The organism is Herbaspirillum sp. NPDC101396 (genome assembly GCF_044767365.1).
GTDB lineage: Bacteria > Pseudomonadota > Gammaproteobacteria > Burkholderiales > Burkholderiaceae_D > Herbaspirillum.
This window is the reverse complement of record NZ_JBIWNT010000003.1, coordinates 109083-339768: the sequence shown is the minus strand read 5'-3', so window position 1 is coordinate 339768 and position 230686 is coordinate 109083. Positions and strand designations below refer to the sequence as shown.

The window sequence follows — 230686 nt, the reverse complement described above, 5'->3', positions numbered from 1 at the left end:
GCCACGCCGATCGCCGAAATCGCCGAACTCAACATCGGTTCGCGTCCGGCTTCACGCAAGTCGACACGCCGCATCGAAGACCTGCGCGCGATTCCATGGGGCTTCTCGTGGGGCCAGTGCCGCCTGCTGTTCCCGGGCTGGTACGGCTTCGGCAGCGCAGTGTCGGAATGGCTGCAGGAAGGCGGCAGCAAGGAGCAATCCAAGCGTCTTGCCACGCTGCGCGCGATGTACAAGGAGTGGCCGTTCTTCGCCGCGCTGCTGTCGAACATGGACATGGTGCTGTCCAAGACCGACCTCGCCGTGGCGTCGCGCTACGCCGGACTGGTCGCCGACCGCAAGCTGCGCAACGCGATCTTCGGCCGCATCGTGGGCGAGCATGAGCGCACCAGCCAACTGCTCGGCTCGATCACCGGCAACAAGGACCGCCTGGCCGGCAATCCTTTGCTGGCGCGTTCGATCAAGAACCGCTTCGCCTATCTCGATCCGCTGAATCACTTGCAGGTCGAGCTCATCAAGCGCCATCGCTCCACGGCAGCGTCGGGCAAGAAGGTCGAGGAACGCGTACAGCGCGGCATCCACCTGACCATCAACGGCATCGCCGCCGGCCTGCGCAATACGGGCTGATGTCCCGCCTCGCTCCCTGACGCCGCATCCGGCTTCAGGGAGCGATTTGTCCCTCAGGAAAATCACGATAGCAAGTTTCGGAGTGCGGCGGCATCATTCGTTGGACAAGATGAGCGCCCCTCATTGTTGCCGGAAGTGTCATGAAACCAGTCGATCTGCTCCGCCTGCTAGCGCTGTCCGCCATCTGGGGCGCCAGCTTCCTGTTCATGCGCATCGCCGTGCCGGAAATGGGTGCGCTCAATACCGCATTCTTCCGGGTGCTGTTCGGCGCGGCCGGTTTGCTGCTGTTGCTGGCGGTCTTGCGCGTAAAATGGCGTTTTGAGGGCAAGCTACGCGCCACGATGTTGCTGGGCGCCATCAATTCAGGCTTGCCGTTCGTGCTGTTCAGCTTCGCCGCCACAGTATTGCCGGCCGGGTACTCCGCCATCCTCAACGGGACTGCTCCCTTGATGGGCGTGGTCATCGGGGCGTTATTTTTTGGCGATAAGCTGACGTCGCGAAAAGTGGGCGGCGTCATCCTCGGCCTGGCCGGCGTTGCAGTCCTGACAAGGACCGGGCCGGTAGAGTTCGACACGGCGACCGTTTTAGGTGCGCTGGCCTGCCTGCTGGCGACCAGTTGCTATGGTTTGGCAAGTTTCCTGACCAAGCGCTGGATCAGTGATCGCGGCGGTCTGGACAGCAAGCTGGTGGCATGCGGCAGCCAGTTGGGCGCCGTCGCGCTGCTGTTGCCGTTCTTTGCCGTCATGGCAGCCATGGAGGACGGCCCCGCCGCCCCGCTGCATGCCGGTATTGGTACGTGGATTGCTTTATTGGCTTTGGGTTTTGTGTGTTCGGCGCTGGCTTACATTTTATTTTTCCGATTAATTGCCGATATAGGTCCTGTTAAGTCGTTAACCGTTACCTTCCTGATTCCGTTGTTCGGCGTCTTGTGGGGGTGGCTGTTCTTGCAGGAACAATTATCGTGGGCGTATGCCGCCGGCGGCGCACTGATCGGAATGGCGCTGCTGCTGGTGTTGATGCCCGCGCGCGCTGGCTCAAAACAAAAGATTGACGGCAAAACCTCGGCAAGCTGACCTCATGCAGGCCGGCGCCGGGGTTGCCAATACAACAAGGGGAAGTTCATGGGTACCTGGGGTAAAACCATCGCGTCGCTCTGCCTCGCAGGGCTGTGCGGACACGTTGCCGCCGCCGCGCCGAAAGAGACCGTCAAGTCATTGCCGCCGTTGCGCACCGAACGCGTCGCGCTGACCAGCGTCGACACGCCGGGCGGCAAGGCGACCGCCTTGTTCGGCTTTTGGTTCAAAGGCAAAAGCAAATCCGACAAGCGGCCGACCATCATCGCCCTGCACGGTTGCGGCGGCCTCTACAGCAGCGTCAACAAGGAAAAAATCGAATTCACGCCGCGCCACATCGCCATGGCGCGCGCGCTGACCGATGCCGGCTACAACGTGCTGTTCCCCGACAGCTTCACGCCGCGCGGCCGCCGCTCGATCTGCCAGGAAAGCCTGCAGCAGCGCGAAGCCAGCAGCGCCAACCGCCGCCTCGATGTGCAAGTCGCCTTGCGCTGGCTGGCCACGCAGGACGACGTCGACTATTCCCGTATCGGCATGGTCGGCTGGTCGCACGGCGCCACCACCATTCTGTCGGCGCTGAACCTGGCGCAGACCGACGTCGCCGTACGCAAGGTGCAGCCCAAAGCAGCGGTGGCGTTCTATCCGACCTGCACGGCCTTTTCCAGGAACCGCACGCCTTACAAGCCGGCTGCCCCGATGCTGATCCTGATGGGTGAAAACGACGACTGGACGCCGCCGGAAGCCTGCGAATCGCTCGAAAAGAAAATGCAGGACAGCGACACGCCGATCACGCTGCGCCTCTATCCCGACACCTATCATGACTTCGACGCGCCGGGCATGCCGATACATGTGCGCATGGACATTCCGGGCGTAGGCAAGCCCGGCGTAGGCGTCACCAGCGGCGGCAACGCCGATGCGCGCACCGAGGCCTATCGCGAGATGCTGAAATTCCTGAAAGAAAAGCTGGACTGACGACGGCAGGCTGATCATGAAGCGGACGAGGCGCTGGCCCGTCCGCTTTTTTATTGGGCGCGTCCGAAGTGCATCCCGGCAGGGAACTTCGCCGCTGCGGTGCTGTTAAACAAGCAACAAGCATCGCTGACAAGGAAAACACATGCTGAAAATGACGCCCATGAGCACCGCCGACTTCGAACGCTTCCGCGCAAGCTCGGCCGCCGATTATGTGGAGCAGTGCCGCCTGACCGGCCTGCCCTCCCTGGCCGCCAGCCAGGCCGGGACGCTCGCCGGCCTCGACGCGCTGCTGCCGCAGGGTCCGGCGACGCCGGGGCATTACCTGATGCTGTTGCAGGAGCAGGAAAACGGCGCCACCGTGGGAATGATGTGGTTCGGCGAGGTCAGCAACGACGATGCCACGTCGGCCTTTCTGTACGATCTCTGGATAGCGCCGGCCTGGCGACGACGCGGTTTTGCGGCGGCGGCGCTGGCGCTGCTGGCGGAAGAAGCGCGGCTGCGCGGTCTCGACAGCCTGAACCTGAACGTATTCGCCCACAACACCGCGGCGCAGGCGCTCTACCGCAAGGCGGGGTTCGTCGCCAGTGAAATCACGATGGTCAGGGAATTGTAGGACCGGCGCTACACAAATTGCCGGATTGCAGGACCACGCACAAAAAATTACGGCCGACAATGTCGGCCGTAATTCCTTGAACTCATTTCGTCAGGAAATTTTCAGGAAATCAGTTCTTCCATCCCTGCACCCAACTCGGCCAGCGGCGGCAGATCGTCGAGCAGCACGCCCGGCTTCACGCCCAGCTTGGCGGCAACGTCGTCCGGGAAGGTCGATTCCATTTCCTCACGGGAATAGCCATTCTCTTCCGCACGCGCACGCCAGGCGGCGATATGGATCACGGCGGCGATTTTATTGAACGGCTCGGCTTCCAGCGGGCTCGGGAACGCAGCAATGGCTTCCGAGAACTCCTCCGGGAAGCGCCAGCGCTTGGCCAGCTCCGCACCGACGTCGGAGAAGTCATAGCCGAACGACGTATGCTCGACGTCCAGGCGGCGCGCGTCGATCGTGCTGGCGATCTTGTCGATCTGACGGGTCTGTTCAGGCATGGCCGCATGCATGACGAGCTGGCCGATGGCGTGCATCAGGCCGACGGTAAACGCCAGGTCGGAATTGAGGCCCTGCTTCTTCGCCAGCCATTTGGCGACGATCGCGGTATGCAAACTGTAGCGCCAGAACAACTTGAGGTCCACGCCGGACATGGACTTGAAGCTGCCGGTGAGGCCGGTGCTGACCACCAGTGTGCGCACGGTCATGAAGCCCAGCATCAGCACGGCGTCGTCGACGGTGCCGATGCTGCGCGAGACGTGGTAGTAGGACGAATTCGCCAGGCGCAGCAGCTTGGCGCTCAAGACCTGGTCGGCGCTCAGCTTCTTGGCGATGTCCTCAATCGAGACATTGTCGTTATTGAAGCTCTCGATGACTTCCTGCACTACTTTGGGAATGCTGGGCAATGCGGCTTGCTGCTGAAACAGTGCTTCAAAATTCATGAGACCTCTCCCCGGACGAGTCCAAATACAGCAAATTCGAATAGTTTGGATTTACAAAACAGCCTTTTGAGTATCTTAAAGATTTGCCAAGAGTGCAATGGTTTTTGTGCCATGAATCGTCGCAATCGGCATCCATACCACGCAGAAAATTCCCTATTGACTCCGCCTGCAAACAGGTGCGGCGTGGCTCAAATGTCATCGACTTGCTATAATCGCGCATTCTCTGGGATCCCCACTATGACTGCACAATTATCGAAAAAAGGCGAAGCCTGGTCGGCTCGCTTTTCCGAACCCGTTTCCGATCTGGTGAAACGTTACACCGCTTCTGTCTTTTTCGACAATCGCCTGGCGCAATTCGACATCCAGGGCTCGCTTGCCCACGCTGAAATGCTGGCGCACCAGCAGATTATCAGCGCGCAAGACTACGCCGACATCCAGCGCGGCATGGCGCAGATCAAGGGTGAAATCGACGGCGGCCAGTTCGAATGGCTGCTCGACCTCGAAGACGTCCACCTGAATATCGAAAAGCGCCTGACCGAGCTGGTCGGCGACGCCGGCAAGCGCCTGCATACCGGCCGCTCGCGCAACGACCAGGTCGCCACCGACATCCGTCTGTACATGCGCGCCGCCATCGACGACATCAGCGGCCTGCTGCGCGACCTGCGCTCGGCCCTGGTGGATCTGGCCGAACAGCATGCCGACACCATCCTGCCGGGCTTCACCCACATGCAAGTGGCGCAACCGATCACCTTCGGCCACCACGTGCTGGCTTACGTTGAAATGTTCGGCCGCGACGCCGAGCGCATGGCTGATGCCCGCAAGCGCGTCAACCGCCTGCCGCTGGGCGCCGCTGCGCTGGCCGGCACCACTTTCCCGATCGACCGCCTGCGCGTAGCCAAGACGCTGGGCTTCGACGATGTCTGCCGCAACTCGCTGGACGCCGTTTCCGACCGCGACTTCGCGATTGAATTCTGTGCCGCCGCTGCGCTGGTCATGACCCACATCTCGCGCATGTCGGAAGAACTGGTGATCTGGATGAGCCCGCGCGTCGGCTTCATCGACATCGCCGACCGCTTCTGCACCGGTTCGTCGATCATGCCGCAAAAGAAAAATCCCGATGTGCCTGAACTGGCGCGCGGCAAGACCGGTCGCGTCAACGGCCACCTGATCGCGCTGCTGACCCTGATGAAAGGCCAGCCGCTGGCCTACAACAAGGACAACCAGGAAGACAAGGAGCCCCTGTTCGATACCGTCGACACGCTGACCGACACGCTGCGCATTTTCGCCGACATGGCGAGCGGCATCACCGTCAAGCCTGACGCCATGCGCGCCGCTGCCTTGCAGGGTTACGCCACCGCCACCGACCTGGCCGACTATCTGGTCAAGAAGGGCCTGCCGTTCCGCGACGCCCACGAAGCCGTCGCTCACGCGGTGCGTACCTGCGTCGACCGCAACTGCGATCTGTCGGACCTGACGCTGGACGAGTTGCGCGTGTATTCGCCATTGATCGACAACGACATCTTCGGCGTTCTGACGCTCGAAGGCTCGGTGGCCGCACGCGACCACATCGGCGGCACGGCGCCTAACCAGGTGCGCCTGGCGATTGCAGAATTGCGCAAGTCGCTGTAACGAATAAAGAAATACCAGCGGCATCCGAACCGCCAACGCGACCCGGATCCCGTTGTACTGAGTCTGTACCAAAAGTAGCAGTGCGAGGTAATCAGCAGGACCGGCCCGTCTCCGGACAGGCCAGCATCACATCTGTCATCAGCAGCACCTCCGCTTAGGCGGAGCCAACAGACGGTTGCGCGACAACTTACCAGGTTGCAGTGCAGCAGTGTGTTTAAACCGGTTTACGGTATTCTTGACCGGTTGTATCCCAAAGGCTGCACGACGGCCTAAAGAGGATGGAGCAAAATAGGGAGTCCCACCAAAGATTCCTGCGTCGGTTACCCCCGGCTAATATTTCGCGTCATCCTCTATAAGAATATCTAACTAAGGAGAGAACTCGATGCGATTCAACATGCTTAAAACTGCTTTAAAGACCTTGCCTGCGCTGATGATCGGCGTGACCATGGCAAATGCCGCGCTGGCCGCCGACGTCAAGCTCGGCCTCGCCGCTGCGCTGACCGGCCCTGCCGCCAAATACGGCGTCGCCATCAAGAACGGCTTCACGCTGGCCGCTGACGAAGTCAACGCCAAGGGCGGTGTCAACGGCAATAAACTGGTTCTGATTGCAGAAGACGAACAAGGCAAGAAAGAAGAAGCCATCAACGTCTTCAAGAAACTGATTTTCCAGGACAAGGTCCTGATGGTCTTCGGCCCGACCCTGTCCAACTCGGCATTCGCTGCTGACCCGATCGCCAACGCCGCCAAGGTCGTCGCTTTCGGCACCAGCAATACCGCCGACGGCATCACTGCCATGGGCCCGTTCACCTTCCGCAACTCCGTCATGGAAGCCGACGTGCTGCCAGTGACAGTCAAGGCTGCCGTCAAGCATTTCGGCATCAAGAAGGTCGCCGTGATCTACGGTAACGACGATGCGTTCACCAAATCCGGTTACGACGTCTTCAAGGCCACGCTGGAACAGCAAAAGATCCCAGTCACCACGACTGAAGCGTATGCCAAGGGCGACGTCGACTTCAAGGCGCAACTGACCAAGATCAAGGCCGGCAATCCCGACGCCATCGTCTGCTCCTGCCTGGCTGAAGAAGCTGCCAACATCATTCTGCAAACCCGCACCCTGGGCATGAAACAGCCGTTCATCGGCGGCAACGGCCTGAACTCGCCGAAGCTGTTTGAAATCGCCAAGGACGCCGGCGACAACACGCTGATGGGCAGCCCATGGTCGTCGGAAAACCTGACCCCGGCCAACAAGGCGTTCATCGCCGCGTACAAGGCCAAGTTCGGTTCCGATCCTGACCAGTTCTCCGCACAAGCCTACGACGCGCTGTATGTTGTGGTCGAAGCGCTCAAGAACGTCAAGCTGTCGGGCGCCCTGGACAAGGACCGCGACGCTCTGCGTGTTGCCCTGCCCGCCGTCAAGATCGACGGCGCGACCGGCAAGTTCGCCTTCCGCGCTGCGCCTGCCGTCGCCGGCAAGCAAGTCGGTTTCGATGCTCAGCAAGAAGCCGTCGTCAGCATCGCCAAGGGCGGCAAGTTCACACTGCTGAAGTAATCTTCGGTCGAACTGCGACGCGCACAAAGACTCCGGTATTTTTTACCGGAGTCTTTTTGTTACATCGCTTGCCCTGCTTCACAAGCTTCACCAAGCTTCACCAATCGCGAAAAAGAACAGGCTAGCCAAAAGCCGCTTTTCTGATGTAACGAGGGATACATCGCCAGCCTGCCAGTTTGCCCGGATGTGCAACTGACGGATGAGACAGGCGTACCTCATCAATCTATTCGCAGGCTCTATGTTAGAACAACAACTTATCAACGCCCTTTCACTGGGCAGCGTCTACGCGCTCTTTGCGCTGGGCTTCACGCTGGTGTTCGGCGTGCTCGGCGTCATCAATCTGTCGCATGGCGCGATCTTCATGTTGGGCAGCTATGCCGCCCTGCTGCTGGTCGAAAAAATGGCGCTGCCGCTGTGGCTGGCCATGCTCGCTGCGATGGTCGCCACCGGACTGATCGGCCTGATCGTCGACATCCTGGTGCTCAAGCCGCTGCGCAAGCGCAATGCTCCCCACCTGATTCCCATGATCGCCACCATCGGCGTGGCGATCATGCTGACCAATCTCGCGCAAGGCCTGTTCGGCGCCGAGAACAAGCGCTTCCCGATCGGCACCATTCCGGAAGACAGCGTCACCATCGGCAACCTGCACGTCACCGCCGTGCAGGTCGGCATCGTCGTCATCGCCTTCGTGCTGATGATCGTGCTGCTGGCCGTGATGCGCCGCACGCAACTGGGCCGCGCACTGCGCGCCATTGCCGAGTCGCCGAAAGCGGCTTACCTGCTGGGCATCAACGTCGAAGGCCTGTTCTACCTGACCTCGTTCGCAGCGGCAGCCCTCGGCGGCGCAGCAGGCGTGCTGGTCGGCCTGTCGTTCAACGCCATCTCGCCGTTCATGGGTCAGCCGATGCTGCACAAGGGCATCGCCGTCATCATCCTGGGCGGCATGGGCGACATTCGCGGCGCCATGATCGGCGGCCTGTTCCTCGGCTTTGCCGAGGTGCTCACGGTGGCATACATCTCGAGCGACTTCCGCGATGCGGTGGCGTTCGGTCTGCTGTTTTTGATTTTGTTGGTCAAGCCTTCAGGCATGTTCGGCAAAGTGCTGGAAAGAAAGGCTTAATCCCATGACTATGATGGAATGGTGGGATGGATTCTGGGCGACGTACAACACCGTCATCTTCAGCGTCGGCGTCAACGCCATGCTGGCCCTGTCAATCTACGTCACGCTGTCGTGCGGCCTGCTGTCGCTGGCCAACGCAGCGTTCATGGGGATCGGCGCTTACGTCGCGTCCCTGATTACCATGCAGGCGGGTCTGCCCTTCCCGGTCGCGCTTGCGGCCGGCGGCATCCTGCCGGCGCTGGTGGCGCTGGTGATCGGTATTCCGACGCTGCGCCTGTCCGGCGTCTACCTCGCGATGGCCACCCTGGGCTTCGGCGAAGTGGTGCGCGTGGTGGTGCTGAACATGGAAATCACCGGCGGCCCGATGGGCCTGAACGGCGTTCCGCCGGTCACCGAGTGGTGGCACATCGTGCTGCTGCTGGGCATTACCGTGTACTTCCTCGCCCGCGTACGCCGCTCCAAGATCGGTCGTGCGTTTGAAGCGATCAAGGAAGACGAAGTCGCCGCCCGCCTGATGGGCGTCAACGTAGCCGGCTACAAGCTGCTGGCCTTCGTCATCGGCGCAGCGATTGCCGGTGTTGCCGGCGCGCTCAATGCGCACTACACCTTCACGATCGGCCCCAACAACTACGGTTTCGAAAACGCCGTGGATATCCTGACCATGGCCGTGTTCGGCGGCACCAGCAACCTGATCGGCCCGATGATCGGCTCGACCATTCTCTCGCTGCTGCCGGAAGTGCTACGCCATTTCAAGGACTTCCGCCTGGCCGCCAACGGCCTGATCCTGATCCTGGTCGTGCTGTATCTGCCGAAGGGCATCTGGGATCCGCGTCGCATTCGCGCGTTCATGCAACGCCGTAACAGCAACAACTCTGCAAGCAAGAAGGTGAACTGATGCTTTTACAATTCAACCAGATCAGTAAAAACTTCGGCGGTTTGCAGGTCCTGCAAGGCGTCCAGTTCCACGTGCCCGAAGGCGGCATTTTCGGTCTGATCGGCCCCAACGGCGCCGGCAAGACCACCGTATTCAACCTGATCACCGGCCTGCTGCGTGCCTCTTCCGGCAACATCGTGTTCAACGGCCAGGACATCGGCAACGTCGCTCCGCACAAGATCACCGAACGCGGCATCGCGCGCACCTTCCAGAACATTCGCGTGTTCAAGGAAATGACGCTGCTTGAGAACGTCGTGGTCGGCATGCATGACCACCTCGACTACGGTTTCGGCGGCCTGCTGCTGAACCTCGGCTCGTTCCGCAAGATCGAGAAGGAAGCCCGCGAACGCGCGCTCGAGCTGCTGTCCTGGGTACGCCTGGATCACAAGGCCGAGATGCTGGCCGACAGCCTCTCCTATGGCGAACAGCGCAAGCTGGAATTCGCCCGTGCGCTGGCGACCAAGCCCAAACTGCTGCTGCTGGACGAACCGGTGGCCGGCATGAACCCGGCCGAAAAGACCGAGCTCATGGCTGAAATCATCAACATCAAGCAACGCGGTTTCTCGATCTTCATGATCGAGCACGACATGCGTTTCGTGATGGGCCTGTGCGACCGCGTCGCCGTGCTCAACTTCGGCAAGATCATCGCCGAAGGCACACCGGATGAGATCAAGAACAATCAGGAAGTGATCGAGGCCTACCTCGGCAAGGAAGAAAAATGAGCCAGACCCAGACTGCCCCCAACGTTATTCTGCAAGTCCAGGACCTGGCGGTTTCCTACGGCCACATCGAAGCCGTCAAAGGCATCAGCCTGACCCTGAACGAAGGCGAGATCACCGCGCTGGTCGGCGCCAACGGCGCCGGCAAGAGCACCTCCCTGCTGGCCATCTCCGGCCTCGTCAAGGCGGCGCGCGGCAAGGTGATCTTCAACGGCGAAGACATCACGCAACAATCGCCCCACCGCATCGTCGGCAGCGGCGTGGTGCAAGTCGCTGAAGGCCGCGCCACCCTGACCACCCTGACCATCGAAGAAAACCTCTCGCTGGGCGCCTACACGCGCAAGGACAAGGCTGCAGTGGCCGGCGACCTGGAGTGGGTCTATTCGCTGTTCCCGGTCCTGAAGCAACGCGCCAAGGGCCTGGCCGGCAACCTCTCCGGCGGCGAACAGCAGATGCTTGCCATCGGCCGTGCGCTGATGGCCAAACCCAAGGTGCTGCTGCTGGACGAACCGTCGATGGGCCTGGCGCCGCTGATCATCCAGGAAATCTTCCGCATCGTGAAAGAGATCAACAAGACCGGCATGACGGTCCTGCTGGTCGAACAGAACGTGCGCCAGGCGCTGCGCATCGCGCAACGCGGCTACGTGCTCGAAACCGGCAAGATCGTGCTGGAAGACACCGGCGCCAACCTGCTGCACAACCCGAAAGTGGTCGAAGCCTATCTGGGCGGCTGATCGCTTCGCGTTTGTCCTCCTCAAGAACAGCGGCCTGACGGTCGCTGTTTTTGTTTGTGCCGGCAGGATGCTTTACCATCGTGCGTTATTGCCTCCATTCATTGCCTTCACAAATCAACTTAGTCCCTCCATGCCGACTTTCGACTCTTCCCTCGTCTGGTTCCGCCGCGACCTGCGCATCAGCGATCACGCAGCGCTGTACTACGCGCTCAAGCAAAGCAAACAAGTGCATTGCGTGTTCGTCTACGACCGCGACATCCTCGACGCGCTGCTGGCCGACGGCCTGCAAGCCGACCGTCGTATCGACTTCATCATGGCATCCATCGCCGAGCTGGATTCCGCCCTGCGCGAGGCCGGCGGCGCACTGATCGTACGCCACGCCTCGGCGCAGCAGGACATCCCGGCGCTGGCGGCGGAGCTTGGCGTCGACGCCGTCTTCACCAATCACGACTACGAACCGCAGGCGATCAAACGCGATGCCGCCGTCAGGAAGCAGCTCGAGAAAGACGGCCGCCAGCTGCTGACTTACAAGGACCAGGTCATCTTTGAAAAAGACGAAGTGCTGTCGCTGGCCGGCCGCCCCTTCTCCGTCTTCACGCCCTACAAAAATGCCTGGATGAACAAGCTGTCCAGCCCCGGCGGCGACTTCTATCTCAAGCCTTACCCGGTAGACGCCTACTTCGCGCAACTGGCGCCGCCGTCGAAGAAGCATCACAAGGCGCTGCCAACGCTGGAGCAACTCGGCTTTGCACCCAGCAACCTGAAGGACTTGCGCATCCCGACCGGCATGTCCGGCGCCGAGCAATTGCTGGAAGACTTCCTGCCGCGCCTGGGCAAGTACGGCGACACGCGCGACTTCCCTGCCGTCAAGGGACCGTCCTACCTGTCGGTGCACCTGCGCTTCGGCACCATATCTATTCGCACGCTGGCGCGCGCCGCAGTCGACGCCATGCGCATCGGCGAGGGGCGTCGCGGTGCGCCGGTGTGGCTGTCGGAGCTGGTCTGGCGCGACTTCTATTTCATGATCCTGTTCCACCATCCGCGCGTCGTGGAACGTTCCTTCAAGGCCGACTACGACGCCATCCAGTGGGAAGGCGGCAAGCATGCGCGCGACATGTTTGCAAAGTGGTGCGAGGGCCACACCGGCTATCCGCTGGTCGACGCCGCCATGCTGCAGCTGAACCAGACCGGCTACATGCACAATCGCCTGCGCATGGTGACGGCGAGTTTCCTGACCAAGGACCTGGGGATCGACTGGCGCTGGGGGGAGAAGTATTTCGCCGATCTGCTCAATGATTTCGATCTGTCGGCCAACAATGGAGGGTGGCAGTGGGCGTCGTCTTCGGGCTGTGATGCGCAACCTTATTTCCGTATTTTCAATCCGATTACGCAGTCGGAGAAGTTTGATGCTGAGGGCAAGTTCATCCGGCGCTATTTGCCGCAGCTGGCCGGTTTACCGGACAAGCATATTCATGCGCCGTGGCTGTGTCCGGCGGATTTGTTGAAGTCTGCGGGGGTGACGTTGGGGAAGGATTTTCCTGAGCCCATGGTGGATCACGCTGAGGCGAGGAAGAGGACGTTATTGCGGTATGCGGTGGTGAAGAAGGATTTGGGGGAAGAGGACTGATTTTTTTCTCGTGTTTTGCTCCAACTTCGTTTTCATCCGTAATTAATTCGGTTATTTCTTTGATAAACCCTTTGCCGGGGTTGCCTCGCTTGGTTGTGCGATGAAAGAAAAATCGAAACAGCAACCGGTACGGCCATCTGTCGAAACAACCACAAAGAAAAGAGCAGTCGAAGCTGCAATGCCGATCAGTTGAGCTCAATCACCTTCGATTTTTGAAGCGAAAAGAGTCGTAAAAATAAGGGGCGCCGCCGCGAATAACTTCGCAGCGGCGCTTTTTTGTTTTAAGCGATCGGCATTAGGGTTTGCCGGGAATTTTTATGTGATTAACATATCAATTCGACAACTGGAAGCTGAGGGGCGCGCATGCTGCACGACGGAATCGAAGTAACTGATCTGAACGCGATTTGGTGGATTGAAGAAAATCAGCGAATAAAAGCGTTACCCATCATTCGTAAGCATGATTTCATCACTTTAGGTTCAAAAACCAAGAATGGCGGCGTAGTTCATACAGCTACCTCAGGCCGAACCATTAATGGCATTTCGGTGGCATTGGTTGGCGATGAAGTGCGCTATCCGAATGGGGAAATTGCCACCATCACCTCAGGTGCGGGCGCTGCATCGATATATGACGGAAAGTGCCTTGCCGTTGAGGGTAGCCATGTCAGCAATGGCGACGTAATCGAAACCAGTGACCAGAAAGGTTACGGCATCGTTATTCGCGCAGGCATGCCACCCATCCCTGGTTTCCTCGAAGAGGGATACGTACCGCCTCCCTTGAAAGCCTCCCTGACATGAAGCGCTTCTACATTTTCGAAGGTGACAAGACCTCATCCGGTGGGACGCCGATAGCGTCGCAAGACCACTCTACCTGGCATGGTCGCAAGTACATCATGCTTAACGATAAGGTCTACTGCCCAGCGTGCAAGAAGATCGGCACGGTCGTTGGACAAGGCGCGCGTCTGAATGACAACTGGATGGGAAAACGTCCAGCCCTCAATGACGATATATGTGTCTGTGGTTGTAGGCCAGCGCCAAAACTGATTGCCTATCAGGACAATGATTGGCAGATGATGACGGCAGAAGAAATGGCTGTCCAAGGCTTCGGCACAATTCAAAACGCTGCAACGCCAGCAAATATTGGAGAGAGATTTGACCTACATTTCCAGATTCGCGGGGATAAGACGGATAAACCGATTGCGAATATTCCCTACAAAATCAGCCTGGAAGACGGTCAAGAAATCGTCGGCACAACCGATGCCAGCGGCTTTACCCAGCTGGTCAGCAATGATGTTGAACTTATCGCAAAAATAGAGGCTCCTTATTATGGCAACAGCAGCACAACACAGATTGACCCCTGTCTCGGACACGACGCCTGTCATTGTTAGAATTCCTGAAAGGGAATTGAGCGGTGCGCAGTGGGTGAGTCGTTTTCCTGGAAGCCGTAGTACAAACGATCTAGTAGATTCGTTTAAAAATAATGTGATTGCCTTCAAGTCAGCAATTGAAGCTGCTGGCGGACTTGTAAGTATCAATGCGACTTTTCGGCCAAAAGAGCGCGCATATCTAATGCACTGGTGTTGGTTGATTGCCAATAAAAAACATGCTCCTCAAAGAATCCCTGAAATGGCCGGAGTTTCTATTGAATGGGATCATGGCGATGATGAGGCGTCAATTGCTGCGGCAGAGCAAATGATGGGTGCTTATGGAATAAAAACGTTAAGAATCGCGCCAGCATTAGAGGGAATGCATACTAGGAAAGAGGCCATTGACATGAACATCTCATGGAACAAGGATTTAGAGATAAAGAAAGAAGATGGCACTACAAAAAAAATTACAACTCTACCTAGGGATGGAATGAACGCAGATTTGCATGAAATTGGGAAAGAGTATGGTGTAATAAAATTTTACATGGGGGCTGTTGACAAGCCACATTGGTCTACGAATGGACAATGAAAAATGAAAAGTATTGCTGCGTTTTTTATTTTAATTCAGATTTTGTCCAATGCTTTCGCTGTCGATATATTTTCTTCAGACATTAGAAAATTTATAGACAATGCTGAAGCATGTATGCATTTTTCTGGTGAAGATGGATATAACAAAGAGAGGCAGGAAGAAATAGATCGAGCAGTTGAAAAATATTGTTCATTGGCTAAAAAGGAGAGAATTTTTTTGAAAAAAAAATATAAAGACCAAGAGGAAATTCAAAAAAAGCTGGATGAATATCAAGATGTTGATGATTTCATTTTTTGACGATGATTACCATTAAGATTGCGACCTGTGCCGAAAATTTTTAGTTTTGTATTTTTAATACTTGCATTTTCTTCTGTAAGGGCTGAATCAATAGTGCGTATTGGGCACTACGAACTGCGAGGGGCATTTGTATTTGATACGCAAACAAAACTGACATGGGCGTTGCAGTGTCGGCCAAAAATGGGCGTCGACAGGTAAATGCAAAGGAAGTCCAAAAGGGTACACATTCAACGCTGCGCAAAGACTCTCTAATACTAAATGGCGAGTACCAACAAAGAGCGAACTGGACTCTCTCTTTTTCCCGTCCGGTTCACTCGTAAAAATTGATACAAGGGTGTTTCCAATGAGTAGCAATAGGAACCAGCTTTATTGGTCGAATGAACAAATTGACGATTCAAGCGCTTGGTACGCTGATTTCAATACGGGCTCTACTGATAGATATTATGGAGATTATGATTTTTTGAACGAGAAGTTCTTTGTACGACTTGTAAAAAATTGAACTCAGAAAGTCGTATAAGGTGTGTTGATGTCGTAAGCAGATCGTAGCCTATGACCCGAGATGGCCAGTCTGAGGACATCGTGGTCGGCCTATCACGCTCCAAATCAAGCGCTCACAAGGCAAGCTGCCAGCCAGCACAGCATTTTCAACGACTACGACTGGTTTCGCTGCTCAATGAAGAACGGCCCGGGCGAAAATTTGACCGGGCCGTGAAATACCTCAACGCTATTCCGTGCGGATACTCAAAAAAGACTTTAACTGAACGGCATTACAGCCGAAGCTGCCCTTTTCATCACACAACAAAACCAATCAAACAAACTTACCGATACGCCCAACAACTGCCTCCCGCACCGACCCGCTGGTAATGAACGAATGCGCCACCTGGATATCGTTATGGAACCAGCGGTCGCCGTCGAGGCATGCCGGGATCTGCTTGCGGATCTCTTCATACGCCGCCTGCGTGCCTTCACCCAGCACGAAGTCCTTGAGCAACTCTTCCGTCATGGTCAGCCCCTGCGCCGCCAGCAGCATTTCCACGCCGACGATGTACTGCGTGTTGGCCACTACCGTGGCCGCCTTGCGCGCGCACCAGGTCGAGTTGGAGACGTGGTCTTCGCTGTTGCCCTTGGACGGAATGCTGTCGACGCTGCCCGGCATGGACAAAGTACGATTTTCCATCACCAGTGAGCTCATCGAGCACTGCACCACCGGATAGCCGGTGTTGACGCCACGCACGCCGCTCATCAGGTTGCGCGGCAAGCCCCACGACAAGGTCGGATCGATCAGGCGGGCGATGCGGCGTTCGCAGATGCTGCCCAGATCGGTGATCGTCATCGCCAGCAAGTCCATCGCCTGCGCCAGGTACTGGCCGTGGAAATTGCCGCCGGAGATGATCTCGAAGCCGCCGCCTTCCTTGTCAAAGATCAGCGGATTGTCGGTGGCGGAGTTGATTTCCTTGTCGACGATGGTGTCGATGTAGTCGAGCGCATCGAACACCGGGCCGTAAACCTGCGGCGCGCAGCGCAGCGAGTAGACGTCCTGGATGCGCGACGAATACGGAATATCGGTGCGGCGCGACTCATCCGGCAGTTGCACCGAGCGTGCTTCGTGGGTGGTGCGGGTCGAGCCTTTGAGCAGAGTGCGGATGACGGCGGCGGTCTTGATCTGGCCGGCGTGCGGACGCGCTTGCTGGATGCGGGCGTCGAAGGCGGACATTTCGGCGCGCATGGCTTCCAGCGTGAGACCGAGCGACAGGCAGGCGTCGGTCAGCAGGTTGCGCGAATCGTGTGCCGCCAGCACGGCGACCGCCAGCGAGGCGGTGCAACCGTTGATCAGGGCCGAGGCGTCCTTGGCTTTCAAGTCGAACTTGACCGGGCCGATGCCGGCCTTGGCGATGGCTTCCGGTGCGCTCATGCGCTTGCCCTGGTACATCACTTCGGCTTCGTCGAAACCGACGATGGCGGCAGCCAGGTAGGCCAGCGGGGCCAGGTCGCCGGAGGCGCCGACCGAACCCTTTTGCGGCATGATCGGATGGATGCCGGCATTGATGAAGTCCAGCAGGCGATCGACCACTTCCACGCGCGGCGCCGAGTAATTGCTGGCGAAGGCGTTGGCGCGCAGCAGCATGGTGGCGCGGCTGACTTCTTCGGAGAACGGTTCGCCGATGCCGGCGCTGTGAGCCTTGATCAGCTGGGTCTGGAACAGCTCGATATGTTCGACCTTGATGCGGGTGTCCTTGAGCAGGCCGACGCCGGTGTTGAAGCTGTACATCATGGGCGCTTCGTCGTGCATCCAGGTCGACTCGATGAAGTCGCGGCTTTGCTTGAGGGCGGCGCGCGAGGACTCGGCGAGCGCGACCTTGGGGTACACGCCGTTGGTACCGCGCGAGACGCTCACGACTTGCGCCGCGTTGAGGTTGAAACCGTCGATGGTGATGGTGGTCATGAATATTCCTTGAATTTCTCTGTCGATTTCTCTGTCGGTCGGATTACTTCGCGCCCGCTTCGAACCAGGCGCCGATCAGCGCGCGCTCTTCGTCGGTCATGTGCGTCATGTTGGCCAGCGGCATGTCCTTGGTCTGGACCGCGCGCTGGTACACCTTGGCCGCGTGCTGGCGGATCAGTTCCGGCGTTTGCAGCATCATGCCGGCCGGCGCCGTCGCGAAACCCGCCTGCGTCGGCTGTGCGGAGTGGCAGCTGGCGCAACGCTGGGTGATGACTTCCTGCACGCGGGCAAAGTCTACGCCGCTTGCCGCAGCAGCGACAGGTACAGTTGCGCTGCTATCTGCGGCCCCGCCTGTTGCAGCGGCCGGTGAAACTACCGGTACAGCGGCGACCTTCGGCAGCGGCTTAGGCGCAATCGCGATCGCCACGCCCAGCAACAACACGCAACCGGCAATCGGGAAACCGATCGAGACCTTGCCGGCATGGCGCAGGTTGAAGAAGTGGCGGATCAGCACGCCCGCGGCCATGATCGCGGCCAGCACCAGCCAGCTGTACGCGTGGGTATAGGTCATCGCGTAATGATTGCTGATCATGATGAACAGGATCGGCAGCGTGAAGTAGTTGTTGTGCACGCTGCGCTGCTTGCCCTTCTTGCCGTAGATCGGATCGGGCGACTTGCCTTCCTTCATGGCTTCCACCAGCTTGCGTTGACCCGGGATGATCACCATCAGCACGTTGCCGACCATGATCGTGCCGATCATCGCGCCGACGTGGATATAGGCGGCGCGGCCGCTCAGCAGATGCGTCAGTACATACGCCACGGCGACGATGAAGACGAACATGACGAGGCCGAGCAGGCCTTCGCGTTTGCCCAGCGGCGACTTGCACAGCAGGTCGTAGACGATCCAGCCGAGCACCAGCGTGCCGAGGCCGACGCCGACCGATTGCAGGCCGGTGAGATCGGCAACCGATTTGTCGACCATCATGGCCGAGGCATTGAAGTAATAGACGATGAACAGCATCGCGAAGCCGCTGATCCAGGTGGCATAGGCTTCCCACTTGAACCAGTGCAATTCTTCCGGCAATTCGGAAGGGGCGACCAGGTATTTCTGCGGGTTGTAGAAGCCGCCGCCGTGCACGGCCCACAACTCGCCGGACACGCCCTTCTTGGCCAGGTCGCTGCCCGGTTTCGGCGGACGGATGGAGTTGTCCAGCCAGACGAAATAGAACGACGCGCCGATCCACGCAATCCCGGTGATCAGATGCAACCAGCGCACCAGCAGATTGAGCCACTCGACGCCATACGATACGAACAATGCTTCCATGTCTTCCCCACGTTTGTTCCTCACCTGCCACTGCGGGCGCTTCAGGTGAGCGAGGCCGGGCCTCAGATCACAAAACGGTCGATCCGGAAGGATGCGCGAACATCTTCCCGGATAAATAAGAGGACTTGCGCAGAACGTCTCCTGCTCCTGCGTAAATCTTCGTTACCTGCTGCCGCGACGACCTCGGTGGCGATTGCCACCCATTATTTTTTAACAATATTTTTTCTCAGCCGCCGCCTGCGCACACGGAAGGAGCGACTGGGATGCTGGAACGATAAACGTGTTGGCTCTTTAAAACATTGCCAACATCTTATATTTGACATACGCATATTCATATACAACAATGATCAGGTTATGTGGGAAGCTCTATACGCAAAAAAATATAACCAGAGACTTTTCATAACATCAACAACGTGCGGCCACCCTCCACGGGTAAGAAGGCAGTCCAGCGCGCCCTGCGCAGACGCCCGCCTCGCTTTACCAGTTACCCGGAGACAATCATGTCCAGGCTGCCAGACCATCTCGATATCCACCTGATCCGCATTCTCTATCTGTTGCTGTGCGAAAAAAACGTCTCGCGCGTCGCCCTCAAGCTCAACCAGCCGCAGCCGTCGATCTCCGCCTCGCTGCGCAAGTTGCGCGAGCTCACCGGCGATCCGCTGCTGGTGCGCGGCGCGCGCGGCATGGTGCCGACCCAGCACGGCGAAAGCCTGCTCAAGCCGGCCAAGCGCATCCTCGACGAAACCGAGCGCCTGTTCGTGCCCAAGACGGCTTTCGTGCCGCAGGAAGAAGCGCGCACCTTCCACATCGCTGCGCCGGATTACATGAACACGCCCTTCTTCACCGAGGTCATCGCACGCCTGCGCCGCGAATCGCCCAAGAGCCACATCGTGATCCACGCGCTCGGCCCGGAAACCGATTACGTGCGCCTGCTGTCGGACGGCGAACTCGACCTCGTCATCGCCAACTGGGACGAGCCGCCGCCGCATCTCCATCTGTCCAAGCTGTTCGACGATCCCATCGTCTGCCTGATGCGTTCCGACTGCGCCTATGCCAAGCGCACCGCCAAGGACGCCATGACCATCGAGGATTACCTGACCCTGCCGCACGCGGCGCCGTCGCAGATCCTGCCCGGCTATCACGGCACCATCGACACCTTCCTCGAGAAGCAGAACCTGCATCGCAACGTCGTGGTGGAGTCGGCGCACTTCCGCATGCTGCCTTACATGGTGGCGCAAACCGACCTGGTGCTCAGCGCCGGCCAGCAGTTCGCCAGCTTCTATGAAAAGACCTTGTCGCTGAAGAGTTACAGCGTGCCGATCAAGTTTCCACCGCTGCGTTTTTACCAGCTGTGGCATGAGCGCGTGCATCAGGCGACCGAGCACAAATGGCTGCGCGCGCAGGTCAGCGCTGCGGCCAAGATGCTTGTTAATTAAGGCTTCCAGGCAACATTGGCATCACGCTGCTTATATCCACATTCAGAAAACGAGTATTGGCTGACCTATATATTGGACTGAGTGATTTACTTTAGTATCGGCCCACAAGCCTGTACGGAGGATCCTGCTCAGAATCTGCACCCTTCTGCAAGGACTTGACGAGAGGCCGCAGCAAACCGCATCCAGCATCCGGCTTGCAACGGCCTCCATATAAAAACTTGGAGACAGCCATGACAACCCAGACCCATCCGGTGGACGAAAGACTGCCGATACTCAAACTCGCCGCGCTGGGCATGCAACACGTACTCGTGATGTATGCCGGCGCCATCGCAGTACCGCTCATCGTCGGCGGTGCCCTAAACCTGCCAAAATCCGAAATCGCTTACCTGATCAGCGCCGACCTGTTCTGCTGCGGCCTGGTCACCATCATTCAAAGCCTCGGCATCTGGAAGTTCGGCATCCGCATGCCGGTCATGATGGGCGTCACCTTCGCCGCCGTCGGACCGATGGTCGCCATGGCCAACAATCCTTCGCTGGGCATCCTGCACATCTACGGGGCCGTCATCGCGTCAGGGATATTCTGCATCCTGGCGTCGCCCTACATGAGTAAGCTCATGCGCTACTTCCCGCCGGTGGTCACCGGCACCGTCATCACGGTGATCGGCGTCTCGCTGATGGGGGTCGGCATCAACTGGGCGGCCGGCGGCCAGCCCATCATCGGCAAACTGGTCGATGGCGTCTTCGTCAAGATTCCCAACCCCGATTACGGCTCGCCGCTGAGCCTGGCGATTGCCGCCGTGGTCCTCGTCTCCATCCTGCTCATCACCAAATATGTGAAAGGCTTCATCGCCAACATCTCGGTGCTGATGGGCATGATCGTCGGTTTCGTCATCGCCTTGTCGCTCGGCAAGATCAACTTTGACGGTCTCGGGGCGACCGACTGGTTCGCGATGATCAAGCCATTCCACTACGGCTGGCCGCAATTCGACGTCGGCTCCATCATCAGCATGTGTCTGGTCATGATCGTCACCATGATCGAATCGACCGGCATGTTCATGGCGCTGGGCGACATCGTCGAGAAGAAGGTCGACGACAAGACGCTGGCGCGCGGCCTGCGCGTGGACGGCCTGGGCACGGTCATCGGCGGTGTCTTCAATACCTTCCCGTACACCTCGTTCTCGCAGAACGTCGGCCTGGTTGGCGTCACCGGCATCCGCAGCCGCTATGTCTGCGTCGCGGCGGGCGTGATCCTGGCGGCGTTCGGCCTGTTCCCCAAAATGGCGCACGTGGCCGCCTCGATCCCGCAATTCGTGCTGGGCGGCGCCGGCATCGTCATGTTCGGCATGGTGGCCGCGACCGGGATCAAGATCCTGGCCAAGGTCGACTTCAACACCAACCGCAACAACTTGTTCATCGTCGCCATCAGCATCGGCGTGGGCATGATCCCGATCGTGGCGCCGACCTTCTTTGACAAGATGCCGGGCTTCTTGTCCACTATCTTCCATAGTGGCATATTGCTTGCATCCACCATGGCGGTCGTGCTGAACGTGTTCTTCAACGGCCGCGGCAGTGATGAAGAAGTCGCCAACTATGCGTTGGCGGCGGCACAGAGTTCCGATCATTAGCACTTGAAGTACGACAGGACGGGGGCGCCGTCCTGTCGAAGCAACCAGCAACTATTCGAATTTATTGGCACTTACCGGCAACAGCTATCACGATGACCACACTAGAACAATTGAACGGCAGCGCCGCCCGCGACGTACCGGCTTTCGTCAACGCCTTGCACGGGATCTACGAGCATTCGCCGTGGATTCCCGAACGCGCAGCGAAACTCGGCCCCTTCGCCAACATCACGGCCCTCAAGCAGGCGCTGCAAGGCGTGGTCACCGGCGCCGAGCGCGCAGAACAACTCGGCCTGATCCGCGCCCACCCGGAACTCGCAGGCAAGGCCGCCATCGCCGGCGAACTGACCGCCGAGTCCACCGGCGAACAGGCCAAGGCAGGCCTCAACCTGTGCACGCCGGAAGAATTCGCCACGCTGCAAAAGCTCAACGGCGACTACAACGCCAAGTTCGGCTTCCCCTTCATCCTCGCGGTCAAGGGCGCCACCGGCAAGGGCCTGACGCGCCAGCAGATCATCACCACCTTCACGCGCCGCCTGCGCAACCAGCCCGAAGACGAACTGCGCGAAGCGCTGCGCCAGATCGGCCGCATTGCGGAAATGCGCATCAACGACCTGCTCGGCTACACCCCGGCCATCGGCGCCACCATCATGGAATGGGCCGAAGAAATCGGCGCCTGGAGCGAAGACGACGGCGCGCTGACCTGCACCTACATGACCGACGCGCACCGCCGCACCGCCGACCAGATCGCCCACTGGATGCGTGAAGCCGGCATGCACGCGCACATCGACGCGGTCGGCAACGTAGTCGGCCGCTACCTCTCGACCGACCCGCAGGCCAAGACCCTGATGACCGGCTCGCACTACGACACGGTGCGCAACGGCGGCAAATACGACGGCCGCGAAGGCATCCTGCTGCCGATCGCCATCGTCAAGCACCTGCATGAAAAAGGCGAGACGCTGCCCTTCCATTTCGAGATCATCGGTTTCTCGGAAGAAGAAGGCGTGCGCTTCAAGAGCACCTTCCTGGGCAGCAACGCCATCATCGGCCAGTTCGACCTCAACCTGCTCAATCTCACCGACCGCGACGGCGTCAGCATGCGCGACGTGCTCATGCAAGCCGGCCACGACGTCACCGCGATTCCGAAGATCGCACGCGACCCTTCCGACCTGCTCGGCTACGTCGAAGTCCACATCGAGCAAGGCCCGGTCCTGCTCAACCGCGACCTCCCGGTCGGGATCGTCACCTCGATCGCCGGCAGCTCGCGCTACCTGGTCAACCTCAAAGGCGTCGCCAGCCACGCCGGCACCACGCCGATGAACATGCGCAAGGACGCTGCTGCTGCAGCAGCAGAAATCATCCTCTACGTCGAGCAGCGTTGCGGCGACGACCAGCACGCCTCGCTGGTCGGCACAGTGGGCCAGCTGCAAGTCCCGAACGGCTCCACCAACGTCATCCCCGGCGCGTGCGTGTTGTCGCTCGACATCCGCGCCGCCCGCGACGACGTACGCGATGCCGCAGTGGCAGACGTGCTCAAGAAAATCGAAGAAATCAGCCAACGCCGCAGCGTCGACGTCACCATCGAAAAGACTGTCTCCGCCCCGGCCGCGCCCTGCGCGCACTGGCTCATGAACCAACTCGCCGCCGCCACTGAACGCGCCGGCGTCAAACCGTTTGAACTGGCATCCGGCGCAGGCCACGACGCCATGACCATCGCAAAAATGACCGACGTCGCCATGCTGTTCACACGCTGCGGCAACGGCGGCATCAGCCACAATCCGCTGGAGACGATGACGGCGGATGACGCGGAAGTGTCAGCGCAGATTTTGTTGGATTTCTTGCGGAATTTTAAGGCGAAGGTTTAAAACGAAGATGCCGGAAGCTCGCAATTGCAATCACGATGCCGAAGGCGAGCCCCCCAAGGCAATGCGAAGCGAGCCGAAAAAGGAATTCCGCTTATGAGCTGCCGTTGGCGACGTGCCTAAATCGGAAAAAGAAGGGAAACTTGTCTGAGCGAAGCGAGTTTGTTTCCCTTCCCGATTTAGGTGCGGCGACAACGGGAACCCCGAAGGGGCGGCGAATCGTTGCGTTGGAGCAGTGCTCCAACCCTTTCTTTGCTTACTTTCTTTGGCGAAGCAAAGAAAGTAAGCGGCTGCCGGGCCGCCCCCGGCAACCACGGTCGTCCGAAGAGCGAACAGCATCAGCAACCAACACACGCAACAAGAAAAGAAACAATCAACAAAGCCAGGCAAAGCGTTAATAGGGTTTAAAAGGGACTCCACTATCACCGGCGCCGAATCAACACCAACACCAAACACAACCCAGTGAGTCCCCAAATGACCAAAACCCTATTAATCAAAAACGCCACCGTCGTAGTAACAATGAACGACACCAGAGAAGAAATCAAAAACGGCGCGATCTTCATCCGCAACAACATCATCGAACAAGTAGGCCAAACCGCCGACCTCCCCCAAACCGCCGACGAGGTAATCGACGCAACCAACCACGTGGTGCTGCCCGGCCTGATCAACACCCACCACCACATGTACCAAAGCCTCACGCGCGTGATCCCCGCCGCGCAAGACGGCGAACTGTTCAACTGGCTCACCAACCTCTACCCCATCTGGGCCGGCCTGACACCGGAAATGATCAAGGTCTCCACGCTCACCGCGATGGCCGAACTGATCCTCTCCGGCTGTACCACCAGCAGCGACCACCTCTACATCTACCCGAACAAGACCCGCCTCGACGACAGCATCGAAGCCGCGCAGGAGATCGGCATGCGCTTCCACGGCGCGCGCGGCGCGATGAGCGTCGGCCAGTCCAAAGGCGGCCTGCCGCCGGACCGCGTGGTCGAGGACGAGAACGACATCCTGCGCGATACGCAACGCCTGATCGAGACCTACCACGACCACAGCCGCCACGCCATGCAACGCATCGTGGTCGCACCCTGTTCGCCATTCTCGGTCTCGCGCGACCTCATGCGCGAAGCTGCCAACATGGCGCGCAGCTACAAGGTCTCGCTGCACACCCACCTCGCCGAAAACGTCAACGACATCGCCTACAGCCGCGAAAAATTCAACATGACGCCGGCCGAATACGCCGAAGACTGCGGCTGGGTCGGCCACGACGTTTGGCACGCGCACTGCGTCCAGCTCGACGACCACGGCATAGCCCTGTTCGCACGCACCGGCACCGGCGTGGCGCACTGCCCCTGTTCCAACATGCGCCTGGCCTCCGGCATCGCCCCGATCCGCAAGATGATCGATGCCGGCGTGCCGGTCGGCCTCGGCGTCGACGGCAGCGCCTCCAACGACGGCGCCCACATGCTCGGTGAAGTGCGCCAGGCCATGCTGCTGCAACGCGTCGGTTTCGGCCCGGACGCCATGACCGCACGGCAGGCGCTGGAAATCGCCACCCTCGGCGGCGCCAAGGTATTGAACCGCGACGACATCGGCGCACTGAAGCCGGGCATGTCGGCCGACGTGGTGATGTTCAAGCTGGATCAGATCGGTTTCGCCGGCGCGCTGCACGATCCGGTCGCAGCTCTCGTGTTCTGCACGCCGGCCAACGTGTCCTGCAGCGTCATCAACGGTCGCGTGATCGTGCGTGAAGGCCAGTGCACAACAATCGATCTCGGAGCCGTCATCGAGCGCCATAACACGCTGGCATATGAACTGGCCGAGGCGGCAAACTGACATGCAGTAAGCAGCAAGCACCACTAATCAAAAACAAAAAAAACGACATTCCGGCCCGCTCCCACCCGAGCAGCCCGGAATGTTTTGCCATACGCCGTCGACATAATTGCACGGTGGAAATGCTCCAAATTTCTGGCATGAAAACTGCCTTGCAGGTGAGGCCACGAATGTCGCCATGTTTTGCAGTCCACTGAACAGCAAAGGTATCCCCATGAAAATCGCCAACATGAAAATCGGCCAACGCCTGGCCATCGGCTTCGGCATCGTGATCGTCCTGCTGGTCGCCATCACGGCGCTCAGCAATATTCAGCTGGGCCGCCTCAACGACGGCATCAACCTGATCACCAAGGACCGCTACCCCAAGACCGTGCTGGCCAACACCATCCAAATCCAGGTCAACAAGATCGCCCTCGATATCCGCGACATCATGCTGACCAGCGATGCCGACAAGATCAAATTCCTGGTCGGCGACGCCACCGCCGCCGACAAGAAGATGAATGAAAGTCTCGCGCAAATGCAAACGATTGCAAAGACCGATGAAGACAAGCGTTACGTCAAGGATGCAATGACCGCGCGCGACGCGTATCTGCCCGTGCGCGACGGCCTCATGAAGCTGGCGCTGGCTGGTCAGGTCGATGAAGCCAAGGCTTACCTGCCGCAACAGTTCATGCCGCTGCAGATCAAATACTTCATCGCGCTCGACGCCATGTTCGACTACCAGGGCGGCCTGATGGACGCTGCCGGCGACAAGGCCAGCAGCGAATCCGGCAGCGCCCGCATGATCATCAACACGCTCGCAGCCATCACCCTGCTGCTCTCCGCAATGGTCGCCTGGCTGGTCTCACGCAGCATCACACGCCCGCTGACCGAAGCAGTCGACGTCGCCCGCCGCGTCGCCGACGGCGATCTCACGACGAAAGTCGAAGTCAAATCCACCGACGAAACCGGCCAGCTCATGTCCGCACTGCAGACCATGAACGGCAACCTCTACAACATCGTCAGCCAGGTACGGCAAGGCACCGACACCATCGCCACCGCGTCGAGTGAAATCGCCACCGGCAACATGGACCTGTCGGCACGCACCGAGCAGCAAGCCGGCTCGCTGGAAGAAACCGCCTCGGCCATGGAAGAACTCACCTCCACCGTCCGCCAAAACGCCGACAACGCGCGCCAGGCCAACCAGCTCGCCGTATCCGCATCAAGCGTCGCCGTCGATGGCGGCACCGTAGTCGGCAAGGTGGTCGACACCATGAGCTCGATCAACGATTCGTCGCGCAAGATCGTCGACATCATCGGCGTGATCGACGGCATCGCGTTCCAGACCAATATCCTTGCCTTGAACGCCGCAGTCGAAGCAGCCCGCGCGGGCGAACAAGGTCGCGGCTTTGCGGTAGTCGCCAGCGAAGTGCGCAGCCTGGCCCAGCGCAGCGCCGCCGCCGCGAAGGAAATCAAAATTCTCATCGACGACTCCGTCGCCAAGGTCGACACCGGCAGCAAGCTGGTGGAACAAGCCGGCACCACCATGACCGAAGTCGTCGCCAGCGTAAAACGAGTAACGGATATCGTCGGCGAAATCAGCGCCGCCAGCCAGGAGCAAAGCCAGGGCATCGACGAAGTCGGCCGCGCCATCACCAACATCGACGAGACCACGCAGCAAAACGCCGCGCTGGTGGAACAGTCGGCCGCCGCCGCGCAATCGCTGCAGGACCAGGCTGCCAAGCTGATGCAGCTGGTCAGCGTGTTCAAGCTGGACCAGCAGATGACGAAAACTGCGGCAACAGCGGGCACATCGACAGCTGTCCTGAAGAAAGCGACCGTCAACATCACGCCGAAACCGGCGCAGTTGAAACAAGCGCCGAAGCCTGCATCGACACCAGCGCTTGCATCGTCTTCCAAACCCGCTCCAATTGGGGCTGGCAAGGACGACGACTGGGAACAGTTCTGAAAGACGATTGAAGGTAGCAAGCTTGTGCATCGAATTTCACCATTGCCCCTGACGAATCGCTGACAAACAATAATGCAGTGACAATGATTTGCAGGGATACGAAAAAACGGCGCTTCCAGGCGCCGTTTTTTTATTTTTTATATGCCACTTTTCTTTACTTTGATTTACTATTCCTCCACTAAAAATGAGCGAATTGGTTACGCGCCAAATTCGCTGCCAAGCTACCAAAAAAATATCTACATGCTTGTAACGGGGAAATATCAAGGTCGAAAAAACTCTCCTCGTTTTTCTCTCGCCCTCACCCCATCCTTCCCGGTATCTCTGAAACTTTACCGCCGCGGCCATGCCTTGCGAGCGATTTTCTACCTGTGCGTTTTCTCGCGTCTGAATGCGACGACCGCTTGTGCCATGGTCCATCTCGGAAACCATTAGTCATGTCAAAGAAAATCAAAGTCGGCGAGGTATATCTCAGCATCTCCGCAACGACAAATACAGCGATAAACCTCACGCCCGACACGCGCGAACTCACGGCAGAAAAGCCCGAGACGCCTGAACCGCTTGAAACGCCACCATACATCTATCGTCCCAATGACCCGTTTCAGGCCGGGATTGACGAGGCGCGTGCGATCAGCAGCATCAGCCACTCACACAAAGGATGGGTCAAGAAAACCTGGTTTTTACTTTTTGTTGTCGGGCCGCTGCTGTTGATCGAATTGCGCGCGCTTTCTCTCGCGATATCTCCCGGCGAAGACACTGTGAAGACATTCTTGCTCGTCAATCTGATGCTGTTTCCACCATGGCTTTGCTACTACCAGATCTGGCGCAAGAGAGTGAGAAAAAGTTAGCGCAGATTGCTCACCTCCTCACGATTCACATATTTACCGTTCCATTTTCAGCACCACGTTTCACCAACTAAAAAGGAAGATTCATGAAGAAATTGTTTGCCTGCGCCGTCGTCGTAAGCAGCCTTGTTGGCTGTGCATCGGTACCAATGGGGGATCCACAGAAAGACGCCGCATTGAAAACATTCAAAGCGCCGGAAGACAAGTCCGGCGTCTACATCTATCGTAACGAAGCCTTGGGTACTGCAATACGCATGGATGTAGCTATTGATGGCGAAGCAATCGGCCAGACAGCGCCAAAAACTTATTTTTACAAAGAACTTCCACCTGGCAAACATGTGATTACGTCCAAGACGGAGAATGTAGATACGCTTGAAATTGAAACCAAGCCAGGCGTGCTGAGCTACGTATGGCAGGAAGTCAAACTGGGTATCCTCTCTGCACGCAGCAAGCTGCATCTGGTCAGTGAAGAAGAAGGCAAGAAGGGTGTTCTGGAAACCAAGCTGGCCGAAAGCAAATAAGCAAGTCGCCGTGTATGGCTACAACTCCCCTGTTGGCAAACGGGGGAGCCATGCAATAGAACTACCCCAACTTTCATCGGCGCCCATGAACACATCTCAACTAAGAAAATTCTGCGATGCCCTACCCGCAGCAACATCCCGCCTCGCGCTGCCGCCATCCAATATCCTGGTGTACTCGGTCGGTGAAAAAAACTTCGCCTGGTTCAAAACCAGCGATCCGGAAAAATGGCGCTTCAGCTTCCGCGTCAGCCCCGATCGCTTCATCGAACTGACCGACATGCCGGGCATCAAGCCGGCCCGCTATATGGCGCGCTTTCATTGGGTGACGATTGTGGATGTGCGTAGCATGCCGGCGGATTATCTGAAAGAGCTGGTGCGGTGGTCGTATGAGAAGGCCTTGGGAAGCTTGAGTGGAAAGCAGCGAAAAGCCTTGCTCGCTCTCCCGTAACGTCCTGTAAAAAGCCAATTGATCATTGAATACCAGTCCTTCATTCGGAATTAACAAGCATCAAAAAGAACCAAAAGATCTGCTTTTGCTCTTCCTCACAACTGCCTCATCAGAAAAAGAAAGGTATTGCCGTGTTCTCCAGATTATTTTCCTTTGCCATTCTCATGGTTGTCGCTCTGTTATCCGGCTGTGCCACTCCGGTTGACATGGCGTTTTCCAAAGATCAGACAACGCCCGTAGCAGCCGACAAGACTGTCTTCCTGATGACCGCAACGATCAAGAACACCTACTTCACGTCGCACCAGCCGAAAATGCTTGCAACCATGATCGAGAAATCCGGCGCCACCAGCGCAGCCGACCGTCTCAATTTCAGACCAGACAAGCTGAGCAAAATTGAGTCCGACACAGTAGATGGCAGTACCTATCTGATCCGCATGGAACTTGATAAAGGTGAATACGTTGTGCGGGGATTCAGTTGCATGAGCAGCAGATTTCCGATTCACGGATTCTATTTCGCACCGATTCACGCCAAGCTGATTTCCAGCGCTCCCGGCGTCTATTACCTCGGCCATGTCGACGCTAGTGTGCGTGCACGCAAGGACAACGAATTCCGCGCAGGTCCTGTGATTCCGCTGATCGATCAGGCGGTGGCAGGCGCCTCGGGTGGCACGTTTGAGGTCGCGATTTCAGATCAATGGGCGAAAGACGAAAGTCAGTTCAAAAGCAAATTTCCAGCCCTTCAATCTGCTGATATTCAAATGGCGATCTTGCCCGAGTTTGACAGAAAGGGCGCGCAGCAATGGTGGGAAGATCACTGATCCTGCCAGCATCTGATTAAAAATGTCTGCGCCGACGCCCACTTGATTCGACAACGCAGCGTCCGGCCAGAATCTATAGATGAAATTAAGAAGGGGGATACATGTCTTTCATCAAACGACGCCTGCTCGCCATCATCACTCCATTGATTCTGCTCTCCGGCTGCGCCGGAACAAATTTTGTCAGGCAAGACCTGTCTACCCTAAATCTGGGCACTACAACAGAAGCCGAGATTCAGAAGAAAATGGGAGTGCCTAATCGCAAGGGAGAGATATTAAAAAACAATGAAATGGTGCAATCGTCGACATATGCCTATGCAACCGTTGGCGGACAACCACAAAATTTCGGCGTTGTTCCGGCCCGATCCCAAGCGTTTTTCTTCCATAAGGGAATTTTGATCGGCAGTAATTTCAGTAGTTCTTTCAAAGTAGACGGTACTGATTTTTCTTCCAATAAAGTCACCGCCATCGAAAAAGGAAAAACCACCAAGGCAGAAGTAAAATCCTTGCTTGGAGAACCCGGCGGCACTTACATTGCACCTCTCACGGTAAGCCCTGCGGAACAGGCTTTCGTCTATCAATATACGCAGGTAAAGTCTGGCTTCCTGAAGCCGACCATCTACACGCAATTGCTTGTCGTCTCGTTTGATCCGCAAGACGTCGTATGCAATGTAGAGTATTCAACCTCGGGAAGCAGAGAATAGTTCTCCCTACAGCATCACCTCGCCGCAGGCCTGAATGGCCTGTCGGCTTGTCTATTCCTCGTTCTGCTGACAAATTTCGGCACGATTATTCTCTACGAAAAATATGACAATTCAACGCCTGTTGCAATTCTCAACGCTGGCTCTCCTTTACTTTGGTATGAAAGCTGCAGTTTCACAGCAACTTCCGCTCACGCCCGTTGAGTTCGCCCAAATGGCAGCAGAGCGAATGCACAAAGAATTGCCTAATGTCGACTTTAAAGTCGTGGGGCATCTGGAACTTGATGGCAAAGATGCCAGCGGAAAAAGCATCGGGAACATGTATCTTGACCGCGTGTTCTCCTTCTGCCTACGCAATGCATCCAATTGCGATGCCGGCCTGAGCCAGTACGCAAAAGGCATTGCCGAGACCGTCAAGGAGCGGAATCGTCCTGTAACCCAAGCCATGCTCCGCATTGCCATTCGTCCCGAAGAATATTTGGAACAATTACGTAAGCAGCCAGGCTTCGGCAATCAAAAAATCTATACACGTCCTGTTGCACCAGGCTTAGTCGCCATACCGGTGGTCGATTTCACTAGGACAACTCGATTTGTCATTGACAAAGATCTTGAAGAATTGGGAGTCGACGAAGAAAATCTATTCAAAATAGCAGCGCAAAATCTTCGCGACACGACTAAGCCTCTGACAGCTGTTTCCTTGACTCCGAGCGCCAACTCACTGGGACAAATCCGCGATGAAGAATACGCGTCAAGCCGACTCTTTTTTCATTCGGACTGGAAAAATCTGGCTGCAAGCATGCACAATCAATTGATTGTCATCGCGCCAACCCCAAATGCACTGCTTTATGGCGATGGATCTCTTCCGGGCACTGCTGACGCATTACGAACCTTGGGAGGACGCGTTGCGAGTAGCTCCACCAAGCCTCTTTCCATGCAACTTCTACGCTGGACTGACGACGGATGGGAAATTTACAAACGATAAATGACCATCGTCATTTATATTGACGTCCTGACTATCCCCACACCTCCGCCAACCTCAACAAATTAGTACTCCCCGGCTGCCCAAACGGCATGCCGGCGGTGATGGCGATCTGATCGCCCTTCTTCGCAAATCCTTCCTTCAATGCCGTCTGGCATGCTGCGCTGACCATTTCGCTTTCGTTGTGGATCTGGTCGCTGATCGTTGAATGCACGCCCCACACCAAGGCCAGCTTGCGCGCGGTCGAAATCTTCGGCGTGATGCTCAGGATCGGCGCCATCGGGCGTTCGCGGGCGGCGCGCAGGCTGGTGTGGCCGGAGCTGGTGTAGGTCACGGTGGCGGTGGCGCCGACGATGCGGGTGACGTCGCGCAAGGCGGAGCAGATCGCGTCGGAGCTGTTGGACTCCGGCGTCTCTTGCTGGGCGTCGAGCATGTTGCGGTAGAGCGGGTCGCGTTCGACTTCGCTGATGACGCGGTCCATCATGGCGACGGCTTGCAGCGGGTAGCTGCCGTTAGCTGATTCGGCCGACAGCATGACGGCGTCGGAACCGTCGTAGATGGCGCTGGCGACGTCGGAGACTTCGGCGCGGGTCGGCACGGGACTCGTGATCATCGACTCTAGCATCTGGGTGGCGATGACGATGGGCCGGCCGTGCTGGCGGCAGACGCGCAGGATGCGCTTTTGCGTGCCGGGCACGCGCTCGGGCGGCAGCTCGACGCCAAGGTCGCCGCGCGCCACCATGATGGCGTCGGAGGCCTGGACGATTTCATCGAGGCGGTCGAGTGCCGCGGGCTTTTCCAGTTTGGACAGGACGGCGGCGCGGCCGTTGATCAGGGCGCGCGCTTCGTGCACGTCTTCGGGACGCTGGACGAAGGACAGCGCGATCCAGTCGACGCCGAGTTCCAGTGCGAAGGCCAGGTCGCGTTTGTCTTTTTCAGTCAATGCGGGAATCGGCAACACGGCGTCGGGCACGTTGACGCCCTTGCGGTCGGACAAGGCGCCGCCGTTGATGACTCTGGTGCGGATGCGTTGGCCGTCGCTGTCGAGCACCTGCAGGCGCAGCTTGCCGTCGTCGAGCAACAGCGACTGACCTGCGGCGATGACTTCGAACAGTTCTGCATGCGGCAGGCAGACGCGGGTGTTGTCGCCGGGCCGGGTATCGCGGTCGAGGACGAACTCCTGCCCTGCTTCCAGCTGGACCTTGCCGTCGGCGAACTGGCCGACGCGCAGCTTGGGGCCTTGCAGGTCGGCGAGGATGGCGATCGGGCGGCCGACTTCACGCTCGACGGCGCGCACGATCTCGAAACGCGCGTGATGGTCGGCGTGGGTGCCGTGGCTAAAGTTGAAGCGGAACACATCGGCGCCGGCTTCGAACAGCGCCTTGATCATCTCTTTGGTGGCGCTGGCGGGGCCGAGTGTGGCTACGATTTTTGCCTGGCGTTGACGTCGCATGGACGGTCTCCTTGGTGTTGTTGGTATGGGTGGCGTGCGCCGGGACGACGAAATTTTTACAGGATCAGGATGGCGCGAAAGTCGTTGACGTTGGTGCGCGTCGGGCCGCTGACGACGAGGTCGCCGAGCGCGCTGAAGAAACCGTAGCCGTCGTTGTTCTCGAGCAGCGCCTTCGGATCGAGCCCGAGTTCTTTTGCGCGTTTCATTGAATCGGGTTGATAGATGGCCCCCGCGTTGTCTTCGGAGCCGTCGATGCCGTCGGTGTCGCAGGCGATCGCATGCATGCCGGGTGCGCCGTTCAGTGCATTGGCAAGGCTGAGCAGGAATTCTGCATTACGTCCGCCGCGACCAGTGCCGCGTACGGTGACGGTAGTTTCGCCGCCGGAGATCAGCACGCAAGGTTTTTTGAACGGCTGGTCGTAGTGGGCGATCTGTTTTGCAATCGCCGCATGTGCCAGGCCGATGTCGCGCGCTTCGCCTTCCATGTCGTCGGACAGGATGTAGGGCGTGACGCCGGCGGCGCGTGCGGCGGTTGCCGCTGCCTGCAGGGCTTGCTGGGCAGTGGCGATGACGTGGTGTTCATTTGCTTTGAGACGTTCATCGCCAGGCTTGGGGGTTTCGCCGATGCCGGATTCGAGGTGCGCTTGCACCGATGGTGGGATGTCGATCTTGTATTTGCGCAGCACCGCGAGTGCCTCGGCGCAGGTGGTGGCGTCGGGCAGTGTCGGACCGCTGGCGATGATGCCGGGATCGTCGCCGGGAATGTCGGAGATCATCAGCGTCACCACGCGCGCCGGCGCACAGGCTAGGGCGAGGCGGCCGCCTTTGATGGCGGAGAGGTGTTTGCGGACGCAGTTCATTTCGAAAATGTTGGCGCCGCTTTTGAGCAGGGCTTTGTTGATGGCCTGCTTTTGTTCGAGGGTGATGCCTTCTGCAGGCAAGGCAAGCAATGCGGAGCCGCCGCCGGAGATCAGGCAGAGGACGAGGTCGTCTTTGGTGAGGCCGTTGACCATGGCGAGCATGCGGGCGGCGGCTTGGCGGCCAGCTTCGTCGGGGACGGGGTGGGAGGCTTCGACGACTTCGATGTGTTGGCAGTCGGCGCCGTGGCCGTATCTGGTCACCACCAGTCCTGAGAGCTTGCCGGGCCAGTGCTGCTCTACTGTCTTGGCCATGGCTGCGGCGCCTTTGCCTGCGCCTATGACGATGGTGCGACCAGTTTTTGGCGGTTCGGGCAGGAAGGATGGGAGGGATTTTTCTGCGCTTACTGCGGAGACGGCGGCGGTGTAGAGGTCGAGGAGAAATTGGCGGGGATTGAGCGACATGATTAGGATTCCTGTTGTTCCGACTTACTGTATGTTGTTACTGATGCGGTTCTATCTTCGACCAACCCTTCGCCGGGGGTAGCCCGGCAGCTACTCACTTTCTTTGCTTCGCCAAAGAAAGTAAGCAAAGAAAGGCGACCGCGGTTCGCAGCCCCCTTCGGGGGTTCCCGGCGTCGGCAGGCACAAATCGGGAGGGGAAATAAACTCGCTGCGCTCAGACAAATTTCCCCTCTTTATCCGATTTGTACCTGCCGCCACCGGCTACTCTCAAGCGGGAATTCCAGACTGGCTCGCTGCGCATCGCCAGGGGACGGAGGTGATGTGATGGTCACCGTTCTTCGCGAGCACAGCTGACGCGACAATCACGATGCCGGAGGCGAGCCACCCAAGGCAATGCGAAGCGAGCCGAAAAAAGAATTCCGCTTATGAGTCGCCGTTGGTGACGCGCACAAATCGGATAGAGAAGGGAAACTTGTCTGAGCGCAGCGAGTTTGTTTCCCTTCCCGATTTGTGCGTGGCATCAACGGGCACCCCGCGCAGCGGGGCGGCGAATCGCGGTCGCCTTTCTTTGCTTACTTTCTTTGGCGAAGCAAAGAAAGTGAGTAGCCGCCGGGCTACCCCCGGCAAGGTCGTCCGAAGCAAGAAAAGATTCAGCAACGGCCAGCGGGCAAGTCCGAACAACCGACTCAAGTCAGCATTCAGCCCTTCGCAATCTCATGATTCGACATCAACTCAATCGCCCGGCACAACGCCGAGTGATCCAACCCGCTCATCCCATTAGCCGCACAAGCATTCATCAACTCCTGAGTAGCAGCGGTATTAGGCAAGCTGACGCCCAAAGCCTTGGCCCCCTGCAAAGCCAGATTCAAATCCTTCTGATGCAACTCAATCCGGAAACCAGGATTGAAAGTACGCTTGACCATACGCTCGCCATGCACTTCCAGAATGCGCGACGAAGCAAACCCGCCCATCAGCGCCTGCCGCACACGCGCAGGATCTGCACCCGCCTTCGAGGCAAACAACAGCGCCTCAGCCACTGCCTGAATATTCAATGCAACAATGATCTGGTTCGCCACCTTGGTGGTCTGACCGTCGCCGTTACCGCCGACCAGCGTGATGTTCTTGCCCATCAGTTCGAACAAGGACTTGACGTCGTTGAAAGCCGACTCGTTGCCGCCAACCATGATGGTCAGCGACGCCGCCTTGGCGCCGACTTCGCCGCCGGAGACCGGCGCGTCCAGGTATTCGCAACCGAGTGCATTGATCTTTTGCGCGAAGCCCTTGGTGGCGATCGGCGAGATCGAGCTCATGTCGACCACGATCTTGCCGGCGGAAAGGCCTTCGGCGACGCCGCCCTTGCTGAACAGCACCGCTTCCACGTGCGGCGTGTCCGGCACCATCACGATGATGATGTCCGCGCGCTTGGCGACTTCTGCGCCCGATGTGCAAACAGTGGCGCCGCCTTCGATCAGCGCTGCGGGTGGATTTTTCTGGTCATGCAGGTAGAGCTTGTGACCGCCCTTTTGCAGGTTTTCCGCCATGGGCGAACCCATGATGCCCAATCCGATGAATCCGACTTTTGCCATGATGTGTCTCCTCTGAGATGAATAAATGAATGCGTTTCAAACGACGATCAAAGACCGTGCGCAGCGCGCCAGCCAAGGCCCTCAACCGTGCCGGCCTTGGGCTTGTACTCGCAACCGATCCAGCCCTGATAGCCGATCTCGTCCAGGTAGCTGAACAGGAAGCGGTAGTTGATCTCGCCCGTACCGGGCTCGAAGCGGCCGGGGTTGTCTGCCAGTTGCACGTGGCGGATCAGCGAGAGATTGGCCTTGATGGTGTTGGCCAGTTCGCCTTCCATGCGCTGCATGTGATAGATGTCGTACTGGATGAACAGGTTGTTGGAACCGGTAGCGGCGATCAGTTCAGCCGCCTGCTTCGTGGTGTTGAGGAAAAAGCCGGGGATGTCGAAATAGTTGATCGGTTCGATCAGCAAGGCGATGCCTTCGGCTTGCAGCTTGTCGGCAGCGAACTTCAGATTGGCGACCAGCGTCTCGCGCGCGGCGGCGGCGCTGACGCCTTGCGGCTGGATGCCGACCAGGCAGTTCAGTTGCCTGACGCCGAGGATTTTCGCGTAGCGGATCGCTTCGTCGACACCCTGGCGGAATTCACTGACGCGATCAGGATGACAGGCGATGCCGCGCTCGCCGGCTTCCCAGTTGCCTGCGGGCAGATTGTGCAGGACCAGTTCCAGTTCGTTCTTGCGCAATTGTTCGGCGATCTGCGCCGGTTCGAAAGCGTAGGGGAACAAAAATTCCACAGCCTTGAAGTTGGCTTGCGCAGCAGCGCGGAAACGCTCGATGAACGGCAGCTCGGTGAAGAGCATGGTCAGGTTGGCGGCGAGTTTGGTCATGTCTGGGTGTCCTTGGTAGTCGTGGCGCTTGCCGGTTCAGGCCGGGGTTAAAACCGACACCGCGGTCCCGGCAAATGCCAGGACGCGGTGGCGTACAACAATGTGCGATGGCGGTCGCCCGCTCGGCACATGGGGGCATGTGCCGGCAAGCTGATGTAGTTGTCCGCCGTCGCTGTCTCCTCTGATCTTCCTAATCTTTCTGATCAGTCCAGCAGGCTGATTGCCGTCGGCGCATGTTCGCGCTTGGTGGCCAGCTCTTCGAACTCGTTGATGGCGTTGATCTCGGTGCCCATCGCGATATTGGTGACACGCTCGAGGATGATTTCCACCACCACTGGCACGCGGTACTCGGCCATCCAGCGCTGCGCGACGGCGAAGGCGTCCTGGATCTCGTTCGGGTTGGTGACGCGTATCGCCTTACAACCGAGGCCTTCCACCACGGCGACGTGGTCGACGCCGTAGCCGTTGAGTTCTGGCGCGTTGATGTTCTCGAACGCCAGCTGTACGCAGTAGTCCATCTCGAAGCCGCGTTGCGCCTGGCGGATCAGGCCAAGGTAAGAGTTGTTCACCACCACGTGCAGGTACGGCAGGTTGAACTGCGCGCCGACGGCGAGTTCTTCGATCATGAACTGGAAGTCGTAGTCGCCCGAGATCGCCACCACCTTGCGTTGCGGATCGGCGGCGCACACGCCCAGCGCGGCGGAAATCGTCCAGCCCAGCGGACCGGCCTGGCCGCAGTTGATCCAGTGGCGGTCCTTGTAGACGTGCAGGAATTGCGCGGCGGCGATCTGCGACAGGCCGATGGTGCTGACGTAGCAGGTGTCGCGACCGAAGGCGCGGTTCATCTCTTCATAGACGCGTTGCGGCTTGATCGGCACTTCGTCGAAGTGGGTGCGGCGATGCAGGGTGCGCTTGCGCTCCTGGCAGTCAGCCAGCCATGCCGAACGGTCGGGCAGCTTGCCGGCGGCTTTCAGTTCTTTGGCGACTTCGATGAACAGCGTCAACGCGGCCTTGGCGTCGGAGACGATGCCGTAGTCCGGACCGAACACGCGGCCGATCTGGGTCGGTTCGATGTCGACGTGGACGAAGGTACGGTCCTTGGTGAAGACTTCGATGGAGCCGGTGTGGCGATTGGCCCAGCGGTTGCCGATACCGAGCACGAAGTCGGACGCCAGCATGGTGGCGTTGCCGTAGCGGTGGCTGGTCTGCAGACCGACCATGCCGGCCATTTGCGGGTGATCGTCGGGGATCGCGCCCCAGGCCATCAGGGTCGGGATGACCGGCACGCCGGTGAGTTCGGCAAATTCAACCGCCAGCGCAGCCGCGTCGGCGTTGACCACGCCGCCGCCGATGGTCAGCAATGGACGCTCGGACTGGTTCAGCATGGTCAGCGCTTTTTCGATCTGGGCGCGGGTGGCAGACGGACGGTAAACCGGCAGCGGCTCGTAGGTGTCAGGGTCGAATTCGATCTCGGCCATTTGTACGTCGAACGGCAAGTCGATCAGCACCGGGCCGGGACGGCCCGAGCGCATCAGGTGGAAGGCCTGCTGGAACACGCGCGGCACCAGCGCCGGTTCGCGCACGGTGACGGCCCACTTGGTGACCGGCTTGGCGATCGATTCGATATCGACGGCCTGGAAGTCTTCTTTGTACAAACGTGCACGCGGCGCCTGGCCGGTGATGCACAGGATGGGAATCGAATCGGCTTGGGCGGAATACAGGCCGGTGATCATGTCGGTGCCGGCCGGACCGGAGGTGCCGATGCAGATACCGATATTGCCGGCCTTGGCGCGGGTGTAGCCCTCGGCCATGTGCGATGCGCCTTCGACGTGGCGCGCCAGAACGTGCTTGATGCCGCCATGGCGTTTCAGCGCCGAGTAGAATGGATTGATCGCTGCGCCGGGCACGCCGAAGGCTTGCAGGCAGCCCTCTTTTTCCAGCACATATACCGCTGCGTCTACTGCCTTCATCTTTGCCATGTTGCCTCCTGGGTTGTTAGGTCCTGATGCGCCGGAAGCAAAACAACGATGCCCCTCAGCTAGTGAGATGCATCCTATAACCAACAATATTGTTTGATAAGGCCAGTAAAAATCTGTTTATTCCGTACTAAAAATATGGAAACATAGTAAAAGTATTGAATATAAGCCGCTAACAAAACGTCGCTGGCAAGGCGCGCCGACGCAGACAGTACGAACGTACGGCAAGGAGAAGCAACGCCGCCAGCGGCGTTTTGTTAGCGGCGTAAGGAGGATTTATGGACAAACTCAAACAGATCGAAGCGTTCGTGTCCGTGGTCGAAAAAGGCAGCCTGGCCGCCGCCGCGCTGGAAGAAAACATCACCCCGGTGATGCTGGGCCGACGCATCGACGCTCTTGAAAAACGCCTCGGCACCAAGCTCATGCATCGCACCACGCGGCATCTGACGCTGACGGAACAAGGCAGCGTCTTCCTCGACCATTGCCGCAAACTGCTGGGCGATATCGAGGTGGCGGAAAAGAGCATCGCCGAAGGCCGCCACAAGGCCACCGGCCATCTGGTCGTCTCCACGCCGGCGGCGTATGGACGGCTGCATGTGGCGCCGCATGCGCCGACTTTCCTGGCCAATCATCCGGAGGTGCAGATCTCGTTCAACCTGACCGACCGCGTGGTGGACCTGGTGCGGGAAGGCTACGATCTGGGCATCCGCATCGGCGGCGCGATCGAGCCCAGCTTTGTGGCGGTCAAGCTGGCCAGCAACCGCCGCGTGGTGTGCGCCGCGCCGGAATACCTGCACCGGAACGGCATTCCCAAGACGCTCGACGACCTGGCGCAACACAATTGCCTGGCCTTCAACCTGCAGGGCGGGCAACAGCGCGGCTGGTATTTCCAGCAGAACGGCAAGCCGGTGATCATCCGCGCGCAGGGCAACCTGGATTGCAACGACGGCGAGCTGCTGCACCGCTGGGCCAGCGAAGGACTCGGGCTGGCGTGGCGCTCGACCTGGGAAATCCAGTCGCAACTGGCCTCGGGCGAGCTGATCACGGTGCTGGACGAATACGCCCTGCCCCATTACGACATCATGGCCGTCTACCCGCAACAACGGCATCTGCCGGCGAAGACGCGCTTTTTCATCGATTACCTGAAGGAGGTGTATTCGCAGCCGGATTACTGGACCCGATCCTGAATCGCCTTAATTCCATACTTTCGGAAGTGGAATGGTCACCGTCGGCATGATGCCAGACAGACAATATTCGATTTCCGCATAGCCATATACCCATAGCCTTATAGTTGATATTCCCCATGCGTTACTTTTTCACCAAATATTTCAACGACATTACATACGCTGCAATCAATCTGCTTGAAGCCGGTTTACGTGCTTGGAGCGTGGAAATGGAAGCGGCGCAACACAAGATACAAATCAGAACGCCCATTTTTTGCGGACCTGAGAAATCTGCAAGTTTTCTGGCGTATAAAAAAGAATCGCGCACTGTAATCACTGCGTAAACGGAGACAATTCTCATGACTTTTCTGGACAAGTTTTTCAAACTCAGCGACAACGGCACGACCGTCCGTACCGAGCTGCTGGCCGGTCTCACGACCTTCCTGACGATGGCCTACATCATTTTCGTCAACCCATCCATACTCGGGGATGCGGGCATGCCGAAGGATTCCGTCTTCGTCGCCACCTGCGTGGCGGCGGCCATCGGCACCCTGATCATGGGCCTGTATGCCAATTACCCGATCGGCCTGGCGCCGGGCATGGGTCTCAACGCGTACTTCGCCTACGCCGTGGTCAAGGGCATGGGCTTCCCGTGGCAGGCTGCGCTGGGCGCTGTGTTCATCTCGGGCTGCCTGTTCCTGCTGGTGAGCCTGTTCCGCATCCGCGAGCTGATCATCAACGCGATTCCGCATTCACTGCGCACGGCGATACCGGCGGGGATAGGACTGTTCCTCGCGCTGATCTCGCTCAAAAACGCCGGCATCGTCGCTGCCAGCCCTGCCACCTTCGTCACCATGGGTGACTTGCATCAGGTCGCGCCGGTACTAGCCATCATCGGCTTCCTGGTGATCGTCGCGCTGGACCAGCTGAAGATCCGCGGCGCGCTGCTGATCGGCATCCTGAGCGTGACAGTGCTGAGCTTCATCTTCGGCGGCAATCATTTCAACGGCGTGTTCTCCATGCCGCCATCGATCTCGCCGACGCTGTTCCAGCTCGATCTCAAGGGCGCGATTTCGATGGGCCTGCTGAACGTGGTGCTGGTGTTCTTCCTGGTGGAATTGTTCGACGCCACCGGCACGCTGATGGGCGTGGCGCAACGCGCCGGACTGGTCAAGAACGGCAAGATCGAGCGTATCAACAAGGCCTTGCTGGCTGACAGCGGTGCGATCGTCGCCGGTTCGCTGCTTGGCACTTCGAGCACCACTGCCTATATTGAAAGTGCGGCCGGCGTACAAGCGGGCGGACGCACCGGTCTGACGGCGGTGGCGGTTGCCGCGCTGTTCCTGCTGGCGCTGTTCATTGCGCCGCTGGCGGGCGTAGTGCCGGCCTATGCAACGGCGCCGGCGCTGTTCTTCGTGGCGTGCCTGATGCTGCGCGAACTGGCCGACATCGACTGGAACGACACCACCGAGTGCGTGCCGGCCGTGATCACCGCACTGGTCATGCCGTTCACCTATTCGATCGCCAACGGCCTGGCGCTGGGCTTTATCAGCTACGCCGCGCTGAAGCTGCTGACCGGTCGCGTCAAGGACGTGTCGGCGGTGATCTGGGTGATCGCGGCGATCTTCCTGTTCAAGATGATTTACCTGGGCGGTTGATCGCCTGCAGCATGAACTGACGGAATGCCGGCGTCGCTCTTCGGGGGACGCCGGCAGCAAGACAGAAGGATTTTCCAGAGAGCGAACCACCCCAACAATCTGCCGCAACAATCGGCTGCGGCAAATAGGTTTTCTCTCTAAAAGGTCCCGGCACAAATCTTGATTCACTGTTTCTTCGATAGCCATTTTTATATAGCAAAGCACACCATGTCCGAACCGATTCGCTTCTATTTCCGCGGCGAGACCCATCAAATCGATGGACTGCCCAATACACGCACCGTTTTGCAGCATTTGCGCGAAGACCTGCATTGCACCGGCACCAAAGAGGGTTGCGCGGAAGGCGATTGCGGCGCCTGCACGGTGGTCGTGGGCGAGCTGCGCGGCAACGAGCTGGAACTGAAAACGGTCAACTCCTGCATCCAGTTCGTGCCGACGCTGGACGGCAAGGCGCTGTTCACCGTGGAAGACCTGAAGCAGCGCGACGGCTGCCTGCACCCTGCCCAGCAGGCGATGGTGGAATGCCACGGCTCCCAATGCGGCTTCTGCACACCGGGCTTCGTGATGTCGCTGTGGGGCCTGTATCTCAAGCATGAACAGGACAGCGTCACACCGACCACGCGGGAAATCGACGACGCCCTGTCCGGCAACCTGTGCCGCTGCACCGGCTATCGTCCGATCATCGACGCCGCGCGCCGCATGGGCGAATTGCCGAAGGTGAGCTTCGACCGCGCACCGGTGATCGACGCCCTGCGTGCGATCCGGCGCGAGGAACCGTTGAGCGTCACGCATGCCGGCCAGACCTTCCACGCGCCGCGCACACTGGCGCAACTGGCGACATTGCGCAACGACTTGCCGAAGGCGCGCATCCTGGCCGGCTCGACCGACGTCGGCCTGTGGGTGACCAAGCACATGCGCGATCTGGGCGACATCATCTACATCGGCCAGGTGGAAGAACTCCGCCACATCGTCCAGCAGGACGAGGACGGCTGGCTGGAAATCGGCGCCGGCGTCACGCTGGAAAAAGCCTACGCTGCCTTGACCGAACAATATCCGGATGAGCTGTCCGAAATGTGGCAACGCTTCGCCTCGCTGCCGGTGCGCAACGCCGGCACGCTCGGGGGCAACGTCGCCAACGGCTCGCCGATCGGCGACTCGATGCCCTGGCTGATCGCGCTCGGCACCGAGATCGTGCTGTACGGCGTCGACGGTCAACGTGTCATGCCGCTGGAAGATTTTTATATCGCGTACCAGAAGTCGGCGATCCTGCCCAATGAGTTCGTCCAGGCCGTGCGCGTGCCGTTGCCGCGCAAGGACATCGCCTTCCGCGTGTACAAGCTGACCAAGCGTTTCGACCAGGACATCTCGGCGGTGTGCGCCGCGTTTTCCTTCCGCCTTGAAGGCGGCAAGGTGGTCGATGCCCGTATGGCTTACGGCGGCATGGCGGCCACGCCCAAGCGCGCTGCCCAGGCCGAGGCTGCGCTCAACGGCAAGGAGTGGAACGAGGCCAATGTCAAAGCAGCAATGCTTGCGCTGGCGCAAGATTACGCACCGCTTTCTGACATGCGCGCGTCTTCGGCGTATCGTATGAGAACCGCACAAAACCTCTTGTACCGCTACTGGCTGGAGACGCGCGCCGACGCGCCGTTGCCGGCTGCCTCCGTGAGCGCATTTGTGCACGGTAAAAAAGCAATTCCGATTGTTCCAGTTACCCGGATTGCTTAGGAAGGAAACGCAATGAACAAGCAAACTGAAGAATTCATGTCTATCAAATCCTCCAAGGCACCTTGGACCGAGGTCGGCAAACCGCATCCGCACGAGTCCGCCATCCTGCACGTGACCGGCGAAGCCACTTACACCGACGACATCGTCGAGCTGCAAGGCACGCTGCATGCCGCGCTCGGCCTGTCGAGCAAGGCGCATGCAAAATTGCGTGCTATCGATCTGAGCAAGGTGAAAGCCTCGGTGGGCGTGGTCGCGGTCTACACTGCCGCCGACATCCCCGGCGAAAACCAATGCGGCGCCATCATCAAGGATGATCCCGTGCTGGCGGAAGACCTGGTGCAGTACGTCGGCCAACCGATCTTCGTGGTCATTGCCGATAGCCACGACAACGCCCGCCGCGCTGCGCGCCAGGCCGTGATCGACTACGAAGAACTGCCGGCCGTGCTGACGCCGCGCGCCGCGCATGCAGCCGAATCCTATGTGCTGCCGCCGATGCACCTGACCCGCGGCAATCCGTCGGAAGCCTTCAACACGGCGCCGCACAAGCTCAAGGGCAAGTTCGACGTCGGCGGCCAGGAACAGTTTTACCTGGAAGGCCAGATCTCGTACGCCATCCCCAAAGAAGGCCGCGGCATGCACGTGTATTGCTCGACCCAGCATCCGAGCGAAATGCAGCATCACATTGCCGAAGTGCTGCACATCGCTTCGCATGACGTGCTGGTCGAGTGCCGGCGCATGGGCGGCGGCTTCGGCGGCAAGGAATCGCAATCGGCGCTGTGGGCTTGCGCCGCAGCGGTGGCCGCAGCGCGCCTGCGTCGTCCGATCAAGCTGCGCGCCGACCGCGACGACGACATGATCGTCACCGGCAAGCGCCACTGCTTCGCCTACGATTACGAAATCGGCTACGACGACAACGGCCGCATCGTCGCCGCCAAGATCGACATGGTCTCGCGCGCCGGCTTCTCGGCCGACTTGTCGGGTCCGGTCGCCACGCGCGCGGTATGCCACTTCGACAATGCCTACTATCTGTCGGACGTGGAAATCCATGCCATGTGCGGCAAGACCAACACCCAATCGAATACCGCTTTCCGCGGCTTCGGCGGTCCGCAAGGCGCCATCGCGATCGAATACATCGTCGACGAAATCGCCCGCAATCTCGGCAAGGACGCGCTGGAGGTGCGCCGCGCCAACTTCTACGGCAGCAGCGACGCCGACGGCCCGGATGCGCGCAACACCACGCACTACGGCCAGAAGGTGGAAGACAACGTGATTCAGGCGCTGGTCGACGAACTGGAGCGCACCAGCGAATACCAGGAACGCCGACTGGCCATCAAGGCCTTCAATGCCGAGAACACCGTCCTCAAACGCGGCCTGGCGCTGACGCCGGTCAAGTTCGGCATCTCGTTCAACGTGCCGCACCTGAACCAGGCCGGCTCGCTGGTGCACGTCTATACCGACGGCTCGGTACTGGTCAATCACGGCGGCACGGAAATGGGCCAGGGGCTCAACACCAAGGTCGCGCAAGTCGTCGCCAACGCGCTCGGCCTGCCGCTGAAACAGGTTCGCTGCACAGCGACCGACACCAGCAAGATCGCCAACACTTCGGCCACCGCCGCCTCGACCGGCAGCGACCTGAACGGCAAGGCGGCGCAGGATGCGGCCTTGCAGATCCGCGCGCGACTGGCGCAGGTCGCAGCGGAACGCTTCAACGCCGACGTCAGCGAAGTGCGCTTCGCCGACGGCATGGTCTCGACCGGCGCGCAATCGGTGGCCTTTGAAGAACTGGTGATGCAGGCTTACCTGAAGCGCGTGCAATTGTGGTCGGACGGTTTCTACTCGACGCCGAAGGTGCACTGGAATTCCAAGACCATGAACGGCCATCCGTTCTTTTACTTCGCCTATGGCGCGGCGGTAGCCGAGGTCGTGATCGACACGCTGACCGGTGAATGGCGCCTGATCCGTGCGGACTCTCTCTATGACGCCGGCGAAAGCCTGAACCCGGCCATCGACATCGGCCAGGTCGAAGGTGGTTTCATCCAGGGCATGGGCTGGCTGACCACGGAAGAGCTGTGGTGGAACAAGGACGGCAAGCTGATGACGCATGCGCCGTCGACGTACAAGATTCCGGCGGTGTCGGATTGCCCCACAGACTTCCGCACGCAGTTGTTCAAGAACAGCAATGTCTCGGATACCATCCACCGCTCCAAGGCCACCGGCGAGCCGCCGCTGCTGCTGCCGTTCTCGGTGTTCCTGGCGATCCGCGATGCGGTGTCGGCGGTGGGTGAACATCGCGTCAATCCGCCGCTGCGCGCGCCAGCGACCAGCGAGGCGATTCTGGATGCGATTGATGCGGTGAAGGCTGCACAGATCACTCAGTAGTACGCATTGTCAACTTCACAGGGGAATTCATGACCAACTGGCTTGCCGCACTCAAGGACTTGCACAGCACCGCCATCCCGGCAGTGCTGGTCACGGTGGCGACCATCCAGGGGTCGACGCCGCGCGAGGCGGGTGCGCGCATGGTGTTTACGGCCGACGGCCAGTACGACACCATCGGCGGCGGTCATCTGGAATGGCGCGCAGCGCAGATCGCGCGCGACATGTTGGCGGCGGATGCGACGGTGTTTGCCGGCATCCGCAAATTCGAACGCATCGCACTGGGACCCAGCCTCGGCCAATGCTGCGGCGGGGTGGTGTTCCTGGCGTTTGAACGCATCGAACCGCACGTCGATACCCGTGCAGGGTCGATGCTGACCGAACTCGAACATCACTGGCGCAACGGCGTCGACGTCTGGCGCGCGGTCGCGCTGGAATCGGACGACCCGACGCTGCTCTATGAACTGGAAGGCGAAGCCTGTGATCTCAGCGCGCCCGACAATGGCCTCGACGCCGAGCAATTCCGCCATGCCGGCAACACCCATGTCACGCAAGACCGCTACGGTCGCCGCTGGCTGCTGGACCGCTGCCGCGCGCATCAGCCGCAGGTCGTGCTGTTCGGCGCCGGCCATGTCGGCGCCGCCATCGTGCGCGTGCTGGCGACGCTGCCCTGCCGCGTGCTGTGGGTCGATGAACGCGAAGACATGTTCCCCGCTGACCTGCCGATGCAGGTGACGGTGGAAGCCACCGACGTGCCCAACGCTGTGGTGGACATGGCCGAGCCGGGCGCCTACTTCCTCGTGATGACGCACAGCCACGCGCTGGACCAGCAGCTGAGCGAACGTATCCTCAAGCGCGCCGACATCGGCTGGTACGGCCTGATCGGCTCGCAGACCAAGCGCAAGCAATTCGAGCATCGTCTGCTCGATCGCGGCATCACGCAGGAACAACTGAACAAGATGACCTGCCCGATCGGCATTCCGGGCATCTACGGCAAGGAACCCGCCAGCATCGCGCTGGCGGTGGTGGCGCAGTTGCTGCAATTATGGGAGCTGCAGGCGCTGAGGGTGGTGAAAGCGCAGCAGCCGTCGCAGTCTGACCGGACCGACACATTCAAGGCGAGACCGCCCACACACATGCTGGACGGCCGGAGCTAAGGACAACCGGACCGTCGCCTCCGCAGCATCTGTTCCAGCACACCATCTCATACCAGTATCATTCGGTTGTTCGCAGTTGCGCCTTCACGTCACGCGCAGCACGCAGCCGAATAGCCAGATTAAGGATTACCCATGACTTCCCACGTGCAAGCCTATCGCGCCAGCCTGCTCCATTTCCGCAACGATCCCGCCTTCGACGAACGCGCCACGCAATGGCACAGCGACGGCCTGCTGATCGTCGCCGACGGCAAGATCGTCGCCGCCGGCGATTACGGCAAGCTGTCCGCCACCCTGCCCGCCGACTGCGTACCGCTCGACTATCGCGGCAAGATCATCACGCCCGGCTTCATCGACACCCACGTTCACTATCCGCAGACCGACATCATCGGCTCGCCCGCACCGGGCCTGTTGCCATGGCTGAATACCTATACCTTCCCGGCCGAACGCCGTTTCGAGAGCGGCGAACACGCCAGTGAAGTGGCCGACTTCTTCCTGGCCGAACTGCTGCGCAACGGCACCACCACGGCCGCCGTGTATTGCACCGTGCATCCGCAATCGGTCGATGCCTTCTTCAGCCGCAGCAGCGAACTGAACCTGCGCATGGTGGCCGGCAAGTGCCTGATGGATCGCAACGCGCCGGACTTCCTGCGCGACACCGCCGAAAGCGGCGCGCGCGAGAGCGAAGAGCTGATCCAGCGCTGGCACAACAAGGGCCGCCAGCACTACGCCATCACGGTGCGCTTTGCGCCGACCTCGACACCGCAACAGCTGAAGCTGGCCGGCGAACTCGCGACGCAATATCCGGACACCTACATCCAGACCCACGTCGCCGAAAACACCGATGAAGTGAAATGGGTGAAGGAGCTGTTCCCCGACGCCCGCAGCTATCTCGACGTCTACGACCAGTACGGCCTGATGCGCGAGCGCGCGCTGTATGCTCACTGCATCTGGCTGGACGACGCGGACCGCGCGCGCATGGCGGCGACGCAATCGGTGGCCACCGTCTGCCCGACCTCCAACCTGTTCCTCGGCAGTGGTTTGTTCGACTTCGCCAACGCCGACAAGCTGCGCATGCCTGTGTCTTTAGCCACCGACGTCGGCGGCGGCACCAGCTTCTCGATGCTGCAAACGATGAACGAGCTGTACAAGGTCGGTCGCATGGCCGGCACCCACCTGTCCGCGCAACGCATGTTCTACCTGGCGACGCTGGGCGGTGCGCGCGCCTTGCAGCTGGAAGGCAAGATCGGCAACTTTGCCGCCGGCTGCGACGCCGACTTCGTCGTGCTCGATCCGAAATGCACGCCGCTGCTGGCACGGCGCAGCGCCACCACGGAGAGTCTGGAAGAACAACTGTTTGCCCTGGCGATCCTGGCCGATGACCGCGCGATTGCCGCGACGTATTCGGCGGGGGCTTGCGTGCATACGCGCTAAGACGGCTATCTGATTTTTTGAGGAGTTTGGGGCGGGCCGTGCAAACGGTTCGCCCTTTTTTCATCTCGCTGCGTCCACCGGACGTGGAACCGGCGCATTGATTGTTTGTCAACTGGCAGTCGCGACAGAACCGTCCTGGCACCGCCTTGTAGTTCGGCTATGTAGTTCAGCCTCGTGGGCGGCCCCCGCACGCGGTAAAATGGCAGATCGCCAGAATTCCCGAAAACCTTCGCAAGACGACGCCATTCTCGTGTAATCCTTGAAGCGGCGGCGGCAATTGACTGAATGACCAAACACTTGAAATCCACCGTTGAATCCGATCCCGGCAGCGCCGGCGGCGAGAAGCACACTCCCATGATGGTCCAGTACCTGCGCATCAAGGCGGAGTATCCGACCACGCTGGTGTTCTATCGCATGGGCGACTTCTACGAACTGTTCTTCGACGACGCCGAAAAAGCGTCGCGCCTGATGGGCATCACGCTGACCCAGCGCGGCTCGTCCAACGGCTCGCCGATCAAGATGGCGGGGATTCCTTTCCACTCCGTCGACCAGTATCTGGTCAAGCTGATCAAGCTGGGCGAATCGGTGGCGATCTGCGAACAGATCGGCGACCCGGCCACCAGCAAGGGTCCGGTCGAACGCAAGGTGGTGCGCGTGATCACGCCCGGCACGCTGACCGACTCCGACCTGCTGCCCGAAAAATCCGAACGTCCGCTGCTGGCCGTCAACGTCGCCGCCAGCAAGCAACGCAAGACCATCACCGTCGGCCTGGCCTGGCTGTCGATGGCCAGCGGCGCCTTGAAACTGATGGAATTCAGCGCCGAGCCGGCCGTGCTGGAAGCGCGCCTGAAGCAGGAGCTGGAGCGCATCTCGCCGGCCGAAACGCTGATCGGCGACAGTGAGGAAGCCGCCTATTCGCACATCCTCAGCGGCAAGCCGACCACGGTGCCGGACTGGCATTTCGACCAGCCGAGCGGCCAGAAGGCTTTGCTCGATCAATTGTCGGTAGCTACGTTGAACGGCTTCGGTGCGGAAGGCATGAGCGCCGCGATCGGCGCCGGTGGCGCGCTGCTGCGCTATGCGCAGTCGACCCAGGGCAAGGGCTTGCAGCATGTGCGCGCGCTGACCGTGGAATCGGAAAACGAATTCATCGGCCTCGACGCCTCCACCCGCCGCAACCTGGAACTGACCGAAACCATCCGTGCGCAGGACGCCAGCGCGCTGGCGCCGACGCTGTTCTCGCTGCTTGACCATTGCCGCACGGCGATGGGTTCGCGCCTGCTGCGCCACTGGCTGCATCATGCGCGCCGTGATCAGAAAGTGGCCCGTGCGCGCCACGCCGCGATCAACGCGCTGATGCGTACCGACGCTTGCTCCGGTTTATCGGCAACCCTGGCGGCGGTGCCGGACATCGAACGCATCACCACCCGCATCGCGCTGCTGTCGGCGCGTCCGCGCGACCTGGCAGGCCTGCGCGGCGGCTTGCAGCAACTCGGTTCGCTGCGCAATTACGTAGCGATGTGCAGCCGCGACGCCGATGCGCCCTTGCTGCTGGATCTGCACGATGCGCTGGCGACACCGACCGAATGCCTCGACCTGCTGGAACGCTCGATCATGCTGGAACCGGCCGCCATGGTGCGCGACGGCGGCGTGATTGCACGCGGCTTCGACGCCGACTTGGATGAGTTGCGCGGCCTGTCGGAAAACGCCGGCCAGTTCCTGATCGATCTCGAAACACGCGAACGCGCCCGCACCGGCATCGCCAACCTGCGCGTCGAATACAACAAGGTGCACGGCTTCTACATCGAAGTCACGCACGGCCAGACCGACAAGGTGCCGGACGACTATCGCCGCCGCCAGACGCTCAAGAACGCCGAACGCTACATCACGCCGGAACTGAAGGCCTTCGAAGACAAGGCCCTCTCGGCGCAGGAGCGTGCCTTGTCGCGCGAAAAATTCCTGTACGAACAATTACTGCAAGACCTGTCGCCGCACATCGTGACGCTGCAGGCCATCGCCCACGCGCTGGCCCAGCTCGACACATTGGTAGCGCTGGCCGACCACGCCGCGCGCAACAACTGGTGCGCGCCGCAGCTGGTGACCGAGCCGACCATCGTGATCGAGCAAGGCCGCCACCCGGTGGTGGAAAACCAGATCGAACGCTTCATCGCCAACGACTGCGCCTTCACCGCCGAACGCAAGCTGTTGCTGATCACCGGCCCCAACATGGGCGGCAAATCGACCTTCATGCGCCAGGTGGCGCTGATCACGCTGCTGGCGTATGTCGGCAGCTTCGTGCCGGCCACCAGCGCGACGATCGGCCCGATCGACCGCATCTTCACGCGTATCGGCGCGGCCGACGATCTGGCCGGCGGCCGTTCCACCTTCATGGTGGAGATGACGGAGTCGGCCTCCATCCTCAACAACGCCACCGAGAATTCGCTGGTGCTGATGGATGAAGTGGGCCGCGGCACTTCGACCTTCGACGGTCTGGCGCTGGCCTGGGCGATCGCCAAGCACCTGATTGACGCCACGCGCAGCTTCACGCTGTTCGCTACCCACTATTTCGAACTGACGCAATTGCCGGAAGTGCATCCGACCGCTTCCAACGTGCACTTGTCGGCGGTCGAGCACAAGGACAGCATTGTGTTCCTGCATGCGGTGCAGGCCGGTCCGGCATCGCAAAGCTACGGCTTGCAGGTGGCGCAGCTGGCGGGCGTGCCGACGCCGGTGATCCGCGCTGCGCGCAAGCATCTGGCGGCGCTGGAAACGCAATCAGTCCAGACCACGCCGCAATTCGACCTGTTCAGCGCACCGGCGCGCGCCGACGAAGACGAGGTCCGCGTCACGTCTGCGGCGCAAGTCGATCCGGCGGCGCAAGCCGTGGCCGATGCCCTGGCCGATATCGACCCCGACGCCATGACGCCGCGCCAGGCGCTGGACGCCCTGTATCGCCTGAAGCAGTTGGGCGACGGCGCATGAAGCAACTGCTGTCTATCGTTCTGCTCGGCGCCGCCTTGTGCGCAGCGCCGGCATCGCGGGCGCAGGACAGCTTTCATTTCGGCGTGATCGGCCATTCCTTTTCCGGCAGTCCGGACGAAGGCGTGCTGCGCCGCGCACTGGACGAAAGCGACGCCGACAATCTTGCCTTCGTCGTCGTCAACGGCATCAAATCGGCAGCGGAAGCGTGCAGCGATGCGCTTTACAGCGCGCGCCGCGACTTGCTCAAGGAAGCCGAGAACGGCGTCATCGTGTCGCTCGCGGCGAGCGACTGGGTCGGCTGCCGCAACAAGAACGGTTCGGTGGCGATCGAGCGGCTGAACCGGGTGCGCGATTTGTTTTTCCCGGATGAATTTTCATTCGGCGCCAGCAAGGTGCCGCTGTTCCGCCAGTCGGTCACGCCAAAATTCCGCAGTTATACCGAAAACGCGCGCTGGGAGTTCGGCAACGTGCTGTTCGCCACCCTCAACCTGCCGGCCGCCAATAATCACTTTCTGCAGGACGGCGGTCGCAACAGTGAATTTGAAGACCGCCTGATCGCCAACAAGGACTGGCTGCAACGGGTGTTCACCTTCGCCACGCAAAAGAAGCTGGCCGGCATAGTACTGTTCACCGATGGCAATCCATTGGCGCAGCCCAGCCAGCGCCCTTTCCTGCTGCGCGGCCAACGCGATGGCTTTGCCGAAACGCGCCAGCGCATCACCACGCTGGCGGCGACGTTCAAGGGCAAAGTCTTGCTGGTGCATGGTGAAACGCTGAAGGATGAATCCAACGCCGGCATCATCTGGCGTCGCAACCTGGGCAGCATCGGCGTGGCGTCGGGCTGGTCGAAATTCACGGTCGACAGCGGCAATGCGGCACTCTTCACGCTGAGCGATTCTTCCAGGGCGACGAGAGCGCCGCCGCCAACACAGTAAGCTTGCGCAGATCGCAAGCACGGATATGTTTCAGACATGAAAAAACGCAGCCGAGGCTGCGTTTTTCATTGAGGCTGATGCAAGTCGAATCAATGCACGGGATGGCTGCGGAAGTGATCGCCTTCGTCGCCTTCATCATCGCCATGATCGTGACCGTGATCGTGACCATGGTGATGGCCGTGCGGACCGTGCACGTGCTGGTGCTGTACTTCTTCTTCGGTGGCGGCGCGTACTTCGGAGACACTCAGGTCGAAGCGCAGTGCGATGCCGGCCAGCGGATGGTTACCGTCGAGGACAACCTTGTCGTCGGCGATTTCGGTCACGGTGAAGATCACCGCTGCTTCATTTTCGTCATCCGGCGAACCTTCGAACTGCATGCCGACTTCGATTGGCGACGGCAGGCGATTCTTCGGCTCGATCTTGACCAGTTCTGCATCGTATTCGCCGAAGGCGTCGACCGGTTCGACCTGGATCGTGACGGTGTAGCCGGCTTCCTTGCCGTCCAGTGCTTCCTCGATCTTCGGCAGCGTGTTTTCGTAGCCGCCGTGGAGGTAGACCATCGGGTCGCGGCTTTCTTCGATCAGTACGCCCTGGGCGTCGGAGAGCTTGTAGTTGACGGAAACTACGGTATTTTTGGCAATCTTCATGTATGCCCCTTTCGTATGGCGGTATGGCTGGTAAGGCTGTTCATCGGTTACTGCAGGTGGGAAGAACTGCCTGCGCTTGCGGTTGGTGCGGAACCTTGCTGCGACGGTCCCGAGAAGGCATGACATAAGCTTGAATGCGCTGCAATCTGCACCCTGAATTATACCCGTTTGGATGTTTTGTCAGGCAAAAGGCCACGGCCGCCGACGCTCGCCCAGCGTCTATAATGGCGCCATGAAAAATACCCTCGCTTTGCTCGGCGGCATCAGCCCCGCCACCTTCCTGCGCGATTACTGGCACAAGAAACCCTTGCTGATCCGCGAGGCGATTCCCGCTTTCCAGGCGCCGCTGACGCGCCAGCAATTGTTCGATCTGGCCGGCCGCGAAGACGTCGAATCGCGCCTGATCACGCAGAACGGCAAAGACTGGAAGATGGACCATGGCCCGCTGGCCAAGCTGCCGCCGCTCAAGCAGAAGCAATGGACCATGCTAGTCCAGGGCGTCAACCTGCATGACGACGCCGCCGACGCGCTGCTGCGGGAATTCCGCTTCATTCCCGATGCACGCCTGGACGACCTGATGATCAGCTACGCCAGCGACGGCGGCGGAGTCGGTCCGCATTTCGATTCCTATGACGTGTTCCTGCTGCAGGCACACGGCCAGCGCCGCTGGCGCATTAGCGCGCAAAAGGATTTGTCGCTGGTGGACGGCATGCCGCTGAAGATCCTCAAGAACTTCAAGAGCGAGGAAGAGTTCGTGCTCGAACCGGGCGACATGCTGTACTTGCCGCCGCATTACGCCCATGACGGCGTGGCGGTCGGCGAATGCATGACCTATTCGATCGGCTTCCGCGCGCCGGCATTCCAGGAGCTGGGGGAGGCTTTCCTGCAATTCATGGCCGATTCGATCGATCTGCCCGGCCGCTATGCCGATCCCGAGCTGGAGCCGGCCAAACATCCCGCCGAATTGCCGGAGCAACTGCTCACGCGCGTGGCCGATGAAATCAACAAGATGCGTTTCACCGACGACGACATCACGATTTTCCTCGGCGAATACCTGTCGGAACCGAAAGCCACTACCTACTTCGATCCGGTCGACAAACCGCTCACGCCGGCGCGCTTCGTGCAGGCCGCAAACAAGCGCGGAATCAGGCTTTCACGCAAAACGCAGATGCTGTATCGCGGCAAGCATCTGTTCATCAACGGCGAGTCATTTGCCGTCGGACGCGCCGACAAGGCCTTGCTGGCAGTGCTTGCGGACGAACGGCAACTCGACAAAACGGCGCTTGCACGGGCCTCGAAAGATGTGCTGGAGGCCTTCCACAACTGGTATCAGGACGGCTGGCTTGAGCTTGCTTAACAGGCTTAAAAATTCGACAATTTTTTGTTTTTCGCGTGTTTGCGATGGGCCGGAAACCTGCATGAATAAAGGGCTGACGACAAGCTGACGGGATTTGCGACAATCTTACAAATTCTTACAGAAAAGAATAATTCGCATGTGATTTTCCCAAAATGTAGCTATAATATCGGGCTGGAAAGCTTTCATTGTTGAGCTAACAAGCAAGATGAGGAAAGCATCCTATAGAGCGATAATTACCGGTAATTATTCATCGCAAAATTTTATTATTATTGAAGGAATATTCATGACAAAGACTCTGTTGATCGCATCGTTGTTGGCTGTTGCTCTGGCTGCTTGCGGTAAAAAAGAAGAAGCTCCAGCACCTGCACCAGCACCAGCAGTTGAAGCTCCTGCAGCAGCACCAGCTGCACCAGCAGCTGATGCTAAGCCAGCTGACGCTGCTCCTGCAGCTCCAGCAGCTGATGCCAAGCCAGCTGACGCTGCTCCTGCAGCACCAGCAGCTGACGCTAAGCCAGCTGACGCAGCACCAGCAAAATAATCTTTTGATTATTGGAAAAAGCCGACCGATGGTCGGCTTTTTTTATGCCCGCGCAACTTGCCGCTTACGGCGCTCGCCTCGGTAGCTTCCAGCAGTTCTGCATTCCCCGCCTCCTGCTGCATATCTTGTCGCCCGCGCACGTCCCTGCCGAATACCAGCCAACCGCTCCCGCCGCTCGTCTCCTCAGGCGATGCCAATCCAGTCGAAACCCTCTTCCTGGCAAGCGATCATGACTTCACTCGGATGCGCTCCCAATGCGCCGCACAGCGCGGTGCGCGCGAGTTCGGGCGTGTTGTTCTTCAGGCTCAGATGCGCGCCGATCACGGTTTTCAGTTTTTGCTTGTCCAATGCCGCCAGGATTTCAGCACTGGTGTCGTTGGCCAGATGGCCGTAGGCGCCGCCGATACGGCGTTTCAGCGATGGAGGATAGGCGGAATCGGCCAGCATCTGGCGGTCATGATTACACTCCAGCACCAGTGCATCGCAACCACCGAGCGCTTGCACCAGGTGGGCAGTCGATTGGCCGGCGTCAGTCAGCACGCCGAGCTTGCGCGCGCCGTCGCCGGCGACGTATTGCACCGGCTCGCGGGCATCATGCGGAACCGTGTATGGCATCAATGACAAGTCGCCGATGATCACCGCTTCGCTGTCGCGGCAGAAATGCAGTTGCACGTCCTTGCAGGCCTCTTCACCCACGGCCTGGAAGGTGCCGTAGGTCAGCCACACCGGAATGCGATGGCGACGGGCGAACTTGAACACGCCGCCCACATGATCCTGGTGTTCATGCGTGACGACGATGCCGTTGATGTCTTGTGGGAGTTTGCCGATGCGAGTCAGGCGACGCTCGGTTTCCTTGATGCCGAAACCGCAATCCAGCATGACCGTGGTGGTGGTCGTGCCGGATGTGCCGGAGATGATGAGGGCGTTGCCTTCGCTGCCGCTGCCGAGACTTGCGAATTTCAACGGTGGACTCGCGAAGGCATGTACTGCTTTACTTCAAATGAGATGAGCTACAAGCACTTACTTCAGCTGGTCGTTCAGCAAGCCGAGGATCTTGTCGGCGATTTGCGAAACTTCCTGCTTGCCGTCGTTGTTCTGGACGGTGATATCGCTGACGTCACCGGTGCCCTTGACGAAGATACGGTAACGCGCAGCCTTCTTGTCCTTGTCTTTGCTGGAGAACAGCTTGGAGAAGAAGCCTTCGCTTTCCTTGTCCTTGGCGTCCTGGTTCTGATCGACGTAGCGCACGAAATACAGGCCTTGCGTACGATCGCGGTCTTCCACGGTGAAGCCGACGCGGTCAAGCGCCAGACCCACGCGGCGCCACGCACGGTCGAAACTTTCGTCAACCTGGACGCTGGAACCGTTGGCGGTCTTGAGCAGCTTGGAACGAGCCTGCAGTGTCGGCGCATTGGCGACGGCAGCCTTGGCCTTGGTTTCTTCGGCGCCCAGACGCACCATCAGGCGCGCCAGGAATTCGGCTTCAAGGCCTGGATCGGAAGGACGCGCAGTCCAGACCGAGGTTTCCTTGGCCGAACCGGTCAGCACTTCTTCGGCGCCGCGGTGGCTCACGAAGATTTCTGTGGTGCCGTTCGGGCCGCGCTCCAGGCGGGTGCGGAATTTGTCACGCTCGCCGGTCGAGTACAGCGAATCGAATACTTTGCCCAGCGTGCTGCGGATGAAGTCCTGCGGGATCTTGGCGCGGTTTTCAGCCCAATCGGTTTCCATCACGCCGGTATCCTGCGATTCGACGTTGATCAGGAAGCCGGAATCCTGCCAGAAGTCCTTGATCGGTCCCCACAGTTGCTCCGGCGTCTGCGACACAACCAGCCAACGCTGGGTGCCGTCACGCTCGATGCGCAGGTCGCCCTTGGCCGCGGGTGCTACCGCAGCAGCATCGGTTGCCGGACGGGTTTTTTGTTCCAGGTTGTAGCCTGAGGCAGTGGCGACACCCTTGTTCGATTCAGGAATCGCATAGCGATTGTCGCGCTGGAGCTGGGTCAGGTCAGGCGGCACTTCAAGTCGTGGCCCCTTGGCTTTTTCCGCGCTCTTGTAATCGATACGATCCCCTTCCAGCATGTTGCTGACGGCGCTGCATCCGGCCAGGCTGGTAAAAGCCAGGGCAATGATGAGAGCACGTTGTGGAAGGAGACGTGAAGCAGAGTGAACGTTCTTGCGAATTGTCATATCGTTGCAATGAAAAGCGGGTTCGGGTTCAAGGGAAAACGACACTGCCGTTTAGTTAATTAATTATTTTAATACACCGGACTCGCGCAACGCAGCACGCACGGTATCGTGATATGCAGCGCCCAGCGGAGCCAGCGGCAAACGCATGCCGGATTCTATCAGGCCCATTTCGGTCATCGCCCATTTCAGCGGAACCGGATTTGGTTCGACGAACAGCTTGTTATGCAACGGCAGCATCTTGTTGTTCAGCTCGATCGCCCGGGCGAGGTTGCCACCCATGGCTGCCGCGCACAACTCGTGCATGTCGCGCGGCGCAATGTTGGCCGTCACCGAAATATTGCCCTGGCCACCGTACAGCATCAGCGCGAACGCAGTCGGATCGTCGCCGGAATAGACCGCGAACGACTTCGGCGCCAGACGGATCAGATCTGTGCCGCGACCGATGTTGCCGGTAGCGTCCTTGACGCCGACGATGCCCTTGACTTGCGCCAAGCGCAGGATGGTCTCGTTGCTCATGTCGGCAACGGTGCGACCGGGGACGTTGTACAGGATCACCGGAAGATCGACTGCTTCGGCGATCTTCTTGAAGTGCAGGTACATGCCCTCTTGCGTCGGACGGTTGTAGTAAGGAACGACCTGCAGCGAGGCGTCGGCGCCGACTTTCTTGGCAAACTCGGTCAGCTCGATGGCTTCCGAAGTCGAATTACCGCCGGTGCCGGCGATGATGGGAATGCGTTTGGCGGTGTGCTCAACCGCCACCTTGATCAGTTCGGAGTGTTCCTCGACCGAAACGGTCGGCGATTCGCCGGTCGTACCGACGATCACGATGCCGTCGGTGCCCTCTGCGATATGCCAATCAATCAATTTGCGCAGGCCCGGGAAATCGAGACTGCCATCCGGATGCATCGGCGTGACGATGGCGACTATGCTGCCCTTGATCATGATGTTAGTACGTAATGAGAATACGGTTGAAAATAAAAGACCGATTGTAGCGGATAGCCACTGCTATCGGTCAATTTGTTCAGATTTGCTTACATAGTTCCTGCAAGCTGCAGGTTCCGTTACCGGCGTTGCCACGGCGATCAATAACCCAACCCCATGGCTTCGCGCACGTCGCGCATGGTGTCCTGCGCCAGCTTGCGTGCAGTATCGCAGCCGTCGGCGATGATCGCGCGCACCAGCGACGGATCGTCGATGTATTGCTGTGCGCGCTCGAGCATCGGCTGCTGTTCCACGAGAATGGCGTCGATCACGGGCTGCTTGCATTCCAGGCAACCGATGCCGGCCGAGCGGCAGCCCTTGTCGACCCATTGCCGCACGGCATCGTCGGAGTACACCAGGTGGAATTGCCACACCGGGCATTTGCCCGGATCGCCCGGATCGGTGCGGCGCACGCGTTGCGGGTCGGTCGGCATGGTGCGGACCTTCTTGGTGACCGATTCCTTGTCTTCGCGCAGCGCAATGGCGTTGCCGTAGCTTTTCGACATCTTGGCGCCGTCCAGGCCGGGCAGGCGCGAGGCTTCGGTCAGCAAGGCCTGCGGCTCGGTCAGGATCAGCTTGCGGCTGCCTTCAAGATAGCCGAACAGGCGCTCGCGGTCGATCATGGACAAATTCTGCGCGTCGTCGAGCATGGCCTTGGCCTGCTCCAGCGCCTCTTCGTTGCCCTGCTCCTGGAACTGCGTGCGCAGCTCCTGATACAGCTTGGAGCGCTTGCCGCCGAGTTTCTTGACGGCTTCGCGGGCTTTTTCCTCGAAGCCTTTTTCCTTGCCGTACAGATGGTTAAAGCGGCGCGAAATCTCGCGCATCATTTCGATATGCGGGATCTGATCTTCGCCCACCGGCACTTGGCTGGCGCGGTAGATCAGCACGTCGGCCGCCTGCAGCAAGGGATAGCCGAGGAAGCCGTAGGTCGCGAGGTCGCGGTCGGCGAGCTTTTCCTGCTGGTCCTTGTAGGTCGGCACGCGCTCCAGCCAACCCAGCGGCGTGGCCATCGAGAGCAGCAGGTGCAGCTCGGCATGCTCGGGCACACGCGACTGGATGAACAAGGTCGATTGCGAGGGATCAACACCGGCGGCGAGCCAGTCGATCACCATTTCCCAGGTGCTGGTTTCGATGACGCTGGGGTCGTCGTAATGCGTCGTCAGCGCATGCCAGTCGGCCACGAAGAACAGGCAAGGCAGTTCGGATTGCAGCTTGACCCAGTTCTTCAGGGCGCCGTGGTAATGGCCCAGATGCAGCGCGCCCGTGGGGCGCATACCGGATACAACGCGATCAGGATACATGATTGTAAGTCTTCAGAAAAAGAAGGATATCGGCGACACGATCAGTTGCAGCAGGCTGCCTGCCAGGTACATCACCGGCGCCATCCACCAGGTGTAAATCACCTTGAGCAGCACCAGCGCCATCACGATGAAAAAACCGTACGGCTCGATCTGTGCAAATTTATACGCATATCGGTTCGGCAGCAAACTGGTCAGTATGCGGCCGCCGTCGAGCGGTGGAATCGGGAACAGGTTGAACGCGAACATGACAAGATTGGTCAGTACACCGGCCTTGGCCATGAGCATGAAGAATTCTTCTTCGACGCCGCCGATGGCCAGCGCGTAAATCATCAGCGTCCAGATCAGCGCCATCAGGAAATTGGCGGCCGGGCCGGCCAGCGCCACCCAGGCCATGTCGCGCTTTGGCTTGCGCAGCTTGCCGAAGTCCAGCGGCACCGGTTTGGCGTAGCCGAACAGGAAAGCGCCGCTGGTGGCGAAATACAGCAGCACCGGGATGACGATGGTGCCGAAGGGATCAATGTGCTTGAGGGGATTGAGGCTCATGCGCCCCATCATGTACGCGGTATTGTCGCCGAAGTACTTGGCTGCGAAGGCATGTGCTGCCTCGTGCAGAGTAATCGCGAACAGTACCGGGAGCGCATACACTGCGACAGTCTGGATAAGATCATTCATGGGTGCGAATTTTAGCAGAGGGACACGGACGGTCCGGGAGAATATCGACCGTCTTCCAACGGAAAGCGCGCCGATCGCGAGATGATATTATCAAAAAGACAATTCATTCCATGCAAAACGATATAAACCGCCTAAAACGAAAACGGACCGCAACATGGCGGCCCGCTCCTGAGGGAATTAATTTCCAGGGAGGAATTACAAACCGAACGGCGTGGCGTCGCCCCGTCCCTGCCTGACCAACACCGGTTCGTTGTCGTCGCTGAGGTCGATCACGGTGGTCGGCTCCAGGCTGCAGGCGCCGCTGTCGATGACCAGTTCGATCTGTTTTTCGAGGCGTTCACGGATTTCCTCGGCGTCGGTCAACGCATCTTCCTGATCGGGAAGGATCAGCGTGGTGCCGATCAGCGGCTCGCCCAGTTCGGCCAGCAAGGCGTGGGCGATCTGGTTTTCCGGCACGCGCAGGCCGATGGTCTTGCGCGAGGGATGGCTCAACCGGCGCGGCACCTCCTTGGTGGCTTCCAGAATGAAGGTGTACGGCCCCGGCGTGGCAGCCTTGAGCAAACGGTATTGGCGATTGTCTACCTTGGCGTATTGCGCGATTTCGCTGAGGTCGCGGCACAGCAGGGTCAGATGGTGCTTCTCGTCGACGCCGCGGATGCGGCGCAGGCGTTCCACCGCGTCCTTGTTGTCGAGCTGGCATACCAGCGCGTAACAGGAATCGGTCGGCAAAGCCACGATGCCGCCGCCATGGATGATCTGTGCGGCCTGCTTGACCAGGCGCAGCTGCGGGTTGTCGGGATGGATCTGGAAAAACTGACTCATGGGTCCTTCAAATTAGACGAATCAACTGTATGTCAAAAGGCAAAAACGGCGGTTGTGACGCCGCCGTTTTGTGCCGTCACCTACTTAGCGCTGGCCGCGCAGCGCAGCGATGCGTTGCTCCATCGGCGGGTGCGTCGAAAACAATTCCATGAAACCCGGCTTGTCGCTGATGCCCATCGCCGCCATCGATTGCGGCAAGCCGGCGGAGGAAATGCCGCCCAACCGCGCCAGCGCGTTGATCATCGGTTGCGGACCGCCAAGCAATTTGGCGGAACCGGCGTCGGCGCGGAATTCGCGGTGGCGCGAGAACCAGGCCACGATCATCGAGGCGCCGATGCCGAACACGATCTGGCACACCATGACGGTGACCATATAGCCGATGCCGGGACCGGAGTCGTCATTGCTGCGGCGCAGCGCCGAGTCGACGAAGTACCCGACCACGCGCGACAGGAACACCACGAAGGTATTCACCACACCTTGGATCAGCGTCATCGTCACCATGTCGCCGTTGGCGATGTGGGCGACTTCGTGGCCGAGCACTGCTTCGACTTCTTCCTTGGTCATGCCTTGCAGTAAACCGGTCGAGACCGCCACCAAGGCAGAATCCTTGAACGCGCCGGTGGCGAAGGCGTTCGGTTCACCTTCATAGACGGCCACTTCAGGCATGCCGATGCCGGCGCGCTGGGCCAGCTTGCTGACGGTGTTGACCAGCCAGACTTCAGTCGAATTGACCGGCGTGTCGATCACGCGCGCACCGGTGCTCCACTTCGCCATGGTCTTGCTCATCAGCAGCGAAATGATCGAACCGGTAAAACCGACCACGATTGAAAACACCAGCAGCATCGGCAAGTTCAGGCCGGAACGCGTCAGGAATTTGTCCACGCCGAGCAGCGACAAGATCACGCTCATCACCACCAGCACGGCAATATTGGTCGCGAGGAAGAGGAATATGCGTTTCATCCGGAAAACTCCTATCAGGAAAGTGGTTATTAGATAGGAACAATTGGGGAGAAATCAAGAGACTTGTACGCGCCCGGCATACGGTGCGGGCGCAGGGCTTACAAGTCCCAGTCGTGCCAGACCGGCGTCAGGCCCGAAGGTAGCGGCGGCAAGGCGCCCAGATCGACGCGCGATTCTCCCGGACCATGAAAATCCGAGCCGATCGAGGCCAGGAAGCCGAAACGCTTGGCCACGCGGGCATATTCCTCGTACTGATCGGGTGTGTGGCTGCCGGTGGTGACTTCGATGGCGGCGCCGCCGTGTTGCTTGAACTCATCGAACAAGGCGCCGAATTCGAGCTCGCTGTACTGGTAACGGCCCGGATGGGCGATCACCGCTACACCGCCGGCGCCGCGGATCCAGTCGACCGATTCCTTGAGCGACGCCCAGCGATGCGGCACGTAACCCGGTTTGCCTTCGCACAGGTAGTTGCGGAACACTTCCTTGGTATCGGCGCAGCGGCCGGTTTCGACGATGTAACGGGCGAAATGGGTACGCGACATCAGGTCGGGATTGCCGACGTGTTTTAACGCGCCGTCGAAAGCGTCGGGGATGCCGGCGACTTCGAGTTCGGCGGCAATGTCGCGCGCACGCCGCTCGCGACCGTTGCGTGTGGCAGCCAGCCCCTCCACCAGCGCGGTGTTGGTTTCATCGATGCGCAGCCCGACGATATGCACGGTCTGGCCGGCCCAGGTCACCGAAATCTCGACGCCCGGGATGTAACGCAGGTCGAGCTCTTGCGCCGCCTTGCGTGCGAGGGCGATGCCGCTGATTTCGTCATGGTCGGTCAGCGCCCAGACGTCGACGCCGTTGGCCTTGGCGCGCGCAGCCACATCCGCCGGCGGCAGCAAGCCGTCGGAGACGTTGGAGTGGCAGTGCAGATCGACGTTGAGCATGACGGGCGAGACCTCGGAAAGGGAGAAAAAGATGTCCCCATTGTACGCCGCCTGCGCCGTCTCTGCTGCACGTGCACACGCGGCGGCCTTGCTGCGCCGGGCTTATTCCGCAAGGAAACGCTCGATTGCCGCAGCCAGCAATTCGGGCTGGTCGTGATGCAGCATGTGACCGGCGTCTGGAATGATTTCCGTGCGCACGTTCGGGATGAAGGCGATGCGGCGGTCGATCTCGGCGCGCATCAGCGTGTTGTCGCCGAACCATCGCCAGATGTCGGTTTCCGCCGCTTCCACCCACAACACCGGAGCGCTGATCCGGGCCCAGCAGGCGGTCACTTCGTCGACGCGATACAGCAGCGGATTGGTGTTCTTGTGCGCGGGGTCGCCGAGGATTTCCCAGTTGCCCTCATCGTTCTGCCCGGCCCAATGCGCAGCCAGGAACACCGCGCGTTCGCGGCTCAGGCGCGGATTGGTTTTTTGCAGGCGGGCGATGACGCCGTCGAGCGAGGGATAGGAACGCATCTCCGGCTTTTCCAGCAACTCGTCGAGCCACTTGGCGAAACGTCCGGGCGCATCTTCCGGCTTGGTGCCGGGCAGGCCGAAACCCTCCAGGTTGACCAGTTTGGCGATGCGCTGCGGACGTACGCCAGCGTACAGGCCGACGACATTTCCTCCGAGGCTGTGACCGAGCAGGTTGACCGCCTCGTTGGGGGAGTAATGCAGCAGCAACGCGTCGAGATCAGCGAGGTAATCGGGGTACCAGTAGGTGTCGGCCTGCGGCCGTTCGGTCAGGCCGAAGCCACGCCAGTCGGGCGCGATGACGTGCCATTCCTTTTGCAGGCAATCGACCATGAACTGGAAGGACGCCGAGATATCCATCCAGCCATGCACCATGAACAGCTTGGGCGCTTGCGGGTCGCCCCAGTGGCGAACGTGGTACCGCAGGCCGCGGATGTCGAGGTATTCGGAACGGGATGGCTTCATGGATGGAGATCGAGGGCTATCGGAAAGCCTCACAGTATAAGCCTCCCCGCCTTCGCCTGCCCTGCCGCACCTTGTGTTCTTGTGCCTCCCGGCGCACCTATTGCAGGTAGCGCCCCAGGTCGAACGAGGATTTCAGGCCGAGCATGTGGAAGTTCTTTTCCAGCCAGCGCCCCGCTGCCTGCCGCCCTTCGTCGTGAAGTCCATGGATGAACGAGGTCTTGGTGTTGAGTTTGCTCATGACGTCGAGCTGGCTCATGAGGTCGTTGGCCTCCACCAGGTGCATGTTGAGCTTGCGCAGGCGGCGCTCCAGCGTGCCGAAGGCGAACATGGCGTTCTCCGCTTCGCGCTTGGCCAGCGCCAGACCGCCGAGTTCGGTGAAGAAGGCCGAGCTGAAACTGATTTCGCTCAGGCGCTGGCCGATTTCCTGCGTCGAAGTCGGCGTGCCGGGCCGGCTGCACGGATGCAGCAAGACCACCAGCAAATCGCGCGCGGAACACAGGTGCAGCAAGGGAAAGATCGGCGGATTGGCGGTCAGGCCGCCATCCCAATAGGTTTCGCCATCGATTTCCACCGGCCGGTGCATCGACGGCAGGCAGGCCGAGGCAAGCAAGGCGTCCACGGTCAGATCACGATTGCGGAAAATTTTCAACGTGCCGGTGCTGACCCGGGTCGCTGCGATGAACAGCTTGATGTCGCCGGTGCTGCGCAGGCGCTCGAAATCGACCTGTTCTTCAAGGATGTCGCGCAGCGGATTGATGTCGAGCGGATTGAGCTGGGTCGGCGAAAAGAAACGCGTCATCGCCAGTAAGGCATGCATCGCCGCCGGCGTGCTCTGGTTCAGCAGGCTGGAGCCGCCGGGCAGCATTTCCGGTGGCAGGAAACTGAACGGCTCCTTGGTGGCAATACGCCCCCAGAATGCCGCCAGGGCTGCGCGCGCGCCTTCACGTCCGCCCAGGTTGTAGCCGTGCGCCAGCACCGTGGCGTTCATGGCGCCGGCGCTGGCGCCGCTGATGCCTTCGAAGGCGATGCGTTCGTCTTCCAGCAAGCGGTCCAGCACACCCCAGGTAAATGCGCCGTGCGAGCCGCCGCCTTGTAACGCCAGTGTCACGATCTTGTTTTGCATGCTGTTCCTTGATAAACCTTCATGCTGCCTGTCACGATCAGGTCTTGTCCTCATGTTATAACATGGCGGTATTGATTAATCCGAGCGAAAGAAAAATGAAATCCATCTGTGTATATTGCGGCTCCTCCGTCGGCGCCTCTGAAGTCTACGCACAAGGCGCGCGCGCGCTGGCGCAGCAAATGGTCAAGGACAACATTGCCCTGGTTTACGGCGGCGGCAACGTCGGGCTGATGGGCGTGATTGCAACGGAAGTGATGCGTCTCGGCGGCGAAGCCACCGGCGTCATTCCAAAAGCGTTGCTGGACAAGGAACTGGGCCACAACGGCCTGACCCGCCTGCACATCGTCAAGGACATGCACGAACGCAAGGCCATGATGGCGGAATTGTCGGACGGTTTTGTTGCCATGCCGGGCGGCATGGGTACTCTGGAAGAATTGTTTGAAGTGCTGACCTGGGCGCAGCTGGGCTTCCACTACAAGCCGATCGGGCTGCTCAACGTCGATGGCTTTTACGACAACCTGATCGCCTTCATCGAACATCTGGTGTCGCAGCGGTTCCTGACGGCCGAGCAATCCTTGCTGATGATGCATGATGCCGATCCGGCCAGCCTAGTCCAGCGCTTCAAGACGTACAAGCCGAGCTACACCAACAAGTGGGCCGACCACAAAGCTGCGGACAAACTGCTGCCGTAAACGTCACGCCATGCCGGTAGCAACCGGCATGGCTTCCTCACATCAAGAATTCAGCGCCTGCCTGAAGTCGTCGACCAGATCGGCGGTATCTTCCAGGCCGATGGACACGCGAATCAGCGATTCGGCGATGCCCATCGCTGCACGACGCTCCTGTCCCATTTCAAAGAAGATCGTGTGTGCCACCGGGATCACCAGCGTGCGCGTGTCGCCCAGGTTGCTCGACGCCACCGCCAGTTGCAGGCGGTTCAGGTAGTCGAAGCAGTCGATGCCATCCTTCAGTTCAAAGCTCAGCAAGCTGCCGTAGGAACGGAACAGTTCGGTGGCCAATGCGTATTGCGGATGGGATGGCAGGCCCGGGTAGTACACCGCCGCCACGCGCGGATCGGCGTCGAGCATCTGCGCCACAGCCAGCGCGTTGGCGCACTCACGATCCTGGCGCAGCGCAATGGTTTCAGCGCCGACGGCAATGTGATGCGCCGCTTCGGGTCCGAGCGAAGCGCCGAAATCGCGCAAGGCCTTGGCGCGGATCTGCGCCATGCCCCACTGAGGCTGTGGATTCTTTTTGTAGTTGTCGGCGATGTGCGGATAACGCGACCAGTCGTATAAACCCGTGTCGGTCAGCGCGCCGCCCAGCGCGTTGCCGTGGCCGCCGATCGACTTGGTCAGTGAATTGACCACCAGTCCGGCGTTGACCGCCTTGGGTTGGAACAGATAGGGAGACGTCATCGTGTTGTCGACGATGTACAGGATGCCGCGTTCGCGGCACAGCTCGCCGATACGCTTGAGGTCGGCGATCTGGGTGCGCGGATTGGCGATGGTTTCGACGAAGACGATGCGCGTCTGCGGCGTCAGTGCGGCCTCCACCAGCTTGACGTCGGTGGCGTCCACCATCGACACGCGCGCACCTTGTGCATGCACCGTCATCCACATGCTGTTGGTATTGCCGAACAAGAAAGCCGACGACACCACGTGGTCGCCTTCGCGCAGCAGCCCCTGGATCACGGCGCCGATGGCGGCCATGCCTGTGGCGAAGCAGATCGTCGAGAGACCGCCTTCCATCCTGGTAACCTTGTCTTCCAGCGCCGACACGGTCGGATTGCCCTGGCGACCGTAGCGATAGCCCGATTGCTTGCCCTGGAATACTTCGGCCAACTGGCGCGCATCCTTGTAGCCGAAGGCGACCGAGGTGTGGATGGGCTTGTGCAGGGAACCATGCTCGATGTCCTTTTGACGATCGCTGTGCAAAATGGTGGTGGTGAAACCGTAGCTCTTCTTGTCGTTCATAGATGTGGAGGTATGAGGCGGTAAATCGTCGGAGAACAGTGATGATAAGCCAGTTCCGCGACGGCCGCAGCATTGCGGTTGCGCCAATGATAAACGCCGGACGCCATAGCGGCGGTCCGGCGTTGATCTTGTCCGACGACGGGGGAAATCAGTCCACGCGCGCCAGATTCAGGTTCAGTTGCGAACGGACAGCATCTTCCAAAGCCGGTTTCGGATTCTTGCGGGCGAACTCGATACGATCGAGGTAGTCGCGCGAGATGTCGCCGGTGATGTAGTTGCCGTCGAAGCACGATGCTTCGAAATTGCGCAATGCCGGATTGATGTCGGAGATCGAACGCTTCAGGTCTTCCACGTCCTGGTACACCAGCGCGTCGGCAGTGATTTCGCGGCAGACTTCTTCGTCGGTGCGGCCGTAGGCGATCAGTTCGTCGCGCGTCGGCATGTCGATGCCGTAGACGTTCGGGAACTTGACCGGCGGCGCCGCCGAAGCGAAGATCACCCGCTTGGCGCCGGCTTCACGCGCCATTTGCACGATCTCGCGGCTGGTCGTGCCACGCACGATCGAATCATCGACCAGCAGCACGCTCTTGCCCTTGAATTCGGAACCGATGGCGTTGAGCTTCTGGCGTACCGACTTCTTGCGCAGGCCCTGGCCCGGCATGATGAAGGTGCGGCCGATGTAGCGGTTCTTGATGAAGCCTTCGCGATAGTCGAGGTTCAGCTTGAGCGCCAGTTCCATCGCAGCAGGACGCGACGAATCGGGGATCGGCATGACGACGTCGATTTCGCCGCTGGCGATTTCACGACGGACCTTCTCGGCCAGGTATTCACCCATCTTCAGGCGGCTGGCGTAGACCGAAGCGCCGTCGATGACGGAGTCAGGACGGGCCAGGTAGACGAATTCGAATGCGCACGGATTCAGCGTCGGATTGTCAGCGCATTGCTGGTTGTACAGCTTGCCGTCGTTGTCGATGAAGATTGCTTCACCGGGCATCACATCGCGCAGGAAGCGGAAACCGAGGCCTTCCAGCGCCACGGATTCGCTCGCCAGCATGTATTCGGAACCCTTGTCGGTTTCGTTGAAACCCAGGCACATCGGACGGATGCCGTACGGATCGCGGAAGCCCAGCAGGCCGTAACCGGCGATCTGCGCCACCACGGCGTAGGAGCCGCGCACGCGCTTGTGGACCATCGCAACAGCCTTGAACACGGCAGCCGGATCGAGCGAGTAGCCGGTCGTGGCCTGCTGCAATTCATGCGCAAACACGTTGACCAGCACTTCGGTGTCGGAATCGGTGTTGAGGTGGCGGCGGTCGTTCTTGAACATCTCGACCTTGAGCTGCTCGGTGTTGGTCAGGTTGCCGTTATGCACCAGGATGATGCCGAACGGCGCATTGACGTAGAACGGCTGCGCTTCCTCTTCGCTGGAGCTGCCGGCGGTCGGATAGCGCACCTGGCCGAGGCCGGTGTTGCCCGGCAGCGAACGCATATTGCGGGTACGGAACACATCGCGCACCAGACCGTTGGCCTTGTGCATCGAAAAACCGTTTGCGTGGTTGGTTGCGATACCCGCTGCATCCTGACCGCGATGCTGCAGAAGCAGCAGGGCATCATAGAGCAACTGGTTGACTGGACTATGGGAAACGACGCCGACAATGCCACACATGGTGGACTCCTAAGCAAAAACAAACGAAGAAACGAAACCAACAAACAAAACAAAATCAAAAATGGACGTGCTGTGCGAACTGCCCCGGCAAATACGGTTTGGCGGTCTCGGCGGCGGTTTCCGCCAGCGAACTGAAACGCGCCTCTTTCCAGAATGGCTGCTGCGGAATCGACGTCGTACCGCATAACAACACCACCGCCAGCACGATCACCGCGCCGCGCGCCAAGCCGAATACCGCGCCCAGACTGCGATCGATCAGCGACAGGCCGCTCGCCTTGACCACTTCCGACATCGCCCTGGTCACCAGCCCCATCAACAGGCGTGTACCGATGAACAACACGATGAATCCCACAATCAATCTCGTCGACTCGCCCGGAATCACGTCAGGCAACATCTGCGCCAATGCTTCACCATAGGCGTTGGCGACGACTAATGCAATTATCCAGCTGGCCAGCGACAACACTTCGCGCACCAGACCGCGCAACATGCTGATGACCACCGAACAGGCCAGCACCAGCAAGACCAGGTAATCGAAGATCGTCACGACGACAAACCCGGCGAAGAATTAAACGATGAAGCGGGCAACAACACAGGCAACATGAGCAATATGCGACCGGATGCCATCAAATTCAAGCCGGCACGACCGTGGCGTTCAGGCCAAGCTTGTTGATCTTGGCGCGCATCTTGTCGGCTTCGTCGCGGCTGGCAAACGGGCCGACGCGGATGCGCGTGCGGTCGCCCGATTGCGTCGCCACTTTTTGCGTGTACGACTTGATGCCTGCACCGTTGAGCTTGCCGCGCAGTTCATCAATTTTTTCCTGCGTCGCCAACGCAGCTACCTGGATCACGAACTTGCCGCCTGCAGCGGGCGTCGGCGCGGGTTTCTTGTCGGCGGCGGCAGGCTTGCCCTCCAGGATCGCCAGCGCGCGCGCAGCGTCATCAGGCTTGTCCGCAGCCTTCGGCTTGCCGGCTTCCTTCACGTCCTTCTTGTGATCGTCTTTGTGTTCGGCTGGTTTGGCGGCGGCCTTGCTGTCTTTAACGTCGGCTTTAGAATCAGCTTTAACTTCAGCTTTAACTTCAGGCTTGGCAGCCGGCTTTTCAATGGGCTTCTCCACCACGACCGGCGGCGTCGGGGTTGCCGGTTTGGCGACTTGCGCCAGCGGAGCATTGGCCGGACCGGACGGCATTGCCGACGCGCCTGGCGCAATCGCCGGCTTTTCGACGCCGGCGTTCATGGTGGCGGGGTCGACGAATTCTTCTTTCGGCTCAGCAGCGGCCTTGGACTTGTCGGCCGCAGCCGACGAAGCAACGGTATCCTTGGCGGCATCTTTGCCGTCCTTGGAAGGTATCTGAATGGCAATATCGTCAGCCAGCGGGCGCGGCTCGGAATCGAGGATCATCGGCAACACGATCACCACCGCCAGCACCAGCGCCACTGCGCCGATCAGTCGACGGCGTGCGCGTTTCTTTTCGGGCAGAACCGGATCGACAGACTCGTCTTTGCCGGCCTTACCGGACTTGCGTGCGTTTCCGGCACTACGGCCGCCGCGACTATTTTGCGCCGCCGGGTCGCCTCCTGCGGAACGCGAGAGGAATTCGCCCTGGCCGGAAGCAGATTCCTGCTTGTTTTTACGAAAAAACGAGAACAAGCCCATGCTGATTTAAGTTAGGTAGTCTGAAAAATGCGTAGGTGCAACAAATACCGAAGATCGCTGAACATGCAGCGCAAACGGCGCGAACTCAGTGCTGGAAATCAATGCAATTCCGGCTTGCGTGCTTTCATGACACCGCCTACGGTCAGGAAGGATCCGAAAACCACAATTCTATCATTCTCGGTAGCCCGGCTTTGCGCATTTGCGAATGCAGCAGCAGGCGATTCGAAGGTTTCTATGGTGCAGGCCGCGTCGGGCTTGAATTCCGGCTCGACGCCCGCTTCCAGCAATTTGTCCTTCAATTGCTGCGCCGTAGCAGCGCGCGGCAGGGGCAGGTCCGTGACGCACCAGTGATCGATCTTGCCCTTGAGTTGGCTGATCACGCCTTCGATGTCCTTGTCGAGCATCGAACCGAACACGGCATAGGTGTACGGATGGAAGCCCATGTTGTCGAGGTTTTGCGCCAGCGTGGCGGCGGCATGCGGATTGTGGGCGACGTCGAGGACCACCAGCGGCTGTCCCGGCAAGACCTGGAAACGCCCAGGCAACTCAACCGTGGCCAGCCCGGTGCGCACTTCCTGGGCGCCGATGGGCAAGACGTCGCGCAAGGCTTCCAGCGCGGCCAGTGCAGCGGAAGCATTCAACAACTGGTTGGCGCCGCGCAGGCTCGGATAGGCCAGCGAATTGCGGCGTTGCGCACGGCCGCCGTAGGCCCACTGCTGCTTGTCGCCCTGGTAGTTGAAGTCGCGCCCCATCAGCCAGAGGTCGGCGCCGATCGCTTCGGCGTGCTTGATCAGCGACTGCGGCGGCATCGGATCGCCGCAGATGGCGGTCTTGCCGGCGCGGAAAATGCCGGCTTTCTCGAAGCCGATCTCCTCCCGCGTGGTACCGAGGTATTCGGTGTGGTCAATGTCGATGCTGGTGACGATGCCGACGTCAGCGTCGATCACGTTGACCGCGTCCAGACGCCCGCCCAGGCCCACTTCAAGGATGACGACGTCCATCTTTGCATCGGCCAGCAGCTTCATGATCGCCAGCGTGGTGAACTCGAAATAGGTCAGCGAAATGTCGCCGCGTTTTTCTTCCACCGCCTCGAATGCCGCAATCAGCGCAGCGTCGGATGCAGGGATGCCCTCGACCCGGGCCCGCTCGTTGAAATGCAGGAAATGCGGCTTGATGTACAAACCCACGCGATAGCCCGCGCGCATCAGGATCGATTCCAGCATGGCGCAGGTGGAACCCTTGCCGTTGGTGCCGGCCACGGTGATCACGGGACAATCAAAACGGATGTCGAGCTGCTCCTTGACCTTGCCGACGCGCTCCAGGCCCATATCGATGGACTTGGTGTGACGGGTTTCAAGAAGGGTCAGCCATTCGGCCAGGGTGGAAGGTTTTGCTTGCGCTTGCATGGATGAGCCTGCGGTGTATCTGATATGAAGCTGAAATGAGCCTGAGATGGAGCTGAACCGACTCTGCGCCGCCGAGGACGCAATGATCGACTTAAAAGCAAAAACCCGAACTTGCGTTGAATGACGACAAGTTCGGGTCTGTCTGCAGCGTCGCGATCAGGAAACGGTTTCGGCCGCCTGATTTTGCAGCAGCGCCAGCAGGCGTGCGATTTCTTCGCGCATCTTGCGGCGGTCGACGATCATGTCGATGGCGCCCTTGGTCACCAGGAACTCCGAACGCTGGAAGCCTTCCGGCAGCTTTTCACGCACAGTGTTCTCGATCACGCGCGGACCGGCAAAGCCGATCAATGCCTTCGGTTCGGCCATCACGACGTCGCCCATGAAGGCGAACGATGCCGACACGCCACCCATGGTTGGGTCGGTCAGCACGCTGATGAACGGCAATTTCTTTTCGGATAGCTTGGTCAGCATGGAAGTGGTCTTGGCCATTTGCATCAATGACAACAAGCCTTCCTGCATGCGCGCGCCGCCGGTGGCGGTAATGCAGATGAACGGTACCTTTTGCTCCAGCGCCATTTGCGCGCCGCGGGTGAAACGCTCTCCGACCACGGAGCCCATGGAACCGCCCATGAATTCGAACTCGAAGCAGGCAACCACGACCGGCAAAGTCATGATGGCGCCGCCCATGACGATCATGGCATCGGTTTCGCCGGTGGATTCCAGCGCGTCTTTCAGACGGTCAGGATATTTCTTGCTGTCTTTGAATTTCAGCGTGTCGACCGGCAGGGTCTCCTGGCCGATTTCATAACGGCCGCCTTCGTCGAGCAGCGAATCCAGGCGCGCACGGGCGCGGATGCGCATGTGGTGGCTGCACTTGGGGCAAACGTGGAGATTGGATTCCAGATCGGTACGATAGAGTACCGCTTCGCAGGACGGGCACTTGACCCATAAACCTTCGGGTATCGACTTCCGGCTTGCGGAATCGCTACGTTGAATTTGAGGCGGGAGTAATTTCTCTAGCCAGCTCATAGAAACCTCATTTAATTTCCGGTGGCGCATTGTACCAGAGGCCAACGCGCACAGCCGTGGATCGTGTTTTGTTTGCTTTTCTGCAAGTTTCCACTCACAGAAAGCCCTGCAGCAGCCCGTGCCGGATCAGGCGTCGAGCGCCTTGCGGATGTCCGCCACGAAGGCTTGCACCGCTTCGGTTGCGCGCTCGCGCGGCGTATTTTCCAGTTCCTGGATGATGCGGCTGCCGATGACAACGGCGTCAGCCACCTCGCTCACCGCTTTGGCCGTGGCGCCGTCGCGGATGCCGAAACCGACGCCGATCGGTAGTTTGACGTACTTGCGGATAGCTGCAATGCGCGCCGCTACTTCCACGGTGTCGATGTTGCCGGCGCCGGTCACGCCCTTGAGCGAGACGTAATAGCAGAAGCCGCTGCTGACCTTGGCGACCTGCATGATGCGTTCCTCGGTCGAGGTCGGCGCCAGCAGGAAGATCGGATCGAGGCCCTGCGCCTGCATCTTTTGCGAAAACTCTTCGCACTCTTCGGGCGGATAGTCCACCACGATGGTGCCGTCCACGCCCGCTTCTTTCGCCGCGGCAATGAAGGCATCCACGCCGAAATGCTCGATCGGGTTGGCATAGCCCATCAGCACCACCGGCGTGGTGGTGTTGGTCCGGCGAAACTCGCGCACGTAACCCAGCACGTCGCGCGTGCTGACGTTGAATTTCAGGGCGCGCTCGCAGGCGCGCTGGATGACCGGACCCTCTGCCATAGGATCGGAAAACGGCACCCCGAGTTCAAGAATATCGACGCCGCCGGCGACCAGCGCGTGCAGCAGCGGCACGGTCAGGTCCGGGGCCGGATCGCCGGCGGTGATGAAGGTGACCAGCGCCTTCTTGTTGGCGGCCGCCAGCGCGGAGAAAGTGGATTGGATACGGGACATGGTATTGGAATGTGTTGTTTCGTCGATTCGGCCAGCACGGTTTTATTTTTGCGCCGTGCGAGCAACGGATTGAGGCTTCGTTGCTCGCATGCGGCTGGCGCCTTTTAATGCTGAGAAATTTTGAGACTGCTTAACCCTGGCGCTGCTGGACCGTATGCATGTCCTTGTCGCCGCGGCCGGACAGGTTCGCCAGCACGATCTTGTCTTTCGGCAAGGTCGCCGCCAGCTTGGCTGCATAGGCCAGCGCATGGCTCGATTCCAGCGCAGGAATGATGCCTTCGATGCGGCAGCAGGTGTTGAAAGCCGCCAGCGCCTCGTCGTCGGTGATGCATTCATAGCTGGCGCGGCCGCTGTCTTTCAACCAGGAATGTTCCGGGCCGACGCCGGGATAATCAAGGCCGGCCGAAACCGAATGGGTCTCGATGATCTGGCCGTTCTCATCCTGCAGCAGATAGGTGCGGTTGCCATGCAGCACGCCGGGCGAACCCCGCGTCAGCGAAGCCGAATGGCGGCCGCTGTCGAGGCCGTCGCCGGCGGCTTCTACGCCGACCAGCTTGACGTCCTGGTAATCGATGTAGGGATAGAAAATCCCCATCGCATTGGAGCCGCCGCCCACGGCAGCCACCACATAGTCCGGCTGACGGCTGGCGATCTCCGGCATTTGCACGATACATTCGTTGCCGATCACCGACTGGAAGTCGCGCACCATCATCGGATACGGATGCGGGCCCGCCACGGTGCCGATGATGTAGAACGTGCTTTCGACGTTGGTGACCCAGTCGCGCATCGCTTCGTTGAGTGCGTCCTTGAGCGTCTTGGAACCGGATTCGACCGGCACCACTGTCGCGCCCAGCAAATTCATGCGGTAGACGTTCTGCAACTGACGTTTGACGTCTTCGCTGCCCATGTAGACGATGCATTCCATGCCGAAACGCGCGCAGATCGTCGCGGTCGCCACGCCGTGCTGGCCGGCGCCGGTTTCGGCGATGATGCGCTTCTTGCCCATGCGCTTGGCCAGCAAGGCCTGACCGATGACGTTGTTGATCTTGTGGGCGCCGGTGTGGTTGAGATCTTCGCGTTTGAAATAGATCTGCGCGCCGCCGGCCAGTTCGGACCAGCGCTTGGCGTGGTAGACCGGGCTCGGACGGCCGACGAAGTGCTTCAGTTCGGTATGGAATTCGGCCAGAAACTGTTCGTCGTGCTGGTAATGCGCATAGGCGTCGCGCAATTCGTTCAGGGCGTGCGTCAGGGTTTCCGAGACGAAACTGCCGCCGTACTGGCCGAAATGGCCGCGCGCGTCGGGCAGGTTGTAGGGTGCAGTCTGGTGCAAGGCTGCGGCGGCAGTGGTACCAACGGGCTGGCGCTCGGAAAAACTCCCGAGCGGGTTCAATTCTTTCATTTCAATTCCTCTGCTGTTCGATGCGGGATGAGACGGCAATCGCTCAGATGTTGTCCGCTTGGCGCACCGCTTCGATGAAAGCGGCGATCTTGGCGGCATCCTTGATGCCTTTGGCTTGTTCGACACCACTGCTGATGTCGACGGCGTGCGGGCGCACGCGCTGCACCGCGTCAGTCGCGTTTTGTACGCTCAAGCCACCACTTAAAACGACCCGAGGCGCGAGTTCTTCTGGAATGAGAGACCAATCGAAAACCTTTCCGCTGCCGCCGTATTGTTCGACCAGGGTGTCGAGCAAGAGTCCCGTGAAATAGGGACTGGCGGAACGATAATCCTGTTCGTATTTTATCAAATCCGCGAGCGTGGTCGAGCTTCCGATGCGCGCTGCACGAATGAATGGCCGTTTTACCGCAGCGGCAATGGCGGCGCACTGCTCCGGCGTTTCATCCCCATGGAATTGCAACAGCGACAACGGCGCCTGCTGCAGGACGGCGGCGACCTCCTCCACCGAGGCGTTGACGAACAGGCCCACGGTCGAGACGAACGGCGGCGCCGTGAAGATCAGTTGCGCAGCGGCATCGGCCGTGACGTAGCGCGGGCTCTTGGCGTAAAACACGAAGCCGATCGCATCGGCGCCGGCCGCAACGGCGGCGGCAACGTCTTCAACGCGGGTCAAGCCGCAAATCTTGATTCTGGTCCTGGACATGATGGCTAAATGAGAGCGGCGGTGAAGGATAACAAGACGTCTAGTCTAACCGATCGGGCCCGCCGGCTACAGCCAGGGCCAGACGGCGGCTTCCTGTGGCAGTTGCCAGCGTGAGGGATAGTCCACTTTGGCGAGATACAGGCCGTCCGGCATAAAAGTCGGCGCCGCGCAGCCACGATCTTTTTGCGCCAGCACCTCGGCGATCCATTGCGGTTGCTGCCTGCCGTTGCCGACATAAATCAGCGAACCGACGATGTTGCGCACCATGTGATGCAAAAAGGCATTGGCCTTGAGCGTGAAGACGATCATGTCGCCGTGGCGGCGCACCTGCAGCGACTCCATCGTGCGCACCGGCGACTTGGCCTGGCACTCCACCGCACGAAAACTCGAAAAATCATGCATGCCCACCAGGTAATCCGCACCTTGCTGCATCAGGCCGACGTCGAGCGGACGGAAGGTCCAGCCAGCCTTGCCCGCCAGCAGCGGCGAACGTACCGGATGGTTGTACAGGACATAGTGATAAGTACGTGCGGTAGCGCTGAAACGGGCATGAAAGCCGTCTTCGCGTTCCCCCGGGTTGCCTGCGGAGCCTTCTTCCAACGGCACTTCGCAGGCCCAGCGCACGGCAATCGACGGCGGCAGGAAGGCATTCACGCCACGCACCCACGAAGCTGTTTCGCGGGCAATGGCGGTGTCGAAATGCACCACTTGTTCCAGCGCGTGCACGCCGGAATCGGTGCGCCCCGCGCAGGTGGTGTCGATGTCGGTCAGCGTGAATTTCCTGAGTGCGGTTTCCAGCTTGTCCTGTACGGTGAGCCCGTGCGGCTGGGTCTGCCAGCCCTGCCAGGAGTTGCCGTCGTACTGGATGCCGAGCACTTTGCGATGCAAAGTGGACGATGTGGACGATGGACGCGATTGCGCCGTGGCGGCAGGGTCTTCGGCGGAAAAAAGTGTTTCGGTCACAGCAGTCGGCAAGTTGGGGCAGTCGCTTTGCAGCGTTCTGCCTGGGTCGATCGATTTATAACGGATTCAACAGCTTAACAAATGCAAACGGGCGTCGCTGCCGACGCCCGTCTCGTCCGTTTCCGGACATCCGGCTTGTCAGGTTCAGGACAGCTTGGACAACATGTCGCGGGCGCGCGCGATCTGGGCGTCATTGCCGCCGCGGATGACTTCCTCGAGCAATTCGCGGGCGCCTTCCTTGTCGCCGATTTCCTGGTAGGCCGCAGCCAGGTCCAGCTTGGTCGACATTTCGGCGGTGAATGCGGATTCGTCGTCTTCCAGCACATCGACCGGCTTCGGGGTTTCTGGCGGAGGCAAATCCAGGTCGATATCATTGAGTACAGGAGCGGCCGGTGCAGGCTTCTCCTCTTCCTCCGACTTGACGCCGCTGTCAAGCTCGAGGTCGAAATCGATCTTGCTGCCAATGTCGGCCGGCGGCGTTGTGCCCGGCTGGATTTCGGCGCCCTTGAAGTCGTCCAGGTCGAATTCCAGGCCCTGGTCGGGCTCCGGCTCGGCTGGCGCCGGTTCTTCCGCAGGCGCGATCTCTTCTTCGATAACGGCTCCGTACAACGGATTGGTCGGGTCCAGCACGATGCCCAGGGCTGCGGCTTTCTCCCACTCCTCGCCGCTGCCGCCGGTGCCGGCGTGCATTTCCTTGGCAACGTCATTGAAGGCGTCGACGTCCTGGCGCTTCGCATAGATTTCCAGCAGCTTGTTGCGGATCGCCTGGCGATTCGGATCGGATTTCAGCGCCAGTTGCAGGATGTCTTCAGCCTGCTCTTCGCGGCCGAAGGAAATGTACATGTCGGCTTCTTCGATCCGATCGACGGCGTCGATTTCCGGCTCTTCGACGACTGGCGCCGCCACCGGCTCTTCAACAATCGCAACAGGTTCGGGAACGGGCTCTTCCGCTTCCGGAATGGCGGCAGCTGCCGCTACTGCTGCGGCTTCAACTGCAGGTGGCGTTTCCTTGGGCGCCGGTGCCGGCTCATCCTCCTGTTCGGGATCACTTGCTGCGGCTGCGGCAGCCTTTTTCTTGTTGTTGCGCACGCGTACTACACCCCACGCCGCCAGCAAGGCGACCAGTGCGCCGGCGCCCGGCAACACGAAAGGATTGTCTTGAATGCGGTCAAAGAAACTGGCGGTGGCAACCGGGCCCGGGACCACGGCGATTTTGGGCTTTGCTGCGGCCGGAGCGGCTGCAGGAGCGGGAGCCGCTTCCGGCTTGGCAGGTTCTGGCGTTGGCGTTGGTGCCGGTGTTGCTTCAGCCGGCTTGGCTTCGGCCGGCTTTTCTTCCGGTTTGGCCTCCGGCTTCACTTCCGCAGCTGCAGGTGCTGCAGCCGGAGTTTCCGGCTTGGCGGCGGCGGCCTTCTGCTGCTCGCTCATTTCGGCCAGCGTCTTGTTCTTGATTTCCAGCAGCTTCTGCAGATCGCTGACGTTTTTCTCCAGCGCCTTGACGCGGTCGTTGGCTTCGGCGATCGCCTTGTCTGCGGCGATCTTGTCTTCGGCTGCAGCTTTTTCAGCGGCGGCGCGGTCTTTCGCTCCCGCGCCGGCCTTGGATAATTGCAAGCGGTCGCGGGCTTCGTTGCTGGAAGATTTTTCTTCCACACGTGCGGTCACTTTGCCGCCGCCGCTTTGCTTGGCGTCGTTGGCTTTGCGGGCCGGACCGCTGGCGACCTGGCCTGCCAACTTGTTGCGGTAAGCGTTGAAATCCTGTGCCTGCGCCACCACGGTGGTGCGCGCTTCGCCCTTGTCGACCGCACCGGCAGCTGCGGCATCAGGCACCGACAGCACGCGGCCTGCGCGCAGGCGGTTGATGTTGTCACCGATGAAGGCGTCGGGATTGGCACGGTACAGCGCGATCAGCATCTGATCCAGCGACACGGTGTTGTCCCTGGTGCGATTGGCGATGTCCGCCAGCGTGTCGCCTTCCTTGACGCGATAAGTCTTATCGCCGGCCTTACCTTCAGGCTTGGCTGCTGCAGTCGCTGCAGCGCCCTTGCCGCGCTTGCCGCCAGCAGCAGGAACGCCTTCTTCGGACTTGGCGTCGGTATTGGGGGCAGCAGGCTGTGGTGCGGTTTTGGCAGCCACTGCCGCAGGCACCGGCGCGTTGGTCAGGCCGGCCTGCTCGCTGCTCCGGCCGTTGCGGATGAGTTCTTCAGCCAGCGGCGACGGTGCGGATTTGGTGACGATGCTCGACACCGGCTCGTCGTCGCTGTTATTCGCGGCGGCGGACGATGTCGAAGCGGCGGGTGCGGCGGCAGGAGCCGCCGGTGCGGCCGCCGCAGGTTTTGCGGCTGGCGTGGCAGTAGTGGCAGCGGCGGCGGCAGGCTTGGCGACAGCCGGCGCTGCTGCGGACGGCGTTGCCGGCGCGGATTGCGCAGCCTGAGGCTTGCGCATGTCAGGCGGATCGAGCAAGAAGGTGTACTCGCGTACCAGGCGCGTACCACCGCCGCTCAACTCCAGCAACAGATCGACGAAGGGCTCGTTGAGCGCCTGCGCAGAACTGATGCGAATCAGTTGCCGGCCCTGGCGCTGTTCGACGGAAAAACGCAGCGACGACAAGACCGGATTGAAATCGATGTTGGCCTTGCGGAAAGCGTCGGCCGATGCCAATCGGGCCACCAGCGAGCCTTCTTCCTCTTTCGATACTGAAGTCAACTCGATTTCCGCGCGCAGCGGCTGGCCCAGCGCCGACAATACGGTCAGCTTGCCGAGCCCGGCGGCGTGCGCTCCCATCGGCAGGATGACTGCCAAGGTGACGGCAGCGCTCAGTTTTTTCAGGCGGGACAGCGGAAACTTGTTATCAGTATGTAGAGGCATGTTTGTATGGTGAGGTAGACGTTCCGTTAAAGAAGGCCTGAAGACCAAAGTTCATTTCATCAATGACAAGTAAAAATTCGATAAGCCAACAAAAGCCGTCCAACTTGCCATTAAGCAATGGATTTGACCAGCCCTGTCGTTACTACCGGTTTATTGACGTGGATGAGATAAATTCTGATTTTCAACATATCATCAAGAACTTAGGCCTGCAAGTGTAACCAAGTTCTCAAGATGGTCAAAACCCGTCAGCATTCCGGGGAAGGAATGTTTGACGGGTTAGCGTTGCAAATTGACAACGGAACGAAAGAAAATCCCTTCGCCCCGTCCTCAATCATTTGCCGAGGATGATGCGCAGCATGCGGCGCAGCGGCTCGGCCGCGCCCCACAGCAATTGATCGCCGATCACGAACGCGGAAATGTATTCCGGTCCCTGGTTCAGCTTGCGCACGCGGCCGACGCCGATTTCCAGGCTGCCGGTGATCGATGCCGGGGTCAGTTCCTTGACCGTGATGGCGCGATCGTTCGGCACCCATTTCACCCATTGGTTACCCGCACGGATGATGGATTCGATGTCCGCCAGCGGCAGGTCGCGCTTGAGCTTGATGGTCAATGCCAGGCTATGGCAACGCATCGCACCGATGCGCACGCACAGGCCGTCGACCGGAATCGGCGTTTCGTTGCCGAGGATCTTGTTGACTTCGGCCTGGCCCTTCCACTCTTCCTTGGACTGGCCGTTTTCCAGCTGCGCGTCGATCCACGGGATCAGGCCGCCGGCCAACGGCGCGCCGAAGTATTCGGTCGGCACGTCTTCGCGGATGGTCTTGGCAACTTTGCGGTCGATGTCCAGAATCGCCGACGACGGCGTCGCCAGTTCATCGGCCACGGCCGCATTGATCACGCCCATGCCCTTCAACAGCTCGCGCATGTGGTTGGCGCCGCCGCCGGAAGCCGCCTGGTAGGTCATCGAGCTGACCCACTCGACCAGGCCTTCCTTGAACAGGCCGCCCACGCCCATCAGCAGGATGGAGTTGGTGCAATTGCCGCCGATGTAATTCTTGACGCCCTTGGCCAGCGCGTCGCGAATGACATTGTCATTGACCGGATCGAGCACGATCACGGCGTCGTCCTTCATGCGCAGGGTCGACGCCGCATCAATCCAGAAACCGTTCCAGCCGGCTGCACGCAGCTTGGGAAAGATCTCGGTGGTGTAGTCGCCGCCCTGCGCGGTAATAATGATGTCGCATTTTTTCAGCTCGTCAATGCTGTTGGCGTCTTTCAGCGTCGTTGCCGTTTTGGCGAACGACGGAGCTTTACCGCCTGCATTCGAGGTCGAAAAAAATACCGGCTCGATGTGATCGAAATCACCCTCGTCCTGCATGCGTTGCATCAGGACCGAACCCACCATTCCACGCCAGCCTACTAAACCAACCAGTTTCATCATCTTTCCCTATTTATGAACTTCCATAATCAATGAACTACAACGTTAAAAAAACCACTACCCCAATCAACCCAATGCTTTGACGACTGCGTCGCCCATTTCCTTGGTGCCGACCTTGGTAGTGCCCTCTTCATAAATATCGCCGGTGCGATAGCCTTGTGCAAGGACTTTCTTCACCGCCGCTTCAATGCGATCAGCCTGCTCCGCCTTGTTCAGCGAGAAACGCAGCATCATGGCAGCAGACAAGATGGTCGCCAGCGGATTGGCGATGCCCTTGCCGGCGATATCCGGAGCCGAACCGTGCGACGGTTCGTACAAACCCTTGTTGTTGGCGTCCAGGGAGGCCGACGGCAACATGCCGATCGAACCGGTCAGCATGGCTGCTGCATCCGACAGGATGTCGCCGAACATGTTCCCGGTCACGATGACGTCGAAATTCTTCGGCGCCTTCACCAGTTGCATCGCGGCATTGTCCACGTACATGTGGGTCAGTTCGACTTGCGGATATTCCTTGTGCACGTCGGTGACGATGTCTTTCCAGAACTGGAATGTTTCCAGCACGTTGGCCTTGTCGACGCTGCACAGGCGGTTGCCGCGCTTGGCCGCAGCCTGGAACGCAACATGGGCGATGCGGCGGATTTCCGGCTCGCTGTAACGCATGGTGTCGAAACCTTCGCGCGCGCCCTTGAACGGGCCGTCCGGCGCTTCACGCATGCCGCGCGGCTGGCCGAAATAGATGTCGCCGTTCAGTTCGCGCACGATCAGGATGTCCAGGCCGGCCACCAGTTCAGGCTTCAGCGAGGAGGCGCCGGTCAGTTCCGGATAGCAGATTGCAGGACGGAAATTGGCAAACAGCTGCAGATGCTTGCGCAGGCCCAGGATGGCTTGCTCAGGGCGCAGCGGACGATCCAGCGTGTCGTACTTCCAGTCACCGACGGCGCCGAACAGAATCGCATCGGCTTCCTTGGCCAGCTTCAGCGTGCCGTCCGGCAGCGGATGGCCGTGTGCTTCGTAACCTGCGCCGCCGACCGGCGCAGTTTCCATTTCAAACTTTTCGCCCAGTGTATCGAGCACGCGCACCGCTTGTTCAATAATCTCGGGACCGATGCCGTCGCCTGGCAAAATTGCAATCTTCATGTCGTCGTCTTCTAGTCTTGGAAAATGGTAAAGCCAGCTGTCGCGCCCGCACCAATCGTGACGACCGTGCGGCGGGACATCCGGCTAATCGGAAACTTCAGAAACCTGCGCGAATGTACTTAACCTCGTGCTCAGATGGTGTTGGCCAGCCAAGGTTGATCGAACAGGTGACGCTCTTCAAAAGCGCGGATTTTGTCCGCTTGGCGCAATGTCAGACCGATGTCATCCAGGCCGTTGAGCAAGCAATACTTGCGGAATTCGCCGACTTCAAACGGATAAGTCTGACTGCCATTGGCGGTAGTAATGACCTGTTTTTCCAGGTCAATGATCAGGCGGAAGCCCGGGAATGCCTTCACTTCATCAAACAGGCGGTCGATCTGCTGCTCCGGCAGCACGATCGGCAGCAAGCCGTTCTTGAAGCAATTGTTGAAGAAAATATCGGCAAAGCTCGGCGCAATCACTGCGCGGAAACCGAATTGATCCAGCGCCCACGGCGCATGTTCGCGCGAGGAGCCGCAACCGAAATTCTTGCGCGCCAGCAGGATCGATGCACCTTGGTAGCGCGCCTGATTCAGCACGAAATCCGGATTCAGCGGGCGCTTGGAATTGTCCATGCCCGGTTCGCCGTGATCCAGGTAACGCCATTCGTCGAACAGGTTCGGACCGAAGCCGCTGCGTTGGATCGATTTCAGGAATTGCTTGGGAATGATCGCGTCGGTATCGACGTTGGCGCGATCAAGCGGAGCAACCAGACCATCATGGACAATAAATTTATTCATGGCACTTTTATCGATGATGGATCGCCGCACCATGCGGCAATCCGGATCAGCCGATTTCTTTTATCTCAACAAAACGAATCAGCGACAGTGATGCAACGCACCGGCTGCCGCCACCTGCGTTATTACTTCTTGCTCGCGTCCTGCATCTTGTCGCCGACGTGCGAGACATCTTCACCGAATCCGCGCACGGTGTTGCATGCGGTCAGTGTCAGGATGGAAACAGCCAGTGCGGCCAAAGCGATTATTTTTTTCATGAGTTCACCAAGGTAGTTTTATTTACAAAGAACGTACATCAACGAAATGCCCTGCGATACCTGCTGCAGCCGCCATTGCCGGGCTCACCAGGTGAGTACGGCCGCCGGCGCCCTGACGTCCTTCGAAGTTGCGGTTGGACGTCGATGCGCAACGCTCACCCGGCTCCAGACGGTCGGCGTTCATCGCCAGACACATCGAACAGCCAGGCTCGCGCCATTCAAAACCGGCATCGCGGAAAATCTTGTCCAGGCCTTCGCGCTCGGCCTGTTCCTTGACCAGGCCGGAGCCCGGCACCACCATCGCCAGCTTGACGTTGGACGCGCGGAACTTGCCGCGCACCACCGCTGCCGCTTCACGCAGATCTTCAATGCGCGAGTTGGTGCAGGAGCCGATGAACACTTTGTCGATGCGAATGTCTTCGATCGGGGTATTGGGCTTCAACGCCATGTAGGCCAAGGCCTTTTCCATGCCGTCGCGCTTGGTGGCGTCTTTTTCCTTGTCCGGATCCGGCACGCGGCTGTCGATGGCCGTCACCATTTCCGGCGATGTGCCCCAGGTCACTTGCGGCTTGATCTCGGTGGCGTTCAATGTCACGACCATGTCGAACTTGGCGCCCGGATCGGAATGCAGCGTGCGCCAGTACGTCACGGCGCGCTCCCAGTGCGGACCCGCAGGCGAGAACGGACGGCCCTTGAGATAATTGATGGTAGTGTCGTCAACCGCGATCATGCCGGCGCGCGCGCCGGCCTCGATGGCCATGTTGCAGACCGTCATGCGGCCTTCCATGGTCAGCGCGCGCATGGTCGAACCGGCGAATTCGATCGCGTAGCCGGTGCCGCCTGCGGTGCCGATCTTGCCGATTACGGCCAGGACGATGTCTTTAGCGGTCACGCCGTTCGGCAAGGCGCCGTCGACCTGGACCAGCATGGACTTGGACTTCTTGGCCAGCAGCGTTTGCGTCGCCAGCACGTGTTCGACTTCGGAGGTGCCGATGCCGTGCGCCAGACAGGCGAAAGCGCCGTGCGTGGACGTATGCGAGTCGCCGCAGACCACGGTCATGCCGGGCAGCGTCGCGCCTTGCTCAGGTCCGATGACGTGCACGATGCCCTGGCGCTTGTCGTTCATGCCGAAATAGGTCAGGCCGTATTCCTTGGCGTTGGCGTCCAGCGTCTCGACCTGCAGGCGCGAGATCGGATCGGAGATGCCGTTGGCGCGGTTGGTGGTCGGTACATTGTGGTCGGCCACCACCAGATTGGCGGCGTTGCGCCATGGTTGGCGGCCGGCCAGCTTGAGGCCTTCAAATGCTTGCGGGCTGGTCACTTCATGCAATAGGTGACGGTCAATGTACAAAATGGCCGTTCCGTCTTGTTCAGCATGAACAACGTGAGATTCCCAAAGTTTGTCGTATAGCGTCTTGAGCATGATGATGCGGGCGTGTAAAGGCTACGCAAGTCGTTGAAATGAGCCTTTGATTATGCCATAAACACGCCTTTTCCGAGGCCGCAATGTGGTTTTGGCGGCGCTCGGACAACGCTTTGCTTCGAAACCTGTTCACGATCTGTAGCGAGAGGCCATCAGCCGGTGGCGGCCGGAGCGCAGCTCATGGAAGTAATCCTGGGAGTGTGCTTGAGCACATGAGGATTCCGAGCACCGCCCGACGCCGGATCATGGCCTCGCAGTAAGATCGTGGACAGGTTTTCAGCGTGTTTTTTTAGTTTGCTCGTAGAGCGGCATCACGCGTTGCGAATACACGGTCAGATCGCTGATGCGGTCGTCGCGCGACGGATGCGTGGACATGAATTTCATCGGTTCGCTGCCGCCGATCTGCCCCATTTTTTGCCACAGGGAAATTGCGGCGCGCGGGTCGTAACCGGCGCGGGCGGCGAGTTCCACGCCCATGCGGTCGGCTTCGGTTTCGTGGGTGCGTGAATTGGGCAGGCCGACCAGGCCCATGTAGGCGTACTGCGCGCCCTGCTGGCCGAGTTCGCCAACGCCGAGAATGGACGAACCGATGGAAATCAGCGAGCCGGTCACGGCCTGCTCGGAGGCGCGTTCGCGCGCATGCTCGCGCAAGGCGTGGGAGATTTCATGGCCCATCACAGCCGCCAGCTCGTCGTCGGTGATCTTGAGTTTTTCGATCAGGCCGGTGTAGACCGCGATCTTGCCGCCGGGCATGCACCAGGCATTGGCTTCCGGCGAGGTGATGACGTTGACTTCCCATTTCCACTTGGCGGCGTCGGGGCGGAACGCCACCGTTTGCGGGATCAGCCGATCGGCGATGGCGCGCACGCGGCGCACCTGGGCGGCATTCTGGTTCAGCGCGCCCTTCTTCCTTTGCTCGTCGAGCACCTGGGCGTATTCCTTGACGGCGGCGTTGTCGATTTCCTGCGCGGACAAGGCCATGCTTTGCGAACGGGTCACGCCAACGGCGCCGCCTTGGGTGGTCTGTACGCTTTCGCAGGCGGTCAGCGCCAGTGCGGTCGCCGCAATCAGCAGTCGCGGCAGGAATTGTTGTCGATGCAATGCTTGCAGAATTTGGCGGCCCATGTCATCCCCTCGTGAAAGATAAGAATACGGGGAAACTATTGTCCGGCCAGGCCGATGCTGCAGCGTTGCCGCGCATCGTTGTCGTGGACGCAATGTCTCCCCATGCTTGCGGATCGTTCGACCCGCGCACGACAACTCGGTTCTGCCTGCCGCGGAAAAAGTGCGGCAAATTTATTGGAATTCGATTTATTTCTGGGCGGCGATCTGCGGCGTCGTCACATGCACGTCGCCGCATTGCGCACGATGGCGCAGGGCGTGATCCATCAACACCAAGGCCAGCATGGCTTCGGCGATGGGCGTTGCGCGAATGCCGACGCAGGGATCGTGGCGACCGTGGGTTTCGACGTCGGTGGCGTGGCCGGCCTTGTCGATCGACGGACGCGGCGAACGGATGCTCGAGGTCGGCTTGATGGCGATCGATGCGGTAATGTCCTGGCCGGTCGAAATGCCGCCCAGGATGCCGCCGGCGTTGTTGCCGACGAAACCATCAGGGGTGAGCGCGTCGCCGTGCTCGGTCCCTTTTTGCGACACCGACCTGAAGCCGGCGCCGATTTCCACGCCCTTGACGGCGTTGATGCCCATCAGGGCAAAAGCAATCTCGGCGTCGAGCTTGTCGTAAATCGGCTCGCCCAGTCCGACCGGGACATTCTGCGCCACCACGTCGATACGCGCGCCGCAAGAGTCGCCGGCCTTGCGCAAGGCGTCCATGTACTCTTCCAGTTGCGCAATGACGGTCGCATTGGCGGCGAAGAAAGGATTCTCGCGCACGTGCTCCCAGGATTCGAACGGAATGGCGATGTCGCCGAGCTGGCTCATGCAGCCCTTGAAGGTGGTGCCGTATTTCTCGAACAGCCATTTCTTGGCCACCGCCGCCGCGCCGACCACGGGGGCGGTCAGGCGCGCCGAGGAACGGCCGCCGCCGCGCGGATCGCGGATGCCGTACTTGTGCCAGTAGGTGTAGTCGGCATGGCCGGGACGGAAAGTATCAAGGATATTGCCGTAATCCTTGCTGCGCTGGTCCTGGTTGCGGATCAGCAGTGCGATCGGCGTGCCGGTAGTTTTGCCTTCGAACACGCCGGACAGGATTTCGACCGTATCCGGCTCTTGGCGCTGGGTGACGTGGCGCGAGGTGCCGGGCTTGCGGCGGTCCAGTTCAGGCTGGATGTCGGCTTCGGAGAGCTCCATTCCCGGCGGGCAGCCGTCGATCACGCAACCAATGGCCGGGCCATGGGATTCGCCGAAGGTGGTAACGGTAAACAGCGTGCCAAGGGTATTGCCGGACATAACGAAGCTCTGCTTTTAAATGATCTGAAATCGAATTTTACCAGTGTGGTGACTACTTCCACTCCCCGCGCAGTTCGCTCACGCGCTGCTGCAGGTATTCCGGCGTCGCCTGCTGCGCCGGAATCGGCTCGCCGACCGCCAGTTCCAGGCGTGAAAACAGACCGCGCTTGAACGAGCGATGGAAAGGATTGCCGGCGCCGCGCGTCAGCAGGCTGCCCCACAAACCGCGCAGGGCCAGCGGGAAAACCTGCACCGGCGTACGGTCGATGATTTTCTTGATGCCGCCCTTGAATTCGTTGATCTCGCCGGTGCTGGTCAGCTTGCCTTCCGGGAAGATGCAGACCAGGTCGCCTTCATGCAGCGCCTGGGCGATGTCGACGTAGGCCTTTTCCATCAACCAAGGATCCTCCTTCGCGGGCGCAATCGGAATCGCCTTGGCGGTGCGGAAGATCCAGGACAAGATCGGCGTCTTGAAAATCCGGTGATCCATGACGAAGCGGATCGGACGTGGGCTGGCCGCCATGATCACGATGGCGTCGACATAGCTGACGTGGTTGCACACCAGCACCGCCGCGCCGTGCTTGGGAATCAGGTCGGCGTTGACGGTGCGTACGCGATGGATGGTGTGGATCAGCATCCACGCCAGGAAGCGCATCAGGAATTCCGGCACCAGCGAGAAGATGTAGGTCGCCACCAGCGCGTTGAGGATCGCCGTGATCAGGAAAATCTGCGGGATCGTGAAGCCAGAGCGCAGCAGCACCATGGCCAGTAAAGCCGCCACCACCATGAACAGCGAGTTCATGATGTTCATGCCGGCGATGGTGCGCGAAACGTGTTCGGGATCGCAGCGCGTCTGGATCAGCGCAAACAGCGGCACGATGTACAAACCGCCGAACACGCCGATCATCGCGCAGTCGAACAGGATGCGCAGGCTGCCGTGCTGCGCCAGGAAACCGGTCATGTCGACTGCAGCCGTGGCAGTGTAGCTGACGCTGGCGAAGTAAAGTTCAAGACCGAACACCGACAAGCCGATTGCACCGAACGGCACCAGGCCGATCTCCACCTTGTGGCCGGAGAGGCGCTCGCATAGCAGCGAACCGATGCCGATGCCGACCGAAAACACCATCAGCAACAGCACAAACACGCTGTGATCGCCATGCAGGTAATTTTTCGCATACAGCGGGAATTGCGCCAGCACGATGGCGCCGTAAAACCAGAACCACGAATTGCCGAGGATCGACAGGAACACCGGACGGTTGCGGCGAGAAAAACCGAGGTTGCGCACCATCTCCGTGAACGGGTTCCAGTTGATCTTGAGATCAGGCGCCGGCGCCGGCGAATTGGGAATGCCCAGGCTGGCCAGCCAGCCGAGCACGGCGAAACCGATCGTGATCACCGCCACCATTTCCAGCCCGAACGGCTTGTGCACCACCAGCACGGCGCCGATCACTTCGCCCAGCAGGATGCCGACGAAGGTGCCCATTTCGATCACGCCGTTGCCGCCGATCAGTTCCTGCGGTTTGAGCTGCTGCGGTAAATAGGCGTACTTGACCGGCCCGAAGATGGTCGAATGCACGCCCATGCCGGCCACTGCCACCACCAGCAACCACAGGTGATGCGTCATCCAGCCGTAGGCGGCGATGCCCATGATGGCGATTTCCAGCAGCTTGACGTAGCGCGCCAGCCGGCCTTTTTCCATCTTGTCGGCCAGCTGCCCGGCGGTCGCCGAAAACAGGAAGAACGGCAGGATGAACAAACCCGGGATCAGGTTGTTAAGCAGGCCCGTATCGATGGTAGTCCAGCTCAGCGCGTCATAGGTCAGGATGGTCAGCAGCGCCGTCTTGAACACGTTGTCGTTGAGCGCGCCGAGGAACTGGGTCCAGAAGAATGGTGCGAAACGGCGTTGACCGAGCAGGGAAAACTGATTGGATTGACTCATGGAGTAAAGATGAACGAAATCTGGAGGGGGATCGAATGCGCGCACAGGGAAGCAAGTACGCGGACAACAAAAAACCGTTCATGACTACATGAACGGTTTATCTGGCGTTCAGCGGCTTGCGGCTCATGCATGGGCAGCACCGCCTGCGCGCAACTCAGCTATTCTCTTCTTCCGCCGGCCAGTCGCGGATATAGGCTTTGAGCATCTTGTTCTCGAAGCCCTGCGCATCCAGCACGGCCTTGGCGACGTCGTAGAACGACATCACGCCCAGCAGCGTCTTGGCATCCATGACCGGCACGTAACGCGCATGCTTTTCAAGCATGATGCGACGCACTTCGTTGAGGTCGGTGTCGGGCGTGACGGTGATCGGATGGTCATCCATGTGCTTGCGCACGCTGCTCGTTCCGACCGAGCCTTTATTGTCCTGCAGCGTCTTGAGGACTTCGCGGAAGGTCAGCATGCCGACCAGCTCGCCGAATTCCATGACAACCAGGGAGCCAATGTCTTTCTCGGCCATCGCGTCTACGGCATCCGCAATCGGCGTGTCAGGGGTCACGGTGAAGAGAATGTTGCCTTTGACTTTAAGAATTTCAGAGACTTTCATGGTGTCATCCTTAAGTTATTGTAGCCATGGAGCGTCGGGCTCCTGTCCGGAATGTAGCCCATGCGAGGGCAAAAATCCACAAACAATGGCGGTATATGCATGGTACGAGGTTTGGCGACGGCCGACAATCGCAATGCGATGACGAAAATGAAATTTTTTCATTGATTCCGCCGTCGTCAAGGCCTACCCTGAAATGACAAGAACACAGGGAGATCTGTATGCCGACCGTTCTGCATCATGACAAATACACCAGCTTTGACGAGTTCTACCCGAGCTATCTCAGCGAACATGCCAACCGTACCTGCCGCGAGTTGCATTTCGCCGGTTCGACGCTGGCGCTGCTGTGCCTGGGCATGTTGCTGCTGACGCACAATTTCTGGTGGCTGGCGGCGGCCGTGCTGTGCGGCTACGGCTTTGCCTGGGTAGGCCATTTTCGCTTCGAGAAGAACCGCCCTGCCAGCTTTCGTCAACCGCTGTATTCCTTCATGGGCGACTGGGTGATGTATTGGCAACTATTGACCGGGCAAATATCGTTCTGAACGCCACCCGGCGGGAAGTCACTCAACGGCCGTCAAGGTCACCGGGCTGACTTCCCGCAAATCCGGCGCCTGCGCGCCTTCGGAGAAGTAAGACGCCAGCGTCTGATCCAGCACCAGCGACACTGCGCCTTCAACACGATTGACCAGTTGCTGGTCTTCGCCGGCATGGGTGGCGCTGTCGAACACGAACAGCCGATACACATCCACCAGCTTCAGCGATTCCGGGTTGATCAACAGCGTCCAGCGGTCCAAGCCATCGGCCAGGCGCTTGTTCCAGGCGGAACGGCGTGGGGCATCGCCCTTGAGCGAACCGACCCAGCCGGCTTCCAGCATCTTCTGCAGCAAGGTCTGCAATTCTTCCAGCCCCAGTTGCGTACGAGTGCGCAGCAAGCCGGCGTCGACCTTGGCCGACTCGCCGTTGGCGCGCGCTTCATGCAGGATCTTGAGCACTTTCATGGCGTCGATGAACTCGCTGCCTGGCGACGCCACATGCCACCAGCGCTCATAGCGCACGATCGGTAGCGCAGCGGTCACCAAAGCGCCCACCAGCGTGATCATCCACAGCATGTAAATCCACAACAGGAAAATCGGCAAGGCCGCCACGGTGCCGTACACCATCGTGTAGGTCGGGAATTTCATGACATAGCTGGCGAACAGGCGCTTGGCGATTTCCACCCCCACGCCCGCCAGCAAGCCGCCCCAGACGGCGTCGCGCCAGTCGACCCACTGGTTGGGCACGGCGATGTACAGCAGCGTGAATGCGCTGGTGGTCAGCAGCACCGAAATCAGCGTGTAAAAACTGGCGCCGATGAACGGCACGCTGGTGACCACGCCGTTGGTGGCGGAATACAGATACGAGGTCACGCTGATGGAAATCCCGATCAGCAAAGGGCCCAGCGTGATGATGGCCCAGTACACCAGGATGCGCTGCAACAAAGGACGCGACTTCTTGACACGCCAGATCTGGTTGAACACCCGGTCGATGGTCGCCATCGTCAGCACCGACGTCAGGATCAGCGCCACGCCGCCGACCGCCGACAGGCGCGCCGACTTGGACGAAAACTGGTTCAAGTAGCCGAGGATGGTGCTGGCCACGCCCTTGGGCATCAGGCTCTGGACGAAATACGCCTCCAGCGCCGAGCGGAACGTGCTGAACAGCGGGAACGCAGTAAAGATCGCCAGCGCAATGGTCAGCAGCGGCACCAGCGACAGGATGGTGGTAAACGTCAGGCTGCCCGCCACCTGCGGCAGGCGATCGTCGCTCAGCCGCTTGGCGGCGAACCGGAACAAATCACGCAACTGGGTACGGGACAAGCCCTGCATGGGTTTTAGAAAAGTAAGCAAGAGAAAACAATCAAAATCACGAAGAAGCTGGAACAGCGCCTCGTCATGCGCCAGGTTTCATTCTCGAAATGCGAGCAGTAAAACGCGTGCGATGGGTAAATAAAGGCTCCTATAATACCAACATGCCGAACATAACTAATACAACGATACTGGTCCTTTACTACTCGAGACACGGCTCCACTCGCAAACTGGCCGAGCTGATCGCCCAGGGCGTGGAAAGCGTGCCGGGCTGCGACGCCCGCTTGCGCACCGTGCCGGCAGTCTCTACCGTGACCGAAGCCACCGAACCGGACGTGCCCGCCAACGGCGCACCCTACGTCGAACTGAGCGATCTTGAACAATGCGCCGGGCTGGCGCTGGGTTCGCCGACGCGGTTCGGCAACATGGCCGCGGCGATGAAGTATTTCTGGGACGGCACCGCACCGCAATGGCTGTCGGGCGCGCTGGCCGGCAAACCCGCCAGCGTGTTCACCGCGACCGGCAGCATGCACGGCGGCCAGGAGTCGACCTTGCTGTCGATGATGATTCCTTTGCTGCACCACGGCATGCTCATCGTCGGCCTGCCCTACACCCAGCCCGAGCTGATGGGCACCAGCACCGGCGGCTCGCCTTACGGCGCCAGCCACTGGGCCGGCGTCAACGGCAACCAGCCGATTTCCGACGATACCCGCGCGCTGGCGGTTGCCCTCGGCCGCCGCCTCGCACAGAACGCCATCAAACTGCAGGAGACTTGAATGAGCACACTGAGCACGCATCGTTTTCGCATCTTCCATTTCGGCGCCGCCCTCAGCCTGGTCGCGCTGATCATCCTCTGCGTCGCCTGGGAACTGGTGCTGGCGCCGTTGCGACCGGGCGGTTCGTGGATGGTGCTCAAGGTGATTCCGCTGCTGTTCCCGTTGCGCGGCGTCCTCAAACGCGACGTCTACACCATGCAATGGTCGTCGATGCTGATCCTGCTCTACTTCACCGAGGGCATCGTGCGCGCCACCAGCGACCGTGTCGCCACGTCAATCACGCTTGGCTGGATCGAAGTCGCTCTCAGTTGCGTGTATTTCCTGTGCGCGGTTATGTACCTGGCCCCTTACAAGAAGGCCGCCAAGGAAATCGCCCGCCAGGCCATCCAGAAGGCTTCGCAATAACTGTTCGGACATGACCATGACCGCGGCACCACAAGACTTCCTGCAAGCCTGTCGCGACGCCATCGGCGCCGCTTACGTCGTCACCGCCGAAGCCGACACTGCGGCTTACCTGACCGACCAGCGCGGACGCTATACCGGGCGAGCACTGGCCGTGCTGCGGCCGGGCAGCACCGAAGAAGTCGCCACGGTGGTCCGCCTTTGCGCCCTGCATCTGGTGCCGATCGTTCCGCAAGGCGGTAATACCGGCCTGGTGCTGGGCAGCGTGCCCGACACCAGCGGCGAGGCGGTGCTGCTGTCGTTGACGCGCCTGAACCGTATCCGTGCAGTCGATCCGGTCAACAACACGATGACGGTCGAAGCCGGCTGCATTCTGCAAAACATCCAGCAAGCCGCCGCGGCAGAGCAGCGCCTATTCCCGCTGTCGCTGGCCGCGGAAGGCAGCTGCACCATCGGCGGCAACCTGTCGACCAACGCCGGCGGCACTGCGGTTCTGCGCTACGGTAATACGCGCGAATTGTGCCTGGGCCTGGAAGTCGTCACCGCCCAGGGCGAGATAATGAGCAGTCTGCGCGGCCTGCGCAAGGACAACACCGGCTACGATTTGCGCGACCTGTTCATCGGCGCCGAAGGCACGCTGGGCATCATCACTGCTGCGGTCGTCAAACTATTCCCCCAGCCCAAAGCCCAGGTCACGGCGCTGGCCGCGCTGCGCACGCCCGACCACGCGCTGCGCCTGCTGAGCCTGGCGCAAGCGCATTGCGGCGCGGCGCTGACCGGATTCGAGCTGATGTCGGATTTCTGCATGCAGCTGGTCGCCAAACACTTCCCGCCGCATCGCGCGCCGTTCGAGCGTCTCCATGCGCAATACGTGCTGCTGGAACTGTCGGATAGCGAATCCGAAGTGCACGCCTCGGAAATGTTCGAAGCTGTAATCGGTCTCGCGCTGGAGCAGGAACTGATCGACGACGCCGTCATCGCCACCTCGATCGCGCAATCGAAAGCGCTGTGGCAATTGCGCGAGCACATCTCCATGGCGCAGGCGCACGAAGGCAAGAACATCAAGCACGACATCTCGGTGCCGATCTCGCGCATCGGCGAATTCATCCGCGTCACCGACGTGCTGGTGCAGCAGGCGTCACCCGGCTGCCGCATGGTCACCTTCGGCCATCTCGGCGACGGCAACCTGCACTACAACGTCTCGCCGCCGCCCGGTGTCAAGGACACCGACTTCATCCTCGAACAGCCTGCCATCAATCGGACCGTGCATGACAGCGTCGACAAATTCGGCGGCTCGATCTCGGCTGAACACGGACTCGGCGCGCTCAAACGTGAAGAAATCCTGCGTTATAAATCGCCGGTAGAACTCCGGCTCATGCGCGCCATCAAACAGGCGCTGGATCCTCACGGGCTGATGAATCCCGGCAAAGTGCTCTGACCGTAGCCGATGGCGGCGGTCGGATCCCCCGACAACACATTTCTCCGCCGCCAGGAGTTTCACCCATGCTTTCTGTCCGCCCGCCACTGCTCGCGCTGCCCTTGCTGCTGTCCCTGCTGCTATGCTCCCTGCCCGCCTGGGCCGTCTACAAATGCGACAGTGACGGCAAAGTCACGTATAGCGACGCCGCCTGCGCCAACGGCAAGAGCATCGCCATCGACGACACGCGCGGCGTGAAAAGTCCCGCGCCGGTTGCCGCCGCCAAAGACAAGGCGGTCCAGCAGCGCCTCGACAAAAGCCGTGCGGCGGAAGAGAAACGTGTGAGCCGGCAACGCGAAAAACAGGAGCGCGAAGACGCGCGCGCCAAACTGGTCGCCGAAAAGCAGAAGAGGAAGTGTGCCCAACTTGCACAGCGCAAGGCCTGGGCCGAAGAGGACCTGCGCAATGCGCCGGTCAAGACGATGGAAAAAGCACGGCGCAAGAGCCAGCGCGCGACTGAAAATTACCGTGCAGAATGCTCGACCTGAACTGATTTTCAGGGATTTCAGCGCAAAAAAAGCCGTCGCCGATGAAGGCGACGGCTGCTCCCCTCCCCCGATTACCCCAGACGCGGCGCCGGATTGATATCAACCGTGCGTCGCGAAGTCTTTGCTGCAGGCGCTGGCAAGCCTGCGGTATTACCAATGTTGAATACGCTGACCAGTTCCGCCAGCTTGCCGGCCTGTTCCTGCAGTGATTGTGCTGCTGCGGCGGCTTCCTCTACCAGCGCGGCATTCTGTTGTGTGCTCTCGTCCATTTGTGCAATCGCCCGATTGACCTCTTCGATGCCCGTGCTTTGCTCCTGGCTGGCCGAACTGATTTCGCCGACGATGTCGGTGACGCGCTTGACGCTGGAGACCACTTCTTCCATGGTCGATCCGGCCTGCCCCACCAGCTTGCTGCCGACGTCCACCTTGGAGACGGAGTCGTCGATCAGCGTCTTGATTTCTTTCGCCGCAGCGGACGAACGTTGTGCAAGGCTGCGCACTTCCGACGCCACCACCGCAAAACCGCGCCCTTGCTCACCGGCGCGCGCCGCTTCCACCGCCGCATTCAAGGCGAGGATATTGGTTTGAAAAGCGATACCGTCGATCACGCTGATGATGTCGACGATCTTCTTGGACGAATCATTGATCGCGCTCATCGTGTTGATCACCTGCCCCACCACGCTGCCGCCCTGGATCGCCACTTCGGACGCCGACACGGCCAACTGGTTGGCCTGACGCGCGTTGTCGGCATTCTGCTTGACGGTCGAGGTCAGTTGTTCCATCGCCGACGCGGTCTCTTCCAGGGAACCGGCCTGCTGTTCGGTACGATTCGACAAATCGAGATTACCGCTGGCGATCTGGCTGGACGCCGTGGCAATGGTGTCGGTGCCGATGCGCACGTTGCCGACGATATTGCGCAGGCTGATGTTCATGTCCTTGAGCGCCTGCAGCAACTGGCCGGCTTCATCCTTGGTTGTCACGGTGATCTCCACCGACAGGTCGCCTTCGGCAACGCGGCGTGAAATGTCGACGGCGGTGTTCAGGGGTCGCGTGATGCCGGTCGTCAGATACCAGGCGCAGGTGACGCCCAATGCCAGCGCCAGCACTTCCAGCACGATCAGCAGGTTGGCGCTTTGCGCGGCGATTTCCGCCACATGCTGATTGAGTTGATCGATGGTCTTGCGTTGCAATGCAAGCAGGTTTTCCACTTCCGTCGAATAGTTCTTCGCCGCCGGCAGGAAGTCCTTGTCCAGCGCTGCGGCGATCGCGGCGGGGTCGGCGCCTGGCTCGTTCTTGGCTTTATAAATGGTGTCGCGGGTCGACAGATAGACTTTGCGCAGCGCCATGATTTTTTCGTACAGCTGCTTTTCTTCATCGCTGGCGATCAGCTCGGCAATCTTCTTTTGCAGGTCGCCGGAAATACGCGTGGCTTCGTCGCTTTCAGGCTTGAAGAACGCCGACAGGCTGGGATCGGAACTCTTGGCCACGGCAATCGTGCGACGGATGCCGGCAAACGTATGGCGATACCAGTCGCCGATCATGCGCTCCTTGGCCAGCGGCACGTCCATCATGTCTTGCGTCGCCTTCGCCACGCTTTGCAGGCGCCAGACGCCAATCACCGCGATCAGGACGGAGAGTGCCAGGATAACGGCGAAGCCCAGTCCGAGACGCTTGCCGATCTTCATATTTCCAATCACGTTCATGTTTCCCCCCTGCCATTCAAGTCAGGTAAATGTTGATTTTTCTGCATGGCTCAGGCGGCCACATACTCTCCATAATGCTCCGAGAGGGAAAACTTGAATGCGCGGAACAGCGTGTGACTGTCACGTCTGTTCATGGCTTGCGGGGCTTGTGTTGGCGAGGGGCAATACGAGAATCGGCACCGCTTGGCGCGCCATCTATTGCAGTCAGGGAAGACCCCGCCGAGTGGAAGAACGCATCGGCGGTGTCGAGGAAAATCAGGACGCCTGCGCGGCGTTTTTCTGTAGGTTGGAAGTCGCCTCAATGAATTTGTCGGGCGGCATCGGGCGGCCCATGAGGTAACCCTGCAACGCGTCGCAACCGACCGAGGTCAGGAAATTCTGCTGCTTGGTGGTTTCCACGCCTTCGGCGACGATGCGCAGATTGAGCGTACGGCCCAGCGCCACAATGGCCGAAATGATGGCCGCGTCGTCGTTGCCGTCGCTGAGATCGCGCACGAAGCCGCGATCGATCTTCAGTTCATTGGCGGGCAGGCGCTTCAGATACAGCAGACTCGAATAGCCGGTGCCGAAATCGTCGATCGAAATATCCACGCCGAGGTCGGCGATCTGCTGCAGCGTCTTGAGGCTGCTTTCAGCATCGTGCATGGCGGTGGACTCCGTAACTTCCAGCGTCAGGCAGCGCGCCGGCAGGCTGTGGCGCGCCAGCGTGTCCTTGACCAGCTCGATCAGGTCGGTCTGAGCGAACTGCAGAGCCGACAGGTTGACGGCGATCTTCCAGTCTTCGTGACCGATGTCGAACCAGACCTTCATCTGGCGGCAGGCCTCGTCGAGCACCCATGCGCCGATCGGCACGATCAGCCCGGAACGTTCGGCCAGGCCGATGAACTCATCCGGCCCCACCAGTCCGTGTACCGGATGCTGCCAGCGCAACAAGGCTTCAGCGCCCAGCACCGGGCCGTTCGGCGAGTTGTACTTGGGCTGGTAATGCAGGATGAATTCCTTGCGCTCCAGCGCCAGGCGCAAGTCTTGCAGCCATTGCAACTGATTGTGCGCGTTGACGTTCATCGACGCTTCAAAGAAATGGTAACCGTTACGGCCGCTGCGCTTCGTGTGATACATCGCGGCGTCGGCGTTGATCACCAGATCGTGGCGGCTGCTGCCGTCTTCCGGATAGATCGCAATGCCGATGCTGGCCGAGACCCGCAGCTCGTGCTTTTCGATAAGGAAGGGCTGGTTGATGATCTTCACCAGCTTGTCGGCGACGGTCACGGCATCGTCCGGTTCCTTCAGGTCGACCAGCATCACGAACTCGTCGCCGCCCAGCCGCGCCACCGTATCCTGCGCGCGCATGACGGAACCGACACGCTGCGCCACCTCCACCAGCATCATGTCGCCGACGTGATGACCGAGCGAATCGTTGATCGCCTTGAAACCGTCGAGGTCGCAGAACATCAGCGCGAAATGTCCCTGCTCGCGCGCCGCCTTGTTGATGGCCTGGTTGAGGCGGTCGTCCAGCAGCGTGCGGTTGGGCAGTTTGGTCAGGTTGTCGTGCAAGACCAGTTGCGTGAGTTCTTCATTGGCTTCGGCCAGCGAACGCGCCAGCTTGGCGGTGCGCGACTCCAGCCGCGCGTCCAGCAGCGAGGTCAGCAAGGCGATCGTCAGCACCGCCAGCGTCACCACAATGATCAGGATCGCCAGCCAGCCCGGGCTGACGCCGTCACGGACTGCCAAACAGATGCTGCCGTCCGGGAAATTCGCAGCGGCCATGCCGGTGTAATGCATGCCGACGATGGCCACGCCCATCACTACGGCGGCGCCGGCGCGCGCGAACTTGACATGCGGCGTGTTGCGGCGCAGGCGGAAGGCTATCCACAAGGCGGCGCCCGACGCGCCAATGGCGACGGCCACGGAAGCCGCAAACAACAAGGGATCGTAGCGGATGCCGGGCGTCATCAGCATGGCGGCCATGCCGGTGTAATGCATGGCGGCGATGCCGACACCCATGACCAGCGCGCTGTTGATCAGGCGGCGCACTGGCAGCTCCGGGCGGCTGACGATCCACAGCGCGAAGCCCGAGACGCCGACCGCGATCAGCAGCGAGAGGAAGGTAATCCAGGGGTCATAGCCGAGATCGATGGGCAAACGGAATGCGAGCATGCCAACGAAGTGCATCGACCAGATACCAATGCCCATTGCGACGGCGCCGCCAAACAGCCAGGAACGACCGGCATATTCTTGGGTCGCGTTGATCCGCTCCGTCATGTCCAATGCAGTATAGGAGGCGAGCACCGCCACCAGCAGGGATATGACAACAAGCAAACTATCGTAGGAAGCGGATAACATGATGAGGAAATATGAAACTAATAATCAACATTTTTTAGGCATTTAGCCCATTATCCCGCAAAAAGACATATCGAAGTCTGACGAAGTCTGAAATCAGGCCGCTTTACATTCTTAAGCGTATGAAACGTCGGATCGAAGCAACTTTACGCCCGGAAACCAATCCATAGGGCTGATGCACCATTCCCGACAATTGATAAATCGATAAAAAACACGACAATGCGCCCTTCGCCTACAACAGCAAAAAATCCAGGCCTCATGCTCTTCACTCCTCACCCGCAAACTCAACGTCCCTTAGCACCCAAGCGCCTGATCCAGGCGCTTGCCGCCATCGGCGCGCTGTCATTCATGCATGGCGCCAGCGCCGGCATTTCGTTGCTGCAGCCGCCCAAGCTGGTCGACGGCAACAAGCCGTTCACCCTGACCTTGCTGGTCACCGAAGACGATCACGACAGCCAGGCTTACACCATCCCGGACAATCTGGTGGTGGCCGCCTCGGCCGACATGACGCCCCCGGTGCAGCTGCGCATGGAGCGCGAAGCCGGCGGGCCCGGAGAAATCACGCTCAAGCGAGGCGAATTCCGCAAGATCTCCTACAGCGCCACCCTGCCCGACTACCTGCGCGGCGTGGTGCGCATCGAGACCGTGGGTGTGGATGCCTCGCCGGTGCTGGTGGCTGTGATTCGCCCGAAGGACGGCAAGATGCCGGTGCCGTCGGCGGAAGGCATCGCGTTGGCCGGCGCGGCCACACCATCCGCCTCGGTGATCACACCGGGTTCCAGCGCCAGTCCGATCGGCATTGCGCCGGCCGCGCTCGACCTGATCAATATCCCGCGCCTGTCGTTCCATGAGCCGATGTATTTCGCGGCCGGCAACAGCGGCGGCAACCGCAACGCCAAGTTCCAGCTCAGCTTCAAGTTCCGCATCTTCCAGCCGGAAGACATGCGCTCGCGCGGCCTGATCGACAACCTGTATTTCGGCTACACCCAATATTCGCTGTGGGACCTGGAAAGCCCGTCGGCGCCGTTCCGCGACACCAGCTACCGACCGAGCCTGTTCTATTACCTGCCGGATCTCGGCATCCACAACAGCATCCTGAGCCGCATGGCAGTTTCAACCGGCCTCGAGCATGAGTCGAACGGCCGCGACGGCGCGCAATCGCGCGGCATCAACACCTTCTTCGTCGAACCGACCTTCACGTTCGGCAACCTCAACGACTACCAGTTGCGCATCTCACCCAAGGTCTACACCTACCTCGGCCCGAGCTCCGACAACCCCGATATCGGCCAGTATCGCGGCCATGCGGATCTGAAGCTGGCGGTGGGCAAGCCGGACGGCGTGGAGTTTTCGACCACCTTGCGCAAGGGCACGCGCAGCAGTTCGGGCAGCGCCGACTCGACGCTGTCCTACCCGCTGGCGAAGCTGGTGCCGGGCATGGCCGGCTATCTGATGGCGAGCTACTTCTATGGTTACGGCGAGAGCCTGCTGACGTACAACCAGAAATCGACGCCGCAGTTCCGCATCGGCTACGCGCTCTGGCGCTAGGTCAGGACTATCGCCGGGGCATTCTCCGGCGGTAGTTCTGCGACACGCCTATGTCGCCGGCGTACGCATCGTGACGAACTCTTCCGCTGAGGTCGGATGAATGCCGATGGTGGCGTCGAACTGGGCCTTGGTGGCGCCGCATTGCAAAGCCACCGCAAAGCCCTGGACGATCTCGCCGGCATCGGCGCCGACCATGTGTACGCCCAGCACGCGATCACTCTTCGCATCCACCACCAACTTCATGAAGGTGCGCTCGGTGTTGCCGCTCAGCGTGTGCTTGAGGGCCTTGAATTCCGATTTGAAAATAAGCACTTCGCCCACCCTCTTGCGCGCGTCTTCCTCGCTCAGGCCGACCGTGCCGACGTTCGGATGGCTGAACACCGCCGTCGGAATATTCTCGTAAGACATTTCCCGGCCGCCTTTGTTGAACAGGCGCGCGGCTACCACCATGCCTTCGGCCAGCGCCACCGGCGTCAGTGCAACCCGATCGATGACGTCGCCGATGGCATGGATCGACGGCACTCCCGAGACGAAATGTTCGTCGACCTTGACTGCCCCTTTGTCGGTCAGCGTAACCCCGGCCTTCTCCAGTCCGAGTCCCGCCGTGTTGGCGTGGCGGCCGGTGGCGAACAGCACGCAATCGGCGTCGATGGTCTTGCCGTCGCTGAGCTGGACGCGCTTGCCGGCGCCGGCCGACTTGATCGCTTCGATATTGTTCTCGAACAGGATGGTCATGCCTTTCTTGCGCATTTCTTCCGCCAGGAACACGCCGAGTTCGCTGTCCATGCCGCGCAGCAGATGCTTGCCGCGATACACCAGCGTCACTTCGCTGCCGAGACCATTGAGGATCGATGCCAACTCCACCGCGATATAGCCGCCGCCCAGCACCACGCTGCGTTTTGGCAAGGCGGTCAGATGGAAGAAGTCATCGGACACGATGCCCAGCTCCTTGCCGGGAATCTCCGGCACCGTCGGATGCCCGCCGGTCGCCACCAGGATGTGTGCCGCGGTGTAGCGCTTGCCGTTGACGCTGACGGTGTGGGCGTCTTCCATCGTCGCATAGCCTTCGACGATGTCGACCTTGGCGCCGTCGAGAATCTTCCGGTAGATGCCGTTGAGACGCGCGATCTCCTTGTCCTTGGCGGCGATCAGTGCGGCCCAGTCGAAGCGGGTCTCGCCTACGGTCCAGCCGAAGCCGGCGGCGTCGGCGAAATCTTCATGAAAATGCGCGCTGTAGGACATCAGTTTTTTCGGAATGCAGCCGACGTTGACGCAGGTGCCGCCCAGATCCTTGCTCTCGGCAATCGCCACGCGCGCGCCGTATTGCGAAGCAAACCGGCTGGCGCGCACGCCGCCGGAGCCGCCGCCGATGGTGAACAGGTCGTAATCGTATTGGCTCATTTTTTTCCTCTATCGTTTGTTCAGTATCTGCGCAGGGCCCGCGTGACCAGCAATACCGGGATCAGGCCGACCAGCACGATGCTCAGCGCCGGCAATGCGGCCTCGCCGAGACGTTCGTCGCGCGCCAGGTTATGGGCGATCACGGCCAGCGTATCGGTGTTGAAGGGACGCAGCAACAGCGTCGCCGGCAATTCTTTCACGACGTCGACGAATACCATCAACGCCCCCGTCGCCAGCGAGCGCCACAGCAAGGGCATGTGAAGCTTGTACACGATGCGGCTGCGTGAGGCGCCCATGGTGCGCGCGGCCTCGTCCAGGCTTGCCGGGATGCGGGTGTAACCGGCTTCCACCGACTGCACCGCCACGGCCGTAAAGCGTACCAGATACGCATAGATCACGCCGAGCGCGGTCGCCGTCAGCCAGACGCCCGCGCCGCTGCCCGGAAACACCGCCTGCAACCAGGCGACCGGCAGCAGAATGCCGATCGCAATCACCGATCCGGGAATTGCATATCCCATGGACGCCAGACGCGCGACAAAGCGCAAGAACAAGGAGTTGAAGCGCGGCAAGCCGCCGGCGCGCTGGGCGAAACCCAAGGCCAGCGCCAGCACCACCGCAATCGCCGCGGCCAGCCCGCCGAAGCGGAAGCTGTTCCAAGACCAGCCGGCATAGCGAGCGAGATTGGTTGCCAGCGACAACTCGCTCTCGCGCCACATCAATTGCAGCAGGATCAGCACCGGCAGCACGAAACCCAACACAATCGGCGTTCCGCACACCAGCCACGCCAGTGCCGCGCGCATGCCGCGCAACACCGGCAAGCGTGCTTCAGCCCCATCGCCACGATTGCCCCGTACCGTGGCAAAGCGCATGCGTCCCTGCTCGCGGCGCTCCAGCCACAACAACACGGCGACGAACAGCAGCAGCAAGGACGCATACTGGGCCGCCGCGATGCGATCATCCATCACCATCCAGGCCTTGTAGATGCCGGTGGTGAACGTGGTCAAACCGAAATAGGCGCTGACGCCGTAATCGGCCAACGTCTCCATCAGGGCCAGCGCCGCGCCCGCCATCAGCGCCGGACGCGCCAACGGCAAGGCCACACGGCGAATGCGTGCGCTCAAGGGCGTGCCGAGCAGGCGCGCCGCCTCCATCAGATGCACGCCGCGTTCTCCGAGCGCATTGCGCGCCAGCAGATAGGCGTAGGGGTACAAGGTAAAAATGAACAGGAAGATCGCCCCCGCCAGGCTGCGCACGTCGAAACGGAATCCCGGCCACAGCGCACGCAGGCTGGTCTGCACTGCGCCGCCGTATTGCAGGAAGTCAGTGTACGCATACGCGCACACATAGGCCGGCATCGCCATCGGCAACAGCAATGCCCAGGAAAAGAAACGCTTGCCGCGAAACTCGAACAAGCCGATCGTCACCGCCGTGGCCGCGCCGACGACGATCACGCCCAGCGTGACGAACAGGGCCAGCCAAGCGGAGGTCGCCAGATAGCCCGGCAACACTGTCTGCATCTGCCGATGCAAGGCGTCGACGGCGGCTGCATCGAGCTGCAGCCACGCACCGGCGATGCCGAGGATGGGCACGGAAATCAGGAAGGCAATCAGGCCGATGAGATACATGATTCGTGATGGAAAACTGGTCCGGATTGCGCTGCGCAACAGTATTGATGCGCTACACTTCGCATATTGAAAACGGGTAAAAAATCATTCGCTGCATGGTGCATTCCAGCGACAGGCATTGTAGCGGCAGGCGGCATCCTTCGTCGATTTTCCCCGGCATGAAAAATCACCAAAAAGTGTCATAAAAAGGACTGCCATGTTTCTGCAAGTCGATCAGGTCAGCATCAGTTATCCGCGCGCCGTGGCGCCTGCGGTGCAAGCAGTGTCGTTCGCGCTGCGGTCCGGTGAACTGGGCGCACTGATCGGTCCTTCCGGCAGCGGCAAGACCACCCTGTTGCGCGCCATCGCCGGACTCGAACAGCCGCAATCCGGCAGCATCCTGCTCGACGGGCAATTACTGGACGGCCCCGGCGTGCGCATCGCCGCCGAGCAACGCCGCATCGGCATGGTGTTCCAGGACTTCGCGCTGTTTCCTCACCTGGACATCGAAGCCAACATCGGCTTCGGGTTGCACAGCAGTCATGGCGACAAGCAACAACGTCGGCGACGCATGCAGGACATGCTGGAACTGGTCGGCCTGGGCGGCATGCAAAGCAAATTCCCGCACCAGTTGTCCGGCGGCCAACAGCAGCGCGTTGCCTTGGCGCGCGCGCTCGCTCCGCAGCCGCGGCTGTTGCTGCTGGACGAGCCCTTCTCCAGCCTCGACGTCGAACTGCGCGAACGCCTCGCCGAAGAAGTCCGTCGCATCCTCAAGCAGGCCGGCATCACCGCATTAATGGTGACGCACGACCAGATGGAGGCGTTCGCCGTCGGCGACGTGGTCGGCGTCATGCAGCAGAGCCGCCTCGAACAATGGGACCAGCCCTATGCGCTGTATCACCGTCCCGCTACGCGCTTCGTCGCTGACTTCATCGGTCACGGCATGTTCGTGCCGGGTGCACTGGTGGGCGCGGCCGGCGACATGGCGATGGAAACGCCGCTGGGCCGGCTGCACGATGTTTCGCGCATCATGGAAACACTGCAATCCAGCGCAACCCACGGGGCGCCGTTCGACGTGTTGCTGCGTTCCGATGACATCGTGCACGACGACCTGTCGCCGTTCAAGGCGCGCGTCGTACGCAAATCTTTCCGCGGCGCCGACTTCCTCTATACGCTGCGACTCGACGACGGCCTCGAATTACTGTCGCTGGTGCCTTCGCATCACGACCATGCCATCGGTGAATCGATCGGCATCCGGCTTGATGTGAATCATGTGGTGGCGTTCCCGCGCGCTGCCGGCTGAAGCAGGCGCCCGCCCGCAAGCCGGCTTCTTCACACTGCCATCGTTAAAAAAGCACCGGCAGCGATGGCTGTCCGGTGCTTTTTTCATGCCTGCCGAGGCAGGCAACTACGCGCGCATCATTTATAGCCGACGCGATCAAGGATCTGCAACACCTTCTGCTGGTTGCGACCTGTGGCGGCAACGTCGATCACTTCCGCCTTGAACGGTCCCAGCGTATCCAGTGCGGCATTGCCGGTCTTCACGTTTTTGACTGCCGGCCATTCGTTGTTGCCTTCGGCGAAGTAACGCTGTGCATCATCGCTGGCCAGGTACTCCAGGAACTTGACGGCGTCAGCCTTGTGCGGGGCATTCTTCGCCACGCCGGCGCCGGCGATGTTGACGTGCGCGCCAAAGGTTTTCTGGTTCGGCCAGACCACGCCGAATTTGCTGACCACGGCGATGTCTTCCGGCTTGGTCGACTTCATCAGGCGCGCGACATAGTAGGAGTTGGAAATCGCCACGCCGCACTCACCCGAAGCGACCGCCTTGATCTGGTCGGTGTCGCCGCCCACCGGCGAGCGCGCCATATTGGCGACCATGCCCTTCAGGATGGTTTCGGTCCTGGCTTCGCCGACGTGTTCATACAGTGCGCCGAACAACGAGACGTTATAAGGATGCGCGCCCGAACGGGTGCACAGCTTGCCTTTGTTCTTGGGATCGGCCAGCGACTCATAGGTGTCGACGTCTTCCGGCTTCACATTTTGCTTGTTGTAGACGATCACGCGGGCGCGTGTCGAGAAACCGAACCATTGCGAACCCTGGCCCTCATCCTTGCCGCGCAGATTGGCGGGAATGCGCGACTCCAGTACTCCTGATTTCACGGGTTGGAACAGACCGTCGTTCTCGCCGCGCCACAGGCGGGCGGCGTCAACCAGCAGGATCACGTCGGCCGGGCTGGCAGTTCCCTCGCTTTTGAGACGGGCCAGAATACCGGCGTCATCGGCGTCGACACGATTGATCTTGATGCCGGTGGCCTTGGTGAAATTGCCGTACAAGGCTTCATCGGTCTGATAATGGCGCGCGGAGTAAAGGTTGATCGCCTTTTCCTGGGCGGACACGCCGACCGCCGTTGTCGCCAGCACCACACCTGCAACAAAAGTACGTAAAAACATGAACTTATCCCTTTATGCTGATTGATCAGTCTGCTTTCCGGCAGGATGCACGAAGTCCAAAAACACAAGACAACGCGCCTTCACGTAACCGAAAAGACGACCGACTATAGCATAAATGAGAATAATTCCCGTTTTAAATTCAGCTTTTTGTCAGGATTTGAAGCTTGAAAAATCGATGCCCGAAGATACCGGTCAGCCTCGCCACAAGACTGCGCCGTGTAACCGGCTCGCATTCACGGCGTGGTTCAAAACCCGGCGCGCACGCGGCCAACGCCGCCAGACGCAGCTGCATGGGCATCAACATCAGCATGCTCAGGCGCGCGCCTTGGACAGCACGACCAGCCAGCGGCGGAACAGCAGGATTTCAAGGTGGCCGGCTTGCAGGCCGGCGCTGCATTCGATCACGGGATTGACGCGATAGCGGCGCACGTACGAGTCGCGGCACACGAACATTTCGCGGCGGCCGAAACGCAGGCTGAAAGACGAAGGGGAAGAAGATTCCAGACCAAAGCGAGCGCCTGAAGTGAGATCCAAGTGTGTCATGGCAGTGGTTCCTATCTCTGTTGAAGAGATTCCACTGTATCACAAACACTGTATAAATAAACAGTAGTTTTTGATCTCGTTGTTTTTTGAACGATTTCGGAAGTTTTTCGATTTCGGTCCGAATGCAACCCATTCTACCTTGTTCAGGCTGGAATGGGCCAAACCCGCGTATTCACTCTGCGGTGCCTACGCGCCGCTTTCAAGCCGGCTGCGCACAAACCCGATGTGTTCACGCAGCACGTAGAACTGATCGGCAAACGCCAGCGGCATCTTCATCCGATTCACTGAGGTCTCGATCTCATCCAGTTGCTTGAGCATCAGCTCCTGCTCTTCCTTGGTGTGCGTGGTGACGCCGCGCTCCAGCGTGATCAGCACGCCGTACCATTTATAGATGCGCGAACGGATGCGCCAGCCGTACAGGAGCGGCACCAGCTTGATTCCGGGAATCAGCAGCAGGATGATCGGCAGCAGAATCACCATCGTGCGATCCACCAGGCTCGCCAGCCAGAACGGCAGCGTGCGGTAAAAGAAGCTCTTGCCCGACTTGTAATAGCGCGCGGCGTCGTCGCTGATCGGATACTCATGCGCCAGCGGCGCCGGGAATTCGCCGGCCTTCTGCAGCACGCTGGCCTTGCCGTGCACTTCACGCGCCGCTTCGATCAGCAGGTCGGACAAGGCCGGATGCAGGTCGTCGCGCGCAATCAGCTCGGCGGTCGGCGCGATCAGGCGGATCGTGTGGTCCGGCAGGTTGCGGCGGAAGTCGAATACACCCGGCGGCAAGGTCAATTCATTGAGATAGCTGAAGCGGCGCGTATAAGCCGAGGCCTGCGAGAAGTCCAGCAAACGGATGCCGTTGGTGCGCAGCAGCTTGCCCATGGTGGCCGGCGCGGCCGACTCGCCCATCAGGAAGGCGACGTCGATCTTGCCCTTGCTGAGCGCGTCCGCGGCCTCGTCGCCGCCCATGTCGATCAGTTTGGTCGCCCCGCCCGGCTCGATCCCGCTGGCCTTCAGCAAGGTCAGCGCCAGCACGCGCGAGCCGCTGCCCTGCAGGCCGATGGCGATGCTTTTCCCGGTCAGCTCGGACAGCCGCGAGACCACTTTGTCATTGCGATAAAACACCGATACCGGCGAATACGCCACGCTGCCCAGCGACACCAGGCTATCAATATTGACGCTGTCGGCAATGCCGCCCTGCACGAAAGCGACATCAACGTCGCCGTCCGGATCGGTCAGTTTGCGCAGGTTGTCGAGCGAACCTTCCGACGCCACGATCTTCACTGTCACGCCGTCGCGCGCGAGGATCTTCTTGTATTTCTCGGCGACGTTCCAGAAATTGCTGTTTTCCGGCCCGGTCGCGATGGTGATGGATTTCGGCGGCGCCGGATGGATCAGCCAGATCGCCAGCCAGACGCCGACGATGATCAGCAGCACCATGGGCCCGAAACTGACGGCCAGGTCGCGCCACGAAATGGCGACGAAACGCGCCTTCATGGCGCTGACGGAATGCTTGCGTGGGGCGGTAGTTTTTTCCATGCAGGCTATTCTACCGCCCTCCTCCCCGGCGTCGACGAAAACCGATCAATACGTCTTGTAAGGCAGGAACTTCCCGCTCAAGACGACATTGACGCGGTCACCGGCAGGATCAGCCTGACGCTGAATGTCCATCTTGAAGTCGATCGCGCTCATGATGCCGTCGCCGAATTCTTCGTGGATCAGTTCCTTGATGGTCGAGCCGTAGACGCTGACGATTTCGTACCAGCGATAGATCAGCGGATCGGTCGGCACCGGTGTCGGCAGCGAACCCTTGTACGGCACGATCTGCAGCCACAGGGTTTCTTCGTCGGTGAGGCCGAACAGTTCCTGCGTGACGGCCGCCTGCTTGGCGGTCAGCGTCATCTGGCCGAGCATGGCGGCGGTCGTCCACTCCTTGCTCTGGCCGATGCTTTCGGCGATCTTGGACCAGGTCATCTTGTTCCTGACCTTGGCTTGAATGATTTTTTGGGTAACGAGGTTGCGGTCCATGAAGTTCTCCTTGCGATGAATGATAAAAATGATCGTGAAAAATCAAGCTGCTGCTTGCGGAAAATTGTCCAGCGCCTCCGGTGCATCCGGTGCGCCCTGCTCCAGCCCGGGCGTCACCACCCGCGTGCCGACGTCTTCCGCAGCCGCTTCCTGGATACGGCGCGAACGATGCACCAAAAAATCGACCAGATGGTTGCGGATGCGGTAGAACTGCGGATCGTGGTGCATGGTTTCGCGGGTGCGCGTCTTGGGCATGGTGTTGACCACCACTTCGGCGATGCGCGCCCGCGGGCCGTTGGACATCAGAAATATCTTGTCGGCCAGCAGGATCGCCTCGTCGACGTCGTGCGTGATCATGAACACGGTCTGGTGCGTGGCGCTGCAAATTTTCAACAACTCGTCCTGCACCACGCCGCGCGTCAGCGCATCGAGCGCACCGAAGGGTTCATCCATCAGCAACATCTTCGGCTCAATGGAAAACGCCCGCGCAATGCCGACGCGCTGCTTCATGCCGCCCGACAGCTCGGACGGCTTCTTGTGCTCCGCACCCTTCAAGCCGACCATCTCGATGAAGCGGCGCGCATGCTGCTCGGCCTTGTCGCGCGACCAGTCCGGCCAGCGCGAACGCACCGCGAACACGACGTTGCCCAGCACGCTGAACCACGGCATCAGCGCATGGCTCTGGAACACCACGCCGCGATCCAGGCTAGGGCCTTTGACCTCGCGCTGATCCATGATCACCACGCCGCCCGACGGTGCTTCGAGGCCGGCCAGCACATTCAGGATGGTGGTCTTGCCGCAGCCGGAGTGGCCGATGATGCAGACGAACTCGCCCTTGTCGATGCCGAACGAGACCTGGTCGAACACCGGCAGGCCATCATCGGTGTAACGCTTGTTGAGATTCTCAACGGTGAGAAATGCTTTTTCCATATCGCTCCTGTTACGCCTATTCCGTGTACGTCACGAGTTTTTGCAGCCGCGCAAAGAACAGGTCCAGCACCATGCCCGTCACGCCGATCACCAGGATCGCGAAGATCACACTGGTCAGCGACAGGTTGTTCCATTCATTCCAGACGAAGTAGCCGATGCCGGTGCCGCCGACCAGCATCTCGGCTGCGACGATCACCAGCCAGGCAATCCCCATCGAGATGCGCATGCCGGTCAGGATGGTCGGCGCCGCCGCCGGCAGGATCACCAGGAAAGCCTTGCGCAGCGGCGTGACCTCCAGTGTCTTGGCGACGTTGAGCCAGTCGCGCCGCACCGACGCCACGCCGAACGCGGTATTCATCAGCATCGGCCACACCGAGCAGATGAAGATCACGAAGATCCCCGAGATCGACGAATCCTTGATCGTGTACAAGGCCAGCGGCATCCATGCCAGCGGCGAGATCGGCTTGAGGATCTGGATGAAAGGGTTCAACGCCCGCTGCATCAGCGGCGACATGCCCAGCAAAAATCCCAGCGGAATCGCCACCACCGCCGCAATCGCAAACCCGAGTCCGACCCGCGCCAGCGAATAACCGAGCTGGATGCCGATCCCCTTGTCGTTGGGCCCGTTGTCGTAGAACGGATTGGCCAGCTCCTTGCGCATGGTCTCGCCCATCTGCGCCAGCCCGGGGAAGCCGGTGGTCTTGACCGGCGAGCTGCTGCTCTTGCCCATCAGCTTGGCGTATTCATCGTCGGCTGCAGATGCTGAAGAAGTTGCAGCCGCCCGTGCGTTTTCAACGCTCAGCTTGGGTGCCGTCGCCAGATGCCACACCAGCAACAGGCAGCCGAACAGCGCCAGCGAAATCAGTCCGGCGCGCCAGCCCAGTTGTGCCGCCGGTTTCATCAGGAGGTCCTCTTGATGGCGAAGCTGTTGACGTAGGCGTCCGCCTTGGCCGGGTCGAACTCCTTGCCCATGATCTTGTACTTGCGATAGGCGCCGTCCGGCACCGGCTGGCCGAGTTCCTTCATGTATTTCTTGGCGTCGGTCAGCAGCAGCACACGCTCGGCGATGCCCTTGTAGTCGACTTCACCCTTCACGTAGCCCCAGCGCTTCATCTGGCTCAGGATCCACACTGCCATCGAATCCCACGGCACCGGATCGAAGTCGGCGCGACCCGGCACGTTCTTGACGTTGCCAAGGCCATCGGCAAAGCGGCCGGTCAGCACCTGCTCGACCACGGTCTCCGGCTGATTCAGATACGCCGCCGGTGAAATCACCTTGGCCACCAGCGAACGGTTGGCCGGATCGCGTGCCATCGCGGCGGCGGTCAGCACGGCGCGGAACAGGGCCGCGAAGGTGTTGGGATTCTGCTTGACGAACTCTTCCGACATGCCGAAAGCGCAGCATGGGTGACCGTCCCAGATTTCCTTCGACAGGATGTGAATGAAGCCGACTTCGTCATACACCGCGCGCTGGTTGAACGGATCGGGGCCGAGGAAGCCGTCGATGTTGCCGGCGCGCAGGTTGGCCACCATTTCCGGCGGCGGCGTGACGCGGATCTGGACGTCGCGGTCCGGATCAAGACCGTTCTCGGCGAGGTAATAACGCAGCAGGAAGTTGTGCATCGAATACTCGAACGGCACCGCGAACTTGAAACCCTTCCATTGCTTGGGATCGCGCTTGTCCTTGTGCTTCACATGCAGCGTGATGGCCTGGCCGTTGATGTTCTGGATCGTGGCGACGCGCATCTGCACCGGATTGCTGCCCACGCCCATCGACATCGCCAGCGGCATCGGCGACAGGAAGTGCGAGGCGTCGTGTTCCTTGTTGATCATCTTGTCGCGGATCAGCGCCCAGCCGGCAGTCTTGTTGAGGGAGACGTTGAGACCCTGCTTCTTGTAGAAGCCGAGCGGGTCGGCCATGATCAGCGGCGCCGCGCAAGTGATGGCGATGAAGCCGATCTTGAGGTCCTTCTTTTCAATCGCGCCGTTCTTTTCCTGCGCCATGGCCTGCAAGGCGCCCAGCGGGAACATGCTGGCGATCGCGGCACGTGCGCTGTTGATGCCGACCGCGCGCAGGAAGTCGCGGCGTTGCTCCGCCTGCGGGAACAGCGCGCGCATCACCGATTCCTCCACCACGTCGTTGCTCAGTTGTTCGGCATCTTGAGAGCGCACCTGCGCCTGTACATCTGCCTGGTGCTGCGCGTCGTCATGCGCCGTCTGGCTGGCGTGCTTGCCGCAGGAACAGGTATTGCCTGCGCGCTCGGCGTCGTAAGTGTGGAAGATGGTGCTGTCGATTTCTTTTGGCATGGATTCCCCCGATGGATGAGTGAAGTAACGGCTGCTTTGTTACTCCATCACGTGCAAGGGGCTTGCCAGCGCGCTCTGCGATGTCATCGACAGACGACGCCTTGTAGTGGAACGACTACAAGGCGCTATCAAAGCGACAACAAATTCGCCAACTTAAGCGGGTAGCAATTGATGCCGCACGGCGTACATGGCGATGCCGACATCGTTGCTGGCGCCGGTCTTCTCCAGAATGCGGCTGCGGTAGGTGCTGACCGTGTTGGGGCTCAGGGTGAGCTGGTCGGCGATTTCCTTGACGCTGCGCCCTGCAGCGATCAGCTGGAACACCTGATATTCACGATGCGACAGCGTCTCGTGCGCGGCGCGCTGCGTGCTGGCCGCATGCGCGTTGAGCTCGGCCGCCAGCGTTTCGGCCATGTGCGGACTGACGTAGACGCCGCCCTCGGCCGCCTTACGGATCGCCGCCACCAGTTGCTCGGTGTCGGCACTCTTGTTCAGATAGCCGGCGGCGCCCAAGCGATAGCAGCGCGCGGCGTATTGCTTCTCGGGATAGGTCGACAGCATCAGCACCGGCAGGCGCGGCATCTCCTGCTTGAGCTGGCGCAGCACATCAAGGCCGTCCTGGTGGGGGATGGCGATGTCCAGCAAGACCAGGTCTATCGCTTCCACGCGCGCCTTGCGCAGCACCTCCGGACCATCGGCGCACTCGGCCGCCACCTCGATGTCGGGCGTGTCGGCGAGGATCTGCTTGAGGCCTTCGCGCACGATGCGGTGATCGTCGCAAAGCAGGATGCGGATCATGGGTTTCCTTGTGGCTGCGATTGCGTTGATTGTCTATGAATGGTCATGCGTCGTTCCTCAGCGGCAAGACCAGGCGCACGCGCGTGCCGGGGTTGCGGATCGACTTGCCGCTTTCCGGTGCACCTCCCACATCTTTTGCACCATCAACGGCATTTTCGATGTTCAGTGCGCCGGCAAAGTGCAGCGCTCGCTCCCGCATGCCCATGACGCCGTAGGACTTGGGATTTGCCAGCGCCGCCGCCGGCACGCCGACGCCGTTGTCCTCCACTTCCATCAGCAAGGCATCCGGCGTCAGCCGCACGGCGATCTTCACCTGCGTTGCTTGCGAATGCTGTGCCACGTTGCTTAGCATTTCCTGGAAGATACGAAACGCCGCTGTCGCCAGCGTGCCGCGCGGCGCAAACGCCTGTGGAGAAATGTCGAACTCGACGTCGCACGGCAACTCGGTCGCTTCGGAGAATTCCTGAACCTGCCACTCCAGCGCCGCGATCAATCCCTGATGATCGAGAATACTCGGCCGCAGATCGGTGATGATGCGCCCGACGTTGTCCACCGCCACCTCGATCAACCGGTTCATGCTGGCGCACTTGCGCGCCACCGGCTCGCGGTCGGCCACCCGGCTGGCCATCCAGTTCACGTCCAGCTTCAGCGCCACCAGCAGGCTGCCGAGTTCGTCATGGATCTCGCGCGCAATGCGCGTGCGTTCATCCTCGCGCACCGAATGCGCATGCGCCGACAGTTCGCGCACCTGCATCAGCGCCGCCGACAGCTCGCGCGTACGCTCGGCCACGCGCTGCTCCAGCTCGGCCTTGGCACGCTGCAACTGCTCCTCGGCCAGACGCCGTTTGGAAATATCGCTGAACGTGATCACCGCCCCGCGCACCTGGCCGCCGTCGATGATCTGATAAGAAGAGTATTCGGTCGCGAAATGGGTACCATCAGCACGCCAGAACACTTCCTGATCTACCCGGCACGATTCGCCCTTGCGGAAGGCCTTCAGGATCGGACACTCTTCTTCCGGGTAGTGTTCGCCGTGCTCATGGCTATGGTGCACCAGCTCGTGCATGTTCTTGCCCAGCATCTGTTCGATCCGGTACCCGAGCATCTCCGCGCCGGCCCGATTGATGAAGGTGCAGCGGCCTTCGAGGTCGATGCCGTAGATGCCTTCGCCGGTGGAGTCGAGCAGCAGGGTCAGCTTGTCGCGAAGCAAATCCGCATTGTTCACGCTTGCAGCGTCAGCGGTTTCAGAGAGAGTAATAGAGTTCGCGAGGAGCATTGCGGTGATATCCGGTTATTTCAGGAATGTCTCGTAGACTGCAAAGCTTGTGCCAGAATGCGTTTTTCAGCGTTATCCCATCACAACACCGCTATTCAGCGAAAAAATGAACGCCAATCTACGTCAAGCCGCCAATGGTCATCTCATCCTCAGTCTGGAAGATTTACCGCATTCTGAATGGGCGAATATCTGTGAGTATTTGGTGGGAACGTTTCATTTTGAAAGAACCGGAAAAGAGATCATGCATGTGGCTGAAGGCATCTATCAAAGCTTCTCATTGCCGCAGTACAGCTTACAGGCAGGTTGGGACGATTGGAACGGAAACTACCTGCTTTCAGAATCAGATTCGGGAGATGAATGCCTGAAAGATGTATTCGGGCATTTTTTCAAATAAAAAAGCCGGCAACTAGCCGGCTTTTTCTATTCTGCATCATCACATCACGGCATGTACTGCCCGCCATTCACATCAATGATCTGCCCCGTCACATAGCCCGACAATTCATCCGAAGCCAGGTACAGGAAGGCGCCGTCGCATTCCGCCGGATCGCCGATGCGGCCCATCGGGATGGTCTTGCGGAAGGATTCCAGCTGCTCCGGTGTGGTGAAGCGTTCCTGGAACGGCGTCATGATCACGCCCGGTGCCACCGCGTTGACACGGATATTATCCGGCTGCAGTTCTTTCGCCATGCCGCGCGTGATGGTGCTGACGAAGCCTTTCGACGCTGCGTAGATCAGCGCGCCGGGGCCGCCGCCATGGCGCGCCGCCACCGAGGTAACGTTGATGATGTTGCCGCCGCCCTGCTTGCGCATGACCGGGATCACGGCGCGCGTGAACGCCACCACCGAACGTGCGTTGATCTGCACGACTTCGTCGAACAGGTCGTCGCTGATCTTTTCCAGTGCTTCGCGCTTGACCAGACTGCCGGCGTTGTTGATCAGGACGTCGATGCGGCCGAGCTGTTCGACCGCACTGGCGATTGCCTTGTCGATGGCCTTGCTGTCGCGCACGTCGGCGCCGATGGTGATCGCCTTGGTACCGCCCTTGCGGATCTCGGCGGCGACGGCTTCGGCTTCGGTTGCCGACTTGTTGTAGTGGACCACGACGTGGGCGCCCTTGGCGCCGAAGGCGCGGGCAGCGGAAGCGCCGATACCGGTGCTGGCGCCACTGATGAAGACGACTTTACCTGCCAGATCTTGCATTGTTGTTCTCCTGAGAAAGTAAGCATGGCGTGAACCATAGGGGAAATCACGGTCCGGCTCGTTTCAATGTTGGTGTTCTTTGAAGGCCGGGGTGTTTTTTTATTTTTCTGAGCAAATCGAAATCAACATCAATGGCGGTGCAAATGACAGTACAGATCAGTCGTGCACCGATTCATCCTTGTTCTGCGCCGCACCGCGATAAGCGTCGCGCACCCGGATCAGGTGGGTGCGCATGGCGTCGGAGGCCTGTTTCGGATCGCGCGCCTTCAGGGCCGTGAGAATGTCGCGGTGGTCCTGCAGGCTGCGTTCCAGCGTGGCCGGAATGCGCGAGGTGATGGTGCGGCTTTTCTTGCCGAGCATGTAGAGGCTGCCAGCGATGCTTTGCAGGAAAGGATTGTCGCAGGCCTCGATGATGGCTTCGTGGAATTCCACGTCGGCGGCGGCGAAGGCGGCCGGGTCGCTCAGCAGGCGCGCTTCGTCGTCGACGTTGCGCGTCAGGCGCTCGAGTTCTTCTTCCGCCATGTGGGTGGCGGCCAGCGCGGCCACGCCGGTTTCGATGATCAGGCGCGCGTCGAACAGCGCTTCCAGCGTGCCGGCGTTGAGGTCGATGATCATTTCCAGCGGCTCGAGCAGCTCACGTGTTTCAAGCTTGCCGACGAAGGTGCCTTCACCCTGGCGGATGCGCAGCAAGCCGAGCAGCGCCAGGCCGCGGATCGCTTCGCGCACGGCCGGACGGCCGACGCCAAGCATGGCCGCCAGTTCGCGCTCCGGCGGCAATTGCTGGCCGGGCTTGAGCAGGCCGCTGCGGATCATGGTGAGCAGGCGTTGCGCAACTTGCTCGGAAATGGATTTCTGGACGATGGGATCGAAGGACATGGAGTCTGCTTGAGTGCCTGTTATATGTTCTGGGCGCCGAAGGATGCGCAGGGCGGTGCGGGTATATGGTAAGACCTTTGGGTATGCAGAGAATAGGTGCGGGTCCGGGGCCTGTCAAGCGAGGACTTTCCGCAATGGTCAAACCTTTTTCATGTGTGCTTGCCGGCGATTGTTGACGAGAAGACAAGCCAGCATGCCGGCCCGCTTTTTCTCCTTTCCCTCCACTTACATGCCGATACAAATGCGAAGCGCGAACTGCGCTAGCATGAGGCCTTTGTTTCACAGCCACCCGCCGCCTCCATGTCCGCCCAACCTGCTCCGCGCTCACCTGCAAAATCCTCCCGCCCCGACCTGGTCAACGGCCCCATCGCCACCACGCTGCTGATGTTCGCCTTGCCGGTACTCGGCAGCAACGTCCTGCAATCGCTGAACGCCTCGGTCAATGCGATCTGGGTCGGCCACTATCTCGGCGAGGCGGCGCTGACGGCGACCTCGAACGCCAACATCGTCCTGTTCTTCCTGCTCGGCGTGGTGTTCGGCATCAGCATGGCGACCACCATCCTGGTCGGGCAGTCCATCGGTGCGAGCGACATCGACCGCGCCAAGCGCGTGGTCGGCACCGGCGCGAGCTTCTTTGCGACGCTGTCGATCCTGGTAGCGATCGCCGGCTACATCTTCACGCCGCACATCCTTACGCTGATGCAGACGCCGGCCGACGCCGCCCCCTATGCGATTGCCTACCTGCGCATCATCTTCGTTGCGCTGCCGATGATGTATTTCTATAACTTCATGATGATGACGCTGCGCGGCGCGGGCGATTCGCGCACGCCGTTCTATTTCATGCTGCTGTCGGTGGGACTGGATATCGCGCTCAATCCGCTGCTGATCTTCGGCCTCGGCCCGATTCCGGCGATGGGGATTGCCGGCTCGGCGTTGGCGACGCTGATCGCGCAATCGGGCAGCCTGCTGCTGATGATCGCCTTCCTCTATCGCCGCAGGCATTTCCTGGCGCTGCACAGCAATGAACTGAATTACCTGAAACCAGACCTGGCGATCCTGCGCGCGCTGGTGACCAAGGGCCTGCCGATGGGCTTGCAGATGCTGGTGATTTCATCGTCGGCGCTGGTGATGATCAGCCTGGTCAACGGCTACGGCTCGCAGGTGACGGCCGGTTACGGCGTGACCTCGCAGTTGTGGACCTATGTGCAAATGCCGGCGCTGGCGCTGGGCGCGAGCGTGTCGTCAATGGCCGCGCAGAATATCGGCGCCGGTCGCTGGGATCGCGTCACGCGCATCGCCACCATCGGGGTCGGCTACAACTTCCTGCTGACCGGCGCGCTGGTGGCCTTGCTGTATCTGTTCGATCACGCGGCGCTGGGCCTGTTCCTGCCGCATGAGGGCGAAGCCATGGGTGTGGCGCGCCATATCAACAATATCGTGGCGTGGTCCTTCGTGCTGTTCGGCGTGACGATGGTGCTGTTCGGCGTGGTGAGGTCAACCGGCGCGGTGATGGCGCCGCTGGTGATGCTGTTCATCGCGATCTGGCTGGTGCGCCTGCCGTTTGCGAAGTGGCTGATCCCGACTTATGGCGCGGAAGCGATCTGGTGGAGCTTTCCGCTCGGCAGCGTGGTGCTGATCGTGCTGGCGGTCGCGTATTACCGCTACGGCGGCTGGCGCAAGGCGCACATGCTGTCGGTGCAGCCGCGCGGCCTGGCGCCCGACACTGGCATGGCGACGCCCGCCATGACCGCTGTCGACCACAAGGTTTAGCTTAGGGCGCGCTGGCCTGGTCCAGCTGGCTGATGGCGGCAGCGTCCAGCGACAGGCGCGTTGCGGCGATCAGCGCATCCATCTGTTCCAGCGTGGTGGCGCTGGCGATCGGCGCCGAGATGCTCGGACGCGCAATCAGCCACGCCAACGCCACGGCGGCCGGCGTGCTGTCGTAGCGTGCGGCGACGGCATCGAGTGCGTCGAGGATGCGCAGGCCACGCGGATTCAGGTAGCTTTGCGTCTTGCCCCCGCGGGTGCTCTTGCCGAGATCTTTTTCGGAGCGGTATTTGCCGCTGAGGAAACCGCTGGCCAGCGAGTAATAGTTGATGACGCCGATTTTTTCCTTGAGGCAGTACTGCTCAAGATTGTTTTCAAAGTCGGCGCGTGAATACAGGTTGTATTCCGGCTGCAGCGTCTGGTACAGCGGGTAGCCATGTTCACGGCTGAGCTTGCGCGCTTCTTCCAGACGGTCGGCGCCGAAGTTGGATGCACCGATCAGACGCACTTTGCCTTGCTGAACCAGTTCGCCATAGGTGTGCAGGGTTTCTTCCTGCGGCGTGTTCTTGTCGTCGGTGTGCGACTGGTAGAGATCGATGTAGTCGGTTTGCAAACGCGTCAGCGAGTCTTCCACCGCACGCCTGATGTAGGCCGGCGACAGGCCGATCTTGCCGTCGCCCATGTCCATGCCGACCTTGGTGGCGATGACCAGCTTGTCGCGCTTGCCGCTTTGCTTGATCCATTTGCCGATGATGGTTTCGGATTCGCCGCCCTTGTTGCCGTTGGCCCAGCGCGAATAGACATCGGCGGTGTCGACCAGGTTGAGGCCGGCATCGACGAATTTGTCGAGCAGGGAAAACGAAGTCGCCTCATCGGCGGTCCAGCCGAACACATTGCCGCCGAACGCCAGCGGCGCAACTTCAACGGCCGAATTGCCGAGTTTGCGATGTTGCAGTTGATTGCCATTTTTGTCAGTTGTACCAGTCGTACCAGTCGTACCCATTGCATGCACTCCATGTCACCGAGGAACAATGATTCTATGCCTGATCCGTTTTTGCTGCCGGAGCCCGCCCAGGCTCTATACTTACAACTTGTCAGGTCCTGATTTTCAGTCGCGATCTCCGCTTCAATACCGTACGACTCCTCTGCTTTATCTCCGATGGAAATTGTCTTTACCGTTCTGATCCTGCTGCTGGCCGTCGCCGTTTCCGGCGTGGCGGCGCGCCTTGTTCCTTTCAAGATCCCGCTGCCGCTGTTCCAGATCGGCCTCGGCGCTGTGCTGGCGCTGCCGCTGTTCGGCCTGCGCATCAGCTTTGACCCTGAGCTGTTCTTGCTGCTGTTCATCCCGCCGCTGCTGTTTACCGACGGCTGGCGCATGCCCAAGCGCGAGTTCTTCCGGCTGGCGCAACCGATCCTGGCGCTGGCGCTCGGCCTGGTGCTGTTCACCGTGGTCGGGGTCGGCTACTTCATCCACTGGATGATTCCGGCCATCGCGCTGCCGTCTGCATTCGCGCTGGCGGCGGTGCTGTCGCCGACCGACGCCGTCGCGGTGTCGTCCATCATCGGCAAGCGCCGGCTGCCGTCCACCATGCAGCACGTGCTGGAAGGCGAAGCGCTGATGAACGACGCCTCCGGTCTGGTGGCGTTCAAGTTCGCCATCATCGCGGTGCTGTCGGGCACCTTCTCGCTCATCGACGCCGGCATCAGCTTCACGCTGATCGCCATCGGCGGCATCGCGGTCGGTCTGATCGTGGCCTGGGGCTTCGGCCTGGTCCGCCGCAAGATCATCGAATGGAGCGGCGACGAACCCGGCATCCAGGTCGTGCTGCTGTTGCTGATTCCGTTTTCGGCTTACATCTTCGCCGAACACTTCGGCCTGTCCGGCATCCTGTCCGCGGTCGCCGCCGGCATGCTGATGCCCTACATCGACACTGCCGGCGCCGAATCTGCCGCCACGCGCATGCAGAGCCAGAGCATGCTGACTATGCTGGAGTTCGTCTTCAACGGCATGTCCTTCATCCTGCTGGGCCTGCAATTGCCGGCCATCGTCAGCCTCGCGCATCTCGACGCCCAGGTCGCCGGCAACGTGCCGGTGTGGCATCTGTTCGCCTACATCGTCGCGATCACGGTGGCGCTGATCACGCTGCGCTTCTTCTGGGTCTGGTTCAACCTGCGCCTGCGCCGCTTCTCCAACGCCGTGCGCGGCCAGCGCGCCAGACAGCGCTATTTCGACGTGCGCCTGATCAGCATCACTTCGCTGGCGGGCGTACGCGGCGCGATCACGCTGGCCGGCGTGATGTCGATTCCGCTGCTGATGCCGAACGGCCATGCCTTCCCGGCGCGCGACCTGCTGATCTTCCTGGCCACCGGGGTGATCGTGTGCTCACTGCTGGCCGGCAGTTTTTTACTGCCATGGTTGCTGACCGGTCTCAAGCTCGATGCCGACAAAGAACGCCGCCGTACGGAAGAAACCATGGCGCGCCTGCGCGTCTCGGAAGCGGCGGTGCGCTGCATCGAAGAAGCGCAGGAGCGCCTGGGCGTCGACATGGACCAGGAAGAACTTGCCCTGCTGACAGAAGTCAGCGGTCGCCTGCTGGCGACTTATCGCATGCGCATGGACGCCGAAAGCGGCACCGAGGAAACCCACCGCACCGCCAATCGCGTCAAGCACTTCGAACGTGAACTGCGGCTTGAAGCGATCCGCGCCGAACGCCGCGAAGTCCATCACCTGCGGGCCGAGCAGCAGATCAACGACGAGACCTTCATCGCGTTGATCAACCAGATCGATCTGGCGGAAACCTGGCTGATGGGGTCGCTCAACGCGGCGCATTAAGCAATGAAATGAAAAAACGGCGTCACGCTGATTGCGATGACGCCGTTTTCTTTTATAGCGGAAGAATCAGTTCGCTTGTGACGCCAATGCGTTGCTCAGATCGCCGATAGGCGTGCCGCCGTTGGCCTGGATCGCCTTGTCGCGCAGTGCGATGCCGTCGAGCACCGGCAAGGACCAGCGGCGTGTGATGAAGCGCAGCACCGAGCTGGTGTCGTACAGGCTGTTGTCGACATAGCCCTTCTTCGCATAAGGCGACACGATGATCGCCGGGATGCGCGTACCCGGGCCCCATTTGTCGGCCTTCGGCGGCGCGGCGTGATCCCAGAAGCCACCGTTTTCGTCATACGTCACGACGATCAGCATGTGCTTCCATTGCGGGCTCTGGCGCAGCTTGTTGACCACGGCGGCAATATGCGCATCGCCCGATGCGACGTCGGCGTAACCGGCGTGCTGGTTCAGGTTGCCTTGCGGCTTGTAGAACGACACGGCCGGCAGCTTGCCGGCGGCGGCATCCTGCAGGAAGCTGGCGTCGAAGTCCTTCAGATGCTCGGCGCGGTAAGCGGCGTTCTTCACCGGATCCATGTTGGCGAAATAATTGAACGGTTGGTGATGGAACTGGAAGTTCGGCGTCGGCGACGGGAACTTGCGGTCGCCCTGCGCCACCTTCAGCGTCGAATTCCAGGCGCCGGCGTACCAGGCCCAGCTCACGCCCTTGCCGCTCAGCAGGTCGCCGATGTTCTTCTGCGTTTGCGGCGGCAGCGTCGATGCGCTGTTCGGATCGGCGTAGAGCTTGGCGGCGTCGCTTGCGGGTGCAGCGACATTGCTCGGCTGATAGGCCGGCTGCATGGTGTTGACGGCGTAATACATGCCCTTGTCGTCCGCCGGCGTCAGCGTGCCGTCGTTGGCGTATTTGGGCGCGCCGCCGAGCACCGATTTCGGCGTGCTCGGCGCCGGCGTCAGACGTACGAAATTGCCCTGCGCATCGAACTCGACTTTGGAGATGCCGCCCTTGGCCGGCGACTTGTCGGCGTTGGGATATTGCGGCGTGCAGGCGCAGATCAGGTATTGATGGTTCTGGAACGAGCCGCCGAAGGAGCCCATGAAGAAGTTGTCGGCCAGCGTGTACTCTTTCGCCAGCTGCCACATCGCCATATTGCTGCCGTCGTAGTAGCCCATGGACAAGCCGCCGGCATCGGAATAAGTGGCGAACCTGTCGTTGCGGCCGCCGTTGATCTGCATCTGGTTGTTGTAGTAACGATGCACCAGGTCGCGCGTGACGACGGAAGCTTCCAGCGCCACGCCGTCCTTGCCGTCGATCTGGAACGGCTTGTTCGGCATGCCGGCCGACTGCGCCTGCGTGATCACCTTGCTCTGGCCCGCCGCGGTCATGCCGCCCCAGGTCGGCGGCAGCACCGGCAGCACGGCGCCGTCGACATCGACTTGCGGCAAGTATGCGCCCTTCGACGACGGGTTCACGCCGGGAATGCCGTTGGCGCCGGGGAACAGGCCGTACAGGGTATCGAAGCCGCGGTTCTCGGCGTAGATCACGACCACGGTGTCGATGCTGCGCACGGCGGCGTCATCGCCAGCGATGTTGGCGTTGCCGCCGCATGCCGAGAGTCCTGCTGCAATGGCAACGGCTAAAAGCGACAAACGCATTGGCTGGCTGAAAGACTGGCTAATTTTGGCTCGCATGGATATTCTCTTTTTTTATTGACTCGGAAAGGATGAGGCAGGATACAACCGACAGGAACACGATGCTAGCCGAAAAATATAACTACAGAATGACATTGCAGTGCAGCGTCCGTTTCTTCATCGACAAGTCACAGAGTTTTGCTATCCTGCGCGCATGAAAGCCATCCCCATCCTCGCCGCGCTGGCGGCAGTTGCCTTTGTTGCGCTGCGATTCGACAGCCAGTCCCCCGCCGTTGCGGCTTCCGGCGATACGGTTCCTGCCTACGCCGGCGCAGCCTACGCGCCGCAACCGGGCCGCCGTCCCAGCGTTGAGGAAATGACCGCGCTTGGTCGGGCCATGTTTTTCGATCCGTCGCTGTCAGGTTCCGGTCAGCAATCGTGCGCAACCTGCCACAGTCCCGACCATGCATTCGGTCCGCCCAACAACCTGTCGGTGCAGCTTGGCGGCAAGGACATGAAGACTGCCGGCACGCGCGCGGTGCCTTCGCTGCGCTATCTGCAAAACGTGCCGCCGTTCAGCGAGCACTTCCACGATGACGACGGCGACGACAGCATCGATGCTGGCCCGACCGGCGGCCGCACCTGGGACGGCCGCGCCGATTCGGCGCACGACCAGGCGCGCATCCCCTTGTTGTCGCCGCACGAAATGGCCAACGCTTCGCCTGCTGAAGTGGTCGCCAAGCTCAGGCGTGCGCCCTATGCCGCGCAGTTCCGCGCGACCTTCGGCGAGACCATTTTCGATGACGGTGCACGCGCCTTCGAGGCGGCGCTGATGGCGTTGGAAGTGTTCCAGGAAAGCCCGGCCGACTTCTATCCCTACACCAGCAAATACGACGCCTACCTGCGCAAGCAGACGTCCCTGAACGCGCAGGAATTGCGCGGACTCGCACTGTTCAACGAGCCGACCAAGGGCAATTGCGCGTCCTGCCACATCAGCGAAATTCTGCCCAATGGCGCATTCCCGCAGTTCACCGATTACGGCCTGATCGCCGTGGGCGTGCCGCGCAACAAGAAGATTCCGGCCAACAAGGATCCGCGCTATTACGACTTCGGCCTGTGCGGACCGGAACGCACCGACTTCAAGGACAACCCGGAGTATTGCGGCCTGTTCAAGACGCCGACCTTGCGCAACGTCGCGCTGCGCGGCAGCTTCTTCCACAACGGCGTGTTCCACACGCTGCAAGAAGTCATGGAGTTCTACGTCCAGCGGGATACCAATCCGGAGAAGTGGTACCCACGCAATCGCGATGGCAGCATCCGCAAGTTCGACGACCTGCTGCCCGCGCATTTTCCGAACGTGAACGTGGAAGCGCCGTTCGACCGCCAGCCCGGCGACAAGCCGGCGCTCAGCGATGCGGAGATCAAGGATGTGATTGCGTTTTTGAAGACGCTGACGGACGGCTACAAGCCGTAGTGAGCAACTGACTGGATGTTAACGACAAAAACCCGCCGCGGCGGGTTCTTTACTACAGTCGAAAACAATCAGGCGGTCGTGCTGATGGTGGTGCCGATGACTTCGCCGTTGGAATTGCGCGAGGCCTGGCGCGCTTGCGCCTGGCGGGTTTCTTCCGCACGCTGTTCGTCAATGCGGCGCTGGGCATTTTCAGCGTCCTGACGCGCCTGCGCGCGACGTGCTTCGTCCAGGTTGCTGACCGATGGACCTGTGTCGGGAGAGCTGGAAACGGCACCAGGCGAACTGGCGGTAATTGCGACGTCCATATTGATCACCTTTCTAACCAGATTTCAAAGCTGCCCGGCGTCTTGGAAAGCACGGACAGGACTTCATCTTACACCTTTGAAGCGAGACGCCAAGTCGCCCAAGAGAATTGGTTACAAACCCGGATTGCCCGATTGGCAACGGATTGCGGCCGCCCCGCGGCCTCTTTCAAGATTCAATTCGACGCCCGCGAGAAGACAGTTCCAGGCGTCTCGCCTCAAAGCCTGACGACATAAGGACATTCCCGCACGGAAATTGATATTTAGCCATCTCACCGTCCGCGGTGAAGCTGAATACCCGCCACGAAAAGCCTTCTTTCCATTGCGGCAACATCAGGAAAAATCTGAGGGCTGCGCAACAACATGCTTGCCTCAGTGCGTCGCCTTGACCTCCGATTCTTGTCTGTGTGCGCCGACGATCAAAGCGCCGGAACGCGCTTCTGAAGTCGCTTCTTTACACAGGTTTCAAGCACAGAAATTGCTTGTATGATGAGACCGCCATCCGCCCAAGCACCAAGGAGATTCCTCCATGCCCACGTCCCTGATTTCCGGCCTGCCGTACATGCCGTCGCTGCATCCGGTCAATGCCTATTCCATGCATCACCTGAAATATGCGCTGGATGATCTGGTCTCTCCCGGCGACATCCGCACTGATTGCACAGATTCAGCCTTGCCCGGCACGCTGTCGGCCTGTCGCCTGGTCGGCGGCGGTGTGATGGTGATCGCCGCCTTGCCGGCCGGCTGCACCGTGCGCCATGAGTGGGAGCATGTCGCCGGACTGGAATCGAATGACGTGCTTGCCAGCATCGTGCTCGAAGGCAGCGGCCGTGTATCGCAGAACGGCATCGATCTCGACTTCAATACGGGCGACGTGTTCTATCGCAAGGCGCGCATGCCGTCGACGGTGCAGAACACGACCGATTGCCGCTTTGTGTTGCTGCGATTTTCCTTCAGCCGCTTCAACGGCGCCCACACCAGCCGCTTCGAACGCTTCATGCCGACGCTGGCGCGACGCGATTCACCCTTGCGCAGCACGCTCTGGCACTACGCGCACGAAGTGCTGCCGGCGCTGGCCGGCGATCATTCGACCAGCACCATTTATCACGCCGAACAGGCCTTCGTGTCGCTGCTGTCGGCGGCCTATGCCGAGTCGCAACACGCCGCGCCCGATGCCCTGCCCGCTCCCGCCCGACAAGAGATGCGCTGGGAAACCCTGATCAGCACGCTCGACGCCATGCTCTGCGAGCCCGACCTGAGCGTCACGCAATTGTCCCAGGCGCTCGGCATTTCTCCGCGGCTGGTACATCGATTGTTCGCCAGCCACGGTCATCGCTACAGCAATTACCTGCTGGAGCGGCGGCTGGAGCGCGCCCACGCCGACCTGTGCAACCAGGCCTGCAGCAAGCTGTCGGTGTCGGATATCGGCTTCCGGGTCGGCTTCAACAATGCCAGCCATTTCAGTCGCAGCTTCCGCCATCGCTACGGTGTGCCGCCGTCGGCCTTGCGCAGTGCAGCACCGGCCCAGGCCTGATCCGCAACACTTCAGCGGCGCGTGCAGACATGCCGTTGTGCGCGCAGGTGTCAGTCGTAAAGGGTCGACGCGTCTAATCTTGTCTCACTTTATTTAAAGGGATAAGACAATGATTGACTCAGCCAAGGAAGATGTTTCCAGCCAGGCGTTGCGCCGCATGTCGGGCGCGCTCGATTACGGTAACTGGACGCCGCGCGAAAAGATTGCACTGTCCTGCAACATCCTCGCCGCCGAGGGTCACTCGGAAACCCTGGCCGGCCAGATCACGCTGCGCCAGCCCGACGGCACCTTCCTCACCACACCACTGGCGCAAGGCTTCGACGAACTTGACGCCGATGCGGTGATCCGCATCAACGACAAGCTGGAGGTACTGGAAGGCAAAGGCGTGCCCAACCCGGCGATCCGCTTCCATCTGTGGGTGTATGCGCGCCGCAGCGACGTCAACTGCATCATCCACACGCATCCGCAATATGTCTCCACGCTGAGCATGACCGGCCAGCCGCTGGTGGTGGCGCACATGGATGCCACCCCGTTCCACGACGACTGTGCGTTCCTCGCCGAATGGCCCGGCCTGCCGATTGCCGACCAGGAAGGCGAAATCATTTCCGCCGCGCTGGGCGACAAGCGCACCATCTTGCTGGTCAATCACGGCTTCCTGGCGGCGACCTCCAGCGTGGAGGAAAGCCTGTACCTGTCCGTGCTGATCGAGCGCGCAGCGCGCAACCAGCTGCAGGCGATGGCCGCCTACGGCACGCTCAAGGAACTCGATCCGGCGCTGGCGAAGGAGTCGCACGACTTCCTGCTGTCGCCCAGCATCGTCAAGGCCAGCTTCGCGATGTTCGCGCGCCGCGTGCTGCGGCAACGCGGCTGACCGAGCCTGATCGCGTCAGCCACATCCTCCAGAATTCCGCTCAGATTTAGCTCAGTTTCAGATAACCGGGAGCCGTCCATGTCCAGTTCCATTCCAAAAAAAAAGCCGCGCCGCGCGATCGTGTTCCTGTCGAGTTTCATCGGCACCGCGCTTGAGCAATATGACTTCCTGCTGTACGGCACCGCCGCCGCGCTGGTGTTCAACAAACTGTTCTTCCCCACGCTCGATCCGCTCACCGGCGCCCTCGCCGCCATCGCGACCTACGCCACCGGCTATGTCGGCCGTCCGCTCGGCAGCATCCTGTGCGGCTATCTGGGCGACCGCTACGGCCGCAAATCCATCCTGTTGGCGACCCTGATCGCCATGGGCGTGGCCTCGACGCTGATCGGCCTGTTGCCGACCTACGCCAGCGCGGGCATCTGGGCGCCGACGTTGCTGTGCCTGTTGCGCCTGATCCAAGGCATTGCGCTGGGCGGCGAACAAGGCGGCGCCATTCTTATCGCCGTCGAGAACGCACCGAAGGCAAAACGCGGTCTGTTCGGCAGTTGGAGTTCGAGCGGCGGCATGGCGGGGCTGGTGCTCTCGACACTGGCTCTGTCGCTGACCGCCAAGCTGCCGGAAGCCGATTTCCTGAGCTGGGGCTGGCGCCTGCCTTTCCTGTTCAGCATGGTGCTGGTGGTGATTGGCGTGATTGCACGCACGCGCCTGCCGGAGTCGCATGAGTTCGAAGCGGCAAAGCAGGCCGGCACAGTCAGCAAGACGCCGTTGCGTACATTGGTGCGAGACCACAAGAAACAGATCCTGCTGGCCTCGATCGCGCGTGCCGGCGAGATCGCCTGGCCGATCAACGTATTGGTGTTCACGACCGCCTATGCGGTGAGCCAGCTGAAGATCGGCAAGCCGATGATCCTCAACGCGATCCTGATCGGCGCCTGCATTTCGATGTTCGGCAACACCTTCTTCGCCGCAGTGTCGGATCGCATCGGCTATCGCCGCATGTACATCATCGGCACGCTGTGCGCCGCAGCCTGTGTGTGGCCCTACTTCGCACTGATCAATACGGCGCAGCCGCTGCTGGTCGGCCTGGCGGTGGCGATCGCGCTGGGCGTCATCCATCCGATGATGTACGGCCCGCAAGGCGCGCTGTTCGCAGGGCTGTTCGGCACGCGCGTGCGCTACAGCGGCGTCGGCATTGCCCATCAGATCGGCGCGCTGGTCGGTGGCGGCATCACGCCGGTGTTGTCGTCGCTGCTGCTGGCCAGGAGCGGCGGCAGTCCGTGGATGGTGGCCTTGCTGATCACCGTGTTCTCGCTGATCGCCGCGCTCGCGGTGAAGGCCATGGGCAAGGAAATCGCCGAACATGCGGGCGACGAAAATCGCGACGCCGTACCCGGTTTTTCCAGCGCGGCGCCGCTGGGTCAAGGCAGCGCCGGACGTTGAAGCAGAGAATGTTCGTCCATGAAAAAAGCCCGCAAGTCGCGGGCTTTTTTTGTTCAATGGCAATCCGGCACGTTCTGATCCAGGTACACCTCGAAGGCCACGGCATTGCTCCATTTCTTCTTGAGCGCCGCCCAGAAGTCGCCACGTGACCATTCAGCGGCGGTCTGCCTGAAGTAGGCAACCGCTGTGCTGTCAGCGGCGGCGATCTTGATCATCAGCGCTGAACGGCTTTGCGCCGGCAACTGCGCGGAGAACTTCTTCCACTCGGGCAGCTTGAGCAATTCTTTGAGCATGGTGTCGTCGTGCACGGCGGCGTCGCACTGGCCGATGCGCACCGCCAGCAACGAGTCGGCCGGCGCGCGCATGACCTTCTCGATGGCGCCGTAACGCGCGGCCATCTGGCCGACATACGATCCGCCTTCGGACAGGCAGACGGTGCGGCCCTTGAGTTGTTCCCACTTCCGGATATCGGTATCGGTGCGCATGATGGCCATCGCGCCGGCGCTGTAACCGGTCGGGATCAAGACGCTGCCGTCGGCGGCGACGCCGCTGCGCGCGGCGCTCTCCTCCACCGTCACCAGGGCGATATCGGAACGCGCGCCTTTCAGGGCTTGCGCCGCCTTGCCGTCGCCGCTGTTGCCGGCATTGCGCACGCTGTCGAGCTTGAGGTTCAGACGCTTGGCGAGGTCTTCGGCGAGGATGCCGTCGACGCCCTCAGGCGTGCGGAACTTGGCGCCCGCGGTATAGGCCGGCGGCACGTAATCCTGCCCGATGCGCAAGACCCCGCGCGCTTTCGCGTCGTCCAGCAAGCCGGCTTGCGCGCCCGTGGATGCGCTCACTGCCAACATGAAGGCGGACAGGCGCAGCAAGAAGACGGACGGCGTATTCATCGGAATCAGACGTATTGATAGCGCAGCAAGCGATGCTTGAGGTTTTCAAGAATCACCTGATCGATCAACGCAGCAAGGATAGCGATGGTCAGGATGTTGGTCATCACCCCGACCATGTCGGCGGTCTCACCCGAGTACGCCAGTGTGCGGCCCAAACCCTTGCCGAAACCGATCAGCATCTCGGCCGAAATCAGCGCGCGCCAGGCATTGCCGAACGCCAGTTGCGCGCCCGTGATCAACTCAGGCATGACGGCCGGCAGGTACACGCGGCGCAGCATGCCGAGGCGCGAGGCTCCCATGACGCGTGCAGCCGAGACATGCACTTGCTGCACGCTTTCGGTAGCGTTCATCACCGACAAGGCCGCCGGGAAAAACGCCGCGATCGCGACCACCACGATGATCGGCAGATTGCCGAAGCCCATCAGGATCAGGAACAGCGGCACCCACGCAATCGAAGGAATCGACTGCAGGATGATGATGGCCGACTTGAGCACTTCGCGGAAGAAGAACAGCACCGCGCCGATCAGGCCGAAGCCGATGCCGAACAGCAGCGCCGCGCCGTAACCGCCGCCAAGGCGCGTCAGGCTGCCCCACAGCGCGACCCGGAAAGCGGGCGTCTGCACCTCATCCCACAGCCGCGCCAGCACGGTCGGCACGCCCGGCATCAGGAAGTCCGGCAAGGACCATGCGGCGATCTGCCACATCAACAAAATGAAGGCGATCGCCAACACCATGGCGAGTTTTTTACGGTAACCGGTAACGCGACGCTGAGAGCTCATAAATTGGAACGGAGTGAAACTGACTAAAACTCAGTAGAAATGCAATGGCCGACGAAGTCGTCGGCCGAAAAAATAGTGCTCCACAAACGCATCGTAATGCGGTGGAAAGCGTAGCGAGCGCGTCGAGTTCTGATCGAGAGGCGCAACCGTGCAGGCGCACGGTGAGCATCGCAGATCGGAAATCGGCGCGCGCAGCAGCTTTACACGGATTACAACTTCCTGTCTTTTTGCCAGGTCAGGTCTACGATGCTGCGCACCTCAAACGGCTTGCCGTCCTTGGTCTTCAGCGAACCCTGGGCTTGCAGGATATCGGCGATTTCCTGCATGCGGTTCTGTTCTTTTTCGTTCAGCTTGGCGTTGAAGGTCTGGCTCTTGATGGCGTCGCGGATCACGTCTTCGCGCAGCATTTCGCCATGTTTCAAAGTCTTCAGCGTCGGCTCGGCGATGAAGTAGCCGGCGATCAGCTTGGCCGCTTCGGCCGGCTTCTTCTTCAGCAGTTCGATCGCATCGCGTTGCGCATCGAGCGACTTCCACACGGCGGCGCGGCGGTTCTTCAGGGTTTCACCGGATGTGATCACGACCATGCAAGGGAAAGGCCAGACTTCGCCGATTTCATAGACTTGCTTGACCGGTGCAATCAGTTGCGCGATGCGCGCTTGCGGCTCGAACAGGAAGGCCGCGTCGACGCGCTTGCCGACCAGCGACTGCACCGCCACTTGCGGGCTCACGCCGAGCACGTTGACGTCATCTGCCTTGAGGCCGGCATCGCGGAACACCACGCCCTTCAACACCACGTCGGCGGTGCTGCCTTCGGCTTGCGACGCCAGGGTCTTGCCCTTGAGGTCCGCTACTTTGTTGATGTGCGCATCTTCACGCGCGACGATGGCGTGGTAGCCGAGCTGGGCACCGCTGACCACCTTGAGGTCGGCGCCCTTGGACGCCCAGGCGACCGCATTGGTGAAGCCGAACACACCGCTGTCGAGCTGGCCGCCGACGATGGCCTTGATCAGGTCGGTGCCGGATTTGAATTCGATCAGTTCGACGTCAAGGCCGTACTTCTTGTACAGGCCGGCTTCATAGGCCGCCATCGCCTGCGCATCGTCCATGACGCGCAGGTAGCCGATCTTGAATTTTTCGAGCGCCATGGCCGGTGTGGAAAACACCAGCGCAGCGGATGCCAGCAGCAGCAAACTTTTCAGTTTCGATTTCATATCCCAACCCCTTCTATTGTTTTAGCAAACTCGTCCTGTTCGGCGTGGATGCCGAGCAGGCAGAGAATTTCCCGACGGATCGCCGAGAACTCCGACAGATCATGCGTCTTTTCGTGATGCACCAGATTGAATTCCTTGAGCACGGTGGCCGGACGCGCGCTGAACACCAGGATGCGGTCGGCCAGGAACAAGGCCTCGTCGACGTCGTGCGTGACCAGCAACACGGTCGGCGCCTTGCCCTGCACTTCCGAACGGATCAGGGTGCGCAATGCGTCCTGCAAGGTCATGCGTGTGAGCGCATCGAGCGCGCCGAACGGTTCGTCCAGCAGCAGCGCCTTCGGTTGCGAGATGAAGGCGCGCGCCAGCGCCGCACGTTGGCGCATGCCGCCGGAGACCTGATGCGGATAGTAGGTTTCGAAGCCCGACAGGTTGACCTTGGCCAGCCATGCGCGCGCCTGGGCGGCGGCGGACTTCTTGTCGACGTTCTGGAACTCGAGCGCCAGGGCCACGTTCTGCTCCAGCGTCAGCCACGGATAGAGCGCGTTTTCCTGGAACATCAGCGTGCGTTCCGGATGCGGACCGGTGACCGGCTGGCCGTCGGCCAGGATGGAACCGGAGCTCGGTGTTTCCAGGCCGGCGGCGATGTGCAGCAGCGTCGACTTGCCGCAGCCGGACGGCCCGACCAACGCGACCAGTTCGCCCTGCTCGATGTCGCGGCTGAAATCGTCGATGACGTGCAGGCCGGAAAAACTCTTCTGAATGTTTTTAAAAGATAGCTTCATGAATGCAATGCGGAGTAAGCGAGTCGCCGATGCGTTGCACTGAAGGCAACTTTGCACGGACTTTCAGACGGTAGGTTGCGACTCTACTGGCATCGTGCTTGCCGGACAACAATTTAAAAGACGTATGCTTATATGAAAAACAAATAAGCATAAATCTTTTGTGGAAACATTTCCTTCATGACAATGTTTTCAGCAACGACTCCACGTTCGGATAGCGCAGGCGCATGCCGAGTTCGTTGCGCAAGCGGTCGTTACGCAACCGGCGCGACTCCGACATGAAAGACAGCATCATCGGCGTCACCTGCTGCTGCAGTTCGGCGCGCGGCAGTCGCGGCGGCGGCGGCAACTGAAAAGTACGCGCCACGGCGTCGAAGTAGTCGCCCATCTTCATGTCCGAATCGTCGACCGCGTGATACACGCGCAGCGGTCGCGCCTGGTCGATGGCGCGCACTGCAATCGCAGCGAGGTCGTCGGCGTGGATGTGGTTGGTGTACACGTCGTCTGCGGCGCTCAACGCCGGGGTGCCTTTCTGCAGGCGCTCCAGTGGCAACCGGTCGCGCGCGTAGATGCCGGGGACGCGCAGGATTGCCAGGCGGCTGCCGGAACGGCGCGCCCAGGCGCGCAATACCTGTTCGGCGTCGACGCGTCGCCGCGCACGCGGATTGCTGGGCCGGGTCGGCCGCGTCTCGTCGAAACTGGCGCCGCCGCAATCGCCGTAGACGCCGGTGGTGCTGATATAAACCAGATTGGCGCGGTCGGGTAAAATGGCGGCCAAATTGCGGGTGCGGCGGTCCTTCTCATCAGAAGATTGCGGCGGAGCAAGATGCACGATCACCTGCGCCAGGCGTGCCAGACGAACCAGCGTATCAGGCCGGTCGAGGTCGGCCACCAGCGGGATGGCGCCGGCGGCGCGCAGTTCGGCGCAGCGCTCCGGCTTGCTGGTGACGACGATTACGCGGAAACGCGCGCGCACCAGCGGCAGCATGCGCATGCCGACGTCGCCGCAGCCGAGCATCAACAGACGCGGTTTGCCGATTTTTTTTACATTGTTCATTGTCAGGATTGTATGAGTTTTCAAGTTACCGTTCAGCCCAGCGGCCATCAGTTTACCTGTGACGAAGGCGAAACCATCCTTACCGCCGCAATTCGCGCCGGCGTCGGCCTGCCTTACGGCTGCAAAAACGGCGCATGCAGCTCCTGCAAGGGCAAGCTGGTCGACGGCAGCGTGACGCACGGCCCGCATCAGGAACGCGCGCTGTCGGCGCAGGACGAGAGCCTGGGCTTTTCGCTGTTCTGCTGCGCCCGTCCGAACTCGGACGTGGTCATCGAAGCGCGCGAAGTGGCCGGCATCGGCGACTTCCCGGTCAAGAAAATGCCGGTGCGCGTGGCCAAACTGGACAAGGTCGCCGACGACGTCATCATCCTGTCGCTGCAATTGCCGGCCAACGACCGCCTGCAATACAAGGCCGGCCAGTACGTCGAGTTCATGCTGCGCGACGGCAAGCGCCGCAGCTACAGCATGGCCAATGCGCCGCACAAGGATGAACACCTGACGCTGCACATCCGCCACATGCCGGGCGGCCTGTTCACCGACCAGGTGTTCTCGACGTTGAAAGAGCGCGATATCCTGCGCTTCGAAGGTCCGCTGGGAACCTTCTTCCTGCGTGAAGATTCCAACAAGCCGATCGTGCTGCTGGCGTCCGGTACCGGCTTCGCGCCGATCAAGGCAATCGTCGAGCAACTCGAGCACGCCAAGTCGACCCGCCCGGTCACGCTGTATTGGGGCGGCCGTCGTCCGCAGGACTTGTACATGGATGAGCTGTGCAAGACCTGGGCGCAGAGCCTGCCGAACTTCAAGTATGTGCCGGTGATCTCGAACGCCCAGCCGGAAGACAACTGGAACGGCCGCGCCGGCTTCGTCCACCAGGCCGTCATCGACGACCAGCCGGACCTGTCGGGCCATCAGGTGTATGCCTGCGGCGCGCCGATCGTGGTGGAGTCCGCCCAGCGCGATTTCGTCGCCAAGTGCGGCTTGCCGGAAGAAGAGTTCTACGCCGACTCGTTCACGTCGGCGGCGGATCTGGCGACGGTGCAGTAATTCAATGTGCCGCCGCATACGGCTGCATGTTGCAAAGTGGTGAGCGTTCTAAAAATCAGCGGCAATTTGCACCAAATTAGTTTTGACGCATCGCGCAAAACGTCCTAATATTGACCGCATGAACGCTACCACCATCTCCTTGCGACGTCGCAGCCAACCTCAACGAGGTTTGCCGTGCGCGTGAGTTGACCCTGGTCACGAAGCCACAGGCAATCCCTGTGGCTTTTTTTTATCGTTTTTTTCGTGTCCGCGTTTACTGTCATTTTTATTACAGTCCGGTTACGCCGCCTTTCACATTTTTCACACATCCTTAGCAGGAGTCATTCAATGGAATTCAACGAGTTCGCCATCAACAAGCTGATGTATGTCACTAACCGCCCTGAAATCGTGTTCACCGAAGGCAGCGGCATGTGGATGACCGATCACACCGGCAAGCGATACCTCGACTATCTGCAAGGCTGGGCCGTGAATGCGCTGGGTCACGCGCCGCAATGCATCTCCGATGCGCTGGTCGCACAGGGCAAGAAGCTGATCAATCCATCGCCGGCTTTCTACAATGCGCCGTCGATCGAGCTGGCCAACCTGCTGACCGAGAACTCCGTCTTCGACCGCGTGTTCTTCACCAACAGCGGCGCCGAAGCCAATGAAGGCGCGTTCAAGCTGGCCCGCAAATGGGGCAAGCTCAACAAGAACAGCGCCGGTGAAGACCGCTTTGAAATCATCACCTTCAACCACAGCTTCCACGGCCGCACCATCGCGACCATGTCGGCCAGCGGCAAGCCGGGCTGGGACACCATGTTCGCACCGCAAGTGCCGGGTTTCCTGAAAGCCGATCTGAATGATCTCGCCAGCGTTGAGCGCCTGATCAGCAAGAAGACCGTCGCCGTCATGCTGGAACCGGTGCAAGGCGAAGGCGGTGTGATTCCGGCCACGCGCGAGTTCATGCAAGGCCTGCGCCGCCTGACCAAGAACGCCAACCTGCTGCTCATCGTCGATGAAGTACAGACCGGCGTCGGCCGCACCGGCGAACTGTTCGGTTATCAGCTGTCGGGCATCGAGCCGGACATTATGACGCTCGGTAAAGGCATCGGCGGCGGCGTACCGCTGGCGGCCCTGCTGGCGCGGGAAGAAATCGCCTGCTTCGAAGCCGGCGAACAAGGCGGCACCTACAACGGCAATCCGCTGATGACTGCCGTCGGCGCCGCCGTGATCAAGGAATTGCTCAAGCCCGATTTCCTGCCGACGGTCAAGGCCACCGGCGCTTACCTCAGCGCGGAACTGATCAAGCTGTCGGACAAGCACGGCTTCGAAGGCGAACGCGGCGAAGGCTTGCTGCGCGCGCTGAAGCTGGGCAAGGACATCGGTCCGCAAATCGTTGAAGCCGCGCGCGACCTGAACCCGGTCGGGCTGTTGCTCAATTCGCCGCGTCCGAACCTGATCCGCTTCATGCCGTCGCTGAACGTGACCAAGGATGAAATCGATCAGATGCTGACCATGCTGGAAGGCGTGTTGGTGAAACTGGGTCACTGATCGGAGTCCGGCAGCAATGCGCAGCCTCGACCTGCTCTCGCCGAAGCAACTGCATGCGCTCGCCGCCTGCTGCATCGCCGTCCTGCTGACGGCCTGCGGCAGCGCGCCGATGCGTGCGCCGGAAGCCTCCACCCCGACACCGGCGCCGACCGATGTCCGCTCCGAAGCCGCCACCGAACATGGCAGCGAAGTCGCGATTTTTGCGCTGGACATGATCGGCACCGGCTATCGTTTCGGCGGCAAGAATCCGGAAGCCGGCTTCGATTGCAGCGGCATGGTGTCGTACATCTTCAACCGCGCCGCCGGCCTCAGACTGTCCGGCAGCGCTGCCGACATGGCACGCCAGGGACGCCAGATCGACAAGTCCAATCTGCGTCCGGGCGACCTGGTGTTCTTCAATACCCTCAACCGGCCGTTCTCGCATGTGGGCATCTACATCGGCGACGGGCGTTTCGTGCATGCGCCGTCGGGCAACGGCAAGGTGCATATTTCGCGGATGGACAATCCGTATTTTGCGCCACGCTTTGAAATGGCCAGGGCTTACTTCAACTAGCGGAGACGCAGCGCATGGATCATCACAAAGGCAGTTGCCATTGCGGCGAGGTCCGGTTCGAAGCCGACGTGACGATAGAGCGCATCACCGTCTGCAATTGTTCGATCTGTACCAAGAAGGGATTTCTGCACCATCGCGTGCAGCCTGAGAATTTTCGCCTGGTGGCGGGTGTCGATGTGCTGGCGACTTACCAGTTCGGCACCATGGCGGCCAAACATCATTTCTGTCCGCACTGCGGCGTGCACGTCTTCACTCGCCCACGCGCCGCGCCGGAGCTCTACACCATCAATGTGCGTTGCCTGGATGACTTCGACCTGTCGGACGACAAGCTGAGCTTCGTCGATTTCGACGGTCGCAACTGGGATCGCAACGTCGGCAAGCTGGGATAACGCTGCTGCCGCCTCATGCGCGGGCGCTGCGGCGTTTGGCCGGAGCTGCGACCGGGGCGCGTTTGACGGCGACCTTCGGCGCCGGCGTCTTCTTTACGGCAGCCGGTTTGGCTACGCGTTTGACGACGGGATCCTTGACTACTGTTTTCTTCACACCAGGCTTGACTGCTTTGACTGCCTTCACGGGCGCGGTTTTCTTTTTCTTGAGCTCCGCCGCATTCCCACCCTGCACGGCCTGCCCTACCAGACTGGCGCTGTAGCGCTTGAACGCGATATCCATGTGACGCCGCATCGCCTGCCGCGCCATTTCCGGATCGCGGGCGCGCAACGCTTTCATCACGCGCGAATGTTCTTCGATCGCATCGTTCCATACCTCGATCGTATCGAAGTGGCTGTGAAGGCGATCGAACAGCGGTCCGAGCCGGGCATCGAATAATTGCGTCACCAGTCCGACCAGCACGCTGTTGCCGGTTGCTTCAGCCACGCGGATGTGAAACAGCCGATCCGCTTCGAGCGGATTGGCGCCAGCGTTGGTGTTCTCGATCATCTGCTGAAAGGCTTCTTCGATTGCGTCGATCTGCGCCTTCTTGCCGTTCTTGGCGGCGGCATAAGCCACCTCACCTTCCAGCATGGCGCGTGCGCGGATCAGCTCCAGCGGCCCCTCTTGCGTGGACAGGTCGATCTCGCCTTCGGGCGCGGGCGACGGCGGCGAGACATAGATGCCGGAGCCCATGTGGACTTCGATATAGCCTTCGACTTCCAGCGCGATCAAGGCTTCGCGCAACGATGGTCGGCTCACGCCCAGTTGCACCGACAGATCGCGCTCCGACGGCAAGCGCGAACCGACCGGGAATTCGCCGTCGACAATCAGCTTGCGCAGCTGGTCGCTGATCTGGCGGTACAGTCGTTGCGGTTCGATCGCTTCAATTGGCATAAAAGAGGTCCGATGAAAAATTCTTAATCTTGGCGCCGGATTGTATCTCACCACAAGCGAATGCTACGCTTGCCGCCCGCTGCCGCCAACGCAGCAACGGGCGATGAAGAGCAATCAGCCCAGCGCTGCCGGGAAACTCAGACCATATTGCTGTGCAGCCTCGCGCAAGCCTGGCGCAATCGTCGGATGCAGCGCCACGCCCTGCTCCAGCTGCTGCGCACGGCGCGCCATGCCGCGGTCGCCGGGCATGCGCACTTTTTCCACACCGGGACGCGGCGGATTGTTGCGGCAGGCTTCGGCGATGTGATCCATCTGGCGCTTGAACGCCGCTTCACCACCAAACGCCGCCGGGTCGTACAAGCTCATGAACACCGTGGCACCCCAGCCAGCCGGCGGATCGGCGCGGCCGAAACCGGACAGCCCCCCGGTCAGCGCCTCGATCAGGACTGCCAGGCCGAAGCCCTTGTGGCCGGCCGACAGACCGCCCAGCGGCAGGATGGTGCCCGGCGGATCGGCGGCGAACACGGCCGGATCGCGGCTGGCGTTGCCCTGTGCGTCGAGCAGCCATTCTTCTTCAAACTGCTGGCCGGCCTTGTGCAGGCGATTGCTCATGCCGTTGGTGGTGATCGAAGCGGAAATGTCCACCAGGAACGGCGTGCCGGAAGTTGGAATGCCGGCGGCGATCGGGTTAGGAGTGAACACCGCGCGCGTGCCGCCGAACGGCGCCACGCTGTGCACCGCCGGATCGGAACTCGACAACACCATCAGGAAACCTTCTTCAGTCGCGCGCAGCAGGTAGGCCGCGAGGCAGGCGATGTGATGGCTGTGATGGATCGCCAGCGACGCCGTGCCGAGTTCGCGCGCACGCGGAATCAGCGCATCGATGCCCTTGTGCACCAGCCACGGTCCGGGCAGGCGACGGCCGTCCCACACCAGCGCGGCGGGCCGGTCCGAGACCACCTCGGGCTCGCCGGAAGTCGTCATCGCGCCCTTCTCGATTTCTTTCACGTACGGCGCCAGCAGGGCCAGGCCATGGGTATCGTGGCCCAGCAGATCGCCGTCGACCAGCGTACTCGCTACCGAAGCGGCAGGCTCCAGCGGCAGGCCGGCCTTCTGCAACAGTTGCGTGGAGAACTGCTTGAGTTCTACGGCGGAAAAACGTTCGGGTGAAGCCATGTTGCAAACCATCCTTTCGTTATAAAAATCTCATGCGATTGCCGGCTTCTTGCGCAAACCGCGCATGACCAACGGCAACAGCCACAGCACTATCGTCAATACGCCCAGGGTCCCGGCGATGGGCCGGTTGAAGAAGGCGAGGAATTCACCATCCGCCTTGATCATCGACGTGACGAAATGTTCTTCCAGCATTCCGCCCAGCACGACGCCGAGAACTGCCGGTGCGACCGGGAAACCGTTTTCTTCCATCAGGTAGGCCAACAGTCCGAACACCAGCATGATGCCGACGTCGGAGACGCTGTTGTTGGTGGCGTACGAACCGACGATGCAGAACAACAGGATCAGCGGCATCAACAGATTACGCGGAACGCCGAGTATGCGCTTCGACACCTTGATGCACCAGTAGCCCAGCGGCAGCATCAACAGGTTGGCGAGGATGAAGACGATGAAGATCGCATACATCGAGACCGGATTCTCGACGAAGATCATCGGACCTGGATTCAGATTCTTCATGTACAGCACGCCGATCACGATGGCGGTGATGGAGTCGCCAGGGATGCCGAACACCAGCGCCGGAATCCACGCGCCGGCCAGCGCCGAGTTGTTGGCGGCGCCCGACTCGACGATGCCTTCAGCATGGCCGGTGCCGAACTTCTCCGGCTCCTTGGACATCTTCTTGCTCATCGCGTACGACATCCAGGCCGCGATGTCGGCGCCCGCACCAGGCAAGATGCCGACCAGCGTGCCGAGCACGCTGCCGCGCAGGATCGACTTCGGGTACTTCACGGTCAAGGCCCACATGCCCTTGAAGACGTTGCCGACCTTGCCGTCGGGGATGGTCATCGCCTGGTCTTTTGAAACCGCATAGCGCAACACCTCGGACATCGCAAACATGCCCACCATCAGCGGCACCAGCGACACGCCGCTCAGCAGATCGGGGTTGTCGAACGTGAAGCGCGGCACGCCGGCCGGGTTGCCCATGCCGATGGAGGCGATGAACATGCCGATGAACAGTGAGACGAAGCCCTTGAGTGGATTATCCGAGGCAATGAAGATTGCGCAGGTCAGGCCCATGAGCACCAGCCAGAAGTATTCGAACGAAGAAAACTTCAGCGCCAGTTCCGCCAGCACCGGCGCCGCCAGGATCAGCACGAAGGTGCCGAACAGGCCTCCCACCGCGGAAAACACCAGGCTGGCGCCGAGCGCGATTTCACCCTGCCCTTTCTTCGTCATCGCATAGGCTTCATCGGTATAGGCTGCCGATGACGGCGTGCCCGGGATACGCAGCAGGCAGCCCGGGATGTCACCGGAAAAAATCGCCATTGCCGTGGCCGACACCATCGCCGCCACCGCAGGCACCGCGGGCATGAAGAACGTCACCGGGACCAGCAACGCTACCGCCATGGTGGCGCTGAGACCGGGAATCGCGCCCATGAACAAGCCGAACATGGACGAACCGAGAATGACCGCCAGGACATAGGGGTCGAACACCAGCCCGAAGGCGGCATAGATATTGGCAAGCATGGTCGATCCTTTACCAGGCCACAGACTCGAAAAGACCCCACGGCAGCGGGACCTTCAGCAGTTTGTAGAAAATGTAGTGAATGCCCAGCGCACTGGCGACGGCGACCGGCAGCGCAACCGCCAGGCGCGCGCCGAAGGTTGCGAACAGGGACAGCAGCAGGATGGTCGCCGTCGGCAGGAAGCCAAGGGGCTCGGACGCATAGATGTAAAACACCAGCGACAACAGCACCAGCGCATAGGCGAACACGGCGCGCCGCTCGCCGGCCCATTCGGGCAGGCTGATCCAGCTTTCGCCGGAAGCGCGCCTTTCGCGCACGCCCTTGATCATGAGCAGGATCGCGCAGATCAGGAAGGCCACGGCCAGCGATTGAGGAAACAGGCCCGGCCCGATCTGCTGGGCCATCGCGGGCAGGTTTGCCGAGTAGACGTAAATCACGACGGCGAATATCGCCAGCAGGATTCCGGAGACGGTATCGTTGATTTTCATGGCAGCAGGGTTCAAAGGTCCGACGGGTTCAACCATGGCTTCTCATCGTCGTCACGATGCAATATGACGTGATGTGAAACCGCGCGAAAAAGTTGATGCTCGCGGACGGCCGACCACGACCGTCCGCTGCCTGGCTACTTCGCCATGCCCAGGGTTTTCAGGATCTGCCCCATGTCGTTGTCGCTCTTCTCCATGAACTTGCCGAACTCGGCCGAGTCGGCATACATCGTGCCGAAGCCGCGTCCACCCATGAAATCCTTGTACTCCTTGCTGTTGTAGATTTTTTGCAGGTGGCCGGCCAGCTTGGTCTGGATATCGGCGGGCAGGCTCTTGGGCGCGACGATGCCGCGCCAGGCGCCGATAGTCCAGTTGCTGCCGGTCAGGCTCTTGAGCGTCGGCACCTTGGGATACAGCGCGGCCGACGCATCGGCCATGATCACCAGCGGACGCGCCTTGCCGGCATCGATCAGGGAGCGTGCTTCCGGCAGCGATGCAGCGACAATGTCGACACCGCCCGCGGCCAGATCGACCATTGCCGGTGCGGCGCCGTTGGATGGTACGAAACGCACCGCGGTCGGTGCCAGCTTGAGGTCGCTCAGCATGCCGGCCAGGCCGAGGTGCCAGATGCCGCCCTGACCGGTGCCGGAGGCCTTGAGCTTGCCGGGATTGGCCTTGACCGCCTTGAGCAGATCGTCGAAGGTTTTATACGGCGATTCGGCGCTGACAGTGAGCGCGGCCGGATCGAAATTCATCAGTGCGATCGGCGTGTAGTTCTTGTAGCTCAACTGGGTCAGGCCCTGGTGATGCATCATGGCGATTTCCACCGTAGCCAGTCCGATGGTGTAGCCGTCCGGAGCCGCGCCCGAAATGGCCTGGTGACCGACCACGCCGTTGCCGCCGGTGCGATTGACGACGTTGACGGGCTGGCCCAGTTCTTTCTCAAGCAGCGCACCGATGATGCGCGCCGTGGCGTCGGTGCCGCCGCCCGCACCCCACGGCACGACCAGCGTCACCGGCCGGTCCGGCCATGCTGCATGTGCAACACCAAAGGATAAAACCGCGGCTGCGGCAACCACCGTCTTCAATAGATTTCTACGCATTCTGATCATTGTCTCTCCTCCGTTTGATGGTAAAAGCAGGCAATTTCGCCTGTAGCGTACGGATTCATTGCAAATCCGTCGATGAACCATGCAGCACGATCTGTGTCGGCTTATCTCTCTCCGGTGCTGGGTTTTTCCCGGTTTTTCTTTGTTTTTGTTTCCTGACAAAACCTTGTCAAGCGGTCATGTGGTCTTACCAGAACGAGAAAAGAATTTCATATCACCCCGGCAGTGTCAAGAAAGAAAACGATGCACGAAAATAATTCACCTACGCCGCAACGCACCATTGGGCATCATACGGAATAAGGGAAACAGGGATGGGATATCAACCAAAAAGATGTATGACAAATCTGGTATTACCACTTGACCAAAGTCCGAATGCTGAAATAGACTCGCTGGCATCCTGACGAAGCAGGTCGTTGCTGAACATGATTTCAACACCGGCTTGCGCGCATAAAAAATACAAGAGCAAAAACTGCCCGCGGACCATACCGCAGCACTGGAGACAGGCATTGAAGAACTTAGCTAGCCGGGGGTGTAGTTCCATCGTTCCGCAGCCGCACCTGCGCGGTCTGGCTGCGCCGTCCCTTTCTGTTTCTGCGCGTGCGCAATCCGGCGCTTGTGCTGCATCGACCTCCCGTTATCTCTGCCACCTCGGCCACGCCGGTAATGGCGACGCCATGCTGGCGTATCACCTGATGGATTTCTCCCGCTACTTTTTCGACCAGAGCAATATTCGCCACTGATCCTTCCGACAGCCATCCGATACAGACAGCATTCATGGCTCCGTCACGACCTGGAGCCACAAGGAAAAAGGAAAGAACATGAGCGACACCAAGACATTCACGCGCCGCAGCCAGGCCTGGTTCGGCCGCCAAGACCGCGACGGTTTCATCTACCGTTCCTGGGTGAAGAACCGCGGCATTCCACACGATCAATTTGATGGCCGTCCGGTCATCGGCATCTGCAATACCTATTCCGAACTGACACCCTGCAATTCGCACTTCCGCGCGCTGGCCGAACAGGTCAAGATCGGCATCTGGGAAGCCGGCGGTTTCCCGTTGGAGTTCCCGGTGATGTCGCTCGGAGAGACGCTGATGCGTCCGACCGCGATGCTGTTCCGCAATCTCGCCAGCATGGACGTCGAAGAATCCATCCGTGCCAATCCGCTCGACGGCGTGGTACTGCTGATGGGTTGCGACAAGACCACTCCCGCGCTGCTGATGGGCGCGTCGTCTGTCGACCTGCCGACCATCGGCGTCTCCGGCGGTCCAATGCTGTCCGGCAAGTACCGCGGCGGCGAACTGGGCTCCGGCACCGGCGTGTGGCAGATGTCGGAAGAAGTGCGCGCCGGCCAGATGTCGCAGGAAGAATTCTTTGAAGCCGAAAGCTGCATGCACCGCTCGCACGGCCACTGCATGACCATGGGCACGGCCTCGACCATGGCCAGCATGGTGGAAGCGCTCGGCATGAGCTTGCCGGGCAACGCCGCCATTCCCGCAGTGGATGCACGTCGCAACGTGCTGGCGCGCAACTCCGGTCGCCGCATCGTCGAGATGGTCAAGGAAGACCTGATCATGTCGAAAATCCTGACCAAGGCTGCATTTGAGAACGCCATCCGCGTCAATGCCGGCATCGGCGGCTCGACCAACGCCGTGATTCACTTGCTGGCGATTGCCGGCCGCATCGGCGTCGACCTGAAGCTGGAAGAGTGGGACAAGATCGGTCAGAAGCTGCCGTGCCTGGTGAACCTGCAGCCATCGGGCAAATACCTGATGGAAGATTTCTACTACGCCGGCGGCCTGCCGTCGGTGATCCGCGAACTGGAAAGCGTCATCGACAAGAGCGCCCTGTCGGCCAACGGCCAGACCTTGTGGGACAACTGCAAGGATGCGCCGAACTGGAACCGCGACGTCATCCACGCCTTCGATATGCCGTTCAAGGCAGCCGCCGGCATCGCCATCCTGCACGGCAACCTTTGCCCGGACGGCGCGGTGATCAAGCCGTCGGCCGCCACGCCGGCATTGCTGAAGCACACCGGCCGCGCCGTGGTGTTCGAGAACAGCGACGACCTGCACAAACGCATTGACGACGAGGACCTGGACGTCGACGAGAACTGCGTGCTGGTGCTGAAGAATTGCGGTCCCAAGGGTTATCCCGGCATGGGCGAAGCGGGCAACATGCCGCTGCCGCCGAAGGTGCTGCGCAAGGGCATCACCGACATGGTGCGCGTGTCCGATGCGCGCATGAGCGGCACCGCTTACGGCACCGTAGTGTTGCACGTGACGCCGGAAGCCGCTGCAGGCGGTCCTCTGGCGCTGGTGCAGAACGGCGACATGGTGGAGCTGGATGTGGAAGCACGCAAGCTGCACCTGCATGTCAGCGACGAAGAACTGGAGCGCCGCCGCGCCGCATGGCAAGCGCCGAAAGCACCGGCCGATCGCGGCTGGGTCAAGCTCTATGTCGATCATGTCCAGCAGGCCAATCTCGGCGCCGACCTCGATTTCCTGGTCGGCAAGAGCGGCTCCGGCATTCCCAAGGACAACCACTGACGGCTCTGGCAAGAATCTGAATTGATTTTTCAACAAGCAAGCCGGCGGAAGATTCAGGCGCGCGCCCTCCAAGGGAGTGACGACCGAAAAAAATGAACTTCCGTCTGTTTTGACTGCGACATATGGAGACATGAAGCAATGAAAGTATTGATTACCGATTACGATTTTCCCGACGTTGATCTTGAGCTGGCGCTGTATCGCGACGCCGGCGTGGAAGTGGTGACGGCGCAGTGCCGCACCGAAGACGAGGTCATCAAGGCCGCCGAAGGCTGCGAAGGTTTGCTGGTGCAATATGCGCCGGTCAACGCCAAGGTGTTTGCCGCACGTCCTGAAATCCGCATCGCCAGCCGCTACGGCGCCGGCTTCGACACCATCAACACCGACGACGCCGCCAAACACGGCGTCTGGGTCGGCAACTCGCCCGACTATGGCGTCGGCGAAGTCTCCACGCATGCACTGGCGATGGCGCTCGATCTGATCCGCAACATTACCGGCTACGACCGTGACGTCAAATCCGGCCAATGGCATTACACCACCGCCGGCAAGATCCAGCGCTGCTCCGAAATGACCATCGGCATCGTCGGTCTGGGTCGCATCGGCAAGCGCATGGCGCACATCAGCCGCAACCTGTTCAAGCGTGTAATCGCCTACGATCCACACATCATCGACGGCGACTTCCCGGCGTATGTGGAACGCGTCAGCAAGGAAGAATTGTTCAAGCAGGCGCACGTGGTGTCGCTGCATACGCCGCTCAACGACGAGACGCGCGGCATGATTGATGCGTCGGTGTTGAAACTGATGCAACAGGACAGCTTCCTGGTCAATTCGGCACGCGGCGGACTGGTCAATATCGATGACTTGCTGAAGGCGCTCGACACCAATCTGAAGGGTGCCGGACTGGACGTCCTGCCGGTCGAACCACCGGAGACAAGTTCCGCTATTGTCCAGCACAAACGTGTGCTATTGTCGCCGCACGCCGCCTTCTATTCCGAAGTCGCCGCCAAGGAACTGCGTCGCAAAGCGGCACAGAATCTGATCGACTGGGACCGCAATGGACGCCCGTCGTATGTGGTGGTGGAAGGCCGGAAGAAATAGAAAAACAGAGACAAGAATCGCAAGAGCACCGGCTGCGTCCGCAGCAATGGCAATAGCAGCAGCAACACAAGCAGACGCAGCACGGTACTCACAGCAATCCGTAGCAGAGCAGCAGCCCCGAGCAAAACAGAGAGGTACGAACACCGACGATGTAACTATGTCCACTGTCATGGCGTTACCGACGTAGCGATAGTGGCTGTCATTTTGTATCTCTCAGTACCGCCGAAAACCATAAAAACCAAAACGGCGCAGGTATCAGAATTAAATGTGCGAAGCCCTCCAAGAAAGGGTTTATCGCAGACACAAAAACGAGGATATAGACGAGGAGCAAGGCATGGCATCAGTACAGATTCGCGGCATCAAGAAACAATTCGGCAGCACCCAGGTTATCCGCGGTGTCGACATCGACATCGCCGACGGCGAATTCGCAGTGCTCGTGGGCCCTTCCGGCTGCGGCAAGTCGACGCTGTTGCGCATGCTGGCAGGCCTCGAAGAAATCACCGAAGGTGAAATCTCCATCGGTGGCACCGTCGTCAACAACGTCCAGCCCAAGGACCGCGACATTGCCATGGTGTTCCAGAATTACGCCTTGTATCCGCACATGACGGTCAACGACAACATGGCGTTCTCGCTGATGCTGGCCAAGAAGGACAAGTCCTTCATCCAGCAGCAGGTCAAGAAGGCCGCCGAGATCCTCGGCCTGACTACGCTGCTGGAACGCTATCCGCGCCAGCTCTCCGGCGGCCAACGCCAACGTGTGGCGATGGGTCGCGCGATCGTCCGTGATCCGCAAGTATTCTTGTTCGATGAACCGCTGTCCAACCTCGACGCCAAGCTGCGCGTACAAATGCGTACCGAGATCAAGGAACTGCACCAGCGCCTGAAGACGACGTCGGTCTACGTCACCCATGATCAGATCGAGGCGATGACCATGGCCGACCAGATCGTCGTCATGCGCGACGGCCTGGTGGAACAGCGTGGCCGTCCGCTCGAACTGTACGACCGCCCTGCCAATATTTTCGTCGCAGGTTTCATCGGCTCGCCGGCGATGAACTTCATCCCTGCCACTTTGCGCCGCAATGCCGACAAGGCTGAAGTCGAATTTTCCGACGGCACTCGCCTGCCGGCACCCTATGCACATCGCGGCCTGGACGGCGTCGACGGCCAGCGCGTGGTCTACGGCGTGCGTCCTGAACATCTGACCATCGGCCCTGCCGGCAGCGGCATGAGCACCAAGGTCGTCGTGGTTGAACCGACCGGTGCCGACACCGAAGTGTATGCCCGCTTCAGCGACACCAGCCTGACATCGATCTTCCGCGAACGTCACGACTTCTCGGCCGGCGACACCATCACGCTGGTACCGGAACACGGCAGCACGCATTTGTTCGACGCCGACAGCGGCAAGACATTGGCGCGCGGCTGAGAATTTGATCATCGTTATTCGGCAACACCCTTAGCAAAGCAGTCCCTGTAGTACAGCAAGTAAAAATAAAAAGCCTTAAAACCTGGGCCCATTCACTTTCATCAGAAGAGAAGGAGTAGGAGACATGACTAAGCTGACCAGACGTAATTTCCTGGCCGCCAGCGCATCCGTCGCTGCGGCATCGACAGTAGCCACCACCAATGCATTCGCCGCACCGGCGGCACCGGCCTCCACCGGCGCCGGCCTGAAGTTCGAGATCGAAAAAGGCGCGACGCTGCGCGTGCTGCGCTGGAAGCGTTTCGTCCAGGGCGATGAAGACCTGTGGAATGCGAACGTGAAGAAATTCACTGAAAAATTCGGCGTCGCCGTACGTACCGACAGCGAAGGCTGGGAAGACCTGCGCCCGAAGGCGGCGGTTGCCGCCAACGTGGGCTCCGGTCCGGACATCGTCATGAGCTGGTTCGATGACCCGCAACAATATCCGACCAAGCTGATTGACCTGACCGACCTGGCAACATCGCTGGGCAGCCGTCTGGGCGGCTGGTACGACGTCTGTCGCAAATATGGCACCAAGGACGGCAAGTGGATTGCGCTGCCGGTCGGCGTGGTCGGCAATGCGCTGGTCTATCGCGAAAGCCAATTGAAGGCAGCCGGCTTCGACGCCGTGCCAAAGGACACCGCCGGCTTCCTGAAAATGTGCCAAGCCCTCAAGGCCAAGAACACACCAGTCGGCTTCGCACTCGGCAAAGCCGTCGGCGACGCCAACAACTGGGCGCACTGGCTGCTGTGGTCGCACGGCGGCAAGCTGGTCGATAAGAAAGGCGCAGTCGCCATCAACTCGCCGGAAACCCGCGCTGCGCTGGAATACGCCAAGCAACTGTATGCGACCTTCGTTCCGGGCACACTGTCCTGGCAAGATCCGTCGAACAACAAGGCTTACCTGGACGGCCAGATCAGCATGACGGCCAACGGCATTTCGGTGTACTACGCGGCCAAGAATTCGACCGATCCGAAGATGCAGGAACTGGCCAAAGACACGCAGCACGCCCACTTCCCGGTCGGCCCTGCCGGCAAGCCGACCGAGCTGATGCAAATCACACAAATGATGGTGTTCAAGCACACCAAGTTCCCGAATGCGGCCAAGGCGTTCGTGCAGTTCATGTTCGAGCCTGAGCAGTACAACCCATGGATGGAAGCATCCATCGGCTACGTCAGCCAATCGCTCAAGGCCTACGAAAAGAACGCCATCTGGACTTCGGATCCGAAGGCCACCGTGTATCGCGATTCGGCTGCGCTGATGATCGACCACGGTCACGAAGGTCCGCTGGGTCAGGCATCTGCCGCCTGCATGGCCGACTACGTGGTGGTGGACATGGTGGCGGAAGCAGCCAGCGGCTCCAAGACTGTGCAGCAAGCAATTGACCGCGCTGCCGATCGGGCCAAACGCTTCTACAAAGCGTAAAAACCTGTTCACGATCTTACTGCGAGGCCGTGATCCGGCGGCGGGCGGTGCTCGGAATCCTCATGTGCTCAGGCACACTCAAAGGGTTTCAACCAAGCTCCGCTCCGTCCGCCACCGGCTGACGACCTCTCGTTACAGATCGTGAACAGGTTTACGTAATGAATTCTTGCTCTTGAAATCGTAGTGCAAGGAGCAAAACATGCGTTCGCACCGGCAACCGCCGTGCGAACGCAGTCATCACGCTTACCGAGGTCTGCTTATGTTATCCCGACTGCTGAACAACCGTAATGTGCTGGGCATGCTGTTCATGGCGCCTGCCGTATTACTGCTTGTCGTGTTTCTTACTTACCCGCTCGGACTGGGAATCTGGCTTGGCTTCACCGACACCAAAATCGGTGGCGAAGGCAGCTTCATCGGGCTGGACAATTATTCCTACCTGCTGGGCGATTCGCTGGCGCAGCTGTCGCTGTTCAACACGCTGTTCTACACCATCACCGCCAGCATTCTGAAGTTCGTGCTCGGCTTGTGGCTGGCGATTCTGCTCAACAAGAACCTGCCGCTCAAAACCTTCTTCCGCGCCATCGTGCTGCTGCCATGGATCGTCCCCACCGCCTTGTCGGCGCTGGCGTTCTGGTGGATGTACGACTCGCAGTTCTCGGTAATCAGCTGGGCACTCGTAAAGATGGGCCTGATCGATCACTACATCGATTTCCTCGGCGAACCATGGCTGGCGCGGATTTCCACCGTGGTCGCCAACGTCTGGCGCGGCATCCCGTTCGTGGCGATCTCACTGCTGGCCGGCCTGCAGACCATCTCGCCTTCGCTGTATGAAGCGGCGGCGATTGACGGCGCCAAACCGTGGCAGCAGTTCCGCTACGTCACGCTGCCGTTGCTGACGCCGATCATTGCGGTGGTGATGACGTTCTCGGTGCTGTTCACCTTCACCGACTTCCAGCTGATCTATGTGCTCACACGCGGCGGTCCGTTGAATGCCACCCACCTGATGGCAACACTGTCGTTCCAACGCGCAATCCCCGGCGGCTCCCTCGGTGAAGGCGCCGCTCTGGCAACCTACATGATTCCTTTCCTGCTCGCAGCCATCATGTTTTCATACTTCGGCCTGCAACGTCGCGGCTGGCAACAAGGAGGTGACAAATGAGCAAGAAGTCAAAAGACCTGCAGCAGGAAACGCAAGGGATGGATTTCCTGCAGTCGGTGCCGCGCCGCTGGATCACAACGTATATTCCGTTGGGCATCTTCGTGTTCGTGCTGCTGTTCCCGTTTTACTGGATGGTGATTACGGCCTTCAAACCCGACAACGAATTGCTGCGCCAGACCGGAAATCCGTTCTGGGTGGTGGCGCCGACGCTGGCCCACTTCAAGAAGCTGCTGTTTGAAACCCAGTATCCGGCGTGGCTGCTCAACACGGTGATCGTGTCAGTGGTGTCGACGTTTGCCTCGCTGGCGGCCAGCGTGTTCGCGGCTTACGCCATCGAACGCCTGCGCTTCCAGGGTTCCAAGCAAGTCGGTCTGGGCATCTTCCTGGCATACCTGATTCCGCCATCGATCCTGTTCATTCCGCTGGCGGCGATCGTGTTCAAGCTGGGTCTGTTCGATACGCGCTGGGCGCTGATACTGACGTATCCGACCTTCCTGATTCCGTTCTGCACCTGGCTGTTGATGGGCTACTTCCGCTCGATTCCGTATGAGCTGGAAGAATGTGCGTTGATCGACGGCGCCACACGTTGGGAGATCCTGATCAAGATCATCCTGCCGCTGGCGGTGCCCGGTCTGATTTCGGCCGGCATCTTTGCCTTCACCTTGTCGTGGAACGAGTTCATCTACGCGCTGACCTTCATCTCCTCCTCGGAAGTGAAGACGGTGCCGGTGGGGATCGTGACCGAACTGGTCGACGGCGACGTCTACCACTGGGGCGCCCTGATGGCCGGTGCACTGCTGGGGTCGTTGCCGGTGGCGGTGGTGTATTCCTTCTTCGTGGAATACTACGTGTCGGGCATGACCGGAGCGGTCAAGGAGTAATTCCCTCTCGCTCTAAATGAAAGGCTGGCATCGCAAGATGTCAGCTTTTTTCTTTTTAAAACCAATAGATGCGACTAAGTATAAGCATGAATTCGATTTGAAAATTCACTAAAAAGATCTATTTAATCGAATTTTTACTATAGAAACGTGCCGCCCAGCCGACTATTCTGAATCCAGCCAACCCGGCACACGTCATTCGCCCTTCCCTGAATGACCTGATACAGGAGGATCTGAATGTCGAATTCTTACGTCCCGCTTAACCTCGACCACCTCCGATCCGCATTTGTCGATTTCCCTGCGGCCTCGCCATTTCCTCACGCGGTGATTGATCAATTCGTCAAGCCTGAAGTCTTGCAACAGCTGGCGCAAGAATTTCTCGACTACGACTCGCCAAAATGGTTTTGCTACAAGAACGCGATCGAGAACAAAAAAGCACTGAACGACTGGAATGCTTTTCCTCCTGAAACATATCGATTCTTTTGCTACCTCAATTCACCTGAATTTCTTGACGAATTGTCCTCCCTGGTCGGCGAAACGCTGTATTCGGACAGCGGCCTGCATGGCGGCGGGTGGCATTGCCATGGCGTCGGCGGGAATCTGAATCCTCACCTTGACTACTCCCTTCACCCAAAAATCAATCTGCAACGCAAGATCAACCTGATCATCTATGTTTCCCAAGAGATGCTAAGCGTCTACGGCGGCCATCTTGGGCTATGGGAGCATGACAGCAACACCAACAGACCGGGAAAGTTGATCAAAGAAGTCGCTCCCTTATTTAATCGGGCGGTCATCTTCGATACAACGAAGAACTCGTGGCATGGATTGAGCAAACCGCTGACACAACCAGACCATATATTCCGCAAGTCCCTTGCCGTCTACTATCTGAGTGAACCAGACGATGGGGTAAGTCAGCGCGGACGCGCCTTGTTTGCCCCTCGCGAAGATCAGGCCAGCGATGCCGAAGTTGAGGAGTTGATCCGCATGCGCATGGATATGAAAGCCTCCTTGTCGGTGTACAAGAAGGACTGAACTGCATCGCAAAGATTCGGAAAACGATTTCAGGAGAAAGACGGCCGTAAAGACTGAAGCCGTTGACTCTGTCATCTCCTGAAAAGACGTTCAGTCATCAGGATGTACCTTGCAGGGACATTGAACCTGGAGTGCTTTCGAATGAAAGTAAATATTTTCCAACTGTTCTATGACAAGAAGAGCAGGAAGATGCTGGATCCCGGCTTCACCCCCCTGGAGGTGGTCGGCAATCCGCGGCCGGATTGGCGCGAATACTGGGCGATCCGAAAGTACTTCCTCAAGAACACGTTACGGGAAAGCGATTATTACGGTTTTCTTTCTCCGCTCTTCAAGGAAAAGACCGGTCTTGAGTCGCGACAAATATTCTCCTTCATCGCAGATAATCCCGGCGGAGATGTCTACACCTTTTCGCCATCGTTCCCGGAGGCCGCATGCTATTTGAACGTATTCGAGCATGGCAACAGATGTCATCCTGGCATGATCCCCATCATGGAAGAATTTCTAGACATACTCGAGATACGCATCGATTTCAGCAAATTCACCAATGATTTTCGCAGCGCAGTTTTTTGCAATTACATCATCGCCAGACCGATATTCTGGAACAAATGGTTCACCATCACCGAACGCCTGTTTCATATCGCCGAACGAAATGACAGTCAGCTGGCGCGGCTGCTGAACAAAAAGACCGAGTACCACAAAGCATCCCTGTCGATGAAGGTCTTCATCATCGAGCGCATCGCTTCTCTGCTCCTGGCGCTACTACCGGACCTGAAGGTATTCGATTTCGACATCCAATCAATGCCGTGGCAAGTCAATTCCAATTACTTTGCCTATCGCAAAGAGATGGTGCAGCTGAATGCACTCAAGATCGCCTATGCAGATTCGTTCGACACCGAATATCTGCGCATCTATTTCGCCTTGCGCGCCCGCGTGCTGCAACATTGCGAAGCGATGGAATGCAACGAAACCTACATCAACTTTTTCCAGGTCGAGGAAAGCGTTCCGCCTGCGGAATCAGATGAAGAAGATCCTGACCTTCCCTGGGCGCCGCCACGTTACGAAAATCCCGCAACGACATGAGCATCAACATCTTTCAGCTCTACAACGACGAGGCCAGCAAAGAACTGCTGGATCCTGGCTTCCTTGCGTTTGAGATCAGGGGAAATCCCCGGCCAGATTGGCGCGAATATTGGGGAATACGCGGCTACTTTCTGGAGCACGTGCTCGAGGAAGACAGTCACTACGGCTTTTTCTTGCCGCTTTTTAAAACACAAACCCATCTGACGGCGGAAAAAGCGTTTTCATTCATCGAAAAAAATCCCGGCGCCGACGTCTACACTTTCTCGCCATTCGTGGTGGATTCAGCATGCTATCTGAACGTATTCCAGCAAGGCGAGCAATCCTATTGCGGGATGCTTGCGATCATGGAGGAGTTCTTCAACCGCATCGATATTCCGATCGACTTCAAGGTATTGGTCAACGATTTCCGGACGACCGTTTTCTGCAACTACATTGTCGCCAAGCCGGCCTTCTGGAGAACGTGGTTTGCGATTACAGAGCGAATTTTTGACATTGCCGAACATGAGAAGAGCAGCTTGAATGAACGACTCAATGCTGTTACCAAGCACGGCAACAGTCTCATGCAGATCAAGGTGTTCGTGATTGAGCGCATCGCCTCTGCAGTACTTGCATTGACGCCAGACCTGAAGGTGGCCAACTATCTGATGCCGCTCCTGCCCCGACTGTATTACCCGTGCCGGGATGAACTGCGAATGCTCAATGCATTGAAAATCGCGTATATGACATCGCAGAGAGAGCGCTACCTTCGCGATTACTTTTCCCTGCGTGAGGACGTGCTGAGTCGCTGCGACCCTGATTTTAGAAACAAACACCGCATAGATTCCATATAATTTCAGCAAGTCTCTGTTTATCGCGCCTCATCCCTTATCGCCATCCCGTCGCCTCACGCTTGCCGAGCGTCCTCTTTCTACCTTCGTTAAATCTCGCGCCGTTTTTTGAATTTCTGAACATCCCGGCGCAATACTGGCGTACCAGGCTCCGCCTTGCCCCTTATCGAAAAATTCGACAACGGATTGCCGCTTTTCCTCAAAGATATGCGACAGAAGCCTGCAGGAGCTGATTCAGCTTGTCGAATGAGCGAAATTTTACGATGTGATGATCGCAATTTTCGACCTAAAACATGTATCAACAAGTAAGATTGCGGTGACACCGAAGTTAGTCAAAATGTTTTTATAAAACACTCCAAATTGATTACGTAGATAAAGGTAAGGTGAACAATGAATTTTACTGCTCATAACATTCGCTTGGACAATGGGTCTTTTACAAAACCAGATGAGATCCTTATTAGCGATCACCCATGTACCATTTCCACACGTAAAATATTAAATCTAGTCTTCCCTTCAAACAAAAAAAATTATCGCGTTATTGATTTGGGATGCCTCGAGGGTGGATATACAGTGGAAATCGCCAGAATGGGATTTGATACGATAGGACTTGAGGTCAGAGAAGAGAGCATTGCTTGCTGCAATCATGTAAAAGCAAATCTTGATTTACCGAATTTGAATTTCGTTAAAGATACGGCCTGGAATCTCGACAAATATGGCCCGTTTGATGCCGCTTTTTGTTGTGGTCTTTTTTACCACTTCGATAATCCGAAGGCATTTTTGGAAAAATTAGCTCGGAACACAAAGAAGTTATTGATTTTGCAAACTCACTTTGCAACTCCGCTGGACAGCGGAGTAAAGCAATACAATCTTGCCCCTATGGACGTGCATGAGGGTCTGCCTGGAAGATGGTATTACGAGTTCGATCAAGCCTTGTCTTTCGAAGAAAGAGAAAAAATGCGATGGGCTTCCTATGAAAACGACAAGTCGTTTTGGATACAGAAAGAATATCTCCTGGGTTTGATTTACGATTTGGGGTTCACTACGGTATTCGAACAATTTGATAGCTGGGCGCCAAACATGGGTGAAAGTTTGAATAAATTTTATCCCGATGGTTTGCGTGGAACATTTATTGGGATCAGAGACATGTAAAGGCTTGACGCGTGCTGATGCAATCGCACGCCCTTTGATTTTTTTAAGAAATCGCCCCAGATTCGACCAGATTGCCTGCCCCAAAAAAAGCCCAGCGGTGAGTACCGCTGGGCTTCTTCTTTTATGAATCCATTTTCATACCGGATTTAAAGCCAGACTGCAGTCTCGCTGCATGCGCGTTTCCGTCGCAGCGACTCCTTTACATCAATCAGGCGAGCTTTTCGGCGAAGAAGTTCTTCAACGCCACCGATGCGCGCTCGGCCGTTTTCTGGTGATAGAAGAAGCCCGGATTCTTTGCTTCCGGATCGGTGAACGAGTGGCCGGCCTGGCCGTAGTTGACCAGTTGCCAGTCCAGGTTGGCGGCGCTGACTTCATCGATGAAGGCGTTGACCTGGTCGCGCGGCACCGACGGATCCTGCACGCCGTGCAGCACCAGGATGGCGCCCTTGATGTTTTCCGCATCCTTGGGATTCGGGGTGTCGAGCGCGCCGTGCAGCGATGCGAAGGCATCCAGCACAGTGCCCGAGCGCGCCAGTTCCAGCGTCGCCGTACCGCCGAAGCAAAAACCGACGGCGCCGAGCTTGCCGCTCAGCTTGACCTTGTCCTGGCCCTTGAGCGCCGCCAGTGCTGCATTCATGCGCTTGCGCAGTTCGGCGCGATCCTTCTTCAGTGGAACGATGGCCGCGACGGCTTCATCAGGATTGGCTGGACGCACGCTCTTGCCGAAGACGTCGCCAACCAGGATCGCCTGGTTCAGTCCGACGGTGGTGGCGGTGACTTCCAGCGCCTTCTGGCTGATGCCGAAGTAATTGGGTATCGACAACACCCCGGCCACCGGCGCCGTGTTCTTCTTGTTGAACAGCAGCACGCTTTCGTACTCGACGCCGTCGGCCGTGTGGCTGATCAGTTCGATACCGAGGTCGGCTGCAGCGATGCCGAATTTTGCGGCGATGGGGGCGGGGTCAAAATGGTGACTCATTGCTTCTCCTGTGACGAATGGGAAAAGCCGCAGGCGGCTGCTCGATGAAGATGAAAATCCGGCTGATCGAGATCCAGTCGCATACGGCTTCGCGAAAGCCGCTATCTTTGCACAGTCGCGAAAAATTTGCTGACGCCAGGCCCGGAAAAACCTGTATTGGCTGATGAATCAGCATGTCGGCGAGACACGCATCGTGCTATTTTTTAAGCCATTTCAAATAACAACAAGTGCTATCCACACATAAATTTGAGTTGTATGATTCATCACATCCGGTCGGCCGGGAACGCATGGAATATTCAATCTTTAAGGGGACAAAGATGTCAGAAACGAAAAAATACCGTCTGGTGACACGGAGCGATTTTGATGGTTTGGTATGCGCCGTCCTGCTCAAGCATCTGGACATGATCGACGAGATCCTGTTCGTTCATCCGAAAGACATGCAGGATGGCAAGATCGCCATCAGCGACAACGACATCACCACTAACCTCCCCTTCGTGCCCGGTGTGCATATTGCGTTCGATCACCATTTGTCCGAGACCATCCGCCACACCGGCGAACGCAAGAACCACGTGATCCACCCCGAAGCGCCATCGGCTGCACGCGTGGTGTATGACTATTACGGCGGCGAAAAGGCCTTCCCGGCGTCGTGGGGCGACATGATGGCTGCGGTCGACAAGGGCGATGCCGCGCGCTTCAACGAGCAGGAAGTGCTCAATCCGGAAGGCTGGGACCTGCTCAATTTCCTGATGGATGCACGCACCGGCCTGGGCCGTTTCCGCGATTTCCGCATCTCCAATTACAACCTGATGATGGACCTGATCGAACTGTGCAAAACGCACACGATCGAAGAAATCATGGCGACGCCGGACGTCAAGGAACGCCGCGAACTGTATTTCGAACACGCCGACAAGTGCAAGGAGCAGATCCGCCGCTGCGCCACCGTGCATAAAAACCTGGTGGTGCTCGACTTGCGCAACGAAGAGGTGATTTTCGCCGGCAATCGCTTCATTATCTACGCACTATTTCCACAGACAAACATTTCCATCCACGTGCTGTGGGGCCTGAAGAACCAGAACACCGTCTTCGCCACCGGCAAGTCGATCCTCAATCGCACCTCTAAGACCAACATCGGCGCGCTGATGCTGGAATACGGCGGCGGCGGACATGAGAATGCCGGTACTTGCCAGATTGAAAACGATCGCGCCGAAGAAGTCCTCAAGACGCTGATCTCCCGCATCAACGCAGACGGCTAAGCCTTCCTGCAAGAAGACAGGGCGTTTGCAGCATCGTTATCAGCCACGCAAGCGCCCTGCCAGCAAAATCCCCCTGATGGTCTTGAAATAAGTCAAAATCCCCCCTTGACTTAGAGTGCGCTCCAACTTCTAGACTGCCTCACATGACCACTTCCCTGACCATACAACAAGCTGCTGCAAAGACCGGTCTGTCGGTGCATACCCTGCGTTATTACGAAAAGATCGGCCTGCTCGATCCGATCGCGCGCCAGGACAATACGCACCGCCTGTTCCGTGAAGAAGATCTGCTCTGGATCGGCTTCCTGCTCAAGCTGCGTTCGACCGGTCTGCCGATCCGCGACATGCTGCGCTATGCAGAACTGCGTCGCGCCGGCAATACGGCGGAAAGTGTGTCTGCACGGAAGGCATTGCTGCAACAGCATGCCCGCACCGTGGAAGAGACGATCGCCGAGCTGCAGAGCAACCTGTCCATCTTGCATATGAAGGTCAAAATGTATGAGGACGTGGAAGCCGCACTGCCTCCGGTCGTCGTCGCTCACCCGCAATCTATCGAGGACGCTTCCAATGACCACAGCAACGACAGCAACGACAGCAACAAACGCAACAACTCCACACGCAAAACCGGCGACCCAAGTCGGCACCCGCAAGCTCGGCGCTGACGGCCCGACCGTCTCCTCCATCGGCCTCGGCTGCATGGGCATGAGCGATTTCTATTCGAACCGCGACGACGCCGAATCCATCGCCACCATCCATCGCGCACTGGAACTCGGTATCTGCTTCCTCGATACGGCCGATATGTACGGTCCGCACATCAATGAAGAGCTGATCGCCAAGGCCATCAAGGGCAAGCGCGACCAGGTGTTCATCGCGACCAAATTCGGCATCGTGCGCGATCCGGCCAACCCGGCGGCGCGCGGCGTCAACGGCAAACCCGATTACATCCGCATGTCGGTCGAAGGCAGCCTGAAACGCCTGGGCGTCGACACCATCGACCTGTATTACCAGCACCGCATCGATCAAAGCACGCCCATCGAAGAAACCGTGGGCGCGCTGGCTGATCTGGTCAAGGCCGGCAAGATCCGTCATATCGGCTTGTCGGAAGCCTCGTCACAGACGCTGGAGCGCGCCAGCAAGGTCCACAAGATCACCGCGCTGCAAAGCGAATACTCGCTGTGGACGCGTGATCCGGAACAGGACGTGCTGGCGACGTGCAACAAACTCGGCATCGGCTTCGTGCCGTACAGCCCCCTGGGACGCGGCTTTTTGACCGGTGCGATTACACATCCGGACCAGTTCGACGCAGATGATTATCGCCGCCACAATCCGCGCTTCCAGGGCGAAAACTTTGCGAAGAATCTGCTTTTGGTGGAGAAGGTGAAAGAGCTTGCAACGCGTTACGAATGCTCACCGTCGCAACTGGCGCTGGCCTGGGTGCTGGCGCAAGGCGAGCATATCGTGCCGATCCCCGGCACCAAGCGTCGCAGCTATCTGGAAGAAAACAGCGGCGCCCTGGCGGTGACGCTGACGGCATCGCATCTGGAAGAACTGAACCGGCTGTTCCCCGCCGACGCAGCTGCCGGTCCGCGTTACACCGAAGAAGGAATGCGTATCGTCAACGGTTGATTCTGAAACCGTAGCAGCAATCGACGAGGCAATAAAAAACGGCTGGCATCTTGCGATGTCAGCCGTTTTTCTTTCCGCTTGCCCGCAGTGTCCGGCGTGCGAATTACTCGAATTACTTCTTGCGCATCGGCGGCAAGTCGGTGCAGACGCCCTTGTAGACTTCTGCCGCCATGCCGATCGATTCGCCCAGCGTCGGGTGAGGATGGATGGTCTTGCCGATGTCGACGGCGTCCGCACCCATCTCGATGGCCAGCACGATTTCACCGATCATGTCGCCGGCGTGCGTGCCGACAATGCCGCCGCCGACGATGCGATGTGTCTCAGCATCGAACAGCAACTTGGTGAAACCTTCCGAACGGCCGTTGGCAACGGCGCGACCGGATGCGGCCCACGGAAAGTGGCCCTTCTCCAGCTTGATGCCCTTGGCCTTGGCTTCGTCTTCGGTGATGCCGACCCATGCCACTTCCGGATCGGTATAAGCCACCGAAGGAATGACGCTGGCGTCGAAGTGGCTCTTCTCGCCTGCAGCAGCTTCCGCGGCAACATGCGCTTCGTGCACGGCCTTGTGCGCCAGCATCGGCTGGCCGACCAGGTCGCCGATGGCGAAGATGTGCGGTACGTTGGTGCGCATCTGGCTGTCGACCGGAATGAAGCCGCGATCGGTCACGGTCACGCCCGCCTTGTCGGCAGAAATCTTCTTGCCGTTCGGGCTGCGGCCGACGGCGACCAGAACCAGATCGTACAGTTGCGGCTCAGGAGCTTTGGCGCCGGCTTCTGCTGCCTCAAAGGTAACCTTGATGCCTTCCTTCAATGCTTCGACGCCGACCGTCTTGGTCTTCAGCATGATGTTGTCGAAACGCTTTTCGTTGAACTTCTGCCACACTTTAACCATGTCGCGGTCCGCGCCTTGCATCAGGCCGTCCATCATTTCAACGACGTCGATGCGCGCACCCAGCGTCGAGTACACAGTGGCCATTTCCAGGCCGATGATGCCGCCGCCGATGACCAGCATGCGCTTGGGCACCTGGCGCAGTTCCAGCGCGCCGGTCGAATCGACGATGCGCGGATCTTGCGGCACAAACGGCAGGTTCACCACCGACGAACCGGCGGCGATGATGGCTTGCTTGAACTTGACGGTCTTCTTGCTGCCGTCGGCTGCGGTCACTTCGATGTGGTTGGCGCCGACGAACTGGCCCACGCCTTGCACGACGTTGACCTTGCGCGCCTTGGCCATGCCGGCCAGGCCACCGGTCATGGTGCCGATGACTTTTTCCTTGTAGGCGCGCAGCTTGTCGATGTCGATTTCCGGCTTGGCGAAAGTGACGCCGTGCGAGGCCATCGCGGCGGTTTCATCGATGACGGCTGCGACGTGCAGCAGTGCCTTCGACGGAATGCAACCGACGTTCAGGCAGACGCCGCCGAGGGTCGAATAACGCTCGACCAGCACGGTGTTCATGCCGAGGTCGGCGGCGCGGAACGCTGCGGAATAACCGCCGGGACCTGCACCGAGGACCATCATGTCGCATTCGATGTCGGCCGAACCGCCGAAGCTGGCGGCGACCGGAGCCGGTGCTGCCGGCGCAGGCGCTGCCGCAGCAGGGGCGGCAGCGGGCGCAGCTGCCGGAGCAGCAGCCGCGTCACCGCTGGCTTCCACCAGCAGCAGCACGGAACCTTCGGCAACCTTGTCGCCTACCTTGACCTTCAATTCTTTGACCACGCCAGCCGTGCTGGACGGGATTTCCATGCTGGCCTTGTCGGACTCGACGGTGATCAGCGATTGCTCGACCTTGATCGAGTCGCCGACCTTGACCAGCAATTCGATTACTTCCACTTCCTTGAAATCGCCGATATCGGGGACTTTGACTTCGCTCAGACTCATGTCTTAACTCCGTAAATTCTGTTGTTCGCTGGTGTGCGCTGCGCTGTCTCATTTCACGAATGGATGCGCGACGCTGCTTTGTGCGTGCCTGAAACTGAAGCGCCGCACCGATTTTCGTCGGTACGGCGTAACGGCAAAATTACAGCAGCGACTTACGCAAATCGCCCAGCACTTCAGCCAGATAGGCCGAGAAGCGCGCGCCCATCGCGCCGTCCACCACGCGGTGGTCGTAGGACAGCGAGGTCGGCAGCATCAGGCGCGGCACGAATTGCTTGCCGTCCCAGACTGGTTTGATGATCGACTTGGACAAGCCCAGGATCGCCACTTCAGGTGCATTGATGATCGGCGTGAAGGCCGTGCCGCCAATGCCGCCCAGGGACGAAATGGTGAAGGTCGCGCCTTGCATGTCCGCAGGCTTCAACTTGCCGTCGCGCGCTTGCGCCGACAGGTCGCCCATTTCGGTGGCGATCTGGCCGATGGTCTTCTGATCGGCATTCTTGATCACGGGCACCACCAGGCCGTTCGGCGTGTCGGCGGCGAAGCCGATGTTGTAGTACTGCTTCAGGATCAGGTTTTCGCCCTTGGCATCCAGCGAGGAATTGAACGCCGGGAATTTCTTCAGCGCCGAGACGCTGGCCTTGATCACAAACGCCAGCATGGTCAGCTTGACCGGCGACTTGGCCTTGGCGTAGGCGTCGTTGGAGGTCTTGCGGAATTCTTCCAGCTCGGTCACGTCGGCTTCGTCGAATTGCGTGACGTGCGGGATCATGACCCAGTTGCGATGCAGGTTCGGACCACTGATCTTCTTGATGCGCGAGAGCGGCAGCAGTTCGGTCGCGCCGAACTTGCTGAAGTCCAGCGACGGCCATGGCAACAGATCCAGGCCAACGCCGCTGCCGTTCTTGGCTGGCGCGGAAGATGCCGTACCGGCGCCGCCGGCCAGTGCCGCCTTGACGAATTTCTGGATGTCTTCCTGCAGGATGCGGTTCTTCGGGCCGGTGCCAACCACGCGGGTCAGATCAACGCCGAGTTCGCGGCCGTACTTGCGTACCGACGGCGATGCATGCGACTTGTTGGCGGAGCCCGGTGTGACGGCGGCGACCGCCATCTCGGGAACAGCTGCCGGAGCCGATGCTGGCGCCGCGGCGGTTGGAGCCGAAGCTGCCGGCGCGGGTGCCGCAGCGGCAGGCGCTGCCGGAGCAGCTACGCCGCCGGTGGCTTCCACCACGGCAACCAGCGAACCCTTGGCAACCTTGTCGCCGATCTTGACTTTCAGTTCCTTGATCACGCCGGCGTGGCTGGACGGGATTTCCATGCTGGCCTTGTCGGACTCGACGGTCAGCAGCGATTGCTCGACCTTGACGGTGTCGCCGACCTTGACCAGCAGTTCGATCACTTCGACTTCGGCGAAATCGCCGATATCGGGGACGAGGATATCTTGTACGCCGCCCGAAGCTGCCGGGGCAGCCGCAGGCGCAGGAGCGGCCGGTGCCGGTGCAGATGCTGTCGCGGCGGCAGGAGCAGCAGCGGCTGCAGCCGGAGCTGCTGCTGGTGCAGTAGGGGCAGCAGCGGCGCCTTCGGCGTCCACGATCACGACCACGGAGCCTTCAGCGACCTTGTCGCCGATCTTCACGCGGATCTCTTTGACCACGCCTGCATGGCTGGATGGGATTTCCATGCTGGCCTTGTCGGATTCGACCGTCAGCAGGGATTGTTCGATTTTGATGGTATCGCCTACCTTGACCAGGACTTCAATGACTTCGACTTCCTTGAAGTCGCCAATATCCGGTACTTTTACTTCGATTTGACTCATCTCTTGCGCTCCGTTTGTTCTGGATCCGGTACGTTGCAACTATGCAGCGTCGAATGTATGTCCACTCATGTTGAAGGCGGCTTGCCGATATTACCTGACAAGCCGCCTTGCGGATGGTTTCAAGTTCGCCTATTGGCGAATTACACCGTCACCGGATTTGGTTTTTCCGGATTGATGCCGTACTTGGCGATCGCTTCGGCAACCACGGAAGGCTTGATCTTGCCTTCGTCAGCCAGCGACTTCAGCGCAGCCACGGTCACATAGTGACGGTCGACTTCGAAGAACTCGCGCAGCTTGGCGCGGGTGTCGGAACGGCCGTAACCGTCGGTACCCAGCACCTTGTAAGTACGGCCCTTCGGTACGAAGGCGCGGACTTGCTCGGCGTAGGTGCGCATGTAGTCGGTCGACACCACGATCGGACCTTCGGTGCCTTCCATCGATTGCTCGAAGTGGCTCTTCTTTGCAGCGTCGGCGGGATGCAGCATGTTCCAGCGTTCCACGTCCTGACCGTCGCGCGCCAGCAGCGTGAACGATGGTGCGGACCAGACGTCGGCGTCAACCTTCCAGTCGTCGCGCAGCAGATCGGCAGCAGCGATGACTTCGCGCAGGATCGTGCCCGAACCCAGCAGTTGCACGCGCAGCTTGTTCTTCTTGCTGCTTTCGTTCAACAGGTACAGGCCCTTGAGGATGCCCTCTTCCTGACCGGCCTTGATGCCCGGGTGTGCGTAGTTCTCGTTCATCACGGTGATGTAATAGAACACGTCTTCCTGGTTGCCGACCATGCGGCGCAGGCCGTCATGGATGATCACGGCGACTTCGTGGGCGAAGGTCGGATCGTAAGGCACGCAGTTCGGAATCGCCGAAGCAAACACGTGGCTGTGGCCGTCTTCGTGCTGCAGGCCTTCGCCGTTCAGCGTAGTGCGGCCGGCAGTGCCGCCGATCAGGAAGCCGCGGGCGCGCATGTCGCCGGCAGCCCAGGCCAGATCGCCGATACGTTGCAGACCGAACATCGAGTAATACGTATAGAACGGAATCATGATGCGGTTGTTGGTCGAGTACGAGGTCGCCGCAGCGATCCACGAGCTCATGCCGCCCGCTTCATTGATGCCTTCCTGCAGGATCTGGCCGGCCTTGTCTTCGCGGTAGTACATGACCTGGTCCTTGTCGACCGGTTCGTACAGCTGGCCGACCTGGCTGAAGATACCGATCTGGCGGAACAGGCCTTCCATACCAAAGGTACGCGATTCGTCGACCATGATCGGCACCACGCGTTGACCCAGGCTGCTGTCGCGCAGCAGCGCAGTCAGCACGCGCGAGTACGCGGCGGTGGTCGAGATTTCACGGCCTTCGGCAGTCGGCTCCAGCATGACCTGGAATGCAGACAGTTCAGGGACGACCAATTTTTCGTCAGCTTGCGGACGGCGCTGCGGCAGGTAACCGCCCAGCGCTTTGCGGCGCTCGTGCAGGTATTGCATTTCCGGGGTGTCGTTGGACGGCTTGAAGAACGGGATGTTCGGCAAGTCGGCGTCGGAGATCGGCAGTTGGAAACGGTCGCGCATGGCCTTGATGGCTTCGTCGTCCAGTTTCTTGGTGTTGTGTGCGGTGTTGCGTGCTTCGCCGGATTTGCCGAAACCATAGCCCTTGATCGACTTGGCCAGGATGACGGTCGGTTGATCCTTGCTGTCCTGCGCAACCTTGAATGCTGCGTAGATCTTGTGCGGATCGTGGCCGCCGCGGGTCAGGCGCCAGATGTCGTCGTCGGACATCTTGCTGACCATCTCGAGCAGCTTTGGATGCTTGCCGAAGAAATGCTTGCGCACGAACGCGCCATCCTTGGCCTTGTAGTTCTGATATTCGCCGTCGACGGTTTCCATCATCACTTTTTGCAGGATGCCTTCCTTGTCCTTGGCCAGCAGCTCATCCCAGCCGCTGCCCCAGATGACCTTGACGACGTTCCAGCCGGCGCCGCGGAAATCGGATTCCAGTTCCTGGATGATCTTGCCGTTGCCGCGCACCGGACCGTCCAGGCGTTGCAGGTTGCAGTTGACCACGATGACCAGGTTGTTCAGCTTTTCGCGACCGGCCATGCCGATGGCGCCCATCGATTCCGGCTCGTCCATTTCACCGTCGCCGCAGAAGGCCCAGACCTTGCGGTTGTCGGTCTTGGCGATGCCGCGTGCGTGCAGGTACTTCAGGAAACGCGCCTGATAGATCGCCATCAACGGGCCCAGGCCCATCGACACGGTCGGGAACTGCCAGAATTCAGGCATCAGCTTCGGATGCGGATACGAGGACAGACCGTGGCCATCGGCTTCGCGGCGGAAGTGGATCAGCTGGTCTTCGGTCAGGCGGCCTTCCAGGAAAGCGCGTGCGTAGATACCCGGCGAGGAGTGGCCCTGGATGTACAGCAGGTCGCCGCCGTGGTCTTCGGTCGGGGCGTGCCAGAAGTGGTTGAAACCGATGCCCAGCATGTTCGCCAGCGAAGCGAACGAGGACAAGTGGCCGCCCAGGTCGCCGTCGACGCGGTTGGCCTTGACGACCATCGCCATGGCGTTCCAGCGCATCCACGAGCGCAGGCGCTCTTCGATTTCCAGGTTGCCCGGGCAGTGTTCGCCCTGGTCGGCGGGAATGGTGTTGACGTATGCGGTGTTGCTGGAGAACGGGATGTGGGCGCCGCGGCGGCGAGCCAGATCGACCATGCGCTCCATCAGGTAATGTGCGCGTTCCGGGCCTTCGGCGTCGATCACGGCTTCGAGGGCGTCGAGCCACTCTTGCGTTTCAATCACATCGGGATCGTTGGCGGCTTGCGCCAGGACTTGGTCGATTTGGGCTGACATGGTACGTCTCCTGAGTTGAAGGGGATCGGCGGGTAGGCCGGATCGCTAAGCTGCGATCGTTAAGCTGCACTACGGCGCTTGTTCAAGCTGCAAATACGCCGTAACACGATTTCTTGGATTCTTTGTGCCAATACTTTACGGTCTTTGCGCCGCGTGGACGAGGCATTTTAACAGGGCTTTTTTAATTTTCAAATAGCGATATTTGATTTCATATTATGGGAAATTGCTGCAAAGCGGCATAAACACTCACTCTCCCGCCCGGTGTTTTTTTAGCATCTCTCTTGAAATCTGAAAATTCGGGCTTGGTTGCAGTGCATCGAAAACCTTGTCATCGCCCCGATCAGGGCCTCGCCGGTGGAGCAATCCCTTGCAATTCCTTGTCCGGCCTGCGAAATGCGAGTGCGGCGATCTGATTAAAATGCGGGTTGGTAAGCTTTTTTGAAGCGTGCTTCGACCCGGCGATGAATACCGTACTCATATAAGAGACACAGGCCCCAATAAATGAAAGCCGCAATCAGATAGAAGGTGAAGGGCCGGAACGTGACCGAAATGATGTCGCCGGTGTATTTCATCAATTCGGCGACGGTAATCACCGACAGCACCGAGGTGTCCTTGAACAGGCTGATGAGGGTATTGCTGATGCCGGGGATCGCCAGCCGCAGCGCCTGCGGCGCGATGATATTGCAAATCGTCTGGAACCGCGTCAGGCCCAGGCTGTACCCGGCGCTCCACTGACCTGTGCTGACGCCTTCCATGGCGCCGCGCATGGTTTCCGACAGGTAGGCGCTGGCGTTGGCGGTCAACACCAACGTCCCGATGACGATCAGCGGCAGGTCGATGCCGGCCGCGCCCAGCCCGAAATACACCAGGAAAGCCTGTATCAGTTGCGGCGTGCTGCGCATGAAACTGACATAGATATGCGCCAGTCCCGCCAGCACCGGCACGTGTTCGTGTCGGATGAACGTCACCAGCATGCCGAGCGGCAGGCCGAACAGCATGCCGAGAACGGCGTACAGCAAGGTATAAAACGTCCCCAGCAGAACAAGATTGCCGGAATCGGCGACGATGGAAAGAAACTCTGCCATGAGTATAAGTAGGGAAGGCGATGCCGTCAGCGCGCTGGCGCAGGCGCACGGGAGGCGTCCAGCCCGAACCATTTGCGCGACATGCGCACGTAACTGCCGTCTCGGATCATGTCGGCGATGGCGGCATCAACGGCAGCCTTGAATTTCGGATTGTTCTTCTTGAACGGAATGCCCTGCTTCTGCGCCTCGCCGATGGCCGCGGCTGCACGCAGAGGCAGCTTCGCCTCCTGCATCATGTAAGGCACCAGCAAGCGGTCGTTCAAGGCGGCGTCGATGCGGCCGTTGGCCAGGTCCTGCAGGTTGAGCGGCGCCGACACATAAGTCTTGACGTTGATGCCGCCGACGGCGTTGAGTGTTTCGGCATAGCTGCTGCCCTGCCCCACGCCGACCGTCTTGCCCTTGAGGCTGGCGAAATCGCGATATTCGGATTTGTCGTCCTTGCGCAGGATCAGCTGCGCCGTCGAATAGGTATAGGGATGCGAGAAGTCGAACTCGGCTTCTCTCTTGGGCGTCATGGTGACTTCGGAAACGATGGCGTCGTACTTGCCGACCTGCAGCCCGGCCAGGATGCCGACCCACTCGGTGGCGACGAACTCCACCTTGACGCCCAGCCGGTCGGCCAGCGCGCGTGCGAACTCGACATCGAATCCGGCCAGCTCGCCGGTCTTCTTATCCTTGAAATTGAATGGCGGATAGGTCCCTTCGAGCGCCACGCGCAAGGTGCCGCGCGCCTTGACGCTGTCGAGCAGGTCCGGCGTCGCGGCAGTTGCAGCAACGGCCGCTCCCGTCGCCGCGAACCAACCCAGCAGATATATAGCAATGATCTTTTTCACACGCATCGTCGCACCTCGCCGTTAGCTGAACCGGGCGCAATATACGCGAAAAGAATCGGCTTTCACGCGGCATTCCTTGTGGGGAAAGCAAAGACGGCGAACTATCCCAAAATGATTACGCGCTACTAGAATTTATTCAAAACAAAGGAGGAACGAGCGTCTGATCATTTGTCGGCTGAGACGGAAGCCGTCAAAAAGTCTGGCAGGCATTTCAGCGTTTGCATGAGAAAAATGCATTCGAACATCAGTATTAATCGTTTTGTCACGCGCCCGGAGCGTCTTAAGATGCCTCCATCCAATAAGGAAGCAAACAAGGCCAGCATGACCACTCCAGCCCGCGACAGCAATCTGCATCTCCTGTTAACTTCGGCATGTCAGAACGACAACGCCGTCCAGCGCCTGTTCGACCTGCTCGACGTCCCGGCATCCACCCTGCGGCCGGCCTCGATCAGCGTCACGCGGTTGGAGCTGGCGCAGGCGCTGAACATGCTGCTGTTCGACAAACTGCTGCAGGCAGTCCCGGCCGGACGCGACTACGTCGCCGATGCGGCGGCGGCAGGCACCAAAATCTGTTTCGACCATGGTGCGGTGCGTACCGTGCTGCGCGGCAAGGCCGGCTCCTTCCCCGACGGCGAGACGCTGTTCACGCGCATGTTCCTGCCGCTGGGCTACCAATTGGCCGGCCTGTATCCGCTGCCCCGCATCAACATGACCGGCCACGTCTACAGCCACATCGACGATCCGGAAAACATTGCCCAGTTCTTTGTGAGCGAACTGCACCCGGAAAAATTCTCTCCCGAATTCCAGCGCACCGTCGACGCGCTGCTGGCTACCTCGCGCGATCCGCTGCAAGCCGACATGCTGACCCTGCTCGACAAGCTGGCTGCCGACGGCACGCTGCCGATCACCTCGGCACAGCGCCTGCTGCCCGCGATGCTGGGCTGCTTCGCCCGTCACCACGATCTGCCGACGCTGCCGCAATACGAAGCGCTGCGCACCGAATCCGCCGAGATGGCCTGGATCTCCACCGAAGGCAATGTCTTCAACCATGCCACCGACCGCGTCGCCGACGTCAACGCCACTGCGGAGCACCAACGTCAGCTGGGACGCCCGATCAAGGACGAGGTCGAAGTCTCGCGCAACGGCCGCGTACGCCAGACCGCCTTCCGCGCCGGCAAGGTCGGCTATCAGCTCAAGGATGCCGACGGCGCCCTGGTCGACGTCACCGTGCCGGGTTCATTCTATGAATTCATTTCGCGCGATACCTATATAGATGACGCCGGCGTGCGCAAGCTCGACCTGACGTTCGACAGCGGCAACGCGCAAGGAATTTTCAAGATGACCGCCGGTGCGACCGCAGAGGCGGCGACAAAAAGCAGCGACAATGTCCGCTGAGTCCGCACTGGAAAAAATCGCCGCACTGCTGGGACCGGGCGGCTGCATCGTCGAAGCCGCCGCCCGTGCGCCGTATGAGCACGGCCCGCGTTACGGCGCCGGCACCGCGCTGTGCATCGCCCGCCCGGCCGACGTCGCCGAAGCCGCCGAACTGATGCGGCTGTGCGCGGCGGACAAAATCAGCATCATCGCGCAAGGCGCCAATACCGGCCTGGTCGGCGCAGCCTCTCCCGACGCGTCCGGCCATCAGCTGGTGCTGAGCATGGAACGCATCAAGGGCGTCATCGACATCGATCCGGTCGACGGCGTGATCCAGGCCTGGGCCGGCACGCGATTGTCGGACCTGAACCAGGCGCTGGAACCTCATGGCCTGTGCTTCCCCATCGACCTCGGCGCCGATCCATCGGTCGGCGGCATGCTCGCCGCCAATACCGGCGGCGCGCGCCTGATCCGCTACGGCGACGTGCGCCACAACACGCTGGGATTGCAGGCGTTGCTGATGCAGCCGCCCGGCGAACTTCTGGAGCTGGGCAACCGCCTGCGCAAGAACAATACCGGCCCGGACTGGAAGCAACTCTTCATCGGCACCGCCGGCAGCTACGGCATCGTCACGCAAGCCGTGCTGCGCGCCCACCCTTTGCCGCGTCAGCGCGCCACCGCGCTGGTCGTGCCATCGTCGCCGGAAGCGTCCTTGCGCCTGCTGCAGGACGCCGAACGCGAATTCGCCGATTTCCTCAGCGCCTTCGAAGGCATCTCGCAAAACGCGCTGGAATCGGTGCAGCGCCATCTGCCGCAAGCGGTCGCGCCGTTCAGCCCGGTGCCGCCGTATGCACTGCTGATCGAACTGAGTTCATCGGCCGCAGCGAACGAACAGTTCAACCTGGAGCTGTTGTTCATGAGCTGGCTGGAGCGCCACTTCGACGACGCCATCGTCGACGCCGTGGTGGACAAACCCGACACGCTCTGGCGCCTGCGCCACGCCATCAGCGACAGCGTCAGGCAGGAAGGCAAAGTGGTTGCCTTCGACATCTCGGTGCCGCGCTCGCGCATGCCGGCTTTCCGTGAAGAAGCGCTGGCGCTGATCGCGCGTGACTTTGCCGGCGCCGACGTTTACGACTTCGGCCATTGGGGCGACGGCGGCGTGCATTTCAACATCGCCATCGCGCCGGCGCAGCAGGAACATTTCCCGCCGCCGCGCATCGACGCCTTGCGCACCGCCATCTATGACCTGGTGGTGCACAACTATCGCGGCAGCTTCAGCGCCGAACATGGCATCGGCCCGTTCAACCAGCATTATTACGATCGCTATCAGGGCCAGGCGCAGCAAATGCTGGCGGCACGCATGCAACCGGTTTTCGATCCGCATTACCTGCTTGGCAATACGCGCTTTGGCTGAATACGCCCGGAACAAGCCCCAACCAATCGCATGGAACAGGGAAGCTCTGCCATGACAAATACTCATGGCAACGGCAACAACGCTGGCACCGCTTTTGCTATAGTGCGGGGTCATCCTTCCAGCGGATTCCGCTCCATGCGCCGATTCATCCCGTCTACGTCCTGCCTGATCGCCTTCGACACGTCGGCGCGCCACCTGTCGTTTACCAAGGCCGCGCACGAACTCCACATGACGCAGGGTGCGGTCAGCCGCCAGGTCGCGATCCTGGAAGACTACCTGAACGTCAAGCTGTTCGAGCGCATCAACCGCCGCCTGATCCTGACCGAACCGGGCCGCGACTACGCGTCGCAGGTGTCGAGCATCCTCAAGCAGATCGAGATGGCGACCTTCCAGGTGATGACCTACAACAGCCTGGCCAGCGTGCTCAACCTGGCGATCTTGCCGACCTTCGGCGTGAAATGGCTGATTCCGCGCCTGACCAAATTCGCCGCCGCCTATCCCGACGTGCTGCTCAACCTGAGCACCGAGGTTTTGCCCTTCGATTTCAACACCCGCCAGGTCGATGCGGCGATCCACTTCGGCGAGCCGGACTGGCCAGATACCGTGATGGTCCGCCTGATGGGCGAAGAAGTGCTGCCGGTCTGCAGCAAAGCCATGAACGATCGCATCTCGTCGGTCAGCGACCTGGCCGACATCACCCTGCTGCAGCACACCACGCGGCCGCAGGCATGGCAGGACTGGTTCCGCCATGTCGGCGTGGATTGCCCCAACGCGCTCGCCGGACCGCGTTTCGAACAACTGGCGATGGTGATTCAGGCGGCCGTAGCCGGCATGGGCGTGGCGCTGATGCCCAAGTTCATGGTCGAAACCGAGATCAGCCTGGGCCAGTTGCACGTGCCTTTCCCGTTCGCGGTGAAGAGCCCGCAATCGTATTACCTGGCCTATCCCGAGAAGAACGCCAGCAAGCCCGCCGTCATCAAATTCCGAGACTGGATACTGAGCGAACTGCAAGCAGGCTGACAGCTTCGGCAGCCCGTTTTGGAAATACGCTCAAACACACTAAAAGTCATGTTGAAACAAGTCGACATGCCATTTCCCCAACGCATCAAAGTGGTGCAACACGACGAACAAGCGCGCTGCGCCGTCTTCCCCAAAACCCTCCCAACCCTATGTAGCTAGGCGATTGGCGCGACATTGCAATTGATGCATCGCACCATCGCGGCGCACCACGGCGCCTCCCTCCAGAACATTTTCGTGCATTAGCAAATGTAATGATGTCGTGACATTTTTTGATTTTAAAAAACGCCGCCTTATTCCTTATACTCGGGCGTCGAACGCTGCTGCAATGCTATTGCACCGCTCTTGCATCCTACTCAGCCACAAAGGAATTTCATGCCCTCTTCCCGTTTCTTCGCCACCCTGAATTTTGATCTGGCCGCCTACACCGGCAGCGATCTGACCATCCGTTCGCCGCGCGACGGGCAACTGCTTGCCACACTCAAGGCGCACACCACGGCGCAAGCGGAAACCGCGTTGGCCGATGCGCAGACCGCCTTCCTGGCCTGGCGCGAAGTGCCGGCGCCGGTGCGCGGCGAACTGGTGCGCGTGCTCGGTGAAGTGCTGCGCGAACATCGCCAGGCGCTGGGCGAACTGGTCACGCAGGAAGCCGGCAAGATCCTCTCCGAAGGCCTCGGCGAAGTGCAGGAAATGATCGACATCTGCGACTTTGCCGTCGGCCTGTCGCGCCAGCTGCACGGCCTGACCATCGCTTCCGAACGTCCCGGTCACCGCATGATGGAAACCTGGCATCCGCTGGGCGTGTGCGGCGTCATCACCGCCTTCAACTTCCCGGTCGCGGTCTGGGCATGGAACGCTGCCCTGGCGCTGATCTGCGGTAACGCGGTGGTGTGGAAGCCGTCAGAAAAGACCCCGGTCGTCGCACTCGCCGTGCAAGCGCTGTTCGCCAAGGCGGTCGAGCGTTTCTCGGCGCAGCGCCCGAACGTGGTGCCGGCCAATCTGTGCCAGATCCTGATCGGCCGCGCCGAGATCGGCGAAGTGATGTCGCGTTCGCCGCTGGTGCCATTGGTCAGCGCCACCGGCAGCGTGCGCATGGGCCGCAAGGTCGCCACCGTGGTTGCCGAACGCCTCGGCCGCAGCCTGCTCGAACTGGGCGGCAACAACGCCATGATCGTCGCGCCGTCGGCCGACCTGAGCCTGGCGCTGCGCGCCATCACCTTCTCCGCCGTCGGCACTGCCGGCCAGCGCTGCACCAGCCTGCGCCGCCTGTTCGTCCACAGCAGCATCCATGACCAGGTGGTCGCGCAGATCAAACGCATCTATGCCAGCGTCAAGGTCGGCGATCCGTTGCTGGCCGATACGCTGGTCGGCCCGCTGATCGACAAGGCCGCTTACGACGCCATGCAAAGCGCCCTGCAGCAAGCGCGCGGACAAGGCGGTGAAGTCACCGGCGGCGAGCGCGTCGACGTGCTCGGCGATGGTGTCTATGTCCGTCCCGCACTGGTCTGCATGCCCGGCCAGACTGCCATCATGCATCACGAAACCTTCGCGCCGATCCTGTATGTCGTCAAGTACGACGACCTGGCCGACGCCATCGCACTCAACAACGCCGTGCCGCAAGGCTTGTCGTCGGCGATCTTCACCAATGACGTGCGCGAAGCGGAAACCTTCGTCTCCGCCGTCGGCAGCGACTGCGGCCTGGCCAACGTCAACATCGGCACCAGCGGCGCTGAAATCGGCGGCGCCTTCGGTGGTGAAAAGGAAACCGGCGGCGGCCGCGAATCCGGCTCCGACGCCTGGAAGAACTACATGCGCCGCGCCACCAATACGATCAACTACAGCAAGACCTTGCCGCTGGCGCAGGGAGTGAAGTTCGACATCGACTGATCACTGCCTGAACGTCACCGCGCCAAAGAATAAGCAAAATAAGCAGTCAGCCACATAGCCACCGGAGATGCATCGATGTCGTTCCTCAAGTTGGAAAACCTGTCCAAGCGCTACGGCGATTTCACCGCCGTGGAAAACCTTGACCTGACAGTGGAAAAAGGCGAGTTCGTCTCGCTGCTCGGCCCTTCCGGCTGCGGCAAGACCACCACGCTGCAGATGATCGCCGGCTTCGTCGAAGCCAGCGCCGGGCGCATCCTCCTCAACGGTCGCGACATCACCAACGAGAAGCCCAACCGGCGCGGCCTGGGCATCGTGTTCCAAAGCTATGCGCTGTTCCCGCACATGACGGTGGCGGACAACGTCAAGTTCGGCCTGGAGATGCGCAAGGTCGGCGCGGCGGAAAGCGCCGAGCGCGTCAAGCAGGCGCTGGCGCTGGTGCACCTGGACAAATTCGGCCATCGCTATCCGCGCGAATTGTCCGGCGGCCAGCGTCAGCGCGTGGCGCTGGCGCGCGCTTTGGTGATCCAGCCGCCGATCCTGCTGCTGGACGAACCGATGTCCAACCTCGACGCCAAGCTGCGCGAAGAAATGCAGATCGAACTGCGTGAAATCCAGCGCAAGGTCGGCACCACCACCATCATGGTCACGCACGATCAATCCGAAGCGCTGTCCATGAGCGACCGCGTGGTGGTGATGGAAGCCGGCCGCGCCGTGCAGGTCGGCAAGCCGTTGGAAACGTACGAGAACCCGGTCAACGCCTTCGTCTCACAATTCGTCGGCAAGGCCAACCTCTTGCCCGGCACGGTCGAATGGGTCAGGGACGACAGCGCCGGCGTACGCGTCGGCAACCATGTGCTGGAAGTGCAAGGCACGGCCCTCACGGTCGGCGAGCAAACCACGCTGTGCATCCGTCCGGAAAAAATCGAATGCTGTACCGAAGCCGAAGAACAATTGGGCGGCGTGGTCGCTTCCAGCTTCTTCCTCGGCAATCAATGGCTGTATCGTTTCGAAACCGATTGCGGCGATATTTTGGTGATCCTGAAGAACAACGGCCAGACCTCCTGCCAGCCGGGCCAGCGCGTGTCGCTGCGCTGGCCGACGTCGGCCATGCGCGCGGTCGAGCCGGCGCCTGAATCTGCGAGCTTGCGGAGCGCGCATGTCTGACCGCGCTGCGTCCTCACTCAAGCCGAAGCGGTCGCTGCCCTATATCCTGACGGCGCCGGCCACGCTGCTGTTCGCCACGATGGTGCTGGTGCCGCTGCTGCTGACCGCGCTGCTGGCGCTCAACAGCTACGACGACAGTGTCGGCATCAAGTCGACCTACGACCTGCACAATTACCTGGCGATCTTCGGCGACGATTATTACCTGCGCATTTTCTGGCGCACCTTCTGGATCGCCGGACTGACCACGCTGATCTGCGTCATCGTGGGCGCGCCGGAAGCCTACGTGCTCAGCCGCATGAGCCGCAAGTGGCGTGCCTTCTTCCTGATCGTGATCCTGGCGCCGCTGCTGGTGTCGGTGGTGGTGCGTGCGTTCGGCTGGAGCATGCTGCTCAGCGCCGACGGTCTCATCAACCATGCCCTGCAAGCCTTGGGCATGGCGCCGGTGAAGATGCTCTACACCTCCGGTGCGATCGTGGTGGCGCTGGTGCACGTGATGCTGCCGTTCATGGTGATCCCGGTGTGGACTGCGCTGCAACGGCTGGACCCGACCGTGGAACACGCGGCCTTGTCGCTCAATGCTTCGCAAGCGACCGTGCTGCGCCGGATCCTGTTGCCGCAAGTCGCTCCCGGCGTGCTCTCGGGCAGTCTGATCGTGTTCGGCCTGAGCGCCAGCGCCTTCGCGATCCCCGGCCTGCTGGGCGGACGCCGCCTGAAGATGGTCGCCACCACCGTGTACGACGAATTCCTCGGTTCGCTCAACTGGCCGCTGGGCGCCTCGATCGCCATCGTGCTGCTGGTTGCCAATCTGATCATCATGATGACTTACAACCGGATCCTGGAACGCCGCTATTCCAAGACCCTGGGCTGACGGAGACACAAGAATATGCGACGCAACGGTCCGATTGCCCTGCTCTTCCACGCGCTGGTGGTGACCTTCGTGCTGGCGCCGCTGGTGCTGGTATGCCTGGTCGCCTTCACGGCGCAAGACACTTTGTCACTGCCGTTTGCCGGCGCGTCCCTGCGCTGGTTCAAGGCGGTGTTCGATCACCCCGACTTTTTGCAATCCTTCTACAACAGCCTGCAATTGGCGCTGCTCTCGGCCACGCTGTCGGTCTGCATCGCTTTGCCGGCCGGCCTGGCGCTGGGACGCTATCGTTTCCCCGGACGCGACGCGCTCAACGGCCTGTTCCTGTCGCCGCTGATCATTCCGTCGCTGGTGCTCGGCGTGGCCTTCATGCGGATGTTTTCGGTGATGGGCATCACCGGTTCGTTCTTCTGGCTCGCCATTGCGCATACCGTCGTCATCACGCCCTATGTGCTGCGGATGGTATTGGCGGCGGTGATGGGCATCGACCGCAGCAGCGAACAGGCGGCGCAATCGCTCGGCGCAGGTCCGTGGACGGTGTTTCGCCGCATCACGCTGCCGGCGATCCTGCCTGGCCTGAGCGGCGGCTGGATGCTGGCCTTCATCAACAGCTTCGACGAGCTGACGATGTCGATCTTCGTCACCACGCCGGCCACCGTGACGCTGCCGGTGCGCATGTACATGTACGCCACCGAATCGATTGATCCGATGATGGCGTCGGTGTCGGCGCTGATGATCCTGATCACGGGTGGCGCCATGCTGATTCTTGACCGCCTGTATGGGCTTGACCGTATCCTCATCGGGGAACGCGTATGAGCCTGCTCAGGCGCGTGGCGGAACAGGAGCGCCAAAGCGTTTCATTCTGGCTCGACGGCAAGCCGCTCAGCGCGCGCGCCGGCGACAGCGTGCTGACGGCGATATTGACGCAGACCGATCAGTTGCGCCGCAGCGAATTCAGCGGTGCGCCGCGCGCCGGCTTTTGCCTGATCGGCTGCTGCCAGGATTGCTGGATGCGCAGCGAAAACGGCGTCGCCGTGCGCGCCTGCACCACCGAGATTGCGGAAGGCATGCGCCTGCTCAGCGGCACGGCTCCGTTAGCGGGAGAGACCAAGTGAGTTCCTCCCCGGCATCCCCGAACATTGTCATCATCGGCGCCGGACCGGCCGGTGTACGCGCAGCGCAGACGCTGGTGGAAGCCGGTCTGCGCCCGATCGTCATCGACGAAAACCGCCGCGCCGGCGGCCAGATCTACCGCCAGCCGCCGCCGGGTTTCGTACGCTCCAGGAAAGAACTCTACGGCTTCGAAGCCGCCAAGGCCGAAGCGCTGCACAGCAGCTTCGAACAACTGCGCGCGAAGATCGATTACCGTCCAGACACGCTGGTATGGAACTGTATGCCTGGCGATCCCGGACAACTCGACCTGCTGCACGCGCAACGCCATGCCGAACAAGCTTACTCGCACCTGATCCTGTGCACCGGCGCGCTCGACCGCGTGATGCCCTTCCCCGGCTGGACGCTGCCCGGCGTCTACACGCTGGGCGCGGCGCAGGTTGCACTGAAGGCGCAGGGCTGCGTGCTGGACGGCCGCGTCGTCATCGCCGGCTCCGGCCCGCTGCTGTATTTGCTGGCCTATCAATACACCAAGGCCGGCGCAAATGTGGTCGCCGTACTCGACACCGCGCGCTTCGGCGGCAAGCTGCGCGCGCTGCCGGCGCTGCTGCGCCAGCCGGTGACGTTCGCCAAGGGCCTGTATTTCATGGGCTGGCTGCGCGCCAAAGGAATCCCGCTCCTGGACGGCGTTGAACAGATCGCCGCCGACGGCAAGCAAGCCATCCAAAGCCTGCGCTGGACGCGCGCCGGCAAGACCACCGAGATCGCCTGCGATGCGCTGGCGACCGGCTTCGGCTTGCGCTCGGAAACCCAGCTGGCCGAACTGGCCGGTTGCCGTTTCGTCTTCGATGAACTCAACCAGCAATGGCTGCCGCAACGCGATGACGCCGGACGCAGCAGCGTGCCAGGCGTGTATCTGGCCGGCGACGGCAGCGGCATCGCCGGCGCCGACGCCGCCGAACTAAGCGGACGCGCCGCGGCGTTGGCCTTGCTGCAAGACCTCTGTCTGCCCGCGAGCGCCGCCGCCAAGGCCGCCGCGAAACAAGAAAGCCGGCGGCTGGCGCAGACGCTGCGCAGCAACTTGCAATTCCGCCAGGGACTGGAAACTGCTTTCCCGACCGCCGTGCACTGGGCGCGCGATTGCGCCGACGATCTGATGATTTGCCGCTGCGAAGAAATCACCGCCGGACAATTGCGCCGCAGCGTGCAGCAGGAAGGCACCGTTGAAATCAATCGCCTCAAGGCAATGACACGCGTCGGCATGGGCCGCTGCCAGGGCCGCATGTGCGGCGCGGCTGCAGCAGAAATTCTGGCCCACGCCACCGGCGTCAGCGTCGCCGAAGCAGGCCGCCTGCGCGTGCAGGCCCCGGTCAAGCCGATACCGGTCAGCGCCGCGCTGGCTGCGGAAGAACAAACATGAGTGCGCCCATGGACAAGGTCATCGACACCGACGTCGCCATCATCGGCGGCGGCCTCATGGGCACCTCGGCGGCGCTGGAATTGCGCCGCCAGCAACGCTCGGTGGTCGTGCTCGAACAAGGCTGGTGCGGGGCGCAAGCCAGCGGCGTGAACTACGGCGGCGTACGACGCCAGGGCCGCGCCGCCTGCCAGTTGCCGCTGTCGCAGCGCGCGCACGCGATCTGGCGCCGACTCGCACAAACCATCGGCAGCGACGGCGAATACATCGCCTCCGGCCATCTGAAACTGGCGCGCAGCGACGCCGACATGCAGGAGCTGATCGCCTATCGCGAGATGGCGGCCGCTTACGGACTGGAACTCGAATTGCTCGAAGCCGAGGCCCTGCGCCGCCGCTATCCATGGATAGGTAAGCAAGCTTATGGCGCATCGTTGTGCGCCGAAGACGGTCACGCCAATCCGCGCCTGATCGCTGCTGCGTTTGCGCGCACCGCCGAACAGGCCGGCGCACGACTGCTGCAACAGAGCGCCGTCCGGGAATGCAGTTTCGACGGCAATTATTTCGTACTGATCAACAGCCGCGGCGAGCGCGTGCGCAGCCGCTTCCTGCTCAATTGCAGCGGCGCCTGGGGCAAGGAAATCGCCGAACGTTTCGGCGAAACCGTCTTGGAACAGGCGATCTATCCCAACATGTGCGTGACCGAACCGCTGCCGCCGCTGATGAACCTGAGCCTGGGCGTGGTCGGCGGCGCGTTTTACGCACGCCAGGTCGAGCGCGGCAACGTCGTGCTCGGCGGCGGTCGCGGCATCGGCAACCTGGCGCTGGATGCCACGCGGCCGCGTGCAAGCTCCAGCTTCAAGGCGCTGGCTGCGCTGACGGAGATGGTGCCGGCGCTGCGCAACGCGCTGGTGATCCGCACCTGGAGCGGCGTCGAAGGCGAGACGCCCGATCACCAGCCGGTCATCGGCCCGAGCGCCACTACGCCGGGCCTGTTGCATGCATTCGGTTTTTCGGGGGCGGGTTTCCAGCTCGCCCCGGCCGTCGGCGAAGTATTGGCCGAACTGGTCACCAAAGGAGAAAGCAGCACCCCGATTGACGCATTTTCAATCAAGCGATTTGCCGTTTCACAGCCATCAAAAGAAGAATCAAGGGTTTAACCGTTTCAAGTTGAAAAGTTTGAATTCCCCGGCTCACAAGGTTCCGGGGGTCGTTTTTACCGCCAAGGAGATCCACAAATGAACATGAAATATCTGACGCTGACCTGTATCCTGACCGCCGTCCTCGGCGTGTGGTCGTCTGCCCAGGCCCAGACCAAAACCCTGTACGTCGGCATGAACGGCGGCACCATGGAAAAGAATTACACCTCGGGAATCTTCCCCGATTTCGAGAAAGCCAATAACGTCAAGGTCGTGGTCGTGCCCGGCACCTCGTCCGACATCATCGCCAAGATGCAGGCGCAAAAAGACAAGCCGCAAATGCACGTGGTCTTCCTCGACGACGGCGTGATGTACCGCGCGGTCAACATGGGCCTGTGCGAAAAAGTGCGCGACACCCCGGTACTCAAGGACCTCTATCCGTTCGCACGCCTGGCCAACGACCAGGCCGTGGCGGTCGACATGGGCGTGGTCGGTATCGGCTACAACAAGAAGATGTTCGCTGAAAAGAACTGGCCTGCGCCGACCTCGTGGCTGGATTTCGCCGATCCGAAGTACAAGCAGAAGGTCGTGTTCCAGTCCATCTCAAGCAGCACCTTCGGTCTGTATGGTTTCATGATGTACAACCGCCTGGTCGGCGGCACCGACAAGAACATCGAGCCGGGCTTCAAGAAATGGCCTACCTCGGTCGGTCCCAACGTGCTCGAATATCTGTCGAGCTCGGCCAAGATTTCGGAAATGATCCAAACCAACGAAGCCGCGATCTTCCCGCTGACCGTGACTGCCATCGCCAACCTCAAGGCCAAGGGCATCCCGGCCGAGTTCGTCACGCCGAAAGAAGGCGGCGTGCTGCTGATGGTCGGCGCCTGTGCGCTCAAGAACAACAGCGAGCCTGACCTATCGCAAAAGCTGATCGAATATCTGCTCAGCGTGCCGGCGCAAACCAAGGGCATGGAGATGGCCGCGTCGATCCCGGTCAACCGCAACGTCAAGCTGACCGAAGCGGCGCAGGCCAAGCTCGGCGGCAAGACCGAAGTCCTGACCAAGAACATGAACACCATCGATTGGGATTCGGTCAACGAAAAACGCACCGAGTGGAACAACCGCTGGAACCGCATGGTTGAGCAGTAATTGGGTTAGGTGCGTCGGATCTCGGTCCGGTGCACACAACTTAAGTCTTTTTCAGGATTTATCAGGAACCGGCGGCATGGCTCCATGCCCGCCGGCTTCCTCTCCTTCCGCATTCTGCACATCTGCACACGCCATGAAACCAGCCTATCGTTTTAACCCCGCGTTTCAGACGCCGCAGGGTTCCCCTATTCGCGAGCTGTTCAAGTACACCCAACAGCAGGGCATGATCTCGTTTGCCGGCGGCTATCCCTCGCCGGCGCTGTTCGACGCCGAAGCGCTGGCGCATAGCGGTGCCGCCGTGTTGCGGGAGTCGCCGACGGCCTGCCTGCAATACGGCGCGACCGAAGGCGTGCCGGCGCTGGCTGATGCATTGCGCACTCTCACGCGCGAGCGCACCGGCGGCAAGGCTGCGGCGGAAAACCTGCTGATCACCACAGGCTCGCAGCAAGCTTTCGAACTGCTGCTGCGCGTGCTGGTCGGTCCCGGCGATTGCGTGGCGATTGAGCGGCCGGCTTACCCCGCCGCGATTCAGGCCCTGCGGCTGGCCAATGCCGACATGCTGGAAATCCCCAGCGACGACGACGGCATGGATACGCAAGCGCTGGAAAAAATGCTGCTGGCCGGCGCCCGTCCCAAGCTGCTGTATGTGGTGCCGACCTTTGCCAATCCTACCGGCGCAACCCTGCCGCTGGCGCGCCGCCGCCATCTTCTGGAACTGGCGGTGCGCTATCAGATGCTGGTGATTGAAGACGATCCTTACGGGGAATTGCGCTTTGCCGGTGCGCCGCAAGCGCTGTTGCTGGAAGTCGCCGCCGAGGTCCCGGGCGGTCCCGACTGGCTGGTCTATCTGTCGAGCCTGTCGAAGATCGTCGCGCCCGGCCTGCGCATCGGCTGGATGAGCGGCCCCGCCGAAATCCTGCGGCGCGCGGTCATCGCCAAGCAGACCGGCGACCTGTGCACGGCGCCGTGGATGCAGCTCGCCGCCGCACGCTATCTGCACGACGGCTGCCTGGCGCGACACCTGCCGACCATCATTGCGACCTACAAGGAGCGTTGCGAGACCATGCTGACAGCCTTGCAGGAATGTTTCGGCGACACGCTGGAAGTCACGGTCCCGCAAGGCGGCATGTTCGTGTGGGCACGCTGGCGCGATGGCACGGAAGCCAACGCACTATTGCAAAAGGCGGTTCTTGAGAATGTGATGTATGTGCCGGGCAGCGCCTTCTATGCCGGCACCGCCGATCCGGCGCGGCTGCGACTGTCGTTCGCCACGGCTTCGCCGAAAGAAATCAGGACCGGGGTGGCGCGCCTGAAAACGGCGCATGACAAATTGAGGGGCTGACCTCAGCGCGAGCAATCTTGCTCAGACGCTGATATTGCCCAGCGTGCTGGCGCGATAGGCGGCCACGAAGGTATCGAAATCACCGACCTGGGTGCGCTCGATCGATTGCTGATCTTCGATCGACGTGTTGGCGGTGGCGACGAATTCTGCGGTTTGCTCTGCGCTCAGCGGGCGCGCCAGGAATTGCGCGGCCTGCTCCTTGCTCTGGTTCAGTGCAAAGGCGGCGAAGGAGTTGCCGGCCGCACGCACTTCACGCAGCACGCGCGCCGACGGCGTCAGCTCGGCATCGCGCAATTTCTCACGCTGCGCCTGCAGCGCCTCTGCATGCTCGGAACCGCCGGCCTGGGCATCCAGCAAATCGGCGATCGGCTGCATGCGTTCCAGCAGCGAGAGGCCCCAGTCCTGCAAGCCAACCTCTTTGCCTTCCTGTTCCAGCTGCAAACCGGGACGACGACCTTCCTTGACCACGCGCGAGAAATTGCAGCGGCTTTCGGCGCCGCTCTCGTCGGAGGTCAGCGAGCTCTCTTCAAACGCGATGAAATGCAGGAACACGTCGAGGAAGCGCGACGCCTTCAGGCTCACGCCGAGCGGCTCGAACGGGTCGATGTCCATGCAACGCACTTCGACGTATTGCACGCCGCGCGCCGCCAGCGCCTGCACCGGCCGTTCGCCGCTGTAGATCACGCGCTTGGGACGGATCGCCGAGTAGAACTCGTTTTCGATCTGCAAGATATTGGTGTTGATCTGGATCCATTCGCCGTCACGCTTGGTGCCGAGTTCTTCGTACGCGGGGTACGGTTGGCTGACCGCCTGCGACAGGCTTCTTATGTAGCTATGCAGGTTGTTGTAATGCGGCGTGATGTTGGCCTGGGCGTTGCTCTGGTAGCCGAGGTCGCTCATGCGCAGGCTGGTGGCGTACGGCAGGTAGAGCGTGTCGTCGCTGAGCGTCTCCAGCTTGTGCGGACGGCCGCGCAGGAAATTCGTCGCCAGCGCCGGCGAGGCGCCGAACAGATACATCAGCAGCCAGCTGTAGCGGCGGAAATTGCGGATCAGCGCGATATAGCTTTCCGACTGGTAATCGCGCGCCGAGAACGACGGCTCGACGCTTTGCTCGCGATCGTCCAGCTCGCGCAACAAGGTCCAGACGTCTTCGCTGAGCGAGAAGTTGTAGTGGATGCCGGCGATGCATTGCATGGTCTTGCCGTAGCGCAGCGCCAGGCCGCGCCGGTAGACGTGCTTCAGCGTGCCGATGTGCGAGGTGCCGTACCAGGCGATGGGAATGTCTTCTTCGGGCGGCAGCACACAGGGCATGGACTCGTTCCACAGCAGTTCGCCGTTCAGATTGGCGTGCACGAAGCGGTGGATTTCATCGAGGCGTTGGAGCGCCTCGGCGATGTCGTGTTTGGCCGGGGTGATGAATTCCAGCAAGGATTCCGAATAGTCGGTGGTGATCTGCTCATTGGTCAGCGCCGAGCCGAGCACGGCCGGATGCGGCGTGGTCGCCAGCTGTCCGTTCGTGGTCACCCGCAAGGTTTCCCGTTCCACGCCGCGCAGACCACGACCGAGCAGCGCACGGTTTTCCGGGCTGGCAAAAAGGGCTAGGCGGCGGGTCAGCAGATCGGTCATGCAAGGTCCTCAGATGTCACTCAATTCGATTGGTTGGCGGAGCATAACCGAAAATTAAAATCAGCGTTGTCCGACGCCCCGGTGTCGAAATCGGGACGACGACTCGCATCCCGTCCGTCCACGGCTCCGCGACCGCCGAAGGCAAGGCCCCTTATAATGACGCTTTATTTTCCCTCTTTTTCAGCCCCAGCCACCATGCCAGCACAACTCATCGACGGTAACCTGCTCTCCCAACAACTGCGCGCCGACGTCGCCAAACGCGCCGCCGCCCTCACCGCCAAGGGCAAACAGGCCGGCCTGGCCGTGATCCTGGTGGGCGACAGCCCGGCCTCGCAGGTCTACGTACGCAACAAGGTCAAGGCCTGTGAAGACAACGGCCTGCACTCGGTGCTGGAAAAATACGACGCCGCCCTGACCGAGGCCGAGTTGCTGGCGCGCATCGACGCCCTGAACAAGGACCCGAAGATCAACGGCATCCTGGTGCAATTGCCGCTGCCGGCACATATCGACGCCCATAAGGTAATCGAAGCGATTGCCGCCGAAAAGGACGTCGACGGTTTCCACGTCAGCAATGCCGGCCTGCTGATGACCGGCCAGCCGCTGTTCCGCCCGTGCACGCCTTACGGCGTCATGAAGATGCTGGAATCCATCGATTATCCGGTGCGCGGCGCCAATGCCGTGGTGGTCGGCGCTTCCAACATCGTCGGCAAGCCGCAGGCCATGTTGCTCTTGCAAGCCGGGGCTACCGTCACTATCTGTAATTCAAAGACCCGCGATCTGGGCCACCATACCCGCCAGGCAGACATTCTGGTGGTGGCCACCGGCAAGCGCAACATCGTCACCGCCGACATGGTCAAACCCGGCGCAGTCGTTATTGATGTCGGCATGAACCGCGACGATAACGGAAAGTTGTGCGGCGATGTGGATTTCGCCAATGCCAAGGAAGTCGCAGGTTACATCACCCCCGTGCCCGGCGGCGTGGGCCCGATGACCATCACCATGTTGCTGGTCAACACCATTGAAGCTGCTGAAAGAACCTGAGTTCCTATGACGACCACTACAGATACTGCGATTACTCCTGACAACAACCCGCTGCTGGACTTTTCGGGTCTGGCGCGTTTCGACGCCATCAAGCCTGAACACGTCACACCGGCCGTCGACACGCTGCTGGCCAAGGCCGCCGCACTGGTCACCGAGTTGGAAGCGCCGATGGCGCAGGTGACATGGGCCAATTTCGTCGAGCCGCTGGAAAACGCCACCGAGCAGCTGGGCCGCGCCTGGAGCATCGTCGGGCATCTGAATTCGGTGGTCGATACGCCGGAACTGCGCGCCACTTACAATGAAAACCAGCCTCGTCTGGTCGAGTTCTGGACTGCGCTGGGCCAGAACCTGGCGCTGTTCGAAAAATACAAGGCGGTGCAAAACGGCCCGGAATACGCCAGCCTGTCAGGCGCCCGCAAGAAGGTCATCGACAACGCCGTGCGCGACTTCCGCCTGTCCGGCGCCGAGCTGTCCGACGACCAAAAGGAACGCTTCGCCGAGATCCAGGAAAAGTCGGCCGCGCTGACCACCCGCTTCTCGGAAAACATCCTCGACGCCACCAACGACTTCGGCCTGTTCGTTGAAAACGAAACCGACCTGGCCGGCCTGCCGGACGACGTCAAGGAAGCTGCACGCGCGGCTGCCGAAAAAGACGGGACGCCGGGTTTCAAATTCACGCTGCATTTCCCGTCCTACTTCCCGATCCTGCAATACGCGCACAGCCGCAGCCTGCGCGAGCAGATCTATCGCGCCAACGCCACCAAGGCCTCGGAGCTGGGCGCCAAGCCGGAATGGGACAACACCGCCAACATGCAGGAAATCCTGCAATTGCGCCATGAAGAAGCCGTGATGCTGGGCTTCAAGAATTTTGCAGAGCTGTCGCTGGTGCCGAAGATGGCGCAGTCGCCGCAAGAAGTCATCGGCTTCCTCGAAGACCTGGGCCGCCGCGCGCGTTCCTATGGTGAAAAGGACTGGGAAGAACTGCGCGCCTTCGCGAAGGACGAGCTCGGCATCGACACGATCGAAGCCTGGGACATGACCTACGCCGCTGAAAAGCTGCGTGAACAGCGCTATGCCTTCTCGGAGCAGGAAGTGAAGCAATATTTCCCTGAGCCGAAGGTAACCGAAGGCCTGTTCCAGGTCATCCAGCGCCTGTTTAACGTCAGCATCAAACCCGACAGCGCCCCGGTCTGGCATCCGGATGTGAAATTCTTCCGCATCGAACGCGACGGCAAACTGGTCGGCCAGTTCTATCTCGATCTGTACGCCCGCAGCGGCAAGCGCGGCGGCGCCTGGATGGACGACGCCCGCAGCCGCCGCATGACGGCCAACGGCGTGCAGACGCCGATCGCCTACCTGGTCTGCAACTTCACCGAACCGATGACCGTTGACGGTGTGAAGAAGCCGGCGCTGTTCACCCACGATGAAGTCATCACGCTGTTCCACGAATCCGGCCACGGCCTGCACCACATGTTGACGCAAGTCGACGAAGTCGGCGTGTCGGGCATCTCCGGCGTGGAATGGGACGCGGTCGAACTGCCGTCGCAGTTCATGGAAAACTTCTGCTGGGAATGGGACGTGCTGCAGCACATGACCGCCCACGCCGACACGGGTGCGCCGCTGCCGCGTGAACTGTTCGACAAGATGACCGCCGCCAAGAACTTCCAGTCCGGCCTGCAGATGCTGCGCCAGGTCGAGTTCTCGCTGTTCGACATGCATATCCATTACGACTACGACGCTTCCGGCAAGGACAGCGTGCAGTCGGTGCTGAACGCCGTGCGCGACAAGTTCGCCGTGATCCGCCCGCCGGAATTCAACCGCTTCCAGCATTCGTTCAGCCACATCTTCGCGGGCGGCTATGCGGCCGGCTATTACAGCTACAAGTGGGCGGAAGTCTTGTCGGCCGACGCTTACAGCGCGTTTGAAGAAGCCGCCGCCAAGGGCGACAATGTGGTCTCGATCGAAACCGGCCTGCGCTTCCAGAAAGAAATCCTGGCCGTCGGCGGTTCGCGTCCGGCGATCGAGTCGTTCAAGGCCTTCCGCGGCCGCGAACCGAGTATTGATGCTCTGCTACGTCATAGCGGCATGGCTGCCTAGCATTTCAACGTAGATCAATTAGTTTCGTACCGCCCGAAAACCCGCGAAGTTCGCTTCGCGGGTTTTCGTTATTCTGGGATATGTCTATACTTCGTCCATGACCCGCATCGATTTCCACAGCAATGTCCCCAATAAACTCGCCTACGCCTGCCGCCTGGTGCGCAAGGCGCGCGCCGCGCAGTGCAAGATCGTGCTGCTCGGCAAGGATCGCGGCGAACTGACCCAGCTCGATCAGCTGCTGTGGTCGTTCTCGGAACAGGACTTCATTCCCCATGTGCATGCCAACGATCCACTGGCGGCGCAGACGCCGGTGATCCTGACTGACAGCGAAGCCGTCGAGCTGCCGCACCATCACGTGCTGATCAACCTGTCGGGCAATACGCCGGAACATTTCGCCCGCTTCGAGCGCATGTTCGAGATCATCTCTTCGGACGAAGCCGACAAGGCCGCTGGCCGCGACCGTTACCGCTTCTATAAAGAACGCGGTTATCCTCTGAGCCACTTCGTCGCCGACTGAGATCATGAGCCAATCGTCCGCCGACAACAGCATCCCGCTCCTGACCGAGGTCATTGCTCCACCCGCCGCGCCGGAGAGCCAGGCGTCGCAGGCCTTGCAATGGGACGACCATCAGCCGCAACACAATCAGCATCATCAGCCGAATCACCAACCAGACTATCAGCAGCATTTCCAGCCGGAGCCGATCCAGGCCTTCCAGCCGCAATACCAGCCCACGTACGATGCGGCGCCGTTGCCGGTGGCTATCAGCACGCCGCTGCCGGCCGTTGCGCCGGAACCCAGCGCCGAACAACTGCGCCAGATTCGCCAGGACATCCAGGAAAACGTCATGCAGACGCTGCTGGGCCAGGTCGACAGCGTGCTGCACCAGCATCTGCAGGATCACCTCGCGGTCATCCTCGACAACATGGCCGACATCCTCAAGACCCGCGTGCGCGCCAGCCTGGAACAGGCGCTGGCCGAAACCGTGACGCAAGCGCTGGCGGAGGAAATGGCAAAATTTGAAAATGCAAAATATTAAGTTTTAAACAAAAATATTTTGTTTTTCAAACACATTTACTGCCTATTCATTAAAAAATAGAAATACAGACACGCTGATTGCTTACCTAAAAAACCGATTACTTCTTACAATTTCACCATTAAAGACCTGTGCCAGTCGGGGCGACTTGGGCAGGTTCTATCATCGAACAAGGAGAATGTGATGAAAGTCATCGTATTGGGAGCAGGCATCATCGGCACCGCGTCCGCGTGGTTCTTGAAGCGTGAAGGTCACGACGTCACCGTCATCGACCGCCAACCCGGCGCCGCCCAGGAAACCAGTTTCGCCAACGGTTGCCAGATTTCGGTCTCGCACGCCGAGCCCTGGGCCAATCCCTCCGCTCCGCTCAAGGTCCTGAAATGGCTGGGCAAGGAAGACGCCCCGCTGCTGTATCGCTTCCGTCCCGAATGGCTCCAATGGAAATGGGCCGTCAGCTTCCTGCGCGAATGTACGCCTGCGCGCACCGACGCCAACATCCGCCAGATCGTCGCCCTGTGTGAATACAGCCGCCAGACGCTGGTGGCCTTGCGGGCGGAAACCGGCATCCAGTACGATCACCTGAACAAGGGCATCCTGCACTTCTACACCGAAGAAAAGGAATTCGAGCTGTCGCTGCCGGCCGCCAAGCTGATGCGCGACCTCGGTTGCCAGCGCGACTCGATCAGCGCCGATGAAGTGATCAAGATCGAACCGGCCCTGGCCAGCATCCGCGACAAGATCGTCGGCGGCGACTTCACCGCCTCCGATGAGTCGGGCGACGTCTACAAGCTCACCACCGGCCTGGCGCAAAAGGCGGAAGACGCCGGCGTCGACTTCCAGTTCAACACCACCATCACGCGCCTGTTGACCGAAGGCACCGGCGCCGCCGCCAAAATCACCGGCGTTGAAGTCATCGACGGCGCAGGCCGCCACAAGGTGCTGCGCGCTGACGCCTTCGTGGTCGCCATGGGCAGCTTTTCGGAGCCGCTGCTGCGCCCATTGGGCATCAACCTGCTGCTGTATCCGGGCAAGGGCTATTCGGCGACCTACAAGGTCACCAATCCGGACGCGGCACCGACCGTCTCGCTGACCGACGACGGTTACAAGCTGGTGGTGTCGCGCCTGGGCGACCGCCTGCGCGTGGCCGGCACCTGCGAACTGAACGGCTACACCCGCGAGCTGAACACCACCCGCTGCGACGCCATCACGCGCCGCACCCGTGAACTGTTCCCGGACGGTTGCGATTACGACAACCCGGTCTACTGGACCGGCCTGCGCCCGCTGACGCCGTCGAACATTCCTTACGTCGGCAAGACCAAGTTCAACAATCTCTACCTCAACACCGGTCACGGCACGCTGGGCTGGACCATGGGTTGCGGCTCGGGCCGTGCGATTGCCGAAATCATTGCCGGCCGTCAACCCGAGATCGACTTCGGCTTCACCGGCCTGCCACGCAAGGCGCCCGGCAAGCTTTCTGCACAGCCTGCGTAATCTGGAGTAGTCCGGAACACCTCGGCGGCAGGCACGCCCTGCCGGTCACCGAATACCGTTTTGCCCCTCCTTGTCGACCCGGCCTGTTCTCCTTTTCAGGCCCGGTCGGCATTTTTTACGTTTCTTCACTGATCTCCCGCAAAGCTGCCCCAAACCGCTTGGTGTAGAATCAGCCCCATCCATCGTGGCGCATCCGCCCGATTTCCAGATCAAACTCTTACAGCATTGATATCGCGCATTGAGCGCTTATCTGGTGCGTATCTATACGAGATGGCCGCCGCTGCAGCCATCGTCATGAGGACATTGCAATGAAGTGGGTCGTTGTCGGCATTTATCTGTTTTCCATCCTGTTCATCCATTTCCGCGGAAAGGTGAGACTGCCGTTTTTCCGGCAATTCTTCGACCATTCCTCGATCATGGCGCCGATCAATCTGTTCATGTACGCCTTCTCGCGCGTGCCGGCCGTGCCTTATCCGGCGGTCAATGATTTCCAGAATCTGCACCTGCTCGACGACAACTGGGAAACCATCCGCGCCGAAGCCGTCAACCTGCAGAACATCTCCAAGATCAAGGCCGCCGAAAAGAATGACGACGCCGGCTTCAATTCCTTCTTCAAGGCCGGCTGGAAACGCTTTTACCTGAAGTGGTACGACGCCAGCCATCCGTCGGCCGAACAGTTCTGCCCCAAGACCGTTGAAATCCTGCGTCAGATCCCTTGCGTCAAGGCAGCGATGTTTGCCGAACTGGCGCCGGGCGGCACGCTCAATCCACATCGCGATCCCTACGCCGGTTCACTGCGCTATCACCTCGGCCTGGTCACACCCAACGACGACCGCTGCTTCATCGAAGTCGACGGTCAGCGTTACAGCTGGCGCGACGGCAAGAGCGTGGTGTTCGACGAAACTTTCATTCACTGGGCGCAGAACGGCGCCGAGACGAACCGCATCATCCTGTTCTGCGACGTCGAACGTCCGTTGCGTTATCGCTGGGCCCAGACCATCAACAAGTGGCTCGGCAAGACCATGATGACCGCCGCCAGCTCGCCCAACGAGACTGGCGACCAGACCGGTCGCATCAACAAGCTGTTCCGCTTTGTCTGGATCGCCGGCCAATACCGCCGCAAGTTCAAGAACTGGAATCGCAACGCCTATCGCGCCACCAAGTTCGGCCTGATCATCGCCGTCGCGCTGGCTATCATCTATCTGTAATTCCTCCGCTTTGCAGCGGCGCAATGCGAACAGCTTGCGCCGCATCGCTTCCCTTTCTTCCCTGCTCTTCCGCTTTCTGTTTTCCCCTGCTGCAACATTTCCGGTGAGCGGGAACGAAGCGTCCGGCGTGCATCCCGTAAATAGTTTGCACCGCGACGGCGCGCAGCTGAGCAATGGGTGTCGGATTGAGAAAAAAATCATCGCCGTACGCATCAAACTACACCCCCACACGACACGCTCCGCATCGCGCCATGCCAATATAGTGCGGACATTGCGCATAAAATCACGCGAAAATTTCCACTCGGAAATGAAAGCAAATTTTTCCTTTTGATTTTGCGTTAACTCAATAGCTGTTCCACTGAGCAGCGTGTAAAATCCCCTGCTTCATGGCTTGATTCATGGCGTGATTCTTGCGTAAGTTCTTATGCATTCTATGAATGGTAAAGCCTATCAAAACCTGCCGGCGGCGTTCGCACGCAACGTCAGCAGGTTCTTAGAGTACCCACTAAACATAGAATAATGTGCTCAAGCAGGAGTCGACATCCGGATGATGAAACAGCTTCTAAAGAACCTGGTAGATATCACAGCCCAGCGTGAAAACTCGCGCCTCGCCGGCGCAGTAATCACTGGCCTGTATGAACTGACCAAGGTCAAACAAATTCGCGTGCTCGACATCTTTTCGCTACGCGAAGAGATGTTCGTGCAAGAAAAGATGTACCTCAACGAGGGCCATCTGAGCACCATCGCCGAACACACGGAAGACGATCCCAAGGAACCGCTGAGCCACTATCCGGCCATCGTCGAATGCATCCGCGAGCACAAGAACGAACACTACGAAATCGCCGCCGACGGCTGGCACGTGCTGTGGCTGCCGGTATGGCTGCACGGCAAGGTCAACACCTGTCTCGAGATCCGCAATCCGCATGCCTACGACACCGCCACGCTGGAACTGATCGACGGCATCTTCGGCATCTACTGCAATTACCAAAGCCTGCTTGATTACAGCGAGCGCGACGCGCTGACCGGCCTGTTCAATCGCAAGACCTTCGACGAACAATTCTCGCGCCACGCCTTCGCACTGGCGCCGCATGAAGCGCATTCGCTCGACAACAACGAGCGCCGCAACGGCGGCGAGACCAAGGCGCACTGGCTGGCCGTGGTAGACATCGATCACTTCAAGCAGGTCAACGATCAGTTCGGCCATCTGTACGGCGACGAAGTGCTGATCCTGGTCGCCAATATCCTGCGCACCTCCTTCCGCTCGCACGACCGCATCTTCCGCTTCGGCGGCGAAGAGTTCGTGATCCTGCTGCGCTCGACCACGCTGGCCGACGCCAGCAAGATCTTCGGCCGCTTCCGCCAGCACGTGCAGGATTACGATTTCCCGCAGGTCGGCAAGGTCACCGTGAGCCTCGGCTTCGTCGGCATTTCGCAGGAAACGCCGGTGGTGATCCTGGGTCATGCCGATCAGGCTCTGTACCACGCCAAGAAGAACGGTCGCAACCGCATCTGCTACTACGATGAACTGGTCACTTCGGGCGTCCTCAGCAACGAAATTTCGACCAACGATATCGTCGAATTCTTCTAAATAATTAGCGTATTTTTTTCTTTTTAAAAGCCTATGCGCCTGCCGCATAATCTTTCAAAACTCATGCTTTAAAAGCATAAGACTTCGCAATCGCTATTCCGTACTATCCTTGCGTGCCGTTTCACAACGTAAAACTAACCGGTACGAATGTCGCCGTTGCGCGCATGTTCAGGGGCGCAATGGCGGGACCCATCTATTGCTCAGGAGATCCTTATGCAACATCTGAAGTTGAAACAACTCGGTGGCGTATTGCTGCTGTCGGCCGCCATGTCGCTGTCGGCACAGGCGCAAGAGAAGAAAGCCAACGTCGTCGTCATCGGCACCGGCGGCACCATCGCCGGTGCGGGCGCCTCCAGCGTCAACACCGCCGCCTATCAATCCGCAGTGGTCCCGGTCGACAAGATCATTGCCGCCGTGCCTGAAATCTCGAAGATCGCCAACGTGCGCGGCGAACAGATTTTCCAGATCGGCAGCGAAAGCTTCAACGACGAGCGCCTGCTGAAACTGGGCAAACGCGTTTCCGAACTGCTCAAGCAAAGCGACGTCGACGGCATCGTGATCACCCACGGCACCGACACCATCGAAGAAACCGCCTACTTCCTGAATCTGACTCTCAAGAGCGACAAGCCTGTCGTCGTGGTCGGCTCCATGCGTCCGGGCACCGCCCTGGGTGCAGACGGCGCGCTGAACCTGTATGACGCTGTGCTGGTGGCTTCCAGCAAGGACGCTGCCGGCAAAGGCACGCTGGTGGTCATGAACGACGAAATCCATTCCGGCCGCGACGTCACCAAGACCAACTCCTTCAAGGTCGAAACCTTCCGCTCGCCCTACGGCCCGTTGGGTTATGTGGTCGAAGGCAAACTGATGTTCTACCGCTTGCCGGCACGTCCGCACACCACGCAGACCGAGTTCGACATCGACAAGATCAACAGCCTGCCGCGCGTCGACATCGCCTACAACTACGGCAACGTCAGCCGCGCTGCGTATGACGCCTTCGTCACCGCAGGCGCCAAGGCGATCATCCATGACGGCACCGGCAACGGCAGCGTCGCCGAGCAGATCGTCCCGGTCCTGCAGGAAGTGCGCAGCAAGGGCCTGCAAGTGGTCCGCGCGACACGCACCGGCAGCGGCGTTGTGATCCGCAACGGCGAACAGAACGACGACAAGTTCGACTGGGTTGTCACCGACGACCAGAATCCACAAAAAGCACGCATCCTGACCGCGCTGGCGCTGACCAAGACCAACGACAGCAAGGAACTGCAAAAGATCTTGTGGAAGTACTGATGCCGGTTTAGCGGCGCGGGTTGCAGTTACGGCTGCAGCCGCTGCAGCACCGCATGTCTGCACCACGCCCGATGGCCTCCATCGGGCGTTTTTTATTGCGCTGCCGCCCTGCAGCGGCGCCAATCATCCGAATTCTCCGGGTTTTCCCGCTCTGTTCCGATTATCAAATAGACAATTCCGGCCGCACCATGGGCAGGTTCGTCGCCGACATACATCAACGGCAGGCCTGCATGCAATGGCCATCGCGCCCCTCCGGGCCGACACAGACCGTCCCCTGCTTCTTTCTTCGTTCAACAACAAGGAGACGCCCATGCTGCACCTGCAACCGAGACATCTCGCCGGACCCCTGCTTCTTTTCCTCGCCTCGTTCTGTCTCAGCCTGCAGGCACAGGAAAAGCCCAACATCCTGATCGTCGCCACCGGCGGCACCATCGCCGGCGCCAGCATCTCCAGCGTACGTTCGCCCGCCTACCAGTCGGCCGTGGTCCCGGTCGACCGCATCATCGCCGCCGTGCCCGACATCGCCAAAGTCGCCAACGTCACAGGCGAACAAATCTTCCAGGTCCCCAGCGAAAGCTTCAACGACGAGCGCCTGCTCAAGCTCGGCAAGCGTCTTGCGGAATTGCTCAGGCAACGCGACGTCGACGGCATCGTCGTCACGCACGGCGTCGACACGATCGAGGAAACCGCTTACTTCCTCAACCTCACGCTCAAGAGTCGCAAGCCGGTCGTGCTGGTCGGCGCCATGCGTCCGGGCACGGCACTCAGCTCGGACGGCGCGCTGAATCTTTATGAAGCGGTGCTGGTCGCCGCCAGCAAGGAAGCCGCCGGCAAGGGCACGCTGGTGGTCATGAACAACGAAATCCACTCCGGCCGCGACGTGACCATGAACGATGCGGTCAAGACCAATACGCTGCGTTCCCCCTACGGCCCGCTCGGCCTCGTCGTCGAAGGCAAGGTCATGTTCTACCGCCAGCCGACGCGTCCGCATACGGTCGCCAGTGAGTTCGACATCGACAAGCTGAGCACGCTGCCGCGCGTGGACATCGTCTACAACTACGGCAATGTCAGCCCGGTGGCATATGAAGCGCTGGCCAACGCCGGCGCCAAAGCCATCATCCACAACGGCACCGGCAACGGCAGCGTCGCCGAGCAGATCATCCCGGTATTGCAGGACATCCGCAGCAAGGGCATCCACGTGGTGCGCGCGTCGCGCACCGGCAACGGCGTGGTGATCCGCGACGGCGAGCAGCCGGACGATCGCTTCGACTGGCTGGTCACGGGCGACCAGAACCCGCAGAAGGCGCGCATCCTGATGGCGCTGGCACTGACCAGGACCAACGACCGCCAGACCTTGCAGGACATCCTGTGGAAATATTGATGGCAACGTACTGAACGTCGCCGGATAAAAAAAGCCGTTCATCACTGAACGGCTTTTCACTTTATCGGCTACGGAAACTCAGCGTGACGATTTCATGCGCTGGCGCAGGTAGCCGATCACGCCCGGCAGGATCGACAGCACCACGATCGCCACGATCAGCAGGCTGAGGTTCTGCTTCACCACCGGCAGGTTGCCGAAGAAGTAGCCGGCATAGCCGAAGCTGGCCACCCACAAAATGCCGCCGATCACGTTGTACGCGAAGAAGCGTGTGTAGGTCATCGCACCGACGCCGGCCACGAACGGCGCGAAGGTGCGCACGATCGGGGCGAAGCGCGCGATGATCACGGTCTTGCCGCCGTGGCGCTCATAGAAGGCGTGGGTCTTGTCGAGATACTCGCGCTTGAAGATGCGCGAGTTGGGCCGGTCGAATACTTTCAGTCCTATGGCCTTGCCGATCTGGTAATTGACACTGTCGCCGAGGATCGCCGCAATGATCAGCGTCAACACCATCAGGTGGATATCGAACGCGCCGGTGGCGGCAATCGCACCGGTCACGAACAGCAGCGAGTCGCCCGGCAGGATGGGTGTCACCACCAGGCCGGTTTCGGCGAAGATGATCAGGAACAGGATCAGAAACAGCCACGGGCCGTAAGACGCGGCCAGCTCGGCCAGATGACGATCAATATGGACGATGAAGTCGACCAGGAACAGAAGAAAATCCATGAGCACCCGCGGCAAGGTTGAAGAATGAACTGAAAAGTTAAGCATTAAAGCGAACGCGCATTGTATCAATACGCGCGCTCACTCCCGATAACGCATCCTGTCGTTACGGGGCGAACTGGCGATACAGTTTTTCCGCCACCGCGAACAAGGCGTCGTTTGCGCCCTGGCTGGCGATGTTGGTCACCACCACGATGGCAAAATCCTTTTCCGGGCTGAGCCAGACATGCGCCAGGTTCTTCTGGTTGGAGCCGCCGTGGAACACCAGTGGCTGCGGCGCCCAGTCCATCTTCGCCGTCACCCAGCCGAGGCCGTACTTGCCGTCGGTCGGCGTGCCCGGTTCCGGATTCTGCACATGCGGCATGTCGATCACCGGCGCATGCATCAACTTCAGCGTTTCAGGCTTGAGCAACGCCGGACCGCGCTTGCCTTCACCGGCGTTCCAGCCGGCCCAGCGCGCAAAATCCAGCACCGACATATTGGCGCCGCCGGCTGGTGCGATCAATTGCGGATTGTCGTCGCCGGGGCCGGCCATGAAGGGCTTGGCGATATCTTCACCGACCAGCACGTGACCCAGCGCGGCATCGACCCGGCCCAAAGTCGCCTGCGAACCGAGGCCGGCGCTCTTGAGTTCCATCGGATCGAAGATCCATTCATTGATCAGCTCTTCCCAGCTCTTGCGCGCCACCCTTTCAATCATCGCGCCGGCGATCGTGTAACCCAGGTTGGAATAGGCGAAACGTTGTCCAGGTTGCGCCTGCAGCGGCTTGCTCATCCATTGCTGCAAAGTCCAATAGCGCAGGTCGTCGAGATTGCCCTCTTCAAACATCGACTTGGCCAGCAGTTCGAGGAACTCGGCGTTGTCGGCCGGGATGCCGGACGTATGCGACAGCAGCTGGCTGATGGTGATGCGGCGAAAATCCGGATCCATCTTCGGCGCCAGTTCCGGGAAGGCTTCGCCCAGCGTGGTGGTCCACGCCATCGAACCGCGATCGACCAGAATGCCGGCCAGCGTGGCGGTAAATGCCTTGGTGTCGGAACCGATGTGGAAACGGTCATTGACCGTCACCGCGATGCCCGAGCCGACCTTGCGCGTGCCGACCGCGCCGGCGGCGATAATGCGGCCGTCCTGCACCACGGCGGCGGCCAGCGCCGGCAATTTGTACTGGACCAGGTAAGACGTCAGGGTCGGTTCAAGCGGCGCGAAGGTCAAGGGCGCGACCGGCGCAGGAGCGAGGATCTGGGCCCCGGCGAACTGGCAGGCGCACCACAGCAGCGCGGAGACCAGCGCCTTGCGGGAATTGAAATGCGAAACGTACGAAACGGACATGAGATCCCTTTGATTGAAAGGTATTCGTAGATGATCGGGTGCCCGCATTTTATCCGCATTCGCGCCCACGCAAACTTACCTTTCTTTACGCAGAAATCGCGCAAGTCTTGCACGCCGCAGTCGATATCCATGACAGGACTCCGCGCCGCGGAATCCATCCACCATTTTCACCATTCATCCTTCACGCATCCAAGGAGAACAGCATGCGACTTCGATTGATGGCGGGATTGTCCGCCGTGTTTTTGTTACTGCTGATGGCGTTCGCAACGCACTACAAAGTGCGGTTGGAAATGATAGAACAGAGCGCCGGCATCCTGGAGATGCTGGCCGCAGCGATACCGCTGCTCAGTCTGGTGGTGGCGAGCCTGTTTGCAGGCCCTAATCCGGCAAACCGTCGCCGGCCAGGATCATCTGCGCGGCGCTGAGCAGGTCGCCCGACAAGCCGGCGCGCGCCTGCTCCGGGGATTTGTCCTGCAAGCCCTTGAGCAGCGCGGCGTGATGCACCAGCGCCGGCGCTTCCGACAGGCGGCGTGAACCGGCGCGCAGGTCGAGGTTGATCACCGGACCGACTTGCAGCCACAGGCTTTCGATCAGGCCCACCAGCGTCGCCATGCCGGAACCCTCATAAGCAGCAAAGTGCAGTTGCTTGTTGAGGCGGATGATCAGGTCGACGTCGGGTTTCTTGCGGTGCATTTCGATGCACAGGGTGTCGTGCAGGTCGGCCACGGCCTGCAGGCCTTCGGCCGAAATGTTCTGCGCCGCGTGCTCGACCGCCAGCCCTTCCAGCGCCAGCCGGATCTTGAGCAGCTCGCGGAACTTGTCCTTGGTCATCAGCGGCACGCGCACGGCGCGGTTGGGCAAAATTTCCAGCGCCCCTTCCGCGGACAGCTGGCGGATCGCTTCCCGCACCGGCATCTGGCTGGTGCCGAGCGCCTCGGAGAGGCTTTTCAGCGTCAGCTTCTGACCGGGGCGGACTTGTCCTGCCAGCAGCAGCTCGCGCACATCTTCATACACGCGCTGCGACAGCGTGGCGTGGGTGATTTTGCGTATCTGCGAAAGGTCCGCAAGTATCGTGTGTTCCATGGTCCCCGGCTTCTCACTTGAAACCATTTCATCCGTGCCGATGAAATGCGTCTGTTATTCAAAATTGCCGCGGATTATAGCAGTCGCCTTCTTCCGCTCTTCTCTTCCAATGCAGCACCGCAGCGCGGTTACGATGGTTTGACACCCTCCCGGGACGCACCTTCTCCCGATGGCATCCGGCACCGCAAACTTGTCCAACCGTGCTGCATCGCCGATTGACACATCCCAATTCTATCGAATACATTTGATCACATGTCACATAACTGACATAAAAAAGAGGCTGTTGCAAAAATCACGAGACGGAAGCCGATCGGGCCGACAACAGCGATGACTGTGTCTTTCCAATCATTTCCCGCCTTGTCCTGCTTGCAAACAGCACTCCATAAGAAAACAAGCCGTTCCGGCAGCCCGCTGCCGTTACCGGCTTTTCATCGAGACACCCGGCTCGCGCCGGACCCTTAGGAGGTATGCACCATGGAACAAGACAACAGCAAGATCCTGTCGCCCGGCCGTCGCACCGTACTCAAAGCCGGCGCCGCCGTCGCCGCCACGTCGGCAATGGGCTTCCCCGCCATCGTCAAGGCGCAGTCGGACAAAATCATCATCGGCCACCTGACTCCGCGGACCGGTTTCCTCGGCCCGCTGGGCGAATACGCCGTCATGAGCATCACGCTGGCGGTGGAGGAACAGAACAAGGCCGGCGGCCTGCTGGGGCGCCAACTCACCCTGATTTCGGAAGACTCGGTCAATCCGCCGACCGCCTCCTCCAAGGCGCAGCGCCTGCTGGAACGCGATGGCGCGGCCGTGCTGATCGGTGAAATCTCGTCCGCCTCGGCGCTGGGCATCGCGCAAGTCGCGCAGCGCAACAAGAAGCTGTTCATGAACACCGGCTGCAACTCCGACGAGCTGCGCGGCAAGAGCTGCAACAAATACATGTTCCACATCGAGGCCGCCAACTCGACCTACGTCAAGGCCTGCGGCCGTTCGCTGCTGCGCGACAACCTGATCAAGGGCAAGAAGCTGTACGCGCTGTCGGCCGATTACGCCTTCGGCCACGACCTGCTGCGCGCCGCCAAATCCTTCGTCTCTGCCAACGGCGGCACGATCGCCAATGACGAGCTGGTGCCGACCGACGCCACCGACTTCAGCCCTTACCTGCTGAAGATCCGCCAGGCCAAACCGGACCTGGTCATCTCCAACCTGGCCGGCAACCAGATTACCAACTTCATCAAGCAATACTCGGAGTTCGGCCTGCCGTTCCCGATTGCCGGCTTCGGCTTCGACACGGCGGTGGCATGGGGCGCGGGTGCGGACAGCTTCGCCGGCACCTGGCCGACCACTTGGCACCACGACGTCAATGCGCCGTCGGCCAAGGCCTTCGTCGCCGCCTTCACCAAGAAATTCGGCAAACCGCCGGAGAACCAGGCATGGGGCGAATACGTCGCCTTCCGTTCGATCGTGCAGGCGATCACCGAAACCAAGACGCTCGACACCGCCAAGCTGATCGACTACTTCGAAAAGGGCGCGCAGGTCGACGTGCTGAAAGCGCGCAAGGGCGTCTATCGCGCCTGGGATCACCAGTTGCTGCAGGAGATGTACACCGTCACGCCGAAGCCGAAGGCGCAGGTCAAGGACAAATGGGACTTCATGCTGCTCGGCTCGTCGGTGCCGGGACCCAATGAGTCGCTGGAAATCCTCGCGCCGACCATGCAAGAGAACGCCTGCACGTTCACCTGAGTCCAGGTGAACCGTCGCCGTCGCTCCGGTGCATGCCGGAGCGACGGCGGAAGGTTTCGTGCGTCACTCGTTTTTTCCCGTACTCCCCCTCCGGAGCAGCAATGCAAATCGTTTTCCTGTTGGAACAAATCCTCAACGGCCTGCTGGTCGGCGGGTACTACCTGCTGATCGCGCTCGGGCTGTCGCTGATTTTCAGTCTCGGCGGCGTGGTCAATCTGGCGCACGGCGCCTTCTATGCCATCGGCGCCTATCTCGCGGTGGAGATCACCAAATACCTCGGCTTCACCGGCGCCCTGATCATCTCGCCCTTGCTGGTGGCGCTGATCGGCATCCTGTTCGAACGCTTCCTGCTGCGCCGCTTCTATTCGGCCGATCCGATCCTCGGCCTGCTGCTGACCTTCGGGCTGGCGATGGTGGCGGAACAGGTGATCCGCATTTTCTGGGGCGCGTCGCCGCTGCCGGCATCGATTCCGCCCGCGCTCAAGGGCCAGATCATGGTCGGCGATTTCATGTATTCCAAATACCGCCTGCTGATGCTGGCGGCGGTCATCGTCGCGCTGACGCTGATCTGGATACTGCTCAACAAGACTTCGTTCGGCCGCGTGGTGCGCGCCGGCGTGCAAAAGCCCGACATGGTGGCGGTGCTCGGGATCAAGCTGCAGCCCTACATGACGGCCATCGTGATGCTCGGCGTCGGTCTGGCTGCGCTGGCCGGCGTGCTGTTCGCGCCGATCTCCGGCGTGCATCCGGCCATGGGCGCGGAAATCATGACCGCCGCCTTCGTCGTGGTGGTGATCGGCGGACTCGGCAGCTTCTGGGGCGTGGTGCTGGCGGCGTTGCTGGTGGGCGTGGTGCGCGGCATCACGATCCAGTTCTATGCGCCGGCCGGCGAAGCGTCGATGTATCTGCTGATGCTGCTGGTCCTGATCTTCCGTCCGCGCGGCTTGCTCGGCGAGCGCATCGAACGTTTTGAATGAGAGCGGACATGTACAACAAATATCAATCCCTGTGGATCGGCGCGCTGGCGCTGGTCATCGTTCCCATCCTGCTGCAACTGCTGGGCCTGACCCTGTCGTCCTCCACCGACGTCGTCATCTACGCCATCGCGGCGATGGGCCTGAACCTGCTGGTAGGCTACACAGGCCTGACCTCGTTCGGCCATGGCGCCTGGTTCGGCGTCGGTGCTTATGCGGCGGCGCTGTCGCAGAAATATTGGTTCCCCGGCCAGATCGTGGCACCGATGCTGTTCACTATCGCCTTCATTGCGGTGTCGGCGGCGATCGTCGGCTTCCTGATCCTGCGCCGGCGCGGTGTGTACTTTTCGCTGCTGACGCTGGCCTTGTCGGCGCTGACGTTTGCGATCGCCTTCCGCTGGACTGACTTCACCGGCGGCGAATCGGGACTCGGCAATGTCGTGCGCCCGGTCGTGGCCGGCATCGATCTGGATCAGTCGATTCCCTTCCTCGTCTTCGTCAGCGTGATTGCGCTGATCGTGCTGTACGTGCTGCAACGCGTGATCCGCTCGCCGTTCGGCCACACCATCGTGGCGATCCGCGAGAACGAGCAGCGTGCGCGCTTCCAGGGTTACAGCACCATCGTCTACAAGCTGATCATGTTCATCGTGTCGGCCAGCGTGACCGGCCTGGCGGGAGCGTTGCTGGCCTTCCATCACCGCTTCGCCTCGGCCGAACCGACCTCGGTCGCCTTCTCCGGCGAGTTGCTGGCGATGGTGGTGATCGGCGGCATGCGCAGCTTCCTCGGCCCGGCGCTGGGCGCGCTGTTCTACATCCTGTTCCGCGAATGCCTGTCGATCTGGACCGAGAACTGGCTGCTGTGGTTCGGCCTCGCTTTCGTCGGCTTCATCCTGTTCTCGCCGACCGGGCTGGTGGGAATCTGGCAGCAGGTCAAGCGTCGCTTGCGTCCGCCCGCTGAAGTCGGCGCGGCGATGAGCCAGCGCCAGATCGTCGACGGCCTGCCTTTGCCTGCGTTCCTGCAACCACCTCGCCAAGACGGGCTGGTGCTGGAGGTCAAGGATGTCGACATCCGCTTCGGCGGCATCCAGGCGGTCAAGAGCGCACAGATCAATCTGCATGCCGGCGAGATCCATGCACTGATCGGTCCCAACGGCGCAGGCAAGACCACGACCTTCAACCTGATCTCCGGCATGTTCGTGCCCAACCACGGCACAGTGAAACTGAACGGTGAAGAAATCCAGGGCCTGACGCCGGGCCAGATCTGCCAACGCGGCCTCGCGCGCTCGTTCCAGATCACCAACCTGTTCAAGGGCCTGAGCATCTACGAAAACCTGCGGCTGTCCCTGCAGGCGCGCCATGCTTCGCGCTTCAACATGTGGAAGGACATCGACAGCTATCCCGAGATCCACGCCGAGACCGATGAGTTGATGCGCTTCCTCGGACTCAAGGGCATCGACCAGATCGAAGGTGGCGCGCTGTCCTACGGCGGCCAGCGCCTGGTCGATCTGGGCATCGCGCTGGGATCGAAGCCGCACGTGCTGCTGATGGATGAACCGCTGGCCGGCCTCGCCGCCGCCGAACGCGAACGCGTGTCGCGCCTCGTGAAGATCATCGCCGAGAACATCCCGGTGCTGATCGTCGAACATGACATCGACCGCGTGCTCGGCTTCTCGCAACAGGTAACGGTGATGAACCAAGGCAGCGTGCTGATGTCGGGCACGCCGGACGAAGCACGCGCCGACCAGCGCGTACAAGAGATCTACACCGGCACCGGTACGCCGCCGGTCACCGGACGGGTGGCAGGCGATGCACAGGAACGTCCGCAGCTGCTGGCCTTCGACAAGGTCAACGCCTTCTACGGCAAGAGCCACATCCTCAACGACGCCACGCTGGAAGTGCGCGAAGGCGAAATCGTCGCCCTGCTCGGCCGCAACGGCGCCGGCAAGTCGACGCTGCTCAAAGCGCTGACCGGTTTGCTCAAGCCTGCTTCGGGCGCCATCCGCTACAACGGCAAGGACATTGCCGGTCTCAGTGCGCCCGACATCGCGCGCCTGGGCATCGGCTACGTGCCGCAAGGACGCGGCCTGTTTGCCGGCATGACGGTGGCGGAAAATCTTTCGCTGGGACGCCTCGCACGCAAGACCGATTCCAGCAACGGCATCGCCTGGAGCGAAGAAAAAATCCTGCACTACTTCCCGCGCCTGAAAGAGCGCCTGCATACACCGGCCGACTTCCTCTCCGGCGGCGAGCAGCAAATGGTGGCGGTGGCGCGCGCCCTGTCGGGCAACGTCAGGCTGTTGCTGCTGGACGAGCCCTTCGAAGGTCTCGCGCCGGCTGTGGTGCAGGAGCTGTTCACCGTCTTCGATCAACTGCGCAAGGAAGTCTCCATCGTCATCGTCGAGCACAACCTCGACCTCGTGCTGGCGCTGGCCGACCGTGTGTTTGCGCTGGAACGCGGTGCGGTGTTCCACACCGGCCCTGCCGAACCGCTGCTGACCGATCTCACGTACCGCAAACAGATTCTCTGGCTGTAATTTCTCATTTTCTCAAGTAACAAGGACCAACATGAACACCAGTTTGAAAGATCAACGCGTCGTCGTCACCGCAGGCGCCCAGGGCATCGGCCTGGCCATCACCGCTTCCTTCCTCGAAGCCGGCGCGCACGTTCACATCTGCGACGTCAGCGACGACTTCCTCAACAGCGCGCGCAAGCAATTCGCCGACGCGCCGGTCAGCTACAGCAAGACCGACGTCGCCAATGAGGCGCAGGTCGACGCCATGTTCGCCGAGCTGACGCAACGCTGGGGCACGCTAGACGTGCTGGTCAACAATGCCGGCATCGCCGGCCCGACCGCCAAAGTCGAGGAGACAGAATTGTCGGCGTGGGACCAGACCATCGCCGTTAACCTGACCGGTCCTTTCCTGTGTACGCGCCGCGCGGTGCCGCTGCTGAAAAAAGCCGGCGGCGGCTCCGTCGTCAACATCTCATCGGCGGCCGGCCGTCTCGGCTTCCCGCTGCGTACACCCTACTCCGCCTCCAAGTTCGGCGTCATCGGCCTGACCGAAAGCTGGGCGATGGAGCTCGGCCCGTCCAACATCCGCGTCAACGCCATCCTGCCCGGCATCGTCGCCGGCGAACGCCAGGAACGCGTGATCGCCGCCAAGGCAGCGTCCTACAACATCGGCCACGAAGAAATGCGCGAGCGCCTGCTGTCCAAGGTCTCGATGCGCAAGATGGTCACCGCGCAAGACATCGCCAACCAGATCATCTACATCTGCTCACCGGCCGGTTCCGCCATCAGCGGGCAGAGTTTGTCGGTCTGCGGTAATGTCGAGCATCTTGGCTAATCACGTTGATTTGGCACCCATTCGAGGAGACACCATGAATGAAAAAATCGCCGTCATCGGCGCCGGCCTGATCGGCCGCGCCTGGGCCATCGTCTTCGCCCGCGCCGGCTGCAGCGTCGCCATCTACGATGCAGTTCCCGAAGCGCTCAGCGCCTGCACCAAGCTCCTGCACGACAACATCAGCGACCTGGCCAAACATGGCCTGATCACTGAAACGCCCGAAGTGGTGCTGGCGCGCATCAAGCCGGTGGACACCCTGGCCGAAGCACTCAAGGGCGCGGCGCTGGTGCAAGAGAACGTCAAGGAAACCGTCGAAGTCAAACGCCAGATCTTCGCCGAGATGGACAAGCTGGCCGCACCCGACACCATCCTCACCAGCTCGACCTCGTGGATCCCGACGTCGGAGTTCTCAGAGCACCTGCCCGGTCGCCACCGCATCCTGGTCGCCCATCCGGTCAATCCACCGTACCTGGTGCCGCTGGTCGAACTGGCGCCTGCGCCGTGGACGTCAGATGAAACAGTCAAGCGTGCCCACGACATCTACACCCGCGCCGGCCAGTCGCCGGTATTGTTGAAAAAGGAAATCACCGGCTTCCTGCTCAACCGCATCCAGGGCGCGGTGCTCAACGAAGCGCTGAACCTGTACGAAAACGGCTACGCCTCCTCCGAAGACCTCGACAAGGTATTGAAAGACGGCCTCGGCCTGCGCTGGTCCTTCATGGGCCCGTTCGAAACCATCGATCTCAACGCACCGGAAGGCGTGATCGACTACGCCAACCGCTACGGCCACACGTACCGCGACGTAGCGAAGACGCAATTGCCGAACGAATGGAATGCAGCGACACTGAAACAGATCGAGGATGAACGCCGCACCGTACTCAAAGCCGATCAACTGGAAGAACGCTCACGCTGGCGCGACAACCGCTTGATGGGGCTGGTGGCGCATAAGCGGAAGCAAGCAACCTAGTTAGCGCGACTAAAGAAGAGCAATCACGATGCCGCAGGCGAGCCCCCCAAGGCAATGCGAAGCGAGCCGAAAAAGGAATTCCGCTTATGAGTCGCCGTTGGTGACGTGCTCAAATCGGATAAAGAAGGGAAACTTGTCTGAGCGTAGCGAGTTTGTTTCCCTTCCCGATTTGAGCGCGGCACCAACGGGAACCCCGCGCAGCGGGGCGGCGAATCGCGGTCGCCTTTCTTTGCTTACTTTCTTTGGCGAAGCAAAGAAAGTGAGTAGCTGCCGGGCTACCCCCGGCGAAAGGTTGATCGAAGCAAGAACACCATCGACTGCAGACACAGGCAAGTCGGAACAACAACAGAAATAAATACGCAAGACTAGCGGCACAAACCAACAATCACCAGGAGAACCAAATGAGCAAACCCAAAAAAGTCATCATCACCTGCGCCGTCACCGGCGCGATCCACACGCCCTCCATGTCCCCCCACCTGCCCATCACGCCGGATGAAATCCGCGACGCAGCCCTGGGCGCGGCAGAAGCCGGCGCCGCCATCGTCCACTTGCACGCCCGCGACCCGCAAAACGGCAAGCCCACGCAAGACCCGGCAGAATTCCGCAAATTCCTCCCGCAGATCAAGGCCAAATCCAACGTCGTCATCAACCTCACCACCGGTGGCGCCCCGACGATGGGCGTGGAAGAACGCCTCCAACCGGCACTGCAACTCAAACCCGAAGTCGCCTCCCTCAACATGGGCTCGATGAACTTCGGCCTGTATGAAATGCTGCAGCGTTTCAAGGACTTCAAGTACGACTGGGAAAAGCCCTACCTCGCCGAATCCGACGATCGCATCTTCCGCAACACCTTCAAGGACATCGCCTACATCCTTGAATCGTGCAGCGCCAACCAGACCCGCTTCGAGATCGAGTGCTACGACATCGGCCACCTCTACACCGCCGCCCACTTCATCGACCGCGGCCTGATCAAGCCGCCGTTCCTGATCCAGTCGGTATTCGGCCTGCGCGGCGGCATCGGCAACGATGTCGAAGACGTGATGCACATGAAGCGCACCGCCGACCGCCTGTTCGGCGACGACTACTACTGGTCGGTGCTGGGCGCCGGCCGCGGCCAGATCCCGATCGCCACGATGTCGGCGGCGATGGGCGGACATACCCGCGTCGGCCTGGAAGATTCGCTGTGGGACGGTCCGGGCAAGCTGGCGCAAAGCAACGCCGCGCAAGTCAAACGCATCCGCACCGTGATCGAGGCGCTGTCGCTGGAAGTGGCGACCCCTGACGACGCACGTCAGATGCTCAAGCTCAAAGGCGGCGACAACGTCGGCTTCTGAGCGAGCCGTCCCGACCACTGCCTACCACCTCACCTACACGCCTCTTCAGTCCGCTCCTACAGGCCATGTAGGAGCAGCTTTACTTTTTATCTCCCGCGGCGCTTCACGATTTTGTGAGCGCCGTTTTTTTTATTTTTCTTTTGTCGTCAGCTTTCTTTTTGGATCGAAGAAGATGGTTTCAGATGACGTCATTTCTCCGTCAGTTCACCGGTTCTATGTCTGTCCCGCTGTCAGCTTGTGAAAGCGAGTCTGACGGCGGCATGCTTGCCTGCGGAACATCATTGCGACCGCCCCGGTCGAACTTTCAGCAAAAACAAAAAGGCCGAAGCTCCTTGCTTCAGCCGACCCCAGGTAAACGGCGCAGCAGGTCCGCAACCGCTCGAACAGGCAGTCGCAGTTCGTGTCGCGCCGCGTGCTAACCAGCCCAGGTGAACAATGAAAAAAGATAACCCGCCTCCCAGCGAACCCGGCGTAGCTTCACGCCGCGGATTCCTCTTCAAGACCATCGCCATCGTTCCGGCAGCATCTGCTCTGACTACCGCCGCGCTGCTGCCATCGGCAGCGCAAACCGCCGATATCGGCGCCGCAAGTGCGGACTACCAGCCGCGCTACTTCAATGCCGATGAATGGACCTTCCTCAAGGCTGCCGTCGACCGCCTGATTCCGGCCGATCCGGAAGGACCGGGCGCGCTAGAACTGAACGTGGCCGCCTTCATCGACGGCCAGATGGAGTCAGGCTTCGGCCACGCCTCCAACTGGTACATGCAGGGACCGTTCAAGGGCGACGCGCCGGCGCTGTTCGGCTACCAGGCCAGCATGCCGCCGCGTGAGCTATATCGCGCCGGCATCGCCGCACTCAATGAACACTGCCGCAAGAATTTCAACGGCAAGACTTTCGCGCAACTGGCTCCGGCCGAACAGGAACAACTGTTCAAGGACATGGACGGCGGCACGCTGAAATTCGAGCAGGTGTCGGCGCAGTGGTTCTTCACCTTCCTGCTGCAGAACACCAAGGAAGGCTACCTGTCGGACCCGATCCACGGCGGCAACAAGGGCATGGCCAGCTGGAAGATGATCGGCTTCCCCGGCGCGCGCGCGGACTTCCTCGACTTCGTCGGCCCGGCCGACAAGGTCTATCCGTATGGTCCGGTGAGCATCGGCAAGCGTAGCTAATGTAGCTAAGAAGGTAGCTAAGACGTCAAGGAACTGAGTGAGGCAACGCCTCACCCACAACAAGAACAAGGAAGAACAGCATGGCAGACATCACCAAACCGAAAGTAGACGTGGTCCTGGTCGGCATGGGCTGGAGCGGTTCCATCATGGGCATGGAAATGACCGAAGCCGGCCTCACCGTGGTGGGCCTGGAGCGCGGCGAAAACCGCGACACCAATCCCGACTTCGCCTATCCCAAGATCGCCGACGAACTCACTTATGCGCAGCGCTACAAGCTGATGCAAAACCTCAGCAAGGAAACCGTCACGGTGCGCCACTCGCCCGATGAAGACGCGCTGCCGTATCGCCAGCTCGGCTCCTTCCTGCTCGGCAACGGCGTCGGCGGCGCCGGCGTGCACTGGAATGGCGTCACCTGGCGCGCCTACGATGCCGAGCTGCAGATCCGCAGCCATTACGAGCAACGGTACGGCAAGCATTTCATCCCGGTCGACATGACGATCCAGGACTGGCCGATGACCTATGCCGAACTGGAGCCGTTCTACGATCGCTTCGAATACGTCGCCGGCGTGTCGGGCAAGGCCGGTAATATCGACGGCAAGATCATCGAGGGCGGCAATGTGTTCGAAGCGCCGCGCAAGCGCGACTATCCGCTGCCGCCGCTGAAGAACAACGCGCCCGCCACGCTGTTTGAAAAAGCCGCGCGCGAAGTGGGTTACCACCCCTTCCCGATTCCCGCAGCCAACGCTTCACAGGCCTACCAGAATCCTTACGGCATGCAACTTGGCCCGTGCAACTATTGCGGCTATTGCGAACGCTTCGGCTGCTACATGTATGCGAAGGCGTCGCCGCAAACCTGTATCCTGCCGGCGCTGCTGAAGAAGCCCAATTTCGAGTTGCGCGACAAGTCCTACGTCACCAAGATCAATCTTGCGAGCGATGGCAAGACCACCACCGGCGTCACCTACATCGATGCACAGGGACGCTCGGTCGAACAGCCCGCCGATCTGGTGATCCTGTGCGCCTACCAGATGCACAACGTGCGCTTGCTGCTGTTGTCGGGCATCGGCAAACCCTACAATCCCAAGACCGGCGAAGGCGTGGTCGGCAAGAATTACGCCTATCAGAAGAACAGCTCGGTATCGCTGTTCTTCGACAAGGACGTGGCGATCAATCCGTTCGCCGGTGCGGGCGCCGGCGGCCAGGTGCTTGACGATTTCAACGGCGACAATTTCGACCATGGTCCGCACGGCTTCGTCGGCGGCGCCTACATCAGCGCGATGGTCACGGGCGGCCGTCCGATCGGACAATCCATCGTCCCGCCCGACACGCCAAAATGGGGCAGCGGCTGGAAGAAGGCGCTCAAGGACAATTACCTGCACTCGTTCAATATCGGTTCGGAAGGATCGGTCATGGCCAATCGCGACAACTACCTCGACCTCGATCCGACGTATCGCGATGCGTGGGGCCTGCCGCTGCTGCGCATGACGTTCGACTGGAAGGAAAACGAAATCCGCATGACCCAGTACGTCACCGATCGCGTGGTCGACGTCGCCAAGGCGATGAAGCCGAAACTCATGCACGCCAGCGCCGGCAAGTCCGGCGAACACTACGATGTGCGCCCCTACCAGACCACCCACACCACCGGCGGCGCCATCTGCGGTGACCGCCCCGACAACAGCGTGATCAACAAATACCTGCAATCGTGGGACGTGCACAACCTGTTCATCATGGGCGCCAGCGCCTTCCCGCAGAACTGGGCCTACAACCCGACCGGCATGGTCGGCGCGCTGGCATACTGGTCGGCGACCGCGATCCGCGAGCGCTATCTGAAAAACCCCGGCCCGCTGGTGCAAGCATGAGCGCGCTCCTCTTCACGCAGGCGACACGGGCCCTGTTGGCGACCGCAACGCTGAGCCTGTCGACAATCGCCGCCGCGCAGACCGTCAACCCGACGCCGTCGACACCGCAACCGCAGCAGATCCAGCGCGGCGAATATCTCGCGCGCGCCGGCGACTGCATGGCCTGCCACACGGTCAAGGGCAAGGCGCCGTTCAGCGGCGGCCTGGCGATGAACACGCCGTTCGGCACCATCTATTCGACCAACATCACGCCGGACAAGCAGACCGGCATCGGCGACTACAGCTACGACGATTTCGCCTCGGCGCTGCGCAAGGGTAAGGGTCGCAACGGCGTGCGCTTGTATCCGGCGATGCCTTACACCTCATTCGCCAAGCTCAGCGACGAGGACGTCTCGGCGCTGTACGCCTACTTCATGCAGGGCGTGAAGCCGGTGCAGCAGGACAATCCGAAGACGGCGTTGCCGTTCCCGTTCAACATGCGCATCCTGATGGCGGGATGGAACATGCTGTTCTTCGAAAGCAAGCCGTTCAAGGCCGACTCGACTCAAAGCATCAGCTGGAATCGCGGCGCCTATCTGGTGCAAAGCCTCGGCCATTGCGGCGCCTGCCATACGCCGCACGGTCGTTTCGGCCAGGAGAAATCATTGGACGGCAGCGATGACGGCTTCCTGTCCGGCTATACGCTGGACAACTGGCACGCGCCCAGCCTGCGCAACGACAAGGACGGCCTGGGCCGCTGGAACAAGGAACAGATCGCGTCCTACCTGCGCACCGGCCGCACCGCTGACGGCGCGGCGTTCGGCGCAATGAGCCAGGTCATCAACGACAGCACGCAGCATCTCAGCGACGCCGACCTGCTGGCCATCGGCGAATACCTGAGCAGCCTATCGGGCAAGAAGCCGGCTGACGGCGCCGCCAAGGCGCCGGTAGCGACGGCGGCGTCCAACGCCGCCGGCGCGGATCAGCCGGCCACGCTGGAGCTGCGTTCAGGCAAGCTGCAGACCGCCGGTGCGCTGGTGTATCTCAACAACTGCAACGCCTGCCATCGCTCGGACGGCACCGGGGCGATGAAGGCTTTCCCGGCGCTGGGCAAGAATGCGGTGGTCAATGTGGCGGATCCGACGTCGCTGATTCATGTGGTGCTGGCGGGTAGCGCGATGCCTTCCACCAAGTCGGATCCTTCGCCGATGGGGATGCCGGGGTTTGGGTGGCGGTTGAGTGATCAGGAGGTGGCGGAGGTGGTCAGCTTTATTCGCGGGAATTGGGGTAACCATGCTGCGGCGGTTAGTGCTGAGCAGGTGGCGGCTGTGAGGAAGGGTGTGGAGAAGTGAGTTTGATGCGTGCGCCTTTGCGACTGCTGTTCCGACTTCACGTTTGTTGGTAGCTTCGATTGTTCTTTCTTCGATCAACCCTTCGCCGGGGGTAGCCCGGCAGCTACTCACTTTCTTTGCTTCGCCAAAGAAAGTAAGCAAAGAAAGGCGACCGCGATTCGCCGCCCCGCTACGCGGGGTACCCGTTGATGCCACGCACAAATCGGGAAGGGAAACAAACTCGCTGCGCTCAGACAAGTTTCCCTTCTTTTTCCGATTTGAGCATGTCACCAACGGCGACTCATAAGCGGACCGGCCAAACTGGCTCGCTGCGCATCGCCTGGGGTCGCTCGCCTTCGGCATCGCAATTGTTACCTCTAATCATAGCCAATTGCATCGTTGTTGCGACGATAGCGAAGAACACAGACCTTCACTCCATCTCGGTCCCCTGGCGATGCGCAGCGAGCCAGTCTGGAATTCCCGCTTGCGAGCAGCCGGTGGCGGCAGGTGCAAATCGGATAAAGAGGGGAAACTTGTCTGAGCGCAGCGAGTTTGTTTCCCCTCCCGATTTGTACCTGCCGACGCCGGGGACCCCGAAGGGGCTGCGAACTTGCGGTCGCCTTCTTTTGCTTACTTTTCTTGGCGAAGCAAGAAAAGTGAGTAGCTGCCGGGCTACCCCCGGCTTGGTCGTCCGAAGAACAAACAATCGAAACTACCGACAAACAGAAGTCGGAACAACCGCCAAGACCTGCCCCCGCCCCAAACCCTGCCCCCTCCCCCAAATAAGTTACAATCCCCCTCATTCCATCAGCACCAAATCCCATGCGCCAATACCTCGATTTCATGCGCCACGTCTACGAACATGGCACCGAAAAAACCGACCGCACCGGCACCGGCACGCGCTCCGTGTTCGGCCACCAGATGCGCTTCAACCTGCAGGAAGGCTTCCCCCTGCTGACCACCAAGAAGCTGCACATCAAGTCCATCGTGCATGAACTGATCTGGTTCCTGGCTGGCTCGACCAACATTGCTTATCTGAAAGAAAATGGCGTCAAGATCTGGGACGAATGGGCCGATCCGGAAGGCAACCTCGGACCGATCTACGGCTACCAATGGCGCTCCTGGCCCGCACCCAACGGCGAGCATATCGACCAGATCGCGCAGGTCGTCAGCCAGATCAAGAACAATCCGGACTCACGCCGCCTGATCGTGTCGGCATGGAACGTGGCCGACATCCCGCAGATGAAGTTGCCGCCCTGCCATGCCTTCTTCCAGTTCTACGTGGCCGACGGCAAGCTGTCCTGCCAGTTGTACCAGCGCAGCGCCGATATCTTCCTCGGCGTGCCGTTCAACATCGCGTCCTACGCGCTGCTGACCCACATGGTGGCGCAACAGACCGGCCTCGAGGTCGGCGACTTCGTCTGGACCGGCGGTGACTGCCATCTGTATTCCAATCACATGGAACAGGTGCAAGAACAACTGGCGCGTACGCCCGGCCCGTTGCCGAAACTGGTCATCAAGCGCAAACCCGATACCATCTTCGATTATCAGTTCGATGATTTCGAGATCACCGGCTACGAAGCCCAGGCTCATATCAAGGCGCCCGTAGCAGTCTGACGCCCGCTTTCTCCGAACGTCAAAACGCCTGCAATCGCAGGCGTTTTTGTTTTTGTACATCGTGCATCTATTCCTCCGCCTGCCCCTTCCAATAAATTCAAGCAAGTCGCCGACGCATTTTTGAATTTCCCCCCTTTCTGCCCGCTGCACCTTGGATTCACGTCGAGCAGCCATAAGCTCTTGCTCCATTGCCGCTCACCCCGGCAATGCCACATCCAACCAATCGAAAAAGGGCAAACAATGCATCTCTCAAAAAAACTGGCGGCTGAACTCATCGGCACGTTCTGGCTGGTCTTCGGCGGCACCGGCAGCGCCGTGCTGGCGGCCGGCTTTCCCGGTCTCGGCATCGGCTTTGCGGGCGTCTCACTGGCGTTCGGCTTGACCGTGCTCACCGGCGCTTACGCGCTCGGGCATATCTCCGGGGGACACTTCAATCCGGCCGTCACCATCGGCCTTGCCACCGCGCGTCGCTTCCCCGTGCGCGACATCGCGCCCTACATCGCGGCACAACTGACGGGCGCGGTAATCGCCAGCGCCGTGCTGGCCTGCATCGCCAGCGGCAAGCCGGGATTCGACCTGGTGGCAAGCGGCTTTGCGGCCAACGGCTATGGTGCCCATTCGCCGGGACTGTATTCGCTGGGGGCGGCCTTGATCATTGAGGCGGTACTGACCTTCTTCTTCCTGCTGGTGATTCTCGGCGCCACCGACAAGCGTGCGGCGGCGGGATTTGCTCCGATTGCCATCGGTCTTGCGCTGACGCTGATCCATCTGATCTCCATCCCGGTGACCAACACCTCGGTGAATCCGGCCCGCTCTACCGGCCCGGCCTTGTTCCTCGGCGGCTGGGCCCTGGAGCAGCTGTGGCTGTTCTGGCTGGCGCCGGTCGTCGGCGCGATTGCGGCGGGCGTCGTCTATCCGTTCATCGCTGAGAAGGAATAAGCGCTCGTGTGCATCTAAGCTTCATCTAACGGCATCTAAGCTAAGTTGCATTTGTTATTTCCCTTCGGCGGCGCGACGTCCTATATTGAATCACTCACCGCCCCGAAGGGAAATCCCATGCGCTCAGGAAGAAACATTGCTCTGTTGACATTCATCTGCACTTTGCTGGTGCTTGCACTGCCAAGTTTGCCGGCATGGGACGCTCTGTGCGCAGCGGTCACGATCATGATCGTTGGTATCGGCGTGCTCTATCCTCTGCTTGTTTCCGGGCAGGCGAATGGTCCCCAGCACATGCAGGACGTAGAAGTCGGACCGGCGACGAGCGCGATCCTGTTCTGAAGAAATTCTGAAATGAAGTACTGAAATGAATCGAACGGCGCTCAGGAAGCGCCGTTGATTTTTTGTGGGGTCCCGCCCGAGTCGGTGCCGGGATTGCCGTAGCGTACGTCGTCGCGCCAGCCGCCGCCCAGCGCCTTGTACAGCGACACCGTGGCCTGCAGGCGTTGCAGCTTGATCTGGCCCAGCTGATTCTGCGCTTCCGACAGGATGCGCTGCGTATCGAGCACCACCATCAGATCTTCGGCGCCGCTGCGATAGCGGATTTCCGACAACTCAAACGCAAAGCGAGCCTGATCGACTTCCTGGTTCTTGAGGCGATAGCGTTCTTCCAGGCTGCGGATCGCGCCCAATGATTTTTCGACTTCCGACAAGGCGCTTACCACCGCCGAGCGATAGACCTGCACCAGCTCCTGCTTCTGCGCGATGGCGAGATCGCGGCGGCTGCTCAGGCGGCCCGCATCGAAGATCGGCGCCGTCAGCGAGGCGCCCAGATTGGCGAGCAGGTTGGGACCGTCGAACAGTGACAGCAAGGCATTGCTTTGCGCGCCGGTGGAACCGGTCAGGCGGATGCTCGGGAACAGCGCCGCGCGCGCCACGGCGACGTTGGCGTTGGCTTCGGCCAGGCGCGCTTCAGCGCGGCGAATGTCTGGACGGCGCGTCAGCAATTCGGACGGCAGACCGGCGGCGATCTTCGGCATCTGTATGGTCGCCAGGCCTTTTTCACCGACGCTGAAATTCTGCGGCGGACGTCCCAGCAGGATCGCCAGCGCGGTCTGCGCGTCGCGCTCCTGCTGCATCAGGTCGGGCAAGGCCGCCTGCTGGTTGGCGAGCGCTGAACGCTGGCGTGCAAGGTCCAGCGGCGAGGCGGCGCCGGCGCGGCTTTGCGCTTCCACGAGCTTCAACACGCGCTGGGCGTTGGCGACGTTTTGCTGCGCAATCTGCAGACGGTCGCGCAGCGACAGTACTTGCAGAAAGGTCGAGACGATGCCGCTGGTAACCGTCAGCGCGACCGTTTCACGGTCATACATGTTGGCGCGCAGCGAGGCTTCCGCCGCTGCCAGGCCAGCCCTGTTCTTGCCCCAGAAATCAACTTCGTAATTGATCTCCAGCATGCCGCTGGCGGAGGTGGTCGGACTGCCGCCGCTCAAAGGCAAGGCGCGGTTGGCGCTGCTGGCGATGTCGGCATCGGGCAACAACGGCGCGCCGGCGATGCGCGCATTGGCCTCTGCCTGGCGCACGCGCGACATGGCGGCGGCGATTTCAAAATTGTTCTGCTGACCTTCGTTGACGAGGCTGCTCAGCTCGGCACTGCCGAACTGCTTCCACCAGTCGGTGTCGAGCACCAGCTGCACGGCGCCGTCCTTGCCGTTGGCGCCTGAACCATCACCCCACTGTTTTGGCACATCGACCTTCTGCACCGGTTCGACCTCGACCTGGGTCGCGGCGCAGCCGACTAACAGCAACGCCAGCGCAGCCAGCGCGGCGGGTTTCATCGAAGGAAACGAAAGAGGCAAGATCATGAACGGATACCTGTCATCAGCCGGCGTTGCCGCGCTGTTGCTGTGCTGGCGGTGGCTCCACTGCTGTTGCCGACGACGCCGGCAACAACACCTGCTCGCCCTCAGCCAGGCCGGTCAGGACCTGTGCCTTGTCGGCGTTGCGCAAGCCGATCCGCACGTCGCGCGTTTCCAGCTTGCCGTCAGCGTGCAGGACCTTGAGTTTTTGCATGCCCTTGTTGTTCGGCTTGACCACCAGCGAGGCCGGAATGGTGACGGCGTGTTCCGCCTTTTCCAGCACGAAGAAGACGTCGGCGGTCATGCCGGCCATCAGCTCGCGGCTCGGATTGGCGACGTCGAACAACACCGTGTAGAAGGCCTTCTTGCCCTGGCGACCGCTGTCATCCGCAGGCAACAGCATGATCTGGCGCAGCTTGCCGGCCCAGCGTTTGCCGGGATAACCGGGCGTGGTGAAGTAGGCGGTCATGCCCTTGGTGAGGCGCGTCACATCTTCTTCCGCGACGCGCGCCTGCACGCTCATCTTGCTCAGGTCGGCGATGCGCATGAGCACATCCTGGTTGGCCGACAGGGTCTGGCCGACGCGTGCCGACAAGGCCACCACGGTGCCGCCGATGGGAGCCACGATGCGGGTCTGCTTCTGGATCGCTTCGTCTTCCTTCATGGCGGCGTCGAGCTGCTGGATCTGCGCGTTGATGGCGTCCACCTTGGCCGCCGCCGAGTACATGCCCATGCGGCTCGATTCGTAGGTTTCTTCGCGCGTGGCGTTCTCGGCTTTCAACTGCGTCTGACGCTGGAATTGCAACTGGGCGAAATCGAGTTGGGCGTTCTGTCCGGCCAGCTCAGCTTTCAGTCGCGCCATCTGGGCGCGGTTGTTTTCGACACGGCCGGCCTGCACCACCGGCGAGACCGTCACCAGCAACTTGCCTTCCTTGACGGTTTCGCCGATGCCGACATACACATCGGAAATCTGTCCGGAGACCTTGGTGCCGACGTCGACGTAACTCTGCACGGCGACGTTGCCGGTGGCGTTGACCACCTGTTCGATATCGGCGCGTTCAGCGATCACTGTTTCCAGTCGCACCGGCACCGCTTGCGGATGGCGCTGGCGGAAGCTGTACCAGCCGGCGACGCCGGCGGCGATCACCAGCACCAGGGCCAGCCCACTCCAACCGCGTCGCGCCAACGTGCGGCGGCGCTCGGCGGCAGCCGAGTCGATCGGGTCGCCCAGATGGCGATCTTCGGCAGTCATGTCGTCGAGGTTGTCCACGGGCTCCCTCCTCATGCGGACGCCAGCCAGGAAGAGTGCCGCGTCGGCTGGCTCCACACGGCATAGTGCAACGCCGACAGCAGGCGCGGATCGTCGAGCAAGGTATGTTTTTGCTTCTCTGTCAGCACCGCAGGGCCGCGGCGCAGCGCCTGCAGCACCAGCGAATCGCCGGCGGCGCGGCTGAGATCGGGCATGCGCGGATGGCCGTGCGCGCCGGCGCAGACCAGTGCGTTGACAGCCGGATCAACCACGGCGTCGACGAAACCGGGCAGCGGTGCGGTGGCATTGAGGTGGGCCACGGTGTCGCGCAGTTCGCGCGGCGCGTCGACTTCTTCCGGGATCACGAACAATTGAAAACGGCGGAACAGGCGACCGAACGAAACGCGGCTCGACAGCACCGACAGCGGCACCGAGAACATCAGCGAACCGGCGATCGGCATCAGCCACCAGATGAAGGACGGATTGAGCCAGTACACCAGCGCGCCCCAGGCCACACCCAGCACCGAGTGCACGCCGTGGCGGCGCACCGCCTGGCCCCAGCCGGTTTCATTGTCGGCGCGCGGCGGCGACTTCCAGCTCAGCGCCCAGCCGAGGAAAGCGCCCAGTACGAAGCGCGTGTGGAACAGCATGCGCACCGGCGCCAGCATCATCGAGAACAGCAATTCGATCAGCATGCTCAGCGTCACGCGCAGCGCGCCGCCATAACCTTTCGCGCCCTTGACGATGATCAGCAACACGCTGAGCACCTTCGGCAGGAACAGAATGGTGGCGGTGGCGGATACCAGCGCCAAGGCTTTTTCGGGATGCCATTCGGGCCAGATCGGGAACAGCTGGCGCGGCTCGACGAAGTATTGCGGATCGATCAGCGTATGCGTGGCCAGCAGCACCGTCGACAAGGCCAGGAACAATGCCCACAACGGCGCCGACAGGTAAGCCATGACGCCAGTGACGAACACCGCGCGATGCACCACGTGCATGCCGCGCGCCAGGAACAGGCGGAAATTCATCAGGTTGCCCTGGCACCAGCGGCGGTCGCGGCCGAGTTCGTCGAGCAGCGCCGGCGGCATTTCTTCGTAGCTGCCGTCGAGGTCGTAGGCGATCCACACCGACCAGCCGGCGCGACGCATCAGCGAGGCTTCGACGAAGTCGTGCGACAGAATCGGGCCGGACAGGTTGCCCTCGCCCGGCAGCGGCGCCAGCGCGCAATGCTTCATGAACGGCGCCAGCCGGATGATGGCGTTATGCCCCCAGTAATGCGACTCGCCGAGTTGCCAGTAATGCAGGCCGGCGGTGAACAGCGGGCCGTAGACGCGCGTCGAGAATTGCTGGATGCGGGCGTACAGCGTGTCGCGTCCGGCGGCGCGCGGCGCGGTCTGGATGATGCCGGCGCCGGGATGCGCCTCCATCAGGCGCACCAGCGTCGACAGGCATTGTCCGCTCATGACGCTGTCGGCGTCGAGCACCAGCATGTAGCGGTAGTCGGCGCCCCAGCGGCGGCAAAAATCGTCGATGTTGCCGCTCTTGCGTTTGACGCGACGGCGGCGATGGCGATAGAAGATGCGGCCGAAGCCGTCGACTTCCTTGCACAGCGCGGCCCAGGCCTGCACTTCGGCGGCGCAGATATCGGACTCGCCGCTGTCGCTGAGGACGAAGAAATCGAAACGGTCGAGGTCGCCGCTGCGCTGCACCGATTCGTAGGTCGCACGCAAGCCGGCGAACACGCGCGCCACGTCTTCGTTGCAGATCGGCATGACGATGGCGGTGCGCGCATCAGGCGCGATCCATTTCGGTCCGGCCTGCTCGTGCGAAATCAGATACGGATCGTCGCCGCGCATGAGCACCAGGAAGCCGGTCATGGCGGTCCAGAACCCGGCCGAGACCCAGCAGAACAGCAAGCCGAACAAACCGAGGATGACCATTTCGAGCGGCTTCTCGCCGTGATACGGCAGCACGTCGCTCATGAAATAAGTAGCCAGCGCGCTTTGCATCAGCATCAGGATCAGCAGCACCACCCGGCGCACGTTGCCGCTGTGCGTCCAGTAGCCGCGCGGATCCGGCGAATCGGGCAGGTCGAGGGTATCTTCGACGAAGGCCGGTTCTTTCGGCGGCAGGCCCTTGCGGCGTGCGGCGCGCTGCTCGAAGGCGCGTGTGGCTTCTTCGACCCAGCGCGACAATGGATTGAGCGTGCCCCAGGGGCGCGGCACCATCGAGCGGCGATTGAGCGGCGGCGCCACCTTGATGTTGTCGCCGGGACTGGGGACCGGCCTTGGCGATTCAGCCGGCCGCATGCGCTCAGCCGGTGCCATGGCGTCAATTGCGGCACTCGGATAAATCAGTTCGAGACGGGCGGCGACGGAGTCCTGCGCGGGATTGTCATGCAGATTGTGCTGCTCTCCTGCCAGCAGGCCGTGCAGGTTGCCCATGGCGTCGCCGGCATCCTGCTCGCCCACGCGGGCGAGCAACGCCTGGCGCTGTTCAGGCGTCAGCGGCAGGCGATCGAGGTAACGCTCCAGCTGTTGCGACGCGTGAGATTCGTGTGCTGCGTCGGAGGCGTGCCTCAGTTGGGGGGTAATATGTAGCTCCACGTTTCGGACAGGGTTGCGCCGGCGCCGCTCTGGGCGGCATTCCTCAGGAATCCGCGCAGTTCGACCGGCTTGTTATCTTCATTGCGGCGCAGTTTCAACTCCATGCGCCAGCCGCCAGTGACGTCGTTGCGTCGTGTTGTCACACTCACGATCTTGCCGTTGCCGTCACTTTCCACTGTCCCCTCCACCCTCGCATTGGCAGGCAGCTTCTTGAGCGCGCCGCCGTCGAAGTCGATCGACATGCCGATGCTGTCATCGGACTTGGCGCGGTAGCCGTGTCCTAGACGCGTCTGCGCCACCCAGGCCAGCGGCGGTTTTTTCTCGCTTTCCTTTTGCCAGTACATCTTGTACTCGACGTTGAACGGCTGGCCCGGCTTGGGCATGGCGTTCGGCATCCAGTACGCGACGATATTGTCGTTGGTCTCGTCGGGCGTCGGGATCTGCACCAGTTCTACGCGGCCCGCGCCCCACTTGCCCTTGGGTTCGATCCAGGTGCTCGGCCGCGCTTCGTAATGGTAATCCAGGTCTTCATAGCTGGAGAACTGGCGGTCGCGCTGCATCAGGCCGAAGCCGAGCGGATTGTCGAGGCTGAACGCGGTCACCAGCAGGCGTTTCGGATTGACCAGCGGACGCCAGATCCATTCGCCGGTGCCGGACTGGATCGACAGGCCGTCGGAGTCGTGCACCTCGGGACGGAAGTCGTCGTTCGGTCCGTTCTGGTTTTCGCCGAAGAAGAACATGCTGGTCAGCGGCGCGATGCCGAGCTTGGTGACGTTGGCGCGCAGGTACAGCTGCGCCTTGACGTCAATGGTCGTGTCCACGCCGGGACGCAGCACGAAACGATAGGCGCCGGTGGCGCGCGGCGAATCCAGCAACGCGTAGATGGTCAGTTCCTTGTCGCCCGGATTCGGTCGCGCCAGCCAGAACTCGGTGAAACGCGGGAATTCTTCGCCCGAATACAGCGCTGTGTCGAGCGCCAGGCCGCGCGCCGAAATGCCGTAGCCCTGGCCCTTGCCCATGGCGCGGAAATAGCTGGCGCCGAGGAAGGTCAGGACGTCGTCTTTTTCCTTCGCGGAATTGACGGGATAGCGGATGCGGAAACCGGCGAAGCCGATGTTGCGCACGCGGCGCGGATCGATGCGCGTGTGGCTGTAATCGAACAAGGCCGAATTGAAGGCGATCTCGCGCACGCCGCCGCCGACGATTTCATTGATGCGCACCGGCTCGACGTAACCGCCGCCCTGATGCACGAATGACAACTCGAAGGGCAGTTTTTCCGGACGCCAGTAGGCGCGATCTTGCTTAAAATGCAACTGATTGGCTTGCTCGTAGCTGAGATCCTTGATCTCCTTGGGCAATTTGTCGGCCGGCTTCTTGTACGACTTGCCAGCCAGCGCCTTGGCGCGCACCGCGACGTCGTTGAAGTCGAACGCCGCCGCATTGTTTCCATATAAGGCCAGCAGCGCGGTCAGCGCAGCCGGCACGAGCACCTGGCCCAGAAGACGGGAAGATGTGACGGCAGCTTTCAAGGCGCCCCGCCGATACAAAGATAAGACCATTGGATTTCCGTCTGACATGCAGTTTTTCTTGTCCGATAACGCGCTTCCACGTTTCGAAAGTTGGCGTAGTTTACCCAATGTTGCCCAAGTTGACCGAACACTTCGTCGGGAAACAGGCAAGACCGTGAAAGATCGCTGCGTTGGCCGGGCTACCGCGCCCATGGGCCTCCCGCAACAGTGCTGCAGGCTACGCCGGCATCGAAGTTGCCGCAAAGAACCATCGCTGACTCACTGGATACGGGCTGGCCAGGTTCTTGCGGACGCTACCGGGGATACCTCTATAAGGACAGCTGCGCCCCATAAAGTTCCATCCGGGTCGGACTGTCCTGTAATATGACGCGCTCACCGGCGACGCAAGACCATCAGGCGCGCCGGACTTCGGCAATCCTACACAAGTATCGGCATGTCACCTACACCTTCCGCCTCCGGCGCACTGTGCGTCATCGTCGCCACCGACAGCCAGAACGGCATCGGCATCAACAATACCCTGCCCTGGCATCTGCCGGAAGACCTCGCCCACTTCAAGCGCACCACCTCGGGCCATCCCATCATCATGGGCCGCAAGACCTTCGACTCCATCGGACGCCCTTTGCCGAATCGCCGTAATATCGTCATCACGCGCAACCGCGACTGGTCGCACGCCGGCGTCGAAACAGTGTCATCCTTGCAAGAAGCCGCAGCGCTGGTGGCCGGCGCCGACGCCTTCATCATCGGCGGCGCCCAGATCTACGCCGAGTCGCTGCCGCTGGCGACGCGCCTGATCGTGACCGAAATCGACAAGGCCTTCGACTGCGACGCCTTCTTTCCGGCCATCGACGCCGGGGTGTGGCGCGAGACGGCGCGTGAAACCCACCGTGCTGAAACACAGGAGTCTGCGCAAGGATTTGCTCAGGGATTTAATTACGCATTTGTGACATACGAAAGACGCTGAAAGGCCTGCAGGCCTTTTTGTTGTTTTTCCCTGATTTTCAACAAGAACGCGCGGATTTTTCGCCCCATCGTTTGGCGATATCTGCGAAAATTCGGCTTCTTTTTAAAACCTGCCTCCGCTGCACCGTCGCCGCGATCCGGAACGCCAGCACGAGCAACAGGTCCACGAAGGTTCTGCCAGGCTGGAAGCGCACCGGATCCGGAACATTCCGATCCTGCCTTTCAACTTGCAGCGACATTGTTTTGACCGGTTTGCCCTATCAAAAAGCAACCGTCCGAGCGCGTAAGCTTTTCGCCCAGGCGCAGTCCAAGTGTTAACTGAACTGAACGCATACCTCTGATCTCACATGCGTTCTCCTGGAGAACCTATGAAATTCCGTTTCCCCATCGTCATCATCGACGAAGATTTCCGCTCTGAAAACACTTCCGGCCTGGGCATCCGCGCCCTCGCCGACGCCATCAAGGAAGAAGGCATGGAAGTGCTGGGCGTGACCAGCTACGGCGATCTGTCGCAGTTTGCCCAGCAGCAATCGCGCGCCTCCGCCTTCATCCTGTCGATCGACGATGAAGAATTCGGCGCCGGCTCGTCCGAGGAAACCGACTTCGCGCTGAAATCGCTGCGCGCCTTCGTCGGCGAAATTCGCCACAAGAACGCCGACATCCCGATTTATCTGTACGGCGAAACCCGCACCTCGCGCGATATCCCCAACGACATCCTGCGCGAACTGCACGGCTTCATCCATATGTTCGAAGACACGCCCGAGTTCGTGGCGCGCCACATCATCCGCGAAGCCAAGTCCTACCTCGACGGCCTGGCGCCGCCGTTCTTCCGCGCGCTGGTGCATTACGCGCAGGACGGTTCGTATTCCTGGCACTGCCCCGGCCACTCGGGCGGCGTCGCCTTCCTGAAGTCGCCGATCGGCCAGATGTTCCACCAATTCTTCGGTGAAAACATGCTGCGCGCCGACGTCTGCAACGCCGTCGAAGAACTCGGCCAGCTGCTCGACCACACCGGTCCTGTCGCCGATTCGGAACGCAATGCCGCGCGCATCTTCAACGCCGACCACTGCTACTTCGTCACCAACGGCACCTCGACTTCCAACAAGATGGTCTGGCACTCGACGGTCGCTCCGGGCGACATCGTCGTGGTGGACCGCAACTGCCACAAGTCGATCCTGCACTCCATCATCATGACCGGCGCGATCCCTGTCTTCCTGATGCCGACGCGTAATCACCTCGGCATCATCGGACCGATCCCGCTGGAAGAGTTCACGATGGAAAGCATCCGTCGCAAGATCGAAGCCAATCCGTTCGCCCGTGAAGCCGTCAACAAGAAGCCGCGCATCCTGACCATCACGCAATCGACTTACGACGGCGTGGTCTACAACGTCGAGACGCTGAAGGAAATGCTGGACGGCGAAATCGACACGCTGCACTTCGACGAAGCCTGGCTGCCGCACGCGACCTTCCATGATTTCTACAAGGACATGCACGCCATCGGCAAGGACCGTCCGCGCGCCAAGAAGTCGATGATCTTCTCGACCCAGTCGACCCACAAACTGTTGGCCGGCCTGTCGCAGGCGTCGCAAATCCTGGTGCGTGAATCGGAAACCGTGCAACTCGACCAGGACGCCTTCAACGAAGCATTCCTGATGCACACCTCGACGTCGCCGCAATATTCGATCATCGCGTCGTGCGATGTCGCTGCGGCGATGATGGAAGCGCCGGGCGGCACCGCGCTGGTGGAAGAAAGCATCCTCGAAGCGCTGGACTTCCGCCGCGCCATGAAAAAGATCGACCAGGAATTCGGCCAGGACTGGTGGTTCCAGGTGTGGGGCCCGAACAGCTTCTCCGCCAACGGCATCGGCGAGCGCGAAGACTGGGTCATCAAGGCGGAAGACGACTGGCACGGTTTCGGCAATCTGGCTCCGGGCTTCAATATGCTCGACCCGATCAAGGCGACCATCGTCACTCCGGGCCTGTCGCTGGACGGCAAGTTCGGCGAGAACGGCATCCCGGCCTCGATCGTCACCAAGTATCTGGCGGAACACGGCGTTATCGTCGAGAAGTGCGGCCTGTATTCCTTCTTCATCATGTTCACCATCGGCATTACCAAGGGCCGCTGGAATACATTGGTGACTGCGCTGCAGCAGTTCAAGGACGACTACGACAAGAACCAGCCGATCTGGCGCATCCTGCCCGAGTTCGCCGCTGCGAACCAGGGCCGCAACGCGCGCTACGAGCGTCTGGGCCTGCGTGACCTGTGCCAGCAGATCCACGAAACCTATCGCGCCTACGACGTCGCGCGCCTGACAACCGAGATGTACCTGTCCGACATGCAGCCGGCGATGAAGCCGTCCGATGCGTTCTCGAAAATGGCCCACCGCGAAATCGACCGCGTGCCGCTGGACGAGCTCGAAGGCCGCGTTACCTCGATCCTGCTGACGCCTTACCCACCGGGCATCCCGCTGCTGATTCCGGGCGAGATCTTCAACAAGACCATCGTCGACTATCTCAAGTTCGCGCGTGATTTCAACGAGAAATTCCCGGGCTTCGAAACCGACGTGCATGGTCTGGTCAAACGTGAAGTGAACGGCCGCCGCGATTACTTCGTGGATTGCGTACGCCAGTAAGCGACAGCGTCATGGGCAAGTGAAAAAGCCGATCCGGGGAAACCACGGATCGGCTTTTTTATTGCCGGGATACCTCTGAAACAATCTCAGGTTATCGCAGGAAAATCATTCCCGCCATGGCGCCGCCGAACAGCAGCCACAGGGGATGCAGCTTGGTCTTGAGCGCGATGATCACCGTCGCCGCCGTGATCGCCGCGAGGATGCCGTTGCTGATGGAGGCATGCGCGATCAGCGCGGCGCTGGCGGCCACCAGTCCCGCCGTCACCGGCAGCAGGCCGGATTGCACATGGCGCCGCCACGGCCGGTCCTTGAACCGCTCCCATACGTGCAGCATCAGGATGGTCACCAGCGACGACGGACCAAACTTGGCGATCGTCGTGACCAGCATGCCGTAGAAGCCGGCCACGTGCCAGCCGACCAGGGTCACGATCATCAGATTGGGACCGGGCGCGGCCTGGCCGAGCGCGAACAGTGCGCTGAAATCTTCCGCAGTCATCCAGTGGTGCACTTCCACCACCTGGCGCTGCATCTCGGGCAGGATGGTGTTGCCGCCGCCGAAGGCCAGCACCGACAGTTCCGAAAAAATCAGTCCCAGCGCGATCAGGGTTTCGCTCACGATGCGGCTCCCTTCTTTGCGTCACTTTTTGCGTCGTTCCTGCCTGCGAACTTCGCCGTGACCAACACGCTCACCGGCGTCATCACCAGCATGGTCCATAGCAGCGGAACGCGCAGCCAGGCGATGGCGATGAAGCAGATCGTCGCCAGTCCGGCCAGCACGAGGTTCTTGCGCAGCGGCAGCGCGATCTTCACCGCCATCTGGATCAGCAAGCCGGACGCGGCCGCAGCCAGCCCGGCGAACAGGTGCTTGATCAAGGGATCGTGCTGGTAGTGCTGATACAGGATCCCGAGCATCACCACCACCATCGAGGGCACCGCGATCAGACCGAAGATCGCCGCCAACGCGCCTTTGACGCCGCGAAAACGCATGCCCAGGGCGACCGACAGGTTGATGATGTTGCCGCCCGGCAGGAACTGGCACAGCCCCAGCAGCTCGACGAATTCGGCTTCGGTCAGCCAGCGGTGGCGCTCGACCACCATGCGGTGCGCCAGCGGCAGCGCGCCGCCGAAGGCGGTCATGCCAAGTCCGAGGAATCCCAGGAACAACTCGCGCGAGGTGGGTACAACGCGGACTTCCTGCGTGACCGGCGGAGTGGGTGAAAGTGGATTGTTGTCGTTGAGCATGCTGTTGGCCTTCTGTTCTGCCTTCTGTTCTGTGGGTCGTTGCGACCACAAACCGAAGGCTACTCTTGCGTCGTTATTTTGTCTAATATATGGCAAGCACACCAACCATACATAATTCATATGTCAGCCATCGACCTGCGCCTGTTGCGCTACTTCATTGCCGTGGCCGAAGAAGGCCATCTCACCAAGGCCGCGCAGCGCATCGGCATCCAGCAGCCGCCGCTGAGCCAGCAGATCCGCGCGCTCGAGACCGAGCTTGGTGTCACGCTGTTCAACCGCCTGCCGCGCGGCATGGAGCTGACCGAAAGCGGCCACGCGCTGCTGACCGATGCGCGCTCCATCCTGGCCCAGGTCGACTCCACCGTGGCCGGCGTGCGACGCATCGCACGCGGCGAGCTGGGCCGGATTGCGGTGGGCTTCACCGAATCCGCCTCGTTGCATCCGTTCGTGCCGACCGTGATCCGGGCATTCCGCGACGCCGCACCGGATGTTGCGCTGACGGTGGAGGAAAGCAGCACCACCGACCTGGTGGCGCTGATGAGCCGGAATCGCATCGACGTCGCCTTCATCCGCTCGCCGGTGGGCGACGTCAGCGACATCACGATCGAAACCATGATGGTGGAGGAAATGATCGTCGCCCTGCCGGCGGCCCATCCGCTGGTGCGCAACAAGCGGCGCAAGAGCGTGGCGCTGGCGGCACTGGCCGAAGAAGTGTTCGTGCTCAACCGGCGCCCCAGCGGCCCCGGGCTGTACGACACCATCATCGCCGCCTGCCGCGCCGCCGGCTTCAGCCCTCACGTCGAACAGGAAGCGCGCAAGAACCTGTCCACGCTGAGCCTGGTGGCGGCCGGCCTGGGCATCTCCATCATCCCGGCCTCGATGCGCCACGTCGAACTGGAGTCGGTCAGCTATCTCGGCATCGACGACGCGCCCGACCTGAAAGCGCCGCTGCATCTGGCGTATCGCGACAGCGGCCAGTCGGGGGCGGTCAAGCGGTTTATTACGGAGGCGAGGAAGTGCGCGAAGGCGAGCAGCAAGCGTTGACGACGCGCCAATAAAAAAACAGCCGCATGTTCCGAAACATGCGGCTGTTTTTTATCGTGCAATACGACTCAGGTCTTCGGCAAAGTCACGCCGTGCTGGCCCTGGTACTTGCCGCCACGATCCTTGTACGAGGTCTCGCAGATCTCGTCGCTTTCGAAGAACAGCACCTGCGCGCAGCCTTCGCCGGCGTAGATCTTGGCCGGCAGCGGCGTGGTGTTGGAGAACTCCAGCGTGACGTAGCCTTCCCATTCCGGTTCGAACGGCGTGACGTTGACGATGATGCCGCAACGCGCGTAGGTCGACTTGCCGAGGCAGATCGTCAGCACGCTGCGCGGGATGCGGAAGTACTCAACCGTGCGCGCCAGCGCGAACGAGTTCGGCGGGATGATGCAGACGTCGCCGTGGAAATCGACGAAGGATTTTTCATCGAAGTTCTTGGGATCGACGATGGTCGAATTGATGTTGGTGAAGATCTTGAATTCGTTGGCGCAGCGGATATCGTAGCCGTACGACGAGGTGCCGTAGGAGACGATCTTCTGGCCGTTGGCCTCACGGACCTGACCGGGCTCGAAAGGCTCGATCATGCCTTCGCTTTCCGCCATGCGACGGATCCATTTGTCGGATTTGATTGCCATTGTCTTTTTGGAAATAGATTGCGGTAAAAGTGCTGCAATTCTACGCTAAACGCAGCATCGTTCTTCAAATACTACACGCCGGACCATCAACGCTGCATGGTCTCCCACACCTTCTGCAGCCGCTTGACCGACACCGGCATGGGGGTCTTCAACTCCTGCGCGTAGAGCGACACCCGCAGCTCTTCCAGCAGCCAGCGGAATTCCTGCATCTTGGGGTCGCTTGCGCCGCGGTCCTTTTGCGCGCGCTGCCACGGTGCGGCGACCTGGGTCCATTCCGACAGCAGGCGCGTGTCGCGGGTCGGATCGGCGCGCAGCTTTTCCAGGCGCACATTGATTGCTTTCAGATAGCGCGGAAAATGCATCAGGTTGTTGTAGTCGCTGTCGGCGATGAAGCGCTTGCCGACCAGGTTCTGCAACTGCGACTGGATGTCGGCCGAGGCCTGCGCGTGCGCCTTGATGGTCTGCAGCTTCTTCGGCAACGTGTAGTACTCGGCCAGCACCAGTCCGGCCAGGCGCGCGATTTCATTGACCAGCAGGCCGAAGCGCGCCTTGCCCTCTTCCTTGCGGCGGTTGAACTCGTCGACGTTCTTGGGCAGCGGGTCCTGCATGAAGGCGCGCTCCAGACCTGCGTACAGGATCTGGTCGCGCAGCTCTTCCTGCGAACCCAGCGCCATGAACTGCATGCCCATCTGCTGCAGGCCGGGGATGTTCTTTTCCTGATACTTGAGCTGCTCTTTCAGTTGCAGCGCGAACAGGCGGCGCAGGCCGGCAAAATGCTGGCGCGCAGCGTCGGCGGGGTCGTCGAAGACTTCGAGATCGCAATGGGTCTTCTTGTCGACCAGGGCGGGGAAACCGATCAGCGTTTGGGACTTGCCTGAATTTGGTCCGACTGCGCCACGCTGGATTTCCAGCAGTTCCGGCAGCTCACCGAAGGTCCAGTTGGTCAGATTGCCGTATTCGGAAACCGAAGCGGCGCTTGCTCCCGAAGGCGCAGCCGGCACAGCTTTTCCTGCAACCGGTTTGCCTGAGGGTGCAGCGGCGGGCATAGCCACCGGCGTGGCAATCCCGGTAATCGCCGTCTGTTCAGCCAGCTTCTGGAACTGCTCGCGCGCCTGTCCGCCGAATTCCGCTTGCAGGCTGCCGAGGTTGCGCCCCATCTCCAGCTGGCGACCGTGTTCGTCGACGATCTTGAAATTCATCGCGTGATGCGCGGGCAAGGTCTCCTGCTTGAAGTCCGTGCTCTTGACCATGATGGTGATCTGTTCGCGGATGTCGGCGATCAGTGCATCGATCAGGTCGCCCCGACCGAACAGATGACGCTCTTCCATGCGCGCGCAGAAACCGGCGGCGTAGTCGGGCAGCGGCACGCAATGGCGGCGCAGCTTTTGCGGCAGCGACTTGAGCAGCAGGTGCACCTTTTCCTTGAGCATGCCGGGCACCAGCCATTCGCAGCGCGCAGCGGAGACCTGGTTCAGCGCATACAGCGGCACCGTCAGCGTGACGCCGTCGCGCGGCGTGCCGGGTTCGAAGTGATACGACAACGCCATCGACAGTCCCGCCACGGTCATGGTCTTGGGGAACAGCTCGGTGGTCACGCCGGCCGCTTCGTGACGCATGAGGTCGTCGCGATTGAGGAACAGCAGCTTGGGATCGGCGTTGGCGGCGGTGGCGTCCTTGTGCCACTTCTCGAAAGTGATGCCGTTGCAGATGTCGGCGGGAATCAGCTTGTCGTAGAAGGCGGCGATCAGTTCGTCGTCGACCAGCACGTCGAGGCGGCGCGATTTGTGTTCGAGGTTTTCGATCTCGCGCACCAGCTTCTGGTTGTGTGCGAAGAACGACGCACGCGTATCGAAGTCGCCGCCGACCAGCGCGTCGCGGATGAAGATTTCGCGCGCTTCCTGCGGATTGATCAGGCCGAAGTTGATGCGGCGCTGGCTGTACACCACCAGTCCGTACAGGGTGGCGCGCTCGGAAGCGGTGACTTGCGCGCTGCGCTTTTCCCAGCGTGGCTCGCCCCAGGATTTCTTGAGCAGATGGCCGCCGACGCGCTCCAGCCATTCGGGCTGGATCTGCGCCACGCAGCGGGCATACAGGCGCGAGGTGTCGACCAGCTCGGCGGCGACGATCCATTTTCCTGCTTTTTTCTGCAAGCTGGAACCGGGCCAGATGTGGAACTTGATGCCGCGCGCGCCCAGGTAATGGGGATCCTCGTCCGACTTGAAGCCGACGTTGCCAAGCAAACCGGTCAGCAAGGCGGTGTGCAGTTGCTCGTAAGTCGCCGGCGCTTCGTTCATGCGCCAACCCTGCTCGCGCACGATGGTCAGCAATTGTGAATGGACGTCGCGCCACTCGCGCAGACGCAGCTGCGAGAGGAAATTGGCGCGGCAATGGTCTTGCAGCTGGCGATTGGACTTCTTGTGCTCGACGGCTTCTTCGAACCACTTCCAGATTCGCAGATAACTCTGGAATTCTGATTTCTCGTCGGCGAATTTCTTGTGCGCCTGGTCGGCGGCGGCCTGCGCTTCCATCGGACGGTCGCGCGGATCCTGCACCGACAGCGCCGAAGCGATGATCAGCAGTTCGGAGAGGCAGGCGTTCTCGCGGCCGGCCAGAATCATGCGCCCCACGCGCGGGTCCAATGGCAGCTTGGCAAGTTGATTGCCGAGCGGCGTCAGCTGGTTGAACTCATCGACTGCGCCCAGCTCTTGCAACAGCTGATAGCCGTCGGCGATGGCGCGGCCCAGCGGCGGCTCGATGAACGGGAAGGTTTCGACATCGGCCAAATGCAGCGACTTCATCCGCAGGATGACCGAGGCCAGCGACGAGCGCAGGATTTCCGGCTCGGTGAATTTCGGTCGCTGCAGGTAGTCCTGCTCTTCGTACAGGCGGATGCACACGCCCGCAGCGACGCGGCCGCAACGGCCGGCGCGCTGGTTGGCGGCCGATTGCGCGACCGGCTCGATCTGCAGTTGCTCGACCTTGTTGCGGTAGCTGTAACGCTTCACGCGCGCCAGGCCCGCATCAACCACGTAGCGGATGCCGGGCACGGTCAGCGAGGTTTCGGCGACGTTGGTGGCCAGCACGATGCGGCGCGCGTTGCTCGACTTGAAGACGCGTTCCTGCTCTTGCGCCGACAGGCGCGCGAACAACGGCAGGATTTCGACGTGCGGCGGATGGTGCTTGCGCAGCGCTTCGGCGGCGTCGCGGATTTCTCGTTCACCGGGCAAGAACACCAGGATGTCGCCGGAACCGATGCGCGCCAGTTCATCGACGGCATCGACCACGGCGTCCATCAGGTCGCGCTGGTCGCGGTCCTTCTGCGCCTGCGTGGCGCGGCCTTCGGCGCGCGCGCGCGCGTTGGCCACTTCCGGTGCGAGGTTGCTGCGGTCGGCATTGTCGACCGGGCGATAACGGATCTCGACCGGATACAGCCGGCCGGATACTTCGATCACCGGCGCCGGCTTGAGCTCGCCGTTGACTTCGGTGCCGAAGTGGCGCGAGAAGCGGTCGGCGTCGATGGTCGCCGAGGTGATGATGACCTTGAGGTCGGGCCGTTTGGGCAGCAACTGTTTCAGGTAGCCGAGCAGGAAGTCGATGTTGAGGCTGCGTTCGTGCGCCTCGTCGATGATGATGGTGTCGTACTGCCTGAGCAGCGGATCGGTCTGCGTTTCCGCCAGCAGGATGCCGTCGGTCATCAGCTTGACCCAGGCGCCTTTGGTGAGCGTGTCGTTGAAGCGCACCTTGAAGCCGACATGCTCGCCCGGCGGCGTGCCGAGTTCCTGCGCGATGCGCTTGGCGGTCGACGACGCGGCGATGCGGCGCGGCTGGGTGTGACCGATCAGGCCTTTTTCACCGCGACCGAGCTGCAGGCAGATCTTGGGCAACTGGGTGGTCTTGCCGGAACCGGTCTCGCCACTGACGATGATGACCTGGTTGGCTTGCAGCGCCTCGGCGATTTCCTGGCGGCGGCCGGAGACCGGCAGCTCTTCGGGGAAGGTGATCTCGGGCAGCGGGTTGCGCACCTGCACACGCGGCGGCGCGGCAACGCGCGGTGACTGCTGGGCGGACTTGTTTTTGGGCTGGGGAGCTTGAGGGGAATTGGGAGCGGACATAACGGCTGGCATTATACCTACTCCCCGCGCCCTGGCCTTGCTTGGCCTGCATCGGCGGTGCGAAAACGGTTTTGTCGCGCGTGCGGAACAGCACTGCAACATTGCGGTGCAAAAAACGGCCCGTCGCCAAACATCCGCGGTGTGACTGGTTATAATGCGCAACATGGAAAATGACACCGATTTCGCCAGCTTCGTGGCCTGGCTGCGCTCCGTAGCGCCTTACGTTCACGCCTTCCGCGGCAAGACCTTCGTGATCGCCTTCCCGGGCGAGCTGGTCACGGCCGGCGGGCTGGCCGTGCTGGCCCAGGATCTGTCGCTGTTGCATGCGCTCGGCATCCGTATTGTCGTGGTGCACGGCTCGCGCCCGCAGGTCGAAGAGCAACTGGCGCTGCGTAACGTCGAGGCGCGTTTCCACAACGGCCTGCGCATCACCGACCCAGCCGCGCTGGAATGCGCCAAGGAAGCCGCCGGCGAGTTGCGCCTGGACATCGAAGCGGCGTTCAGCCAGGGCTTGCCCAACACACCGATGGCGCATGCCGCGATCCGCGTCATCTCCGGCAATTTCGTCACCGCGCGCCCGATGGGCGTGATCGACGGCGCCGACCTGCAGCTGACCGGCATCGTGCGTAAAGTCGCGGCCGACACCATCCATCCCATCCTCAATGCCGGCGGCATCGTGCTGCTGTCGCCGCTGGGCTTCTCACCAACCGGCGAAGCCTTCAACCTGGCGATGGAAGACGTGGCGGTGACTGCCGCCATCGCGCTGCGCGCCGAGAAGCTGATTTTCCTGAGCGAAACACCGCTCATGCACGACGCCGGCGGCACCGATATCCGCGAGCTGTCGTCACACCAGGCCGAAGCCGTGCTGCAGGCCAATTTCCTGCCGCCCGACGCCGCCTTCTATCTGAAGAGCGCGGTCAAGGCCTGTAACGCGGGCGTCTCGCGCGCCCACATCGTGCCGTTCGCCACCGACGGCTCGGTGCTGCTGGAGCTGTTCACGCATGACGGCATCGGCACCATGATCACGTACGAGAACCTGGAAAGCCTGCGCGAAGCCACCATTGAAGACGTCGGCGGCATCATCAAGCTGATCGAGCCGCTGGAAGCCGACGGCACGCTGGTCAAGCGCGGCCGCGAACTGATCGAGCGCGAGATCCATTACTTCTCGGTGATCGAGCATGACAACGTGATCTTCGGCTGCGCTGCGCTGTATCCTTTCCCCAAGGAAAGAATGGGTGAAATGGCCTGCCTGACCGTCAATCCGGAAGTCCAGGCGCAGGGCGACGGCGAGCGTATCCTCAAGCACATCGAAACGCGCGCGCGCGAGTCGGGCCTGACCAAGCTGTTCGTGCTGACCACGCGCACTTCGCACTGGTTCCTGCGGCGCGGCTTCGTGCCGGCCACCGTGGACGACCTGCCGAAAGACCGCCAGCACATGTACAACTGGCAACGCAAGTCACTGGTGCTGATCAAAAACTTATAATGCAAGAATCAGGACGTGAGATCGCATTGCCAATGCGCTCAACCGCTGACCTCCCAAAGCCGGTCTCATGTCTTCCCTGAATACGTCATCAATGTTTTAACCAAGGAATCAACATGGCACGCACCATCCACTGCATCAAACTGAACAAGGAAGCCGAAGGCCTCGACTTCCCGCCGTACCCGGGCGAGCTGGGCAAGCGCATTTACGAAAGCGTTTCGAAGGAAGCCTGGGCCGGCTGGCTCAAGCACCAGACCATGCTGGTCAATGAAAACCGCCTGATGTTGGCCGATGCGCGCGCGCGCAAATACCTGGCCGTGCAAATGGAAAAGCATTTCTTCGGCGAAGGCGCCGACGCCGCGCAAGGTTACGTCCCGCCACCGGGCGACTGAGCTGCACGCTGAATCGTACTGCCGCGGTTCAGGTGCATCACGCCACCTGAACCGTCTCTCTCCTTCCTGCCTGGCCCCCCTGCTTTATTTTCCGCTGCGGATATTTCCCGCGCCAGCCCGGTCTTATTCCGGTCTCAACGGCTTTGTCCTGCATTCCGTAGAATAGCCGTCACGCCGTCCCTTCGATTACCCATCAGGAAACCATGCCCCTGCTCCGCCCCTCTTCACTGGCCCGCTGTCTGCTCCCCTTGTTCCTGACCGTCGGCGGCGCCAATGCGCTGGGCCAGACGCTGCCTGCGCTGTCCTTACCCTCCGGCGTCAGCCAGGGCCCTTCCGCCGAAGGCATCACCGAATACCGCTTCAGCAACGGCTTCAAGCTACTGCTGATGCCGGACGCCAGCAAGCCGACCGTGACCGTCAACATGACCTACCTGGTCGGCTCGCGCCAGGAGAACTACGGCGAAACCGGCATGGCGCAT

197 protein-coding genes and 1 pseudogene (2 of these 198 only partly in view) are annotated in these 230686 nt (G+C 60.5%); 111 read left to right on the top strand and 87 right to left on the bottom strand.

Annotation, left to right across the window (positions count from 1 at the left end; genetic code table 11):
* From ppc to ACIROY_RS11205, 4 genes are all read left to right on the top strand, one after another.
* Positions 1 to 624, top strand: partial view of a phosphoenolpyruvate carboxylase gene (ppc, locus tag ACIROY_RS11220; protein WP_402273173.1) — the 3' portion only. It extends 2301 nt beyond the left edge of the window; only the last 624 of its 2925 coding nucleotides appear in the window; its start codon lies off the left edge, out of view; its stop codon occupies positions 622 to 624.
* A 140-nt stretch (positions 625 to 764) separates the two neighbouring features.
* Positions 765 to 1697, top strand: coding sequence for a DMT family transporter (locus tag ACIROY_RS11215; protein WP_402273175.1), 933 nt, complete (start codon positions 765 to 767; stop codon positions 1695 to 1697).
* Between the two features lie 48 nt (positions 1698 to 1745).
* Entirely contained in the window at positions 1746 to 2669 is a 924-nt protein-coding gene (locus ACIROY_RS11210; protein WP_402273177.1) for a dienelactone hydrolase family protein, read from the top strand.
* A gap of 142 nt (positions 2670 to 2811) precedes the next feature.
* The gene (locus ACIROY_RS11205; protein ID WP_402341603.1) at positions 2812 to 3282 is read left to right on the top strand and encodes a GNAT family N-acetyltransferase; all 471 of its coding nucleotides are present in this window, start codon (positions 2812 to 2814) and stop codon (positions 3280 to 3282) included.
* Between the two features lie 101 nt (positions 3283 to 3383).
* Here ACIROY_RS11205 and ACIROY_RS11200 read toward each other — a convergent pair whose 3' ends face one another.
* A complete protein-coding gene (locus tag ACIROY_RS11200) occupies positions 3384 to 4211 on the bottom strand; it encodes an HDOD domain-containing protein (RefSeq protein WP_402273181.1) in 828 nt (275 codons plus the stop codon).
* Between the two features lie 237 nt (positions 4212 to 4448).
* On the opposite strand from ACIROY_RS11200, the gene argH reads away from it, so the two are divergent.
* The 12 genes and pseudogenes from argH to ACIROY_RS11140 all read left to right on the top strand — a co-directional run.
* Complete coding sequence (gene argH / locus ACIROY_RS11195; RefSeq protein WP_402273183.1) at positions 4449 to 5840, top strand: argininosuccinate lyase; 1392 nt, start codon at positions 4449 to 4451, stop codon at positions 5838 to 5840.
* A 382-nt stretch (positions 5841 to 6222) separates the two neighbouring features.
* The gene (locus ACIROY_RS11190) at positions 6223 to 7389 is read left to right on the top strand and encodes an ABC transporter substrate-binding protein (protein WP_402273185.1); all 1167 of its coding nucleotides are present in this window, start codon (positions 6223 to 6225) and stop codon (positions 7387 to 7389) included.
* 238 nt (positions 7390 to 7627) lie between these two features.
* Entirely contained in the window at positions 7628 to 8509 is an 882-nt protein-coding gene (locus ACIROY_RS11185) for a branched-chain amino acid ABC transporter permease (protein WP_116433576.1), read from the top strand.
* A gap of 4 nt (positions 8510 to 8513) precedes the next feature.
* Positions 8514 to 9404, top strand: coding sequence for a branched-chain amino acid ABC transporter permease (locus ACIROY_RS11180; protein WP_402273188.1), 891 nt, complete (start codon positions 8514 to 8516; stop codon positions 9402 to 9404).
* Complete coding sequence (locus ACIROY_RS11175; protein WP_402341601.1) at positions 9404 to 10165, top strand: ABC transporter ATP-binding protein; 762 nt, start codon at positions 9404 to 9406, stop codon at positions 10163 to 10165. Before ACIROY_RS11180 ends, ACIROY_RS11175 begins: the two co-directional genes overlap by 1 nt.
* Positions 10162 to 10896, top strand: a complete 735-nt coding sequence (locus ACIROY_RS11170; protein WP_402341599.1) for an ABC transporter ATP-binding protein — start codon at positions 10162 to 10164, stop codon at positions 10894 to 10896. The genes ACIROY_RS11175 and ACIROY_RS11170 overlap by 4 nt, the downstream gene beginning before the upstream one ends.
* 130 nt (positions 10897 to 11026) lie before the next feature.
* Positions 11027 to 12523, top strand: a complete 1497-nt coding sequence (locus ACIROY_RS11165; protein ID WP_402341597.1) for a cryptochrome/photolyase family protein — start codon at positions 11027 to 11029, stop codon at positions 12521 to 12523.
* 363 nt (positions 12524 to 12886) lie between these two features.
* Positions 12887 to 13318: a PAAR domain-containing protein gene (locus ACIROY_RS11160; RefSeq protein ID WP_402273197.1), complete on the top strand. Its 432-nt coding sequence runs from the start codon at positions 12887 to 12889 to the stop codon at positions 13316 to 13318.
* Complete coding sequence (locus ACIROY_RS11155) at positions 13315 to 13908, top strand: PAAR domain-containing protein (protein ID WP_402273199.1); 594 nt, start codon at positions 13315 to 13317, stop codon at positions 13906 to 13908. Before ACIROY_RS11160 ends, ACIROY_RS11155 begins: the two co-directional genes overlap by 4 nt.
* Positions 13847 to 14476: a hypothetical protein gene (locus tag ACIROY_RS11150; RefSeq protein WP_402273201.1), complete on the top strand. Its 630-nt coding sequence runs from the start codon at positions 13847 to 13849 to the stop codon at positions 14474 to 14476. The genes ACIROY_RS11155 and ACIROY_RS11150 overlap by 62 nt, the downstream gene beginning before the upstream one ends.
* 3 nt (positions 14477 to 14479) lie before the next feature.
* A complete protein-coding gene (locus tag ACIROY_RS11145) occupies positions 14480 to 14773 on the top strand; it encodes a hypothetical protein (RefSeq protein ID WP_402273203.1) in 294 nt (97 codons plus the stop codon).
* A gap of 238 nt (positions 14774 to 15011) precedes the next feature.
* Positions 15012 to 15272: pseudogene (locus ACIROY_RS11140) on the top strand (DUF1566 domain-containing protein); the annotation flags it as partial.
* A 309-nt stretch (positions 15273 to 15581) separates the two neighbouring features.
* Here ACIROY_RS11140 and hutH read toward each other — a convergent pair.
* Both hutH and ACIROY_RS11130 read right to left on the bottom strand, forming a co-directional pair.
* Positions 15582 to 17216, bottom strand: coding sequence for a histidine ammonia-lyase (gene hutH, locus ACIROY_RS11135; RefSeq protein WP_402341595.1), 1635 nt, complete (start codon positions 17214 to 17216; stop codon positions 15582 to 15584).
* A gap of 43 nt (positions 17217 to 17259) precedes the next feature.
* Complete coding sequence (locus tag ACIROY_RS11130) at positions 17260 to 18540, bottom strand: urate hydroxylase PuuD (protein ID WP_402341593.1); 1281 nt, start codon at positions 18538 to 18540, stop codon at positions 17260 to 17262.
* Positions 18541 to 19040: 500 nt separating this feature from the next.
* Here ACIROY_RS11130 and ACIROY_RS11125 point away from each other — a divergent pair, with 500 nt between their 5' ends.
* The 11 genes from ACIROY_RS11125 to ACIROY_RS11075 all read left to right on the top strand — a co-directional run bounded on the left by ACIROY_RS11125 (position 19041) and on the right by ACIROY_RS11075 (position 31550).
* A complete protein-coding gene (locus ACIROY_RS11125) occupies positions 19041 to 19976 on the top strand; it encodes a LysR substrate-binding domain-containing protein (RefSeq protein WP_016833487.1) in 936 nt (311 codons plus the stop codon).
* Positions 19977 to 20206: 230 nt separating this feature from the next.
* On the top strand, positions 20207 to 21601 hold the full coding sequence (locus ACIROY_RS11120) for a nucleobase:cation symporter-2 family protein (RefSeq protein ID WP_402273210.1): 1395 nt from the start codon (positions 20207 to 20209) through the stop codon (positions 21599 to 21601).
* 92 nt (positions 21602 to 21693) lie between these two features.
* Positions 21694 to 23463 (top strand): allantoate amidohydrolase, encoded by a 1770-nt coding sequence (locus ACIROY_RS11115; RefSeq protein ID WP_402341591.1) that lies wholly within the window; start codon positions 21694 to 21696, stop codon positions 23461 to 23463.
* 471 nt (positions 23464 to 23934) lie between these two features.
* A complete protein-coding gene (locus ACIROY_RS11110) occupies positions 23935 to 25296 on the top strand; it encodes an 8-oxoguanine deaminase (RefSeq protein ID WP_402341590.1) in 1362 nt (453 codons plus the stop codon).
* 211 nt (positions 25297 to 25507) lie between these two features.
* Positions 25508 to 27241, top strand: a complete 1734-nt coding sequence (locus tag ACIROY_RS11105; protein WP_402273218.1) for a methyl-accepting chemotaxis protein — start codon at positions 25508 to 25510, stop codon at positions 27239 to 27241.
* A gap of 434 nt (positions 27242 to 27675) precedes the next feature.
* The gene (locus tag ACIROY_RS11100; protein ID WP_402273220.1) at positions 27676 to 28086 is read left to right on the top strand and encodes a hypothetical protein; all 411 of its coding nucleotides are present in this window, start codon (positions 27676 to 27678) and stop codon (positions 28084 to 28086) included.
* Between the two features lie 83 nt (positions 28087 to 28169).
* Positions 28170 to 28604, top strand: a complete 435-nt coding sequence (locus tag ACIROY_RS11095; protein WP_402273223.1) for a DUF2846 domain-containing protein — start codon at positions 28170 to 28172, stop codon at positions 28602 to 28604.
* Positions 28605 to 28689: 85 nt separating this feature from the next.
* The gene (locus tag ACIROY_RS11090; RefSeq protein ID WP_402273225.1) at positions 28690 to 29052 is read left to right on the top strand and encodes an MmcQ/YjbR family DNA-binding protein; all 363 of its coding nucleotides are present in this window, start codon (positions 28690 to 28692) and stop codon (positions 29050 to 29052) included.
* Positions 29053 to 29183: 131 nt separating this feature from the next.
* Positions 29184 to 29870 (top strand): hypothetical protein, encoded by a 687-nt coding sequence (locus tag ACIROY_RS11085; protein WP_402273228.1) that lies wholly within the window; start codon positions 29184 to 29186, stop codon positions 29868 to 29870.
* Positions 29871 to 29971: 101 nt separating this feature from the next.
* Positions 29972 to 30571, top strand: a complete 600-nt coding sequence (locus tag ACIROY_RS11080; protein WP_402273231.1) for a hypothetical protein — start codon at positions 29972 to 29974, stop codon at positions 30569 to 30571.
* Between the two features lie 103 nt (positions 30572 to 30674).
* A complete protein-coding gene (locus tag ACIROY_RS11075; protein ID WP_402273233.1) occupies positions 30675 to 31550 on the top strand; it encodes a hypothetical protein in 876 nt (291 codons plus the stop codon).
* 31 nt (positions 31551 to 31581) lie between these two features.
* Here ACIROY_RS11075 and pyk read toward each other — a convergent pair whose 3' ends face one another.
* The 5 genes from pyk to gcl all read right to left on the bottom strand — a co-directional run bounded on the left by pyk (position 31582) and on the right by gcl (position 38714).
* A complete protein-coding gene (gene pyk, locus ACIROY_RS11070; RefSeq protein ID WP_402341588.1) occupies positions 31582 to 33000 on the bottom strand; it encodes a pyruvate kinase in 1419 nt (472 codons plus the stop codon).
* 56 nt (positions 33001 to 33056) lie between these two features.
* Positions 33057 to 34322, bottom strand: coding sequence for a glycerate kinase (locus tag ACIROY_RS11065; RefSeq protein WP_402341586.1), 1266 nt, complete (start codon positions 34320 to 34322; stop codon positions 33057 to 33059).
* A 698-nt stretch (positions 34323 to 35020) separates the two neighbouring features.
* A complete protein-coding gene (gene glxR / locus ACIROY_RS11060) occupies positions 35021 to 35908 on the bottom strand; it encodes a 2-hydroxy-3-oxopropionate reductase (RefSeq protein WP_016833478.1) in 888 nt (295 codons plus the stop codon).
* 47 nt (positions 35909 to 35955) lie between these two features.
* On the bottom strand, positions 35956 to 36735 hold the full coding sequence (gene hyi / locus ACIROY_RS11055; RefSeq protein ID WP_402341584.1) for a hydroxypyruvate isomerase: 780 nt from the start codon (positions 36733 to 36735) through the stop codon (positions 35956 to 35958).
* Between the two features lie 203 nt (positions 36736 to 36938).
* Positions 36939 to 38714 (bottom strand): glyoxylate carboligase, encoded by a 1776-nt coding sequence (gcl, locus tag ACIROY_RS11050; RefSeq protein ID WP_402341582.1) that lies wholly within the window; start codon positions 38712 to 38714, stop codon positions 36939 to 36941.
* Positions 38715 to 38989: 275 nt separating this feature from the next.
* On the opposite strand from gcl, the gene ACIROY_RS11045 reads away from it, so the two are divergent.
* The 9 genes from ACIROY_RS11045 to ACIROY_RS11005 all read left to right on the top strand — a co-directional run bounded on the left by ACIROY_RS11045 (position 38990) and on the right by ACIROY_RS11005 (position 52135).
* Positions 38990 to 39898: a LysR family transcriptional regulator gene (locus ACIROY_RS11045; protein WP_402341580.1), complete on the top strand. Its 909-nt coding sequence runs from the start codon at positions 38990 to 38992 to the stop codon at positions 39896 to 39898.
* Positions 39899 to 40014: 116 nt separating this feature from the next.
* Positions 40015 to 40218, top strand: a complete 204-nt coding sequence (locus ACIROY_RS11040; protein ID WP_402341579.1) for a hypothetical protein — start codon at positions 40015 to 40017, stop codon at positions 40216 to 40218.
* A 15-nt stretch (positions 40219 to 40233) separates the two neighbouring features.
* Complete coding sequence (locus ACIROY_RS11035; protein ID WP_402273247.1) at positions 40234 to 41532, top strand: NCS2 family permease; 1299 nt, start codon at positions 40234 to 40236, stop codon at positions 41530 to 41532.
* A gap of 207 nt (positions 41533 to 41739) precedes the next feature.
* On the top strand, positions 41740 to 43254 hold the full coding sequence (xdhA, locus tag ACIROY_RS11030) for a xanthine dehydrogenase small subunit (RefSeq protein ID WP_402341577.1): 1515 nt from the start codon (positions 41740 to 41742) through the stop codon (positions 43252 to 43254).
* Positions 43255 to 43266: 12 nt separating this feature from the next.
* On the top strand, positions 43267 to 45633 hold the full coding sequence (gene xdhB, locus ACIROY_RS11025; protein WP_402341575.1) for a xanthine dehydrogenase molybdopterin binding subunit: 2367 nt from the start codon (positions 43267 to 43269) through the stop codon (positions 45631 to 45633).
* 29 nt (positions 45634 to 45662) lie between these two features.
* The gene (gene xdhC, locus ACIROY_RS11020; RefSeq protein ID WP_402341573.1) at positions 45663 to 46787 is read left to right on the top strand and encodes a xanthine dehydrogenase accessory protein XdhC; all 1125 of its coding nucleotides are present in this window, start codon (positions 45663 to 45665) and stop codon (positions 46785 to 46787) included.
* 132 nt (positions 46788 to 46919) lie between these two features.
* A complete protein-coding gene (guaD, locus tag ACIROY_RS11015; protein ID WP_402273258.1) occupies positions 46920 to 48218 on the top strand; it encodes a guanine deaminase in 1299 nt (432 codons plus the stop codon).
* Between the two features lie 285 nt (positions 48219 to 48503).
* On the top strand, positions 48504 to 51200 hold the full coding sequence (gene mutS / locus ACIROY_RS11010) for a DNA mismatch repair protein MutS (RefSeq protein ID WP_402273261.1): 2697 nt from the start codon (positions 48504 to 48506) through the stop codon (positions 51198 to 51200).
* On the top strand, positions 51197 to 52135 hold the full coding sequence (locus ACIROY_RS11005; protein ID WP_402341571.1) for a hypothetical protein: 939 nt from the start codon (positions 51197 to 51199) through the stop codon (positions 52133 to 52135). The genes mutS and ACIROY_RS11005 overlap by 4 nt, the downstream gene beginning before the upstream one ends.
* Positions 52136 to 52224: 89 nt before the next feature.
* On the opposite strand, the gene ACIROY_RS11000 is transcribed toward ACIROY_RS11005, so the two are convergent.
* Positions 52225 to 52782, bottom strand: coding sequence for a peptidylprolyl isomerase (locus tag ACIROY_RS11000; RefSeq protein ID WP_402273266.1), 558 nt, complete (start codon positions 52780 to 52782; stop codon positions 52225 to 52227).
* Between the two features lie 232 nt (positions 52783 to 53014).
* Here ACIROY_RS11000 and ACIROY_RS10995 point away from each other — a divergent pair, with 232 nt between their 5' ends.
* Together ACIROY_RS10995 and ACIROY_RS10990 are read left to right on the top strand one after the other, a co-directional pair.
* Entirely contained in the window at positions 53015 to 54139 is a 1125-nt protein-coding gene (locus tag ACIROY_RS10995; RefSeq protein WP_402341569.1) for a JmjC domain-containing protein, read from the top strand.
* A gap of 283 nt (positions 54140 to 54422) precedes the next feature.
* The gene (locus ACIROY_RS10990; RefSeq protein ID WP_116433604.1) at positions 54423 to 54677 is read left to right on the top strand and encodes a hypothetical protein; all 255 of its coding nucleotides are present in this window, start codon (positions 54423 to 54425) and stop codon (positions 54675 to 54677) included.
* A gap of 183 nt (positions 54678 to 54860) precedes the next feature.
* Here the strand turns inward: ACIROY_RS10990 and ACIROY_RS10985 are convergent, their stop codons facing one another.
* The 10 genes from ACIROY_RS10985 to ACIROY_RS10940 form a co-directional block, all read right to left on the bottom strand.
* Positions 54861 to 55640, bottom strand: a complete 780-nt coding sequence (locus ACIROY_RS10985) for an MBL fold metallo-hydrolase (protein ID WP_402273270.1) — start codon at positions 55638 to 55640, stop codon at positions 54861 to 54863.
* A 57-nt stretch (positions 55641 to 55697) separates the two neighbouring features.
* Positions 55698 to 56864 carry an outer membrane protein assembly factor BamC gene (gene bamC, locus ACIROY_RS10980; RefSeq protein WP_402273273.1) on the bottom strand — a complete coding sequence of 389 codons (1167 nt, stop codon included), beginning with the start codon at positions 56862 to 56864 and terminating at the stop codon, positions 55698 to 55700.
* Between the two features lie 63 nt (positions 56865 to 56927).
* Positions 56928 to 57806 carry a 4-hydroxy-tetrahydrodipicolinate synthase gene (gene dapA / locus ACIROY_RS10975; RefSeq protein WP_402273275.1) on the bottom strand — a complete coding sequence of 293 codons (879 nt, stop codon included), beginning with the start codon at positions 57804 to 57806 and terminating at the stop codon, positions 56928 to 56930.
* Positions 57807 to 57946: 140 nt separating this feature from the next.
* On the bottom strand, positions 57947 to 59146 hold the full coding sequence (locus tag ACIROY_RS10970) for a tryptophan--tRNA ligase (RefSeq protein ID WP_402273277.1): 1200 nt from the start codon (positions 59144 to 59146) through the stop codon (positions 57947 to 57949).
* A gap of 12 nt (positions 59147 to 59158) precedes the next feature.
* A complete protein-coding gene (locus ACIROY_RS10965) occupies positions 59159 to 59818 on the bottom strand; it encodes a site-2 protease family protein (protein ID WP_029363271.1) in 660 nt (219 codons plus the stop codon).
* Between the two features lie 195 nt (positions 59819 to 60013).
* The gene (locus ACIROY_RS10960) at positions 60014 to 60640 is read right to left on the bottom strand and encodes an L-threonylcarbamoyladenylate synthase (protein WP_402273280.1); all 627 of its coding nucleotides are present in this window, start codon (positions 60638 to 60640) and stop codon (positions 60014 to 60016) included.
* Positions 60641 to 60724: 84 nt separating this feature from the next.
* On the bottom strand, positions 60725 to 61600 hold the full coding sequence (htpX, locus tag ACIROY_RS10955) for a protease HtpX (RefSeq protein WP_402273282.1): 876 nt from the start codon (positions 61598 to 61600) through the stop codon (positions 60725 to 60727).
* 98 nt (positions 61601 to 61698) lie between these two features.
* Positions 61699 to 62535 (bottom strand): 3',5'-nucleoside bisphosphate phosphatase, encoded by an 837-nt coding sequence (locus tag ACIROY_RS10950; protein WP_402273284.1) that lies wholly within the window; start codon positions 62533 to 62535, stop codon positions 61699 to 61701.
* A 102-nt stretch (positions 62536 to 62637) separates the two neighbouring features.
* Positions 62638 to 63516 carry an alpha/beta fold hydrolase gene (locus ACIROY_RS10945; RefSeq protein WP_402273287.1) on the bottom strand — a complete coding sequence of 293 codons (879 nt, stop codon included), beginning with the start codon at positions 63514 to 63516 and terminating at the stop codon, positions 62638 to 62640.
* Between the two features lie 97 nt (positions 63517 to 63613).
* Entirely contained in the window at positions 63614 to 64639 is a 1026-nt protein-coding gene (locus tag ACIROY_RS10940) for a patatin-like phospholipase family protein (protein WP_402273289.1), read from the bottom strand.
* 95 nt (positions 64640 to 64734) lie between these two features.
* Here ACIROY_RS10940 and ACIROY_RS10935 point away from each other — a divergent pair, with 95 nt between their 5' ends.
* Positions 64735 to 65331, top strand: coding sequence for a TIGR00730 family Rossman fold protein (locus ACIROY_RS10935; RefSeq protein ID WP_053196649.1), 597 nt, complete (start codon positions 64735 to 64737; stop codon positions 65329 to 65331).
* A gap of 42 nt (positions 65332 to 65373) precedes the next feature.
* Here the strand turns inward: ACIROY_RS10935 and ACIROY_RS10930 are convergent, their stop codons facing one another.
* From ACIROY_RS10930 to ACIROY_RS10835, 20 genes are all read right to left on the bottom strand, one after another.
* Positions 65374 to 66615 carry a cystathionine gamma-synthase family protein gene (locus ACIROY_RS10930; protein ID WP_402341566.1) on the bottom strand — a complete coding sequence of 414 codons (1242 nt, stop codon included), beginning with the start codon at positions 66613 to 66615 and terminating at the stop codon, positions 65374 to 65376.
* Between the two features lie 148 nt (positions 66616 to 66763).
* Positions 66764 to 68281: an amidophosphoribosyltransferase gene (gene purF, locus ACIROY_RS10925; protein ID WP_402273297.1), complete on the bottom strand. Its 1518-nt coding sequence runs from the start codon at positions 68279 to 68281 to the stop codon at positions 66764 to 66766.
* A 55-nt stretch (positions 68282 to 68336) separates the two neighbouring features.
* Positions 68337 to 68825, bottom strand: a complete 489-nt coding sequence (locus ACIROY_RS10920) for a CvpA family protein (RefSeq protein ID WP_116433616.1) — start codon at positions 68823 to 68825, stop codon at positions 68337 to 68339.
* A gap of 85 nt (positions 68826 to 68910) precedes the next feature.
* Entirely contained in the window at positions 68911 to 69936 is a 1026-nt protein-coding gene (locus ACIROY_RS10915) for an SPOR domain-containing protein (protein WP_402341565.1), read from the bottom strand.
* Between the two features lie 98 nt (positions 69937 to 70034).
* On the bottom strand, positions 70035 to 71342 hold the full coding sequence (folC, locus tag ACIROY_RS10910; RefSeq protein WP_402341564.1) for a bifunctional tetrahydrofolate synthase/dihydrofolate synthase: 1308 nt from the start codon (positions 71340 to 71342) through the stop codon (positions 70035 to 70037).
* Positions 71343 to 71498: 156 nt separating this feature from the next.
* Complete coding sequence (gene accD / locus ACIROY_RS10905; protein ID WP_053196637.1) at positions 71499 to 72371, bottom strand: acetyl-CoA carboxylase, carboxyltransferase subunit beta; 873 nt, start codon at positions 72369 to 72371, stop codon at positions 71499 to 71501.
* Between the two features lie 126 nt (positions 72372 to 72497).
* Complete coding sequence (trpA, locus tag ACIROY_RS10900) at positions 72498 to 73295, bottom strand: tryptophan synthase subunit alpha (RefSeq protein WP_402273307.1); 798 nt, start codon at positions 73293 to 73295, stop codon at positions 72498 to 72500.
* 130 nt (positions 73296 to 73425) lie between these two features.
* Positions 73426 to 74694, bottom strand: a complete 1269-nt coding sequence (gene trpB / locus ACIROY_RS10895) for a tryptophan synthase subunit beta (RefSeq protein ID WP_402273309.1) — start codon at positions 74692 to 74694, stop codon at positions 73426 to 73428.
* A gap of 43 nt (positions 74695 to 74737) precedes the next feature.
* Positions 74738 to 75400, bottom strand: a complete 663-nt coding sequence (locus tag ACIROY_RS10890) for a phosphoribosylanthranilate isomerase (protein ID WP_402342008.1) — start codon at positions 75398 to 75400, stop codon at positions 74738 to 74740.
* A 63-nt stretch (positions 75401 to 75463) separates the two neighbouring features.
* Positions 75464 to 76285: a tRNA pseudouridine(38-40) synthase TruA gene (gene truA / locus ACIROY_RS10885; RefSeq protein WP_402342006.1), complete on the bottom strand. Its 822-nt coding sequence runs from the start codon at positions 76283 to 76285 to the stop codon at positions 75464 to 75466.
* 219 nt (positions 76286 to 76504) lie between these two features.
* A complete protein-coding gene (locus tag ACIROY_RS10880) occupies positions 76505 to 79222 on the bottom strand; it encodes a FimV/HubP family polar landmark protein (protein ID WP_402341561.1) in 2718 nt (905 codons plus the stop codon).
* Positions 79223 to 79553: 331 nt separating this feature from the next.
* On the bottom strand, positions 79554 to 80660 hold the full coding sequence (gene asd, locus ACIROY_RS10875; protein ID WP_402341559.1) for an aspartate-semialdehyde dehydrogenase: 1107 nt from the start codon (positions 80658 to 80660) through the stop codon (positions 79554 to 79556).
* A gap of 66 nt (positions 80661 to 80726) precedes the next feature.
* Positions 80727 to 81797 carry a 3-isopropylmalate dehydrogenase gene (gene leuB, locus ACIROY_RS10870; RefSeq protein ID WP_053196629.1) on the bottom strand — a complete coding sequence of 357 codons (1071 nt, stop codon included), beginning with the start codon at positions 81795 to 81797 and terminating at the stop codon, positions 80727 to 80729.
* A gap of 131 nt (positions 81798 to 81928) precedes the next feature.
* A complete protein-coding gene (gene leuD / locus ACIROY_RS10865) occupies positions 81929 to 82576 on the bottom strand; it encodes a 3-isopropylmalate dehydratase small subunit (protein WP_402273317.1) in 648 nt (215 codons plus the stop codon).
* Positions 82577 to 82698: 122 nt separating this feature from the next.
* Positions 82699 to 82830: an entericidin A/B family lipoprotein gene (locus tag ACIROY_RS10860; protein ID WP_116433625.1), complete on the bottom strand. Its 132-nt coding sequence runs from the start codon at positions 82828 to 82830 to the stop codon at positions 82699 to 82701.
* 22 nt (positions 82831 to 82852) lie between these two features.
* Positions 82853 to 84253, bottom strand: coding sequence for a 3-isopropylmalate dehydratase large subunit (gene leuC, locus ACIROY_RS10855; protein WP_402273320.1), 1401 nt, complete (start codon positions 84251 to 84253; stop codon positions 82853 to 82855).
* Positions 84254 to 84529: 276 nt separating this feature from the next.
* A complete protein-coding gene (locus ACIROY_RS10850) occupies positions 84530 to 85378 on the bottom strand; it encodes a M48 family metallopeptidase (protein WP_402341557.1) in 849 nt (282 codons plus the stop codon).
* 186 nt (positions 85379 to 85564) lie between these two features.
* On the bottom strand, positions 85565 to 86662 hold the full coding sequence (gene aroC / locus ACIROY_RS10845; protein WP_402273324.1) for a chorismate synthase: 1098 nt from the start codon (positions 86660 to 86662) through the stop codon (positions 85565 to 85567).
* Positions 86663 to 86714: 52 nt separating this feature from the next.
* Positions 86715 to 88601 (bottom strand): MFS transporter, encoded by a 1887-nt coding sequence (locus ACIROY_RS10840; protein ID WP_402341555.1) that lies wholly within the window; start codon positions 88599 to 88601, stop codon positions 86715 to 86717.
* A gap of 154 nt (positions 88602 to 88755) precedes the next feature.
* The gene (locus ACIROY_RS10835) at positions 88756 to 89205 is read right to left on the bottom strand and encodes a CBS domain-containing protein (protein ID WP_016833438.1); all 450 of its coding nucleotides are present in this window, start codon (positions 89203 to 89205) and stop codon (positions 88756 to 88758) included.
* A 218-nt stretch (positions 89206 to 89423) separates the two neighbouring features.
* Between ACIROY_RS10835 and ACIROY_RS10830 the strand changes: the two genes are divergently transcribed.
* Positions 89424 to 89744 carry an Mpo1-like protein gene (locus tag ACIROY_RS10830; RefSeq protein WP_402341553.1) on the top strand — a complete coding sequence of 107 codons (321 nt, stop codon included), beginning with the start codon at positions 89424 to 89426 and terminating at the stop codon, positions 89742 to 89744.
* Positions 89745 to 89762: 18 nt separating this feature from the next.
* On the opposite strand, the gene ACIROY_RS10825 is transcribed toward ACIROY_RS10830, so the two are convergent.
* Positions 89763 to 91067 (bottom strand): YihY family inner membrane protein, encoded by a 1305-nt coding sequence (locus ACIROY_RS10825; RefSeq protein WP_402273333.1) that lies wholly within the window; start codon positions 91065 to 91067, stop codon positions 89763 to 89765.
* 143 nt (positions 91068 to 91210) lie between these two features.
* On the opposite strand from ACIROY_RS10825, the gene wrbA reads away from it, so the two are divergent.
* The 4 genes from wrbA to ACIROY_RS10805 all read left to right on the top strand — a co-directional run bounded on the left by wrbA (position 91211) and on the right by ACIROY_RS10805 (position 94189).
* The gene (wrbA, locus tag ACIROY_RS10820; RefSeq protein ID WP_402273336.1) at positions 91211 to 91822 is read left to right on the top strand and encodes an NAD(P)H:quinone oxidoreductase; all 612 of its coding nucleotides are present in this window, start codon (positions 91211 to 91213) and stop codon (positions 91820 to 91822) included.
* Positions 91823 to 92227, top strand: a complete 405-nt coding sequence (locus ACIROY_RS10815) for a DUF2069 domain-containing protein (protein ID WP_402273339.1) — start codon at positions 91823 to 91825, stop codon at positions 92225 to 92227. It abuts the gene before it with no gap.
* Between the two features lie 16 nt (positions 92228 to 92243).
* A complete protein-coding gene (locus ACIROY_RS10810) occupies positions 92244 to 93662 on the top strand; it encodes an FAD-binding oxidoreductase (RefSeq protein WP_402341551.1) in 1419 nt (472 codons plus the stop codon).
* A 65-nt stretch (positions 93663 to 93727) separates the two neighbouring features.
* The gene (locus ACIROY_RS10805; protein WP_402273344.1) at positions 93728 to 94189 is read left to right on the top strand and encodes a DUF4124 domain-containing protein; all 462 of its coding nucleotides are present in this window, start codon (positions 93728 to 93730) and stop codon (positions 94187 to 94189) included.
* 71 nt (positions 94190 to 94260) lie between these two features.
* Here ACIROY_RS10805 and ACIROY_RS10800 read toward each other — a convergent pair whose 3' ends face one another.
* On the bottom strand, positions 94261 to 95892 hold the full coding sequence (locus tag ACIROY_RS10800; RefSeq protein ID WP_402273346.1) for a methyl-accepting chemotaxis protein: 1632 nt from the start codon (positions 95890 to 95892) through the stop codon (positions 94261 to 94263).
* Between the two features lie 255 nt (positions 95893 to 96147).
* Positions 96148 to 98235, bottom strand: a complete 2088-nt coding sequence (locus tag ACIROY_RS10795) for a putative bifunctional diguanylate cyclase/phosphodiesterase (protein WP_402273348.1) — start codon at positions 98233 to 98235, stop codon at positions 96148 to 96150.
* A gap of 255 nt (positions 98236 to 98490) precedes the next feature.
* Between ACIROY_RS10795 and ACIROY_RS10790 the strand changes: the two genes are divergently transcribed.
* Positions 98491 to 99777: a phospholipase A gene (locus tag ACIROY_RS10790; RefSeq protein ID WP_402341549.1), complete on the top strand. Its 1287-nt coding sequence runs from the start codon at positions 98491 to 98493 to the stop codon at positions 99775 to 99777.
* Between the two features lie 48 nt (positions 99778 to 99825).
* On the opposite strand, the gene gorA is transcribed toward ACIROY_RS10790, so the two are convergent.
* Both gorA and ACIROY_RS10780 read right to left on the bottom strand, forming a co-directional pair.
* The gene (gene gorA, locus ACIROY_RS10785; protein ID WP_402341548.1) at positions 99826 to 101178 is read right to left on the bottom strand and encodes a glutathione-disulfide reductase; all 1353 of its coding nucleotides are present in this window, start codon (positions 101176 to 101178) and stop codon (positions 99826 to 99828) included.
* Between the two features lie 20 nt (positions 101179 to 101198).
* Positions 101199 to 102803: an ABC transporter permease gene (locus ACIROY_RS10780; protein WP_402341546.1), complete on the bottom strand. Its 1605-nt coding sequence runs from the start codon at positions 102801 to 102803 to the stop codon at positions 101199 to 101201.
* Positions 102804 to 102999: 196 nt separating this feature from the next.
* Between ACIROY_RS10780 and ACIROY_RS10775 the strand changes: the two genes are divergently transcribed.
* A complete protein-coding gene (locus tag ACIROY_RS10775; RefSeq protein ID WP_402341544.1) occupies positions 103000 to 104085 on the top strand; it encodes an ABC transporter ATP-binding protein in 1086 nt (361 codons plus the stop codon).
* A gap of 116 nt (positions 104086 to 104201) precedes the next feature.
* On the opposite strand, the gene ACIROY_RS10770 is transcribed toward ACIROY_RS10775, so the two are convergent.
* From ACIROY_RS10770 to ACIROY_RS10730, 9 genes are all read right to left on the bottom strand, one after another.
* Positions 104202 to 105236 carry an extracellular solute-binding protein gene (locus tag ACIROY_RS10770; protein ID WP_402341543.1) on the bottom strand — a complete coding sequence of 345 codons (1035 nt, stop codon included), beginning with the start codon at positions 105234 to 105236 and terminating at the stop codon, positions 104202 to 104204.
* 312 nt (positions 105237 to 105548) lie between these two features.
* A complete protein-coding gene (locus ACIROY_RS10765; protein ID WP_016833422.1) occupies positions 105549 to 105779 on the bottom strand; it encodes a hypothetical protein in 231 nt (76 codons plus the stop codon).
* Positions 105780 to 105965: 186 nt separating this feature from the next.
* Positions 105966 to 107312: a TAXI family TRAP transporter solute-binding subunit gene (locus ACIROY_RS10760; RefSeq protein WP_402273365.1), complete on the bottom strand. Its 1347-nt coding sequence runs from the start codon at positions 107310 to 107312 to the stop codon at positions 105966 to 105968.
* Between the two features lie 45 nt (positions 107313 to 107357).
* Entirely contained in the window at positions 107358 to 107801 is a 444-nt protein-coding gene (cynS, locus tag ACIROY_RS10755; RefSeq protein ID WP_402273368.1) for a cyanase, read from the bottom strand.
* A gap of 42 nt (positions 107802 to 107843) precedes the next feature.
* A complete protein-coding gene (locus tag ACIROY_RS10750) occupies positions 107844 to 108731 on the bottom strand; it encodes an ABC transporter ATP-binding protein (protein ID WP_402273371.1) in 888 nt (295 codons plus the stop codon).
* Positions 108732 to 108747: 16 nt separating this feature from the next.
* The gene (ntrB, locus tag ACIROY_RS10745) at positions 108748 to 109632 is read right to left on the bottom strand and encodes a nitrate ABC transporter permease (RefSeq protein WP_402341541.1); all 885 of its coding nucleotides are present in this window, start codon (positions 109630 to 109632) and stop codon (positions 108748 to 108750) included.
* A complete protein-coding gene (locus ACIROY_RS10740) occupies positions 109632 to 111038 on the bottom strand; it encodes a CmpA/NrtA family ABC transporter substrate-binding protein (protein WP_402273376.1) in 1407 nt (468 codons plus the stop codon). Before ACIROY_RS10740 ends, ntrB begins: the two co-directional genes overlap by 1 nt.
* A gap of 153 nt (positions 111039 to 111191) precedes the next feature.
* Positions 111192 to 111836 carry a response regulator gene (locus ACIROY_RS10735; protein WP_402341540.1) on the bottom strand — a complete coding sequence of 215 codons (645 nt, stop codon included), beginning with the start codon at positions 111834 to 111836 and terminating at the stop codon, positions 111192 to 111194.
* Positions 111837 to 111879: 43 nt separating this feature from the next.
* On the bottom strand, positions 111880 to 113112 hold the full coding sequence (locus tag ACIROY_RS10730) for a PAS domain S-box protein (protein ID WP_402341538.1): 1233 nt from the start codon (positions 113110 to 113112) through the stop codon (positions 111880 to 111882).
* 106 nt (positions 113113 to 113218) lie between these two features.
* Between ACIROY_RS10730 and ACIROY_RS10725 the strand changes: the two genes are divergently transcribed.
* Complete coding sequence (locus ACIROY_RS10725; protein WP_402273385.1) at positions 113219 to 113506, top strand: hypothetical protein; 288 nt, start codon at positions 113219 to 113221, stop codon at positions 113504 to 113506.
* Positions 113507 to 113550: 44 nt separating this feature from the next.
* Here the strand turns inward: ACIROY_RS10725 and ACIROY_RS10720 are convergent, their stop codons facing one another.
* Positions 113551 to 114312, bottom strand: a complete 762-nt coding sequence (locus ACIROY_RS10720) for an SDR family NAD(P)-dependent oxidoreductase (protein WP_116433648.1) — start codon at positions 114310 to 114312, stop codon at positions 113551 to 113553.
* 156 nt (positions 114313 to 114468) lie between these two features.
* Complete coding sequence (locus tag ACIROY_RS10715; RefSeq protein WP_402273388.1) at positions 114469 to 115188, bottom strand: FadR/GntR family transcriptional regulator; 720 nt, start codon at positions 115186 to 115188, stop codon at positions 114469 to 114471.
* Positions 115189 to 115488: 300 nt separating this feature from the next.
* Between ACIROY_RS10715 and ACIROY_RS10710 the strand changes: the two genes are divergently transcribed.
* Positions 115489 to 116958 carry an MATE family efflux transporter gene (locus ACIROY_RS10710; RefSeq protein WP_402341536.1) on the top strand — a complete coding sequence of 490 codons (1470 nt, stop codon included), beginning with the start codon at positions 115489 to 115491 and terminating at the stop codon, positions 116956 to 116958.
* Between the two features lies 1 nt (position 116959).
* Here ACIROY_RS10710 and ACIROY_RS10705 read toward each other — a convergent pair whose 3' ends face one another.
* The gene (locus tag ACIROY_RS10705) at positions 116960 to 117958 is read right to left on the bottom strand and encodes an aldo/keto reductase (RefSeq protein ID WP_402341534.1); all 999 of its coding nucleotides are present in this window, start codon (positions 117956 to 117958) and stop codon (positions 116960 to 116962) included.
* Positions 117959 to 118114: 156 nt separating this feature from the next.
* On the opposite strand from ACIROY_RS10705, the gene ACIROY_RS10700 reads away from it, so the two are divergent.
* Positions 118115 to 119788 (top strand): Na+/H+ antiporter, encoded by a 1674-nt coding sequence (locus tag ACIROY_RS10700; RefSeq protein WP_402341532.1) that lies wholly within the window; start codon positions 118115 to 118117, stop codon positions 119786 to 119788.
* 66 nt (positions 119789 to 119854) lie between these two features.
* On the opposite strand, the gene acpA is transcribed toward ACIROY_RS10700, so the two are convergent.
* Positions 119855 to 121483 (bottom strand): acid phosphatase, encoded by a 1629-nt coding sequence (gene acpA / locus ACIROY_RS10695; protein WP_402341530.1) that lies wholly within the window; start codon positions 121481 to 121483, stop codon positions 119855 to 119857.
* Between the two features lie 154 nt (positions 121484 to 121637).
* Between acpA and ACIROY_RS10690 the strand changes: the two genes are divergently transcribed.
* Positions 121638 to 122897 (top strand): cytochrome-c peroxidase, encoded by a 1260-nt coding sequence (locus ACIROY_RS10690; protein WP_402341528.1) that lies wholly within the window; start codon positions 121638 to 121640, stop codon positions 122895 to 122897.
* A gap of 68 nt (positions 122898 to 122965) precedes the next feature.
* Here the strand turns inward: ACIROY_RS10690 and ACIROY_RS10685 are convergent, their stop codons facing one another.
* A complete protein-coding gene (locus ACIROY_RS10685) occupies positions 122966 to 123202 on the bottom strand; it encodes a hypothetical protein (protein WP_402273406.1) in 237 nt (78 codons plus the stop codon).
* Positions 123203 to 123728: 526 nt separating this feature from the next.
* Between ACIROY_RS10685 and ACIROY_RS10680 the strand changes: the two genes are divergently transcribed.
* From ACIROY_RS10680 to ACIROY_RS10670, 3 genes are all read left to right on the top strand, one after another.
* Positions 123729 to 124730, top strand: a complete 1002-nt coding sequence (locus ACIROY_RS10680; RefSeq protein WP_402273409.1) for a helix-turn-helix domain-containing protein — start codon at positions 123729 to 123731, stop codon at positions 124728 to 124730.
* 109 nt (positions 124731 to 124839) lie between these two features.
* Entirely contained in the window at positions 124840 to 125601 is a 762-nt protein-coding gene (locus tag ACIROY_RS10675; RefSeq protein WP_116433657.1) for an aldolase, read from the top strand.
* A gap of 78 nt (positions 125602 to 125679) precedes the next feature.
* Positions 125680 to 127041 (top strand): MFS transporter, encoded by a 1362-nt coding sequence (locus ACIROY_RS10670; RefSeq protein WP_402341526.1) that lies wholly within the window; start codon positions 125680 to 125682, stop codon positions 127039 to 127041.
* Positions 127042 to 127094: 53 nt separating this feature from the next.
* On the opposite strand, the gene ACIROY_RS10665 is transcribed toward ACIROY_RS10670, so the two are convergent.
* From ACIROY_RS10665 to ACIROY_RS10645, 5 genes are all read right to left on the bottom strand, one after another.
* Positions 127095 to 127931 (bottom strand): ABC transporter substrate-binding protein, encoded by an 837-nt coding sequence (locus ACIROY_RS10665; RefSeq protein ID WP_402341524.1) that lies wholly within the window; start codon positions 127929 to 127931, stop codon positions 127095 to 127097.
* 5 nt (positions 127932 to 127936) lie between these two features.
* A complete protein-coding gene (locus tag ACIROY_RS10660) occupies positions 127937 to 128710 on the bottom strand; it encodes an ABC transporter permease (RefSeq protein ID WP_402273419.1) in 774 nt (257 codons plus the stop codon).
* A gap of 209 nt (positions 128711 to 128919) precedes the next feature.
* Positions 128920 to 129921 (bottom strand): ABC transporter substrate-binding protein, encoded by a 1002-nt coding sequence (locus ACIROY_RS10655; RefSeq protein ID WP_402341522.1) that lies wholly within the window; start codon positions 129919 to 129921, stop codon positions 128920 to 128922.
* The gene (locus ACIROY_RS10650) at positions 129918 to 130703 is read right to left on the bottom strand and encodes an ABC transporter ATP-binding protein (RefSeq protein WP_402341521.1); all 786 of its coding nucleotides are present in this window, start codon (positions 130701 to 130703) and stop codon (positions 129918 to 129920) included. Before ACIROY_RS10650 ends, ACIROY_RS10655 begins: the two co-directional genes overlap by 4 nt.
* 175 nt (positions 130704 to 130878) lie before the next feature.
* Positions 130879 to 131757 (bottom strand): sugar nucleotide-binding protein, encoded by an 879-nt coding sequence (locus tag ACIROY_RS10645; protein WP_402341519.1) that lies wholly within the window; start codon positions 131755 to 131757, stop codon positions 130879 to 130881.
* A 12-nt stretch (positions 131758 to 131769) separates the two neighbouring features.
* On the opposite strand from ACIROY_RS10645, the gene ACIROY_RS10640 reads away from it, so the two are divergent.
* From ACIROY_RS10640 to ACIROY_RS10625, 4 genes are all read left to right on the top strand, one after another.
* Positions 131770 to 132801, top strand: coding sequence for a CDP-6-deoxy-delta-3,4-glucoseen reductase (locus ACIROY_RS10640; protein ID WP_402341517.1), 1032 nt, complete (start codon positions 131770 to 131772; stop codon positions 132799 to 132801).
* Between the two features lie 327 nt (positions 132802 to 133128).
* Complete coding sequence (locus ACIROY_RS10635) at positions 133129 to 134331, top strand: acetylornithine transaminase (protein WP_402273429.1); 1203 nt, start codon at positions 133129 to 133131, stop codon at positions 134329 to 134331.
* Between the two features lie 16 nt (positions 134332 to 134347).
* Complete coding sequence (locus ACIROY_RS10630; RefSeq protein ID WP_402341515.1) at positions 134348 to 134884, top strand: C40 family peptidase; 537 nt, start codon at positions 134348 to 134350, stop codon at positions 134882 to 134884.
* A 14-nt stretch (positions 134885 to 134898) separates the two neighbouring features.
* On the top strand, positions 134899 to 135273 hold the full coding sequence (locus ACIROY_RS10625) for a GFA family protein (protein ID WP_402273434.1): 375 nt from the start codon (positions 134899 to 134901) through the stop codon (positions 135271 to 135273).
* A gap of 13 nt (positions 135274 to 135286) precedes the next feature.
* On the opposite strand, the gene ACIROY_RS10620 is transcribed toward ACIROY_RS10625, so the two are convergent.
* The 5 genes from ACIROY_RS10620 to ACIROY_RS10600 all read right to left on the bottom strand — a co-directional run bounded on the left by ACIROY_RS10620 (position 135287) and on the right by ACIROY_RS10600 (position 140503).
* Entirely contained in the window at positions 135287 to 136207 is a 921-nt protein-coding gene (locus tag ACIROY_RS10620; RefSeq protein WP_402273436.1) for an FCD domain-containing protein, read from the bottom strand.
* A 114-nt stretch (positions 136208 to 136321) separates the two neighbouring features.
* A complete protein-coding gene (locus ACIROY_RS10615) occupies positions 136322 to 137383 on the bottom strand; it encodes an Ldh family oxidoreductase (RefSeq protein WP_402341513.1) in 1062 nt (353 codons plus the stop codon).
* Between the two features lie 30 nt (positions 137384 to 137413).
* On the bottom strand, positions 137414 to 138907 hold the full coding sequence (locus tag ACIROY_RS10610) for a tripartite tricarboxylate transporter permease (protein ID WP_402273441.1): 1494 nt from the start codon (positions 138905 to 138907) through the stop codon (positions 137414 to 137416).
* A 10-nt stretch (positions 138908 to 138917) separates the two neighbouring features.
* Positions 138918 to 139430: a tripartite tricarboxylate transporter TctB family protein gene (locus ACIROY_RS10605; protein ID WP_402341511.1), complete on the bottom strand. Its 513-nt coding sequence runs from the start codon at positions 139428 to 139430 to the stop codon at positions 138918 to 138920.
* A gap of 98 nt (positions 139431 to 139528) precedes the next feature.
* Positions 139529 to 140503: a Bug family tripartite tricarboxylate transporter substrate binding protein gene (locus ACIROY_RS10600; RefSeq protein WP_402341509.1), complete on the bottom strand. Its 975-nt coding sequence runs from the start codon at positions 140501 to 140503 to the stop codon at positions 139529 to 139531.
* Positions 140504 to 140922: 419 nt separating this feature from the next.
* Between ACIROY_RS10600 and ACIROY_RS10595 the strand changes: the two genes are divergently transcribed.
* The 11 genes from ACIROY_RS10595 to ACIROY_RS10545 all read left to right on the top strand — a co-directional run bounded on the left by ACIROY_RS10595 (position 140923) and on the right by ACIROY_RS10545 (position 153151).
* Positions 140923 to 141240 carry a hypothetical protein gene (locus tag ACIROY_RS10595; RefSeq protein WP_402341507.1) on the top strand — a complete coding sequence of 106 codons (318 nt, stop codon included), beginning with the start codon at positions 140923 to 140925 and terminating at the stop codon, positions 141238 to 141240.
* Between the two features lie 78 nt (positions 141241 to 141318).
* Positions 141319 to 143046, top strand: coding sequence for an IlvD/Edd family dehydratase (locus ACIROY_RS10590; RefSeq protein ID WP_402341505.1), 1728 nt, complete (start codon positions 141319 to 141321; stop codon positions 143044 to 143046).
* Positions 143047 to 143184: 138 nt separating this feature from the next.
* On the top strand, positions 143185 to 144141 hold the full coding sequence (locus ACIROY_RS10585) for a C-terminal binding protein (RefSeq protein ID WP_402273453.1): 957 nt from the start codon (positions 143185 to 143187) through the stop codon (positions 144139 to 144141).
* Between the two features lie 334 nt (positions 144142 to 144475).
* The gene (locus tag ACIROY_RS10580; RefSeq protein WP_402273455.1) at positions 144476 to 145564 is read left to right on the top strand and encodes an ABC transporter ATP-binding protein; all 1089 of its coding nucleotides are present in this window, start codon (positions 144476 to 144478) and stop codon (positions 145562 to 145564) included.
* 124 nt (positions 145565 to 145688) lie between these two features.
* The gene (locus ACIROY_RS10575; RefSeq protein WP_402273458.1) at positions 145689 to 147026 is read left to right on the top strand and encodes an ABC transporter substrate-binding protein; all 1338 of its coding nucleotides are present in this window, start codon (positions 145689 to 145691) and stop codon (positions 147024 to 147026) included.
* Positions 147027 to 147285: 259 nt separating this feature from the next.
* Positions 147286 to 148185: a carbohydrate ABC transporter permease gene (locus ACIROY_RS10570; RefSeq protein WP_402273461.1), complete on the top strand. Its 900-nt coding sequence runs from the start codon at positions 147286 to 147288 to the stop codon at positions 148183 to 148185.
* Complete coding sequence (locus ACIROY_RS10565; protein WP_016835554.1) at positions 148182 to 149066, top strand: carbohydrate ABC transporter permease; 885 nt, start codon at positions 148182 to 148184, stop codon at positions 149064 to 149066. The genes ACIROY_RS10570 and ACIROY_RS10565 overlap by 4 nt, the downstream gene beginning before the upstream one ends.
* 234 nt (positions 149067 to 149300) lie before the next feature.
* On the top strand, positions 149301 to 150095 hold the full coding sequence (locus ACIROY_RS10560) for a 2OG-Fe(II) oxygenase (RefSeq protein WP_402341504.1): 795 nt from the start codon (positions 149301 to 149303) through the stop codon (positions 150093 to 150095).
* Positions 150096 to 150236: 141 nt separating this feature from the next.
* Complete coding sequence (locus ACIROY_RS10555; protein WP_402341502.1) at positions 150237 to 151175, top strand: hypothetical protein; 939 nt, start codon at positions 150237 to 150239, stop codon at positions 151173 to 151175.
* Positions 151172 to 152005, top strand: a complete 834-nt coding sequence (locus tag ACIROY_RS10550) for a hypothetical protein (RefSeq protein WP_402341500.1) — start codon at positions 151172 to 151174, stop codon at positions 152003 to 152005. Before ACIROY_RS10555 ends, ACIROY_RS10550 begins: the two co-directional genes overlap by 4 nt.
* Positions 152006 to 152392: 387 nt before the next feature.
* On the top strand, positions 152393 to 153151 hold the full coding sequence (locus tag ACIROY_RS10545) for a class I SAM-dependent methyltransferase (RefSeq protein ID WP_402341499.1): 759 nt from the start codon (positions 152393 to 152395) through the stop codon (positions 153149 to 153151).
* A 208-nt stretch (positions 153152 to 153359) separates the two neighbouring features.
* Here ACIROY_RS10545 and ACIROY_RS10540 read toward each other — a convergent pair whose 3' ends face one another.
* Positions 153360 to 154130: a dienelactone hydrolase family protein gene (locus ACIROY_RS10540; RefSeq protein ID WP_402341497.1), complete on the bottom strand. Its 771-nt coding sequence runs from the start codon at positions 154128 to 154130 to the stop codon at positions 153360 to 153362.
* A 317-nt stretch (positions 154131 to 154447) separates the two neighbouring features.
* Between ACIROY_RS10540 and ACIROY_RS10535 the strand changes: the two genes are divergently transcribed.
* The 3 genes from ACIROY_RS10535 to ACIROY_RS10525 all read left to right on the top strand — a co-directional run bounded on the left by ACIROY_RS10535 (position 154448) and on the right by ACIROY_RS10525 (position 157006).
* Positions 154448 to 155383 carry an exopolyphosphatase gene (locus ACIROY_RS10535; RefSeq protein WP_402273466.1) on the top strand — a complete coding sequence of 312 codons (936 nt, stop codon included), beginning with the start codon at positions 154448 to 154450 and terminating at the stop codon, positions 155381 to 155383.
* A gap of 143 nt (positions 155384 to 155526) precedes the next feature.
* Entirely contained in the window at positions 155527 to 156042 is a 516-nt protein-coding gene (locus ACIROY_RS10530) for a MerR family transcriptional regulator (protein WP_402341495.1), read from the top strand.
* Positions 155948 to 157006 (top strand): aldo/keto reductase, encoded by a 1059-nt coding sequence (locus tag ACIROY_RS10525; RefSeq protein WP_402341493.1) that lies wholly within the window; start codon positions 155948 to 155950, stop codon positions 157004 to 157006. Before ACIROY_RS10530 ends, ACIROY_RS10525 begins: the two co-directional genes overlap by 95 nt.
* A gap of 112 nt (positions 157007 to 157118) precedes the next feature.
* On the opposite strand, the gene lpdA is transcribed toward ACIROY_RS10525, so the two are convergent.
* The 5 genes from lpdA to ACIROY_RS10500 all read right to left on the bottom strand — a co-directional run bounded on the left by lpdA (position 157119) and on the right by ACIROY_RS10500 (position 165459).
* Positions 157119 to 158885, bottom strand: coding sequence for a dihydrolipoyl dehydrogenase (lpdA, locus tag ACIROY_RS10520; protein ID WP_402341491.1), 1767 nt, complete (start codon positions 158883 to 158885; stop codon positions 157119 to 157121).
* Between the two features lie 139 nt (positions 158886 to 159024).
* Positions 159025 to 160698 carry a dihydrolipoyllysine-residue acetyltransferase gene (aceF, locus tag ACIROY_RS10515; protein ID WP_402273477.1) on the bottom strand — a complete coding sequence of 558 codons (1674 nt, stop codon included), beginning with the start codon at positions 160696 to 160698 and terminating at the stop codon, positions 159025 to 159027.
* A 140-nt stretch (positions 160699 to 160838) separates the two neighbouring features.
* Complete coding sequence (gene aceE, locus ACIROY_RS10510) at positions 160839 to 163535, bottom strand: pyruvate dehydrogenase (acetyl-transferring), homodimeric type (protein ID WP_116433684.1); 2697 nt, start codon at positions 163533 to 163535, stop codon at positions 160839 to 160841.
* Between the two features lie 413 nt (positions 163536 to 163948).
* Positions 163949 to 164620, bottom strand: a complete 672-nt coding sequence (locus ACIROY_RS10505) for an amino acid ABC transporter permease (RefSeq protein WP_402341489.1) — start codon at positions 164618 to 164620, stop codon at positions 163949 to 163951.
* Between the two features lie 26 nt (positions 164621 to 164646).
* A complete protein-coding gene (locus ACIROY_RS10500) occupies positions 164647 to 165459 on the bottom strand; it encodes a transporter substrate-binding domain-containing protein (RefSeq protein ID WP_402341487.1) in 813 nt (270 codons plus the stop codon).
* A 315-nt stretch (positions 165460 to 165774) separates the two neighbouring features.
* Here ACIROY_RS10500 and ACIROY_RS10495 point away from each other — a divergent pair, with 315 nt between their 5' ends.
* The 12 genes from ACIROY_RS10495 (at position 165775) to ACIROY_RS10440 (ending at position 179331) form a co-directional block, all read left to right on the top strand.
* Complete coding sequence (locus tag ACIROY_RS10495) at positions 165775 to 166848, top strand: DUF1338 domain-containing protein (protein ID WP_402341486.1); 1074 nt, start codon at positions 165775 to 165777, stop codon at positions 166846 to 166848.
* Positions 166838 to 168244, top strand: coding sequence for an FAD-binding oxidoreductase (locus tag ACIROY_RS10490; RefSeq protein ID WP_402341484.1), 1407 nt, complete (start codon positions 166838 to 166840; stop codon positions 168242 to 168244). Before ACIROY_RS10495 ends, ACIROY_RS10490 begins: the two co-directional genes overlap by 11 nt.
* Before the next feature lie 135 nt (positions 168245 to 168379).
* On the top strand, positions 168380 to 169264 hold the full coding sequence (gcvA, locus tag ACIROY_RS10485; RefSeq protein ID WP_007876197.1) for a transcriptional regulator GcvA: 885 nt from the start codon (positions 168380 to 168382) through the stop codon (positions 169262 to 169264).
* 372 nt (positions 169265 to 169636) lie between these two features.
* A complete protein-coding gene (locus ACIROY_RS10480; protein ID WP_402273491.1) occupies positions 169637 to 171148 on the top strand; it encodes an aldehyde dehydrogenase family protein in 1512 nt (503 codons plus the stop codon).
* A gap of 75 nt (positions 171149 to 171223) precedes the next feature.
* Positions 171224 to 172312: an ABC transporter ATP-binding protein gene (locus ACIROY_RS10475; protein ID WP_402273494.1), complete on the top strand. Its 1089-nt coding sequence runs from the start codon at positions 171224 to 171226 to the stop codon at positions 172310 to 172312.
* Positions 172305 to 173180, top strand: coding sequence for an ABC transporter permease (locus ACIROY_RS10470; protein ID WP_402273496.1), 876 nt, complete (start codon positions 172305 to 172307; stop codon positions 173178 to 173180). Before ACIROY_RS10475 ends, ACIROY_RS10470 begins: the two co-directional genes overlap by 8 nt.
* 15 nt (positions 173181 to 173195) lie before the next feature.
* A complete protein-coding gene (locus ACIROY_RS10465) occupies positions 173196 to 173993 on the top strand; it encodes an ABC transporter permease (RefSeq protein ID WP_402273498.1) in 798 nt (265 codons plus the stop codon).
* Positions 173990 to 174292 (top strand): (2Fe-2S)-binding protein, encoded by a 303-nt coding sequence (locus ACIROY_RS10460; RefSeq protein WP_402273500.1) that lies wholly within the window; start codon positions 173990 to 173992, stop codon positions 174290 to 174292. The genes ACIROY_RS10465 and ACIROY_RS10460 overlap by 4 nt, the downstream gene beginning before the upstream one ends.
* Complete coding sequence (locus ACIROY_RS10455) at positions 174289 to 175707, top strand: FAD-dependent oxidoreductase (protein WP_402273502.1); 1419 nt, start codon at positions 174289 to 174291, stop codon at positions 175705 to 175707. The genes ACIROY_RS10460 and ACIROY_RS10455 overlap by 4 nt, the downstream gene beginning before the upstream one ends.
* The gene (locus ACIROY_RS10450; RefSeq protein WP_402273504.1) at positions 175704 to 176861 is read left to right on the top strand and encodes an NAD(P)/FAD-dependent oxidoreductase; all 1158 of its coding nucleotides are present in this window, start codon (positions 175704 to 175706) and stop codon (positions 176859 to 176861) included. Before ACIROY_RS10455 ends, ACIROY_RS10450 begins: the two co-directional genes overlap by 4 nt.
* A 78-nt stretch (positions 176862 to 176939) precedes the next feature.
* Positions 176940 to 177989, top strand: coding sequence for an ABC transporter substrate-binding protein (locus ACIROY_RS10445; RefSeq protein WP_402341482.1), 1050 nt, complete (start codon positions 176940 to 176942; stop codon positions 177987 to 177989).
* 133 nt (positions 177990 to 178122) lie between these two features.
* Positions 178123 to 179331: a PLP-dependent aminotransferase family protein gene (locus tag ACIROY_RS10440; protein ID WP_402273509.1), complete on the top strand. Its 1209-nt coding sequence runs from the start codon at positions 178123 to 178125 to the stop codon at positions 179329 to 179331.
* A gap of 21 nt (positions 179332 to 179352) precedes the next feature.
* On the opposite strand, the gene gshA is transcribed toward ACIROY_RS10440, so the two are convergent.
* Complete coding sequence (gene gshA / locus ACIROY_RS10435; protein ID WP_402273512.1) at positions 179353 to 180957, bottom strand: glutamate--cysteine ligase; 1605 nt, start codon at positions 180955 to 180957, stop codon at positions 179353 to 179355.
* A gap of 195 nt (positions 180958 to 181152) precedes the next feature.
* Here gshA and folD point away from each other — a divergent pair, with 195 nt between their 5' ends.
* The 10 genes from folD (at position 181153) to ACIROY_RS10385 (ending at position 192081) form a co-directional block, all read left to right on the top strand.
* Positions 181153 to 181998, top strand: a complete 846-nt coding sequence (folD, locus tag ACIROY_RS10430) for a bifunctional methylenetetrahydrofolate dehydrogenase/methenyltetrahydrofolate cyclohydrolase FolD (RefSeq protein WP_116433698.1) — start codon at positions 181153 to 181155, stop codon at positions 181996 to 181998.
* Between the two features lie 6 nt (positions 181999 to 182004).
* On the top strand, positions 182005 to 184095 hold the full coding sequence (locus ACIROY_RS10425; RefSeq protein ID WP_402341480.1) for a M3 family metallopeptidase: 2091 nt from the start codon (positions 182005 to 182007) through the stop codon (positions 184093 to 184095).
* Between the two features lie 97 nt (positions 184096 to 184192).
* Positions 184193 to 184612: a DNA polymerase III subunit chi gene (locus tag ACIROY_RS10420; RefSeq protein WP_402273518.1), complete on the top strand. Its 420-nt coding sequence runs from the start codon at positions 184193 to 184195 to the stop codon at positions 184610 to 184612.
* A gap of 4 nt (positions 184613 to 184616) precedes the next feature.
* The gene (locus ACIROY_RS10415; protein ID WP_402341478.1) at positions 184617 to 185132 is read left to right on the top strand and encodes a hypothetical protein; all 516 of its coding nucleotides are present in this window, start codon (positions 184617 to 184619) and stop codon (positions 185130 to 185132) included.
* Between the two features lie 180 nt (positions 185133 to 185312).
* Positions 185313 to 186620 carry a D-amino acid dehydrogenase gene (locus ACIROY_RS10410; RefSeq protein ID WP_402273523.1) on the top strand — a complete coding sequence of 436 codons (1308 nt, stop codon included), beginning with the start codon at positions 185313 to 185315 and terminating at the stop codon, positions 186618 to 186620.
* A gap of 308 nt (positions 186621 to 186928) precedes the next feature.
* Positions 186929 to 187828 (top strand): lipid A hydroxylase LpxO, encoded by a 900-nt coding sequence (gene lpxO / locus ACIROY_RS10405; RefSeq protein WP_402273525.1) that lies wholly within the window; start codon positions 186929 to 186931, stop codon positions 187826 to 187828.
* Between the two features lie 34 nt (positions 187829 to 187862).
* On the top strand, positions 187863 to 188159 hold the full coding sequence (locus ACIROY_RS10400) for a hypothetical protein (RefSeq protein WP_402273528.1): 297 nt from the start codon (positions 187863 to 187865) through the stop codon (positions 188157 to 188159).
* A gap of 216 nt (positions 188160 to 188375) precedes the next feature.
* Entirely contained in the window at positions 188376 to 189416 is a 1041-nt protein-coding gene (locus ACIROY_RS10395; RefSeq protein WP_402273531.1) for a GGDEF domain-containing protein, read from the top strand.
* Positions 189417 to 189629: 213 nt separating this feature from the next.
* Positions 189630 to 190700, top strand: a complete 1071-nt coding sequence (locus ACIROY_RS10390; protein WP_402273533.1) for an asparaginase — start codon at positions 189630 to 189632, stop codon at positions 190698 to 190700.
* A gap of 310 nt (positions 190701 to 191010) precedes the next feature.
* The gene (locus tag ACIROY_RS10385; protein WP_402273535.1) at positions 191011 to 192081 is read left to right on the top strand and encodes a type II asparaginase; all 1071 of its coding nucleotides are present in this window, start codon (positions 191011 to 191013) and stop codon (positions 192079 to 192081) included.
* Positions 192082 to 192159: 78 nt separating this feature from the next.
* Here ACIROY_RS10385 and ACIROY_RS10380 read toward each other — a convergent pair whose 3' ends face one another.
* From ACIROY_RS10380 to ACIROY_RS10370, 3 genes are all read right to left on the bottom strand, one after another.
* Positions 192160 to 192804: a DedA family protein gene (locus ACIROY_RS10380; RefSeq protein WP_402273536.1), complete on the bottom strand. Its 645-nt coding sequence runs from the start codon at positions 192802 to 192804 to the stop codon at positions 192160 to 192162.
* 103 nt (positions 192805 to 192907) lie between these two features.
* Complete coding sequence (locus tag ACIROY_RS10375) at positions 192908 to 194131, bottom strand: serine hydrolase domain-containing protein (protein ID WP_402273538.1); 1224 nt, start codon at positions 194129 to 194131, stop codon at positions 192908 to 192910.
* 378 nt (positions 194132 to 194509) lie between these two features.
* A complete protein-coding gene (locus ACIROY_RS10370; RefSeq protein ID WP_402341476.1) occupies positions 194510 to 195214 on the bottom strand; it encodes a GntR family transcriptional regulator in 705 nt (234 codons plus the stop codon).
* A gap of 474 nt (positions 195215 to 195688) precedes the next feature.
* On the opposite strand from ACIROY_RS10370, the gene ACIROY_RS10365 reads away from it, so the two are divergent.
* From ACIROY_RS10365 to ACIROY_RS10310, 12 genes are all read left to right on the top strand, one after another.
* Entirely contained in the window at positions 195689 to 196951 is a 1263-nt protein-coding gene (locus ACIROY_RS10365) for an ABC transporter substrate-binding protein (protein WP_402273545.1), read from the top strand.
* Between the two features lie 101 nt (positions 196952 to 197052).
* Positions 197053 to 197928 carry a branched-chain amino acid ABC transporter permease gene (locus ACIROY_RS10360; protein WP_116433711.1) on the top strand — a complete coding sequence of 292 codons (876 nt, stop codon included), beginning with the start codon at positions 197053 to 197055 and terminating at the stop codon, positions 197926 to 197928.
* A gap of 8 nt (positions 197929 to 197936) precedes the next feature.
* A complete protein-coding gene (locus ACIROY_RS10355) occupies positions 197937 to 200459 on the top strand; it encodes an ATP-binding cassette domain-containing protein (RefSeq protein ID WP_402341474.1) in 2523 nt (840 codons plus the stop codon).
* Positions 200460 to 200490: 31 nt separating this feature from the next.
* Positions 200491 to 201273 (top strand): SDR family oxidoreductase, encoded by a 783-nt coding sequence (locus tag ACIROY_RS10350; RefSeq protein ID WP_402341473.1) that lies wholly within the window; start codon positions 200491 to 200493, stop codon positions 201271 to 201273.
* Positions 201254 to 202240, top strand: a complete 987-nt coding sequence (locus ACIROY_RS10345; RefSeq protein ID WP_402341472.1) for a 3-hydroxyacyl-CoA dehydrogenase — start codon at positions 201254 to 201256, stop codon at positions 202238 to 202240. Before ACIROY_RS10350 ends, ACIROY_RS10345 begins: the two co-directional genes overlap by 20 nt.
* 401 nt (positions 202241 to 202641) lie before the next feature.
* The gene (locus tag ACIROY_RS10340; protein ID WP_402273557.1) at positions 202642 to 203574 is read left to right on the top strand and encodes a 3-keto-5-aminohexanoate cleavage protein; all 933 of its coding nucleotides are present in this window, start codon (positions 202642 to 202644) and stop codon (positions 203572 to 203574) included.
* Positions 203575 to 204009: 435 nt separating this feature from the next.
* Positions 204010 to 204747: a gluconate 2-dehydrogenase subunit 3 family protein gene (locus ACIROY_RS10335; protein ID WP_402341471.1), complete on the top strand. Its 738-nt coding sequence runs from the start codon at positions 204010 to 204012 to the stop codon at positions 204745 to 204747.
* An 80-nt stretch (positions 204748 to 204827) separates the two neighbouring features.
* The gene (locus ACIROY_RS10330; protein WP_402341469.1) at positions 204828 to 206606 is read left to right on the top strand and encodes a GMC family oxidoreductase; all 1779 of its coding nucleotides are present in this window, start codon (positions 204828 to 204830) and stop codon (positions 206604 to 206606) included.
* A complete protein-coding gene (locus tag ACIROY_RS10325; RefSeq protein ID WP_402341467.1) occupies positions 206603 to 207937 on the top strand; it encodes a c-type cytochrome in 1335 nt (444 codons plus the stop codon). Before ACIROY_RS10330 ends, ACIROY_RS10325 begins: the two co-directional genes overlap by 4 nt.
* Positions 207938 to 208738: 801 nt before the next feature.
* Positions 208739 to 209533, top strand: coding sequence for a thymidylate synthase (locus tag ACIROY_RS10320; protein ID WP_402273567.1), 795 nt, complete (start codon positions 208739 to 208741; stop codon positions 209531 to 209533).
* 240 nt (positions 209534 to 209773) lie between these two features.
* The gene (gene aqpZ / locus ACIROY_RS10315; protein ID WP_402341465.1) at positions 209774 to 210472 is read left to right on the top strand and encodes an aquaporin Z; all 699 of its coding nucleotides are present in this window, start codon (positions 209774 to 209776) and stop codon (positions 210470 to 210472) included.
* Positions 210473 to 210589: 117 nt separating this feature from the next.
* Positions 210590 to 210811, top strand: a complete 222-nt coding sequence (locus tag ACIROY_RS10310) for a hypothetical protein (RefSeq protein ID WP_402273572.1) — start codon at positions 210590 to 210592, stop codon at positions 210809 to 210811.
* Between the two features lie 41 nt (positions 210812 to 210852).
* Here ACIROY_RS10310 and ACIROY_RS10305 read toward each other — a convergent pair whose 3' ends face one another.
* From ACIROY_RS10305 to ACIROY_RS10290, 4 genes are read right to left on the bottom strand one after another with little or no spacing between them, the layout of a single operon-like run.
* Positions 210853 to 212331, bottom strand: coding sequence for an efflux transporter outer membrane subunit (locus ACIROY_RS10305; protein ID WP_402341463.1), 1479 nt, complete (start codon positions 212329 to 212331; stop codon positions 210853 to 210855).
* Positions 212332 to 212347: 16 nt separating this feature from the next.
* Complete coding sequence (locus ACIROY_RS10300; protein WP_402341461.1) at positions 212348 to 213595, bottom strand: efflux RND transporter periplasmic adaptor subunit; 1248 nt, start codon at positions 213593 to 213595, stop codon at positions 212348 to 212350.
* An 11-nt stretch (positions 213596 to 213606) separates the two neighbouring features.
* Positions 213607 to 216180, bottom strand: a complete 2574-nt coding sequence (mdoH, locus tag ACIROY_RS10295) for a glucans biosynthesis glucosyltransferase MdoH (RefSeq protein ID WP_402341459.1) — start codon at positions 216178 to 216180, stop codon at positions 213607 to 213609.
* Positions 216153 to 217739, bottom strand: a complete 1587-nt coding sequence (locus ACIROY_RS10290; RefSeq protein WP_402273580.1) for a glucan biosynthesis protein G — start codon at positions 217737 to 217739, stop codon at positions 216153 to 216155. Before ACIROY_RS10290 ends, mdoH begins: the two co-directional genes overlap by 28 nt.
* 403 nt (positions 217740 to 218142) lie before the next feature.
* Here ACIROY_RS10290 and ACIROY_RS10285 point away from each other — a divergent pair, with 403 nt between their 5' ends.
* Positions 218143 to 218670, top strand: coding sequence for a dihydrofolate reductase (locus ACIROY_RS10285; RefSeq protein WP_116433730.1), 528 nt, complete (start codon positions 218143 to 218145; stop codon positions 218668 to 218670).
* Between the two features lie 37 nt (positions 218671 to 218707).
* Here ACIROY_RS10285 and ACIROY_RS10280 read toward each other — a convergent pair whose 3' ends face one another.
* Positions 218708 to 218908: a hypothetical protein gene (locus tag ACIROY_RS10280; protein WP_116433731.1), complete on the bottom strand. Its 201-nt coding sequence runs from the start codon at positions 218906 to 218908 to the stop codon at positions 218708 to 218710.
* A gap of 129 nt (positions 218909 to 219037) precedes the next feature.
* Between ACIROY_RS10280 and ACIROY_RS10275 the strand changes: the two genes are divergently transcribed.
* On the top strand, positions 219038 to 221302 hold the full coding sequence (locus tag ACIROY_RS10275) for an Orn/Lys/Arg decarboxylase N-terminal domain-containing protein (protein ID WP_402273584.1): 2265 nt from the start codon (positions 219038 to 219040) through the stop codon (positions 221300 to 221302).
* A gap of 91 nt (positions 221303 to 221393) precedes the next feature.
* Here ACIROY_RS10275 and ACIROY_RS10270 read toward each other — a convergent pair whose 3' ends face one another.
* Both ACIROY_RS10270 and ACIROY_RS10265 read right to left on the bottom strand, forming a co-directional pair.
* Positions 221394 to 221918 (bottom strand): chromate transporter, encoded by a 525-nt coding sequence (locus tag ACIROY_RS10270; RefSeq protein ID WP_402273586.1) that lies wholly within the window; start codon positions 221916 to 221918, stop codon positions 221394 to 221396.
* Positions 221915 to 222544: a chromate transporter gene (locus ACIROY_RS10265; RefSeq protein ID WP_402341456.1), complete on the bottom strand. Its 630-nt coding sequence runs from the start codon at positions 222542 to 222544 to the stop codon at positions 221915 to 221917. The genes ACIROY_RS10270 and ACIROY_RS10265 overlap by 4 nt, the downstream gene beginning before the upstream one ends.
* Before the next feature lie 120 nt (positions 222545 to 222664).
* Here ACIROY_RS10265 and ACIROY_RS10260 point away from each other — a divergent pair, with 120 nt between their 5' ends.
* On the top strand, positions 222665 to 223588 hold the full coding sequence (locus ACIROY_RS10260; protein ID WP_402273590.1) for a LysR family transcriptional regulator: 924 nt from the start codon (positions 222665 to 222667) through the stop codon (positions 223586 to 223588).
* A gap of 68 nt (positions 223589 to 223656) precedes the next feature.
* Here ACIROY_RS10260 and dcd read toward each other — a convergent pair whose 3' ends face one another.
* Positions 223657 to 224223: a dCTP deaminase gene (gene dcd / locus ACIROY_RS10255; RefSeq protein WP_016833037.1), complete on the bottom strand. Its 567-nt coding sequence runs from the start codon at positions 224221 to 224223 to the stop codon at positions 223657 to 223659.
* Positions 224224 to 224309: 86 nt separating this feature from the next.
* Positions 224310 to 228437, bottom strand: coding sequence for an ATP-dependent RNA helicase HrpA (gene hrpA / locus ACIROY_RS10250; RefSeq protein ID WP_402341455.1), 4128 nt, complete (start codon positions 228435 to 228437; stop codon positions 224310 to 224312).
* Positions 228438 to 228489: 52 nt separating this feature from the next.
* Between hrpA and argA the strand changes: the two genes are divergently transcribed.
* The 3 genes from argA to ACIROY_RS10235 all read left to right on the top strand — a co-directional run.
* Positions 228490 to 229818 carry an amino-acid N-acetyltransferase gene (gene argA / locus ACIROY_RS10245; RefSeq protein ID WP_402273595.1) on the top strand — a complete coding sequence of 443 codons (1329 nt, stop codon included), beginning with the start codon at positions 228490 to 228492 and terminating at the stop codon, positions 229816 to 229818.
* A 113-nt stretch (positions 229819 to 229931) separates the two neighbouring features.
* On the top strand, positions 229932 to 230207 hold the full coding sequence (locus ACIROY_RS10240; RefSeq protein ID WP_116433740.1) for an oxidative damage protection protein: 276 nt from the start codon (positions 229932 to 229934) through the stop codon (positions 230205 to 230207).
* Positions 230208 to 230410: 203 nt separating this feature from the next.
* Positions 230411 to 230686, top strand: the 5' end (the start) of a protein-coding gene (locus tag ACIROY_RS10235) for a M16 family metallopeptidase (protein WP_402273598.1). Its footprint extends 2457 nt past the window's final position; 276 of the gene's 2733 nt are visible here — the first part of the coding sequence; it begins with the start codon at positions 230411 to 230413; its stop codon lies beyond the right edge, outside the window.

Bases quoted from the DNA above. Each gene is read 5' to 3' on its own strand.
- ACIROY_RS11215 (WP_402273175.1), top strand. From the start codon at position 765: ATGAAACCAGTCGATCTGCTCCGCCTGCTAGCGCTGTCCGCCATCTGG.
- ACIROY_RS11210 (WP_402273177.1), top strand. From the start codon at position 1,746: ATGGGTACCTGGGGTAAAACCATCGCGTCGCTCTGCCTCGCAGGGCTG.
- ACIROY_RS11205 (WP_402341603.1), top strand. From the start codon at position 2,812: ATGCTGAAAATGACGCCCATGAGCACCGCCGACTTCGAACGCTTCCGC.
- ACIROY_RS11200 (WP_402273181.1), bottom strand. From the start codon at position 4,211: ATGAATTTTGAAGCACTGTTTCAGCAGCAAGCCGCATTGCCCAGCATT.
- argH (WP_402273183.1), top strand. From the start codon at position 4,449: ATGACTGCACAATTATCGAAAAAAGGCGAAGCCTGGTCGGCTCGCTTT.
- ACIROY_RS11190 (WP_402273185.1), top strand. From the start codon at position 6,223: ATGCGATTCAACATGCTTAAAACTGCTTTAAAGACCTTGCCTGCGCTG.
- ACIROY_RS11185 (WP_116433576.1), top strand. From the start codon at position 7,628: ATGTTAGAACAACAACTTATCAACGCCCTTTCACTGGGCAGCGTCTAC.
- ACIROY_RS11180 (WP_402273188.1), top strand. From the start codon at position 8,514: ATGACTATGATGGAATGGTGGGATGGATTCTGGGCGACGTACAACACC.
- ACIROY_RS11175 (WP_402341601.1), top strand. From the start codon at position 9,404: ATGCTTTTACAATTCAACCAGATCAGTAAAAACTTCGGCGGTTTGCAG.
- ACIROY_RS11170 (WP_402341599.1), top strand. From the start codon at position 10,162: ATGAGCCAGACCCAGACTGCCCCCAACGTTATTCTGCAAGTCCAGGAC.
- ACIROY_RS11165 (WP_402341597.1), top strand. From the start codon at position 11,027: ATGCCGACTTTCGACTCTTCCCTCGTCTGGTTCCGCCGCGACCTGCGC.
- ACIROY_RS11160 (WP_402273197.1), top strand. From the start codon at position 12,887: ATGCTGCACGACGGAATCGAAGTAACTGATCTGAACGCGATTTGGTGG.
- ACIROY_RS11155 (WP_402273199.1), top strand. From the start codon at position 13,315: ATGAAGCGCTTCTACATTTTCGAAGGTGACAAGACCTCATCCGGTGGG.
- ACIROY_RS11150 (WP_402273201.1), top strand. From the start codon at position 13,847: ATGGCAACAGCAGCACAACACAGATTGACCCCTGTCTCGGACACGACG.
- ACIROY_RS11145 (WP_402273203.1), top strand. From the start codon at position 14,480: ATGAAAAGTATTGCTGCGTTTTTTATTTTAATTCAGATTTTGTCCAAT.
- hutH (WP_402341595.1), bottom strand. From the start codon at position 17,216: ATGACCACCATCACCATCGACGGTTTCAACCTCAACGCGGCGCAAGTC.
- ACIROY_RS11130 (WP_402341593.1), bottom strand. From the start codon at position 18,540: ATGGAAGCATTGTTCGTATCGTATGGCGTCGAGTGGCTCAATCTGCTG.
- ACIROY_RS11125 (WP_016833487.1), top strand. From the start codon at position 19,041: ATGTCCAGGCTGCCAGACCATCTCGATATCCACCTGATCCGCATTCTC.
- ACIROY_RS11120 (WP_402273210.1), top strand. From the start codon at position 20,207: ATGACAACCCAGACCCATCCGGTGGACGAAAGACTGCCGATACTCAAA.
- ACIROY_RS11115 (WP_402341591.1), top strand. From the start codon at position 21,694: ATGACCACACTAGAACAATTGAACGGCAGCGCCGCCCGCGACGTACCG.
- ACIROY_RS11110 (WP_402341590.1), top strand. From the start codon at position 23,935: ATGACCAAAACCCTATTAATCAAAAACGCCACCGTCGTAGTAACAATG.
- ACIROY_RS11105 (WP_402273218.1), top strand. From the start codon at position 25,508: ATGAAAATCGCCAACATGAAAATCGGCCAACGCCTGGCCATCGGCTTC.
- ACIROY_RS11100 (WP_402273220.1), top strand. From the start codon at position 27,676: ATGTCAAAGAAAATCAAAGTCGGCGAGGTATATCTCAGCATCTCCGCA.
- ACIROY_RS11095 (WP_402273223.1), top strand. From the start codon at position 28,170: ATGAAGAAATTGTTTGCCTGCGCCGTCGTCGTAAGCAGCCTTGTTGGC.
- ACIROY_RS11090 (WP_402273225.1), top strand. From the start codon at position 28,690: ATGAACACATCTCAACTAAGAAAATTCTGCGATGCCCTACCCGCAGCA.
- ACIROY_RS11080 (WP_402273231.1), top strand. From the start codon at position 29,972: ATGTCTTTCATCAAACGACGCCTGCTCGCCATCATCACTCCATTGATT.
- ACIROY_RS11075 (WP_402273233.1), top strand. From the start codon at position 30,675: ATGACAATTCAACGCCTGTTGCAATTCTCAACGCTGGCTCTCCTTTAC.
- pyk (WP_402341588.1), bottom strand. From the start codon at position 33,000: ATGCGACGTCAACGCCAGGCAAAAATCGTAGCCACACTCGGCCCCGCC.
- ACIROY_RS11065 (WP_402341586.1), bottom strand. From the start codon at position 34,322: ATGTCGCTCAATCCCCGCCAATTTCTCCTCGACCTCTACACCGCCGCC.
- glxR (WP_016833478.1), bottom strand. From the start codon at position 35,908: ATGGCAAAAGTCGGATTCATCGGATTGGGCATCATGGGTTCGCCCATG.
- hyi (WP_402341584.1), bottom strand. From the start codon at position 36,735: ATGACCAAACTCGCCGCCAACCTGACCATGCTCTTCACCGAGCTGCCG.
- gcl (WP_402341582.1), bottom strand. From the start codon at position 38,714: ATGGCAAAGATGAAGGCAGTAGACGCAGCGGTATATGTGCTGGAAAAA.
- ACIROY_RS11045 (WP_402341580.1), top strand. From the start codon at position 38,990: ATGGACAAACTCAAACAGATCGAAGCGTTCGTGTCCGTGGTCGAAAAA.
- ACIROY_RS11040 (WP_402341579.1), top strand. From the start codon at position 40,015: ATGCGTTACTTTTTCACCAAATATTTCAACGACATTACATACGCTGCA.
- ACIROY_RS11035 (WP_402273247.1), top strand. From the start codon at position 40,234: ATGACTTTTCTGGACAAGTTTTTCAAACTCAGCGACAACGGCACGACC.
- xdhA (WP_402341577.1), top strand. From the start codon at position 41,740: ATGTCCGAACCGATTCGCTTCTATTTCCGCGGCGAGACCCATCAAATC.
- xdhB (WP_402341575.1), top strand. From the start codon at position 43,267: ATGAACAAGCAAACTGAAGAATTCATGTCTATCAAATCCTCCAAGGCA.
- xdhC (WP_402341573.1), top strand. From the start codon at position 45,663: ATGACCAACTGGCTTGCCGCACTCAAGGACTTGCACAGCACCGCCATC.
- guaD (WP_402273258.1), top strand. From the start codon at position 46,920: ATGACTTCCCACGTGCAAGCCTATCGCGCCAGCCTGCTCCATTTCCGC.
- mutS (WP_402273261.1), top strand. From the start codon at position 48,504: ATGACCAAACACTTGAAATCCACCGTTGAATCCGATCCCGGCAGCGCC.
- ACIROY_RS11005 (WP_402341571.1), top strand. From the start codon at position 51,197: ATGAAGCAACTGCTGTCTATCGTTCTGCTCGGCGCCGCCTTGTGCGCA.
- ACIROY_RS11000 (WP_402273266.1), bottom strand. From the start codon at position 52,782: ATGAAGATTGCCAAAAATACCGTAGTTTCCGTCAACTACAAGCTCTCC.
- ACIROY_RS10995 (WP_402341569.1), top strand. From the start codon at position 53,015: ATGAAAAATACCCTCGCTTTGCTCGGCGGCATCAGCCCCGCCACCTTC.
- ACIROY_RS10990 (WP_116433604.1), top strand. From the start codon at position 54,423: ATGACAAAGACTCTGTTGATCGCATCGTTGTTGGCTGTTGCTCTGGCT.
- bamC (WP_402273273.1), bottom strand. From the start codon at position 56,864: ATGACAATTCGCAAGAACGTTCACTCTGCTTCACGTCTCCTTCCACAA.
- dapA (WP_402273275.1), bottom strand. From the start codon at position 57,806: ATGATCAAGGGCAGCATAGTCGCCATCGTCACGCCGATGCATCCGGAT.
- ACIROY_RS10970 (WP_402273277.1), bottom strand. From the start codon at position 59,146: ATGTATCCTGATCGCGTTGTATCCGGTATGCGCCCCACGGGCGCGCTG.
- ACIROY_RS10965 (WP_029363271.1), bottom strand. From the start codon at position 59,818: ATGAATGATCTTATCCAGACTGTCGCAGTGTATGCGCTCCCGGTACTG.
- ACIROY_RS10960 (WP_402273280.1), bottom strand. From the start codon at position 60,640: ATGAGTCAGTTTTTCCAGATCCATCCCGACAACCCGCAGCTGCGCCTG.
- htpX (WP_402273282.1), bottom strand. From the start codon at position 61,600: ATGAAACGCATATTCCTCTTCCTCGCGACCAATATTGCCGTGCTGGTG.
- ACIROY_RS10950 (WP_402273284.1), bottom strand. From the start codon at position 62,535: ATGCTCAACGTCGATCTGCACTGCCACTCCAACGTCTCCGACGGCTTG.
- ACIROY_RS10945 (WP_402273287.1), bottom strand. From the start codon at position 63,516: ATGAAGCCATCCCGTTCCGAATACCTCGACATCCGCGGCCTGCGGTAC.
- ACIROY_RS10940 (WP_402273289.1), bottom strand. From the start codon at position 64,639: ATGCAAAACAAGATCGTGACACTGGCGTTACAAGGCGGCGGCTCGCAC.
- ACIROY_RS10935 (WP_053196649.1), top strand. From the start codon at position 64,735: ATGAAATCCATCTGTGTATATTGCGGCTCCTCCGTCGGCGCCTCTGAA.
- ACIROY_RS10930 (WP_402341566.1), bottom strand. From the start codon at position 66,615: ATGAACGACAAGAAGAGCTACGGTTTCACCACCACCATTTTGCACAGC.
- purF (WP_402273297.1), bottom strand. From the start codon at position 68,281: ATGTGTGGCATTGTCGGCGTCGTTTCCCATAGTCCAGTCAACCAGTTG.
- ACIROY_RS10915 (WP_402341565.1), bottom strand. From the start codon at position 69,936: ATGGGCTTGTTCTCGTTTTTTCGTAAAAACAAGCAGGAATCTGCTTCC.
- folC (WP_402341564.1), bottom strand. From the start codon at position 71,342: ATGCAAGCGCAAGCAAAACCTTCCACCCTGGCCGAATGGCTGACCCTT.
- accD (WP_053196637.1), bottom strand. From the start codon at position 72,371: ATGAGCTGGCTAGAGAAATTACTCCCGCCTCAAATTCAACGTAGCGAT.
- trpA (WP_402273307.1), bottom strand. From the start codon at position 73,295: ATGTCCCGTATCCAATCCACTTTCTCCGCGCTGGCGGCCGCCAACAAG.
- trpB (WP_402273309.1), bottom strand. From the start codon at position 74,694: ATGAAAGAATTGAACCCGCTCGGGAGTTTTTCCGAGCGCCAGCCCGTT.
- ACIROY_RS10880 (WP_402341561.1), bottom strand. From the start codon at position 79,222: ATGCCTCTACATACTGATAACAAGTTTCCGCTGTCCCGCCTGAAAAAA.
- asd (WP_402341559.1), bottom strand. From the start codon at position 80,660: ATGAAACTGGTTGGTTTAGTAGGCTGGCGTGGAATGGTGGGTTCGGTC.
- leuB (WP_053196629.1), bottom strand. From the start codon at position 81,797: ATGAAGATTGCAATTTTGCCAGGCGACGGCATCGGTCCCGAGATTATT.
- leuD (WP_402273317.1), bottom strand. From the start codon at position 82,576: ATGAATAAATTTATTGTCCATGATGGTCTGGTTGCTCCGCTTGATCGC.
- ACIROY_RS10860 (WP_116433625.1), bottom strand. From the start codon at position 82,830: ATGAAAAAAATAATCGCTTTGGCCGCACTGGCTGTTTCCATCCTGACA.
- leuC (WP_402273320.1), bottom strand. From the start codon at position 84,253: ATGCTCAAGACGCTATACGACAAACTTTGGGAATCTCACGTTGTTCAT.
- ACIROY_RS10850 (WP_402341557.1), bottom strand. From the start codon at position 85,378: ATGGGCCGCCAAATTCTGCAAGCATTGCATCGACAACAATTCCTGCCG.
- aroC (WP_402273324.1), bottom strand. From the start codon at position 86,662: ATGTCCGGCAATACCCTTGGCACGCTGTTTACCGTTACCACCTTCGGC.
- ACIROY_RS10840 (WP_402341555.1), bottom strand. From the start codon at position 88,601: ATGAGTCAATCCAATCAGTTTTCCCTGCTCGGTCAACGCCGTTTCGCA.
- ACIROY_RS10835 (WP_016833438.1), bottom strand. From the start codon at position 89,205: ATGAAAGTCTCTGAAATTCTTAAAGTCAAAGGCAACATTCTCTTCACC.
- ACIROY_RS10830 (WP_402341553.1), top strand. From the start codon at position 89,424: ATGCCGACCGTTCTGCATCATGACAAATACACCAGCTTTGACGAGTTC.
- ACIROY_RS10825 (WP_402273333.1), bottom strand. From the start codon at position 91,067: ATGCAGGGCTTGTCCCGTACCCAGTTGCGTGATTTGTTCCGGTTCGCC.
- wrbA (WP_402273336.1), top strand. From the start codon at position 91,211: ATGCCGAACATAACTAATACAACGATACTGGTCCTTTACTACTCGAGA.
- ACIROY_RS10815 (WP_402273339.1), top strand. From the start codon at position 91,823: ATGAGCACACTGAGCACGCATCGTTTTCGCATCTTCCATTTCGGCGCC.
- ACIROY_RS10810 (WP_402341551.1), top strand. From the start codon at position 92,244: ATGACCGCGGCACCACAAGACTTCCTGCAAGCCTGTCGCGACGCCATC.
- ACIROY_RS10805 (WP_402273344.1), top strand. From the start codon at position 93,728: ATGCTTTCTGTCCGCCCGCCACTGCTCGCGCTGCCCTTGCTGCTGTCC.
- ACIROY_RS10800 (WP_402273346.1), bottom strand. From the start codon at position 95,892: ATGAACGTGATTGGAAATATGAAGATCGGCAAGCGTCTCGGACTGGGC.
- ACIROY_RS10795 (WP_402273348.1), bottom strand. From the start codon at position 98,235: ATGTTATCCGCTTCCTACGATAGTTTGCTTGTTGTCATATCCCTGCTG.
- ACIROY_RS10790 (WP_402341549.1), top strand. From the start codon at position 98,491: ATGCTCTTCACTCCTCACCCGCAAACTCAACGTCCCTTAGCACCCAAG.
- gorA (WP_402341548.1), bottom strand. From the start codon at position 101,178: ATGAGCCAATACGATTACGACCTGTTCACCATCGGCGGCGGCTCCGGC.
- ACIROY_RS10780 (WP_402341546.1), bottom strand. From the start codon at position 102,803: ATGTATCTCATCGGCCTGATTGCCTTCCTGATTTCCGTGCCCATCCTC.
- ACIROY_RS10775 (WP_402341544.1), top strand. From the start codon at position 103,000: ATGTTTCTGCAAGTCGATCAGGTCAGCATCAGTTATCCGCGCGCCGTG.
- ACIROY_RS10770 (WP_402341543.1), bottom strand. From the start codon at position 105,236: ATGTTTTTACGTACTTTTGTTGCAGGTGTGGTGCTGGCGACAACGGCG.
- ACIROY_RS10765 (WP_016833422.1), bottom strand. From the start codon at position 105,779: ATGACACACTTGGATCTCACTTCAGGCGCTCGCTTTGGTCTGGAATCT.
- ACIROY_RS10760 (WP_402273365.1), bottom strand. From the start codon at position 107,312: ATGGAAAAAACTACCGCCCCACGCAAGCATTCCGTCAGCGCCATGAAG.
- cynS (WP_402273368.1), bottom strand. From the start codon at position 107,801: ATGGACCGCAACCTCGTTACCCAAAAAATCATTCAAGCCAAGGTCAGG.
- ACIROY_RS10750 (WP_402273371.1), bottom strand. From the start codon at position 108,731: ATGGAAAAAGCATTTCTCACCGTTGAGAATCTCAACAAGCGTTACACC.
- ntrB (WP_402341541.1), bottom strand. From the start codon at position 109,632: ATGAAACCGGCGGCACAACTGGGCTGGCGCGCCGGACTGATTTCGCTG.
- ACIROY_RS10740 (WP_402273376.1), bottom strand. From the start codon at position 111,038: ATGCCAAAAGAAATCGACAGCACCATCTTCCACACTTACGACGCCGAG.
- ACIROY_RS10735 (WP_402341540.1), bottom strand. From the start codon at position 111,836: ATGATCCGCATCCTGCTTTGCGACGATCACCGCATCGTGCGCGAAGGC.
- ACIROY_RS10730 (WP_402341538.1), bottom strand. From the start codon at position 113,112: ATGCTCCTCGCGAACTCTATTACTCTCTCTGAAACCGCTGACGCTGCA.
- ACIROY_RS10725 (WP_402273385.1), top strand. From the start codon at position 113,219: ATGAACGCCAATCTACGTCAAGCCGCCAATGGTCATCTCATCCTCAGT.
- ACIROY_RS10720 (WP_116433648.1), bottom strand. From the start codon at position 114,312: ATGCAAGATCTGGCAGGTAAAGTCGTCTTCATCAGTGGCGCCAGCACC.
- ACIROY_RS10715 (WP_402273388.1), bottom strand. From the start codon at position 115,188: ATGTCCTTCGATCCCATCGTCCAGAAATCCATTTCCGAGCAAGTTGCG.
- ACIROY_RS10710 (WP_402341536.1), top strand. From the start codon at position 115,489: ATGTCCGCCCAACCTGCTCCGCGCTCACCTGCAAAATCCTCCCGCCCC.
- ACIROY_RS10705 (WP_402341534.1), bottom strand. From the start codon at position 117,958: ATGGGTACGACTGGTACGACTGGTACAACTGACAAAAATGGCAATCAA.
- ACIROY_RS10700 (WP_402341532.1), top strand. From the start codon at position 118,115: ATGGAAATTGTCTTTACCGTTCTGATCCTGCTGCTGGCCGTCGCCGTT.
- acpA (WP_402341530.1), bottom strand. From the start codon at position 121,483: ATGCGAGCCAAAATTAGCCAGTCTTTCAGCCAGCCAATGCGTTTGTCG.
- ACIROY_RS10690 (WP_402341528.1), top strand. From the start codon at position 121,638: ATGAAAGCCATCCCCATCCTCGCCGCGCTGGCGGCAGTTGCCTTTGTT.
- ACIROY_RS10685 (WP_402273406.1), bottom strand. From the start codon at position 123,202: ATGGACGTCGCAATTACCGCCAGTTCGCCTGGTGCCGTTTCCAGCTCT.
- ACIROY_RS10680 (WP_402273409.1), top strand. From the start codon at position 123,729: ATGCCCACGTCCCTGATTTCCGGCCTGCCGTACATGCCGTCGCTGCAT.
- ACIROY_RS10675 (WP_116433657.1), top strand. From the start codon at position 124,840: ATGATTGACTCAGCCAAGGAAGATGTTTCCAGCCAGGCGTTGCGCCGC.
- ACIROY_RS10670 (WP_402341526.1), top strand. From the start codon at position 125,680: ATGTCCAGTTCCATTCCAAAAAAAAAGCCGCGCCGCGCGATCGTGTTC.
- ACIROY_RS10665 (WP_402341524.1), bottom strand. From the start codon at position 127,931: ATGAATACGCCGTCCGTCTTCTTGCTGCGCCTGTCCGCCTTCATGTTG.
- ACIROY_RS10660 (WP_402273419.1), bottom strand. From the start codon at position 128,710: ATGAGCTCTCAGCGTCGCGTTACCGGTTACCGTAAAAAACTCGCCATG.
- ACIROY_RS10655 (WP_402341522.1), bottom strand. From the start codon at position 129,921: ATGAAATCGAAACTGAAAAGTTTGCTGCTGCTGGCATCCGCTGCGCTG.
- ACIROY_RS10650 (WP_402341521.1), bottom strand. From the start codon at position 130,703: ATGAAGCTATCTTTTAAAAACATTCAGAAGAGTTTTTCCGGCCTGCAC.
- ACIROY_RS10645 (WP_402341519.1), bottom strand. From the start codon at position 131,757: ATGAACAATGTAAAAAAAATCGGCAAACCGCGTCTGTTGATGCTCGGC.
- ACIROY_RS10640 (WP_402341517.1), top strand. From the start codon at position 131,770: ATGAGTTTTCAAGTTACCGTTCAGCCCAGCGGCCATCAGTTTACCTGT.
- ACIROY_RS10635 (WP_402273429.1), top strand. From the start codon at position 133,129: ATGGAATTCAACGAGTTCGCCATCAACAAGCTGATGTATGTCACTAAC.
- ACIROY_RS10630 (WP_402341515.1), top strand. From the start codon at position 134,348: ATGCGCAGCCTCGACCTGCTCTCGCCGAAGCAACTGCATGCGCTCGCC.
- ACIROY_RS10625 (WP_402273434.1), top strand. From the start codon at position 134,899: ATGGATCATCACAAAGGCAGTTGCCATTGCGGCGAGGTCCGGTTCGAA.
- ACIROY_RS10620 (WP_402273436.1), bottom strand. From the start codon at position 136,207: ATGCCAATTGAAGCGATCGAACCGCAACGACTGTACCGCCAGATCAGC.
- ACIROY_RS10615 (WP_402341513.1), bottom strand. From the start codon at position 137,383: ATGGCTTCACCCGAACGTTTTTCCGCCGTAGAACTCAAGCAGTTCTCC.
- ACIROY_RS10610 (WP_402273441.1), bottom strand. From the start codon at position 138,907: ATGCTTGCCAATATCTATGCCGCCTTCGGGCTGGTGTTCGACCCCTAT.
- ACIROY_RS10605 (WP_402341511.1), bottom strand. From the start codon at position 139,430: ATGGTTGAACCCGTCGGACCTTTGAACCCTGCTGCCATGAAAATCAAC.
- ACIROY_RS10600 (WP_402341509.1), bottom strand. From the start codon at position 140,503: ATGATCAGAATGCGTAGAAATCTATTGAAGACGGTGGTTGCCGCAGCC.
- ACIROY_RS10595 (WP_402341507.1), top strand. From the start codon at position 140,923: ATGATTTCAACACCGGCTTGCGCGCATAAAAAATACAAGAGCAAAAAC.
- ACIROY_RS10590 (WP_402341505.1), top strand. From the start codon at position 141,319: ATGAGCGACACCAAGACATTCACGCGCCGCAGCCAGGCCTGGTTCGGC.
- ACIROY_RS10585 (WP_402273453.1), top strand. From the start codon at position 143,185: ATGAAAGTATTGATTACCGATTACGATTTTCCCGACGTTGATCTTGAG.
- ACIROY_RS10580 (WP_402273455.1), top strand. From the start codon at position 144,476: ATGGCATCAGTACAGATTCGCGGCATCAAGAAACAATTCGGCAGCACC.
- ACIROY_RS10575 (WP_402273458.1), top strand. From the start codon at position 145,689: ATGACTAAGCTGACCAGACGTAATTTCCTGGCCGCCAGCGCATCCGTC.
- ACIROY_RS10570 (WP_402273461.1), top strand. From the start codon at position 147,286: ATGTTATCCCGACTGCTGAACAACCGTAATGTGCTGGGCATGCTGTTC.
- ACIROY_RS10565 (WP_016835554.1), top strand. From the start codon at position 148,182: ATGAGCAAGAAGTCAAAAGACCTGCAGCAGGAAACGCAAGGGATGGAT.
- ACIROY_RS10560 (WP_402341504.1), top strand. From the start codon at position 149,301: ATGTCGAATTCTTACGTCCCGCTTAACCTCGACCACCTCCGATCCGCA.
- ACIROY_RS10555 (WP_402341502.1), top strand. From the start codon at position 150,237: ATGAAAGTAAATATTTTCCAACTGTTCTATGACAAGAAGAGCAGGAAG.
- ACIROY_RS10550 (WP_402341500.1), top strand. From the start codon at position 151,172: ATGAGCATCAACATCTTTCAGCTCTACAACGACGAGGCCAGCAAAGAA.
- ACIROY_RS10545 (WP_402341499.1), top strand. From the start codon at position 152,393: ATGAATTTTACTGCTCATAACATTCGCTTGGACAATGGGTCTTTTACA.
- ACIROY_RS10540 (WP_402341497.1), bottom strand. From the start codon at position 154,130: ATGAGTCACCATTTTGACCCCGCCCCCATCGCCGCAAAATTCGGCATC.
- ACIROY_RS10535 (WP_402273466.1), top strand. From the start codon at position 154,448: ATGTCAGAAACGAAAAAATACCGTCTGGTGACACGGAGCGATTTTGAT.
- ACIROY_RS10530 (WP_402341495.1), top strand. From the start codon at position 155,527: ATGACCACTTCCCTGACCATACAACAAGCTGCTGCAAAGACCGGTCTG.
- ACIROY_RS10525 (WP_402341493.1), top strand. From the start codon at position 155,948: ATGACCACAGCAACGACAGCAACGACAGCAACAAACGCAACAACTCCA.
- lpdA (WP_402341491.1), bottom strand. From the start codon at position 158,885: ATGAGTCTGAGCGAAGTCAAAGTCCCCGATATCGGCGATTTCAAGGAA.
- aceF (WP_402273477.1), bottom strand. From the start codon at position 160,698: ATGAGTCAAATCGAAGTAAAAGTACCGGATATTGGCGACTTCAAGGAA.
- aceE (WP_116433684.1), bottom strand. From the start codon at position 163,535: ATGTCAGCCCAAATCGACCAAGTCCTGGCGCAAGCCGCCAACGATCCC.
- ACIROY_RS10505 (WP_402341489.1), bottom strand. From the start codon at position 164,620: ATGGCAGAGTTTCTTTCCATCGTCGCCGATTCCGGCAATCTTGTTCTG.
- ACIROY_RS10500 (WP_402341487.1), bottom strand. From the start codon at position 165,459: ATGCGTGTGAAAAAGATCATTGCTATATATCTGCTGGGTTGGTTCGCG.
- ACIROY_RS10495 (WP_402341486.1), top strand. From the start codon at position 165,775: ATGACCACTCCAGCCCGCGACAGCAATCTGCATCTCCTGTTAACTTCG.
- ACIROY_RS10490 (WP_402341484.1), top strand. From the start codon at position 166,838: ATGTCCGCTGAGTCCGCACTGGAAAAAATCGCCGCACTGCTGGGACCG.
- gcvA (WP_007876197.1), top strand. From the start codon at position 168,380: ATGCGCCGATTCATCCCGTCTACGTCCTGCCTGATCGCCTTCGACACG.
- ACIROY_RS10480 (WP_402273491.1), top strand. From the start codon at position 169,637: ATGCCCTCTTCCCGTTTCTTCGCCACCCTGAATTTTGATCTGGCCGCC.
- ACIROY_RS10475 (WP_402273494.1), top strand. From the start codon at position 171,224: ATGTCGTTCCTCAAGTTGGAAAACCTGTCCAAGCGCTACGGCGATTTC.
- ACIROY_RS10470 (WP_402273496.1), top strand. From the start codon at position 172,305: ATGTCTGACCGCGCTGCGTCCTCACTCAAGCCGAAGCGGTCGCTGCCC.
- ACIROY_RS10465 (WP_402273498.1), top strand. From the start codon at position 173,196: ATGCGACGCAACGGTCCGATTGCCCTGCTCTTCCACGCGCTGGTGGTG.
- ACIROY_RS10460 (WP_402273500.1), top strand. From the start codon at position 173,990: ATGAGCCTGCTCAGGCGCGTGGCGGAACAGGAGCGCCAAAGCGTTTCA.
- ACIROY_RS10450 (WP_402273504.1), top strand. From the start codon at position 175,704: ATGAGTGCGCCCATGGACAAGGTCATCGACACCGACGTCGCCATCATC.
- ACIROY_RS10445 (WP_402341482.1), top strand. From the start codon at position 176,940: ATGAACATGAAATATCTGACGCTGACCTGTATCCTGACCGCCGTCCTC.
- ACIROY_RS10440 (WP_402273509.1), top strand. From the start codon at position 178,123: ATGAAACCAGCCTATCGTTTTAACCCCGCGTTTCAGACGCCGCAGGGT.
- gshA (WP_402273512.1), bottom strand. From the start codon at position 180,957: ATGACCGATCTGCTGACCCGCCGCCTAGCCCTTTTTGCCAGCCCGGAA.
- folD (WP_116433698.1), top strand. From the start codon at position 181,153: ATGCCAGCACAACTCATCGACGGTAACCTGCTCTCCCAACAACTGCGC.
- ACIROY_RS10425 (WP_402341480.1), top strand. From the start codon at position 182,005: ATGACGACCACTACAGATACTGCGATTACTCCTGACAACAACCCGCTG.
- ACIROY_RS10420 (WP_402273518.1), top strand. From the start codon at position 184,193: ATGACCCGCATCGATTTCCACAGCAATGTCCCCAATAAACTCGCCTAC.
- ACIROY_RS10415 (WP_402341478.1), top strand. From the start codon at position 184,617: ATGAGCCAATCGTCCGCCGACAACAGCATCCCGCTCCTGACCGAGGTC.
- ACIROY_RS10410 (WP_402273523.1), top strand. From the start codon at position 185,313: ATGAAAGTCATCGTATTGGGAGCAGGCATCATCGGCACCGCGTCCGCG.
- lpxO (WP_402273525.1), top strand. From the start codon at position 186,929: ATGAAGTGGGTCGTTGTCGGCATTTATCTGTTTTCCATCCTGTTCATC.
- ACIROY_RS10395 (WP_402273531.1), top strand. From the start codon at position 188,376: ATGATGAAACAGCTTCTAAAGAACCTGGTAGATATCACAGCCCAGCGT.
- ACIROY_RS10390 (WP_402273533.1), top strand. From the start codon at position 189,630: ATGCAACATCTGAAGTTGAAACAACTCGGTGGCGTATTGCTGCTGTCG.
- ACIROY_RS10385 (WP_402273535.1), top strand. From the start codon at position 191,011: ATGCTGCACCTGCAACCGAGACATCTCGCCGGACCCCTGCTTCTTTTC.
- ACIROY_RS10380 (WP_402273536.1), bottom strand. From the start codon at position 192,804: ATGGATTTTCTTCTGTTCCTGGTCGACTTCATCGTCCATATTGATCGT.
- ACIROY_RS10375 (WP_402273538.1), bottom strand. From the start codon at position 194,131: ATGTCCGTTTCGTACGTTTCGCATTTCAATTCCCGCAAGGCGCTGGTC.
- ACIROY_RS10370 (WP_402341476.1), bottom strand. From the start codon at position 195,214: ATGGAACACACGATACTTGCGGACCTTTCGCAGATACGCAAAATCACC.
- ACIROY_RS10365 (WP_402273545.1), top strand. From the start codon at position 195,689: ATGGAACAAGACAACAGCAAGATCCTGTCGCCCGGCCGTCGCACCGTA.
- ACIROY_RS10360 (WP_116433711.1), top strand. From the start codon at position 197,053: ATGCAAATCGTTTTCCTGTTGGAACAAATCCTCAACGGCCTGCTGGTC.
- ACIROY_RS10355 (WP_402341474.1), top strand. From the start codon at position 197,937: ATGTACAACAAATATCAATCCCTGTGGATCGGCGCGCTGGCGCTGGTC.
- ACIROY_RS10350 (WP_402341473.1), top strand. From the start codon at position 200,491: ATGAACACCAGTTTGAAAGATCAACGCGTCGTCGTCACCGCAGGCGCC.
- ACIROY_RS10345 (WP_402341472.1), top strand. From the start codon at position 201,254: ATGTCGAGCATCTTGGCTAATCACGTTGATTTGGCACCCATTCGAGGA.
- ACIROY_RS10340 (WP_402273557.1), top strand. From the start codon at position 202,642: ATGAGCAAACCCAAAAAAGTCATCATCACCTGCGCCGTCACCGGCGCG.
- ACIROY_RS10335 (WP_402341471.1), top strand. From the start codon at position 204,010: ATGAAAAAAGATAACCCGCCTCCCAGCGAACCCGGCGTAGCTTCACGC.
- ACIROY_RS10330 (WP_402341469.1), top strand. From the start codon at position 204,828: ATGGCAGACATCACCAAACCGAAAGTAGACGTGGTCCTGGTCGGCATG.
- ACIROY_RS10325 (WP_402341467.1), top strand. From the start codon at position 206,603: ATGAGCGCGCTCCTCTTCACGCAGGCGACACGGGCCCTGTTGGCGACC.
- ACIROY_RS10320 (WP_402273567.1), top strand. From the start codon at position 208,739: ATGCGCCAATACCTCGATTTCATGCGCCACGTCTACGAACATGGCACC.
- aqpZ (WP_402341465.1), top strand. From the start codon at position 209,774: ATGCATCTCTCAAAAAAACTGGCGGCTGAACTCATCGGCACGTTCTGG.
- ACIROY_RS10310 (WP_402273572.1), top strand. From the start codon at position 210,590: ATGCGCTCAGGAAGAAACATTGCTCTGTTGACATTCATCTGCACTTTG.
- ACIROY_RS10305 (WP_402341463.1), bottom strand. From the start codon at position 212,331: ATGATCTTGCCTCTTTCGTTTCCTTCGATGAAACCCGCCGCGCTGGCT.
- ACIROY_RS10290 (WP_402273580.1), bottom strand. From the start codon at position 217,739: ATGGTCTTATCTTTGTATCGGCGGGGCGCCTTGAAAGCTGCCGTCACA.
- ACIROY_RS10285 (WP_116433730.1), top strand. From the start codon at position 218,143: ATGTCACCTACACCTTCCGCCTCCGGCGCACTGTGCGTCATCGTCGCC.
- ACIROY_RS10280 (WP_116433731.1), bottom strand. From the start codon at position 218,908: ATGTCGCTGCAAGTTGAAAGGCAGGATCGGAATGTTCCGGATCCGGTG.
- ACIROY_RS10275 (WP_402273584.1), top strand. From the start codon at position 219,038: ATGAAATTCCGTTTCCCCATCGTCATCATCGACGAAGATTTCCGCTCT.
- ACIROY_RS10265 (WP_402341456.1), bottom strand. From the start codon at position 222,544: ATGCTCAACGACAACAATCCACTTTCACCCACTCCGCCGGTCACGCAG.
- ACIROY_RS10260 (WP_402273590.1), top strand. From the start codon at position 222,665: ATGTCAGCCATCGACCTGCGCCTGTTGCGCTACTTCATTGCCGTGGCC.
- dcd (WP_016833037.1), bottom strand. From the start codon at position 224,223: ATGGCAATCAAATCCGACAAATGGATCCGTCGCATGGCGGAAAGCGAA.
- hrpA (WP_402341455.1), bottom strand. From the start codon at position 228,437: ATGTTGCAGTGCTGTTCCGCACGCGCGACAAAACCGTTTTCGCACCGC.
- argA (WP_402273595.1), top strand. From the start codon at position 228,490: ATGCGCAACATGGAAAATGACACCGATTTCGCCAGCTTCGTGGCCTGG.
- ACIROY_RS10240 (WP_116433740.1), top strand. From the start codon at position 229,932: ATGGCACGCACCATCCACTGCATCAAACTGAACAAGGAAGCCGAAGGC.